The organism is Candidatus Sphingomonas colombiensis, from assembly GCA_029202845.1.
In the GTDB taxonomy this organism is placed as follows: Bacteria; Pseudomonadota; Alphaproteobacteria; order Sphingomonadales; family Sphingomonadaceae; genus Sphingomonas; species Sphingomonas colombiensis.
Genome location: CP119315.1, coordinates 1384300 through 1606822, shown reverse-complemented (window position 1 = coordinate 1606822; position 222523 = coordinate 1384300). Strand labels below are relative to the sequence as shown.

231 protein-coding genes, 3 tRNA genes, 4 pseudogenes and 1 other annotated feature (2 of these 239 running past the window's edge) are annotated in these 222523 nt (G+C 65.6%); of the genes and pseudogenes, 134 read left to right on the top strand and 104 right to left on the bottom strand.

What is annotated here, in order from left to right; translation table 11 throughout:
• The 12 genes from P0Y64_07705 to P0Y64_07650 form a co-directional block, all read left to right on the top strand.
• On the top strand, window positions 1-458 hold the 3' end of the coding sequence (locus tag P0Y64_07705) for a flagellar hook-length control protein FliK (GenBank protein WEK44659.1). The gene continues 1159 nt to the left of window position 1, outside the view; 458 of the gene's 1617 nt are visible here — the last part of the coding sequence; the start codon falls outside the window, past its left edge; its stop codon occupies window positions 456-458.
• Between the two features lie 17 nt (window positions 459-475).
• The gene (locus P0Y64_07700; GenBank protein WEK44658.1) at window positions 476-1126 is read left to right on the top strand and encodes a flagellar basal body-associated FliL family protein; all 651 of its coding nucleotides are present in this window, start codon (window positions 476-478) and stop codon (window positions 1124-1126) included.
• 6 nt (window positions 1127-1132) lie between these two features.
• On the top strand, window positions 1133-2071 hold the full coding sequence (locus P0Y64_07695; GenBank protein WEK44657.1) for a flagellar motor switch protein FliM: 939 nt from the start codon (window positions 1133-1135) through the stop codon (window positions 2069-2071).
• Window positions 2068-2370 (top strand): flagellar motor switch protein FliN, encoded by a 303-nt coding sequence (gene fliN, locus P0Y64_07690; GenBank protein ID WEK44656.1) that lies wholly within the window; start codon window positions 2068-2070, stop codon window positions 2368-2370. The genes P0Y64_07695 and fliN overlap by 4 nt, the downstream gene beginning before the upstream one ends.
• Window positions 2371-2375: 5 nt before the next feature.
• On the top strand, window positions 2376-2645 hold the full coding sequence (locus tag P0Y64_07685; protein WEK44655.1) for a flagellar biosynthetic protein FliO: 270 nt from the start codon (window positions 2376-2378) through the stop codon (window positions 2643-2645).
• A 119-nt stretch (window positions 2646-2764) separates the two neighbouring features.
• Window positions 2765-3526, top strand: a complete 762-nt coding sequence (gene fliP, locus P0Y64_07680) for a flagellar type III secretion system pore protein FliP (protein WEK45008.1) — start codon at window positions 2765-2767, stop codon at window positions 3524-3526.
• Between the two features lie 40 nt (window positions 3527-3566).
• Window positions 3567-3839, top strand: a complete 273-nt coding sequence (gene fliQ, locus P0Y64_07675) for a flagellar biosynthesis protein FliQ (GenBank protein WEK44654.1) — start codon at window positions 3567-3569, stop codon at window positions 3837-3839.
• A gap of 3 nt (window positions 3840-3842) precedes the next feature.
• On the top strand, window positions 3843-4616 hold the full coding sequence (gene fliR / locus P0Y64_07670) for a flagellar biosynthetic protein FliR (protein ID WEK44653.1): 774 nt from the start codon (window positions 3843-3845) through the stop codon (window positions 4614-4616).
• On the top strand, window positions 4616-5743 hold the full coding sequence (locus P0Y64_07665) for a flagellar type III secretion system protein FlhB (protein WEK44652.1): 1128 nt from the start codon (window positions 4616-4618) through the stop codon (window positions 5741-5743). The genes fliR and P0Y64_07665 overlap by 1 nt, the downstream gene beginning before the upstream one ends.
• Window positions 5744-5798: 55 nt before the next feature.
• Entirely contained in the window at window positions 5799-7310 is a 1512-nt protein-coding gene (gene fliD, locus P0Y64_07660) for a flagellar filament capping protein FliD (GenBank protein ID WEK44651.1), read from the top strand.
• A 2-nt stretch (window positions 7311-7312) separates the two neighbouring features.
• Window positions 7313-7711, top strand: a complete 399-nt coding sequence (locus P0Y64_07655) for a flagellar protein FliS (protein WEK45007.1) — start codon at window positions 7313-7315, stop codon at window positions 7709-7711.
• Window positions 7712-7880: 169 nt separating this feature from the next.
• The gene (locus P0Y64_07650) at window positions 7881-8450 is read left to right on the top strand and encodes an HNH endonuclease (GenBank protein WEK44650.1); all 570 of its coding nucleotides are present in this window, start codon (window positions 7881-7883) and stop codon (window positions 8448-8450) included.
• A gap of 14 nt (window positions 8451-8464) precedes the next feature.
• Here P0Y64_07650 and P0Y64_07645 read toward each other — a convergent pair whose 3' ends face one another.
• Window positions 8465-12034: a hydantoinase B/oxoprolinase family protein gene (locus P0Y64_07645; protein ID WEK44649.1), complete on the bottom strand. Its 3570-nt coding sequence runs from the start codon at window positions 12032-12034 to the stop codon at window positions 8465-8467.
• Between the two features lie 109 nt (window positions 12035-12143).
• On the opposite strand from P0Y64_07645, the gene P0Y64_07640 reads away from it, so the two are divergent.
• The 5 genes from P0Y64_07640 to P0Y64_07620 all read left to right on the top strand — a co-directional run bounded on the left by P0Y64_07640 (window position 12144) and on the right by P0Y64_07620 (window position 16759).
• Window positions 12144-12653, top strand: coding sequence for a winged helix DNA-binding protein (locus P0Y64_07640; protein ID WEK44648.1), 510 nt, complete (start codon window positions 12144-12146; stop codon window positions 12651-12653).
• 12 nt (window positions 12654-12665) lie between these two features.
• Complete coding sequence (locus P0Y64_07635) at window positions 12666-13334, top strand: DUF969 domain-containing protein (GenBank protein WEK44647.1); 669 nt, start codon at window positions 12666-12668, stop codon at window positions 13332-13334.
• Window positions 13331-14293 (top strand): DUF979 domain-containing protein, encoded by a 963-nt coding sequence (locus tag P0Y64_07630; protein WEK44646.1) that lies wholly within the window; start codon window positions 13331-13333, stop codon window positions 14291-14293. Before P0Y64_07635 ends, P0Y64_07630 begins: the two co-directional genes overlap by 4 nt.
• Window positions 14290-15285, top strand: a complete 996-nt coding sequence (locus P0Y64_07625; GenBank protein WEK44645.1) for a DUF2891 domain-containing protein — start codon at window positions 14290-14292, stop codon at window positions 15283-15285. The genes P0Y64_07630 and P0Y64_07625 overlap by 4 nt, the downstream gene beginning before the upstream one ends.
• Window positions 15286-15367: 82 nt before the next feature.
• Window positions 15368-16759, top strand: a complete 1392-nt coding sequence (locus P0Y64_07620; GenBank protein ID WEK44644.1) for an amidohydrolase — start codon at window positions 15368-15370, stop codon at window positions 16757-16759.
• 64 nt (window positions 16760-16823) lie between these two features.
• Here the strand turns inward: P0Y64_07620 and P0Y64_07615 are convergent, their stop codons facing one another.
• From P0Y64_07615 to alr (P0Y64_07565), 11 genes and pseudogenes are all read right to left on the bottom strand, one after another.
• Window positions 16824-18077 carry a TolC family protein gene (locus P0Y64_07615; protein WEK44643.1) on the bottom strand — a complete coding sequence of 418 codons (1254 nt, stop codon included), beginning with the start codon at window positions 18075-18077 and terminating at the stop codon, window positions 16824-16826.
• Window positions 18074-18373: a DUF3240 family protein gene (locus P0Y64_07610; protein ID WEK44642.1), complete on the bottom strand. Its 300-nt coding sequence runs from the start codon at window positions 18371-18373 to the stop codon at window positions 18074-18076. Before P0Y64_07610 ends, P0Y64_07615 begins: the two co-directional genes overlap by 4 nt.
• Window positions 18366-21448: pseudogene (locus P0Y64_07605) on the bottom strand (CusA/CzcA family heavy metal efflux RND transporter). The gene P0Y64_07610 and the pseudogene P0Y64_07605 overlap by 8 nt, the downstream one beginning before the upstream one ends.
• Window positions 21449-21462: 14 nt before the next feature.
• Window positions 21463-22581 carry an efflux RND transporter periplasmic adaptor subunit gene (locus P0Y64_07600; GenBank protein ID WEK44641.1) on the bottom strand — a complete coding sequence of 373 codons (1119 nt, stop codon included), beginning with the start codon at window positions 22579-22581 and terminating at the stop codon, window positions 21463-21465.
• A 28-nt stretch (window positions 22582-22609) separates the two neighbouring features.
• Complete coding sequence (locus P0Y64_07595) at window positions 22610-23638, bottom strand: ATP-binding protein (GenBank protein ID WEK44640.1); 1029 nt, start codon at window positions 23636-23638, stop codon at window positions 22610-22612.
• Window positions 23635-24312, bottom strand: a complete 678-nt coding sequence (locus tag P0Y64_07590; protein WEK44639.1) for a response regulator transcription factor — start codon at window positions 24310-24312, stop codon at window positions 23635-23637. Before P0Y64_07590 ends, P0Y64_07595 begins: the two co-directional genes overlap by 4 nt.
• A 37-nt stretch (window positions 24313-24349) precedes the next feature.
• On the bottom strand, window positions 24350-25288 hold the full coding sequence (locus P0Y64_07585) for an ornithine cyclodeaminase family protein (GenBank protein ID WEK44638.1): 939 nt from the start codon (window positions 25286-25288) through the stop codon (window positions 24350-24352).
• A gap of 4 nt (window positions 25289-25292) precedes the next feature.
• The gene (locus P0Y64_07580; protein WEK44637.1) at window positions 25293-26435 is read right to left on the bottom strand and encodes a membrane dipeptidase; all 1143 of its coding nucleotides are present in this window, start codon (window positions 26433-26435) and stop codon (window positions 25293-25295) included.
• Complete coding sequence (locus P0Y64_07575; protein ID WEK45006.1) at window positions 26425-27762, bottom strand: amidohydrolase family protein; 1338 nt, start codon at window positions 27760-27762, stop codon at window positions 26425-26427. Before P0Y64_07575 ends, P0Y64_07580 begins: the two co-directional genes overlap by 11 nt.
• Window positions 27763-27866: 104 nt before the next feature.
• Entirely contained in the window at window positions 27867-29126 is a 1260-nt protein-coding gene (locus tag P0Y64_07570; GenBank protein ID WEK44636.1) for a D-amino acid dehydrogenase, read from the bottom strand.
• Window positions 29123-30238 carry an alanine racemase gene (alr, locus tag P0Y64_07565; protein ID WEK44635.1) on the bottom strand — a complete coding sequence of 372 codons (1116 nt, stop codon included), beginning with the start codon at window positions 30236-30238 and terminating at the stop codon, window positions 29123-29125. Before alr (P0Y64_07565) ends, P0Y64_07570 begins: the two co-directional genes overlap by 4 nt.
• Window positions 30239-30358: 120 nt before the next feature.
• On the opposite strand from alr (P0Y64_07565), the gene P0Y64_07560 reads away from it, so the two are divergent.
• Complete coding sequence (locus P0Y64_07560; protein ID WEK44634.1) at window positions 30359-30805, top strand: Lrp/AsnC family transcriptional regulator; 447 nt, start codon at window positions 30359-30361, stop codon at window positions 30803-30805.
• Here P0Y64_07560 and P0Y64_07555 read toward each other — a convergent pair.
• The gene (locus P0Y64_07555; protein ID WEK44633.1) at window positions 30765-31553 is read right to left on the bottom strand and encodes a pseudouridine synthase; all 789 of its coding nucleotides are present in this window, start codon (window positions 31551-31553) and stop codon (window positions 30765-30767) included. The two genes, P0Y64_07560 and P0Y64_07555, sit on opposite strands and share 41 nt — an antisense overlap.
• A 496-nt stretch (window positions 31554-32049) precedes the next feature.
• On the opposite strand from P0Y64_07555, the gene rnk reads away from it, so the two are divergent.
• Window positions 32050-32463, top strand: a complete 414-nt coding sequence (rnk, locus tag P0Y64_07550; GenBank protein WEK44632.1) for a nucleoside diphosphate kinase regulator — start codon at window positions 32050-32052, stop codon at window positions 32461-32463.
• Between the two features lie 53 nt (window positions 32464-32516).
• On the opposite strand, the gene P0Y64_07545 is transcribed toward rnk, so the two are convergent.
• Together P0Y64_07545 and bamE are read right to left on the bottom strand one after the other, a co-directional pair.
• Window positions 32517-33023: an RcnB family protein gene (locus P0Y64_07545; GenBank protein ID WEK44631.1), complete on the bottom strand. Its 507-nt coding sequence runs from the start codon at window positions 33021-33023 to the stop codon at window positions 32517-32519.
• 122 nt (window positions 33024-33145) lie between these two features.
• Window positions 33146-33613 carry an outer membrane protein assembly factor BamE gene (gene bamE / locus P0Y64_07540; GenBank protein WEK44630.1) on the bottom strand — a complete coding sequence of 156 codons (468 nt, stop codon included), beginning with the start codon at window positions 33611-33613 and terminating at the stop codon, window positions 33146-33148.
• A 112-nt stretch (window positions 33614-33725) separates the two neighbouring features.
• Here bamE and P0Y64_07535 point away from each other — a divergent pair, with 112 nt between their 5' ends.
• Both P0Y64_07535 and P0Y64_07530 read left to right on the top strand, forming a co-directional pair.
• Window positions 33726-34235 carry a ubiquinol-cytochrome C chaperone family protein gene (locus P0Y64_07535; GenBank protein ID WEK44629.1) on the top strand — a complete coding sequence of 170 codons (510 nt, stop codon included), beginning with the start codon at window positions 33726-33728 and terminating at the stop codon, window positions 34233-34235.
• Window positions 34232-34753 (top strand): DUF177 domain-containing protein, encoded by a 522-nt coding sequence (locus P0Y64_07530; protein ID WEK44628.1) that lies wholly within the window; start codon window positions 34232-34234, stop codon window positions 34751-34753. Before P0Y64_07535 ends, P0Y64_07530 begins: the two co-directional genes overlap by 4 nt.
• Window positions 34754-34778: 25 nt before the next feature.
• Here P0Y64_07530 and P0Y64_07525 read toward each other — a convergent pair whose 3' ends face one another.
• Both P0Y64_07525 and P0Y64_07520 read right to left on the bottom strand, forming a co-directional pair.
• Window positions 34779-35318, bottom strand: a complete 540-nt coding sequence (locus tag P0Y64_07525; GenBank protein ID WEK44627.1) for a histidine phosphatase family protein — start codon at window positions 35316-35318, stop codon at window positions 34779-34781.
• 16 nt (window positions 35319-35334) lie between these two features.
• Entirely contained in the window at window positions 35335-38058 is a 2724-nt protein-coding gene (locus tag P0Y64_07520) for an ATP-dependent DNA helicase (GenBank protein ID WEK44626.1), read from the bottom strand.
• A 140-nt stretch (window positions 38059-38198) separates the two neighbouring features.
• On the opposite strand from P0Y64_07520, the gene sucC reads away from it, so the two are divergent.
• From sucC to P0Y64_07485, 7 genes are all read left to right on the top strand, one after another.
• Window positions 38199-39398, top strand: coding sequence for an ADP-forming succinate--CoA ligase subunit beta (gene sucC / locus P0Y64_07515; protein WEK44625.1), 1200 nt, complete (start codon window positions 38199-38201; stop codon window positions 39396-39398).
• Between the two features lie 292 nt (window positions 39399-39690).
• Entirely contained in the window at window positions 39691-40440 is a 750-nt protein-coding gene (locus P0Y64_07510; protein WEK45005.1) for an electron transfer flavoprotein subunit beta/FixA family protein, read from the top strand.
• Window positions 40437-41366: an FAD-binding protein gene (locus P0Y64_07505; GenBank protein WEK44624.1), complete on the top strand. Its 930-nt coding sequence runs from the start codon at window positions 40437-40439 to the stop codon at window positions 41364-41366. Before P0Y64_07510 ends, P0Y64_07505 begins: the two co-directional genes overlap by 4 nt.
• A gap of 197 nt (window positions 41367-41563) precedes the next feature.
• Entirely contained in the window at window positions 41564-42508 is a 945-nt protein-coding gene (locus P0Y64_07500; protein WEK44623.1) for a helix-turn-helix domain-containing GNAT family N-acetyltransferase, read from the top strand.
• Window positions 42509-42550: 42 nt separating this feature from the next.
• Window positions 42551-43639, top strand: a complete 1089-nt coding sequence (locus tag P0Y64_07495; protein ID WEK44622.1) for an alpha/beta fold hydrolase — start codon at window positions 42551-42553, stop codon at window positions 43637-43639.
• A gap of 50 nt (window positions 43640-43689) precedes the next feature.
• Window positions 43690-44334 carry a peptidylprolyl isomerase gene (locus P0Y64_07490; protein WEK44621.1) on the top strand — a complete coding sequence of 215 codons (645 nt, stop codon included), beginning with the start codon at window positions 43690-43692 and terminating at the stop codon, window positions 44332-44334.
• Window positions 44335-44365: 31 nt separating this feature from the next.
• The gene (locus P0Y64_07485) at window positions 44366-44644 is read left to right on the top strand and encodes an acylphosphatase (GenBank protein ID WEK44620.1); all 279 of its coding nucleotides are present in this window, start codon (window positions 44366-44368) and stop codon (window positions 44642-44644) included.
• A 1-nt stretch (window position 44645) separates the two neighbouring features.
• Here the strand turns inward: P0Y64_07485 and P0Y64_07480 are convergent, their stop codons facing one another.
• Window positions 44646-45086 (bottom strand): MAPEG family protein, encoded by a 441-nt coding sequence (locus tag P0Y64_07480; GenBank protein ID WEK45004.1) that lies wholly within the window; start codon window positions 45084-45086, stop codon window positions 44646-44648.
• A gap of 196 nt (window positions 45087-45282) precedes the next feature.
• Between P0Y64_07480 and rpmF the strand changes: the two genes are divergently transcribed.
• The 5 genes from rpmF to P0Y64_07455 all read left to right on the top strand — a co-directional run bounded on the left by rpmF (window position 45283) and on the right by P0Y64_07455 (window position 48252).
• Entirely contained in the window at window positions 45283-45462 is a 180-nt protein-coding gene (gene rpmF / locus P0Y64_07475; GenBank protein WEK44619.1) for a 50S ribosomal protein L32, read from the top strand.
• Window positions 45463-45492: 30 nt separating this feature from the next.
• Entirely contained in the window at window positions 45493-46524 is a 1032-nt protein-coding gene (gene plsX / locus P0Y64_07470; GenBank protein WEK44618.1) for a phosphate acyltransferase PlsX, read from the top strand.
• Window positions 46521-47489 (top strand): ketoacyl-ACP synthase III, encoded by a 969-nt coding sequence (locus tag P0Y64_07465; GenBank protein WEK44617.1) that lies wholly within the window; start codon window positions 46521-46523, stop codon window positions 47487-47489. Before plsX ends, P0Y64_07465 begins: the two co-directional genes overlap by 4 nt.
• Window positions 47490-47588: 99 nt before the next feature.
• Window positions 47589-47888: an integration host factor subunit alpha gene (locus tag P0Y64_07460; GenBank protein ID WEK44616.1), complete on the top strand. Its 300-nt coding sequence runs from the start codon at window positions 47589-47591 to the stop codon at window positions 47886-47888.
• A 1-nt stretch (window position 47889) separates the two neighbouring features.
• Window positions 47890-48252 carry a MerR family transcriptional regulator gene (locus P0Y64_07455; GenBank protein WEK44615.1) on the top strand — a complete coding sequence of 121 codons (363 nt, stop codon included), beginning with the start codon at window positions 47890-47892 and terminating at the stop codon, window positions 48250-48252.
• Window positions 48253-48349: 97 nt separating this feature from the next.
• On the opposite strand, the gene map is transcribed toward P0Y64_07455, so the two are convergent.
• The 3 genes from map to P0Y64_07440 form a co-directional block, all read right to left on the bottom strand.
• The gene (gene map / locus P0Y64_07450; protein ID WEK44614.1) at window positions 48350-49129 is read right to left on the bottom strand and encodes a type I methionyl aminopeptidase; all 780 of its coding nucleotides are present in this window, start codon (window positions 49127-49129) and stop codon (window positions 48350-48352) included.
• A gap of 1 nt (window position 49130) precedes the next feature.
• Window positions 49131-49343 (bottom strand): ParD-like family protein, encoded by a 213-nt coding sequence (locus P0Y64_07445; GenBank protein WEK44613.1) that lies wholly within the window; start codon window positions 49341-49343, stop codon window positions 49131-49133.
• 101 nt (window positions 49344-49444) lie between these two features.
• Window positions 49445-50101 (bottom strand): TetR/AcrR family transcriptional regulator, encoded by a 657-nt coding sequence (locus P0Y64_07440; GenBank protein WEK44612.1) that lies wholly within the window; start codon window positions 50099-50101, stop codon window positions 49445-49447.
• A 119-nt stretch (window positions 50102-50220) separates the two neighbouring features.
• On the opposite strand from P0Y64_07440, the gene P0Y64_07435 reads away from it, so the two are divergent.
• Both P0Y64_07435 and P0Y64_07430 read left to right on the top strand, forming a co-directional pair.
• Window positions 50221-52590 (top strand): TonB-dependent receptor, encoded by a 2370-nt coding sequence (locus P0Y64_07435; GenBank protein WEK45003.1) that lies wholly within the window; start codon window positions 50221-50223, stop codon window positions 52588-52590.
• A gap of 77 nt (window positions 52591-52667) precedes the next feature.
• A complete protein-coding gene (locus P0Y64_07430; protein WEK44611.1) occupies window positions 52668-53918 on the top strand; it encodes an MFS transporter in 1251 nt (416 codons plus the stop codon).
• Window positions 53919-54023: 105 nt separating this feature from the next.
• On the opposite strand, the gene P0Y64_07425 is transcribed toward P0Y64_07430, so the two are convergent.
• From P0Y64_07425 to P0Y64_07390, 8 genes are all read right to left on the bottom strand, one after another.
• On the bottom strand, window positions 54024-55550 hold the full coding sequence (locus P0Y64_07425) for a peptide chain release factor 3 (protein ID WEK44610.1): 1527 nt from the start codon (window positions 55548-55550) through the stop codon (window positions 54024-54026).
• A gap of 52 nt (window positions 55551-55602) precedes the next feature.
• Window positions 55603-56484, bottom strand: a complete 882-nt coding sequence (locus P0Y64_07420) for an aldose 1-epimerase family protein (GenBank protein ID WEK44609.1) — start codon at window positions 56482-56484, stop codon at window positions 55603-55605.
• Window positions 56477-58864, bottom strand: a complete 2388-nt coding sequence (gene pheT, locus P0Y64_07415; protein WEK44608.1) for a phenylalanine--tRNA ligase subunit beta — start codon at window positions 58862-58864, stop codon at window positions 56477-56479. Before pheT ends, P0Y64_07420 begins: the two co-directional genes overlap by 8 nt.
• Window positions 58861-59943, bottom strand: coding sequence for a phenylalanine--tRNA ligase subunit alpha (gene pheS, locus P0Y64_07410; GenBank protein ID WEK44607.1), 1083 nt, complete (start codon window positions 59941-59943; stop codon window positions 58861-58863). The genes pheT and pheS overlap by 4 nt, the downstream gene beginning before the upstream one ends.
• Window positions 59944-60040: 97 nt before the next feature.
• Window positions 60041-60406, bottom strand: a complete 366-nt coding sequence (gene rplT, locus P0Y64_07405; protein ID WEK44606.1) for a 50S ribosomal protein L20 — start codon at window positions 60404-60406, stop codon at window positions 60041-60043.
• 13 nt (window positions 60407-60419) lie between these two features.
• Window positions 60420-60623, bottom strand: a complete 204-nt coding sequence (gene rpmI, locus P0Y64_07400; protein ID WEK44605.1) for a 50S ribosomal protein L35 — start codon at window positions 60621-60623, stop codon at window positions 60420-60422.
• 133 nt (window positions 60624-60756) lie between these two features.
• Window positions 60757-61176 carry a DUF1801 domain-containing protein gene (locus tag P0Y64_07395; protein ID WEK44604.1) on the bottom strand — a complete coding sequence of 140 codons (420 nt, stop codon included), beginning with the start codon at window positions 61174-61176 and terminating at the stop codon, window positions 60757-60759.
• Window positions 61177-61182: 6 nt separating this feature from the next.
• Window positions 61183-62286 (bottom strand): DUF2332 domain-containing protein, encoded by a 1104-nt coding sequence (locus tag P0Y64_07390; protein ID WEK44603.1) that lies wholly within the window; start codon window positions 62284-62286, stop codon window positions 61183-61185.
• 61 nt (window positions 62287-62347) lie between these two features.
• On the opposite strand from P0Y64_07390, the gene hisG reads away from it, so the two are divergent.
• From hisG to P0Y64_07370, 4 genes are all read left to right on the top strand, one after another.
• Complete coding sequence (gene hisG / locus P0Y64_07385) at window positions 62348-63010, top strand: ATP phosphoribosyltransferase (GenBank protein WEK44602.1); 663 nt, start codon at window positions 62348-62350, stop codon at window positions 63008-63010.
• The gene (hisD, locus tag P0Y64_07380) at window positions 63007-64299 is read left to right on the top strand and encodes a histidinol dehydrogenase (protein ID WEK44601.1); all 1293 of its coding nucleotides are present in this window, start codon (window positions 63007-63009) and stop codon (window positions 64297-64299) included. The genes hisG and hisD overlap by 4 nt, the downstream gene beginning before the upstream one ends.
• A 68-nt stretch (window positions 64300-64367) precedes the next feature.
• On the top strand, window positions 64368-64820 hold the full coding sequence (gene nusB, locus P0Y64_07375) for a transcription antitermination factor NusB (GenBank protein ID WEK44600.1): 453 nt from the start codon (window positions 64368-64370) through the stop codon (window positions 64818-64820).
• Window positions 64820-64996 (top strand): DUF4169 family protein, encoded by a 177-nt coding sequence (locus P0Y64_07370; protein ID WEK44599.1) that lies wholly within the window; start codon window positions 64820-64822, stop codon window positions 64994-64996. Before nusB ends, P0Y64_07370 begins: the two co-directional genes overlap by 1 nt.
• A gap of 1 nt (window position 64997) precedes the next feature.
• Here the strand turns inward: P0Y64_07370 and P0Y64_07365 are convergent, their stop codons facing one another.
• On the bottom strand, window positions 64998-65921 hold the full coding sequence (locus P0Y64_07365) for an ABC transporter ATP-binding protein (protein ID WEK44598.1): 924 nt from the start codon (window positions 65919-65921) through the stop codon (window positions 64998-65000).
• Between the two features lie 68 nt (window positions 65922-65989).
• Here P0Y64_07365 and P0Y64_07360 point away from each other — a divergent pair, with 68 nt between their 5' ends.
• From P0Y64_07360 to P0Y64_07335, 6 genes are all read left to right on the top strand, one after another.
• Entirely contained in the window at window positions 65990-66220 is a 231-nt protein-coding gene (locus P0Y64_07360) for a zinc-finger domain-containing protein (protein WEK44597.1), read from the top strand.
• 43 nt (window positions 66221-66263) lie between these two features.
• Window positions 66264-67691 carry a metalloprotease TldD gene (gene tldD / locus P0Y64_07355; GenBank protein ID WEK44596.1) on the top strand — a complete coding sequence of 476 codons (1428 nt, stop codon included), beginning with the start codon at window positions 66264-66266 and terminating at the stop codon, window positions 67689-67691.
• Window positions 67692-67722: 31 nt separating this feature from the next.
• Window positions 67723-68283 carry a pyridoxamine 5'-phosphate oxidase family protein gene (locus P0Y64_07350; GenBank protein ID WEK44595.1) on the top strand — a complete coding sequence of 187 codons (561 nt, stop codon included), beginning with the start codon at window positions 67723-67725 and terminating at the stop codon, window positions 68281-68283.
• Window positions 68280-68480, top strand: a complete 201-nt coding sequence (locus P0Y64_07345) for a DUF2007 domain-containing protein (GenBank protein WEK44594.1) — start codon at window positions 68280-68282, stop codon at window positions 68478-68480. The genes P0Y64_07350 and P0Y64_07345 overlap by 4 nt, the downstream gene beginning before the upstream one ends.
• Window positions 68481-68623: 143 nt before the next feature.
• A complete protein-coding gene (locus P0Y64_07340) occupies window positions 68624-68962 on the top strand; it encodes a P-II family nitrogen regulator (protein WEK44593.1) in 339 nt (112 codons plus the stop codon).
• An 11-nt stretch (window positions 68963-68973) separates the two neighbouring features.
• Entirely contained in the window at window positions 68974-70419 is a 1446-nt protein-coding gene (locus tag P0Y64_07335; protein ID WEK44592.1) for an ammonium transporter, read from the top strand.
• 95 nt (window positions 70420-70514) lie between these two features.
• Here the strand turns inward: P0Y64_07335 and P0Y64_07330 are convergent, their stop codons facing one another.
• The 3 genes from P0Y64_07330 to P0Y64_07320 all read right to left on the bottom strand — a co-directional run bounded on the left by P0Y64_07330 (window position 70515) and on the right by P0Y64_07320 (window position 72970).
• Window positions 70515-71204: an aspartate/glutamate racemase family protein gene (locus P0Y64_07330; GenBank protein ID WEK44591.1), complete on the bottom strand. Its 690-nt coding sequence runs from the start codon at window positions 71202-71204 to the stop codon at window positions 70515-70517.
• A gap of 45 nt (window positions 71205-71249) precedes the next feature.
• On the bottom strand, window positions 71250-72029 hold the full coding sequence (locus P0Y64_07325; protein ID WEK44590.1) for a glutaminyl-peptide cyclotransferase: 780 nt from the start codon (window positions 72027-72029) through the stop codon (window positions 71250-71252).
• A 128-nt stretch (window positions 72030-72157) separates the two neighbouring features.
• Window positions 72158-72970, bottom strand: a complete 813-nt coding sequence (locus P0Y64_07320) for a cold-shock protein (protein ID WEK44589.1) — start codon at window positions 72968-72970, stop codon at window positions 72158-72160.
• Window positions 72971-73349: 379 nt separating this feature from the next.
• Here P0Y64_07320 and P0Y64_07315 point away from each other — a divergent pair, with 379 nt between their 5' ends.
• From P0Y64_07315 to rpoN, 5 genes are all read left to right on the top strand, one after another.
• Window positions 73350-73970 carry a ribonuclease D gene (locus P0Y64_07315; protein WEK44588.1) on the top strand — a complete coding sequence of 207 codons (621 nt, stop codon included), beginning with the start codon at window positions 73350-73352 and terminating at the stop codon, window positions 73968-73970.
• On the top strand, window positions 73963-74601 hold the full coding sequence (gene lptC / locus P0Y64_07310) for an LPS export ABC transporter periplasmic protein LptC (protein ID WEK44587.1): 639 nt from the start codon (window positions 73963-73965) through the stop codon (window positions 74599-74601). The genes P0Y64_07315 and lptC overlap by 8 nt, the downstream gene beginning before the upstream one ends.
• A gap of 8 nt (window positions 74602-74609) precedes the next feature.
• Complete coding sequence (locus P0Y64_07305) at window positions 74610-75170, top strand: LptA/OstA family protein (GenBank protein ID WEK44586.1); 561 nt, start codon at window positions 74610-74612, stop codon at window positions 75168-75170.
• Between the two features lie 119 nt (window positions 75171-75289).
• Complete coding sequence (gene lptB / locus P0Y64_07300) at window positions 75290-76066, top strand: LPS export ABC transporter ATP-binding protein (GenBank protein ID WEK44585.1); 777 nt, start codon at window positions 75290-75292, stop codon at window positions 76064-76066.
• Between the two features lie 79 nt (window positions 76067-76145).
• Complete coding sequence (gene rpoN / locus P0Y64_07295) at window positions 76146-77627, top strand: RNA polymerase factor sigma-54 (GenBank protein WEK44584.1); 1482 nt, start codon at window positions 76146-76148, stop codon at window positions 77625-77627.
• A gap of 76 nt (window positions 77628-77703) precedes the next feature.
• On the opposite strand, the gene P0Y64_07290 is transcribed toward rpoN, so the two are convergent.
• The gene (locus P0Y64_07290) at window positions 77704-78561 is read right to left on the bottom strand and encodes a LysR family transcriptional regulator (GenBank protein ID WEK44583.1); all 858 of its coding nucleotides are present in this window, start codon (window positions 78559-78561) and stop codon (window positions 77704-77706) included.
• 203 nt (window positions 78562-78764) lie between these two features.
• Here P0Y64_07290 and P0Y64_07285 point away from each other — a divergent pair, with 203 nt between their 5' ends.
• From P0Y64_07285 to P0Y64_07240, 10 genes are all read left to right on the top strand, one after another.
• On the top strand, window positions 78765-80261 hold the full coding sequence (locus P0Y64_07285) for a CoA-acylating methylmalonate-semialdehyde dehydrogenase (protein WEK44582.1): 1497 nt from the start codon (window positions 78765-78767) through the stop codon (window positions 80259-80261).
• Between the two features lie 32 nt (window positions 80262-80293).
• A complete protein-coding gene (locus tag P0Y64_07280) occupies window positions 80294-80752 on the top strand; it encodes a hypothetical protein (GenBank protein WEK44581.1) in 459 nt (152 codons plus the stop codon).
• A gap of 8 nt (window positions 80753-80760) precedes the next feature.
• Entirely contained in the window at window positions 80761-81906 is a 1146-nt protein-coding gene (locus P0Y64_07275) for an acyl-CoA dehydrogenase family protein (protein ID WEK44580.1), read from the top strand.
• Window positions 81903-82937, top strand: a complete 1035-nt coding sequence (locus tag P0Y64_07270) for an enoyl-CoA hydratase/isomerase family protein (GenBank protein WEK44579.1) — start codon at window positions 81903-81905, stop codon at window positions 82935-82937. The genes P0Y64_07275 and P0Y64_07270 overlap by 4 nt, the downstream gene beginning before the upstream one ends.
• 52 nt (window positions 82938-82989) lie before the next feature.
• Window positions 82990-83772: an enoyl-CoA hydratase-related protein gene (locus P0Y64_07265; protein ID WEK44578.1), complete on the top strand. Its 783-nt coding sequence runs from the start codon at window positions 82990-82992 to the stop codon at window positions 83770-83772.
• Between the two features lie 43 nt (window positions 83773-83815).
• The gene (mmsB, locus tag P0Y64_07260) at window positions 83816-84700 is read left to right on the top strand and encodes a 3-hydroxyisobutyrate dehydrogenase (protein WEK44577.1); all 885 of its coding nucleotides are present in this window, start codon (window positions 83816-83818) and stop codon (window positions 84698-84700) included.
• The gene (locus P0Y64_07255; protein ID WEK44576.1) at window positions 84697-85164 is read left to right on the top strand and encodes a GreA/GreB family elongation factor; all 468 of its coding nucleotides are present in this window, start codon (window positions 84697-84699) and stop codon (window positions 85162-85164) included. Before mmsB ends, P0Y64_07255 begins: the two co-directional genes overlap by 4 nt.
• 115 nt (window positions 85165-85279) lie before the next feature.
• A complete protein-coding gene (locus tag P0Y64_07250) occupies window positions 85280-86881 on the top strand; it encodes an MFS transporter (GenBank protein WEK44575.1) in 1602 nt (533 codons plus the stop codon).
• 58 nt (window positions 86882-86939) lie between these two features.
• Entirely contained in the window at window positions 86940-87965 is a 1026-nt protein-coding gene (alr, locus tag P0Y64_07245; GenBank protein ID WEK44574.1) for an alanine racemase, read from the top strand.
• Window positions 87966-87972: 7 nt separating this feature from the next.
• Window positions 87973-88815: a DMT family transporter gene (locus P0Y64_07240; protein WEK44573.1), complete on the top strand. Its 843-nt coding sequence runs from the start codon at window positions 87973-87975 to the stop codon at window positions 88813-88815.
• A gap of 9 nt (window positions 88816-88824) precedes the next feature.
• Here the strand turns inward: P0Y64_07240 and P0Y64_07235 are convergent, their stop codons facing one another.
• Genes P0Y64_07235 through P0Y64_07225 form a run of 3 tightly spaced genes read right to left on the bottom strand, consistent with a single transcriptional unit; the run spans window position 88825 to window position 91471 of the window.
• Window positions 88825-89211 carry a VOC family protein gene (locus tag P0Y64_07235; protein WEK44572.1) on the bottom strand — a complete coding sequence of 129 codons (387 nt, stop codon included), beginning with the start codon at window positions 89209-89211 and terminating at the stop codon, window positions 88825-88827.
• Window positions 89208-90380 (bottom strand): acetyl-CoA C-acetyltransferase, encoded by a 1173-nt coding sequence (locus P0Y64_07230; GenBank protein ID WEK44571.1) that lies wholly within the window; start codon window positions 90378-90380, stop codon window positions 89208-89210. The genes P0Y64_07235 and P0Y64_07230 overlap by 4 nt, the downstream gene beginning before the upstream one ends.
• Window positions 90377-91471 (bottom strand): alpha/beta fold hydrolase, encoded by a 1095-nt coding sequence (locus tag P0Y64_07225; GenBank protein WEK44570.1) that lies wholly within the window; start codon window positions 91469-91471, stop codon window positions 90377-90379. Before P0Y64_07225 ends, P0Y64_07230 begins: the two co-directional genes overlap by 4 nt.
• A 14-nt stretch (window positions 91472-91485) precedes the next feature.
• Between P0Y64_07225 and phaR the strand changes: the two genes are divergently transcribed.
• A complete protein-coding gene (phaR, locus tag P0Y64_07220) occupies window positions 91486-92046 on the top strand; it encodes a polyhydroxyalkanoate synthesis repressor PhaR (GenBank protein WEK44569.1) in 561 nt (186 codons plus the stop codon).
• Between the two features lie 36 nt (window positions 92047-92082).
• On the opposite strand, the gene P0Y64_07215 is transcribed toward phaR, so the two are convergent.
• From P0Y64_07215 to P0Y64_07200, 4 genes are all read right to left on the bottom strand, one after another.
• The gene (locus P0Y64_07215) at window positions 92083-93285 is read right to left on the bottom strand and encodes an aspartyl protease family protein (protein WEK44568.1); all 1203 of its coding nucleotides are present in this window, start codon (window positions 93283-93285) and stop codon (window positions 92083-92085) included.
• Window positions 93286-93379: 94 nt separating this feature from the next.
• Window positions 93380-94894, bottom strand: a complete 1515-nt coding sequence (locus P0Y64_07210; protein WEK44567.1) for a CpaF family protein — start codon at window positions 94892-94894, stop codon at window positions 93380-93382.
• Window positions 94895-94952: 58 nt separating this feature from the next.
• Complete coding sequence (locus tag P0Y64_07205) at window positions 94953-96005, bottom strand: methylated-DNA--[protein]-cysteine S-methyltransferase (GenBank protein WEK45002.1); 1053 nt, start codon at window positions 96003-96005, stop codon at window positions 94953-94955.
• A gap of 57 nt (window positions 96006-96062) precedes the next feature.
• Entirely contained in the window at window positions 96063-97550 is a 1488-nt protein-coding gene (locus P0Y64_07200) for a hypothetical protein (GenBank protein WEK44566.1), read from the bottom strand.
• A 134-nt stretch (window positions 97551-97684) separates the two neighbouring features.
• On the opposite strand from P0Y64_07200, the gene P0Y64_07195 reads away from it, so the two are divergent.
• Both P0Y64_07195 and P0Y64_07190 read left to right on the top strand, forming a co-directional pair.
• Window positions 97685-98464, top strand: a complete 780-nt coding sequence (locus P0Y64_07195; protein WEK44565.1) for an enoyl-CoA hydratase — start codon at window positions 97685-97687, stop codon at window positions 98462-98464.
• Window positions 98465-98522: 58 nt separating this feature from the next.
• On the top strand, window positions 98523-100061 hold the full coding sequence (locus P0Y64_07190; protein WEK44564.1) for a hypothetical protein: 1539 nt from the start codon (window positions 98523-98525) through the stop codon (window positions 100059-100061).
• Between the two features lie 14 nt (window positions 100062-100075).
• Here P0Y64_07190 and P0Y64_07185 read toward each other — a convergent pair whose 3' ends face one another.
• Window positions 100076-100750 carry a dienelactone hydrolase family protein gene (locus P0Y64_07185; GenBank protein WEK44563.1) on the bottom strand — a complete coding sequence of 225 codons (675 nt, stop codon included), beginning with the start codon at window positions 100748-100750 and terminating at the stop codon, window positions 100076-100078.
• Between the two features lie 160 nt (window positions 100751-100910).
• On the opposite strand from P0Y64_07185, the gene P0Y64_07180 reads away from it, so the two are divergent.
• The 8 genes from P0Y64_07180 to P0Y64_07145 all read left to right on the top strand — a co-directional run bounded on the left by P0Y64_07180 (window position 100911) and on the right by P0Y64_07145 (window position 108128).
• Window positions 100911-101480 carry a F0F1 ATP synthase subunit delta gene (locus tag P0Y64_07180; protein WEK44562.1) on the top strand — a complete coding sequence of 190 codons (570 nt, stop codon included), beginning with the start codon at window positions 100911-100913 and terminating at the stop codon, window positions 101478-101480.
• Between the two features lie 4 nt (window positions 101481-101484).
• Window positions 101485-103014, top strand: coding sequence for a F0F1 ATP synthase subunit alpha (atpA, locus tag P0Y64_07175; GenBank protein WEK44561.1), 1530 nt, complete (start codon window positions 101485-101487; stop codon window positions 103012-103014).
• A gap of 9 nt (window positions 103015-103023) precedes the next feature.
• Entirely contained in the window at window positions 103024-103641 is a 618-nt protein-coding gene (locus P0Y64_07170) for a LysE family translocator (GenBank protein WEK44560.1), read from the top strand.
• Window positions 103642-104520 carry a F0F1 ATP synthase subunit gamma gene (locus P0Y64_07165; GenBank protein ID WEK44559.1) on the top strand — a complete coding sequence of 293 codons (879 nt, stop codon included), beginning with the start codon at window positions 103642-103644 and terminating at the stop codon, window positions 104518-104520.
• A 24-nt stretch (window positions 104521-104544) separates the two neighbouring features.
• Entirely contained in the window at window positions 104545-106017 is a 1473-nt protein-coding gene (gene atpD / locus P0Y64_07160; protein WEK44558.1) for a F0F1 ATP synthase subunit beta, read from the top strand.
• Entirely contained in the window at window positions 106017-106640 is a 624-nt protein-coding gene (locus P0Y64_07155; GenBank protein WEK44557.1) for a hypothetical protein, read from the top strand. The genes atpD and P0Y64_07155 overlap by 1 nt, the downstream gene beginning before the upstream one ends.
• Window positions 106640-106891, top strand: coding sequence for an ATP synthase F1 subunit epsilon (locus tag P0Y64_07150; GenBank protein ID WEK44556.1), 252 nt, complete (start codon window positions 106640-106642; stop codon window positions 106889-106891). The genes P0Y64_07155 and P0Y64_07150 overlap by 1 nt, the downstream gene beginning before the upstream one ends.
• Window positions 106892-107018: 127 nt before the next feature.
• Complete coding sequence (locus P0Y64_07145) at window positions 107019-108128, top strand: hypothetical protein (GenBank protein WEK44555.1); 1110 nt, start codon at window positions 107019-107021, stop codon at window positions 108126-108128.
• On the opposite strand, the gene P0Y64_07140 is transcribed toward P0Y64_07145, so the two are convergent.
• Entirely contained in the window at window positions 108125-110293 is a 2169-nt protein-coding gene (locus P0Y64_07140; protein ID WEK44554.1) for a primosomal protein N', read from the bottom strand. The genes P0Y64_07145 and P0Y64_07140 overlap by 4 nt on opposite strands.
• 40 nt (window positions 110294-110333) lie before the next feature.
• On the opposite strand from P0Y64_07140, the gene P0Y64_07135 reads away from it, so the two are divergent.
• Window positions 110334-110777, top strand: a complete 444-nt coding sequence (locus P0Y64_07135; GenBank protein WEK44553.1) for a hypothetical protein — start codon at window positions 110334-110336, stop codon at window positions 110775-110777.
• A complete protein-coding gene (locus P0Y64_07130) occupies window positions 110774-111655 on the top strand; it encodes a tyrosine recombinase XerC (GenBank protein ID WEK44552.1) in 882 nt (293 codons plus the stop codon). The genes P0Y64_07135 and P0Y64_07130 overlap by 4 nt, the downstream gene beginning before the upstream one ends.
• A gap of 43 nt (window positions 111656-111698) precedes the next feature.
• On the opposite strand, the gene P0Y64_07125 is transcribed toward P0Y64_07130, so the two are convergent.
• The 5 genes from P0Y64_07125 to P0Y64_07105 all read right to left on the bottom strand — a co-directional run bounded on the left by P0Y64_07125 (window position 111699) and on the right by P0Y64_07105 (window position 115663).
• Window positions 111699-112112, bottom strand: coding sequence for a GtrA family protein (locus P0Y64_07125; protein WEK44551.1), 414 nt, complete (start codon window positions 112110-112112; stop codon window positions 111699-111701).
• Window positions 112109-113662, bottom strand: a complete 1554-nt coding sequence (locus P0Y64_07120) for a hypothetical protein (protein WEK44550.1) — start codon at window positions 113660-113662, stop codon at window positions 112109-112111. Before P0Y64_07120 ends, P0Y64_07125 begins: the two co-directional genes overlap by 4 nt.
• Window positions 113659-114297 (bottom strand): class I SAM-dependent methyltransferase, encoded by a 639-nt coding sequence (locus tag P0Y64_07115; protein ID WEK44549.1) that lies wholly within the window; start codon window positions 114295-114297, stop codon window positions 113659-113661. Before P0Y64_07115 ends, P0Y64_07120 begins: the two co-directional genes overlap by 4 nt.
• Entirely contained in the window at window positions 114294-115307 is a 1014-nt protein-coding gene (locus P0Y64_07110; protein ID WEK44548.1) for a glycosyltransferase family 2 protein, read from the bottom strand. Before P0Y64_07110 ends, P0Y64_07115 begins: the two co-directional genes overlap by 4 nt.
• A gap of 152 nt (window positions 115308-115459) precedes the next feature.
• Window positions 115460-115663: a hypothetical protein gene (locus P0Y64_07105; protein WEK45001.1), complete on the bottom strand. Its 204-nt coding sequence runs from the start codon at window positions 115661-115663 to the stop codon at window positions 115460-115462.
• Between the two features lie 127 nt (window positions 115664-115790).
• On the opposite strand from P0Y64_07105, the gene P0Y64_07100 reads away from it, so the two are divergent.
• The 8 genes from P0Y64_07100 (at window position 115791) to P0Y64_07065 (ending at window position 123920) form a co-directional block, all read left to right on the top strand.
• Entirely contained in the window at window positions 115791-117092 is a 1302-nt protein-coding gene (locus P0Y64_07100; GenBank protein ID WEK44547.1) for an Hsp70 family protein, read from the top strand.
• Window positions 117093-117293: 201 nt separating this feature from the next.
• Complete coding sequence (locus P0Y64_07095; protein ID WEK44546.1) at window positions 117294-119066, top strand: hypothetical protein; 1773 nt, start codon at window positions 117294-117296, stop codon at window positions 119064-119066.
• A gap of 342 nt (window positions 119067-119408) precedes the next feature.
• Window positions 119409-119771, top strand: coding sequence for a UrcA family protein (locus tag P0Y64_07090; protein ID WEK44545.1), 363 nt, complete (start codon window positions 119409-119411; stop codon window positions 119769-119771).
• Between the two features lie 237 nt (window positions 119772-120008).
• Window positions 120009-121067, top strand: a complete 1059-nt coding sequence (locus tag P0Y64_07085) for a helix-turn-helix domain-containing protein (protein WEK44544.1) — start codon at window positions 120009-120011, stop codon at window positions 121065-121067.
• Between the two features lie 141 nt (window positions 121068-121208).
• Window positions 121209-121436 (top strand): hypothetical protein, encoded by a 228-nt coding sequence (locus tag P0Y64_07080; protein WEK44543.1) that lies wholly within the window; start codon window positions 121209-121211, stop codon window positions 121434-121436.
• Between the two features lie 235 nt (window positions 121437-121671).
• The gene (locus P0Y64_07075) at window positions 121672-122295 is read left to right on the top strand and encodes a PEPxxWA-CTERM sorting domain-containing protein (GenBank protein ID WEK44542.1); all 624 of its coding nucleotides are present in this window, start codon (window positions 121672-121674) and stop codon (window positions 122293-122295) included.
• A gap of 359 nt (window positions 122296-122654) precedes the next feature.
• The gene (locus tag P0Y64_07070) at window positions 122655-123035 is read left to right on the top strand and encodes an MbcA/ParS/Xre antitoxin family protein (protein WEK44541.1); all 381 of its coding nucleotides are present in this window, start codon (window positions 122655-122657) and stop codon (window positions 123033-123035) included.
• Between the two features lie 159 nt (window positions 123036-123194).
• On the top strand, window positions 123195-123920 hold the full coding sequence (locus P0Y64_07065; GenBank protein WEK44540.1) for an RES family NAD+ phosphorylase: 726 nt from the start codon (window positions 123195-123197) through the stop codon (window positions 123918-123920).
• Window positions 123921-123960: 40 nt separating this feature from the next.
• On the opposite strand, the gene gshB is transcribed toward P0Y64_07065, so the two are convergent.
• Window positions 123961-124911 (bottom strand): glutathione synthase, encoded by a 951-nt coding sequence (gshB, locus tag P0Y64_07060; protein WEK44539.1) that lies wholly within the window; start codon window positions 124909-124911, stop codon window positions 123961-123963.
• A gap of 147 nt (window positions 124912-125058) precedes the next feature.
• Between gshB and P0Y64_07055 the strand changes: the two genes are divergently transcribed.
• Window positions 125059-126030 carry a phosphatase PAP2 family protein gene (locus tag P0Y64_07055; protein ID WEK44538.1) on the top strand — a complete coding sequence of 324 codons (972 nt, stop codon included), beginning with the start codon at window positions 125059-125061 and terminating at the stop codon, window positions 126028-126030.
• Window positions 126031-126037: 7 nt separating this feature from the next.
• On the opposite strand, the gene P0Y64_07050 is transcribed toward P0Y64_07055, so the two are convergent.
• Together P0Y64_07050 and rsmI are read right to left on the bottom strand one after the other, a co-directional pair.
• Window positions 126038-126391 (bottom strand): YraN family protein, encoded by a 354-nt coding sequence (locus P0Y64_07050; protein WEK44537.1) that lies wholly within the window; start codon window positions 126389-126391, stop codon window positions 126038-126040.
• Window positions 126388-127230 (bottom strand): 16S rRNA (cytidine(1402)-2'-O)-methyltransferase, encoded by an 843-nt coding sequence (gene rsmI, locus P0Y64_07045; protein WEK44536.1) that lies wholly within the window; start codon window positions 127228-127230, stop codon window positions 126388-126390. Before rsmI ends, P0Y64_07050 begins: the two co-directional genes overlap by 4 nt.
• Between rsmI and P0Y64_07040 the strand changes: the two genes are divergently transcribed.
• Entirely contained in the window at window positions 127229-128419 is a 1191-nt protein-coding gene (locus P0Y64_07040; protein ID WEK44535.1) for a penicillin-binding protein activator, read from the top strand. The two genes, rsmI and P0Y64_07040, sit on opposite strands and share 2 nt — an antisense overlap.
• 164 nt (window positions 128420-128583) lie before the next feature.
• On the opposite strand, the gene hemW is transcribed toward P0Y64_07040, so the two are convergent.
• Window positions 128584-129735 carry a radical SAM family heme chaperone HemW gene (hemW, locus tag P0Y64_07035; protein WEK44534.1) on the bottom strand — a complete coding sequence of 384 codons (1152 nt, stop codon included), beginning with the start codon at window positions 129733-129735 and terminating at the stop codon, window positions 128584-128586.
• Between hemW and P0Y64_07030 the strand changes: the two genes are divergently transcribed.
• From P0Y64_07030 to pdeM, 7 genes are all read left to right on the top strand, one after another.
• The gene (locus P0Y64_07030; GenBank protein WEK44533.1) at window positions 129700-130323 is read left to right on the top strand and encodes a CAP domain-containing protein; all 624 of its coding nucleotides are present in this window, start codon (window positions 129700-129702) and stop codon (window positions 130321-130323) included. The two genes, hemW and P0Y64_07030, sit on opposite strands and share 36 nt — an antisense overlap.
• Before the next feature lie 54 nt (window positions 130324-130377).
• Window positions 130378-131298, top strand: coding sequence for an AraC family transcriptional regulator (locus tag P0Y64_07025; protein WEK44532.1), 921 nt, complete (start codon window positions 130378-130380; stop codon window positions 131296-131298).
• A 99-nt stretch (window positions 131299-131397) separates the two neighbouring features.
• The gene (locus P0Y64_07020; GenBank protein WEK44531.1) at window positions 131398-131553 is read left to right on the top strand and encodes a ribosome modulation factor; all 156 of its coding nucleotides are present in this window, start codon (window positions 131398-131400) and stop codon (window positions 131551-131553) included.
• Between the two features lie 342 nt (window positions 131554-131895).
• Window positions 131896-134229 (top strand): ligase-associated DNA damage response DEXH box helicase, encoded by a 2334-nt coding sequence (locus P0Y64_07015; protein ID WEK45000.1) that lies wholly within the window; start codon window positions 131896-131898, stop codon window positions 134227-134229.
• A 42-nt stretch (window positions 134230-134271) separates the two neighbouring features.
• Window positions 134272-135210, top strand: a complete 939-nt coding sequence (locus P0Y64_07010) for an aspartyl protease family protein (GenBank protein WEK44530.1) — start codon at window positions 134272-134274, stop codon at window positions 135208-135210.
• Window positions 135211-135272: 62 nt separating this feature from the next.
• A complete protein-coding gene (locus P0Y64_07005) occupies window positions 135273-136670 on the top strand; it encodes a M20/M25/M40 family metallo-hydrolase (protein WEK44529.1) in 1398 nt (465 codons plus the stop codon).
• 123 nt (window positions 136671-136793) lie between these two features.
• Window positions 136794-137456, top strand: coding sequence for a ligase-associated DNA damage response endonuclease PdeM (gene pdeM, locus P0Y64_07000; GenBank protein ID WEK44999.1), 663 nt, complete (start codon window positions 136794-136796; stop codon window positions 137454-137456).
• 9 nt (window positions 137457-137465) lie between these two features.
• Here pdeM and P0Y64_06995 read toward each other — a convergent pair whose 3' ends face one another.
• Window positions 137466-138680 carry a UbiH/UbiF/VisC/COQ6 family ubiquinone biosynthesis hydroxylase gene (locus P0Y64_06995; protein ID WEK44528.1) on the bottom strand — a complete coding sequence of 405 codons (1215 nt, stop codon included), beginning with the start codon at window positions 138678-138680 and terminating at the stop codon, window positions 137466-137468.
• Between the two features lie 119 nt (window positions 138681-138799).
• Here P0Y64_06995 and P0Y64_06990 point away from each other — a divergent pair, with 119 nt between their 5' ends.
• Window positions 138800-141076, top strand: coding sequence for a DNA translocase FtsK 4TM domain-containing protein (locus tag P0Y64_06990; GenBank protein WEK44998.1), 2277 nt, complete (start codon window positions 138800-138802; stop codon window positions 141074-141076).
• Window positions 141077-141084: 8 nt separating this feature from the next.
• Here P0Y64_06990 and P0Y64_06985 read toward each other — a convergent pair whose 3' ends face one another.
• On the bottom strand, window positions 141085-141786 hold the full coding sequence (locus tag P0Y64_06985) for a dienelactone hydrolase family protein (protein WEK44527.1): 702 nt from the start codon (window positions 141784-141786) through the stop codon (window positions 141085-141087).
• A gap of 3 nt (window positions 141787-141789) precedes the next feature.
• Window positions 141790-142242 carry a methylated-DNA--[protein]-cysteine S-methyltransferase gene (locus P0Y64_06980; protein WEK44526.1) on the bottom strand — a complete coding sequence of 151 codons (453 nt, stop codon included), beginning with the start codon at window positions 142240-142242 and terminating at the stop codon, window positions 141790-141792.
• Window positions 142243-142293: 51 nt separating this feature from the next.
• On the opposite strand from P0Y64_06980, the gene P0Y64_06975 reads away from it, so the two are divergent.
• The 6 genes from P0Y64_06975 to P0Y64_06950 are packed head-to-tail and all read left to right on the top strand — an operon-like array spanning window position 142294 to window position 147808.
• A complete protein-coding gene (locus tag P0Y64_06975; GenBank protein WEK44525.1) occupies window positions 142294-142527 on the top strand; it encodes a DUF6489 family protein in 234 nt (77 codons plus the stop codon).
• Window positions 142527-143804, top strand: coding sequence for a tRNA uridine-5-carboxymethylaminomethyl(34) synthesis GTPase MnmE (gene mnmE, locus P0Y64_06970; protein ID WEK44524.1), 1278 nt, complete (start codon window positions 142527-142529; stop codon window positions 143802-143804). Before P0Y64_06975 ends, mnmE begins: the two co-directional genes overlap by 1 nt.
• Window positions 143804-145525, top strand: coding sequence for a tRNA uridine-5-carboxymethylaminomethyl(34) synthesis enzyme MnmG (gene mnmG, locus P0Y64_06965; protein ID WEK44523.1), 1722 nt, complete (start codon window positions 143804-143806; stop codon window positions 145523-145525). Before mnmE ends, mnmG begins: the two co-directional genes overlap by 1 nt.
• The gene (locus tag P0Y64_06960; GenBank protein WEK44522.1) at window positions 145522-146136 is read left to right on the top strand and encodes a class I SAM-dependent methyltransferase; all 615 of its coding nucleotides are present in this window, start codon (window positions 145522-145524) and stop codon (window positions 146134-146136) included. The genes mnmG and P0Y64_06960 overlap by 4 nt, the downstream gene beginning before the upstream one ends.
• Window positions 146133-146915: an AAA family ATPase gene (locus tag P0Y64_06955; GenBank protein ID WEK44521.1), complete on the top strand. Its 783-nt coding sequence runs from the start codon at window positions 146133-146135 to the stop codon at window positions 146913-146915. Before P0Y64_06960 ends, P0Y64_06955 begins: the two co-directional genes overlap by 4 nt.
• Window positions 146912-147808, top strand: a complete 897-nt coding sequence (locus P0Y64_06950) for a ParB/RepB/Spo0J family partition protein (GenBank protein ID WEK44520.1) — start codon at window positions 146912-146914, stop codon at window positions 147806-147808. The genes P0Y64_06955 and P0Y64_06950 overlap by 4 nt, the downstream gene beginning before the upstream one ends.
• A 162-nt stretch (window positions 147809-147970) precedes the next feature.
• On the opposite strand, the gene P0Y64_06945 is transcribed toward P0Y64_06950, so the two are convergent.
• The 4 genes from P0Y64_06945 to P0Y64_06930 are packed head-to-tail and all read right to left on the bottom strand — an operon-like array spanning window position 147971 to window position 152474.
• Window positions 147971-148996 (bottom strand): DNA polymerase III subunit delta, encoded by a 1026-nt coding sequence (locus P0Y64_06945; GenBank protein ID WEK44519.1) that lies wholly within the window; start codon window positions 148994-148996, stop codon window positions 147971-147973.
• Complete coding sequence (gene lptE / locus P0Y64_06940; protein WEK44518.1) at window positions 148993-149493, bottom strand: LPS assembly lipoprotein LptE; 501 nt, start codon at window positions 149491-149493, stop codon at window positions 148993-148995. Before lptE ends, P0Y64_06945 begins: the two co-directional genes overlap by 4 nt.
• On the bottom strand, window positions 149490-151997 hold the full coding sequence (leuS, locus tag P0Y64_06935; protein WEK44517.1) for a leucine--tRNA ligase: 2508 nt from the start codon (window positions 151995-151997) through the stop codon (window positions 149490-149492). The genes lptE and leuS overlap by 4 nt, the downstream gene beginning before the upstream one ends.
• 42 nt (window positions 151998-152039) lie before the next feature.
• On the bottom strand, window positions 152040-152474 hold the full coding sequence (locus P0Y64_06930) for a DUF3576 domain-containing protein (protein WEK44516.1): 435 nt from the start codon (window positions 152472-152474) through the stop codon (window positions 152040-152042).
• Window positions 152475-152690: 216 nt separating this feature from the next.
• Here P0Y64_06930 and P0Y64_06925 point away from each other — a divergent pair, with 216 nt between their 5' ends.
• Window positions 152691-153389, top strand: coding sequence for a hypothetical protein (locus tag P0Y64_06925; GenBank protein WEK44515.1), 699 nt, complete (start codon window positions 152691-152693; stop codon window positions 153387-153389).
• 57 nt (window positions 153390-153446) lie between these two features.
• On the opposite strand, the gene P0Y64_06920 is transcribed toward P0Y64_06925, so the two are convergent.
• Window positions 153447-153956: a thiamine phosphate synthase gene (locus P0Y64_06920; protein ID WEK44514.1), complete on the bottom strand. Its 510-nt coding sequence runs from the start codon at window positions 153954-153956 to the stop codon at window positions 153447-153449.
• 22 nt (window positions 153957-153978) lie between these two features.
• On the opposite strand from P0Y64_06920, the gene P0Y64_06915 reads away from it, so the two are divergent.
• Genes P0Y64_06915 through ribA form a run of 4 tightly spaced genes read left to right on the top strand, consistent with a single transcriptional unit; the run spans window position 153979 to window position 157183 of the window.
• Window positions 153979-154653, top strand: coding sequence for a YggS family pyridoxal phosphate-dependent enzyme (locus tag P0Y64_06915; protein WEK44513.1), 675 nt, complete (start codon window positions 153979-153981; stop codon window positions 154651-154653).
• A 10-nt stretch (window positions 154654-154663) separates the two neighbouring features.
• Window positions 154664-155326 carry an HAD family phosphatase gene (locus tag P0Y64_06910; protein WEK44512.1) on the top strand — a complete coding sequence of 221 codons (663 nt, stop codon included), beginning with the start codon at window positions 154664-154666 and terminating at the stop codon, window positions 155324-155326.
• A gap of 28 nt (window positions 155327-155354) precedes the next feature.
• The gene (locus tag P0Y64_06905) at window positions 155355-156137 is read left to right on the top strand and encodes an exodeoxyribonuclease III (protein WEK44511.1); all 783 of its coding nucleotides are present in this window, start codon (window positions 155355-155357) and stop codon (window positions 156135-156137) included.
• Window positions 156134-157183 (top strand): GTP cyclohydrolase II, encoded by a 1050-nt coding sequence (ribA, locus tag P0Y64_06900; GenBank protein ID WEK44510.1) that lies wholly within the window; start codon window positions 156134-156136, stop codon window positions 157181-157183. The genes P0Y64_06905 and ribA overlap by 4 nt, the downstream gene beginning before the upstream one ends.
• Window positions 157184-157358: 175 nt before the next feature.
• Here ribA and P0Y64_06895 read toward each other — a convergent pair whose 3' ends face one another.
• The 6 genes from P0Y64_06895 to hemE all read right to left on the bottom strand — a co-directional run bounded on the left by P0Y64_06895 (window position 157359) and on the right by hemE (window position 162996).
• Window positions 157359-157964, bottom strand: coding sequence for an outer membrane lipoprotein carrier protein LolA (locus P0Y64_06895; GenBank protein ID WEK44509.1), 606 nt, complete (start codon window positions 157962-157964; stop codon window positions 157359-157361).
• Window positions 157965-158034: 70 nt separating this feature from the next.
• A complete protein-coding gene (locus P0Y64_06890; protein WEK44508.1) occupies window positions 158035-158757 on the bottom strand; it encodes a TerC family protein in 723 nt (240 codons plus the stop codon).
• A gap of 99 nt (window positions 158758-158856) precedes the next feature.
• Entirely contained in the window at window positions 158857-159996 is a 1140-nt protein-coding gene (locus P0Y64_06885) for a CoA transferase (protein WEK44507.1), read from the bottom strand.
• 147 nt (window positions 159997-160143) lie between these two features.
• Window positions 160144-161400: a transcription termination factor Rho gene (gene rho, locus P0Y64_06880; GenBank protein WEK44506.1), complete on the bottom strand. Its 1257-nt coding sequence runs from the start codon at window positions 161398-161400 to the stop codon at window positions 160144-160146.
• Window positions 161401-161572: 172 nt separating this feature from the next.
• Complete coding sequence (locus P0Y64_06875; GenBank protein WEK44505.1) at window positions 161573-162031, bottom strand: CopD family protein; 459 nt, start codon at window positions 162029-162031, stop codon at window positions 161573-161575.
• Complete coding sequence (hemE, locus tag P0Y64_06870; GenBank protein ID WEK44997.1) at window positions 162031-162996, bottom strand: uroporphyrinogen decarboxylase; 966 nt, start codon at window positions 162994-162996, stop codon at window positions 162031-162033. Before hemE ends, P0Y64_06875 begins: the two co-directional genes overlap by 1 nt.
• Window positions 162997-163354: 358 nt before the next feature.
• On the opposite strand from hemE, the gene P0Y64_06865 reads away from it, so the two are divergent.
• From P0Y64_06865 to P0Y64_06815, 11 genes are all read left to right on the top strand, one after another.
• Complete coding sequence (locus P0Y64_06865; protein WEK44504.1) at window positions 163355-164185, top strand: kinase/pyrophosphorylase; 831 nt, start codon at window positions 163355-163357, stop codon at window positions 164183-164185.
• Window positions 164182-164772, top strand: coding sequence for a Maf family protein (locus tag P0Y64_06860; GenBank protein WEK44503.1), 591 nt, complete (start codon window positions 164182-164184; stop codon window positions 164770-164772). Before P0Y64_06865 ends, P0Y64_06860 begins: the two co-directional genes overlap by 4 nt.
• On the top strand, window positions 164769-165584 hold the full coding sequence (gene aroE / locus P0Y64_06855) for a shikimate dehydrogenase (GenBank protein WEK44502.1): 816 nt from the start codon (window positions 164769-164771) through the stop codon (window positions 165582-165584). Before P0Y64_06860 ends, aroE begins: the two co-directional genes overlap by 4 nt.
• Window positions 165581-166174 carry a dephospho-CoA kinase gene (gene coaE / locus P0Y64_06850; GenBank protein WEK44501.1) on the top strand — a complete coding sequence of 198 codons (594 nt, stop codon included), beginning with the start codon at window positions 165581-165583 and terminating at the stop codon, window positions 166172-166174. The genes aroE and coaE overlap by 4 nt, the downstream gene beginning before the upstream one ends.
• A 7-nt stretch (window positions 166175-166181) precedes the next feature.
• Window positions 166182-166874 (top strand): DNA polymerase III subunit epsilon, encoded by a 693-nt coding sequence (gene dnaQ, locus P0Y64_06845; GenBank protein WEK44996.1) that lies wholly within the window; start codon window positions 166182-166184, stop codon window positions 166872-166874.
• Window positions 166875-166929: 55 nt separating this feature from the next.
• Complete coding sequence (gene raiA / locus P0Y64_06840) at window positions 166930-167514, top strand: ribosome-associated translation inhibitor RaiA (protein WEK44500.1); 585 nt, start codon at window positions 166930-166932, stop codon at window positions 167512-167514.
• Window positions 167515-167532: 18 nt separating this feature from the next.
• Window positions 167533-168003 carry a PTS sugar transporter subunit IIA gene (locus tag P0Y64_06835; GenBank protein ID WEK44499.1) on the top strand — a complete coding sequence of 157 codons (471 nt, stop codon included), beginning with the start codon at window positions 167533-167535 and terminating at the stop codon, window positions 168001-168003.
• Window positions 167981-168445, top strand: a complete 465-nt coding sequence (locus P0Y64_06830; protein WEK44498.1) for a PaaI family thioesterase — start codon at window positions 167981-167983, stop codon at window positions 168443-168445. The genes P0Y64_06835 and P0Y64_06830 overlap by 23 nt, the downstream gene beginning before the upstream one ends.
• Entirely contained in the window at window positions 168442-168771 is a 330-nt protein-coding gene (locus P0Y64_06825) for a DUF1491 family protein (GenBank protein WEK44497.1), read from the top strand. Before P0Y64_06830 ends, P0Y64_06825 begins: the two co-directional genes overlap by 4 nt.
• Window positions 168772-168930: 159 nt before the next feature.
• Entirely contained in the window at window positions 168931-169560 is a 630-nt protein-coding gene (locus tag P0Y64_06820) for a cell wall hydrolase (protein ID WEK44496.1), read from the top strand.
• A gap of 85 nt (window positions 169561-169645) precedes the next feature.
• A complete protein-coding gene (locus tag P0Y64_06815; GenBank protein ID WEK44995.1) occupies window positions 169646-170092 on the top strand; it encodes an MmcB family DNA repair protein in 447 nt (148 codons plus the stop codon).
• A gap of 19 nt (window positions 170093-170111) precedes the next feature.
• Here P0Y64_06815 and P0Y64_06810 read toward each other — a convergent pair whose 3' ends face one another.
• Window positions 170112-170708: an ankyrin repeat domain-containing protein gene (locus tag P0Y64_06810; protein ID WEK44495.1), complete on the bottom strand. Its 597-nt coding sequence runs from the start codon at window positions 170706-170708 to the stop codon at window positions 170112-170114.
• A 62-nt stretch (window positions 170709-170770) separates the two neighbouring features.
• Here P0Y64_06810 and P0Y64_06805 point away from each other — a divergent pair, with 62 nt between their 5' ends.
• From P0Y64_06805 to P0Y64_06795, 3 genes are read left to right on the top strand one after another with little or no spacing between them, the layout of a single operon-like run.
• Complete coding sequence (locus P0Y64_06805; GenBank protein ID WEK44494.1) at window positions 170771-171352, top strand: SCO family protein; 582 nt, start codon at window positions 170771-170773, stop codon at window positions 171350-171352.
• Entirely contained in the window at window positions 171349-171780 is a 432-nt protein-coding gene (locus P0Y64_06800) for a YcgN family cysteine cluster protein (GenBank protein WEK44493.1), read from the top strand. Before P0Y64_06805 ends, P0Y64_06800 begins: the two co-directional genes overlap by 4 nt.
• Window positions 171777-172457 carry a DUF45 domain-containing protein gene (locus P0Y64_06795; protein ID WEK44492.1) on the top strand — a complete coding sequence of 227 codons (681 nt, stop codon included), beginning with the start codon at window positions 171777-171779 and terminating at the stop codon, window positions 172455-172457. Before P0Y64_06800 ends, P0Y64_06795 begins: the two co-directional genes overlap by 4 nt.
• On the opposite strand, the gene P0Y64_06790 is transcribed toward P0Y64_06795, so the two are convergent.
• The 7 genes from P0Y64_06790 to P0Y64_06760 all read right to left on the bottom strand — a co-directional run bounded on the left by P0Y64_06790 (window position 172427) and on the right by P0Y64_06760 (window position 178276).
• Window positions 172427-174505 carry a PBP1A family penicillin-binding protein gene (locus P0Y64_06790; protein ID WEK44994.1) on the bottom strand — a complete coding sequence of 693 codons (2079 nt, stop codon included), beginning with the start codon at window positions 174503-174505 and terminating at the stop codon, window positions 172427-172429. The genes P0Y64_06795 and P0Y64_06790 overlap by 31 nt on opposite strands.
• A 140-nt stretch (window positions 174506-174645) precedes the next feature.
• Window positions 174646-175041 carry a peptide-methionine (R)-S-oxide reductase MsrB gene (gene msrB, locus P0Y64_06785; GenBank protein ID WEK44491.1) on the bottom strand — a complete coding sequence of 132 codons (396 nt, stop codon included), beginning with the start codon at window positions 175039-175041 and terminating at the stop codon, window positions 174646-174648.
• Between the two features lie 89 nt (window positions 175042-175130).
• Window positions 175131-175655 (bottom strand): CAP domain-containing protein, encoded by a 525-nt coding sequence (locus P0Y64_06780; protein WEK44490.1) that lies wholly within the window; start codon window positions 175653-175655, stop codon window positions 175131-175133.
• Window positions 175656-175744: 89 nt separating this feature from the next.
• Complete coding sequence (locus P0Y64_06775; protein WEK44489.1) at window positions 175745-176365, bottom strand: L,D-transpeptidase family protein; 621 nt, start codon at window positions 176363-176365, stop codon at window positions 175745-175747.
• A 19-nt stretch (window positions 176366-176384) separates the two neighbouring features.
• Complete coding sequence (locus P0Y64_06770; protein WEK44488.1) at window positions 176385-177011, bottom strand: PEPxxWA-CTERM sorting domain-containing protein; 627 nt, start codon at window positions 177009-177011, stop codon at window positions 176385-176387.
• A gap of 294 nt (window positions 177012-177305) precedes the next feature.
• A tRNA-Leu gene (locus P0Y64_06765) sits at window positions 177306-177392 on the bottom strand.
• A 104-nt stretch (window positions 177393-177496) separates the two neighbouring features.
• Window positions 177497-178276 (bottom strand): zinc-ribbon domain-containing protein, encoded by a 780-nt coding sequence (locus P0Y64_06760; protein WEK44487.1) that lies wholly within the window; start codon window positions 178274-178276, stop codon window positions 177497-177499.
• A gap of 193 nt (window positions 178277-178469) precedes the next feature.
• Here P0Y64_06760 and ftsE point away from each other — a divergent pair, with 193 nt between their 5' ends.
• From ftsE to P0Y64_06740, 4 genes are read left to right on the top strand one after another with little or no spacing between them, the layout of a single operon-like run.
• A complete protein-coding gene (gene ftsE, locus P0Y64_06755; protein ID WEK44993.1) occupies window positions 178470-179177 on the top strand; it encodes a cell division ATP-binding protein FtsE in 708 nt (235 codons plus the stop codon).
• Window positions 179178-179179: 2 nt separating this feature from the next.
• A complete protein-coding gene (locus P0Y64_06750) occupies window positions 179180-180055 on the top strand; it encodes a permease (protein ID WEK44486.1) in 876 nt (291 codons plus the stop codon).
• A complete protein-coding gene (locus tag P0Y64_06745; GenBank protein WEK44485.1) occupies window positions 180052-180585 on the top strand; it encodes a YdcF family protein in 534 nt (177 codons plus the stop codon). Before P0Y64_06750 ends, P0Y64_06745 begins: the two co-directional genes overlap by 4 nt.
• On the top strand, window positions 180585-181274 hold the full coding sequence (locus tag P0Y64_06740; protein WEK44484.1) for a lysophospholipid acyltransferase family protein: 690 nt from the start codon (window positions 180585-180587) through the stop codon (window positions 181272-181274). Before P0Y64_06745 ends, P0Y64_06740 begins: the two co-directional genes overlap by 1 nt.
• Window positions 181275-181377: 103 nt before the next feature.
• Here P0Y64_06740 and P0Y64_06735 read toward each other — a convergent pair whose 3' ends face one another.
• Both P0Y64_06735 and hisC read right to left on the bottom strand, forming a co-directional pair.
• Window positions 181378-182286, bottom strand: a complete 909-nt coding sequence (locus P0Y64_06735) for a prephenate/arogenate dehydrogenase family protein (protein WEK44483.1) — start codon at window positions 182284-182286, stop codon at window positions 181378-181380.
• Window positions 182286-183386: a histidinol-phosphate transaminase gene (gene hisC / locus P0Y64_06730; protein WEK44482.1), complete on the bottom strand. Its 1101-nt coding sequence runs from the start codon at window positions 183384-183386 to the stop codon at window positions 182286-182288. Before hisC ends, P0Y64_06735 begins: the two co-directional genes overlap by 1 nt.
• A 96-nt stretch (window positions 183387-183482) precedes the next feature.
• Between hisC and P0Y64_06725 the strand changes: the two are divergent.
• From P0Y64_06725 to P0Y64_06715, 3 genes and pseudogenes are all read left to right on the top strand, one after another.
• Window positions 183483-184584: pseudogene (locus P0Y64_06725) on the top strand (homoserine O-acetyltransferase).
• 19 nt (window positions 184585-184603) lie between these two features.
• A pseudogene (gene metW / locus P0Y64_06720) lies at window positions 184604-185208 on the top strand (methionine biosynthesis protein MetW).
• 27 nt (window positions 185209-185235) lie between these two features.
• Window positions 185236-185628 (top strand): response regulator, encoded by a 393-nt coding sequence (locus P0Y64_06715; protein ID WEK44481.1) that lies wholly within the window; start codon window positions 185236-185238, stop codon window positions 185626-185628.
• On the opposite strand, the gene P0Y64_06710 is transcribed toward P0Y64_06715, so the two are convergent.
• The 6 genes from P0Y64_06710 to P0Y64_06685 form a co-directional block, all read right to left on the bottom strand.
• Window positions 185612-187075 (bottom strand): PAS domain-containing protein, encoded by a 1464-nt coding sequence (locus tag P0Y64_06710; GenBank protein WEK44992.1) that lies wholly within the window; start codon window positions 187073-187075, stop codon window positions 185612-185614. The two genes, P0Y64_06715 and P0Y64_06710, sit on opposite strands and share 17 nt — an antisense overlap.
• A gap of 60 nt (window positions 187076-187135) precedes the next feature.
• Complete coding sequence (ssb, locus tag P0Y64_06705; protein ID WEK44480.1) at window positions 187136-187684, bottom strand: single-stranded DNA-binding protein; 549 nt, start codon at window positions 187682-187684, stop codon at window positions 187136-187138.
• 75 nt (window positions 187685-187759) lie between these two features.
• Window positions 187760-189610, bottom strand: a complete 1851-nt coding sequence (locus P0Y64_06700) for a ferrous iron transporter B (GenBank protein WEK44479.1) — start codon at window positions 189608-189610, stop codon at window positions 187760-187762.
• Entirely contained in the window at window positions 189610-189861 is a 252-nt protein-coding gene (locus tag P0Y64_06695; GenBank protein WEK44478.1) for a FeoA family protein, read from the bottom strand. Before P0Y64_06695 ends, P0Y64_06700 begins: the two co-directional genes overlap by 1 nt.
• 47 nt (window positions 189862-189908) lie before the next feature.
• Window positions 189909-190565 carry a COQ9 family protein gene (locus P0Y64_06690; protein WEK44477.1) on the bottom strand — a complete coding sequence of 219 codons (657 nt, stop codon included), beginning with the start codon at window positions 190563-190565 and terminating at the stop codon, window positions 189909-189911.
• On the bottom strand, window positions 190562-191473 hold the full coding sequence (locus P0Y64_06685) for a DMT family transporter (protein WEK44476.1): 912 nt from the start codon (window positions 191471-191473) through the stop codon (window positions 190562-190564). Before P0Y64_06685 ends, P0Y64_06690 begins: the two co-directional genes overlap by 4 nt.
• A 62-nt stretch (window positions 191474-191535) precedes the next feature.
• On the opposite strand from P0Y64_06685, the gene P0Y64_06680 reads away from it, so the two are divergent.
• Entirely contained in the window at window positions 191536-192612 is a 1077-nt protein-coding gene (locus P0Y64_06680; GenBank protein ID WEK44475.1) for an alkene reductase, read from the top strand.
• 48 nt (window positions 192613-192660) lie between these two features.
• On the opposite strand, the gene P0Y64_06675 is transcribed toward P0Y64_06680, so the two are convergent.
• From P0Y64_06675 to gltX, 8 genes are all read right to left on the bottom strand, one after another.
• On the bottom strand, window positions 192661-193131 hold the full coding sequence (locus P0Y64_06675) for a hypothetical protein (GenBank protein ID WEK44474.1): 471 nt from the start codon (window positions 193129-193131) through the stop codon (window positions 192661-192663).
• A gap of 1 nt (window position 193132) precedes the next feature.
• Window positions 193133-193552 carry a 6,7-dimethyl-8-ribityllumazine synthase gene (gene ribH, locus P0Y64_06670; protein WEK44473.1) on the bottom strand — a complete coding sequence of 140 codons (420 nt, stop codon included), beginning with the start codon at window positions 193550-193552 and terminating at the stop codon, window positions 193133-193135.
• Window positions 193553-193579: 27 nt separating this feature from the next.
• The gene (gene ribB / locus P0Y64_06665) at window positions 193580-194731 is read right to left on the bottom strand and encodes a 3,4-dihydroxy-2-butanone-4-phosphate synthase (protein ID WEK44472.1); all 1152 of its coding nucleotides are present in this window, start codon (window positions 194729-194731) and stop codon (window positions 193580-193582) included.
• The gene (locus P0Y64_06660; GenBank protein ID WEK44471.1) at window positions 194715-195326 is read right to left on the bottom strand and encodes a riboflavin synthase; all 612 of its coding nucleotides are present in this window, start codon (window positions 195324-195326) and stop codon (window positions 194715-194717) included. The genes ribB and P0Y64_06660 overlap by 17 nt, the downstream gene beginning before the upstream one ends.
• On the bottom strand, window positions 195327-196250 hold the full coding sequence (gene ribD, locus P0Y64_06655) for a bifunctional diaminohydroxyphosphoribosylaminopyrimidine deaminase/5-amino-6-(5-phosphoribosylamino)uracil reductase RibD (protein ID WEK44991.1): 924 nt from the start codon (window positions 196248-196250) through the stop codon (window positions 195327-195329).
• A gap of 62 nt (window positions 196251-196312) precedes the next feature.
• Window positions 196313-196660: a hypothetical protein gene (locus P0Y64_06650; GenBank protein ID WEK44470.1), complete on the bottom strand. Its 348-nt coding sequence runs from the start codon at window positions 196658-196660 to the stop codon at window positions 196313-196315.
• 122 nt (window positions 196661-196782) lie between these two features.
• Complete coding sequence (locus P0Y64_06645) at window positions 196783-197439, bottom strand: energy transducer TonB (GenBank protein ID WEK44469.1); 657 nt, start codon at window positions 197437-197439, stop codon at window positions 196783-196785.
• A gap of 134 nt (window positions 197440-197573) precedes the next feature.
• Window positions 197574-198902, bottom strand: a complete 1329-nt coding sequence (gltX, locus tag P0Y64_06640) for a glutamate--tRNA ligase (protein WEK44468.1) — start codon at window positions 198900-198902, stop codon at window positions 197574-197576.
• Window positions 198903-198983: 81 nt separating this feature from the next.
• On the opposite strand from gltX, the gene P0Y64_06635 reads away from it, so the two are divergent.
• Entirely contained in the window at window positions 198984-199919 is a 936-nt protein-coding gene (locus tag P0Y64_06635) for a ribose-phosphate pyrophosphokinase (GenBank protein ID WEK44467.1), read from the top strand.
• 180 nt (window positions 199920-200099) lie between these two features.
• Here P0Y64_06635 and P0Y64_06630 read toward each other — a convergent pair whose 3' ends face one another.
• Window positions 200100-200426: a pilus assembly protein PilZ gene (locus P0Y64_06630; GenBank protein WEK44466.1), complete on the bottom strand. Its 327-nt coding sequence runs from the start codon at window positions 200424-200426 to the stop codon at window positions 200100-200102.
• A gap of 24 nt (window positions 200427-200450) precedes the next feature.
• Complete coding sequence (locus P0Y64_06625) at window positions 200451-200987, bottom strand: sterol desaturase family protein (protein WEK44465.1); 537 nt, start codon at window positions 200985-200987, stop codon at window positions 200451-200453.
• Window positions 200988-201019: 32 nt separating this feature from the next.
• On the opposite strand from P0Y64_06625, the gene P0Y64_06620 reads away from it, so the two are divergent.
• The 3 genes from P0Y64_06620 to P0Y64_06610 are packed head-to-tail and all read left to right on the top strand — an operon-like array spanning window position 201020 to window position 204802.
• Entirely contained in the window at window positions 201020-202597 is a 1578-nt protein-coding gene (locus P0Y64_06620; GenBank protein ID WEK44464.1) for a lysine--tRNA ligase, read from the top strand.
• Window positions 202598-202607: 10 nt separating this feature from the next.
• Window positions 202608-203798 (top strand): Na+/H+ antiporter NhaA, encoded by a 1191-nt coding sequence (nhaA, locus tag P0Y64_06615; protein WEK44463.1) that lies wholly within the window; start codon window positions 202608-202610, stop codon window positions 203796-203798.
• Window positions 203798-204802 (top strand): histone deacetylase family protein, encoded by a 1005-nt coding sequence (locus tag P0Y64_06610; protein WEK44462.1) that lies wholly within the window; start codon window positions 203798-203800, stop codon window positions 204800-204802. Before nhaA ends, P0Y64_06610 begins: the two co-directional genes overlap by 1 nt.
• Here P0Y64_06610 and P0Y64_06605 read toward each other — a convergent pair.
• Both P0Y64_06605 and P0Y64_06600 read right to left on the bottom strand, forming a co-directional pair.
• The gene (locus tag P0Y64_06605) at window positions 204791-205477 is read right to left on the bottom strand and encodes an RlmE family RNA methyltransferase (GenBank protein ID WEK44461.1); all 687 of its coding nucleotides are present in this window, start codon (window positions 205475-205477) and stop codon (window positions 204791-204793) included. The two genes, P0Y64_06610 and P0Y64_06605, sit on opposite strands and share 12 nt — an antisense overlap.
• Window positions 205474-206514, bottom strand: coding sequence for a Ppx/GppA phosphatase family protein (locus P0Y64_06600; GenBank protein WEK44460.1), 1041 nt, complete (start codon window positions 206512-206514; stop codon window positions 205474-205476). The genes P0Y64_06605 and P0Y64_06600 overlap by 4 nt, the downstream gene beginning before the upstream one ends.
• A gap of 149 nt (window positions 206515-206663) precedes the next feature.
• Here P0Y64_06600 and P0Y64_06595 point away from each other — a divergent pair.
• A tRNA-Gln gene (locus tag P0Y64_06595) sits at window positions 206664-206737 on the top strand.
• A gap of 235 nt (window positions 206738-206972) precedes the next feature.
• On the opposite strand, the gene P0Y64_06590 is transcribed toward P0Y64_06595, so the two are convergent.
• Window positions 206973-207266 carry a putative quinol monooxygenase gene (locus tag P0Y64_06590; protein WEK44459.1) on the bottom strand — a complete coding sequence of 98 codons (294 nt, stop codon included), beginning with the start codon at window positions 207264-207266 and terminating at the stop codon, window positions 206973-206975.
• 269 nt (window positions 207267-207535) lie between these two features.
• Here P0Y64_06590 and gdhA point away from each other — a divergent pair, with 269 nt between their 5' ends.
• Entirely contained in the window at window positions 207536-208885 is a 1350-nt protein-coding gene (gene gdhA, locus P0Y64_06585; GenBank protein WEK44458.1) for an NADP-specific glutamate dehydrogenase, read from the top strand.
• A 51-nt stretch (window positions 208886-208936) separates the two neighbouring features.
• On the opposite strand, the gene P0Y64_06580 is transcribed toward gdhA, so the two are convergent.
• The 3 genes from P0Y64_06580 to P0Y64_06570 form a co-directional block, all read right to left on the bottom strand.
• A complete protein-coding gene (locus P0Y64_06580) occupies window positions 208937-210757 on the bottom strand; it encodes a DUF885 family protein (GenBank protein ID WEK44457.1) in 1821 nt (606 codons plus the stop codon).
• 132 nt (window positions 210758-210889) lie between these two features.
• A complete protein-coding gene (locus P0Y64_06575; protein WEK44456.1) occupies window positions 210890-212302 on the bottom strand; it encodes a M20/M25/M40 family metallo-hydrolase in 1413 nt (470 codons plus the stop codon).
• Window positions 212303-212399: 97 nt separating this feature from the next.
• Entirely contained in the window at window positions 212400-213902 is a 1503-nt protein-coding gene (locus tag P0Y64_06570) for an ATP-binding protein (protein WEK44455.1), read from the bottom strand.
• 304 nt (window positions 213903-214206) lie between these two features.
• Between P0Y64_06570 and P0Y64_06565 the strand changes: the two genes are divergently transcribed.
• Window positions 214207-215463, top strand: coding sequence for a serine hydrolase (locus P0Y64_06565; GenBank protein ID WEK44454.1), 1257 nt, complete (start codon window positions 214207-214209; stop codon window positions 215461-215463).
• 130 nt (window positions 215464-215593) lie between these two features.
• On the opposite strand, the pseudogene P0Y64_06560 reads toward P0Y64_06565, so the two are convergent.
• The 6 genes and pseudogenes from P0Y64_06560 to P0Y64_06535 all read right to left on the bottom strand — a co-directional run bounded on the left by P0Y64_06560 (window position 215594) and on the right by P0Y64_06535 (window position 220440).
• Window positions 215594-216252: pseudogene (locus P0Y64_06560) on the bottom strand (DDE-type integrase/transposase/recombinase).
• Window positions 216020-216136 (bottom strand) — a sequence feature (AL1L pseudoknot). Its footprint overlaps the pseudogene before it by 117 nt.
• Window positions 216253-216264: 12 nt before the next feature.
• The gene (locus tag P0Y64_06555) at window positions 216265-216549 is read right to left on the bottom strand and encodes a hypothetical protein (GenBank protein WEK44453.1); all 285 of its coding nucleotides are present in this window, start codon (window positions 216547-216549) and stop codon (window positions 216265-216267) included.
• Between the two features lie 475 nt (window positions 216550-217024).
• Entirely contained in the window at window positions 217025-218065 is a 1041-nt protein-coding gene (locus tag P0Y64_06550; GenBank protein WEK44452.1) for a macro domain-containing protein, read from the bottom strand.
• 14 nt (window positions 218066-218079) lie between these two features.
• Complete coding sequence (locus tag P0Y64_06545) at window positions 218080-218715, bottom strand: DUF4433 domain-containing protein (protein WEK44451.1); 636 nt, start codon at window positions 218713-218715, stop codon at window positions 218080-218082.
• 88 nt (window positions 218716-218803) lie between these two features.
• Window positions 218804-220042, bottom strand: a complete 1239-nt coding sequence (locus P0Y64_06540; protein ID WEK44450.1) for a tyrosine-type recombinase/integrase — start codon at window positions 220040-220042, stop codon at window positions 218804-218806.
• Window positions 220043-220353: 311 nt separating this feature from the next.
• A tRNA-Leu gene (locus P0Y64_06535) sits at window positions 220354-220440 on the bottom strand.
• Between the two features lie 103 nt (window positions 220441-220543).
• On the opposite strand from P0Y64_06535, the gene P0Y64_06530 reads away from it, so the two are divergent.
• The 3 genes from P0Y64_06530 to P0Y64_06520 form a co-directional block, all read left to right on the top strand.
• Window positions 220544-221479 carry a complex I NDUFA9 subunit family protein gene (locus P0Y64_06530; protein WEK44449.1) on the top strand — a complete coding sequence of 312 codons (936 nt, stop codon included), beginning with the start codon at window positions 220544-220546 and terminating at the stop codon, window positions 221477-221479.
• A gap of 40 nt (window positions 221480-221519) precedes the next feature.
• Window positions 221520-222329: an undecaprenyl-diphosphate phosphatase gene (locus tag P0Y64_06525; GenBank protein ID WEK44448.1), complete on the top strand. Its 810-nt coding sequence runs from the start codon at window positions 221520-221522 to the stop codon at window positions 222327-222329.
• A 133-nt stretch (window positions 222330-222462) separates the two neighbouring features.
• Window positions 222463-222523 carry the 5' end (the start) of an NAD(P)-dependent oxidoreductase gene (locus P0Y64_06520; GenBank protein ID WEK44447.1) on the top strand. The gene runs 1379 nt beyond the window's last position, so the window shows 61 of its 1440 coding nt (coding positions 1-61); it begins with the start codon at window positions 222463-222465; its stop codon lies beyond the right edge, outside the window.

The window sequence follows — 222523 nt, the reverse complement described above, 5'->3', positions numbered from 1 at the left end:
ATAATGCGCTCCACGCGGTCGCCGCTATGGCCGATCCGCGCCAAGCGGCGATCGATCTGAAGCAGGATGGCTGGCCGAACCAGATGATCCAGCGGATCGAGGCGCTGCGCGACGCCGCAAACGCCAACGACAGCAGCATCCGCCTGATCCCGGATGCGCTCGGCAAGATCGACGTGTCGCTGAAGCGCGAGGGTGATGGCGTTTCCGTCCGTCTCGTCGCGCATCAGCCGGAAACGCGGCAGATCCTGGCGGACGCGCAGCCGCGTCTCGTCGAGCTCGCCGAAGCACGCGGGCTGAAGCTTTCCGCCGCGACCGGCGGCACCACCGACACCGGCGGGCAACCCATGCCGCAACAGCAGCAGCAACCCCGCACGCAGCAATCCGCCACCGCCGCCGCCCCGCAGCGCGCGCCGGCCGAGGCCGACGATACCGACATGACCGATGATCGCATCGCCTGATTACCGAGGACAATGAAATGAGCGATACCGAAACCAAGGCTGAAGCGACGGCCAAGAAAAAGGGCAAGCTGCCGAAGATCATCATGCTGGTGGTCGGCGTGGTGGTGCTCATCGGCGGTGGAATCGGCGCGGGGCTATATGCGGCGGGCTCCGGCCTGATCGGCGGCAAAGGCGCGAAAACGGTAGCCGCCGGCCCCCGCCTCGTGCCCAAGAGCGAACAGAAGCATCCGGGCGAAGGCAAGGAAGAAGGCGGCCATGGCGGCGCGAGCGCCGAGGGTGGCGAAGGCGGCGAGGCCAAGGCGGCCGAGGATCACGGCATGCCCACGCCCTCGGGCGAGGGTGGCGAGCGTTATGCCTCCAATTATTACGCGATGGAGAAGGATTTCACCGCCAACCTGCAGGATTCGGTCCACTTCCTCCAGGTCGGCATCGCGATCTCCACGCCATATGACGACACCGTCATCCGCAACCTCAAGACCAACGATATCGCGGTGCGCTCCGCCGTGCTGATGGCATTGGGCGATACCAGTGAGGATCAGGTGTTCACCTCCGAAGGCAAACAGGCGCTGGCGAAGCGTCTCGCGGCGGCGATCAACAAGGTTCTTAAGGAAAAGGAAGGATTCGGCGGCGTTGGTAACGTCTACTTTACCAATTTTGTTGTTCAGTGACTGGGCATGGTTAACGCCGCTTCATCCTCTGACGCCGAACGTCGCGAGCGCAGCCGCAACGAGGCCGTCCAACCGGGCGGCCTTGGGCAGGCGAAGCTCAATCCGTTTGGCGACCTGCACACGTTGCAGCACCTTTCCGCGCGCCTTGCGCGGAGCCTGCGCGGCGTGTTCGAGCCGCTGCTGCGGCAAGAGGTGAGGACGTGGGCGGAACCGCTGATGGTACAGCGTTTCGCCGATTATCGCCTGGAGCGCCCGGATCTCCTCACCGCGTGGCTGCCGCTCGGCATGGACGATCGCACCGCCTTGTGCGTGTTCGACGGCCGATTCGTGCTGGAGCTGCTCGATCTGTTCTTCGGCGGGGTCGGTTATGCGCCGTCCGAACTGCCACTCGAATTCACCCCTGCCGCCGAGGCGATGGTGGGTCGGCTCGGCGAGATGATCGCGATGCCGCTCGCCGCCGCATGGGAGCCGCTGGCGCGCGTTTCGTTCACCGTCGGGCGGTGCGAGGCGAATGCCGCGATGCTCACCAATATCGAGGCGGACGACGCGATGATCGTCACCCGCTTCGGCATCGCGCAGGGGCAGGCCCGCCCGGTGTTCGTCGATCTCGTCTATCCCGTCACCGCGCTGAAGCCGCACGGCACCGCGCTGACCGGCAAGGTCGTCGCCAAAGCGGCCGAGCAGGACGCGCAATGGACCGCGGCGCTGACGCGCGCGGCGATGCAGGTGCGCTTTCCCGTCCGCTCCGTTCTTGCGGAACCGGTGATCAGCCTCGCCAAGCTGATGGAATTGCAGCCCGGCGACGTGATCCCGATCCATTTCACCAACGATGTCCCGGTGATGGTCGGCAACGACCGACTTGGCACCGGCACCGTCGGCACAGCCAACGGCCACGCCGCGATCCGGCTTACCAAACTCGCGAGCCTTGAAGGAATCAACGCATGAATGACATGACGGGCGCCTTCGCGGCCGACCCTGACGCCTCTGGCGCGGTCGCCGCCAATTTCAGGCTGCTGCAGGATGTCGACGTCAAGCTGACGGTCGAGATCGGCTCGACCCAGCTTACGCTGCGCGAATTGCTGGCACTCGGCGAATCGAGCGTGATCGAGCTGGATCGACAGGCCAACGAGCTGCTCGAAGTATTCGTCAACGGCACGCTGATCGGGCGTGGCGAGGTGGTGACGGTAGGCGAGCGTTTCGGCGTGCGCATGACCGAACTCGTCAACCCAGAGAAGCGCGGCTGATCGCGATGATGTGGGCTTATGTGCTGAAGCTGGTCATCCTGCTGCCGCTGGTCTGCGGGCTGATGATCGGCTCGCTCTATCTCTGGCGGCGGCTGGAAAGCCGGATGCCGGGCAAATCGCCGACGCGAATGATCGCGGTGCGCGAGACGATGATGATCTCGCCCGGCGTCAAGCTCGCGGTGGTCGATTTCGAGGGGAGCCGCCTGCTGGTCTCGGTCGGGCGCGGCGGGGTGACGTTGGTCGACAAGACGCACGCACGGAGTGAGCTCGCATGACATTGGTGCGCACCGGCGGGGGGCCGGCGCTGTTCAACCAGACCACGCAACGCGCGCGCGGCCGTGGCTTTTCATGGGCGAAGGTCGCACTGACGCTGCTCGCTGTGGCGATTGCGCTGATGATCGCGCTGCCCGCATTTGCACAGGTAGCGCCACCGGCGGCACCCGCGGCGCCGGGCGTGGGCGATGCGGTGGATCGCGCGCTGGGCCAACTCGCCGGCGGGGCGGCATCGGGACAGACCGGCAACGGCTCGCTCTCGCTGTCGTTGCAAGTCCTCATCATCATGGGCCTGCTGACGATCCTGCCGGGCATCATCCTGATGATGACCAGCTTCACGCGGATCATCATCGTGCTGTCGCTGCTGCGCCAGGCGCTGGGCCTGCAACAGACGCCACCCAATCAGGTGCTGATCGGCCTGTCACTGTTCCTGTCGTTTTTCGTGATGGCGCCGGCGATCAACCAGATCAACACGAACGCAATCCAGCCCTATGCCGCCGGCAAACTCGCCGGCACGGACATGATCAAGACCGCAGGCGAGCCGCTCCATGCCTTTATGACGAAGCAGACGCGGGTGAAGGATCTGACGATGTTCGCCGAAATGGCGAAATCCGGGCCTTATGCCAATCCGAAGGATGTGCCCTTTTCGGTGCTGCTGCCGGCATTCGTGACGAGCGAGCTGAAAACTGCGTTCCAGATCGGCTTCCTGATCTTCCTGCCATTCATCGTCATCGATCTGGTCGTCGCCACCGTGCTGATGTCGCTCGGCATGATGATGCTGTCGCCGGCGATCATCTCCTTGCCTTTCAAGCTGTTGCTGTTCGTCCTCGTCGACGGATGGGCGCTGACCATGGGCAGTCTCGCCAATAGTTTCGCCACGTAATGCGGTGCCGGCGCGCGCCGGCACCGCGAAGGACAAATTCATGGCAGACGCAGATTATTTCCTGACCGTCGCGAACCAGACGATGTGGGTGCTGGCGCTCGCCGCCGCGCCGATCCTGATTCCGGCGCTGGTTTCCGGCCTGATCCTTGGCATGATTCAGGCAGCGACCTCGATCAACGAACAGACGCTAACCTTCGTGCCCAAGCTGATCGTCGTGGCGATTTCGATCATGCTGTTCGGCGGCATGATCATGGGCCTGCTCAGCGATTTCACGATCGGTATCTTCGATCGGATTCCGGATCTGGTGAAATAGCCGATGCTCGGCTTCGGCCTCGCGATTGAGCCACAGCTGTGGGCGCTCATCTTCGTGATGGTGCGCGTCGGCAGCGCGTTCGTGGCGGCCCCTGTTTTCGGCAACGTATCGGTGCCGTTGCAGGTGCGTGTCGCGCTGTCCGGCGCGATCGGCGTGATGGTTCTGGGCAGCCACCCGATCCAGCCGCCGGCACAGATTTTCGCGGTTACCACCTTCCTCGCCGTGGCGGCGGAGGCGCTGGTCGGCCTCGCGCTCGGGTTCGTGCTGCAAATCGCCTTTGCCGCGCCGTTGGTGGCGGGCGAAGTGATCGGCGGATCGATGGGCATCGGATTCGCCAATATGATCGATCCCAATTCCGGTCGCTCCTCACCGGCGATCGGGCGTTTCCTGTCGGTGATGCTGACGCTGTTGTTCCTGTCACTCGATGGGCACCTCGTCCTCGTCGACATGATCCTCAAAAGCTATGTCGCCATGCCACCCGGCGCGGCCTGGCTGGCTGCGGGGCAGATGCGCGATATCGCGATGTTCGGCGGCTACGCCTTCCTCGCTGGCCTGTTGCTCGCTCTGCCGGTCGGCTTTCTGCTGCTGTGCCTCAACCTCGTGGTGGGCATGCTCTCCCGCTCGGCGCCCGCGCTCAACCTGTTCGCGGTCGGGCTGCCGGCGAGCCTTGCGGTGGGCGTCGTCAGCCTCGCGATCGCGTTCCCGGCGATGGGTGATTACATGCAAGTGATGGTGCGCGAAGCGCTCGCCGCCACCTCGTCGCTGGTGCTCGGCTGATGTCGGAGCAATTCGGCGAACGGACCGAAGCCCCAACCCAAAAACGGCGCAAGGACGCCCGCGAACGCGGCGAACTCCTCAAGAGCCGCGATTTCGCCACCGCGCTCGTGGTGCTCGCGGGCGTAGCATGGGTCGCGCTGTTTGGATCGTCGCTGCTCAAGGCATGCAAGGCGATCATGGCGGCCTCGTTCCGTTTCGATCGCGGCGACGTAGAGGATTTTCAGCCGTGGCGGCCGCTGGTGGACGCCGGCTGGCAACTCGTCCCGGCACTCGGCTCGCTGTTCGCGATCACCGTCGTCGCGGCGATCGTGAGCCAGGGCGGCCTCGGCTCGCTCGGCTTCAACGCCACCCTGCTCGCGCCCAAAGCTTCGCGGATCAACCCGGCATCGGGGCTGAAGCGCATCTTCGGCCCGACCGGCCTGATCGAGCTGGGCAAATCCCTGCTCAAGGTCGTGCTGCTCGGCTCGATCGGCGCGTGGCTGCTGATATCGTCATCCCACGCGATGTTCGGCCTCGCCTCGTCCAATCTCGAGGTGGCGGTGGGATCGCTCGGCGGCACGCTGACGCATATCCTGATCGTCATGGCGCTTGGGTTGGTTGCGATCGCGATGGTCGACGTGCCGGTGCAAATCATGCAGCTGCTCGGCAAGCTGCGCATGACCAAGCAGGAGGTGAAGGACGAGCATAAGGAAAGCGACGGTAATCCCGAGCTGAAGGGCCAGATTCGCGCCAAGCAGCGCGCGATCCTGTCACGTTCGATGAAGAAGGCGATGGCATCGGCGCACGTCGTGCTGACCAACCCGACGCATTTCGCGGTCGCGCTGCGTTATGATCGCGGGCGGGATCAGGTGCCGGTGGTGGTGGCCAAGGGCCGCGGCGCGACCGCGCTCGCGATCCGCGAAGCGGCGGGCGAGATGGCGGTGCCCGTGCTCGAATATCCGCAGCTAGCGCGTGCCGTTTATTACACCAGCCGCGAGGGGCAAGAGGTGCGCGACGATCTGTATCTCGCCATCGCGACGGTGCTGGCGTTCGTGTTCAACCTCAACGCCGCGATGGGCGGTCGCGCGCCGCCGGCGATCGACGTGCCGCCAAGCGCGCGGTTCGACGAAAATGGCGTGAAACAGTGATTTTGCCCCATTCAAACATATTAAAGAATCGCGCGCTCCGGTCGTTTGAATCGTCATGACGACCACCAGCAGCACCAGCGGGTCAACCACGTCGGCATCGACGTCGACATCCTCCACGGCGAGCGTCAACGCATCCGCCGCGCAGCAACTGCTGAGTTCGCTCAACAGCGGATCGGGTGTCGATACCAGCTCGCTGGTCACCTCGCTGGTCAATGCGCAATTCGCCACCAAGGTCGCCGCGCTGAAGGCCAAATCCGATGCGCTGACGACCAAGATTTCCGACGTGGCGACACTCAAGGGCCAGATCAGCGATTTCGCCGGCGCGCTCGAAAATCTGGTGAAGGGCGGCGGCCTGGTGTCGCAGCCGGCCAGCTCGAACACGAATGTGCTCGGCGTCACGCCGTTGGTCGGCGCGAAGCTCAATGGGCTGTCCGCCAGCATCACGGTGAGCCAGCTCGCCGGCGCGCAGACGGCGGTAAGCGCCGCTCCGGTCTCGGATCGGAACGCGGCGATCGGCACGGGCCAGTTCACGCTGACGCTGGGCAACGCCACCTACAACAGCGACGGATCGATGGCCTCGTTCGCCGCCGGCAGCGGCACGCCCGCGACAATCACGATCGACAGCAGCAACAATTCACTGTCGGGGCTGGCCGCTGCGATCAACAAATCCGGCATGGGCGTCACCGCATCGATCATCACCGATGTCGACGGCTCTGCCTATCTCTCGCTCAAGGGCGCGAGCGGCGCGACGCAGGCCTTCACGCTGAATGCGACGACGGATGATAACGGCACGCTTTCCGCGTTCAACGTCGGCCCCGGCGGCGGGATGCGGATCGCGAGTGGGGCGCAGAACGCCAAGCTGACGCTCGACGGTGTCGCGGTGGAGCGTACCAGCAACTCGATCAGCGATCTCGTGCAGGGGTTGCAGATCAATCTGACCGGCACCTCCGCCACGCCGATCACCCTCTCCTCCTCCACGCCGACCACCGCGCTGACCAATGCGGTCAACGATCTCGTCGACACCTATAATCAGGTGTTTAGCGCGCTGAAGGCTCAGGTCGATCCGATCACCGGCGATTTGCGCGCCGACACTGCGACGCAAACGCTCTATCGCTCGATGCGCGGGCTGACGACGCGGACGCTGATCGGCAATGCCGCCCCCGGTGCGCCATCGACGCTCGCCGACCTTGGCGTCGTCACCAATCGCGACGGTTCGCTTTCGGTCGATGCCACCAAGCTCACCAACGCGATCACCAACAATCCGGCCGGGGTGGAGGCGATCTTCGCTTATGCCACGATAGGCACGGACGGCATCAATGCCGCGATGCAGTCGATCAAACTCAACGCCACCAGCACGCTCTACGGCCTCGGCGCGTCGACCGCGACTTATACCAAGGCGCAAGGCACGATCGCGACGCAGCAGGACGATCTCACCACCAAGCAGCAGCAGATGACCGACCGCCTGACGCAGCAGTTCGCCGCCATGAACGCCAAGGTCGCATCATATAAGGCCACCCAGGCTTATATGACGCAACAGATCGACATGTGGACGAAGTCGGGCAATTGACGGTGGCTTATGCGAGCGCGCTGCTGCGCAATCCGGCACAAACCTATCGCGAGATCGATCTCGCCGGGCGCACCGCCAATGCCGATGGGCCGGCGCTGGTATCGTTGCTTTACGAGGAATTGATTCAGGCACTGCGCGTTGCCGCCTGGGCCGCCGAGCGGCGCCAGTTCGCGACCAAGAGCGAGCGCGTCACCCGCGCCACGGCGATCCTGTTCGCGCTCGAGGCGAATCTCGATTTCGAGAAAGGCGGCGAAGTCTCCAAGACGCTCGCGCGCCTGTATGCCGGCGCGCGGGCGCAGGTGATCCGCGCCAGCCTCGGCCATGATGGCGCGCCGTTCCGCGAAGTCGCCGACAATCTGGCCGAAATCGCCAACGCCTGGTCGCAGGCGCGCGCCGCCTGATCGACCAGCTTCGAGTGCCAGCCGACAGTTTTCTCCCGCAAAATTACGTCGCGTCCCATGCGGGGGCCGCTCACGCATTCACTTGACCGCGTGAATCGCCGTCTGTCATCATGCTGTAACGGCAAACGTCGTAAGGCGTGCGCCACACGGTATCGAAGGGGACAGAAGTTTGTTCCATCCCGATCTGATCCGCCATCCGGACAGTTGCCCGACGCTCGTCCTGAATGCCGATTACACGCCGCTTTCCTATTACCCACTGAGCATCTGGCCATGGCAGACGGCGGTGAAAGCGGTATTCCTCGATCGCGTCGATATCGTCGCGCATTATGAGCGCGAAGTGCACAGCCCGACCTTCGCGATGAAATTGCCCTCTGTGATCGCGCTCAAACAATATGTGCGGCCGTCACAATTCCCCGCCTTCACGCGCTTCAATCTGTTCCTGCGCGACAAATTCGCCTGCCAATATTGCGGCACCACGCATCGCGACCTGACCTTCGATCACGTCATCCCGCGCGCACAGGGCGGTCGGACGACATGGGAGAATGTCGTCACCGCCTGCGCGCCCTGCAATCTGCGCAAGGGCGGCCGCACCCCGCGTGAAGCGTCGATGCCGCTGCATATCGAGCCGATCCGCCCGACGAGCTGGCATTTGCAGGAGCATGGCCGCCGCTTCCCGCCCAATTATCTGCACGATACGTGGCGCGACTGGCTCTATTGGGACGTCGAGCTGCTGGCGTGAACGGCTGAGCGGCCTCAGCCATATCCTCCGCCGCCCGGTGTCTCGATCACGAAGCGGTCGCCAGCCTCCAGCGCGGCCTCGTCGCGCCCGCTGAGCGTTTCGCGCGCGCCGCCACGCCGCTCGATCCATTGCGCGCCCGCCGCGCCATCGACGCCCCCCGCCAGCCCGAACGGCGCGATCGTGCGGCGCGAGGCGACGATCGTCGCGGTCATCGGCTCGAGCGCGGTGATCGCACGCACCACGCCGTCGCCACCACGATGACGCCCCGCGCCGCCCGATCCGCGCCGGATCGCGAACGTGTCGAGACGCACCGGATAACGCATCTCCAATATCTCGGGATCGGTGATGCGGGTGTTGGTCATATGCGTATGGACCGCCGAGGCGCCGTTGAAACCTGGCCCCGCCCCGGCCCCGCCGCAGATCGTTTCATAATATTGAAAGCGATCATTGCCGAACAGGAAATTGTTCATCGTCCCTTGCGACGCGGCCGAGGCGCCAAGCGCGCCGACCAGCGCGTTACACACCGCCTGGCTCACCTCCGTATTGCCCGCCACCACCGCGCTGCCCGGCGGGGGAGACAGGAAGCTGCCATCAGGCAGAATGATGGTGAGCGGTGCAAGGCACCCTTCGTTGAGCGGCAGATCCTCCCCAACGAGACAGCGGAAGGCATAAAGCACCACCGCGCGCGTCACCGCCGGGGGCGCGTTGAAATTGCCGGCGCTCGCTGGACTGGTGCCGGTGAAGTCGATCGTCGCCGCGCGGGCCGCGTGATCGACCGTCACCTTCACCGCGATCCGGGCGCCATCATCCATCGGATAATCGAAGCTGCCGTCGGACAGCCGGGTGATGACGCGGCGGATGCTTTCCTCCGCATTGGCCATCACATGCCCCATATAGGCGCCGACCATCGCCCAGCCGCGCGCCGCAACCAGCGCGCGCAGCTCCACGATGCCGGTTTCGTTGGCGGCAAGCTGCGCCTTGATATCCGCGACGTTTACATCCGGGCTGCGCGCCGGCCAGCGCGCACCAGCGAGCAGAGTGCGGAACTCCGCCTCACGCAGCTCGCCGCCGTCGACCAGCAGGAAATCGTCGATCACCACGCCTTCGTCCTCAAGCGTGCGCGAATCGGGTGGGGTCGATCCGGGGGTGAGGCCGCCGATATCGGCATGATGCCCGCGATTGGCGACGAAGAAGCGGATCTCCTCCCCCGCGTCATCGAATACCGGGGAGATCACCGTTACATCGGGCAGATGCGTGCCACCGTTGAACGGATTATTGAGCGCCACCGCATCGCCCGGCTTGAGCGTGCCGGCGCGGCTGGCGATCACCGTGCGCACACTTTCCCCCATCGCCCCAAGGTGAACGGGGACGTGCGGCGCATTGGCGATCAGGTTGCCGCCCGCATCGAACAGCGCGCACGAAAAATCGAGCCGTTCCTTCATGTTGACGCTGCTTGACGTGTTGCGAAGCACCACGCCCATGCGTTCGGCGATCCCTATGAACTGCGAGTTGAACAGCTCCAGCTGAACCGGATCGACCGTGGCGGGATCGGCGACAGCCTCGCGCGCGGCGGCTCCATGGTGGAGCACCAGCTCGCCCGCTGCACCGACCTCCAGTACCCAACCCGGCTCGACGACGGTGGTGGCGATCGCCTCGCGGACCAGCGCGGGGCCGAGGATGCGGTCTCCGGGGCGCAGGCCGTCGCGGTCGTGGACCGGCGCGTCGTGCGTGCGCCCGCCACTCCACAAGGCGATCGTCTCCAGCGGCGCGGGTAGGGCACCATCGCGCGGGGCGAGCGGAGGCATCGCGACCGGAGTGCCGGGCAGGATCGCCTCCAGCACCACGCTTTCGACGACGACCGCGCGATCCGGGCTGACGAAGCCGAAGCGCGCGCGATGTGCCGCCTCGAACGCCTCGCGCATCGCCGATAGCGTGCCGACCGGCACCGGGAGCGCGGTATCGGTGCCGGCATAGCGCAGATTGGCGCTCGCCTGGCGCCGCGCCCCCTCATCACCGATCTCGCGCGCGGCTTCCTCGCCGAGCGAGGCCGTCAGCGCCTCGATCGCGTCGAGTGCCGCCGCGTCGAGCGGGCATTCGAGCGAGCGCTGGCGCATAGCAGACTGATCCGCCAACCCCATGCCATAGGCGGAGAGCACCCCAGCAAAAGGGTGGATCAGCACGGTCCGCATCGCCAAAGTCTCCGCGACCCGACACGCGTGCTGGCCGCCCGCGCCGCCGAAACATTGCAGCGCGAAGCGGGTGGCATCCTCGCCGCGCTCCAGCGCGACCCGCTTGATCGCGGCTGCCATGTTCGCGACGGCGATGGTGAGAAACCCTTCCGCCACGTCGCGCGGTTCCTGCACGCGGCCGGTCGCTGCGGCGATCTCCGCGGCGAGTTCAGCGAAGCCCCGCTCCACCGCCGCGCGATCAAGCGGCTGATCGCCCTCAGGCCCAAAGATCGCAGGGAAGTGGCCGGGCTGTATCTTGCCGGTCATGACGTTCGCATCGGTGACGGTAAGCGGCCCGCCACGCCGATAGCAGCTTGGCCCCGGGTTGGCCCCGGCGCTGTCCGGCCCGACGCGATAGCGCGCGCCATCGAAATGCAGGATCGATCCGCCGCCGGCCGCAATCGTCTCGATCGCCATCATCGGTACGCGCAGCTCCACGCCCGCCACCTCCGTATCGAACGCACGCTCGAAGCGGCCGGCATAAAGCATCACGTCGGTCGAGGTGCCGCCCATGTCGAATCCGATCACGCGATCGAATCCGGCTGCTTGCGCCGTCCGCGCCGCTGCGACCACCCCGCCGGCGGGCCCGGAGAGGATCGCATCCTTGCCCTGAAACGCGCGCGCGTCAGCCAAGCCGCCGTTCGATTGCATGAAGGCGAGCGGCGTATCGCCCAGCGCCCCCGCCACCGTATCGACATAGCGACGCAGCACCGGCGAAAGATATGCGTCGACCACCGTCGTTCGCCCCCGCGCGACGAGCCCGGTAAGCGGGCTGACCGCGTGACTCGCGGACACCTGCGCGAACCCCGCCTCACGCGCCAGCGCCGCGATGCGCGATTCGGTTTCGGGGAACGCCCATGCGTGGGCCAGCGCGATCGCCACCGCCTCGAACCCTTCGGCGCGGCGGCGCACCAGCATCGCCCGTACCGCTTCCTCATCGAGCGGCACGAGCAAATTGCCCGCCGCGTCGATCCGGCCGCCGACCTCCTCCACCGCATGATGCAATGGTTCGGGCAGGCGGATCGCCAGATCGAACAGACGGGGACGCGCCTGATTGCCTATGGTCAGCAGGTCCGCGAACCCCGCATCGACAATCAGCAAGGTGCGCGCGCCCTTGCGTTCGAGCAGCGCGTTGGTGGCAACGGTGGTGCCCATCTTGACCTGATCGATCAGCGCGGCGGGCAACGGCGTTTCCGCCGCGACATCAAGCATGGCGCGGATGCCGGCGATCGCCGCATCGGCATAGCGTTCGGGATTCTCGCTCAGCAGCTTGGTGGTGGAAAGCGTGCCATCGGGCGCTCGCGCCACGATATCGGTGAAGGTGCCGCCGCGATCGATCCAGAACTCCCAGGCCACCGCTTACCTCCGTTTTATCGATAAATTATTAATGATACGGTGATCAATCGTTGACAAGCCTGATTCGCCGCGCGAACCTCTCTGGACGGATGGGAGAGGAAATCGCCGGATGAGCAATGCGAAGCGCGCGATCGTCTCCTCGGCACACCTCGCCGATGGCGCGGCGCCCGCCCTGTCCGAGCTGGAATTCAGCCTGACACTGGCGGCCACCGCCTATCAACGCTGGCTGGCGCGCTGCGCGGTCGCGGCGGGCGCGTCCTTGTCGCCGATCGAGGTGCTGATCCTGCACACCGTGCGCCATCGCGACCGCCCGAAGCGATTGGGCGACATCACGCTCGTACTCGATATCGAGGATACTCACCTCGCCACTTATGCGATTCGTAAGCTCGAAAAGGCCGGGCTGGTCGAGACGCGGCGACAGGGAAAAGAGAAACTGGTCGCCGCGACAGAGGCGGGCGTGGCGTTCTGCGACGCCTATCGCGCGGTGCGCGAGCGGCTGCTGGCGGATGCCGTAGCGACGGAAGGGCCGGGCGAATCCGCGCTGTCCGACATGGCCGATCTGCTGCGCCGCATCTCCGGCCAGTATAATCAAGCGGCCCGCGCCGCTGCGACGCTTTAGGGGGCTGCCGCCATGCTGGTGCTGTCGGGAATCGCGATCATCGTCATCGGCTTCGCGCTGGGGGTCAATCCGATGCTGGTGGTGACGCTTGCCGCGTTTGCCAGCGCGATGGCGGCGGGGCACGGGCCGATCGAGGTGATCGGGATGATCGGCAAGGCGTTCGTCGACGGGCGTTTCCTTGCGGTCGCGTGGCTCGCGCTGCCGACGATCGGGCTGCTCGAACGTGCCGGCCTGCGCGATCATGCGCGCGGGCTGGTGCGGCGGCTGCGCGGCGCGACCACCGGGCGCGTGCTGATCGGCTATCTCGCGCTGCGCCAATTGACCGCCGCGCTCGGGCTCACCTCGCTCGGCGGCCATGTCCAGATGGTCCGCCCGATCGTCGCGCCGATGGCGGAGGGCGCGGCGGAACGCGACGAACAAACGCCACTCGATCCCGAAACCCGCGATCTGGTGCGCGCCAATGCGGCGGCCGTCGACAACATCGGGCTATTCTTCGGCGAGGACGTATTCATCGCGATCGGATCGATCCTGCTGATCCGCGCGGTGCTGGAGCAGAATGGCATCATCGTAGCACCGCTGCATGTCGCGATCTGGGCGATCCCCACGGCGATCTGCGCCTTCGTGATCCACGGGTTGCGGCTGTTGCTGCTCGATCGCCGGCTGAAGGCGCGCCGCGCATGATCGGGCTCGATGCGATCGGCGCGGTCGCCGGCCTGCTCCCCGCCGCCGTCGCGATCCACCACGCCACGCATCGCACGACGCGCGGCTGGTGGCGTAGCGCGGGCTTCTGGGCGTTGTTCGCAACCAGCCTGATGGCGGGACCGTGGCTGCCCGATGTGGCGAACGGCGTGATCGTGCTGGCGATGGTAGCGCTCGCCACCGCAGGCCTGCGCCCCGCGCCGGTTCCCACCACCAGCGACGAGGAACGCGCTGCGAGCGCGGCGCGGCTCAAGTCGAAACTGTTTCTTCCCGCGCTGTGCATTCCGGCGGTAACACTGGCCGGCACCTTGCTCATTCCCGACGGCAGGATCGCGGGCCATGCCCTGATCGATCCCAAGCAGGTGACGCTCGTTTCACTGGCGACCGGCGCGATCGTCGCACTGGCGCTCGCGATACGGCTGACGCGCGCACCACGCGCCGCGCCGGCGGCGGAGGCCCGCCGGCTGACCGACGCGATCGGTTGGGCGATGGTGTTGCCGCAGATGCTTGCCGCGCTCGGCGGGATATTCGCGCTGTCCAATGTCGGCAAATGGGTCGCGATCGGAGTGACCAGCGTGATGCCGCTCGACACGCCGCTCGTCGCCGCGCTGGCCTATTGCCTTGGCATGGCGCTGTTCACGATCGTGATGGGCAATGCCTTTGCCGCCTTCCCGATCATGACCGCGGGGATCGGTCTGCCCTTCATCATCCACCAATTCGGCGGCGACCCCGCGCCGGTCGCGGCGCTCGCGATGCTGTCCGGCTTTTGCGGGACGCTGATGACCCCCATGGCGGCCAATTTCAACATCGTGCCGGTGGCGGCATTGGAGCTGCGCGATCGCCATGCCGTGATCCGGGCGCAGATACCCACCGCGCTGATCCTGTTGGCGATCAACATCATGATTATGGTGACCTTCGTGCTACCGGGAGCGCAGCGATGACAACCGAACTCACCGCCGATCGCGCCGCGCAATTCGCGCGGATCGCATTGGGCCATGTCACGCGCGAATATCCGCACAAGGCGGATCATGTGATGACCGGCGACGGCGACGCTTATATCCCGCGCGCTGTCCATCCGATCTTCTATGGCAGTTTCGACTGGCATAGCTGTGTCCACGGCTATTGGCTGCTCGCGCGCATACGGCGGCTGTTCCCCGATCTGGCGGAGGCACAAGCAATCGATGCGCTGTTCGCGGGCGCCTTCACCCCCGCCAAGGTGGAGGCGGAGCGCGCCTATCTCGATCGGCCAAGCGCGCGCGGGTTCGAGCGGCCCTATGGCTGGGCATGGCTGCTGATGCTGGCGGCGGAGCTGAAACTGGCGAACTCACCGCATCACGCGACGCTGCGGCCGTTGACGGAGGCATTCGTCAAGCGTTTCCACGACTTCCTGCCGCTGCTCACCTATCCGGTGCGCGCCGGCACGCATGGCAACACCGCCTTCGCGCTGGTGCTCGCCGCACGCTATGCCGATGTCGAGGGCGATGCGCCGCTCCGCGCGCTGCTGGCGGATCGCGCGCTCAACTGGTTCGGCGCAGATCGCGACGCACAGGCGTGGGAACCGAGCGGCGACGATTTCCTATCTCCGACGTTGATCGAGGCGAGCGCGATGGCCGCGCTGATCCCGGCCGAGACCTTCCGCGAATGGCTGGCAAAGTTCCTGCCGCGGCTGGGATCGGGCGAACCGGCCACGTTCTTCACCCCCGCCACTGTCAGTGATCGCAGCGACGGCAAGATCGCGCATCTGGATGGCCTCAATCTCAGCCGCGCCTGGGCCTTTCGCGCCATCGCGAACGCGATCGATGCACCGCACCTGCAAGCGACGCTGCGCACTGCCGCCGATCGCCATCTCGCCACCGCACTGGGCGAGGTGGCAGGGGACTATATGGGCGAACATTGGCTGGCGAGCTTCGCGCTGCTCGCGTTCACCGGCTAGATAGCGGCCAATGGCGTTTCGCGCGTCAAATCCATAGGATGCCTGGCTCATCCGCCCAGAACAAACCGGACGATTTTCACCGATGCGCAAAACCCTGTTGATGCTTGCCACCGCCCTCGCCGCCGCCCCCGCGATGGCGCAAATCACCCCAGCGGTGTCTGACGACGCGCCGCCGACGCCGATCCCGGCGGTGGCGCCCGGCTTCGACGTAGCGGCGGCCAAAACGCGCATCGATGCCTCGCTCGATCGGCAATATCCGAAGCTTGACGCGCTCTATAAGGATCTCCACGCGCATCCGGAGGTCGGCTTTCAGGAAACCCGCACCGCCGCCATCCTCGCGGCGGAAATGCGCAAGCTCGGCTTCACCGTCACCGAGAAGGTCGGCAAGACCGGGATCGTCGCGATCTACAAGAATGGCGACGGGCCGGTCGTGATGGTCCGCACCGAGATGGACGCGCTGCCGATGGAGGAAAAAACCGGCCTTCCCTATGCATCGCGCGCGCAGCAGACGGTGGACGGCAAGCTCACTTTTGTCGATCACGCCTGCGGGCATGACAGCCATATGGCATGGTGGATCGGCGCCGCCACTGCGCTGGTCGCGATGAAAGACCAATGGCACGGGACGCTGATGTTCATCGGCCAGCCGTCCGAGGAAACCCTGCTCGGCGCCCGGGCGATGCTCGACGACGGGTTGTTCAAGCGCTGGCCGAAGCCCGACTACGGCTTTGCCGCGCATGTCGGCCCCGATGCGATCGGCCGCGTGGTGGTGAAGGAAGGCGCGGTCACCTCCGCCTCCGATAAGGTCAACGTCACGTTCAACGGCGTCGGCGCGCATGGTTCGATGCCGGACAAGAGCATCGATCCGATCGTGATGGGCAGCCATTTCGTCAACGATGTGCAGACGGTGATCAGCCGCGAGCGCGATCCCAATCTGTTCGGCGTGATCTCCGTCGGCAGCTTCAATGCCGGCACGGTCGGCAATATCATCCCGGATCACGCCGATCTGCAATTGACGGTGCGCTCGCGCGACGCGGCGACCCGCAAGCTGCTGCTCGACGGCATCGATCGCACCGCGCGCGCGGTGGCCGATATGGCCCGCGCGCCGGCCCCGATCGTCTCGCATCCGGGCGGCACGGGCGTGGTGCACAATGATTCGGCGCTCTCCGCGCGCACCGCCTCCGTCCTCGCCACCGCTTTCGGCAAGGACGTGGCCTTCGTGCCGGCGGTGAGCCCCGGCGGCAATGCGAGCGAGGATTATGCCGCGTTCATCGAAGCCGGCGTGCCATCGGTATTCATCGCGGTCGGCGGCTACGACCCGGCGATGATCGCGCGCTACAAGGCGGAAGGGAAGCCGGTGCCGGTCAACCATTCGCCATTCTTCGCTCCTGTGCCGGAGCCGACCATCAAGCGCGGCGCGCAGACGCTGGCGCTCGCCGTGCTGTCGGTCGCCGGCAACGGGGTTGCGGTGAAATAACCCCGCCGCCGATCAGCGTGAGTGCATTTGGAAACGGGCTGATGCCGCGTTTCCAAACGCACGCTCAGGCGTGATCGTCCTCGTCGATCCAGATGACGTGCGAATCGATCTCCAGCCGGATCACCGCGCGCAGCGCCTCGGTCCGCGCGCGTATCTCCTCGCGGCGCGCGTCATTGGCCTGACGCTCGGCATAGAGCAGGTCGGCGAGGTCGATCCCGCCCAGCCGGTTGCCGGCGCGCATCCGATCGGCCACCGCCTGCGCGCTGGTCGCCGCGTCGCGCAGCGATTGCCAGCCATCGAGCCGCGATCGCGCCAGCGCCACATCCGCCGCCGCGATCGCCTCGACCGTGCGGCGCACGGCCGCGAGATCGCTCACCGCGGCTGAGGATTGCGCGGCCGCCTCCTCCGCCAGATAGCGGCGATAGCCGCCCCCGAGCGGCATCGACGCGACCAGCCCGACCCCGCGCTCCATCCCGCCACGCTCACTGAACGCGCGGACGCCGAGCGAAGGGTCCGCAATCCGATCGGCACGCGCACGACGGGACGCGAAGCCGAGCCTGTCCGCCTCCGCCTGCGCGGCTTCGATCTCATGGCTTCGCTCGATCACCAGCCGGCCGAGCGTGGTGAAGCCCTCCGCCGGCTCGCCCGGCTCGTCCGGCGCAGGCGCGGTGGCGGGCAATGGGATGGTCGGGAAGGTCGCACGCAGCTTCGCCTCCGCCTCCGCAAGCGTCGCGTGCGATTCGGCGAGCTGGCCGCGCGCCCGCGATGTTGCCGCCGCCGCCTGATCGACATCGAGCGCCGCTGCATCGCGCAATTGCGCGCGACGTTCGATCGCACCACCCTCGCGCGCCAGATTGGCGACGTTGCGCCGATCGCTCTCCACCAGCGCGCTCGCGCCGATCCAGTCGAGCCACAATTGCGCCAGCTCCAGCGCCGCCTGATGGCGCGCGTCTGCCATGCGATTCTGCGCCGCCGCCACGCCGGCCTCACCCGTGCGGCGATCGAGCGCCGCCTTGCCCGGCAGGCGGAATGCGCGGGTCAGCGTGGCATCGAATTCGGCGTAATCCCGCTCGCGATCGACGCTGCGGCGGATCGCACTGCCGGCAAGGATCGCTTCGTGATTGCCCTTCGCCAGCGCCCCTGCCTGCGCGTGCGCGACGTCGACACGATGTCCGGCGGCCAGCACGGTCGGATGATTATCCAGCGCATCGCGGACCGCTTCCGGCGGCGGCAACCCGCCTCGTGCGACGCGTGGTTCGGCGTACAGGGGGCTGGCGACCACCGCCGCCACACCCGCGAGCCACAACAAGCGATTCATGCCAATCTACCTCGTGCGATGATCGGGGTCGCGTGCCAGCGCACCGGGCCACCGCGCCGCGCATTGTCGATGGCGGCGACCAACGACGTGCATTGCCGCTCGTCCACGATCAGTTCGATCACGCGCCGATCGAGCCGCCCGGAAACCCGTTCGGCCGTGGTGGCATCGGAAAAGTCATGGCCCAGCACCGCCTCGGCACGAATGTGGACGGGCGCGCCGGTTGCGGCGCGCAGCAGTTCGCCCAGCGGCGGCGCATCCGCCGCGCCGCAATGAAAAGACAGGATAATATCAGCCATCGGCGCGCTCCCGGGCGGATTCGCCGAACCGCTCGAACAGCAGCGGCAGCAGCACCAGCGTCAGCAAGGTGGAGGTGATGAGCCCCCCGATCACGACGATCGCCAGCGGGCGCTGGATCTCCGACCCCGGCCCGCTCGCGAACAGCAACGGCACCAGCCCGAATCCGGTGATGCTCGCGGTCATCAGCACCGGCCGCAAGCGCCGCTCCGCGCCCAGCGCGCACGGCGTCGGCCATCGCCATGCCAGTCGGCGCGAAGCTCACGGAAATAGGCCACCAGCACCAGCCCGTTGAGCACCGCGATACCGAGCAACGCGATGAACCCGACCGAGGCGGGAACCGAGAGATATTGCCCGGACACCCACAAGGCGACGATCCCGCCGACCATCGCGAATGGAATATTGACGAGGATCAGCAACGAGGCGCGCATCGAACGCAGCGTGCCCAGCAGGACGAGGAAGATCAGGGCCAGCGCGACCGGCACGACCAGCGACAGCCGCGCAGCCGCGCGCTGCTGATTCTCGAACTGCCCGCCCCAGACGAGGCGATAGCCGGCCGGCAGCGCCACCTGTCGCACCCGACCGCGGCCTTCGCCTCATCGACATAGCCGACGAGATCGCGCCCGGAGACGAACGCCTGCACCAGCGCATAGCGCGCGCCATTTTCGTGATCGATCTTCACCGGCCCCGCGACCGGGCGGATCGCCGCGACATCGCTGACCCGCACCGTCTTGCCGTCCGGGGAACGCAACAGGAGATCGGCGAACAGCCGCGCGTCGTTGCGCTGCGCGTCGCTCCCGCGAATCACGATCGGAGTGCGGCGGTTGCCCTCCGCGACGATCCCGGCGTGCATGCCCTCAAGCTGGGTACGCAGTGCATCCTCGATCGTGTCGACCGACAGGCCCGCGCGCCCGGCCGCGAGGCGATCGATATCGATCTGGAGATAATCGACGCGATCATTGGCGACGGTCATCACCTCGGTCGCGCCACGCGTCTGTTGCAGCACCGCCTGAATCTGCGCCGCGAGCCGCCCGAGCGTCGCGCCGTCGCTGCCGAATATCTTGATCGCCAGATCGCCGCGTGCGCCGGTAAGCATCTCCGATACGCGCATCTCGATCGGCTGGGTGAAGCTCGCTTCCATGCCCGGCAGCCGCTGCATCGCGACGCGCATCGCCTCGACCACATCCTCCTTGGTGCCACGCCATTCCGCGCGCGGCCGCAGCGTGACGAACGTATCGCTTTCATTGAGCCCCATCGGATCGAGGCCAAGCTCATCGGAGCCGACACGGGAGACGACGCGCTCCACCTCCGGCACATGATCGATAAACGCACGTTGGGCGGCGACATCCCCGCGCACCGAATGATCGAGCCCGATGCTGGGATTCTTGACGAGCTGCATGACGACCGCGCCCTCGTCCATCTGCGGCATGAAGGTCTTGCCGACCGACCCATAAGCGACCACCGCAACCGCCAGCCCCGCCGCCGCCACGCCATAGACCAGCGGCTTGCGCGCGAAGGCCCCGGCGAGCAGCGCGCGATAACGCGGCGTCAGCACCCGCATGATCCACGGATCGGCGTGCGCGCCCGATTTCAGCCCGAGCGACGCCAGCACCGGCACCAATGTGAGCGCAAGCACCAGCGAGCCGATCAGCGCGAAGATGATGGTGAGCGCGACGGGCGCGAACAACTTCCCCTCCAGCCCCTCCAGCGAGACGAGCGGCAGGAAGACGAGCGCGATGATCAGCAAGCCGGCCGAAACCGGCACGATCACATCGCTCGTCGCGCGGAATACGTGGTTGAGGCGCGGTGCATCATCCTCGCCGCGCGCATGGCCCAGCCTCTCGACGACATTCTCCACCACCACCACCGCACCATCGACCAGCATACCGATCGCGATGGCGAGGCCGCCCAGGCTCATCAGATTGGCCGGTGAGCCCCCAATAATGCATCAGCAGGAAGGTGATCAGCGTCGCCATCGGCAGCGTCACCGCGACGATCGCCGCCGCGCGCCAATTGCCGAGGAACAGGATCAGCAGGATCACGACGAGCACCGTCGCCTCGATCAGCGCATGTTCGACCGTGCCGACGGCCCGGCCGATCAGATCGGATCGGTCGTAGAAGACGTTGACCTTCGTACCCGGCGGCAAGCTATGCGACAATTCCGCGAGCCGCTCCTTCACGCCCGCCACCACCTTGCGCGCATCCGCGCCGCGCAGCGCGATCACCAGCCCCTGCACGGTCTCGCCGCGCCCGTCATCGCTCACCGCGCCGTATCGCGTCAGGCTGCCGGTGCCGATGCTCGCGATATCGCCGAGCCGCAGGACATGGCCGTCGTGGGCGCGGATCACCAGCGCTTTCAGATCATCGATCGTGCGGATCGCGCCGACCGCGCGGACGATCAGCGCATCCTCGCCATTGTTGAGCCGGCCCGCACCATCGTTGCGGTTGCCCGCCTCGATCGCGGCCTTCACCTCGGCCAGCGTCAGCCCCGCCGCCGCGATCGCGACGGGATCGGGGCGCACCTCGAAGGTACGCACATGGCCGCCAAGCGCGTTGACGTCCGCCACCCCCGGCACGGTCCGCAATGCGGGACGGATCGTCCAGTCGAGCAGCGTGCGCTTTTCCTCCAGGCTGAGCGGGCCGTCGATCGTGAACATGAACAGTTCGGACAATGGCGTTGAGATCGGCGCGAGGCCGCCGCTCACCGTGGCGGGAAGATCATCCTTCGCCTCCGCCATGCGCTCGCTCACCTGCTGGCGTGCCCAATAGATATCGGTGCCGTCTTCGAAATCGATGGTGAGATCGGCCATCGCATATTTCGCGGTGGCGCGAAGGACCGACTGGCGGGGAATGCCGAGCATCTCCTGCTCGATCGGCGCGATGACGCGGGTTTCCACCTCGTCCGGGGTCATGCCGGGCGCCTTGAGGACGATCTTCACCTGCGTCGGCGCGATATCGGGATAAGCGTCAATCGGCAGGTTGACGAAGGTCCACGCGCCCAGCCCCGCTATCACCAGCGCGAGTCCGACGACGAACAGCCGGAATGACAGCGCATAGGCGACCAGATTGCGCAGCATCGTGCCTTCGCCCCTTAACGCGCGCCCGCGAGCATCTTTAGCTCGCTGATCCCGGATGAAACGACCCGCTCGCCCACGCGCAGCCCGGCCGTGACGATGGCATGCTCGCCCGCGCCATGAATCGTGGTCACCGGGCGGATGACGACCCCGCCCTTCGCCAGGACGAACACGCTCATGCGGCCATCGATATCCACCAGCGCACGCGCCGGGATGCTCACCGCCCCTTCCGGTGCCGGTCCGTCGATCGTTACCGGCATCGCGCCACCCGCGACGACGCCGGACGCGGCAGGAAGGCTCGCGGTTACGGTGGTCGAACGCGTTTCAGGATTGATCGAGCCACCCACCGCCAGCACCGTGCCGACGCCATTTCCACCGACACGCACGCGCATGCCGGGGCGAACCGTGCCGATCAGCCGCTCGGGAAGTTGGGCGGTCACCTGCAACGCCCCGCCGCCGTCGATCACGAAGGGGGATGTGCCGACGTCGAGCGCCTTGCCGGTCTCCGCGTTCATGCTGCTGACACGGCCGCTGATCGGTGCGACCAAGGTATAGCCTGCTCCGCCGCCATGGCCGCCGCCGGTCAGAGCGATCAGCCGCGCCTGTTCGCCGACATCGACGTCGCTCTGCCGGGCCACGGCCTGCGCCTGATCGGCACGCGACGGTGCGATAATGCCTTCACGAGCGAGTTGTGCGAGCCGCCCGGCATCGGCGCGCGCGATCGCCTGCCGCGACCGCGCGCGCGCCAGATCGGCGTTGAGGCTCACCATGTCGCGGCTGGCGACGGTGGCGAGCGGCTGGCCGGCGCGCACCTCCTGCCCATCCACCACGAACACGCGCGTCACTACCCCGGCGAGCTGTGCGGCCACCGCGACGCGTGCGTTGGGTGGCGGCGCGATCCGTGCTGGCAACACCGCGATCGGCACTGTTTCCGCACGCTCGGCCGCCGCGAGACTGATCCCCAGCGCGCGTACCTGATCCGGCTTGAGCGCGATGAAATCGCTTGTCTTGGTCGCAACGGCGGCTGCGGGCGCCGGCTTATCGGAAGAAACTTTGTCGGCGGGCGAGAGCCACCACAAGCCTGCGGCGGCTACAGCGGTGGCCGCTCCCCCAATCAACCAGATGCGACGTTCCATGCCATGCCGCTACGGCGCGTGGCTGACGTCAATCTGACGGGGCGGAATCGATCGGGAAGCCAAGGCGGATTTCGCGCCGCGCGGCATCGGCGGTCAGCGTGCCGCCATGCGCGCGCATGATGCGATCGACGATCGCCAGCCCCAGCCCCGCGCCATGCTTGCTGGCATGATCGGCGCGGCGGTGTCGCTCGACCAGTTCGGCAAGCCGCGCGTCGCTCAACCCCGGCCCCTCGTCGCGCACCGCGACGATCCGATCCGGCGTGACGCGAATCAGGACCAGCCCGCGATCGGGCGTCACCCGCAAGGCATTCTCGATCAGGTTGCGTAAAGCCGCCGCGATCGCCTCGCTCCGGCCGCGCGCCATCACCGGGGCATCCGCCTCCAGCTCGATCCGCACGCCGCGATCGACAGCGATCGGCGCGAGCCGCGCGATCACCGTCGCGGCGATATCCGCGAGATCGACCGCCGCCGGCTGAAGCTGCGCCGCACGATCCGCCTCGATCTGCGCGAGCAACATCAACTGATCGATCAGCCGGCGCATCTGCGCCACGTCGCCGCGCAACCGATCCACCTCGGGATAATCGAGCCGATCCAGTTCGAGCGACAGCAAGGTGAGCGGCGTGCGCAGCTCATGCGCCACGTCCGCCGCGAAGGCTTCATGCAACCCGGCAGCGCGGTCGACCCGATCGAGCACCCGGTTGATCGCCTCCGCGAAGGGGCGCGCCTCGGTCGGGAAATCGGTGGTGTCGACGCGCACGCCGCGTGCGTCATCGCTGCGCGCATCGATCCGTCGCGCCGCGTCGATCAGCGGACGGACCGAGGTGGCGATCGCCCAGCGCCCGGCCATGGCCATCGGCACGATCAGCACCGCCATCGGCAACAGCACATGCTCCGAAAGCTGGAGGATCGCCTGCTCCAGCGCGGCGCGGTTGGAAAGGTTGCTGAACGCGATCCGATATTCGATCCCGATGATGATCAGCAGCAGCAGCGCGCCCAGCCCGCCGACCAGCGCAAGGCTGCGCGTGAGGCGGCTGGTGATCGACAGCGCCGGTTTCACGCGTCGCTCTCGCGCAGCAGATAACCGACGCCGCGGATCGTGTGCAGATAGCCGCTCGCGCCGGCCTCCTCCAGCTTGCGGCGCAGGCGCGAAACGGTCGCCTCGATCGCATTGGGCGTCACCGCCTCGTCGAAGGTATAAAGCGCGTCCTCGATCGCGCGGCGGCGCACGACCTGCCCCGCGCGGCGCATCAGCAGCTCGAGCAGCGCGGTTTCGCGCCGTGTGAGATCGAGCGTCACGTCGCTCGCCGTCACCACATGAGCGGCCGCGTCGAAACGGATCGCGCCAAGCGTGAGCGCAATTTCCTGCCGCGCCCCCGGCCGTCGCAGCATCGCGCGGAGCCTTGCGGCAAGCTCGTCCATCGCGAACGGCTTGGGGAGATAGTCGTCGGCGCCGGCATCCAGCCCCTTCACCCGATCCTCCAATGCATCGCGCGCGGTGAGAATCAGCGCGGGCGGCGCACCGGCCGAACGCCGCCGCTTGAGCCATTCGATCCCGTCCCCATCGGGCAGACCGAGATCGAGCACCAGCCCGTCGAACGCGGAAAGGCCCAAAGCGTCATCGGCGGCAAGCAGGCTTTGCGCGACATCGCAGACATGACCGCGCTCGCCCAACCCTGTGGCAACCAGAGTGGCGAGCCGCTGATTGTCCTCAACGATCAATATTCGAGCCATCGCCCGCCATTTCTTGCCCGAGGACGACCCGACATTCCTATGCCACCTGTCCATAGAGATAGGCCGCGCAGGCGAGATCCTGCACGATCGAGCCGAGCGATTTGTAGATCGTCACTTCCGTTGCATTCCGTCGGCCCGACGCAGTGCCGGCAAATATCGCGCCGATCTCCGCCAGCACATGATCCTCGTCGATCAGCCCCGCCGCTTTGGCCGCGAGATATTCCGCGCCCTGCGCCAACACGCCTTCGCGATGATCGGGGAAGAAGCGCGCGCGACGGACGAGCGCCCCATCGATCTCGGCCGGGCCGGCGCGGCTCGATCCCACGACGTTGAGATGCGTGCCATCGGCGACATCCACGTCGAACAGGATCGGCTCGGGCGCGGCGGTGGTGGTGCAGACGATATCGGCGTCGCGCACCGCCTCCGTCGGATTCCGCGCGACCTCTACCGGCAGCGTGAGCGCGTCCGCGATGCGCCCGGCGAGCCCCGCCGCTTTTTCCATGTCCCGCCCCCAGATCGTGACGCGCTCCAACGGCCGCACATGGCGGATCGCCAGCGCATGCTGCCACGCCTGCTCCCCGGTGCCGAGGATCGCGAGGCGGGTCGCATCGGCGCGCGCCAGCGCATCGGTCGCGGCGGCGGAGGCGCAGGCGGTGCGGATCGCGGTCACCTCTCCCGCATCGACGACGCAGACCGGCGCGCCGCTTTCCCGATCGAACAGCAGGATCGCGCCCTGATGCGACCGCCCCCGCGCGGCGGCGGCGGGAAATACGCTCACCAGTTTCGCGCCGAAGCCCGCGTTTTCCAGGGCGCCGGGCATCACGCCAAACGCATCGCCACCGCCCAGATCGATGATCCCGCGCAGCAATTGTTGCGAGCGGCCCGCCGACAAGGCGATCATCGCCTCGCGCATCAGCGCGATGCAGCCGACATGATCGAGCGAATGCGCGACCTGCTCCGCGCCGATCACGATCATGCGCTCAGCCGCCCCATATCGCTTCGGCGTAGCGCAGGAAATTCTGCCCCATGATCTTCTCCACGCGCCGCGGGCCATAGCCCTTCGCCTCCAGCAAGCGCGCGATCTTACGGAACTGATCCGGCCCGCGCAGATCGACCACGAAGGGATAGGTATCCGGCCCCTCACCCGTCGCGCTGATACCGGCGGCGCGGCGCTGGGCGTTCTCCTCGGCTAGCTTCGCCCGATAAGCGTTCAGGTCATCGATCTGCGTCACCGTGCCGTCGGTGCCGATGCCGACATGATCCTCGCCGCAGACATTCACGGCGTGATCGATATGCGCCACCACGTCCTCCGCGGTGGCGCGCCCGGTCTTGTTGAGGAACGGCATGAAATAGATGCCGACGAAGCCGCCGCGCTCCGCCACCAGCCGCAATTCGGCATCGGTCTTGTTGCGCGGCAGATCGGTCAGCGCGCGGCAACCGGTGTGATTGATCGAAATCGGCGCGCGCGATGCCCGTGCCGCCTCGAGACAGGTGCGCTCGCCGCTGTGCGACAGATCGACCATCACGCGCCGTGCGTTGAGCCGTTCGATCACCTCGCGCCCGAACGGGGTGATGCCGCGATTCTCCGGCGCCATCGATCCGTCGCCGATCTGGTTGGCCGGATTATAGGTGAGCTGGAACACCCGCACGCCGAGATTGGCAAAGATATCGACCCGCGTCGCATCCTTGCCCATCATCGCGCCGTTCTGAAAACCGTAGAGCAAGCCGACCTTGCCCTCCGCACGGGCACGGCGAATGTCCGCGACCGACAGGATTTTCATCAGGTCGCGCGGATTGTCGCGGATCATCCGGTCGGTCGCCGCGATGTCGCGCACGCTATCCTCGAACGGATCCTGCGGGCCGACGACATAACCGAGCGTGATGTTGACCATCGTCAAGCCGGAGGCATGCGCCTCCGCCAGCACGCGCGGGCTGATGCTGCTGCGGGCGGTGTCGCCCGACGGATTATTGGGGTCCCCGATCCCGCCGAGCGCGTTGACGACGATCCATCCCTTGATCGGATCGCTTGCGCCCTGCGCCGCCGCCAAAGCCGGCGATGCCATCATCCCAACCCCGGTAAGCGCGGCCGCCCCGGTCACGAATCCCCGTCGATCAATCGCCATCATCGTCCCCCAGTTCTGCCTTCGTTACCGGCTTGTAGCTGTCACGCGGATAGGCCTGGCCGCGCTTCACCGTCATCTCGATCGCGCGAATATTGGCCATATCGGCAAGCGGATCGCGCGTCAGCACGACGAAATTCGCCAGCTTGCCCTTTTCCACCGAGCCCATCTCGCTTCCCTGCCCCGCCGCCTGCGCGCCGATCAGCGTCGCCGAACGGATCACCTGAAGCGGCGGCATCCGGACCTCGCGCGCGAGGAACAGCAATTCCTCATGCACTTCCGGCCATTGCTGATCCGCGCCGAACACATAATCGGTGCCGGTGGAGATCGGCACGCCCGCGCGCCATGCCTGTTGCGTCAGCCGCGTCGTCGCCGCGCCGGTGCAGCGCAACTGGCGGCGTTCCGGATGCGCCTTGCGCGCCGCATCCTCGCGCACGAACAGGCTGCCCGTCGCATCGAGGATCGTGCCGCGTTTCAGCATGTCGCGATAGAGGCCGGCGATCACGGGATCGTCGCCCTGCTTCGCCAGCAGCGCCTCGTTGACGGGCGTGCGATCCTCATAAGCCGCGAGCATCACCGGCTCCGCCTGATAGGCGAGGTAGCAGACGTGGCTCACGGTATCGGCGCCGGCTGCGATCACGTCCGCCGGGCGCGTCGGGAAGACCGCGCTATGCGCCCAGATTTTAACGTTCTGGCGATGCGCCTCTTGCGTGATCGCCTTGATCAGATGCGCCGGGAGATCGGCATAGATCTTGATCGCGGTGGCCGATGTGCCGCGCGCCAGCGTCACCGCCGTGCGCAGATCGGTCGCGTCGTCGATCGACTGCATCCATGGCGCCTTGCCCGGCTGCGCCCCAACCGAAACCGCCAGCACGCGGCGATCCTGGAAGAATGGAGGACCAGCCATCAGCGCGGCATAATAGATATCGGGCGCGGGGATTTCCCCGGTCAGCGCCCCACGGGTCAGTTCGCCGACCGGGCGCAGATCGTCCGCCATATCGCGCACCGCGGTAACGCCGCCGAACAGGTTGCGCCGCAGGATCGCCTTCGCGCGAACGTTGTTGGGTGGCGTGGCGAGGTGGATGTGGCTGTCGATCAGTCCCGGTATGACGAACCGCCCCGCCAGATCGACGCGGCGCGCCGAGGCGGCTTCGGCGATCGTCCCGCTTGGGCCAATTGCGACGATCCGCTCACCGCGCACGAATATATCCTGATGCTCGTGCGCCGGCGCCCCGGTGCCGTCGATGACGGTCGCATCAGCGTAAAGCGTCGCCTCGCGCTCCGCCGCCGTGGCAGGCACGGCCAGCACAACGATCGATGCAATCCCCAGCGCCGTCTGCGAAAGCCCCCGCAACCAGCGACACGAACTCTTGATGGTTCTGTTCACACCGCCGTGGCTAAGCGAAGGCGCGGGCTTTGACCAGCGCCGCCGGTTCAGTTCGAATAGCGCGCGATGCCCAGCCCGGCCGGATCGACAGCCGGCTTGGTGCCGCCGATCAGGCTGGCGATGAGGTGGCCCGAGCCACAGGCCATCGTCCAGCCGAGCGTGCCGTGCCCGGTGTTGAGGAACAGATTGTCGACCGGCGTCTTGCCGACGACCGGAGGGCCATCGGGGGTCATCGGGCGCAGGCCGCTCCAGAAATTGGTCTCACCGTCAATGATCGCGCCACCGGGGAACAGATCGTTGAGCGAATGGAGCAGCGTCGCCCGCCGCCGGGGGGAGAGGCTGCGGTCGAAACCGGAAATCTCCGCCATGCCGCCGACGCGCACGCGATCACCAAGCCGGGTGATCGCAATCTTGTACGTTTCGTCGAGCAGCGTCGAAACAGGGGCGGCCGCCGGATCGGCGATGGGAACCGTGATCGAATAGCCCTTCACCGGATAGACCGGGAGCTGCATCCCGAACGGCTTGAGCAATGCGGGCGAATAGCTCGCCATCGCGACGAGATAGGCATCGCCTTGCACGACACCGCGATCCGTCCGCACGCCGGTGACGCGCGCACCGTCGCTCTCTAGCGCCTCAATCGTTGTCTCGTAGCGGAAGTCGACCCCGTTTGCCGCCAACCAGTCGGCGAGCGAGCGCGTGAACATCTGGCAATCGCCGGTCTCGTCGCCCGGCAACCGCACGCCACCGACGAACTTGTCGCTGGTCGCCGCGAGGCCCGGCTCTGCGGCGACGCAGCCGGCGCGGTCGAGCAGGTCATAATCCACGCCGAAATCGTCGAGCACCGCCATATCCTTGGTGCTGCCGGCGAGTTGCTTCTCTGTGCGAAAGAGCTGGAGCGTACCCTGGGTGCGATGATCGTAGGCGATGCCGAGCCGCTCGCGCAGCACCTTCAACTCATCACGGCTGAACTCCGCGAGCCCGACCATCCGGCTCTTGTTGAGCGCGTAGCGCGCCTCTGTGCAGTTGCGCAGCATGGCGAACAGCCAGCGCAGCATCGCCGTGTCGGGCTTGGGCCGCAGGATCAGCGGCGCATGTGTCATCAGCAGCCAGCGGATCGCCTTTTGCGGAATGCCCGGCGCAGCCCAGGGCGAGGCGTAGCCGGGGGAAATCTCGCCCGCATTGGCGAAGCTGGTTTCGAGCGCGGGGCCGGGCTGGCGGTCGATCACCGTGACCTCATGGCCGGCCTGCGACAGATAATAAGCCGAGGTGACGCCGATCACGCCGGCGCCGAGAACGATCACTCTCATTGCTGTGCTCCGTCGACGTAGCGGCGCTGATGCCGCGCGCCGAGACTGGTGAGGATTTCATAGGCGATGGTGCCCGCATCATCGGCAACATCATCGAGCGACTGCGACGGACCGATCAGCTCGACGAAATCGCCCTCCGCCAGCGCATGGCCGGGGAGTGACGAGATATCGATCGTCATACTGTCCATCGAAACCCGCCCGACGATCGGCAACCGCCGCCCCTGATGCCATGCGGCGCCGACACTGCTCAGGTGGCGCGGCCAGCCATCGGCATAGCCAATGCCGATCGTGGCGAGCCGCCGCTGATCGGGCGCGACATAATCGAGGCCATAGCCCACGCCGACACCTGCCGCGATCTCCCGGATCTGGATAACGCGGGCCGACAGCGCCGCCACCGGGCGCAACTTGCCGGCAAGCGTGCTCGGCCGCACGCCATAAAGCGCGACGCCAGCCCGCGCGACATCACAACGGAAACCCGCCGGCAGAAAAGCGCCGCCGCTGTTGGCGATCGAGGCCGGCACATCCGGGAAATACGCGCGCGCTGCTTCGAAACGCTCAAGCTGGGCGGTGTTGGCCGGATTTTCCGGCGCATCGGCGCAGGCGAGGTGGGTCATGATCAGTCGCAACGAAACCTCGCGCGCGAAATCGGCGTCGGCGGCGAGCACACTCACCGTCTCCATATCGAGACCGAGCCGCGACATTCCGCTATCGACCTGCAACGCCGCCGGCAGCGCCTCGCCACGCATTCGCGCATGATCGTGCCAGCGTTCGACCTGGCTCGCGGAGTTGAGCACCGGCAGGAAACCGCGCTCGGCACAAAGCGCCTCGCAACCCGGATCGAGCCCGTTGAGGATGAAGATCGCGCCATCCGCACCGATCGCGTCGCGCAGCGCGATCGCCTCGGCGAGTTGGGCGACGAAAAAGATGCGGCACCCGGCATCGCGCAGCATCGGCGCCACCTGAGCGACGCCCAGTCCATAAGCGTTCGCCTTGACCACGGCGGCGCATTCGGCCGGCGCCACCCGTTCGGCGAGCAAATGATAATTGGCACGGATCGCCCCAAGGTCGATCGTCAAGCGGCTCGAACTGGTTGGGCAAACGTCATTCGCCATCGGGCATCCTCCGTGGCGGAATATATCAGCGATAAGTTCGAATTTTTCGCCGATTTGCGGTGTAATGCTGCTTCATCCGCGATTATACCGCATGATCTTCGATCAGATGGTATATCCTGCATGTCCGCGCTTGATGACGCCGACCGCCGTATCCTGACGCAATTGCGGCTCGATGCGCGCATCACCAACAGCGCGCTCGCCGAAGCGGTGGGGCTTTCCGCCTCTGCCTGCCTGCGCCGCGTGAGGCTGCTCGAACAATCGGGGGTGATCCGCGGCTATACCGCGATTATCGCCGGCGCCGCGCCGGATGAAGGAACGGTGGCAATCGTCCAGGTCGAGCTGGAACGGCAGACCGAGGAATATCTCGTCCGCTTCGAAAATGCGCTGCGCAACCATCCCGAAGTACGTGAATGGTATCTGATGACCGGCGCGGGCGATTACGTGCTGCGCGTGCAGATCGCTGGGATGGAGGAATATGCTACCTTCCACCGCGACGTGCTGACGCGGCTGCCGGGCGTGACCCGCATCAACTCCAGCTTCGCGATGCGGAGCAACCGGCGGCCGTGAAGCGTGCCACCTCGACAGAGGTAAGCGCGCGCGTCTCCCCCTTGGCGAGCGGGCCGAGCGCGATTCCGCCAATCGCCACGCGCACCAGTCTTTCGACTTTCGCGCCCTGCGCCGCCACCATACGGCGTACCTGCCGGTTGCGCCCTTCGGTCAGCACGATCTCGATCCAGCGCGACCGATCCTCAGGGCGCAGCAGGCGAACCGAGGCCGCCGTGAGCGTTTCGCCCGCTTCCAGCACCGGCATCGACAAGGCCGCGACCAGATCGTCGTCGGCCGGGCGATCGAGCTTGACGTGATAGGTCTTGGGCACGCCGGATGCGGGATTGAGCAGATGTTCGGCCCAGCGGGTGTCATTGGTCATCAGCAACAGCCCCTCGCTCGCCTTGTCGAGCCGGCCGACCGGCGAGAGAAACGGCAGATCGGGCGGCAGGCTATCGTAAACCGTGCCGCGCGCCTGTGGATCGCGCCGGGTGGTGACCAGCCCCCGCGGCTTGTTGAGCATCAGATATATTTTGCGTTCCGCAGCAATTACTTGACCATCTACCGCGACGCGGGATCGATCCAGATCGACGCGCTGCGAGATGCCGCGCGCGGGTCGGCCGTCAACCGTCACCCGCCCCGCCGCGATAAGCGCCGTTGCCTCGGTGCGCGAGCACAGCCCGAGTTTCGAAAGCGCACGCGGCAGGCTGGCCACCGTATTGCCGCCGATCGATGAGGAAGCGCGCGCCGGCCGACGCGCCGTCGCCATTCCATTGCGACCTGTCATGATGTTCACCGCGTCCCGCCAACGTCGCAAACCGGCGACGCGTGGTTCTTTCGAAAGAAAAACTACGGGAGCGATGCGCGCGCCCGGCGTCTCACCCCCGGACAACCGAATCGAAACGGTGCCCGGGGCTAGATGCCGGCGATCAGTCTGCCGGCGCGCAGCGCGCGAATGGGGTGGCGGTTGGGCACGCGCGCCCCATCGCCGCATCGGCTCGCGCGGTCAACCTCATGCACTCGCGGCACATAAAAAGATCACCTGCGACATCGCGGTTTGACTTGAACCCTCGCGCAATACATCATCGCGCGATGCAGACCACGGGCTGTCCTTTCCGCTTTCGCCACCATGAGGGGCAGCTTCTCTCGGGCATTTAGCCCCGGGTTCTGGCGCGACATGCCCCGAACTCGGGGCAAAGCTCTATAAGATTGGCGCGCTTGATCGTGGGCGATCGCGCGTCTCCTCATCCCGGAAAGCAAGTGACATGACGAGCAGCAAGGCGAGCAAGCGTCCGCCCATCCACATGATCGACACCGAAGCCGATACGCTTACCGATCTTGCGATCAGCGTCGAGGAGCGCCTGCCGCAAGTCAGTGAGCTGTTGTTGGAGGAAATCGGCCGCGCCAATGTCCATGGCGCCGCGCGGATGCCGCGTGATGTCGTGACGATGCAGGCCAGCGTTGAATTCGTCGACGAAGCGAGCGGGGCGTCCCGCACCGTCCAGCTCGTCTATCCAAAGGAGGCTGACATCTCGGCCGGGCGCGTCTCGATCCTTACGCCGGTTGGCGCCGGGCTGATCGGGCTGCGCGAGGGCCAGTCGATCCTGTGGCCGGATCGCGAAGGGCATCGCCGCACATTGTCGATCGTCAAGGTGACGCAGGCGCCGAAAAGCGCCTGATCGCAGGATACGAATCGGCCGCCGATGCACTCGCACCGGCGGCCCCGATCCGCTTACCAGTAGAAGTTACGGATCACGTCGAGGACGACGCCGCGCCGGTAATCGACCAGCAGCACGTCGTTATAGTGGCGCACCCAGCGCGTGTTGGCGCGCGCCGGCGGCAGGCGATAGCGCCACGGATCGACGATCCAGTAACGCTGGCCGAAATAGCTCGGCGCGATGCGCGCACCCGTGCGGAACGTCTGATAACGGAACGGCGCATTCCAGTTGCCGCGCGAATAGAGATTGCGGTTCTGGTTACGCCAGCCGCGCCAATCGTCGCGGCCCCAGGCGCGATCGCGATCGTTTACATCCTGACGATAATTCTGCCGCGCGTCGCGAACGTCATGCTGCTCCCGACGCACATCATGACGGTCGCCATAGCGGCGCGCCTGATCCAGCTCATGTTGCTGCTGGCGGACATCCTGCCGATCGCGGCGCAGATCCTGATTCGTCTGCGCGGAAGAGACCGCCGGGAAAGCGGTGGCCGCCATCAGCACGCCAATGATCAATTTACGCATCGAGATTCTCCTTTTCCCTCAGGCAGCCCGACATAGATGCCGCGCCACCACGAGCGGAGTTATCGGGATGCGCCGCTGAACGGATCGCGAACGCGCTGGTCAGCAACCAGCAAGGTCACGTGTTACGGCGTATCGCGACCGCCGCCCCCGCCGCCGCCCATGCCGGGCGCGCCGACCGCGCCGATATTGCCGAACAGATCGGAGAAGAAGCCGCGCGTGCGGCCAAGCGTCGGCGTCGTCTTCTTGTCGGGCCGGATTGAGGCCACCTGCTCCTCGCCCGACCGGCGCACCGCGCTGACCGTGCCGTTGCGATCGAAGCTGATCTGCAACGTCAGCTGATCTTTCGGCTTCGGCAGATTGTACGCCAGGTTCCGGCTGTCGCGTGAGATATAATACCAGTCGCCCTGATTGAACTGCGCGGCGAAGGTCGGGTGGCCGAGCGTGGCGAGCACCGAATCACGATTATCGACACCAGGCTGGATCGCGTTCACCAGATCGGCATCGACGATATAGCCCTGATGCGACCGAAGCGGGACACAGCCCGCGAGCACGATCCCGGCGAGCGCGGCGATCAGGATGGGTTGGCGCATGCATACTCCGCGAACATTGGGCGTGCGCGGTACGTTGCGTCCGCGGCCGAACGCCTCAATATGCCGGGGCGGACGACGACACAAGGCAATGACGAGAAGGGTAGGAACAAGCGTGGGCTTCTTCGATAGGTTCCGAAAGGCGCCACAACAGGATGCGGCGCTGCCGCTGTATCAGGCGGCGGTCGCATATGCGCGCCAGCCGCACTGGTATCTGGACGGCGCCGTGCCCGATACGCTGGACGGACGGTTCGACATGGTGGCGGCGATCACCGCCTTCGTGCTGATGCGCCTGGAGAGCGATCCGACGACCGGGCAGACGATCGCGCATCTCACCGAACGCTTCATCGACGACATGGACGCGCAGATACGCCAGATCGGCTTTGGCGACATGGTGGTGGGAAAACAGGTCGGGCGGATGATGGGGATGCTCGGCGGCAGGCTCGGCGCCTATCGCGAGGGAATCGTCTCCGGCGATCTCGATACAGCGCTCGCCCGCAACCTCTATCGTGGCGAGCCGCCGGCGGCGGCCGCCGTGGCGCATGTGCGTGATCGACTGCTCGCCTTTCACGCGGCATTGGCCGCAACGCCGCTCGATGCGCTCGATCGGGGAGAATTGCCGTGACCCCGGAATTTTCCCGCGCCGAGCGGCTCGACATGATCGGCGGCGAGCCGCGTATCGTGAAGATTGCCGCCGATGCCGACGAACGCCGGCGGCTCGCCGGGCGCTTCGGGCTGATCGCGATCGACGAACTTGCCGCGACCTTCACCATCCATCATGACGCCACCGGCATCCGCGCGGATGGCCGGGTGACGGCAACGGTGACGCAACCCTGCGCGGTGACCGGTGATCCGCTGCCCGCGACGGTGGACGAGAAGGTCGCGCTGCGTTTCGTCGCGGCCGGCGACGCCGCCGAGGAAGAGGTGGAACTCGGCGAGGATGCGCTCGACACGATCGAGATCGAGGGCGGCGCGATCGATCTGGGCGAAGCGGCGGCGGAAACGATGATGCTGGCGCTCGATCCCTTCCCGCGCGGGCCGCGCGCGGCGGAAATGCTGCGGGAAGCGGGCGTGGTGGGGGAGGATCAGACCGGCCCGTTCAGCGCGCTCGCATCGCTGAAGGACAAACTCGGCAAGAAATAGCGCGCGCCGGTCGGGCGCGGATGCCTCAGTCCCGCCCCGGCCCCAGCGCGGCATCCACATCACGCGGGCGCACGAAGCGGGTTAGCATTGCCCGCCCCGGCACGGCATCGGTCCAGTCGTCGATATCGAAGGTCATCTCCGCGACGGTGGCGGTAGGATATTTTTCCTCCACCTCGTCGCGCAGCGCGCCGCTGTCATGCGGCACCAACAGCAGCACGAGATCCTCCAGCCCCGGATTATGCCCGATCAGCAGCAGGTGATCCGCATCCGCGGGGGTTTCGCGAATCACATCGAGCAACATCGCGGAAGAGGCGAGATAGACCCGCCGATCCCATGCGGGGACGATCGGCGTGCCATAGCCGGCGGCGACCTCGCCGATCGTTTCCACCACGCGCAACGCGGGCGATGCGACGACGTGATCGAACGTCAGCCCGAGCGATTTCAGATGCCGCCCCATCGCCTTCGCCGCGCGCCGCCCTTTGGCGTTGAGCGGGCGATCGAAATCGCGGGCGACCGGATCGTCCCACCCCGATTTGGCGTGGCGCAGCAGCGTCAGCGTCTTCACGAGGGGAAAGTCTCCGTCAGGTCAGTCGCGCGGGAGCAGCCTCATGCCCCAGACGCGCGGCGGAGGAAAGACGGTGCCGTACCCGCGCGATCGCTTCGTCGAGCGGGACGCGCGCAATCTCCACCCCCGGCGGGAAAGCGGTGAGCAAGCGCGAGGGCATCGCAGACGACAGCAGCACGAACGCGCCGCGATCCTGCGCCGAGCGGATCAGCCGCCCGAACGCCTGCGCCAGCCGTGCGCGAACGATGCGATCGTCATAGGCGCTGCCGCCGCCAGCCAGCCGCCGCGCGGCGTGGAGCACGCTGGGCTTGGGCCAGGGCACGCCCTCCATCACCACCAGCCGCAGCGATTCGCCCGGCACGTCCACGCCGTCGCGCAACGCATCGGTGCCGAGCAGCGAGGCGTGCGGATCATCGCGGAAGATATCGACCAGCGTGCCGGTATCGATCGGATCGACATGCTGCGCGTGGAGCGGCAAGCCCGCGCGCGCCAGCCGGTCGGCGATCGCGGCATGCACCGCGCGCAGCCGACGAATCGCGGTGAACAGCCCCAGCGTGCCGCCGCCAGCCGCCTCGGTCAGCCGCGCATAGGCATTGGCGAGCGCCGCGGAATCGCCGCGCTTCACATCGGTGACGATCAGCACCTCGGCGCAGCTCGCGTAATCGAACGGGCTTTCCGCCGTGAACCGTTCGGGCGGTGTGGCGAGCCAGGGCGCCCCCACCCGCGCCTCGGCGGTGTTCCAATCGCCCCCGGCGGTGAGCGTCGCGGAGGTGACGAGCGCGCCATGCGCGGGTTTCAGCACCACTTCGGCAAAGGGCCGGGTCGGATCGAGCCAGTGCCGACGCAACCCGATGTCGAACTCGCGCCCTTCGATCCGGTCTACCACCAGCCAGTCGACGAAATCCGCGTCGGCCGGGCCGCCGATCCGTGCGAGCAGCGACAGCCACGACGCAGCCGTCTCCGCGCGCCAGCCGAGCGAGGCGATCGCGCCCTCGATCCGCGCGCGCGCCGGGCCGTCCATCCAGTCCGGCGCCTCCGCCAGCACCGCCTCCAGCCGCTTGCCGAGGGTGACGAGCGGGCGCAACAGCGCATCCAGCGCCTGCGCGGCGGGGCCGGCAGCCTCGATCAACTGCGCGGGCGGCTCGGCGATCTCGGTCTCCAGCCCATAGCCCGCATCGCCGGCCTGGTCGGCACGGGCATAGACCAACCCGCGCACCGCGCCGAGCAGCGCCTCGATCGGGCCGAACGGCGCCCCCTCCCCCAGCCGCGACAGCCAGCCTTCGGACGCCAGCGCCTGCGCCGCGGTCACCGCGTCGCTGATCGCGCCACCGCCGCCCTCGTCATAGCTCGCGACATCGGAAAGCCGCGCTGCGAGGCCACGCCTCCGCCCGCGACTGCTTCCTTCGGGGCCGATGATCCAGCGGCGCAGCTCGATCGTCTCCTGACCCGTAAGCGCGGTCGAGAACATCCCGTCGGCGGCATCGAACAGATGATGGCCTTCGTCGAACACATAGCGTGTCGGGCGAGTCGTCAGCTCGCGACCGCGCGCCGCATTGACCATCACCAAAGCATGATTGGCGATGACGATATCCGCTTCGTTCGACGCGCGCGTGGCGCGTTCGATGAAGCATTTCCGGTAATGCGGGCAGCCGGCATAGACGCATTCACCGCGCCGGTCGGTCAACGCGGTCGATCCGTTGCGGCGGAACAATGTGACGAGCCAGCCCGGCAGATCGCCGCCCACCATGTCGCCATCCGCGCTATACGCCGCCCAGCGCGCGACAAGCTGCGCGAGCACGGCGGCGCGACCGGCGAATCCGCCTTGCAGCGCATCCTCCAGATTGAGCAGGCAGAGGTAATTCTCGCGCCCCTTGCGGGTGACGACGCGCGCCTTGCGTACATCCGCGTCAGGATGCAGCCGTGCCGTTTCATGCGCGAGCTGGCGTTGCAGCGCCTTGGTATAGGTGCTGATCCACACCGCGCCCTGCGCCTGTTCCGCCCATAACGAGGCCGGCGCGAGATAGCCGAGCGTCTTGCCGATCCCGGTCCCCGCTTCGGCCAGCACGAGATTGGGCGAATCACGCGCGACTCGCGGGGCGAAGGCATCGGCGGCCGCCCCGGCATAAGCGCGCTGCCCCGGACGCGGCTCGCGACTCGCGCCGGTGAGGCGGGCGAGTCGTTCCTGCACCTCCTCGTCCACGAGCGAGATATTGCGCGGCATCGCGCGCGGCGCCGCCTCTTCCCATTCGGGCAAGCGGGAGAACAGCCACCGCTCATTGCCGGTCGGCCGCGCAATTCGATCCGCGAGCAGCGGCGCCCATGGCCAGCGCAGCCGGAACAGGGTTTGCGCGGCGGTCCAAGCGCCCTCGCGCTCGGGCCATTCGCCCTGCGGAATCGCCAGCAAGCGCTCGGCTGCGGCAAGCAGGAACGGGGCGATCGCGGCATCGTCCGCCGGCACATCGAGCCCGGTGACAGCGGCGAGCCCTTTGGGTGTCGGCACCATGAAACTCGCCGGGCGGAGAAAGGCGAATAATTCCAGCACATCCAGCCCGGACAGGTCTGCATAGCCGAGCCTCTGCCCGATCAGCGGCGCATTGAGCAGGATCACCGGCGTGTCGGCGGCGATACGGATCGCCTCGCCCCGACCGATCGCGCGCGTCTCGCCATCCTGCGCGATCCAGGTGCCCGAATGGCTGGCATGAAGCGCGGGATAGGGAAACGCGGTCACGGGGCCGGCCATGCGCCGCACGGAACAGAATGGCAACCGGCGGCAGTGGCTAAACGCCGCCTTCGCTGCCGCAGTGCAACAGCGGGGGTGGATTCCCCCGCCCCCCTGTGCTTAAGGCCGCCTGTTTTCCTTATGGTGAGGCCGCGCATCCCATGAACATCCACGAATATCAGGCCAAAGAACTGCTCGCAAAGTTCGGCGTTCCCGTTCCCGCCGGCTATGCCGCGATGACCGTCGAAGAGGCGGTTGAGGCCTCGAAGAAGCTCCCCGGGCCGCTCTACGTCGTCAAGGCGCAGATCCACGCCGGTGGGCGCGGCAAGGGCAAGTTCAAGGAGCTGCCGCCGGAAGCCAAGGGCGGCGTCCGCCTTGCCAAGACCGCCGACGAAGTGCGCGCGGCAGCGACCGACATGCTCGGCAACACGCTGGTCACGATCCAGACCGGCGAGCACGGCAAGCAGGTCAATCGCCTGTACGTCACCGACGGCGTTGATATCGCGAAGGAATTTTACCTCGCGCTGCTCGTCGATCGCGTCACCGGCCGCGTCGCCTTCGTCGTATCGACCGAAGGCGGGATGGACATCGAGACGGTCGCGCATGACACGCCCGAGAAGATCCACACGTTCGACGTCGATCCCGCGACCGGCTTCATGCCGCATCACGGCCGCGCCGTCGCCAACGCGCTGGGGCTGACCGGCGATCTCGCCAAGCAGGCGCAGAGCCTCGCCGGCAAGGTCTATGACACGTTCCTCGGCACCGATGCCTCGCAGATCGAGATCAACCCGCTCGCCGTCACCGATGACGGCAAGCTGATGGTGCTTGATGCCAAGGTCGGCTTCGACGGCAATGCGATGTTCCGCCACAAGGATCTCGCCGAGCTGCGCGACGAGACCGAGGAAGATCCGGCCGAGCTGGAAGCATCCAAGTACGACCTCGCCTATATCAAGCTCGATGGCGATATCGGCTGCATGGTCAACGGCGCCGGCCTCGCCATGGCGACGATGGACATCATCAAATTGAACGGCATGTTCCCGGCCAACTTCCTCGACGTGGGCGGCGGCGCCACCACGGAGAAGGTGACGGCGGCGTTCAAGATCATTCTCGCCGATCCGGCGGTGAAGGGCATTCTCGTCAACATCTTCGGCGGGATCATGAAGTGCGACATCATCGCCGAGGGCATCGTCGCCGCGGCGAAGGAAGTGAACCTTTCGGTTCCGCTGGTCGTCCGGCTTGAGGGCACCAACGTCGAGAAGGGCAAGGAGATTCTCTCCACGTCCGGCCTGGCGATCGTTCCCGCCAACGATCTGGGCGATGCCGCCCGCAAGATCGTTGCCGAGGTGAAGAAGGCAGCCTGAACCGGATATGCGTCACCGCGACTCCCGCTCCGGGGATCGCGGCGACGTACCGAAACATTGACGCGGCGACGGGAGCTTTTCCGTCGCCGCATTTTTTGTATCGGCGCGGGGCCCGGCGGCCCACGCAACGAATATCGCGCCAAACCGTGCTTTCCGTAAGGATATTACGCAAGCGATACTGCGCCCGACCACAGCGCGCGGGCGCGCGGCGGGGCGTTTGGGCTGGACTTGCGCCGATTCTGCTGCATTAGCGAACCCACTGACGAAGATTGGGCCAATGGAGACACAGCCGATGAAGGTGCTGGTGCCGGTCAAGCGGGTGCTTGACTATAATGTGAAGCCCCGCGTGAAGGCGGATGGCACGGGTGTCGATCTCGCGAACGTGAAGATGTCGATGAACCCGTTCGACGAAATCGCGGTTGAGGAAGCGATCCGCCTGAAGGAAAAGGGCGTCGTGACCGAGATCGTCGTGGTGTCGATCGGCGAAGCGAAGGCGCAGGAAACCCTGCGCACCGCGCTGGCGATGGGCGCGGATCGCGCGATCCTCGTTACCTCCGACGAGAAGGTCGAGCCGCTCGGCGTCGCCAAGCTGCTGAAGGCGATCGCCGATGAGGAACAGCCGGGTCTCGTGATCCTGGGCAAGCAGGCGATCGACGACGACAACAACCAGACCGGCCAGATGCTCGGCGCGCTCACGGGCTGGGGCCAGGGCACATTCGCATCGAAGGTTGAGGTCGAGGGCGATTTCGTCACCGTCACGCGCGAAGTCGATGGCGGATCGGAGACCGAGAAGCTCAAGCTTCCCGCGATCGTCACCACCGATTTGCGCTTGAACGAGCCGCGCTACGCCTCTCTGCCCAACATCATGAAAGCGAAGTCCAAGCCGCTCGCGCAGAAGACGCCCGCCGATTACGGCGTCGACGTGTCCCCGCGCCTGACCACGCTCAAGGTGGTCGAGCCGGCGAAGCGCACCGCTGGCGTCAAGGTCGCCGACGTTGATGAACTGGTGGCAAAACTCAAGGCGATGGGAGTCGCGAAATGAAGACGCTCGTCTGGGTTGAGCATGACGGTTCGGCCGTCAAGGATGCCACGCTCGCTGTCGTCACCGCTGCGTCGCAGCTGGGCGAAGTGCACCTGCTCGTCGCCGGTCAGGGCGTCGATGCGGTTGCCGCAGAGGCCGCCAAGATCGCCGGCGTGGGGAAGGTCCATGTCGCCGACGACGCGGCCTATGCGCATGCGCTGGCCGAGAATGTCGCGCCGCTCGTCGCCGACCTGATGGGTCATCACGACGCGTTCCTCGTCCCCGCGACCAGCAACGGCAAGAATATCGCGCCGCGCGTCGCCGCCCTGCTCGATGTGATGCAGATCAGCGATATCCTGTCGGTCGAAGGGCCGGACACGTTCACGCGCCCGATCTACGCCGGCAACGCCATCGCCACCGTGCAGTCCAAGGACGCCAAGAAGGTCATCACCGTACGCGGCACCGCGTTCGAGAAGGCGGCGACCAGCGGCGGCTCTGGCACGGTCGAGGCGGTCGCGGGCAAGGGTGATTCGGGCGTGTCGACTTATGTCGGCAGCGAGATCGCCAAGTCCGAGCGTCCCGAACTGACCAGCGCGAAGATCATCGTGTCGGGCGGTCGTGCGCTGCAGAACAGCGAGAACTTCCACACGATCATCGAGCCGCTCGCCGACAAGCTCGGCGCGGGCGTCGGCGCGAGCCGCGCGGCGGTCGACGCGGGCTATGTCCCGAACGACTATCAGGTCGGCCAGACCGGCAAGATCGTCGCTCCGGAAGTCTATATCGCGATCGGCATCTCGGGCGCGATCCAGCATCTCGCTGGCATGAAGGACTCCAAGACGATCATCGCGATCAACAAGGACGAAGACGCCCCGATCTTCCAGGTCGCGGACATCGGCCTGGTCGGCGATCTGTTCAAGGTCGTGCCGGAGCTTACCGGAAAGCTCTAAGACCATGGAGCGGCGCTCCATGGCAGTGCCCGTGCGTAGCAAGGGCACATCGCGAAGCCGGTAGGCACGATCGCGTGTCCACTAAAAGAATGGGGCGGCGGCCAGCACAGGCCATCGCCCCATTTCTTTGAGCCCGGTCCGGGCGCCTTGCGTCGATATGGTTGCATGATACAACCATATGCGAAGGAGAAAGCCGGATGGACGGCACCGCACAATTGGTCGGGCAGATACGCAACGTATCGCGGGCGATCGTTCGCGAATGGGGCTTCATGGGCGGGAACTTCGCCGGAACCGAGCTATCGCCGTCCGCCGTCCATGCGCTGATGGAGATCGAACGCGGTGGCGCTACCGCACGGGATATCGGCATACGCCTGCGCCTAGAAAAATCCAGCGTAAGCCGTATGTTACGTAAGCTGGTGGAAGCGGGCGACGTTAAAGAAGAAGCCGGCGGAAGCGACGGGCGGGTGAAGCTTCTCTCGCTCTCGGCAAGCGGGAAAGACCGTGTCGTCGCGATCCACGCCTTTGCCGATACACAGGTGGTCGATGCGCTCCGGCGCTTGCAGCCGGCCCAGTCGCGCGCCGTTCTCGAGGGGCTGCGCCTCTACGCCGATGCGCTTGGCGGAAAAAGCGGGGGCCCCTCTTGTCCGGATATCACCATCGCATCCGGCTACTACACCGGGCTGATCGCACGGGTCACGGAAATGCATGCGCTTTATTACGCCCGCGAATCAGGTTTCGGGCGGCATTTCGAAAGCGTGGTGGCGCGCGGCCTCGCCGATCTCTGTGCCCGGCTCGAAAGCCCGCGCAACGCCATCTGGTCGGCGATGCGTGAGGACGAAATGGTCGGATCGATCTCTATCGATGGCGAGGATCTGGGCGCCGATATCGCGCACCTGCGCTTTTTCATCACGGCGGATGACGCGCGCGGTAGCGGTGCCGGGCGCAAATTGCTGTCTGCCGCCATGGCTTTCGTGGACGAAAGGAACTTCGCCGAGACCCAGCTATGGACATTCCGCGGCCTGGCTGCGGCGCGGCATCTCTACGAAAGCTTCGGCTTCGTCTGCGTCGAGGAATGGTCCGGCCGGCAATGGGGGCCCGAGATGATCGAGCAACGCTTCGTTCGCCCGCGCCAACCGCTGTGAACCGGCACTGGCACCCGGCCAATCGCATGCTAACCTCTCGCGATGATTCTCCCCCTGCTCCTCGCCGCCGCACCGGCACCGCAACCCGTTACCCCGCCCGCTCCGCCGCCCGCCGTCGCCCGGCAATGGCCGATCAAGGAAGGCGATTTCGTGATGCGCGATTTCGCGTTTCGATCAGGCGAGAAGCTGGCTGAGCTAAAGCTGCATTACACCACGCTCGGCACGCCACATCGCAACGCGGCGGGGGAGATCGACAATGCGGTGATGGTGCTTCACGGCACCGGGGGGACGGGCAAGCAGTTCCTCCAGCCCCAGTTCGCCGATGAGCTTTACGGCCCCGGCCAGCCGCTCGACATCACGCGCTATTTCATCATCCTGCCCGACAATATCGGCCATGGTGGCTCGTCCAAGCCCTCGAACGGCCAGCATATGGCGTTCCCCCGTTATGACTATGACGACATGGTCGCCGCGCAGCACCGGCTGCTCGCCGAGCATTTTGGCATCCGAAAGATGCGGTTGATCATGGGCACCTCGATGGGGTGCATGCACGCCTTCGTGTGGGCGGAGACCTTCCCGGACTATGCCCGTGCGCTGATGCCGCTGGCGTGCGAGCCGGTACAGATCGCGGGGCTGAACCGCATGTGGCGCCAGCTCGCGATCGATTCGATTCGAGCCGATCCGGCGTGGAACGGCGGCAATTATACGGCCCAGCCGGTGCAGGGCGTGCGCGGGGCCGCGTCGTTGTTGTTCATCGCCGGCGGGGCGCCGCTCTTCCTCCAGTCGGCCTATCCCGCCCGCGACGCGGCTGTTTCCTATGCGCGGGAGAAGGTGGCGGCCTCGATCGCGGGGATCGATGCCAACGATCTGATCTATCAGCTCGATTCGTCGCGCACCTATGATCCATGGCCCAAGCTCGCGCAGATCACCGCGCCGATGGTGTGGATCAATTCGGCCGACGACTTCATCAACCCGCGCAATCTCGATTTCCCGAATCAGGCGGTGAAGCAGATGCCGAACACCCGTTTCCGCCTGATCCCCGAAAGCGCCGACACGCACGGGCATGGCACGCACACCTGGGCGAAGTTCTGGAAACAGGATCTCGCCGATCTTCTCGCGCGCACCGCCCCGTGATCGCGGCGGCGGCGCTTGCCGTTCAGGGCCACGCTGCCTAGGCGCACCCGATGCGCGTTCTTGTCCTGCTCGTCGCCCTGCTGCTCTCCACGCCCGTCGCCGCGCAGCGGGCGGACCGGGCGACGCCGGGGTTCGTGCGGGTGCGGCTGGAAACCGCGCTTGGCAATATCGTGCTGGCGCTGGATGCGAAGCATGCGCCGATCACGACCGCGAATTTCATGCGCTATGTCGATGACGGGCGCTTCGACGGGATCAGCTTCTATCGCGTCGCGCGCAGCAAACAGGCGCCGCAATTCGGCTTCATCCAATCCGGCATCCGCACCGACGCGCGCCGCTTCCTCGATACGATCGCGCATGAGCCGACCAGCAAGACCGGCATCCGCCACCTCGACATGACGATATCCATGGCGCGGCGCGGGGAGCCGGGATCGGCCAATGGCAATTGGTTCATCACCGTCGGCGCGATGCCCTCGATGGACGCCAGCCGCGATCATCCAGGCTATGCCGCCTTCGGGCGCGTCGTCGCGGGGCAGGATGTGGTGCGCCGCATCCTCGCCCAGCCGACCGGCGGCGGGATGGGCGGCACGATGCTGATGAAGCTGGTCTATATCAGCCGCGCGATACGGCTCGATGGCGTGGCGAAGCCCACCGGCCGCCCACGCCCGTGGCTGATCGAGCGTCGCAAGGACGGATGAACCGCGCCGGCCGGCCCGGCGTTATCGCCACATGATTCGTCGTCGGCTCATCATCACCGGGCGGGTGCAGGGCGTATTCTACCGCAATTGGTTCGTAGCGGAGATGCGCGCACTCGGCATTCTCGGCTGGGTGCGCAACCGCGCCGACAATTCGGTCGAGGCGGTGATCGCGGGCTCCGCCGATTCGATTGCCGCCGCTATTGCCCGCGCGCATCAGGGTCCACCGGCGGCGCACGTCGTCGATGTCGCGGTCAGCGACGACGCGCCTGAGGAGACGCTGGAGCGATTCGCGAAGCGTCCGACCGTTTAAGCTACCCGCGCGGGGCGACCATCTCGATCACGTTTCCGTGCGGCGCGGCGACGCTATTCGCCTGATAGGCGATCGCGAGCGCCCAGCCGGCGAGGACCGCGGTGACGATCCAGGTCGCCATCGCGCCACCGGCCCGGAAACCATTCGGGGTGGCGCGCATCATTCCGATCGGATGCGCAATGCGCCCGAGGACGAACACCGCCGTCAACACCCACAGCCATAAAGAGGGGCCGCGCGCGAGTTCGATCAACCCGGTCAGGATCAGTACGAAAGGCGCATATTCGACAAAATTCGCATGCGCGCGCATCCCCGCCAGCATTTCCGGCTTGCCGCCATCCCCGATCATCACGCCTTGCATTCGCCCGCGCACGAGCCGGATACCGAGCCACAGATTGATCAGCCCGCAGGCCGCAGCCAACACCAGCGTTACCGGAAGCAGCATCATTTCCCCCTGCCTTGTTTCGAAACGGAGAGTGGCATTTGCCCGCGCGGCTTGCAACGCGATGATATTCGGGTATAGGCGCGTGGCTTCGCGATGCGTCCGGCCGCCCGGCGCGGCTGACCTGTTTGTCGGCGGCGTCACGATCGTTTCGGACAAGTCGTCTCCTGCTGAACAGAATACGGATTAAGGTGCCGAGATGGCCGTCCCCAAGCGAAAAACTTCTCCTTCCCGCCGTGGCATGCGCCGCTCGCACGATGCGCTCTCGGTTGAGGCGTTTCAGGAATGCCCGAATTGTGGCGAACTGAAGCGTCCGCACAACCTGTGCCCGTCTTGCGGCCACTATAACGGGCGCGAAGTCGTTTCCGTCGAGGGCTGATAGCCCGGCCAACAAGGGGATTGCCGCTTCATGTCCGACAGCTCCTGGATCGCCGTCGATGCGATGGGCGGTGACGAGGGGCTGGCGGTTATGCTCGCCGGTGTCGCGCGCGCGCGTCGTCGCTTCGAGGGGATGAAATTCCTCCTCGTTGGTGACGAAGCGTCGATTCGCGAGGGGCTGAAGAGCCACCCCAATTTGAGCGGCAATGCCGAGATCGTTCACGCTCCCGACGTCGTCGGGTCGAGTGAGACGGCCGGCAAGGCTCTGCGCCGTGCCAAGACGACCTCGATGGGCGTCGCGATCGACTGCGTGAAGCAAGGTCGCGCGGGCGCAGCCGTGTCGGCCGGCAACACCGGCGCGCTGATGGCGATGGCGAAGCTCTCGCTCCGCACCATGCCCGGCATCGACCGCCCCGCGCTGGCCGCGATGCTGCCGACGCTCGGCGACAATGATGTCGTGATGCTCGATCTCGGCGCCAATACCGAGTGCGACGCGCGCAATCTGGTGCAATTCGCGGTGATGGGTGCAGCTTATGCGCGCACCACGCTCGATCTCGAAAGCCCACGAGTCGCGCTGCTCAACATCGGCAGCGAGGATCAGAAGGGCACCGAGGAAATCCGCGATGCCGCGCAGATCCTGCGTGACGCGACTCACCTGCCAATGCGCTTCACCGGCTTCGTCGAGGGCGACCGGCTGGCGCGCGGGCATGTCGACGTGATCGTGTGCGATGGCTTTTCCGGCAATATCGCGCTGAAGACCGCCGAGGGCACCGCGCGATTCGTCGCCGATCTGCTGAAGCGCGCCTTCACCTCATCCGTGCGGTCGAAGATCGGCTTCCTGATCTCCCGCCCGGCGACGCAATTGCTGCGCGATCATCTCGATCCAAACAATCACAATGGCGCGGTCTTCCTTGGCCTCAACGGGCTGGTGCTGAAAAGCCATGGGGGCGCCAACGAACTCGGCGTGGCGACCGCCATCGGCAATGCGGCCAAGATGGTGCAGGCCGATCTCGCGCGGCGCATCGCCGAAGATCTGGGTAATTTCGAAAAGCAGGCGGCATGATCAGGAGTGTCATTACCGGAACCGGCTCGGCACTGCCGGCACGGCGCGTCTCGAACGCCGATCTGGCGGAGATGGTCGACACCACCGACGAATGGATCGTCGAGCGCACCGGCATCCGTTTCCGCCACATCGCGGCACCTGACGAAACCACCGCAACGCTCGCCACCGATGCCGCGAAAGCGGCGCTGGCCGCCGCCGGGGTGCACGCGCAGGATATCGATCTGATCGTGCTCGCGACGGCCACGCCGGACCAGACCTTTCCCGCCACCGCCACCAAGGTGCAGGCCGCGCTCGGCATCGACGACTGCACCGCGTTCGACGTGGCGGCGGTCTGCTCCGGCTTCCTTTACGCCGTGCAGGTCGCGGACAGCATGATTCGCGCCTCCGCGCATCGCAAGGCGCTGGTGATCGGCGCGGAGACGTTCAGCCGCATCCTCGACTGGGAGGATCGCACCACCTGCGTGCTGTTCGGCGACGGCGCGGGCGCGATCGTGCTGGAGGCGCAGGAGAGCGACGAGCGCAACGGGCGCGGCATCCTCGCGACCCGCCTCCACGCCGACGGGCGGCGCAACGAACTGCTTTATGTCGACGGCGGCCCCTCCACCACCGGCACCGTCGGCAAGGTGCGGATGAAGGGGCGCGAAGTGTTTCGCCACGCGGTCGTCAATCTCGCGACGGTGATGGGCGAATCGCTCGCCGCCGCCGGGCTGGCTACCGACGACGTCGACTGGGTCGTGCCGCATCAGGCCAATGCCCGCATCCTCGACGCCACCGCGCGCAAGCTCGGACTCGCGGCTGAAAAGGTCGTGATGACGGTCGACCGGCACGCCAATACCTCCGCCGCATCGGTGCCGCTCGCGCTCGACGCAGCGGTCCGTGATGGCCGCATCAATCGCGACCAGATCGTCGTGCTGGAAGCGATGGGCGGCGGGTTCACCTGGGGTGCTTCGGTCGTTCGTTTCTAAAATGAAACAATCTGACTGAACAAAATACTTTCTGCCCGCCGTTCAGAGTGATAAACTTACAAATCTAAGTCGTTATCACCCGGGGGGAGTGAGGCAGGAATGAGCGAAGCAGGAACCTTGACGCGTGCGGACCTGTCGGAGGCGCTGCACCGCCAGGTCGGGCTTTCGCGGGCCGATTCGGCACGGATGGTAGAGCAAGTGCTGGATTTGCTGTGCGATGCGCTCGCCAAAGGGGAGAATGTGAAAATCTCCGGCTTTGGCACCTTTGTCCTGCGCGACAAGGGCGAACGGGTGGGGCGCAATCCCAAGACCGGAGTGGAAGTGCCGATCGCGCCGCGTCGCGTACTCACCTTCCGTGCCAGTCAGATGATGCGCGATCGCATCGTCTCTGCGGGGTAGAGTGAGCGGGCCGGACGTCAAAGCGGCGGGGGCATTCCGGACGATCGGTGAAGTCGCGGCCGCCACCGGCCTGCAACAGCATGTGCTCCGTTATTGGGAAACGCGCTTTCCCCAGCTCCGCCCGCTGACCCGCGCCGGCAACCGCCGTTATTATCGCGCGGAAGACGTTGCGCTGATCGAGCGGATCAACCGCCTGCTCAATCAGGACGGTTACACGGTGAAGGGCGTGCAGAAGCTACTCGCCGGCGAGGGAAAACGCGCCGCCCCGGCCACCCCTGCCCCCGCGCCTGCAGGACATGACGTATCTTCGCTGCGCGGCGTGCGGGCGATATTGCAGCAGGCGCTTGATAGCGACCGGAAGTAGCGCAGGCAGCGAACTCGCGCGGGCCTGACGCCGGTTTCGCCCGATAGCTGATCATCCTGAACACGCGGCCGCGCGCGATACCGAAAGGCGCAACCAATCACTCTCGGCGCGCCAGCATCGCAGCTTCATCACGGCGCAGGGTCAAGACATCGACGCCATTTGCCGTGACCGCGACCGTATGCTCGAATTGGGCGGAGAGCTTGCCGTCGTCGGTCACCACCGTCCATCCGTCGTCTTCAGTGGAAACCTTGCGGCTGCCCTGATTGATCATCGGCTCGATGGTGAAGACCATGCCTTCGCGCAGCCTCATCCCTGTTCCCGGTCGCCCGAAATTGAGCACATCCGGTTCCTCATGCATCTCCCGGCCGATGCCGTGCCCGCAATATTCGCGCACGACCGAATAGCCGTTTTTCTTGGCATGCCGCTCGATCGCGGCCCCGATGTCTCCGAGATAGGCGCCGGGCCGCACCTGTTTTATGCCCTTCCACATCGCCTCCTGGGCGACGCGCACCAGCCGTTTCGCTGCGGGCGAGGCGTTGCCGACCAGATAGGTCTTGCTCGAATCCGCGATGAAGCCATTTTTTTCGAGCGTAATGTCGAAGTTGACGATGTCGCCATCGCGGATGATTTCGCCGGGATCGGGCACACCGTGGCAAACGACATGATTGATCGAACAATTCAGGACATATTCGAAATCATATTGTCCCTTGCTGGCAGGGCGCGCGGCCAGATCCACGGTGATGAAACGATCGACCAGATCGTTGACCTGCAGGGTCGACATGCCCGCAAGGTCCAGCCCGTCCAGCATTTCGAACACCGACGCCAGCAACTTGCCCGATATGCGCATCAGCGCCAATTCGTCCGGGGTCTTCACCATGTCAGGCGGCCACCACAGCCACGTGCGTGAGCCCCACATTCGCCGCCGCGAGCTGCGTTTTCACGATGTTATTGAAAGACAGCGTCGGGTTGGCTTCCGCCAGCATACCGATCTTCATCCAGAATTCGGCCTGCGCGTTGATTGACCGGCACATTACATCGCTCGCGCGGCGGACTTCCTCGTGCAGTTCGTCGTCAATCTTCACGATGCCCATAAGCGCCTCTTCAACTCGCAAATATACGAATCATACATGTTTCGGATATTTGCTGGTCAATCGATCGCGGGACCGCGGCGGCGCTGGGAAGGAGCGCCCGATCAGGGCCGTCGAGACAGTCCACGCGCGAGCATCGCCGCAATCTGATCGGCGATCTCGCCGCTCGGAGCATCTTTCGCCCACACGCCGAATCGTAAGCCCAGGAACACGTTCATCCCCATGATCGCCCAGGCATGGACCTCGCCAACCTCGTCGATCAATTCGCCCCGTGCCGCTGCCGCCTGAAGCCGCTCGCGGATGCGATCGGCGGTGGAGCAATAATGGAGCCGGAAACTTTCCGGATCGACGAATTCGGATTCGTCGATGATGCGATAGATCTCCTTGTGACCGCGCACGAACTCGAGAAAATGTTCGAGGCCAGCGCGCTCCGCCGCGATCTGATCGGGGGCGGCGCGAATCGCCGGGCCAACATGATTGCGCACCTGATCGGACATGTCGCGAACGAGCGCGCGGAACACCGCGTCCTTCGAGTCGAACCACGTGTAAAAACTGCCGAGCGCCACACCCGCGCGGCGGGTGATTCCGCTGATCGACGCGGCGTGGAAGCCGTGCTCGCCAAACTCCAGCGCCGCCGCGTCTAGGATCGCACGCTGGGTGCGCTGCCCGCGCGCGGTACGCGGCCGCTTATCCGTGCTCGCCGCCGGTTCTTCCGCGCCGCGCGGCGTAGCATTCTGCTCAATCTGCCGCCCGTCGCTCATCTCTGCCTCATATCCAAGTTGAATCCTGGTTCAACTTTCAGTATTGTGCTTTCGTTCGGCGCACAAGCTCGCAGCCAAGCGAGGCGCCGCAAAGGGGAGGTTTCACCTTGGTTACGTTTATCAATTCTCACGCCGCGCTCCGCAGCGGCGTCGCCGCTCTCGCGCTCACGGCCGCCGTACCCTCGTTCGCGCAGGAGGCTCCACAGTCCGCCGCCGAAGAGGCCGCCGCGACGAACGACATGGATATCGTCGTCACCGCGCGCCGGCGTGAGGAGACGCTGCAATCCGTGCCGGTCGCCGTCACCGCCTTCACCGCCGACAAGCTGGCGAAGAGTGGCGCGATCGATCTCACCGATATTCAGAATACCACGCCGAACACCACGTTGAAGGTTTCGCGCGGCACCAATTCCACGCTGGCGGCCTTCATCCGCGGCGTCGGCCAGCAGGATCCGGTGCCGGGTTTCGAGGCGGGCATCGGCATCTATCTCGATGACGTTTATCTCAATCGCCCGCAGGCCGCCGTTCTCGATGTCTATGATGTCGAGCGGATCGAGGTGCTGCGCGGCCCGCAGGGCACGCTTTACGGCCGCAACACGATCGGCGGCGCGGTGAAATACGTCACCAAGCGCCTCGCCGACACGCCGTCGGCAACGGTGAAGGCGACCTATGGCAGCTATAATCAGGCGGATGGGGTCATCAGCCTGTCCACCCCAATCGGCGACATGTTCAAGGTTGGCGTATCCGGTGCGCGCCTGACGCGCGACGGGTTCGGCCGAAACCTCAATCTCGGCATCGACAATTACAACAAGAAGCTCTGGGCCGGGCGCGGCACCGTGGAGTTCGAATCGCCCGACAAGCGGCTCTTCATCCGCATCACCGGCGATTATACCCATGATACGTCGAACCCGCGCAACGGCCACCGCCTGATCCCCGGCCTGCTATCCGGTGCACCGGTGCTGTCGAACGTGTTCGATACGCGCGCGGGCCTCAACAATCCGAAGCAGGACATTCAGGGCGGCGGCCTGTCGATGACGGTCAACGCCGAGCTTTCGGATCATTTCACGCTGCGCAGCATCAGCGCGTGGCGCAAGGATCGTTCGTACACGCCGATCGATTTCGACTCGCTCCCGTCGATCGATGTCGACGTGCCTGCGGTCTATCGCAACGAGCAGACCAGCCAGGAATTCCAGCTCCACTATAAGAGCGACAAGGTGAACGGCCTCGTCGGCTTCTACTATCTCGGCGCGAAGGCATCGACCGCGTTCGATGTGCTGCTGTTCACCACGGGTGGCGCGATATTGCCGGGCCTGGACGGGTTCACAGCAGGCGACGTGCGCACCGAAACCAGCTCGATCTACGGCGATTTCACCTTCGATTTCACCGATCAGCTCAGCCTGTCGCTCGGCGGGCGTTATACGTGGGATGAGCGCACGTCGTTCATCTACAAGGCGAACTACCTCAACGGCCCGACGGCCGAGTTCGGCGGCCACGCGACCCTGCTCGGCGCGCCCGCAACCAACTTCCGTGGCACGGCCAATTTCAAGAAGTTCACGCCACGCGCCTCGCTCAGCTACAAGATCACGCCCGATCACATGATCTATGCGTCGTATTCGGAAGGCTTCAAGGGCGGCGGTTTTGACCCGCGTGGCGCGGGCACCAGCGCGCCGATCAGCAATCCGGCCGCTGGCCGAACCTATCAGGACATTTACAACTTCCTGCGTTTCAAGCCGGAATCCGTCACCAGCTATGAAATCGGCTATAAGGGATCGCTGTTCGATCGCCGCTGGACCTACGCACTCGACGGATTCTATTCCAAATATACCGACGTGCAGGTTCCGGGTTCGGTCGCATGCACGGTGAACGGCATCTCCAGCTTCTGCGGCATCACGACCAACGCGGCAAAGGCGACGATCAAGGGCATCGAGGCCGAAACCAACGCGCAACTGGTGCGCGATTTCGCCGGCGTCGGCTCGTCGTTCAATCTGTCCGGCACGCTCGGCTACATCGACGCGAAATATGATCGCTTCATCGGCCCGACCGGCACCGATGTCGCCAACGTCCGCGTGTTCCAGAACACGCCGCATTGGACGACATCGGGCACCGCCACGCTCAATCTGCCGGCGGGCGACGGAATGCTCACCGCGCTGACCACCGTGTCGTATCGCAGCCTGACGCATCAGTTCGAGACGCAGAGCCCGTTCCTCGATCAGCCGGGCTATACGCTGCTCGACGCGGGGGTGACCTATGCGTTCGGTGCGAACCGGCAATTCTCGTTCGGCGTCTATGGCCGCAATCTGACCGACAAGAAGTACAAGACCGCCGGCTATCAATATATCAAGACCGATATCGCCGGTAATCCGCTCAACGCGGCGGGCCAGATAATCACCAATGGCAAGGGCTATGTCTCGACGCTTGGTCAGGAAGGCATCGCCACCGCGTTTTATGGCAACCCACGGCAGGTATTCGCGACCTTCACCGCGAAGTTCTGATCCGTTAGGGTGATGTAGCTGGGCCGGCGTCCGCTCTCGCGGGCGACCGGCCCTTCTACTATCGGGAGGGTGCGTTGATGATCGATCGCGAACGGCCGGGGTATCCCCGGCTCGTGCTGGCGATGCTGCTGCTGGTCTATGTCTTCAATTTCCTCGACCGGCAGATCCTCGGCATCCTTGCCCAGCCGATCAAGGCGGATCTGGGGCTGACGGATGCGGAGTTCGGCGCGATCGGCGGCCTTGCCTTCGCATTGCTCTATTCCGTGCTCGGCGTTCCGCTCGCCATCCTCGCCGATCGCACCAGCCGCAGCGGGGTGATCGCCGGGGCGCTGGTGGTGTGGAGCGGGTTTACCGCGCTGTGCGGTCTCGCCGGCAATTTCATGCAATTGTTCCTGTTCCGCCTCGGTGTAGGCGTCGGCGAAGCCGGTGGGGCCGCGCCATCCTACGCGCTGATCGCAGACTATTTCCCGCCGGAACGTCGCGCCCGCGCGCTGGCGATTTATTCGATGGGGGTGCCGATCGGGCTGGCGGCCGGGGTGCTGCTCGGCGGCTATATTGCGCAGCTTGTGGAATGGCGCGTCGCCTTTCTGACGGTGGGGATCGCGGGGATCGTGATCGCCCCGTTCTTCTACTGGATCGTGCGCGATCGTCCGCGCCCACCCGCGCCCGAGCGCGCGGTGAAGGGGGAAGTGTTCGGCATCCTCGCGCGTAAGCCGACCTTCTGGTTGCTCTCGATCGCTGCCGGCTCCAGTTCGCTGTGCGGCTATGGCCTGGCACTGTGGACGCCATCGGTGATGATCCGCAGCTATGGCTTCGATCTGATCACCACCGGGCAATTCATGGGATCACTGCTGCTGATCGGTGGCACCGCAGGGGTGTTTACCGGCGGCTGGCTCGCAGATCGGCTCGGGCGGCTCGATCAGACGTGGTACGTCAAAATCCCGGCGATCGCGTGGCTGATTACGGTGCCCACCTTCGCCGCCGGGCTGCTCGCGCCTAATCCATGGCTGGCGTGGCCGCTGCTGCTGATCCCGAACGCGCTCAATATCCTGTGGCTCGGGCCGATCACCACCGCGGTCCAGCATCTCGTGCCGACGCGGATGCGCGCCACCGCCTCGGGCAGCTTCCTGTTCATCAACAACCTGCTCGGACTCGGCATCGGGCCGCTGCTGATGGGATCGCTTTCCGATTGGCTGAAGGGTGGCTTTGGCGCCGAATCGCTGCGTTATGCCGCGGTCGCATGCGTCGGCTTTTACCTGTTCGCGGGCCTGCTGGTGCTGTTCGCGATCCGCTCGATCAAGCGCGACTGGGTGGCCGAAGGGGCGTGATGCCGTGCGAAAACGGCGCCTAGCCGCGTCCCCGCCCCGCCTCCCATCGGCTCGGCATCGTGACCGAGGGGCGGGGTGGGAAAGCGGCGCGACACCGCAAAAGGCCTAGCGCTCCCGCGTCGCCGCGAACTTCACCTTGGGATAGCGATCGGCGATGTAGTTCACCTCCCACGCGCTCTTGGCGAGGAACACCGGATTGCCGTCGCGATCCTTCGCCAGCGCGGCGCGGTTGATATCGGTGAAGTCCTTGAGTGCGGCGGCATCGTCGCTCGATACCCAGCGCGCGGTGTCGAACGGTGCGGGTTCCAGCCCGGCGGCGACCTTATACTCAGCCTCCAGCCGGCTGATCAGCACCTCAAGCTGGAGCTGGCCAACGACGCCGATGATCCAGTTCGATCCGATCTCGGGATAGAATACCTGCGTCACCCCTTCCTCGGCCATATCGTCGAGCGCCTTGCGGAGCTGTTTGGTCTTGGTCGGGTCCTTGAGTGCGACGCGACGCAGGATTTCGGGCGCGAAATTGGGCAGGCCGGTGAAGCGCACGGCGGCGCGCTCGGAAAGCGTGTCGCCCACCCGTAACGTGCCGTGATTGGGGATACCGATGATATCGCCGGGATAGGCCTCATCCGCGATCTCGCGATCCTGCGCGAAGAACAGGATCGGCGAATGGACGGCGATCGGCTTGCCATGGCCGCTCGGTGTCAGCTTCATGCCGCGTTTGAATGTGCCGGAGCACAGCCGCATGAAGGCGATGCGATCGCGATGCTGCGGGTCCATATTCGCCTGCACCTTGAAGACGAAGCCGGTGACTTCCTTCTCGTCCGGTGAGACGGGCGCCGGATCGGCCGGCTGCGGACGCGGCGGCGGGGCATAATCAGCCAGCGCGGCGATCAGTTCGCCGGGGCCGAAATCCTTGAGCGCGGAGCCGAAATAAACCGGGGTGAGATCGCCGTTGCGATAAGCGTCAACATCGAATTCGGCATAGCCAGCCTGCGCCAGCTCCACTTCCTCGCGCACCGCATCGGGCAGGATCGGCTCGGCATCGACCTTGCCCTGAAAGGTGCGGCTGCCGCCCTCCGGCCGGCTGATCGACCAGCGCTTGAGATCAAGCACGCCCTCGAACGTGCCCCCCATGCCGACCGGCCAGCTCATCGGCGCGACATCCAGCGCCAGCGCGTCCGCCACCTCGTCGAGCAGCTCGAACGGCGCACGCCCCTCGCGATCGACCTTGTTGATGAAGGTGATGATCGGCACGGAACGCAGGCGGCACACCTCGAACAGCTTGCGCGTCTGGCTTTCGATGCCGCGCGCGGCGTCGATCACCATCACCGCCGAATCGACGGCGGTGAGCGTGCGATAGGTATCCTCGCTGAAATCCTCATGCCCCGGCGTGTCGAGCAGGTTGAAGGTCACGCCGTCCTTCTCGAACGTCATCACCGACGACGTGACCGAGATGCCGCGCTGCTGCTCGATCTTCATCCAGTCCGATCGCGCGCGCCGGTTCGCGCCGCGCGCCTTCACTTCGCCGGCGAGGTGGATCGCGCCGCCGACCTGAAGCAGCTTTTCGGTCAGCGTCGTCTTGCCGGCGTCAGGGTGCGAGATGATCGCGAAGGTGCGGCGGGGGGAAGTCATGTAGCGGGCTTTCGTAAGGCCGGAAGGAATGCGCGGAGAGACGGGTGCGCGGTTACGATTCGCGCAGTAATGTCACGCGCATCGCGATCTGTTTCGTCGCCCCCGGCGCAACCTCGAACACGCCGGGCTTGTCGCGGAACTCGCCGGCGAACCCGGCCGGATCGGCGATGCCGTGCCACGGCTCGATACAGATGAAATGCGCGCCCGGCTTGGTCCAGATGCCGAGCATCGGGGTGTCGGGAAAAGCGATCTCCAGGCGCGGGCCGGTCGCGTCGCTATAGGTCGCGTGATCGGAATGGAGCGTGTCCCAGATCAGCGCATCGTGCGTGAACAGATCGTCGCGCAGGTTGAGCGTGCGCCCATCGAGCGGCGACGGGCGCGTTTCCGGCATGATCTGCCCATCGGCGTCGATTTGACGGATCGCTTCCGGCTCATCGGCGGAGAAGGTAATGCGATGCGCCTCTTTCGCGCCCCCAGCCGGCTGCGGCCAGGCGAAAGCGGGGTGGAAGCCGAAGCTCGCCGGAAGCGGCACGTCGCCCGGATTGTTCACCGCCACATCGACCCGCAGCCCGCCACCCTCGATCCGGAAGGTCACTTCCAGTCGGAACGCGAAGGGATAGCTGGCGCGGGTCTCCTCAGTGTCGGTCAGCACGAACGTCACGCGATCCGCCGCCTGCGCTGTCACGGCGAACACCATCCGCCGCGCGAAGCCGTGCTGCCGCATCGGATAGGCGCGGCCGTCGACGCGGATCACCTCCCCCGCGGGCTTGCCGACCACCGGGAACAGCAGAGGCGCGCGGCCGGTCCATAACGCCGGATCGGCATCAGTCATCAACTCGCGGCCGGCGGCATCCTTCAGCGACGACAATTCCGCGCCAAGCGGATTGATCGCTGCCGTCAGCCCGTCGCCCGCGATGACGACCCATTCAGCCACGCAATACGGCCCCCTGTTTCGCCGCAGCCGCGACAACCTTGTCGGCGATCGCCTTCAGATCGGCATCGGTGAAGCTCTTCTCGCCCGGTTGAAGCACCACTTCTAGCGCGACCGACTTCTTGCCCGGCTCGACGCCGGTGCCGGTGAACACGTCGAACACCCGCGCCGATACGATCGCCGCCTTGTCCGCGCCCTTCGCCGCGCGGGTTAGCGTATCCGCCGTCACCTCCTCGGGCACAAGGAAGGCGAAATCGCGGCGCACTGGCTGTAGCGCGGGCGGTGCATAAGCCGGGCGCATGAAGCCGTTGCCGCCGCGTTTGGCGGGCAATGCGTCGAGATAGAGTTCCACGGCCGCGACCGCGCCGTCGAGATCGAACGCCTCCGCCGTGCGCGGATGGAGCATGCCGAACGCCGCCAGCACCGTTTTCGGCCCGAGCCGCAACGTGCCGGACTGTCCGGGGTGCCACGCCTCGCCGGCATCGCCGAACACCTGCAGATTCTCCACCGGCGCGCCGGCCGCGGCGAGCAGCGCGAGCCCCTCCGCCTTGGCGTCGAACGCGTCGAACCCGGCGGCCTTGCCCTCGCGCCAGCCGCGCGGGCGGCGGTCGCCCGCCAGCACCACGCCCAATGTCGCATGCTCGGCATCGGCGAGGTAGCGCCGCCCGATCTCGAACAGGCGAATGCTGCCGGCCCCGCGCTTTGCGTTGCGCGCGGCCGCCGAGAGCAGCCCCGGCAGCAACGATGGGCGCATGACCTTCAGATCCTCGCTGATCGGGTTGGCGAGCGTCCACGCGCCGCCACCGAATGCGGCGGCCTCCTTCTCGGCGAGGAAGCTCCACGTCACCGCCTCGTCCAGCCCGCGCGCGGCGGCGGCGCGGCGGACGCGGCGCTCCAGCTTCTGTTCGGGGGTGGCGGTCGGCCGCGCGACGCCGGGGAGGCGGGCGAGCGGCACGGACGGCACATTGTCGATGCCCTCGATGCGGATCACTTCCTCGACCAGATCGGCAGTGCCGTCGATATCGCGGCGCCAGGTCGGGGGGCTCACCTGCCAGTCGGCGGTGACGGTAAAGCCGAGCGATTCGAGGATCGTGCGCTGCCGCTCGGGCGCGACCGCGAGGCCGCCGAGCGTCTCGGTCCGCGCCGGATCATAGACATAGCTGCGCGTGCCGAGCGGCGCTTCGCCGGCGCGGGTGATCGCGGATGCCGTGCCACCGCAATGTTCCACCACCAGCCGCGTCGCGATGGCAAGACCATCGTCGAGGAATGCCGGATCCACCCCACGCTCGAACCGCTGGCGCGCATCGCTGGTCAACGCCAGTTTCTGCCCCGTCCGCGCGATATGATCGGGATCGAAGTAAGCGCATTCGATGATGACATCGGTGGTGCCATCGGAAACACCCGAATCCTCCCCGCCCATGATGCCGCCGATATCATGGACGTGCATATCGTCCGCGATCACCGTCATCGTGGCGTCGAGCGTATAGGTCTTGCCGTTCAGCGCCAGCACCGTCTCGCCATCGCGCGCCTTGCGCGCAACGAGGCCGCCGGAAAGCTTCGCCTTGTCATAGACATGAAGCGGGCGGCCGAGATCGATCGAGACGAAATTGGTGATATCGACCAGCACTGAAATCGGCTTCTGCCCGATCGCGGTGAGCTTCTGGCGCATCCATGCCGGCGCGGCGCCATTGGTGACGCCGGACACGCCCTGCGCGAAGAACGCCGGGCAACCGGCCGCGTCTTCGATCCGCACATCGGGCGCCGGGCCGTCGCCCGCCACCGGCGCGATTGCCGCGACGCGATAGACTTCCGCGAGCGGGCGCAACGTGCCGAGCCCCGCCGCCGCCAGATCGCGCGCGATGCCGCGCACCCCCATGCAATCCTGCCGGTTGGGCGTAATCGACACGTCGATCACGGGATCGTCCAGCCCGGCATAAGCGGGATAGGGTGTGCCGATCGGCGCATCGCCGGGCAGTTCGATGATCCCGTCGTGATCGTCGCCCAGTTCCAGCTCGCGCGTGGAGCACATCATGCCGTTCGATTCGACGCCACGGATCGCGGCGACCTTCAGCACCATGCCATTGGCCGGCACCACGGCGCCCGGCATCCCGAACACGCCGACAAGGCCCGCGCGTGCGTTCGGCGCGCCGCAGACGACCTGCAACGGCCCATCGCCCGCATCGACCGACAACACCTGCAGCTTGTCGGCCTGCGGATGCCGCTCAGCGGTCAGCACCTTCGCAATGCGGAACGCGGCAAGCTTCTCGCCCGGATTGTCGACGCCTTCGACTTCCAGCCCGATGCGGGTCAGCCCCTCGACGATCGCGTCGAGCGTGGCGTTGGTGTCGAGATGCTCCTTGAGCCAGCCCAGCGTGAACTTCATGCGCCGACTCCCCCGCTCAGCGTCGGTACGTCGAGCGCCGAAAATCCATAATGTTTCAGCCAGCGGATATCGCCGTCGAAGAAGGCGCGCAGATCGTCCATGCCGTATTTCAGCATCGCCAGCCGGTCGATCCCGCAGCCGAAGGCGAAGCCCTGCCACTCGGCCGGATCCAGCCCGCACGCCGCGATCACCTTCGGATGGACCATGCCGGAACCCAGCACCTCCATCCAGCCGCCACCGGACCCGCCGATCACGCGCTTGCCCTTCTCCAGCGTGTAGCCGACATCGACCTCGGCCGACGGCTCGGTGAACGGAAAATAGCTCGGGCGCAGCCGCAGCACGATATCGTCACGCTCGAAGAACGCCTTGAGGAAGGTTTCCAGCGTCCATTTCAGATGGCCGAGCGTGATCCCCTTGTCGATCACCAGCCCCTCGACCTGATGGAACATCGGCGTGTGCGTCGCGTCGCTGTCGGAACGATAGGTGCGGCCGGGCGCAATGATGCGGATCGGCGGCTTCTGGCTCAGCATCGTGCGGATCTGCACCGGCGAGGTGTGGGTGCGCAGCAGCATCTTGCGCTCGGCCCCCTCCTGCTCCGGGAAATAGAAAGTGTCGTGCATCGCGCGCGCCGGATGGCTTTCCGGAATGTTGAGTGCGGAGAAATTGTGCCAGTCGTCCTCGATCTCCGGACCCGTAGCGACCGCGAAGCCGAGATCGGCGAAGATTTCAGCCAGTTCGTCCATCACCTGGCTGACCGGGTGGATCGTGCCGCTGGCGGCCGCATCGACCGGCAGCGTCATGTCCAGCCGCTCGCTCGCCAGCCGTGCATCGAGCGCCGCCGTATCGAGCGCCGCCTTGCGCGTCGCGATCGCGCCCGCCACCGCCTCGCGCAGGCCGTTGATCAGTGGGCCCTGCGTCTGCCGCTCATCGGCGGACATCCCGCCCAGCGTCTTGAGCAACGCGGTGACGCGGCCCTGCTTGCCAAGCGCCTCGACGCGGATCGCCTCGAGTGCGTCGGGCGCGCCCGCTGCGTCGATCCGGCAGAGAAGGTCGGTCTTCAGTTGGTCAAGATCAGCCATGATCGTCCTGATGGTTGGGCACGCCACGCCCGATAACGAAAAGGGCGCCGGTGGCCTAGACCACCGGCGCCCCGATTCCTTCGCGCGTAAGGCTGCCTCAGGCGGCCTGGGGCAGAGCCGCCTTCGCCTGCGCGATGATGGCGCTAAACGCTTCACCTTCGTGCATCGCGATGTCGGCCAGCACCTTACGGTCCAGCTCGACGCCGGCCAGCTTCAGGCCGTGCATGAACTGGCTGTAGCTCAGGCCCTCGGCGCGGACGCCGGCGTTGATGCGCTGGATCCACAGACCACGGAAGGTCCGCTTCTTAACCTTGCGGTCGCGATACGCATATTGGCCGGCCTTTTCGACCGCCTGCCGCGCGACGCGGATCGTATTCTTCCGGCGGCCACGGTAGCCCTTGGCCTGTTCCAGAATATTCTTGTGCTTGGCGCGGGTGGTTACACCCCGTTTGACGCGTGCCATCTCTTAAGACTCCTCAGTTCAGGCCGTACGGCGCCCAGGCCTTCACCGTCGCGGTGTCGGCCTTCGACAGGACCGTGGTCCCGCGGTTCTGGCGGATGTACTTGCCGTTGTGGCTGATGAGACGGTGGCGCTTGCCGGCCACGCCGTGCTTGAGCTTGCCGGTCGCGGTGAGCTTGAAGCGCTTTTTCACGCCGCTCTTGGTCTTGAGCTTGGGCATTTTGGTCCTTTCAGTTCGGGCGAGGTCAAAACGGCCGCGGCAGCCCTTGTGGCCGGGCCGTTCGTCATGATCCTCACGCGGGAAGCGGGGCCTTTAGCGGCGACACAGAGAAAATGCAACCAACACCGCCCGGTTAGCCCACCGCTGCCAGTCGCGACCGGATGTCGCGATATGCCGCCGCTATCAACTCGCTCACGGCCTCCTCGTCGATCGGCTTGCCGTGACGCAGCTTCACATGCCGCATGCGCTTTCCGGTACCTTCCAGCAGACCCGCCGGATCGGGCAGCGCCGCGCCGTGAAAGAAGCCGATGTTCACATGCGCGCTGAAGGCAGCCGCATAGCCGAACGCGGCATCATCGACGCAGGCCGTGGGGTGGCCATCGTGCAGCAGTGCGCCAACATCGGCTCCGCACGCCAGCATGCGCTCGAACCAGCGCCCCGCCACATGCCGTAACCCATCATGATCCGCCGCGAACCATGCCTCGACCTGCGCATCGCGCCTGATCGCGCCTGAAAGGCGGAAAAGCCGCTCGTCACCCGCAACGGATGTCATCGCCGCTCAGCCCGCCTCCACCTTCGCGGACTCCGGCAGATCGAACGCACGGCGATCCTCATCGAAGATACCGTTCTTCACCCATGTTCCGTGCGCGTGCGCCGTCGCCAGCACCGCCCATTCGTCATGCCCCGGCCAGCTTTTCACGCGGACCACCTGCTGCGCGAAGGCGCGATTCGGCTCCATCATCACCCAGCCGAGCGGGCGCTCCGCCGTGGCGCGCGCGCCGGCCGCCGCCATCGCGGCGCGCACCCGATTCGCCGTGTCCTCGGGCAGATATTGCCACACCACCGAATGCATCAGCACCCGCGTGACGCCGGCCGCCTGCGGCTCCGCCAGCCGCGCCTCCAGCCAGTCCGCCGCGTCCGCGCGCACCAGATCGACGCCGCGCGCACGCTGCATCGCGATCGCCCGGCCAAGCCGCTCGGCACGCGCGGGCGTTTCCGGCCAGACATAAGCGCACAACCGCTGCTCGACCGCCGGATCGGTCGCGTCGAGTGGATGGACATCACACCCACGTACCGACACGAACTCCACCGCTGCCGCCTCGGGCGGCTCACCGCGCCATTCGGGGCGAATCGTCACCGGCGAATCGGGCGGCCCCATCGGCACCCCGCCCAGATCGAAGGCATAGCGATCGATCAGCAGGTTGAGGCCCGCGCTCGATCCGATTTCAAGCAATTCGATTTTCGGGCCATGCCGGCGCGCGATTTCCATCAGGCCGAGCATCAACGCACCCGAACGCCCCGGCTCATTGGTCTGCGGCGGCCCGTCGAGCCACGGGAAAAGCGCATCGTCGTGCCGCACCAGCGCCGCGTTGAGCGCCGCCGCGATCGCGTCGGCCGCAACGATCTCGCCCGCGAAGATCGCCGCCAGCCCGGCGCCTCGCCCCGCGCGCACCAGCGCGTGCAGCCCGCCGAAGAAGCGTAGGGGCAATGCATCGCGAGTCGGCTCGCCCGGCCAGTCGAGCACGCGCGCGCCGGTGCGGCTCTCGCGCGTCAGCCCATCGGCCACGGCACCGCACAGCCGCGCGTACATCGGCGCGTCCATATGCCGGCAATAAAATTCCTGAATGCGAAACGCCTCGCGGACATTCTCTTCGGTCGCCATCGAACGCACCCTCCTGCCATTGTATTGCGCCTCCCCGCCCCCCCGCGTAAAGGCCGCGCCCGTGAGCGAACCAATCGTCATCGCCGTCCCCAAGGGCCGCATCCTGAGCGAGGCGCTGCCGCTGCTCGCCCGCGCCGGCATCGTGCCAGAGGCCGCGTTCGGCGACGAGAACAGCCGCGCGCTGCGTTTCCGCACCGAAAGCGCCGCGATCGAGCTGATCCGCGTCCGCGCGTTCGATGTCGCCACCTTCGTCGCCCATGGCGCAGCGCAGCTTGGCATCGTCGGGTCCGACGTGCTGGCCGAATTCGCTTATTCGGAGCTGTACGCCCCGGTCGATCTCGCGATCGGCCATTGCCGGCTGTCGATCGCGGAGCCGGTCGAGATGGCCGAGCGCGACGATCCGCGCGGCTGGAGCCATGTGCGCGTCGCGACCAAATATCCGCATGTCACCGCCGAGCATTTCGCGCGGCGTGGCGTGCAGGCGGAATGCATCAAATTGAACGGCGCGATGGAGTTGGCGCCGACGCTCGGCCTCGCGCCGCGCATCGTCGATTTAGTCTCCTCCGGCCGCACGCTGCAGGAAAACGGGCTGGTCGAGGTGGAGCGGATCATGGAGGTCTCCTCGCGCCTGATCGTCAATCGCGCCGCGATGAAGACGCGTGCGGGCGTCGTGCCGCTGGTCGAGGCGTTCCGCCGCGCGGTCGATAAAACGGCGGCAGCATGATCTGGCTCGACGCCGCCGCGCCATCGTTCGAGGCGGATTTCGCCGCGCTGGTCGATGCGCGGCGCGAATCGGATGCGGACGTGACCCGCGACGTCACCGCGATCCTGCACGCCGTGCGTGACAAGGGCGATGCGGCATTGCGCGCCTACACGCAAAAGCTTGATCGCCACGATCTCGATCAAACCGGCTGGCGTGTGCCAGCGAGCGATTGCGCGGCGGCGTTCGATGCGCTGACGCCCGATCTGCGCAACGCGCTGGAGCTCGCCGCCTCGCGCATCCGCGCTTACCATGAGAAGCAGCGGCCCGACGATCTCGCCTTCACGGACGATGCCGGCGTCCGGCTTGGCGCGCGGTGGCGGGCGGTGGATGCGGCGGGCGTCTATGTCCCCGGCGGACGGGCGGCTTATCCCTCCACGCTGCTGATGAACGCGATTCCGGCCAAGGTCGCCGGCGTCGAACGGCTGGTGGTGGTGACGCCGACGCCGGGCGGCGAGGTCAATCCGCTCGTGCTCGCCGCCGCGCATCTCGCCGGCGCTGATGAGGTGTGGCGCGTCGGCGGTGCACAGGCGATCGCCGCGCTGGCATGGGGCACCGATCGCATCTCCGCCGTCGATGTCGTCACCGGGCCGGGCAACGCCTGGGTCGCGGAGGCGAAGCGGCAGGTTTACGGCGTGGTCGGCATCGACATGGTCGCCGGCCCGAGCGAGATCGTGGTGATCGCAGACGGCGCGAACGACGCCGAATGGATCGCAGCCGATCTGCTCAGCCAGGCCGAGCATGACGTGACCACCCAGTCGATCCTGTTCACCGACGACGCCGGCTTCGCGACCCGCGTGGCGGATGCGGTCGAGCGCCAGCTCGCCACGCTCGCGACCGGGGAAACCGCGCGGATCGCGTGGGAGACGAATGGCGCGATCGTCCTCGTGCGCGATCTGGCTGACGCCTGCCCGCTGGTCGATCGGCTGGCGCCCGAACATGTCGAGATCGCCACCGACGATCCTGTCGCCCTGTTCGACAAGCTGCGCCACGCCGGCTCCGCCTTCCTCGGCCGCCATACGCCGGAGGCGATCGGCGATTATGTCGCCGGGCCGAATCACGTCCTTCCCACCGGGCGGCGCGCGCGATTCGCCAGTGGCCTCGGCGTCACCGATTTCATGAAGCGGACGAGCTTCCTTCAGCTAGACGCCGCCGCGCTCGACAAGCTCGGCCCGGCGACCGTCGCGCTGGCCACCGCAGAGGGCCTGCCCGCGCACGCCGCCTCGGTGGCGCTCCGGCTCGCCAGCCGCTGACCTTCGCGCCGTCCGCCGGAAAGGCGCCGGTTCAACGATCCGCATATTTGCTCTAAAGGCTCTGCCCCATGTCCCGTACCGCAGCACGATCAAAGGCCCGCGCCGCCGCGCGTCTCGCCGCCGTCCAGGCGCTCTATCAGCATGAGATGGAGAAGACGCCCGTCCCCACCCTGCTTCATGAATTCCACCAGCACAGGCTGGGCGCGACGATCGAGGGCGATGAATATGCCGAGGCGGACGTGCTGTTCTTCGATGATATCGTCACCGGCACCACCGCGCGGCTCGGCGAGATCGACCTGTTGATCGAGCCGAAGCTGCAAGGCTGGACGCTCGCGCGACTCGACAAGCCGATGAAGGCGATCCTGCGCTGCGGCGCCTATGAGCTGCTCGCGCGCAACGACATCGCGGTAGGCACCGCAATCAGCGAATATGTGGACGTTGCCCACGCATTTTACGACAAGCGCGAGGCCGGTTTCGTCAACGGCCTGCTCGACGCCCTCGCCAAGGACGTGCGCCGCTGATGGGCGAGGTCGTCAATCTCCGGCTGGCGCGCAAGGCGAAACGCCGCGCCACGGAGACGACGACCGCCGCCGCCAATCGCGCCGCCTTCGGCCGGACGAAAGCGGAGAGAGCCCTGGCGCACGCGGAACGCGAACGCACCGAACGCGTGCTCGATGGAGCAAAGCGCGACGATTGAATCAGGCGTTGGCTGCCCGCGTCAGGTTGAGGAACACGTCCTCAAGGTCCGCCTCCTTGGTGGAGACGTCGACGATCCCGAGGCCGGCACCCTGCACAGCGGCCAGCACCTCGCCCGCGTTCACCTTGTCCTTCTGATAGGTGATTTCCAACGTACGATCGCCCTTCAGCACGATCTTGCCGAAGCTCGGCGATTGCGGCGCTTCGGTCAGATCGCGATCGACCGTCACCGCGACGACCTTCTCCTGCGCCTTGCCAACCAGTTCGCGCGTCGGCTCGTTGGCGATCAGGCGGCCGTTGTTGATGATCGCGATGCGATCGCACAATTCCTCAGCCTCTTCGAGATAATGGGTGGTCAGCACCACCGTGACGCCCTCGTCGTTCAAGCGGCGGACATAGCTCCACAATTGCTGACGCAGCTCGATATCGACCCCGGCGGTGGGCTCGTCGAGCACCAGCACCGGCGGGGAATGGACCATCGCCTTCGCCACCATCAGCCGCCGCTTCATGCCCCCCGATAGCGTGCGGGCATAGGCGTTGGCCTTGTCCTCCAGATGAACCGCGCGAAGCAGCTCCATCGACTGCCGCTGCGCCTTGGGCACGCCATAAAGGCCGGCCTGAATCTCCAGCGTCTCCAGCGGGGTGAAGAACGGATCGAACAGGATTTCCTGATTGACGATGCCGATCGAGGCCTTGGCGTTGCGCGGATGCGCGTCGATATCGAAGCCCCAGATCGAGGCGGTGCCGCTGGTCTTGCGCACCAGCCCGGCCAGCGTGTTGATCAGCGTCGACTTGCCCGCGCCATTCGGCCCGAGCAGCCCGAAGATCGACCCCGCCGGCACATCGAACGTCACGCCGTCGAGCGCGCGCTTGCCGCCTTCATATGTCTTGGAGAGATCCCGGATGGCGATTGCGGCTTCTGTCATGGCCAGCGCATTTACGGTGCGCCGCAGGTGATTGCTAGCGCGCGCGCGCCTTGCTAATCGCGCTTCTTATGTTGCCGCCACCCGAAGTCACCCGCGTTACCCACCGCCGCGTCGCCTGTGATGGCGCGCATGATGGCCTGCCCGCCGCGCTCGGCCATCCGCGCGTGTGGCTGGAAATCGACGAATCGGGCTATTCCGATTGCGGCTATTGCGACCGGCGTTTCGTGCTGGCCGGCGGCCCGGCGGACGGCGTGGATCAGTCCGCGCTGCCGGATCACGGAGATTCGGCGGGGCGCTGATTCCTGACGGCTTTGCCACGGCGCGTTTCAGTCCTATCTATCGGTGATGACAGCCACCGATCCCCGCTCGTTCCTGTATCGCGACACGCTTGATCCCGAAGCCGCGAAGCGATTGACCGCCGATGCGCTGAACGCCGCCGATGATGGCGAACTGTATCTGCAATATCGCAAATCCGAAGCGTTCGGGTTCGATGACGGTCGGCTGAAAACGGCGAGCTACGACACGCATTCGGGCTTCGGCCTGCGCGCCGTCTCCGGCGAGATGACCGCCTTCGCCCATGCCAATGAAGTGTCGGAAGCGGCGATTCGCCGCGCGGCCCAGACGATGGCACTCATCGATCCGTCGCAGAGCGCCAAGGCGCCGCCGCCGCAGGGCACCAACCGCCACCTCTATACCGATGCCGATCCGCTCGATCTGGTGCCGTTCGCGGACAAGGTGAATCTGTGCCAGACGATCGACGCCGCCGCCCGCGCGCGCGATCCGCGCGTGGCGCAGGTCTCCGTCGGCCTCTCGGGCATGTGGAACGTGGTGGAGATCGTCCGCCCCGACGGCTTCGTCGCCACCGATATCCGCCCGCTGGTGCGCCTCAACGTCCAGATCGTCGTGGAACAGAACGGCCGCCGCGAAACGGGCACGTTCGGGATCGGCGGCCGCTATCTCTACGAATCGCTGTTCGACGAAAAGACCTGGAACCGCGCGATCGACGAGGCGCTCGCGCAGGCGTTGGTCAATCTCGAGTCGGTCGATGCCCCGGCGGGCGAGTTCACCGTATTGCTCGGCCCGGGCTGGCCGGGCGTGCTGCTGCATGAGGCGATCGGCCACGGTCTGGAGGGCGATTTCAACCGCAAGGGCACGTCCGCTTTTTCCGGCCGGATCGGCGAGCAGGTCGCGGCGCGCGGCGTGACGGTGGTCGACGATGGCGCGTTGCAGGATCGGCGCGGCAGCCTGTCGATCGACGACGAGGGCACGCCGACCGGCGAGACGGTGCTGATCGAGGACGGCTTCCTCAAGGGCTATATGCAGGATCGCCTCAACGCGCGGTTGATGGGGGTCGCCCCCACCGGCAACGGTCGCCGGGAGAGCTTCGCCCATGCCCCGATGCCACGGATGACCAATACCTTCATGAAGGCGGGCAAGGACGATCCCGCCGAGCTGCTCAGCCGCGTCAAGAACGGTATCTTCGCCAAATCATTCGGCGGCGGCCAGGTCGATATCGTCTCGGGCAAGTTCGTCTTTTCCTGCACCGAGGCGTATAAGGTGGAGAACGGCAAGCTCGGCGCGTCGATCAAGGGCGCAACGCTGATCGGCGACGGCCCCACCGTGCTGACCAAGGTGCTGGGCGTCGGGAACGATTTCGCGCTCGACGAGGGCGTCGGCATGTGCGGCAAGGGCGGCCAGAGCGTCCCCGCCGGAGTCGGCCAGCCCACCTTGCTGGTCGAGGGGCTGACAGTGGGTGGCACCGCCGCCTGACAATGCAGGCGGGGAAGGAGGGACAGTCCGAATGGCCGAATTCTTCCCCGCACTAGGCGACGAACACCGCGCTTTTATCGCCAAACAACCGGTGTTCTTCGTCGCCACGGCGGCGGCGATCGGACGGATCAATCTCAGCCCCAAGGGAATGGACACGTTCCGCGTGCTCGACGCGAGCACCGTCGCCTATCTCGATCTCGGCGGGTCGGGGAATGAGACGCAGGCACATCTCGCCGCCGACGGGCGCATCACGATCATGTTTTGCGCCTTCGATAATCCCGCGCTGATCCTGCGCCTTTATGGGCGTGGGCGGTTCGTGGTGGCAGGCGACGAGGGCTACGCCTCCCTCGCGGCGCATTTCCCGCCGCTCCCCGGCCAGCGGCAGGTGTTCGTCATCGCGGTGGAGAGCGTGCAAACCTCATGCGGCTGGGGCGTCCCGCGCATGGTGCTGGAGGCGGAGCGGCAGACGCTGGTCAAATATCATGCACAGCAGGAGCCGGCAGAGCGGCTGGCCCGGATCGCGGGGCGCACGAGCAGTATCGACGGCCTGCCGGTGCGCGTACAGACCGAGATACCGGCGACCGGCGCATGAGCCTGATCGAACTCGGCCGCTATGATCGCAACCTCGCCAATATCCTCGTCGGCCGGCTGGAGAGCGAGGGGATTCCCGCGTTCGCTTTCGATCAGGGCGCAAGCATCGCCGACGGCAGCTGGCTGTTGATCCCGGTACGGGTGATGATCGACGAGGACGATCTCGACGAAGCGAGGCGCATCGTCGGCGCTGCCTAATTTTCGGGCACCATCTCGCAACTGCACAAATTTTATCATCGAATCGCGCGTGAAACCGGCATTCCGCTGACTGAAATCGGTCGTTCCGCATCTGGCACGACAGTTGCGAAGCACTCTTCCGGGTAAACCGAAAGGGCGCGCAAATGAAGCTCGTCATTGCCATCATCAAGCCGTTCAAGCTGGAAGAAGTGCGCGAGGCGCTCACCGCTCTGGGTGTCGCCGGGATGACCGTTACCGAGGTCAAGGGGTTCGGCCGCCAAAAGGGCCAGACCGAAATCTACCGGGGCGCCGAATATAGCACCAACATGGTGCCCAAGATCCGCATCGAGGTGGTTTGCCCCTCCTCGCTCGCGGATCGCGTGGTCGAAACGATCCAGACCACCGCCAACACCGGCGCCATCGGCGACGGCAAGATCTTCGTTCTCGATGTGGGTCACGCCGTGCGCATCCGCACCGGCGAAACCGACGATACCGCGCTGTGAAGGGGGTAAAGATGAAGCAAAGCACGAAATTGCTCGGCCTCGCGCTGGTGGCGGGGCTCGTCGCCGCCGCGCCCGCCTGGGCGCAGCCGGCGGCCGCGACCGGCTCGCCAATCCCGCCGCCCACCGTCAATAAGGGCGATACGGCGTGGATGCTCGTATCGTCGTTGCTGGTGCTGATGATGTCCGTGCCGGGGCTGGCGCTGTTCTACGGCGGGCTGGTGCGCACCAAGAACATGCTGAGCGTGCTCACTCAGGTGCTGATGATCGTGTGCATGGTCGCGGTGATCTGGGTCACTTACGGCTATTCGATCGCCTTCACCGGCGGGAACGCCTTTTTCGGCGGCCTTTCCAAGGCTTTGCTGATGGGCGTCGACGCCAACAGTCAGGCGGCGACCTTCTCCAACGGCGTTTATATCCCCGAATATGCCTATATCTGCTTCCAGATGACCTTTGCCTGCATCACGCCGGCGCTGTTCGTCGGATCGGTGGCAGAGCGGGTGCGTTTCTCGCCGCTGATGCTGTTCTCGGCCCTGTGGGTGACGCTGATCTATTTCCCGATCGCACACATGGTCTGGTATTGGGGCGGCCCCGATGCGGTAGCGGCTGCCGCGCTCAAGGGTGCGGGCGCGCTCGCTGCGCAGAATGCCGATGCGGGCTATCTCTTCCAGAAGGGCGCGCTCGATTTCGCGGGCGGCACCGTCGTTCACATCAACGCGGGCATCACCGGCCTCGTGCTGTGCGTCCTACTTGGCAAGCGTATCGGCTTCCCGAAAGAAGCAATGCCCCCGCATTCGCTGACCATGACGATGATCGGCGCCTCGCTGCTGTGGGTCGGCTGGTTCGGCTTCAACGCGGGCTCGAACCTTGAAGCGAATGGCGTCACCGCGGTCGCCTTCATCAACACCTTCGTCGCCACCGCAGCGGCAGGTCTCTCCTGGCTGCTCGTCGAACAGGTGGTGCGCGGCAAGCCCTCGCTGCTCGGCGCGGCATCGGGCGTGGTCGCCGGGCTGGTCGCGGTGACGCCGGCCTCCGGCTTTGCCGGGCCGATGGGATCGGTTGTGCTTGGGTTGATCGTGTCGCCGCTCTGCTTCTTCTTCGTCTCCACGGTGAAATCGAAGTTCGGCTACGACGACAGCCTCGATGTATTCGGTGTCCATTGCATCGGCGGCATCACCGGCGCGATCATGACAGCGGTACTCGATGCGCCCTATCTCGGCGGTCAGGGCATCGCCGATTACGCCACCAAGCCCGGCACGATGGTCGCCGGCAGCTACGACATGCTCGCGCAGCTGTGGATCCAGATCGAAGGCGTGGTGATCACGCTTCTGTGGTCCGGTATCGGCGCGACGATATTGTTCTTCGTGGTCGACAAACTGTGGGGCATGCGCCCGACCGCCGATGTCGAACGCGAGGGCCTCGACATCGCCGAACATGGCGAGCGGGCCTACCATTATTGACCTGATCGGGGCGGGCGTTCGCGCTCGCCCCCACCGACGTTCCTCCTGCGGACGCCCCTAAGCCCGGTACGAAAGTGCCGGGCGCTTTGTGCTGGTTACAATGCCTCGACGATCGCGGCCTCAGCATGGAGTGTGGTGGTATCGAACAGCGGCACCGCGCTATCCTCCGCGCCGACCAACAACATGATCTCGGTGCAGCCAAGGATTACTGCCTGCGCGCCATCGCTTATCAGCCGAGCGATTACCGCGCGGAAGGTAGCGCGAGATTCGGGGCGGATGATCCCGGCGACCAATTCCTCATAAATGATACGATGGACGGCGGCGCGATCCTCCGTACCCGGCACGAGCACCTCGATCCCGTGCCGATCGCGTAAGCGACCGGTATAGAAATCCTGCTCCATCGTGAACGCGGTGCCGAGCAACCCGACCCGCGCGAAGCCGCGCGCGGTTATCGCGGCCGCAGTGGGATCAGCGATGTGAAGCAGTGGCGCCGTCACGCGGCGCTCCACATCTGCCGCCACCCGATGCATGGTGTTGGTGCAAATAAGCAGCAACTCCGCCCCCGCTTGCTCGAGTCGCGCCGCCGCGTCGCCCAGCAGTTCGCCAAGCGCCGGCCAATCCCCCTGGTGTTGCAGCCGCTCGATCTCGGCGAAGTCGAACGACCATAACAGGCAGCGCGCCGACGCGATCAGGCCGAGACGATCGCGCGTGCCCTGGTTGATCAGCCGATAATATTGCGCCGAGCTTTCCCAGCTCATGCCCCCGATCAGCCCGATCATCTTCATGCCGAACAGCGATAAACGCGTGCAGCGCAAAGGCAAATCGGGGGCTTATCCGGCGGGAAGACGAATCTCGAATAATGTCGGCCAGCGCTTGCCGGTGATGAACAGCCGCCGCTTCGCCGGATCCCAGGCGATGCCGTTGGCGACCGCCTCGATATCATCGGAGATGCCGACCTCCGCGACGATCGGGCGCAGATCGACGATCGCGGTCACCCGGCCATTCGCCGGATCGATGCGGACGATATAGGGCGAGCGCCAGACGTTTGCGAAGATCGCGCCGTCGACCGCCTCCAACTCGTTCAATTGGTTGATCGGCTTGCCGTTCAGCGTGACGGCGATACGGCGGCGCACCGCGAGCGTCTTCGGATCGTGGACAGTCAGCGTCGCGCTGCCATCCGAACGCACGAGCGAATCACCGAGCGTCGTCAGCCCCCAGCCCTCGCCGCTATAACGCGCGGTGCCGGTACGCTTCATCGTTGCGATGTTCCAGCGATAGGCGATCCCGCCATGCCATGTGAGGCTGATCAGCCCGTCCTTCCACACCGCCAGCCCCTCGCCGAACAACTCGGCGGGGATGGTGCCGCGCGCCAGCACGCGTCCGGAAGCGAGATCGACCCGGCGGACGTCCGAATGCCCCTCCAGCCCGACGCTTTCATAAAGGCGGCCGCGGTACCACAGCAGCCCCTCGGTGAACGCCGCTGGATCGTGGGGGAAACGCGCGACCACCGTCGGCACCAGAGTCGTGACAGCGGGGGTGGCCGGCGGCGGGGTGTCAGCGGCCACCGCGGCGGGAATCGCCAGCAGGAAAAACGGGAAAAGACGCATCATCACCTCAACCGCTGCCGTCGCCGCGCCGCGCAGATCGCGGCCGCACGCGGCCGGCGATCGGGCCAAAACGAGAGCGGCCCGCCCGACACTAAGTCGGACGGGCCGCCATCAACCGCTAAGCGGGTCGATCAGCTCGACTGCTGAAGGTTCACCGCAGCATATTTGCCACGACGATCAACCTCGATCTCGAACGACAGGCGATCGCCCTCGTTCAAGCCGCCGAGGCCAGCGCGTTCTACCGCCGAGATGTGTACGAACGCATCGGGCTGGCCGTCATCGCGCTGAATGAAGCCGAAGCCCTTCATCGCGTTGAAGAACTTGACCGTGCCGGTCGCCTTCTCACCAGTCAGCTGACGCTGCGCACCGCCGGCGCCGCCGCGCGGAGCACCGAAACCGCCGTCGCGCGGGGAATCGAAGCCACCTTCACGGGGAGCGCGCTCCTGAACCGGCATCGGTTCGCCGTCGATCTTCAGCTCGGTCGCCGAGATACGGCCACCGCGATCGACGAGGGTGAAGCCAAGCGGCTGGCCCTCGGCGAGGCCGGTCAGGCCGGCCTGCTCGACTGCGGAAATGTGAACGAACACGTCCTCGCCGCCATCATCGCGCACGACAAAGCCGAAACCCTTTTGCGCGTTGAAGAACTTTACGACACCCGTGCCTTCGCCGACGACCTGGGGGGGCATCCCGCCACCACCGCCGCCACGAAAACCGCCGCCGCCGCCGCCGAAGCCGCCGCCACCGCGGAAGCCACCGCCGCCGCCACCGCCGCGGAAACCGCCGCCGCCGCCGAAGCCGCCGCCGCCAAAGCCACCACCACCGAAGCCGCCGCCGCCAAAGCCGCCGCCACCGAAGTCACCGCCGGACTCATCGCCGCCGAAACTGTCGCGCTTGTCGCGGCCGCGCCCGCCACGTTGTCCGCGGTTACCTTTGTCGAAACCCATAAACCCCGTTCGTCTTCCCATCCGCCCGACTTCGCCGTCAAGAGGTGCGCGCCGGACGGCGAACTGCAACCACACCTCTTCGGGCACCAAACCTTTTGCGCCACAGATGCAGCCATAGCCCAGCTTTGTTCTAACCGCGAACAGAATCGTATTCAGAACGCGGTTTGACATGTCGATACTTGCAATACTGTCGCACCATAAGCACAGGCTGTCGTAGGAAGAGCCATGACGAACGCGGATTCGTCGCCGTCTCGCTCTTAGAATCGCAGTGAGGGCGCGCGCGAAAATACCACACTAGCTAACGATTCGTGCCTTTTCCGCGCGGATGGCAACCTTGCAAGGCATTGAGCGATGGTCGCTCGCCCGCTAGGGCAGCGCAATGACCGTTCATTTCCACGAGGAAGACCTTCCCCCCAACGTGTTCGCGCCCGGCGCGTCGATCGCGGTCGATACCGAGACGATGGGGCTCATCACGCCGCGCGACCGGCTGTGCGTGGTGCAATTGTCCGACGGCAGCGGCGACGAGCATCTGGTGCGTTTCGCCCCCGGTTCCGACTATGCCGCGCCCAATTTGCGTGCGGTGCTCGCCGATCCGGCGCGACTCAAGCTCTATCATTTCGCGCGATTCGATCTCGCGGCGATTCGCCAGTACCTCGGTGTCGTCGCGGCGCCGGTTTATTGCACCAAGATCGCCTCGCGGCTGGTGCGCACCTACACCGATCGCCATGGGCTGAAGGAGCTGGTGCGCGAATTGCTCGGTCAGGATATCTCCAAGCAGCAGCAATCCTCCGACTGGGGGGCGCCCGTGCTCTCCGACGCGCAGAAGGATTATGCCGCATCCGACGTGCGCTTCCTCCATCAGCTCAAGGAAGAGTTCGACCGCCGACTCACCCGCGAGGGACGGATGGCGCTCGCGCAGGCTTGTTTCGATTTCCTTCCCCATCGCGCCGAGCTGGATCTCGCCGGCTGGCCCGAGATCGATATCTTCGCCCATGCCTGATACGGCAGCCCCTCCGCTGGACGCGCGTCAGCGCTGGGCGGCGCCGGGCAGCCCGCATGACCGCATCGTCGGCACGGCGAACTGGATCCTGCCGGTGCTGATCGGCGTGCTCACCGCCTTTCTGGTGATGGCGCCACTCACCTCGGGGGGCGATGTTTCGTTCGTGCTCGACAAGAACAAAGTCGAGGTCGCGAAGGAGCGGTTGAAGATCCAGGCCGCGCGCTATCGTGGTGAAGATGGCAAGGGACAGCCGTTCGAGCTGACCGCGGGCTCCGCGATTCAGAAAAGCTCGGCCGAGCCGATCGTTCGCCTCCAGCAGCTCGCCGCCGATATCCGGCTGACCGACGGCCCCGCCTCGCTGGTTGCCGACAAGGGGCGCTATAATATGGATAGCGAACAGGTGTCGGTCGACGGCCCGATCGCGTTTCGCGGGCCGGACGGCTATACGCTAGACACGCGTGACGCGACGCTCGATCTCAAGACGCGCCGGATGCAGTCCGACAACCCTGTGACGGGCACCGTGAACCAGGGAACGTTCAGCGCCAACAAGTTCGACGCCGATCTTGATACGCATACCGTGACGCTCACCGGCAACGCGCGCTTGCACATCGTGCCGAGACGCACGAAATAGCGGCGACCATGAAGCGCCCAGCCATCCTTTTGCTCCTCGTCACCACGACGGCACAGGCGCAGACCCGTCACGATTCGGCAGCACCGATCGATTTTGGCGCGAACCAGATCCAGTTGCAGGACAAGGCGAATCGCGCGGTCCTCACCGGCAATGTAGCGGTGCGCCAGGCGGAAATGACGCTGAACGCGCAACGCATGACCGTCGCCTATACGGGGCAGGTGGTGGACGGGAATCCACAAGTATCGCGGCTCGACGCGGCGGGCGGCGTGATCGTCAAGCGGCCGAACCAGATCGCGAAAAGCCAGTTCGCGGTGTACGATCTCAATCGCCATCTCATCACCATGGTCGGCAACGTCTCGCTGCAACAAGGTGGCTCGAACACCGTCAATGGCGGCCGGCTGACGCTCAATCTCGACACCGGACGCGCGGTGATCGACGGCTCCGCCGCCAAGGCGTCGACCGGCACCGTCCCCGGCGGTAGCGTGACCTCCGCGCCTTCGGGCCGTGTCACTGGCACCTTCTCCGTGCCAAAGCGCGCAAACAACAGCGCGCCCGACAGCAAGAACTGACGGGCACGACGGGGCTTTCATCTCGATGCCGGCTCGGGCAAAAGGGCCATGCATGAATCCTGCCAATCACGCGGCAACGCGCTGGGCGGCACCCAAGAAGCTGCGAGGTCGGCGCGAATATGGATGACGTGACCAGCCTGGATCGGATCGAATCGATCGCGGAAGCTCCGCTGACCGATGGCTTGCAGGTGGTGTCGATCGCCAAGAGCTACGACAAGCGCGTCGTGCTGAGCGACGTGTCCGTTTCTGTCGGGCGCGGCGAAGTGGTCGGGCTGCTCGGCCCCAATGGCGCGGGCAAGACAACCTGTTTCTATTCGGTGATGGGGCTGGTGAATCCCGATGCCGGGCGCATCATGCTCGATGGACAGGATATCACCGGGTTGCCGATGTACCGCCGCGCGATCCTCGGCCTCGGCTATCTTCCGCAGGAAACCTCGATTTTCCGCGGGCTGACGATCGAAAAGAATATCATGGCGGTGCTCGAACTCGGCATCCGCGATCCGGCGGCGCGGCAACAGCGGCTCGATAAGCTGCTGGACGAATTTGGCCTCACCCGGCTGCGTGCCGCGCCGGCCATGGCGCTATCGGGTGGCGAACGCCGCCGCGCCGAAATCGCGCGCGCGCTCGCCGCCGATCCCACGATCATGCTGCTCGACGAGCCGTTCGCGGGTATCGACCCGATCTCGATCGCAGACATCCGAGATCTCGTGAAGGATCTGAAGCGCCGCGATATCGGCGTGCTGATCACCGATCACAATGTGCGCGAAACGCTCGATATCGTCGATCGCGCGTACATCATCTACGACGGCCGCGTGCTGTTCAGCGGCTCGCCGGAAGAGCTGGTCGCAGACGCCAACGTCCGCCGCCTCTATCTCGGCGAGGGCTTCTCGTTGTGATTCCCCGGATCGGCCCTGCCTTGCGGCCGGCGCCGGTCCGCTTTCCCGCCCCCGGCGGTCTGGTGCCGCAACACCGCTGATGTCGCTCGCCCCGCGCCTCGATCTGCGCCAATCGCAATCGCTGGTGATGACGCCGCAGCTCCAGCAGGCGATCAAGCTGCTGGCGCTGTCGAACCTCGAAATCGAGGGCGTGATCGCTGAGGAGCTGGAGAAAAACCCGCTGCTCGAGGCGACCAGCCCGGCCGCCGACGACGCACCGGTCGGCGAGCGCGAACCGATCGCCCCCGCTCGCGAGGAACCGGCCGGTGCGGACGAACTGGTGATGGCAGGCGAGGCAGCGGGTGAATCGCTCGATGTCGATATTGCCGCCGAGCGCTTCGACGATGCCGCGATCGACACGGTCGGGCTTGGCACCGGGGCCACCGGCAGCGGGAGCATTGGCGAGGACGCCCCCGATCTCGACGCCTTCGCCGAAGGCCCCCCTAGCCTCGCGGATCATCTGTCCGCCCAGGCGGGCAACGTGCTGTCGGGCGCGGATCTGCTCATCGCGCAACATCTGATCGATCTGATCGACGAGGCGGGTTATCTCACCACCGGGCTGCTGGAAGTCGCCACCCGGCTCGGCGTGCCGCTGGCGATGGTCGAACAGATGCTCGGCGTGATCCAGACGTTCGACCCTACCGGCGTCGGCGCGCGCGATCTTGCCGAGTGTATCGCGTTGCAGGCGAAGGAAGCGGATCGCTACGATCCGTGCATGGCGCGGCTGATCGACCATCTCGATCTGCTCGCTCGCGGCGAGATCGCCCGATTGAAACGCATCTGCCAGGTCGATGACGAGGATATGGCGGACATGATCCGCGAACTGCGCGGCTATGATCCCAAACCGGGTTGTCGCTATGGCGGCGATGTCGCGCCGGCGGTGGTGCCCGATTTGTTCATCACCCGCACCAAGAACGGCTGGGCGATCGAGATCAACAACTCCACCCTGCCGCGCGTGCTGGTCAACCGGCGCTATTATGGCGAGCTTTCGGCCGGCCCGCAGGACAAGGCATCCAAGGCGTGGCTCAGCGATTGCCTCGCCAGCGCCAACTGGCTGGTGAAGGCGCTCGATCAGCGACAGCGCACGATCATCCGCGTCGCGACCGAGATCGTGAAGCAGCAGGAAGCGTTTTTCCTGAAAGGCGTGGCGCACCTCCGCCCGTTGACCTTGCGCCAAGTGGCCGACGCGATCGAGATGCACGAATCGACCGTCAGCCGCGTCACCTCGAACAAATATCTGAGCTGCGCGCGTGGCCAGTTCGAGCTGAAATATTTCTTCACCTCGGCGATTCAGGCGGCGGATGGCGGTGACGCTGTTTCGGCGCAGGCGGTGAAGGCTGCGATCCGCGCGTTGATCCAGAACGAAGGCGCGAAGATCCTGTCCGACGACACTTTGGTTGAACAGCTCAACGCCAAGGGCTTCGATATCGCGCGCCGCACCGTCGCCAAATATCGCGAGGCCATGGGGATCGGAAGTTCGGTGCAGCGCCGCCGCCAGAAGACACTGGAGGGCGTGGGTTAGAACCGGTGGTCGGCCGGTTGCGGAGCCCGAACGTGCCACATTCACCGTTTCACGCACGCCCTTCGGGACGGCGCGGCTACCCCGCCGCCTCCCGCAACCATGCCGTCACCGCCTGAATGCGCGGTGTCGCGTGGCCGTCGGCATGGGTGACGAGCCAGAAAGCGCGGTGCAACACGATATGCGGCAGCACCGGAACCAGCCGCGCATCGCCGCTCGCGATGAAATCGGGCAGGATGCCGATCGCCGCGCCCGCCGCGATCATCGCATGCTGGACGTTGATGCTGGTGCTGCGCAGCCGCGCGACGAGACCGTCATGCACCTCCGACAGATAGTCGAGTTCGGGCGCGTGGAGATGTTCGGGAACATAGCTCGCCAGCACATGCCGCTCCAGCGCCGCCGCGGTTTCCGGCGTGCCCGCCGCCGCCAGATGGCCGGGCGTGGCGTATAGCCGCAGCCGATAATCCACCAGCCGCGCCGCGATCAATTGCCGGTTGCGCGGACGGGCGAGCATCACCGCGATATCCGCCTCGCGTTTCGACGGGTCGAGCAAGCCCGACGCGGTGATCAGATCCAGCCGGATGCGCGGATGCATCGCCGCGAACATGGGGACGCGCGGCGCCAGAACATGCGTCGCCAGCCCCTCCGCGACGCTCAGCCGCACATGCCCGGCGGCGCCCGTCGTCACCTCGCCCTCGGTAGCGGCGGAAATCGCGGCGTCGATCGTCTCCGCGTGGTGGAGCAATGCCTGCCCGGCCTCCGACAGCCGTCGCTCGCCCGCCACCGTCTCGAACAGCGCGGCGCCCATCGCCGTCTCGAGCCGCGCTAGCCGCCGGGCGACGGTGGTGGCGTCCACCCCAAGCGCGCGCGCCGCCGGGGCGACCCGCCCGATATGCGCCACCGCGAGGAAAACACGCAGATCATCCCAATTCCGCATTGCCCTTCCCTTTTTCGCGGCTCCACCCCGCTCCTCCCACCCCGCCTCCCATTCAGAATACTGGCATGGGAGGTGGGCCCCGGAGAGCAGGGCGTAACCGAGATCCTGCAAAAACGCATCACGGCCCGGCAAATTAAGCGGGTTGAGTGCATAATTGCCGGAAGGCTACAAGCCGATCAAACACCAATTCGTGGAGAGCCCCCATGCGCGTGATCGATCATCTCATTGCCGGCCATTCCGGTGGCGGCGCGGGCCGCATGGGCGACGTGTTCGATCCCAATACCGGCAAGGTGCAGGCTCGCGTCACGCTCGGCACGCAGGCCGATCTCGATCGCGCGGTCGCCGCCGCGCAGGCCGCGCAACCCGGCTGGGCCGCGACCAACCCGCAGCGCCGCGCCCGCGTGATGTTCCGCTTCAAGGAACTGGTCGAGGCGAACATGCAGAGCCTCGCCGAATTGCTCGCGTCCGAACACGGCAAGGTCGTCGCCGATGCCAAGGGCGATATCCAGCGCGGCCTCGAAGTGGTCGAATTCGCGTGCGGCATCCCGCATGTGCTGAAGGGCGAATATACCCAAGGCGCCGGCCCGGGCATCGATGTCTATTCGATGCGGCAGCCGCTCGGCATCGGTGCGGGTATCACGCCGTTCAACTTCCCCGCGATGATCCCCTTGTGGATGGGCGCGATGGCCACCGCTTGCGGCAACGCCTTCATCCTCAAGCCCTCCGAGCGCGATCCGTCGTTGCCGGTGCGCCTTGCGGAACTGTTCCTTGAGGCGGGGATGCCGGAGGGCATTTTCCAGGTCGTCCATGGCGACAAGGAAATGGTCGATGCGATCCTCGATCACCCGGCGATCTCCGCCGTCAGCTTCGTCGGCTCGTCCGATATCGCGCATTACGTCTATCGCCGCGGTGTCGATGCCGGGAAGCGCGTCCAGGCGATGGGCGGCGCCAAGAACCATGGCATCGTCATGCCCGACGCCGATCTCGATCAGGTTGTCGCGGATCTTTCCGGCGCGGCATTCGGCTCGGCGGGTGAGCGCTGCATGGCGCTGCCGGTGGTGGTGCCGGTCGGCGACAAGACGGCGGACGCACTGCGCGAGCGGCTTATTCCAGCGATCGACGCGTTGCGCGTCGGCGTCTCCACCGATGCGGATGCGCATTACGGCCCGGTCGTCACCGCGCAGCATCGCCAGCGGATCGAAAACTGGATTCAGACCGGCGTGGACGAAGGCGCCGAGCTGGTCGTCGACGGTCGCGGCTTCAAGCTGCAGGGCCATGAGGAAGGCTTCTTCATCGGCCCGACGCTGTTCGATCGCGTCACGCCCGAAATGTCCGCTTATAAGGAGGAGATCTTCGGCCCCGTCCTCCAGATCGTCCGCGCGGGTGATTTCGAGGCGGCGCTGAAGCTCGCAAGCGATCATCAATATGGCAATGGCGTCGCGATCTTCACCCGCAACGGCCATGCCGCGCGCGAATTCGCCGCGCGGGTGAATGTCGGGATGGTCGGGATCAACGTGCCGATCCCGGTGCCGGTCGCCTATCACACCTTCGGCGGATGGAAGCGCTCGGCGTTCGGCGACACCAACCAGCACGGCATGGAAGGCGTGAAGTTCTGGACGAAGGTCAAGACGATCACCCAGCGCTGGCCGGATGGCTCGCCCGATGGCGGCAACGCATTCGTCATCCCGACGATGGGCTGATAGGGAAGCCTTTCGCAACGGGAGTGATCGGGATGAAACGCACGCTGGCCTTCGCGCTGATCGCCGCCCTGTCGGCGTGCGCACCGGAACAGAAGAACGAGGTGTCCTACGACGAGGGCGGCTTGTTCAACACCGTGAACGCGATCGATCCGGCAAAGGTAGCGGAGCCCGGCACGGCGATCGTGGGCGGACGCATCCCGGCGGCCTTTCAGGGCCGCTGGGGGCTCGTCCCAGCGGATTGCACCTCGACCAGGGGCGACGCGAAGGGGCTGATGCTGGTCGAGCCCGATCGCCTGACCTTCTACGAATCGCGCGCCACCGTGACGCAGCTCGCCACCATCTCCCCCACCGAGATCAAGGCGACGCTCGCATTCTCCGGCGAAGGGCAGTCGTGGGAACAGGAAACCCCGCTGACCCTTGAAGACAATGGCAACGCGCTCACCCGCATCGCCGACGGCCAGACACTGCGCTACACGCGGTGCGGAGCCTGAGAGGAAATATGACCAACCAGTTCGACCTTACCGACGACCAGCGCGAGATTCAGGAGCTGGCCCGGCGCTTCACCGCCGATCGCATCACGCCGTTCGCGGCGGAATGGGATGAGAAGCATCATTTCCCGCGTGACGTGATCAAGGCGGCGGCGGACCTCGGTTTCGCGGCGATCTACGTCAGCGAGGAATCGGGCGGGATCAACCTAGGCCGGCTGGAAGCGGCGCTGATCATGGAGGCGATGGCCTATGGCTGCCCCGCTACGTCCGCGTTCGTCTCGATCCATAATATGGCGTCGTGGATGATCGATCGCTTCGGCAGCGACGACCTCAAGGGTCGATACCTTCCCGATCTCGTCACGATGGAGCGGATGGCGAGCTATTGCCTGACCGAGCCGGGCTCCGGCTCCGACGCCGCCGCGCTCAAGACGTCGGCGCGGCTGGAGGGCGATCACTATATCGTCAACGGTTCGAAGCAGTTCATCTCCGGCGCGGGGGAGAATGAGGTGTATGTCACCATGGTCCGCACGGGGGCGGACGGGCCGAAGGGCATCTCCTGCCTCGTCATCGACAAGGACATGCCCGGCGTGTCGTTCGGTGCGAACGAGCGCAAGCTCGGCTGGCATGCGCAGCCGACGCGGCAGGTGCTGTTCGACAATGTGAAGGTGCCGGTCGCCAATCGCGTCGGCGCGGAGGGCGATGGTTTTCGCTTCGCGATGATGGGGCTCGATGGCGGCCGGCTCAATATCGGCGCCTGCTCGCTCGGCGGGGCGCAGCGCTGCCTCGACGAGGCGATCGCCTATACCAAGGATCGCCAGCAGTTCGGCAAGCCGATCGCCGATTTCCAGAACACGCAATTCACGCTCGCCGACATGGATACCGAGCTGCAGGCCGCGCGCTATCTGCTCTACGTCGCCGCCGCCAAGGTGACCGCGAACGCACCCGACAAGACGCGTTTCGCCGCCATGGCCAAACGGCTGGCGACCGATACCGGATCGAGCGTGGTCGATCGCGCGCTCCAGCTTCACGGCGGCTACGGCTATCTGATGGATTATCCGATCGAGCGTTTCTGGCGCGATCTGCGCGTCCATTCGATCCTTGAGGGGACCAATCAGGTGATGCGAATGATCGTCGGGCGGGAGCTGACGCGCCAGTGACCGAAGATCTGATCGTCGAGACCGACGGCGCCGTCGGCCGCATCCGCCTGAACCGCCCGAAGGCGATCCACGCGCTCAACATCGCGATGTGCGAGGGCGTGCTGGAGGCGCTGGAGGCTTGGCGCAACGAGGATGCGCTGCACGTCATCGCCATCGACCATGCCGAGGGGCGCGGCTTTTGCGCGGGCGGCGATATCCGCATGCTCGCCGAAAGCGGCGCGAAGGACGGGGCGGAAGCGCGGGCTTTCTTCCACACCGAATATCGCATGAACCATCGGCTGTTCACCTACGCCAAGGACATTGTGGCCTTCATGGACGGGATCACGATGGGCGGCGGCGTCGGCCTATCGCAGCCGTGCCGGTATCGCGTCGCGACCGAGAATACGCGGCTCGCCATGCCCGAAACCGGGATCGGCCTGTTCCCCGATGTCGGCGGCGGCTGGTATCTCTCGCGGCTGCCGGGGCGGATCGGGCAGTATCTCGCGCTGACCGGGCATCGCCTCAACGGCGCGGAGTGTCTCGCGCTCGGCCTCGCCACGCATTACCTCCCCGCCGAGCGTTTGCCCGAGGCCAAGACGCGGATCGCCGAGCGGCCGAAAGCGGCGCTCGACGCGCTCGCCGTCCCCGCGCCGGAAGCGCCGATCCTCGCGCGCCGTGCCGAGATCGACCATTTGTTCGCCTCCGACCGGCTGGAGGAGGTGTTCGCCGCGCTCGCCGCCGATGATGGCGATTTCGCGCGCGAGACGCTGGCGATCCTCAAGACGAAATCGCCGCAGACGATGAAGGTCAGCCTCAAGCTGCTGCTCGACGGCAAGGCGATGGCGACGTTCGAGGATGAGATGCGGCAGGAATATGCGGTCGGCAGCCGCGTCGTGCAGCGCCACGATTTCCTCGAAGGCGTCCGCGCGGTGATCGTCGACAAGGACAATGCGCCGCAATGGAATCCGCCGACGCCGGAGGGGGTCAGCGATCATGTGATCGATCAGATCTTCGCGCCGCTCCCCGATGCGGAAGCATGGACCCCGGCCTGATCCGGTCGTAGCGCCGTCCCCGATTTACGGGTTGCCGATTTGGAGAAGAATCATGTCTGATTACGCCAATATCCTCGTCGAACAGCGCGGCGCGGTCACGCTCGTCACGCTCAATCGCCCGCAGGCGCTGAACGCGCTCAATTCCGATGTGCTGGCCGATCTCGCCACCGCGTTCGGCGCCTATGACAAGGACGATACGCAGCGTTGCCTCGTCCTGACGGGCGCGGGCGAGAAGGCGTTCGCCGCGGGGGCGGATATCAAGCAGATGGCCGATATGGCGGCGGCCGATTTCTTCCTGCAGGATTTCTTCGCCGGCTGGCAGACCGGCGTGGTCGCCACCCGCAAGCCGTGGATCGCGGCGGTCAACGGCTTCGCGCTCGGCGGCGGCTGCGAGCTGGCGATGATGGCGGATTTCATCATCGCCGCCGACACCGCGAAATTCGGCCAGCCCGAGATCAAGCTCGGCGTCGCGCCCGGCATGGGCGGATCGCAGCGGCTGACCCGCGCGATCGGCAAGGCCAAGGCGATGGAAATGTGCCTCACCGGGCGGATGATGGATGCCGCCGAGGCGGAGCGTTCGGGGCTCGTCGCGCGTGTCGTGCCGCTGGCCGATCTGCTTGAGGAAGTACTCAAGACCGCCACGACGATCGCGTCGATGCCGCCGATGGCCGCGATGGTGAACAAGGAAATGGTCAACACCGCGTTCGAGACCAATCTCGCGCAGGGCATCCTGACCGAGCGTCGCCTGTTCCAGATCCTCACCGCCACCGAGGACAAGGCAGAGGGCATGGCCGCGTTTATCGAGAAGCGCGCGGGCGCGTGGAAGGGCCGGTAACCCCAACCGGGGTTCGGACGTTATAATCTGGAGAGGAAATAAGATGGCGCGCGTCGGTTTCATCGGGCTGGGCAACATGGGCGGCGGCATGGCCGCCAATCTCGCGAAGAAGGGCCATGACGTCCGCGCCTTCGATCTGTCGGCCGACGCGCTGGACAAGGCGAAGGCCGCCGGCTGCCTGCCCGTCGCATCGGCGCGCGAGGCGGCGGACGGCGCGGAGGCGGTGATCACCATGCTTCCGGCGGGCACGCATGTCGAACAGGTCTATGGCGAAAGCGTGCTCGATGCGGCGCTGCCGTCCGCGATCCTGATCGATTGCTCGACGATCGACGTGATGACCGCCAAGCGCGTCGCCGAGCAGGCGGCGGCCAAGGGCCTGGTCGCCGTCGATGCCCCCGTCTCGGGCGGGATCGCGGCGGCCAATGGCGGCACGCTGACCTTCATGGTCGGCGGCTCGAACGAGGCGTTCGCGCGCGCGCAGGGCTTCCTCGCCGATATGGGCAAGGCGGTGATCCACGCCGGCGTCAGCGGCGCCGGGCAGGCCGCGAAGATCTGCAACAACATGCTGCTCGGCGCGGAGATGATCGCGACGTGCGAGGCGTTCGTGCTCGCGCAAAAGCTCGGGCTCGACGCGAATGCGTTTTACGATATCGCCAGCGTTTCCTCCGGGCAGAGCTGGTCGATGACGAGCTATTGCCCGGTTCCTGGCGTCGGCCCGGAAACGCCGGCGGATCACGATTATCAGGGCGGTTTCGCCACCGCGCTGATGCTCAAGGATCTGCGGCTGGCGATGGAAGCGGCGGAAAGCGTCGGCGCCGAAGTGCCGATGGGCGCGCGCGCGCGCGAGCTTTATGAAACCTATGCCGGCGCCGGCAACGGCGGGCGCGATTTCTCCGGCATCATCAACATGCTCGCCGGCAAGCCATGAGCGTCGCGTTCCGCCGGGAGAGCGACGAGGAGCACAAGGAGCCCCGCTTCGAGCTGCCGCTCCCGTCCGGGCCGAATCTCGTCACGCCGCGCGGCCATGCGTTGATCGGCGAAAGGATCGCCGCGCTGGAGGCGGCGCAGGACGGTGCCGACGAGCCGCGCCGCGAGGAAATCGCGCGCGAGCTGCGCTACTGGCAGACGCGCCGAATCACCGCGATCCTGGCGCCGCAGCCGCCGGAGGACGAGATCGCATTCGGCAGCCGGGTGCGCTTCACGCTCAACGGCGCGGCGCGAATGATCGAAATCGTCGGCGACGACGAGGCCGATCCGGCGGCGGGGAAGCTCGCTTTCTCCGCCCCGCTGGCGCGCGCGCTGATCGGTGGAGGCGAAGGCGATGTCCTTCCGTTCGGCGGTCGCGAAGAGGCGATCATAGTACTGGGAGTGGAACCGGCGTTGAGCGCCTGAGCGCGCGCCACCAGCCCCCCGCTCCGCACACCATAGCCTCTTGCCGCCCGCCGACGGCGCGTTACAGCTACTGCCCGGGCGGCAAAGGCCGACCCGAATGGGGAGCTGGGGCAGGATGGCGACGGTCGTTGCGCAGGATCACGATGCGGAGCCGTCCAAGGCGGACATCAAGCTGGTCATTTCGGCGTCCGCGCTCGGCACCGTTTTCGAATGGTATGATTTCTTCATCTACGGCACGCTCGCCGCGTCGGGGATCATCGGGCGCACCTTCTTCCCGGCCGGCAACGAGACATTGCAGACCCTGCTTGCCTGGGCGGGCTTCGCGGTTGGCTTCGGCTTCCGCCCGATCGGCGCGGTGCTGTTCGGTTATCTGGGTGACCGGCTGGGGCGCAAATACACCTTCCTCGTCACCATCACGCTGATGGGCATCGCCACCGCCGGCGTGGGCCTGATCCCGTCCTATGACGCGATCGGCATGGCCGCGCCGATCCTCGTCCTGTTGCTGCGCATCGCGCAGGGGCTGGCGCTGGGCGGCGAATATGGCGGCGCGGCGATCTATGTCGCCGAACATTCGCCGCGCGGCCGCTCCGGTTTCTACACCAGCTTCATTCAGGCCGGCGTCGTCGGCGGCTTCATTCTGAGCCTCGCGGTGATCCTGTCGTTCAAAACCGTGCTGGCCGGGCCGGCATGGGAAAGCTGGGGCTGGCGCGCGCCGTTCATCTTCTCGATCGCACTGCTTGCGGTATCGCTGTGGATGCGGCTCAAGCTGTCGGAAAGCCCGGTGTTCAAGGCGATGCGCGCGGCGGGCGAGGTGGCAAACAATCCGCTGCGCGAAAGCTTCACCTATCCCGGCAATCTGAAGCGGATGGCAGTCGCGCTGTTCGGCATCGCCGCCGGACTGGCGGTGATCTGGTACACCGCGATGTTCTCGGTCCTTTCCTTCCTCCAGACGACGATGCGGCTGGAAGAGACGACCGCGCAGCTCATCACCGGCGCGGGCGCGCTGATGGGGGTGGCGTGGTTTGTGCTGTTCGGCTGGCTCTCCGATCTGGTCGGGCGCAAGAAACCGATCGTAATCGGCTATATTATGACGCTGATCCTGCTGTTCCCGATCTTCCAGGTGATGGGTGCGGCGGCAAACCCGGGCCTCGCGCGCGCCGCGGAACGCGCGCCGGTGGTGGTTTCCGGCCCGCGATGCGCTTATTCCCCGTTCGCTTCGCAACAGACAGACGAATGCGCCCGGCTGCTCGACTATTTCTCCAAGAAGGGCGTGGCCTACACCAAGGAGGTCACGCCGGTGCCGAGCGTATCGATCGGCGGCTTGCCGATCACCGATCATTCGCCGGCAGCGCTCGACAAGGCGCTGGCGGACGCGGGCTATGATCTCGGCCGGGTGAAGCCGAGCGCGGGCAATATCGCGCTGATCCTGATCGCGATCCTGGCCATCACCGCGCTGTCCGGGCTCACCTATGGCCCCGTCGCAGCGCTGCTGTCGGAGATGTTCCCGCCCGCGATCCGCTATAGCTCGCTATCGATGCCCTATCACCTTGGCACGGGCTATTTCGGCGGATTCCTGCCGTTCATCAGCCAGTATATCGTCGCGCGCACCGGCAATCCCTTCGCCGGCTTGTGGTACACTTGGGGAATCACGTTGCTGGCGCTGATCGTCACCATCCTGTGGTTGAAAGAGGATCGCCACGGGCACATCGTGGCATAAGCGCGGGGGCGACCCGGCCGCCATCGACGCGGAGACCACCGCCCGCTAACCGGGGGTGATGAACCGCTCCCCTTGCCGCCTTTCGCTCGACACCTCGGCACTCGTCCATAACTGGCGCCTGCTCGATGCGATGAGCGGCGCGGCGGCATGCGGCGCGGCGGTGAAGGCGGATGGTTACGGCCTCGGCGCGCGCGCGGTGGTGCGCCGGCTGGCGGACGCCGGGTGTCGCGATTTCTTCGTCGCCACATGGGCAGAGGCGCGCGCGCTGGTCGACACCGGGGTCAGCGTTTCGGTTTTCCACGGCGTCCGCGCGGACGATATGGCGCTGGCGCGGCTGCGCAACGCGCGCCCGGTGCTCAACACCCCGATACAGGTCTCTCGCTGGAAGGAAGCCGGCGGCGGCGAATGTGACGTCATGGTGGATACCGGCATGAACCGCCTCGGCGTGTCGGCTGAGGATATTGCGAGCGGGCTGCTCGATGGGCTGCGCATCGACACGTTGATGACCCACCTCGCCAGCGCCGACGAGGATGTGGCGTTGAACGAAACGCAGCGCGCGCGTTTCGCCGCGCTGGCTGGCGCGACACAGGCGCGGCGGATGAGCCTTGCCAATTCCGCCGGTATCGCGCTGGGCGCGGACTATCACCTCGATCTCGTCCGCCCGGGCCTTGCGCTTTACGGCGGCATCCCGCGCACCGAGCTGGCGGCGATCCGCCAGGTTGCGCGGCCCGAGGCGCAGGTACTGCAACGCCGCCGCGTCCCCGCCGGCGAGACGGTAGGCTATAACGCGACGTGGACCGCGCCCGCCGATACCGAAGTGGCGATACTCAATCTCGGTTATGCCGACGGCTATTGGCGCGCCTTTTCGGGCAAGGGCCATGCGTTGATCGGCGAGGTGCGGCTGCCGGTGCTGGGGCGCGTCTCGATGGACCTGATCGCGGTGGATTGCGGCGCACATGCGGTGGCGGAGGGCGATTGGCTCGCGCTCGATTATGCATTGCCCGGGGCTGCGGCGATCAGCGGCATGTCGCAATATGAGCTGCTGACTGGGCTCGGCGCGCGATTCGATCGGGTATGGCGGTGATGCGGGGATGATCGCCAGCGGCGCCGGGATCGCGCTCGCGCTGCTGTCGTCGGTCACCACCGCCGCTGCCCATGCGTTGCTCAAGGCGGGGCGGGATCGGCTCGCGATCCGCGCGCTGATCGGGGCCGTCGGTGCGGTGGTGCTGGCCCCCGTCTGCCTGTTCGTCCCGTTGCCGACCGCCGCGATGCTGCCATGGCTGCTCGCCGCCAATGCGCTCCACACCATCTATCAGCTCGTGCTGATCCGCTCTTATGCCGCGAACGATTTCGCCGTTGCCTATCCGATCGCGCGCGGCACCGCGCCGATCCTCACCGCGGTGCTGGGGATAGCGGTGCTGGGGGATCGCATCGCGCCACCGGGCCTGCTGGGGGTGGCGCTGGTGAGCGGCGGCGTCATGCTGATCGCGGCGGGTCGCCATGTCGCGCACGCCGGGCTGATCGCTGCGATCGCGGCCGGGCTGTTGACGACGCTTTATACCGTCGTCGATGCGCAGGCGATCCGCCTCGCCCCGCTGGCGATGACGTTCATCGCGTGGTTCTTCGTGCTCGACGGCCTGATCATGTTCCCGATCTTCGCCGTCGCCCGACGCGGGCAGGTCGTGCGACTGCTACGCGCGGAGGGGCGGCAGGGGATGACGGCGGGCGTGGTCACCTTGATCGCCTTCGGTTCGGCGTTGCTCGCGCTGCGCATCGCCCCGGCGGGCATCGTTTCGGCATTGCGCGAGACGAGCGTGCTCTTCGCGCTGCTGATCGCGGTGTTCGCGCTCGGCGAACATGTCGATCGCCGCCGCGCGATCGGGGCATTGGTGATCGCCGCCGGCGCGGTGGCGATCACGCTCACCGCCGTCTAGCGCTTCACCCTAAGCCGGTGCGTGGCACACCGCTTCGACGTTGACGCCGTCAGGGTCGAGCACGAACGCGCCATAATAATCGGGGTGATAGTGCGGTCGCAGCCCGGGCGCGCCATTGTCTCGCCCGCCATGCGCCATGGCGGCGGCATGGAAGGCGTCGACCGCCGCGCGATCCGGGGCGGTGAAGGAGACATGCATCCCGGCACCACGCGCGCCGCCGCCCGACACCCAGAAGCTCGGCTTGTCCTCACGGCCATAACCGACGCCCTGATAGCCGCCGCTTTCCGCCGCCGTCACTTCCATCACCACGGCGAAACCGAGCGGGGCGAGCGCGGCGTCGTAAAAACGCCGCGCCGCCGCATAATCCGCCGCGCCGATGCCGATATGGTCGATCACCGCTCGACGCACATCGCAATGCCCATCCCGCCGCCGATGCAGAGCGTCGCAAGACCCTTCTTCGCGTCGCGCCGCTGCATCTCATAGAGCAAGGTGGTCAGCACACGCGCGCCGGACGCGCCGATCGGGTGGCCGATCGCGATCGCCCCGCCGTTGACGTTGACCTTGGCCGCATCCCAGCCAAGCTCCTTGCCGACCGACAGCGCCTGCGCCGCGAACGCCTCATTCGCTTCGATCAGATCGAGATCGGCGATCGTCCAGCCGGCCTTTTCCAGCGCGCGCTTCGTCGCCGGCACCGGGCCGATGCCCATGATCGAGGGATCGACCCCGGCCGACGCCCATGACTTGATCGTCGCGAGGATCGGCGCGCCGCGTTTCTCCGCCTCAGCGCGGCTCATCACCACCAGTGCGGCGGCGCCGTCATTGAGCCCGCTCGCATTGGCGGCGGTGACACTGCCGTCTTTCTTGAACGCCGGGCGGACGCCCGACACGCTGTCGATCGTCACCCCGGCGCGGATATATTCATCCGCCTCGACGATGGTATCGCCCTTGCGCCCCTTGATCGTGACCGGCGCGATCTCCTCGACGAAGCGCCCCGCCGCGCGCGCCGCCTCCGCCTTGTTCTGGCTGGCGACGGCGAACTGATCCTGCTCCTCGCGCGTCACCTGATATTCGCTGGCGAGATTCTCGGCGGTGATCCCCATGTGATAGCCGTTGAAGGCGTCCGTCAGACCATCCTTGATCATCGTATCGACCAGTTCGAGCGCGCCCATCTTCTGCCCGGCGCGCAACGCCTGCGCGTGGTTGGAAAGCGACATGCTCTCCTGTCCGCCGGCCACCACGATCGTCGCGTCACCCGTCTGCACCGCCTGCGCCGCGAGCGCGACCGCGCGCAGGCCCGAGCCGCACACCTGATTGACGCCCCAGGCCGGCACTTCCTTGGGCACCCCCGCCGCCATCGACGCCTGCCGCGCCGGATTCTGCCCCTGCGCGGCCGTGAGCACCTGGCCGAGGATCACCTCGCTCACCTCGTCGCCGGAAACGCCGGCCTGCGCCAGCGCGGCCTCGATCGCGATCCGGCCCAGTTCATGCGCGGGGGTGGCGGCGAAGGCGCCGAGAAAACTTCCGACGGGGGTACGCTTGGCGGCAGTGATGACGACTTCGGTCATGGCAGATGCTCCTGACTGGTACTCGCGTCCGCACTACCGCCACGCGGATCGCGAAGCCAGTCCCGCAGTGGTTCCCACAACTGTCGTCGCGCGCTGCCGCCGACGATCATCCCGACGTGCCCAGCGCCGAGATCGCGGCGCTGGGGCAAGCCCGCCGCCGTCGCCGCCGGCACGATCCGATCGGATAGCGAGACGAACTCGATCGCCGGGCAATCGAGCTGTTCCGGCCCGACGATCGCGCCGCCCACACGCCATTCCCCGCGCCCCGGCCGATCCTCCTGCACCATGTGCTCGAACAATTCCGCGCCGGCGGCATAGGTCAGCGGCTCGCCGGCATTTGCCCAATCCTCCAGCGCGACGAACATCGCGGCGCGCTCCTCCGCCATGGTCGCGAACGCCTCGAATTTGCCGATCGTGCGCGCGGGATCGATCCGCCAGAAGCCGGATTGCAGCACCTCCATCGGCACCAGCCCGAGCTTGCGGCAACTCGGCTCGGCGATTTCCCACAATGTCGCGATATCGTCCGCGGCCGCACCATAGCCGGCGAAGCGCCATGGCGCGGCGATCGTCGCCAGCCCGGCGACCTTCATCCGGCTCGCCGCAGCCATCGCCATCGTGCCGCCGAGACAATAACCGACCAGCAACGGCGGCTCGGACAGTTTCGCCAGCAGCGGCTCCAGCACGCGTTCGACGTGCCCCGCGACATCCAGCTCGCGATCGCGCGGGTCGTTCGTGCCCCAATCGACCAGCCACGCGTGGAAACCCGCATCGGCGATCCACCGCAGCAGCGATGTTTGCGGAGTCAGATCGAGCACGAACGGCGGGTTGATTAGCGATGGGACGAACACCACCGGCGGCCCTTCCCCACCATAATCGCGCAACCGCGCACGGCGCTTGCGAAAACGCGCGGGCGCGGCGCGGCGTGGCGTGGTGCGCGGCGCCTCCTGATAACGGCGCAGCCCCGCCAGCGCCGCCGCCGCGCGCTCGGGCGATGCTGCGGTTTCGCTGCGCAGCATGTCGAGGAACAGCGGTAGCGGCCTCGGCCCGTGTTGCAGCGCGGCAGGATGTGCTGTACCGCAGTAAATTCTCATTGCGGGAGCTTTCGATGAAGAAGCAGCATTCCGGTGACGGCGCGGTGATCATCAAGAAATACGCCAACCGCCGGCTCTATAATACCGAAAGCTCGTCCTACATCACGCTTGATCATCTTGCGCAAATGACGCGCGAAGGCCGCGAGTTCCGCGTGGTGGATGCCAAGACCGATGAGGACATCACCCATAATGTCCTGACGCAGATCATCATGGAGGAGGAAAGCCGCGGGCAGACGATGCTCCCGGTCAATTTCCTGCGCCAGCTGATCTCGATGTACGGGGATTCGATGCAGGCGATGGTGCCGGGTTATCTCGACGCATCGATGGAAAGTTTCCGCCGCAATCAGGCGCAGTTCAAATCTGCGGTGGAGGGTGCATTCGCGCATTCACCATTCGCTGAGATGGCGAAGCGCAACATGGCGATGTTCGAGGCCGCCGCCGGCGCATTCAAGCCGGGCAAGGACAATGCGCCCGACGCGCCCGCACAGCAGGCCGCGAGCAAGGACGACGAGATCGCCGCGCTGAAGGCGGAACTGGCGCGATTACAAGACAAGGTCGAGAAGCTCGGGCATTGAGTGTCGTGGGCGCCCGTTCCACCGAAGGGCGCCCGCTCAGTAAAAGTCCGCGAGCCTGAGCCGCCGCGTCGATCCGTCACACATGCCGAGCGACACGATCCGCCCAGCCGTATCCGCCGACCAGTTAGCGAGCGGGGTAGCGGCATAATCGCGCGCGATCGGGCTACCGTCGATCGAGCAGATCAGATCGCCCTCATGCCAGCCCGCAGCAGCAGCCGGGCCGCCGCGCATCACATGCAGCACCCGCAGCCGATCGGGCTCGATCCCCAGCAGCAATCCGCTGGTCGAACGCAGCGGCGGTTCGTCCGCCCCCTCCTCCGGCGTCAGCACCATCCGCCCGGCCGCGGGATCGAGCAGCACGCGATAATTTTGCAGGAAGCCAGAGCCGATCCGCCCCGCCGCGCCGATCGTTTCGGAAAAGCCGCCGACCGGCTCGACCCGTACCTCGACGCGCCGCGCGACGAGCTGGCCGACCGATAGCTGCGGCACGATCCCGATCGTGCTGACCACCGATCCGGCGAGGCCGAACGAGATCGCGGTGGTGGTGCGCACGCCGGCCAGCTTCGCCTCGCGCCACCCTGTCGAGGTCACGGTGATCGACGATCCGTCGCCCGTATCGACCACCATCGGGCGCAGCCGCGCGTCGCCCAGCGTCACCTCGCCGATATAAACGCGCTTTTCGCTTGAGATGGAAAGCGGGGCAACCGCACCACGGAACGGCAGACGGCCAGAGCGCAGCAGGCGGAAACGCCGCGCGGCATAATCGATGTCGAGCGCGTAATCGCCGGTCATGTCGCGCCCGACGAGCAGATCGACCGGGCGCGCGCTGCCCGTGGCGATCGCCGGCAGATCGGCCACGCTCAGGCCGCCGCCGGTACGGGTGAGCCCGCCGAGCACCACCTTCTGCGTCGCGACCCAACCGATATCCACCTCGCCCCCGATCGCGGTCGCGCTGCCGCCGGCCGAGATCGGCAGCTTCGCCGCCTCGGCATAGCGACGCGCGAGCACCGAATAGCTCACGCCGGTATCGAGGATCGCGGTCAGTTGCCGGCCATCGACGGTCATTTCGAAACGGATCTGGTTGCCGGGCGTCAGATCGAACGACACCCATTGCGCCTCGGCATTGGTGGCAAGCCGCATCGCGCCCGCCGCGCGCGCTGCTGGAGACGCGGGTGGTGGCGCGGCGACAACGGGCGCGCCGGAGGCAAGCAACATGGAAAGGATCAGGGCTGATGCCATCGCGCCGCCATGCACGCCTCAACGCCGAAACGCCACCGCTCGGCGCTGGTTTATCAGGCGGCCCGGCGAACCCGCCCCGCCTGACACCGGATCGTTACAGGCAAGCCTCGAGATAGGCCTGATCGAAGCCATATTGCTTGGCCTTGTCGAGCGTGTACGGCCGCAGCCCCATCGCGCGATATTCGCCCAGGATCTTCCCGTCGGCGCTTTCGTCGAGATATTCGAACTTGAACAATTCCTGCGTCACGATCACCGGGCCTTCCATCCCGATCACCTCCGTGACGTTGGTGACACGGCGCGAGCCGTCGCGCAGACGCTTCACCTGGATGATCATGTCCACCGAATCCGCGATCTGGCGGCTGATCGCCTCCTTCGGCACCTTGATGTCGGACATCATCACCATGTTCTCCATACGCGCCAGCGCCTCGCGCGGGCTGTTCGAGTGGAGCGTGCACATGGAGCCATCGTGGCCGGTGTTCATCGCGGCGAGCATGTCGAAACATTCCGCGCCACGAATTTCGCCGAGGATGATGCGATCCGGGCGCATACGCAGCGCGTTCTTGACGAGATCGCGGATCGAAATCTCGCCCTGCCCCTCCAGGTTCGCCGGGCGCGTTTCAAGCGGCAGCCAATGCGGCTGCTGAAGCCGCAATTCGGCCGCGTCCTCGATCGTCAGCACGCGCTCGCCGGGGTCGATCATCTTCGACAAGGCGTTGAGCATCGTCGTCTTGCCCGAGCCGGTGCCGCCTGAGATGACGACGTTGAAGCGGCTCGCGCCCGCGATTTTCAACGCGGTGGCCATTTTCGGGCTCATCGATCCGAATCCCGCCATCATGTCGAGCGTGATCGGCTTGGCCGAGAATTTACGAATCGAGATGGCGGTGCCGCGCAAGCTGAGCGGGGGCACGATCACGTTGACGCGGCTGCCGTCCTTGAGGCGCGCGTCGGCCAGCGGCGTGGTCTGGTCGACACGGCGGCCGACCGAGTTACAGATGCGCTGGGCGATCTGGAACAGATGCTCCTCATCGCGGAACTGAATCCGCGCGAGTTCGAGCTTGCCCTTCTTTTCGATGAAGGTCTGTTCCGGGCCGTTGACCATGATGTCCGACACCTCGGGATCGGCCAGCAATTCCTCTAGCGGGCCAAGGCCGAGCAATTCGTCGACCAGCACCTTTTCCAGCGCGAACTGCTCGCGGCGGTTGAGGGTTAGCTTCAGTTCGGCGAGCACCTCGCCGATGATCGGGCGGAATTCCTCGGCCAGTTCGTCCTTGCCGAGCGTCGCCGCCGCCTCGGGATCAACCCGTTCCAGCAGGCGCGGCAGCACCTGTTCCTTGATCGTGTGGATCGATGCCTCGAAGCCATCGACCTTGCTCGATCCGGCCTCGCCGCTCGCATTCTGGCGATCCTGCAACCGCTGCATCGCATCAAGCTGCGACGCGGGAATATTCGAATCCGGATCGACGGGGAGCGGCAGCGTCTCGATCGGCGGGAATTGCTCGCCACCCTCCTGGCGCGGCTGGACACCGCCACCTTGCATCGGCCGTGCCACGCCGAATCCGGGGCGCGAACCGCCACTGCCACTGCCATTGCGACGCCCGAACGCGCTCATAACCTGCCTGCCTTAAAAGTCCGGTTCGAACAGGTAAGCAGGAAGGATTTAGATTTGCCTAACCACGTCTTTCCGGCGGGGCGCCGGCTTCCTCACGTTCTTGCAGAATACGTTTGCGTTCAAGGCCATAGGCGTAGCCGCCAGCACTGCCATCCGCGCGCTGGGCACGGTGGCACGGGATGACCACGGCCACCGGATTGGCGCCACAGGCCGTCCCCGCCGCACGCACGGCGCCCGGGCTGCCGGCGATTGCCGCAAGCTCGGCATAGGACCGCGTTTCGCCGGCGGGAATCGCGCGGAGCGCCTGCCACACGCCCTCCTGAAAGGCGGTTCCGCGCACGTCGAGCGGCAGATCGTGATCCCGCTCGGGCGATTCGACCGCCGCCACCACGCGCGCCGCGAGCGCCGCCAGTGCCGCGCCACCCGGCTCGATCGTCGCGCGCGGAAAACGCGCAGCGAGCGCCAGTGCATCCTCGTCGAACGACACGCGGCACAGGCCCTTGTCGGTCGCCGCGATCAACAGCGGGCCGAGGCTGGTGCCGGCGATCGTCCATCGGATCGTCACTCCCGCGCCGCCGCGTACCCACGCGCCCGGCGACATACCCAGCCGCTTCGCGCCATGCGCGTAGAATCGGCTCGGCGCGGAATAACCCGCCTCGTAGATCGCCGGGGTCACGCGGTCTTCGCCGCTCAGCGCCTCGGCGGCGCGGCGTGCCTTCAGCCCGCGCGCATAGGCGGCCGGCGTCACCCCGGTCGCGCGCTTGAACAGGCGGTGGAAGTGATGCGGCGCATAACCCACGCGCGCCGCGAGATCCTCGAGCGACACCGCCTCCTCGCTCGCCTCGATCATGGCCACCGCGCGCGCCACGGCGAGGCGATCGCGGCCCACTTCATCGGGTTTGCAACGCAGGCACGCGCGATATCCCGCCCGCGCCGCCGCCGCGCCATCGGCGAAGAAGCTGACATTTTCGGGCTTCGGGTGCCGCGCCGGGCAGCTCGGCTTGCAATAAATGCCGGTGGTGCGCACCGCGACGACGAAGCGCCCGTCGGCGTTGCGATCTCGCGCCGCGAAAGCGGCCCAGGCGGCGGCGGTGTCGATGGCGTCGGTCATATCGCCGATGTAGGCCTTCGCCACGCCGCCCGCATCCCGGCGCTTGCGATCAAAACCTCACAACGAAACGTTCTGAATGTTGAACCGTCGGACACCGCCCGCGCGGGCGATCGCCGCCTGAACGTCGCCGCGTTTCTTCAGTGTATCGAACATCCGCTCGAGCGAATTGACCGGCCGGTCGACCAGCGGCGCATCGAACGTGCTCAACCTCCGCAACGCCAGGACGCGCTGATCGGGATCATCGAGCTGCGCCACGATCGACGCCGCCGCGCCGTCCTGATCACCGATGCACAGCAGCAGCTCGGTCAGCGTGCCAGGCGCGTCGCCCGCGTTCGCACGGACATAGGCGATATCGCGCGCCGCATCGGCCGCCTTGCCGGTCCGCACCAACGCACACCCTCGCGCCATCGCGACCTGCATCTGGCCAAACGGGCTGGCCGAGCGACCATCCTTGGCGAATACGGAAATGGTATCGAGCGCGCCCGCCGCGTCACCGAACTCAAGCTGGGCCTGCGACAGATTGATGACCTGGCTGACATTCAACGTGCCGCTCTCGCGCAACTTTCCCCCCACGCGCAGCGCATCGATCGCCTTGGTATAGTCCCCCAGCATCGCATGGGCCCGCGATTGTTCGTCCCACCACCAGATGAGGCGATCATCCTGATCCACGGCTTTTCCGCTCTCCACCAGCGGACGGATCGCGTCGAGCGCGGCCAGCGCCTCCTTGGGGCGACCCAATGAGCGCAGATAGCCGGACATGTCGACTACCGGCCTGATCCGATCCGGATAGCGTTCTGCCAATATTCGCGCTTCGGCCAGACGCCGCTCGACGGCGGCGCGAACGTCGGGATCGCTGGGAAACGCGCTGCGAAAGCGCGGATCGAGGCTCAGGTCGATGAGAAGTGACGGATGCGTGATCTCCCGCACGATGCGCGTCGCCGCCTGATTGTCGCCGGCGTCGTGGAGCATTCCGGCATAGAGTTCGCGAAAACCCTCGTTGTCGCTACCCGGTTCGTCGGGCTCATAGGCATTGTCCGCCAGCACCGCGAGCAATCGCCGGCGCAAATCGGTCGCCTTCTGCTTCTTCAACCCTTCGTGGAGTTGATAAAGCCATCTGACTTCGAGCGCGTTGAGTGCCGCGCCATGCCCCTGCCGCATCGCCTCGACCGTCGCCACGGCGTCGGCGTAGCGCTTGTCCTCCATCTCGTACCCCAGCCGCAGTTGCCAGATGAACGCGTCGCTGCCAGCGAAGGCGGTCGCGGCCAGCGCATCGCGATAGCCGGCCTTGTGATCATTCTCCTGCGTCTCGCAGCCTGCGGCGAGGGTCAGCGTCGCCAGTCGCAACTCGTCGGAAAGCGTTGCGAAATCTTTCGACGAGCGCACCTTGCCGAGCGCACCGAGCGCCTTACGGCAATCGTTCGCCTGGGCAGCACTGAACGCCGCGCGCAACTTGTCCACGATCGGCGGGACGCTCTCCCTCTGCACCGCGAGGCTCCGCCCCGCTCCACCGCACAGAACGACGGCACCCGCCATTACGAAAGCCATGGCTCGTTTCATTGAATCCCCCCTGTTGCGCGAAGCTTAGCGCGCGTCAGGTTGTCGTGCCAGCCGTGCTTGCAGGCATGGCGGGGCCGCTCGTCGCGCGATAGGGGGTGGCTCGCAAAGCTGGAGCAAGCCCGATGACCGAACTGATTCTCGTCGACATCGCCGATGGCGTCGCCACCGTCACGCTCAACCGCCCGGAGGCGATGAACGCGCTGTCGCGAGCATTGCGCGCCGCGTTGCATGATGCGATGCGGCGGCTCGATGCGGACGATGCGGTGCGCGCGGTTGTGCTGACCGGCGCCGGCACGCGGGCTTTCACCGCGGGATTGGATCTCAAGGAACTGGGCAACACCGCTGGCGCGCTCGGCGCGGCCAATGCCAGCGGGGCGGACGAGAATCCGGTCAAGGCGATCGAGGCGTGCCGCAAGCCGGTGATCGGCGCGATCAACGGCGTCGCGATTACCGGCGGGTTCGAGGTCGCGCTGGCCTGCGACATATTGATCGCGAGCGAGAATGCGCGCTTCGCCGATACGCATGCGCGGGTCGGCGTGATGCCCGGCTGGGGGCTCAGCCAGAAACTTTCGCGGCTGATCGGTATCTCTCGTGCAAAGGAATTGTCGCTGTCCGGCAATTTCATTGACGCCGCCACCGCAGAGCGCTGGGGGCTGGTCAATCGCGTCGTCCCGGCCGATGCATTGCTTTCCACCGCGCGGCGCCTCGCCGCCGATATCGCCTCCGCCGATGCGGATTTCATCATGGGTTACAAGAAACTGATCGACGAAGGCCATGCCCTGCCGTTCGGCGAAGCGATGGCGCTGGAGCATCGCATATCCTCCGCCGCCAACGCGTTGGTCACTCCGGAAGCCGTGGAGGCACGCCGCGCGGCGGTGCAGGCCCGCGGGCGCACGCAATAATGTTTGAAACTCCCCCTGTTGGCGCGTTATCCTCGCGCCAACAGGGGGAGGAAGGCCGATGCTGAAGCGGCTGTTGCCGATGCTCGTCGCATTCGGCGTCTTGGGGGCGTCCGCCGCGCACGCGGAATGGATCGAGGCGCGCTCGCGCCACTTCATTCTCTATGGCGACACCAGCGAACGCTCGCTGCGCGCACAGGCCATCGCGCTGGAGCGGCTGGATCAGTCGCTGCGCTACTTCATGAAGCGGGACGATCCCCCGGAAAGCGCCTCCAACCCGCTCACGGTGTTCATCACGCGCGATTCGGATGTTCGGAAATTCGCCGGCCGTTCGGATGCTGCGGGGTTCTACCGCCCGCGCGTCGGCGGCTCGGTGGCATATAGCGCCGGCTTCGGCAGCGCGGCGGATTTCCCGCGTATCGTGCTGTTCCACGAATATGCGCATCACTTCATGTACGCGACCTATCCGATCGCCTTCCCGACCTGGTTCAGCGAGGGGTTCGCGGAATTCGCCTCCACGATGAAGCTGGAAAGCGATCGCGCGACCATCGGCATCCCGGCGCAGCACCGCGCCTATGGCATCTTCGAGGGCGGCAAGATTCCGGTCCAGTCCATGCTGGATCCGGCGCTATGGGGCCGGCTGCGTATCGGGGAACAGACGGACACATTCTACGGGCGCGGCTGGCTGCTGACCCATTATCTGTTCTTTCACGAGGCGCGCTACAAACAGTTCGTCAATTATGTCGTCGCGCTGAACTCCGGCCGCCCCCCGCTCAAGGCGGCGGAAGAAGCGTTCGGCGATCTGCGGACGCTCGATCGCGAAGTTGACGGCTATCTCGACAAGCGACGCATCCCCGGCCTCTACCTCCCCTTCGGCGACAAGGCCGAGCCCGTGGTCACGCTGCGCACCCTTTCTCCGGGGGAAGCGGCAATGATCCGGCTGCGGATGGAATCGACCAACGGCGTCGACAAGAAAGCGGCCAGTTCGCTGTATGACCGCGCCGCGCCGATCGCCGCGCGTTTCCCGGACGATGCGGTGGTGCAGGGCTGGTTCGCGGAAATCGCGCATGACGCCGGGGAGGCGCAGGCGGCGGAGAAAGCGGCCGATCTGGCGATCGCGCGCGATCCCAAATCGGTGCAGGGGCTGCTCTACAAGGCGCGGCTGCGGATGGAAAAACTGGTGAAGGACGGGGTGCACGATCCCGCCGCGTGGCAAAGCGCGCGCAGCACGATCATCGCCGCCAATCGCCTCGATCCCAATAACGCCGAGCCGTTATGGGAGTTTTGGAACAGCTTCCGCGCCGAGGGCGTCCGGCCGAGCAAATCGGCTTTCACCGGCCTCTATCGCGCACAGGAACTGGCGCCGCAGGACGACGATGTGCGCTATGCCGCCGCCGTGGCGCGCGTGCAGGAGGGCGAGGAAGATTGGGCGCGCTCGCTGCTTCGCCCGCTCGCCTATAATCCGCATGCCGATGCGGACAATCCGGCGGCGCGGATGCTCGCTGCGCTCGACGCGGGCAAAAAGGGGAATGCCGTGCTGGCCGCCGCCGAGGGCTCGCCGATGCTGAGCGACGAGGGCAGTGGCACTTCGCCGAAGTAACGCGCCCTCCCCGCTTACCCCCCGTTGGCGCGGAACAACGCCAGCGTGCGCTCTTTCGCCAGATCGGCCGAGGGCTCGTGATAATCCTTGCGCCGGTCAGAGTTGAATCCGTGCCCGGCCTCATAAACATGCACGTCGGCGTTCGGCCACGCCTTCGCCGCCAGCTTATCCACCCCCTCCATCGGGATGCCCGAATCGTGGCGACCGAAGTGCAGCACCACCGGCACTTTCGGCTCCTCGCCCGCCGCGCCCGGGATCAGGCTGCCGTAATAGGCCGATGCCGCCGCCACGCCGCGCATGCGAGTCGCGGCGAACCAGGCGATTGATCCGCCATAGCAATAGCCGACGACGAACACCGCGCCTTTCGCGGCCAGCGCATCGACGCAGCGCTGCACATCGGCCAGCGATTGCTCGAACGGATGCGCCTCGCGCGCCAGTCTCACGCCCTCGGCCAGCCCCGCCGCGTCATAGCCGGCTTCGAATCCGGGGTGTTCGCGATCGAACAATGCCGGCGCGAACACTTCATAGCCGTCGGCCGCATATTCGTCGGCCATGTCGCGGATATGATCGGTGACGCCGAATATTTCCTGCACCAGCACCACGCCGCCGCGACGATTCCCGTCCGCCTCGGCATGATAAACAGCGATTTCCTCGCCATCGTCCATCATCATCCGGGTGAATTCGCCCATCGTCGTCTCTCCATCGCTCACGTCGTTTGTCATCCGATATGACGCAAGCATTGCATCCCCGCGACCCCTTTGCTACGCGCCCCGCAACCCAAGCGAGGTGCCGTTCGTGCGCCATCCGTTCGCTCGGGGCCAACCCGTGTCGACGAGGAAAGCGAATCGCGTGGATAGTTCCAGCGGTAATCAAGGTGGCAGCATCCAGGCCAGTCTGGGCGGACGTTACGCGACCGCCCTGTTCGGGCTCGCGAAAGAAGCCAAGACGATCGATGCGATCGAAGCGAGTCTCGCCAAGGTGCAGGCCGCGCTCGATCAGTCGGATGACTTCAAGGCGCTGACCACTTCACCGGTCGTCGCGCGCGACGCCGCCGGCAAGGCGGTGCTCGCCACCGCGGCCGAGCTTGGCGTCGATCCGACGACCAGCAATTTTCTGGGCGTGCTCGCGCACAATCGCCGGCTCGCTGAGCTGCCGGCGATTATCCGCGCCTTCCGCCTGCTCGCCGCGCGTCATCGCGGCGAGGCCAATGCGGAAGTGACAAGCGCCCATCCGCTTTCCGACGATCAGGTGACCGAGCTGAAGCAGCAGCTTCGCCAGCGCATCGGCCGTGAAGTTTCGGTCGATCTGCGGGTCGATCCCGCGTTGCTCGGCGGATTGGTCGTCCGCATCGGTTCCCAGATGATCGATTCGTCGATCCGCACCCGTTTGAATGCGCTCGCCAGCGCGATGAAAGGCTGACGTAATGGACATCCGCGCCGCAGAAATCTCCAAGGTCATCAAGGATCAGATCGCCAATTTCGGCACCGAAGCGCAGGTCAGCGAGACCGGCCAGGTGCTCTCGGTGGGCGACGGCATCGCGCGCATCTATGGCCTCGACAACGTCCAGGCGGGCGAAATGGTCGAGTTCGCCAATGGCGTGCAGGGCATGGCGCTCAACCTCGAAGCCGACAATGTCGGCGTCGTGATCTTCGGCACCGATTCGGAGATCAAGGAAGGCGACACCGTAAAGCGTACCGGCACGATCGTTGACGTGCCCGTCGGCAAGGGCCTGCTCGGCCGCGTGGTCGATGGCCTCGGCAACCCGATCGACGGCAAGGGCCCGATCGAGGGCACCGAGCGTCGCCGCGTCGAGGTGAAGGCGCCGGGCATCATCCCGCGCAAGTCGGTGCATGAGCCGGTGCAGACCGGCCTCAAGGCGATCGACGCGCTCGTTCCCGTCGGCCGTGGCCAGCGCGAGCTGATCATCGGTGACCGTCAGACCGGCAAGACCGCCGTCGCGATCGATACCTTCATCAACCAGAAGGGCCCGAACAAGAGCGGCGACGAATCGAAGAAGCTCTATTGCATCTACGTCGCGGTCGGCCAGAAGCGCTCGACCGTCGCGCAAATCGTTCGCCAGCTCGAAGAGAATGGCGCGATGGAATATTCGATCGTGGTCGCCGCGACCGCGTCGGAGCCCGCCCCGCTTCAGTTCCTCGCGCCCTATACCGGCTGCGCGATGGGCGAGTATTTCCGCGACAACGGCATGCACGCCGTGATCGTGTATGACGATCTGTCCAAGCAGGCCGTCGCTTACCGCCAGATGTCGCTGCTGCTGCGCCGTCCGCCGGGCCGCGAAGCCTATCCGGGTGACGTTTTCTATCTCCACTCGCGCCTCCTCGAGCGCGCGGCGAAGATGAACGACGCGAACGGCAATGGCTCGCTCACCGCGCTGCCGATCATCGAAACCCAGGCGGGCGACGTGTCGGCCTACATCCCGACCAACGTGATCTCGATCACCGACGGCCAGATCTTCCTTGAAACCGATCTGTTCTTCGCGGGCATCCGCCCCGCGATCAACGTCGGCCTGTCGGTCAGCCGCGTCGGCTCGGCCGCGCAGACCAAGGCGATGAAGAAGGTGTCGGGCTCGATCAAGCTCGAGCTGGCGCAGTATCGCGAAATGGCTGCGTTCGCGCAGTTCGGTTCCGATCTCGATGCCTCGACGCAGAAGCTGCTCAACCGCGGCGCGCGCCTGACCGAGCTGCTCAAGCAGCCGCAGTTCTCGCCGCTGCCGTTCGAAGAGCAGACCGTGTCGATCTTCGCCGGCACCAACGGCTATCTCGACGATGTCGCGGTCAACGACGTGGTGCGCTACGAAGCGGCGATGCTCGCGTTCATGCGCGACAGCCACGCCGACGTGCTGACCGAGATCCGCGACTCGCGTGACCTCGGCGACGGCCCGAAGGGCAAGCTGAAGGCGGCGCTGGACGCCTTCGCGAAGACCTTCGCCTGATCCACGTCGATGCTCGACCATTCCCTTCTTGCCTGGATCGCGCTGTCGGTCGGCCTGGCGGTGACGCCCGGCCCCGACACGATGGTCGTGGCCGGCAATGCCGCGCGCAACGGGTTGCGCGCCGGCATGGCGGGGGTGGCCGGGATTCTGGTCGGTGGCCTGTGGTATATGGCGCTGTGCGGCTTCGGCTTTCTCAGCGTGCTGGCGGTGTTTCCGATGCTGTTCACGATCGTGAAGATCGCGGGCGCCCTCTATCTCGGCTGGCTCGGCGCGCGGGCGCTGATCGGCGCGTTGCGCGCCGGCGGGGAACAGGCGGCGCTGCGCAGTTCGGCTCAACCGTTCCGCCAGGGACTGTTTACCACCGCGCTCAACCCCAAGGTCGCGCTGTTCTTCCTCGCCATCCTGCCGCAATTCGTGGGGCGGGATGCAGGCGCGCCGGTGCGTGGCATGCTGCTGATCGGCATCGCATATGCAATCGGCGCGGTGTGGCTCTCCGGTGTCGCGCTGGTCGCGGCGCGGGCGGGTCGCGCGGCGCGGCAAAGCAGCCTGATGCGCTGGTTCGAGGGTGCGCTCGGCACCGCCTATCTTGCTCTCGCGGGCCGCATGGCCTTTGTTCGGAATATATGAATGGCTAGTCTCAAGGCCCTCAAGATCCGCATCGGCTCGGTGAAGTCGACGCAGAAGATCACCAAGGCGATGAAGATGGTCGCCGCCGCCAAGCTGCGTCGCGCGCAGGAGGCTGCCATCGCCGGCCGCCCCTATGCCGAGCGGCTCGAAGCGGTGATGGCGAGCCTCGCCAGCAAGGTGACGGTGAGCGAAAGCTCGCCCAAGCTGCTCGCCGGCACCGGCAAGGATCAGGTTCACCTGCTCGTCGTCGCGACCTCCGAGCGCGGCCTCGCCGGTGCGTTCAACACCAACATCGTCCGCGCCGCGCGCCGCAAGGCCGAGGAACTGATCGCGCAGGGCAAGACCGTGCGCTTCTATCTCGCCGGCAAGAAGGGCCGCGTGCTGCGTCGTTTCTATCCGAAGGACATCGCGGTCGATTTCGAGCTTGGCCAGCACAAGACGCTCGGCTTCGATCAGGCGCGCGAAGTCGCCGACGATCTGATCCACCGCTTCGAAGCGGGCGAGTTCGACGTCGCGCATCTGTTCTACGCCAAGTTCCAGTCGGCACTGGTGCAGATCCCGACGGGCATGCAGATCATCCCGGTCGCCGTGCCATCAAGCGTCGAGACCGCCAATGACGGCGGCGCCGCGGTCACCTACGAGCCCGACGAGGAAGCGATCCTCGCCGATCTCCTGCCGCGCAACGTGGCGATCCAGGTGTTCCGCGCGATGCTGGAAAATGCTGCGTCCGAACAGGGCAGCCGCATGAACGCGATGGACAATGCGACGCGCAACGCGGGTGACATGATCAACCGCCTCTCGATCCAGTATAACCGCACCCGCCAGGCCGCGATCACGACCGAGCTGGTGGAAATCATCTCCGGCGCTGAAGCGCTCTAAAGTTTCGAAAGCAGGAAGCAGAACATGGCTACCGTCCTTGAGGATCGCCCGAACACGGGCAGCAACAACGTGGGCCGCATCAGCCAGGTGATCGGTGCGGTCGTCGACGTCTCGTTCGACCAGGATCATCTGCCGGCGATTCTGTCGGCGCTCGAGACCGACAATAACGGCCAGCGGCTGGTGCTCGAGGTTGCGCAGCACCTCGGCGAGAACACCGTTCGCACGATCGCGATGGACTCCACCGAGGGTCTGACGCGCGGCCAGTCGGTCACCGATACCGGTGCGCAGATCACCGTGCCGGTCGGCCCGGCGACGCTCGGCCGCATCCTCAACGTGATCGGCGAGCCGATCGACGAGCGTGGCCCGGTCAATTCGCCGCACCACGCGCCGATCCATGCAGAAGCGCCGCTGTTCGTCGACCAGTCGACCGACAGCTCGATTCTCGTCACCGGCATCAAGGTGATCGATCTGCTCGCGCCTTATGCGAAGGGCGGCAAGATCGGCCTGTTCGGCGGCGCCGGCGTCGGCAAGACCGTGTTGATCCAGGAACTGATCAACAACATCGCCAAGGGCCACGGCGGCACGTCGGTGTTCGCGGGCGTCGGCGAGCGTACCCGTGAGGGCAACGATCTCTATCACGAATTCCTCGACGCGGGCGTCATCGCCAAGGACGCCGACGGCAACCCGACGAGCGAAGGCTCGAAGGTCGCACTGGTGTTCGGCCAGATGAACGAGCCGCCGGGCGCGCGTGCACGCGTCGCGCTGTCGGGCCTGACCATCGCGGAATATTTCCGCGACGTGGAAGGCCAGGACGTGCTGTTCTTCGTCGACAACATCTTCCGCTTCACCCAGGCGGGCGCGGAAGTGTCCGCACTGCTCGGCCGTATTCCGTCGGCGGTGGGCTATCAGCCGACCCTGTCGACCGACATGGGCGCGCTGCAGGAGCGCATCACCTCCACCAACAAGGGCTCGATCACCTCGGTGCAGGCCGTGTACGTCCCCGCCGACGACATGACCGATCCGGCCCCGGCCACCTCGTTCGCCCACTTGGACGCGACGACCGTGCTCAACCGCGCGATCTCCGAACTCGGCATCTACCCGGCGGTCGATCCGCTCGACTCGTCCTCGCGCGTGCTCGAGCCGCGGATCGTCGGTCAGGAGCATTACGAGACGGCGCGCGCCGTGCAGGCGACGCTGCAGAAGTATAAGTCGCTGCAGGACATCATCGCCATTCTCGGCATGGACGAGCTGTCGGAAGAGGATAAGCTCACCGTCAGCCGCGCGCGCAAGATCCAGAAGTTCCTGTCGCAGCCGTTCCACGTCGCCGAAGTGTTCACCAACATCCCGGGCAAGTTCGTCCAGCTCGATGATACGGTGCGCTCGTTCAAGGCGGTGGTGAACGGCGAGTACGATCACCTGCCGGAAGCGGCATTCTACATGGTCGGCGGCATCGACGAGGCCATCGCCAAGGCCGAGAAGCTCGCGCAGGACGCGTGATGTTAACGAGCGCGATCTTCCTGGCGGCGAGCGCTTTACTTGGCGTCCACGAAGATCGCGTTCGACCTCTTGCTGATTCTCCATCGGCGCTCGGCTCCGCTGACGAAGAGATACGGTCGTTGGCCATTAATTTGGATAACGCGATCAAGCTCTGTTCAGCGGAAATAGTGAGAGCTTCCACCGGCGAAAAAGTGATCAGTAAGGCTGAGAATGCCGCGCTCGACAAAGGCATGTTGACGTGGATGGTTGATCCGCCAAAACAACTTGTCGAAATGGCAAGAGACAGGCCTGCGCGTTTCGGTCGATGGGCTGATCCACATGCCTCAATTTTCGTTATCGCCCATGAGACATCTCCGACTTGTAGGATTTTAGTAGGCGAATCTCCTTGGACGGCTGCTGTTCGTCCGGTTCTGTATGCAAAAATACAGGATGACAATTTCTGGAAATCCGATGGACCGGAGCAACCCTTTGCGGCCGAGTCTGTTCGGGCAACGTTTCATGCAAATGTTTCTAAAGAGGCAAAAGTACAACCAATGATTTCGATCGTCGCGCCGACATCTTCGAAAGAAGGCGGAATCCAGCTTTCGATTGGCGTTCATTTGGTCGCAGAAGGAGAGAAGTGATGTTGAACTTCGAACTCGTCACGCCCGAACGCCTCGTCCGCTCCGAAGCGGTCTATATGGTCACCGTCCCCGGCTCCGAAGGCGACTTCGCGGTGCTGGAAGGCCATGCGCCGCTGATGTCGACGATTCGCGACGGCGAGCTGCTCGTCCAGCGCACCGCGGGCGCCGCCCCCGAGGCGATCACGATCCGCGGCGGCTTCGCCGAGGTAAACGCCAAGGGCCTGACCGTTCTGGCCGAACACGCAGGGTAACGGCCGGGCGGTGGCGTAATCAACGCGGCAAACGCCCTCGCTTACACCACGCTAACCATTTCGCCGTACGGATGCGGCGATGCTCAAAAACGCCGCATCCCGGAATCGTCCACCCCCGTCAGTCGGGGTGAGTCTGGCGCTCGCGCTCGCCATCGCCGTCGCGTTCCGGGATCTCTACAGCGTCGACATGGACGCATTCCTGCTGCCCTGGTTCACCCATATCCAGCAGGCCGGACCGATCGGGGCGTTCGCCACCCCGTTCTCTAACTATACGCCTCCCTATCTTTATCTTCTGGCGGCGGCATCGCCGCTTGCCGCCTTCGCTTCACCCGTAATCGTCATCAAACTGGTGTCGGTGATCGGGCAGCTTTTCCTGACCTGGGCGATCACTTGCCTGCTCAGCTCCGTTCGCCATCCCCATCCGTGGCCCGCCGCCGCGCTGATTGCATTGGCCCCGACGCTGATCATCAACTCGACATTGTTGACGCAATGCGACGCTTATTGGGCGGCGATGCTGGTGATCGCGCTGACGGCGGCAATCGAGCGGCGTCACGCCGCGATGTTCGCGTGGTGCGGCCTTGCGATCGCATTCAAGGCGCAGGCCGCGTTCATCGGGCCGTTCTTCCTCGCATTGGCGATCGCCCGCAGAATACCCTTCCGCCTGTGGGCGATGGCGCCGCTCGCCGCGCTGCTGGCGATGCTGCCGGCGATGATGGCAGGCTGGCCGGCCGGCGATCTGCTGACCATCTATCTGCGGCAAACGCAGTGGGAGAGCCTATTGGCGCTCAACGCCCCCAATGTGTGGATGATCGCGCAGACGTTGGGGGGCGCCGAACCACGCTGGTTCGGCTCGATCGCGATACTCGCCACGATAGCCGCGATCGGTTGCTACACCGTGTTTTTCGCGCGCCGCCTGCACATTGCGGAGCCGATCACGCTGCTCCGCGCCGCGACATTGTGCGCGCTGATCGTTCCGGGCCTGCTGCCGCGGATGCACGAGCGCTATTTCTTTCTCGGCGACGCATTGGTGTTGGCCTTGGCGGCGGTGCGGCCGAGCGAATGGCGAGCGGCGCTCTTTGCCCAGATCGGATCGGGGCTGGGCATCCTCGCCTATTTGACCGGCGGGGAGATGTTCGCGGTCTATGGCGCGCTTGCGATGATCTACGCGACATGGCTGATCGTGCGTCCGTTCATCGCGCTCGGCGCAGCAGAAGCGCCGACACCCTCGCCCGCCTAAAGAAAGCTATACGGGTCCACGTCCACCGCGACCCGCACCTTCGCCGGCCAATCAAGCGCGCCGAGCCAGTCACGGATCACGTCCTGCACGTCCAGCGTCCGCCGCGCGTGGACCAATAGCCGATAGCGGTGCCGCCCGCGCAGCATCGCCAGCGGCGCCGGCGCCGGGCCATAGACGTGCATCCCCTCCACTTCGGGCGCGGAACGGCCGATCAGTCGCGCGATCTCATGCGCGGCCTGCTGATCCTCGCTCGACACGACAATCGCGGCGTAGCGGCCGAACGGCGGCGCCCCCGCCTCGCGCCGCGCCTCCGTCTCGGCCTCGTAAAAGGCATCCGCATCGCCGGTGATCAGCGCCTGCATCACCTGTGCCTTGGGGCTGTGTGTCTGGATATAGACGTGCCCCGGCTTCTCGCCCCGCCCGGCACGCCCGGAGACCTGGCGAATCTGCTGGAAGGTCCGTTCGGACGCGCGCAGATCGCCCCCCTCCAGCCCCAGATCGGCATCCACCACGCCCACCAGCGTCAGATTGGGGAAATGATAGCCCTTGGTGACAAGCTGGGTGCCGACGACGATATCGATATCGCCCGCCTCCATCCTTTGCACGAACTCCGCCGCCTTGGCCGGAGACCAGATCGTGTCGGACGTGACCACCGCCACCCGTGCCGCGGGGAACAACGCGGTCACCTCGTCGGCGATCCGCTCGACGCCGGGGCCGCAGGCGACGAGCGTATCCTCCTCCTTGCACTCCGGGCAGACGCGCGGGACCGGCTCGATATGCCCGCAATGATGGCAGGCGAGCCGCCGCGTCAGCCGGTGCTCGACCATCCAGGCGGTGCAATTCGGGCATTGGAAGCGATGCCCGCAGGTCCGGCACAGCGTCAGCGGGGCATAACCGCGCCGATTGAGGAACAGGAGCGACTGTTCGCGCCGCTCCAGCGTCTCTTCCAGCGCCTTGACCAGCGGCGGCGCGAGCCAGCGCCCGCGATCGGGCTTCTGCTCCAGCAGGTCCAGCGCCTCGATCGTCGGCAGCTCCGCCGCACCATAGCGGCCGGGCAGCTTCAGCTCGGCGTAGTTTCCGAGCGTCACCTGCTGGCGCGTCTCGATCGCCGGGGTGGCGGAAGCGAGGATCACCGGGCAGCCTTCGAACTTGCCGCGCATCACCGCCACGTCGCGCGCATGATAATGCACGCCGTCTTCCTGCTTGAAGCTCGTCTCGTGCGCCTCGTCGACCACGATCAGGCCGAGATTGGCATAAGGCAGGAACAGCGCCGATCGCGCGCCGACCGTCACCAGCGCCTGCCCGTTGGCGATCGCGCGCCATGCGCGGCGGCGCTGCGAGGAGCGCAGGCCCGAATGCCACGCCACCGGCTCGCAGCCGAAGCGATCGTGGAAGCGTTTCAGAAACGGCTCGGTCAGCGCGATCTCGGGCAGCAGGACGAGGCATTGCCGCCCCTCGCGGATCGCCGCGGCCACCGCCTCGAAATAAACCTCGGTCTTGCCCGATCCGGTCACGCCGTCGAGCAAGGTCGGGTGGAAATCATGGGCGTGCACGTCCGCCACCAGCGCATCCGCCGCCGCCTGCTGCTCGCCCGATAACGCGGGCGGCGCGTGATCGGCGTCGGGCAATGGATAGGGGCTGTCGATATCGACCTCGACCCCCTCGATCGCCCTCACCTTCACCAGCCCGCGAATCACCGCGTCGGATACGTCCGCGATCGTCGCCAGCTCGCGGATCAGCCCCTGCCGGTCGCCGATCCGCTCCAGCGCCTGTGCGCGCTGCGTCGTCAGGCGATCGGGGACGTGGCCGGTCGCGCGATATTCCACGATCAGCTTCTGCCCCTCCAGCGCGGCGGTGGAGGAAAGCGCCATCCGCACCACCGACGCGGGTGGCGCGAGGTAATAGTCCGCGGTCCACTCGATCAGTCGGCGGAGCGGCGCGCGCAGCGGCGGCGCATCAGCCACCGCGATCAGGTTGCGCAGGCGATTGTCGCCGACCTCCGCGTCGGACGGCATCCGTTCCGGCTCCCACACCACGCCAACCAACTGGCGCGGCCCCAAAGGCGCGACGACGATCGACCCCGGCTCAACCGCCATCCCATGCGGGACGCGATAATCGAGCGGGCCGAGCGCGGAGTTGAGCACCAGGACACGGGCACGGGACATCGCCACCCGACTAATATAGGTTGCCGGCAAAAGGCACCCCATGACGGCGCAGGACCAGCTCGACAGCTTCATCGATCGCTATACGCCCGCCGTCGCCGCGCTCGCCCGGCGCGCGCTGGAGATGGTCGCCGCGCGGCTGCCGGGGGCGACACGGCTCGTCTATGACAATTACAACGCGCTCGCGATCGGCTTCGGGCCGGATGAGCGGGCCAGCGCGATCACCTGTTCGATCGCACTTTATCCCCGCTGGGTGAGCCTGTTCCTCGCCAATGGCGCGACGCTTCCCGATCCGCGCGGCTTGCTGGAGGGCGGTGGCACCCGGATGCGCCACATCAAGCTCAACGATGCGCTGATCGACGATCCCGCCGTCGCCGCGCTGATCCTCGCCGCCGCCGCCAGCGTTGCGCGGCCGATCGATCCGGCGGGGACGGAGCGGCTCGTGATCCGTTCGATCGCCGCGCGCCAGCGGCCCCGCCGCCCATGAACGCCGCGGCGGAATATGGCGCGCACCTCACGCGTGACCGGCGGCGCTCGATCCATACCGTGCGTGCCTATGAGGCGAGCGCCAACCGGCTGCTGGTCTTCCTCGCGCGGCATTGGGGGGGGCCCGTCGATCGCGCGAGCCTCTCCCGCGTCAGCGCGACCGATTTGCGCGCCTATCTCGCGCATCGCCGCGCCGACGGGTTGTCGAACACCTCCACCGCGCGCGAACTGTCGGCGGTGCGCGGGTTCCTCGATTGGGCCAATGGCGCAGGCGCCGCGCCACGCCTGAAAGGCCCGCGCGTCAAGAAGGGCGTCCCGCGCCCGATATCGCCGGACGAAGCCGTCGCGCTGGCGGAGGAAGTGGCCGATGGCGCGCGGCTGCCGTGGGTTGGCCTGCGCGACTGGGCGGTGCTGCTGCTGCTCTATGGCGCGGGCCTGCGCATCGGCGAGGCGATCGCGCTGACCGGCGCGGCGATCCCGCTCGGCGAGACGCTGGTCGTCACCGGCAAGCGCGACAAGACGCGGATCGTGCCGTTGCTGCCGCAGGTCCGCGCGGCGATCGAGGCATATCTCGCGGACTGCCCCTGGCCGCTATCGCGTGACGCGCCGCTGTTTCGCGGGGTGCGTGGCGGCGCGCTCTCGCCGGGCATTGTCCGCGTCGGCGTCCGCGCCGCGCGCGGGCGGCTGGGGCTGTCGGAGCGGACGACGCCGCACGCGTTGCGCCACAGCTTCGCGACGCACCTGCTGGGGCGCGGTGCCGATTTGCGCGCGTTGCAGGAGTTGCTGGGCCACGCGAGCCTCAGCTCGACGCAGGTTTATACCGCCGTGGACGCGGCGCATCTGCTCGATGTTTATCGGAATGCGCATCCGCGAGGGTGAGCGCGGGCGCTTCTGCATAACGGCGGCGATCCTGACGGACGCCCTATCCAAATACCCATCGGCGCTGCACGTAGAATGTCACGAACGGCACGATCCCGATCGCGGGGATCAGCGGCACCCAGGTTGGCGCGTGGAGCCATCCGGTGAGGAGCCAGGTAACCGCCAGGTTCGCACTCAGTTGCGCAAGTTGCACGACGAAAAATTTCAGATGCTGCCGGCCGCTCGCGTCGCGCGATCCGTGCCCGCGAAAACTCCACGCGCTGTGCAGGAAGAAGCTGCATATCACCGCCACGACGAACGCGGGCGGCACCGCCAACGCGGCGTGGACGGGGGGCAACATCCTGGCAATGAAGAGATAGACGCCAGCATAAACCGATGCTGACAACAGGCCCGCGATCGCGAACCGGATCAATTGGCCCAGCACCACGCCGTTCCTCGGCACGATCACGCCGCTCATTGTCGCTGCGCTGGCAGGTGGAAAACCAGATCGCCGATGATTTCCTTGCGCGGATAGGCCGCGTCGATCGCGGCGGCGACGCGAGGGTTGTAGCGTTCGTCGAAGAGCGGCGAGCCGCGATCGCCACGGGTCAGGAAGAATCCGAAATCTCCGCGCCGCACCATCCGTGCGAACCCGGCCTCGTCATACAGATTGCTATGGGCAAGTTCGGCCGCGATCGCGGGCTCATATTGCACCGGGCGACCGGCACGGATCAGCAACACCATATCGTCGCTGATCACCGGCTTCGCCGAAGCCCGGATCCGCGCGACCACCGCCGCCATGCGCTCTTTCGTGGCGGGATCAATTTCGACCGGCGGCGCGCGATAGGCGGCAACCGACAGCGCGGCGATGAACAGCGTTATCAGGATGGGCGATGGCCACGCATCGCCGCGCTCCGCAGCGCGCAGCATCGGCGCCGCCGCCAGCCCGACGAACATCGCGATACCGCAAGACCATGCGATCAGATAATTGTCGCTCGCGCCCGATTTCAGGGTCAGCGGCAACATCGCCGCATTCACCGCCATGAACAGCATCAGCACCAGCAACGCCGCGCTTCTATCGTCCTTGGTTACTCTGCCCCGCAGCGTCGCCGCGTGCGTGTCTGTCAGGCGACGCCACGCACGCGTCATCGCGCTGCCCGCGATCGCCACAAGCAATGCTTGCGAAAACAGCACCCAGACCAGCAGCCGCCAGCGCGACAGATCGAGCCGATTGACGTTGTAGAGCAGGATATGGCGCAGGAACCCGCCATCGCTTTCCACGACGAGCGCCGCCAGCGCGACCAGCCCCAGCATGACGCAGCAGCCCAGCAACAGGAAAGCCGATTTCGGCCGAACGAACCACAAGCCAATCAGCGCCGCGAGCGGCGCGGCGATATTCGTCTGTTTGGTATAGACCGCCAGCACGAAGGCCAAAGCGGCGAACGGCACCGCCGCGGGCCGGGTGACCGCACGGATGCTCAACAACAGGCCGCCGAGCATCAGCGCGCAGCCCAGCATGTCGACGCGCATCAGGGTCGACCAGTTCAGGATCGTCGGGATCGATGCGAGGCATAATCCGCCGATCGCGGCCGCGCCCATGCGCACGATGCGGCTCTCGTCCTTTGGGATGGCGGACAGCACGAGCATGCCGACGAACGCCATCGACGCGATCGTCGACAGCAACGACACCAGTCGCCCGGCGATCAACTGATCCATAGCCAGGATCGAGGCGATCGCCGCCGTCGTCAGATGATAGACCGGCGGATAATGATAGACGATCGCGGGATAGGTGCCGAGCGGGCTATAGCCCTCGCCCGACAGGATGTTGCGCATCTGCTGCCAGACGATGCCTTCGCCATAATCGAGATCATAAGGATAATGCAGCGCGAGCCATGATCCCGCCAGCATCTTGCCGGCGTTGAACAGCAGCAGCAGGATCACGAGCGCCAGCGCGCCGCGCAGCAGCAGGCGCCTTCGATGCTCTTCCCGCGGCCGCGCCGCAGCGCCCGCGTCGATCGTCGCGTTCACGCCGCCGGCCTTGCCACGACCAGCATCTGCTTGCCCATCGGCTTGACCGGCGACCAGAGATAGGCCCCGACAAGAAACGGCCAGGTCGGCAGGCGCGACTTGACGGTGAGCGGCAGGAAGCGCGGCTGCACTTCGACGATTTCCCAGCCATGCGCGCGCAGCAGATCGACCAGGCTGATGTGTGAATAGACCGCGACATGCGTGTAATCGTCGAAATATTCGCGATACGCGTAACGGTAGTTTGGCTGGAGGATCGTCAGCGTGCCGCCGGGAGCGAGCGTCCGCCGGATCTCCGCCAGCGTGGCGACGAACACGTCCTGCTGCAGATGTTCGAACAGATTGGAGGCGAATGCGAAATCGACCGCGCCATCGTCAATCGGGCTCAGATCGCTGACCGGGCCGACGATCGCCTCCACCCCCTTGTCGACCTGATCCGCTAGGCCGCTCCATGTGTCGACCGCGATGCGCCGCCGCGCCACGACGTTATTGATGAAATCGCCATAGCCCGCGCCGAGATCGAGCACACAGGCATCGGCGGCGATGCGCTTGCGAAAAAAGTAGCGCCACAACGCCGCCCAGACGCCGCCGCGCCGCGCGTCCAGTTCGAGCCGCGAACCGTGATAGTCACCGCTCATGCGTAACGCTTCCAGTCCGACACCAAACCGACGATCATGCGCCAGCCGACCACCAGCCCGCGCCAGTTATTGACGTTGCCGCCCTTGCTGAACCCGATCCGTGGATGGAAGGTGATCGGGCATTCGAGCAACACCAGATCCTGATACAATGCGGTATCGAGCAGGTGCGCATTGAATTCGAGGTTCACCGCCGGATTGAGACGCGGGAGCAGCCGGATCAGCGCATCGCGGCGGCACAATTTATAGGTCGTGCCCATGTCGGTGATCGTGCCGCGACCGAGATGCTTCGCCTCGAGCAGCTTTCCGACGAAGATATTCCCGTAATACATGAAGACGCTCAATTGCGTCAGATATTGGCGCAGCGGCTCCACGGTGCGCGTGCCGTTCACGATATCGGCGTGCGGCGCATAAGCGAGCAGCTTCTCGATGTCATAGGCGCGAAACGTGCTGTCGCCTTCGCATAGCACCACGAATTCGGTGTCTTCGAACTGCACCGCCTCGCTCAAGCAGCGGAACACGCAACGGCCATAGCCGGGCGCGGTTTCGTTGAAGGTGAGCGCACCGGCCGCCGCGGCCCGCTCGAACGTCTGGTCGCTGCTGTTGTTGCTGACCACGATCACGCGCTCGACCAGCGGGTGAAGCAGGAAATCCTCGACCGCGCCGGCGATGCTGTCCTCATCATTATATGCCGTCAGCGCAACCGTGACACGGCGGCGCTGCACCGGCGTGAAGCGTACCGGCACGTTCGGCTTCTTGTGCTTGTGCATGTACAGCAGATCGAACAGCGACAGCGCGATGCCGATCATGATCGGCACGCCGCTATACCATACCAGCGCCTCGGCCACCGGATCGAGGAGAGCATGCAGATTGAGCAGATAGCGCGGAAAGACGAGCAGAACCCCGGTCAGGTACATCGCCATTCCGAACACGAAACACAGCACGCCATAGAGCAGCAGCGGTTTCTGGAAGGGGTGCCGATTGGACCCTAAGTCGGGGAATCGTTTTGCCATCGTCGTCGCTCCGCCGCGCGCCGGGCATGGCGGGGGGCATGCGACAATGCGATACGGAGGAATGGTTAACGCTTTGCTCAAGGGCCCGCGCTGACCGTTCGCGGGATGAATGCGGCGCGCGACCTGCATTCCCGGCCGTTGCCATGGGGCGGCTAGCTATCTTTCGGCGTCACCCACACCGAAACGGGCACCACGACCTTGCCCGGCGCCGGCTTGCCGATGTCGACGCGGTCGGCAGTCACCATTTCGCCGGTTTCCAGCGTGAAGGAAACCCAGGGCTTGGGGACGCGGCCGAAGGTGAACCGCTGAATCGGCTGGCCCGTGGTCGAGTTCATGATGGTGGCAATGATCGGCATCGGCGCGGCGATAGCCAGCGGCGGCGGCGCCTGTCCAGCGCATCGCGATCGTTGCATGCGCCGCTCGCTGGTGGCATAGGCCCCGCCCCGGTCGCCGGCCGGTTTTCAAATCACGCAGGAGCATGGTGTGGACAGCGCATCCGCCGCGATCGCGCTCGGGCTCGATTTCGGCACCACCAATACCGTCGCCGCGCTGGCGGACGGCAGCGGCGAATCCCGGATGGTCGAATTCGCCGGGCCGGAGGCAAGCGACGGGGTGTTCCGCTCAGCGCTTTGCTTCTGGGAAGAAGAGCAGGCGTGGAACGGCGTGGCGCATGAGGCCGGGCCGTGGGCGATCGCGGAATATCTCCAGTCGCCGCTCGACAGTCGCTTCATTCAATCGTTCAAAAGTGTCGCCGCGAGCACCACGTTCGAGCGGGCGTTGATCTTCAACAAGCCATTCCGTTTCGAGGATCTTGGCCGGCTGCTGCTCCAGCGACTGGTCGCGCATGCCGGCGGGAAGCTCGATGCACGGCCCAATCGCGTGATCGTCGGGCGCCCGGTCGAATATGCCGGGGCGCGGCCCGACGCCGCGCTCGCCCGCAAACGCTATGATCTCATGCTCGAAGGCTTCGGCGTCGAGCTTCATTATGTCTATGAGCCGCTGGGCGCCGCGCACAGCTATGCCTCGCGGCTGGCGGAGCCGGCGACGATCCTGGTGGCGGATTTTGGCGGCGGGACGACGGACTTCTCGCTCGTCCGTATCGCGGCGCCGGGTGCCGCGCGCCGCTGTGTGCCGCTCGCCTCCGCCGGCGTAGGCATCGCGGGGGACCGGTTCGACCAGCGGATCGTCAGCAAGCTGGTCGCGCCGCTGCTGGGCAAGGGCGGCAGCTATCGCTCGTTCGGCAAGCTGCTCGAGATTCCCGGCGGCTATTTCACCGACTTCGCGGACTGGTCCCGCCTCGCGCTGATGCGCAATCGCCGCACGCTGGAGGAGCTGCGCCGGCTGCAACGCGATGCGCTCGATCCCGTGCCGATCGGCCGCATGATCGCGCTGATCGAGCATGAGCAGGGCTTTCCGCTATATGACGCGATCGGCCGCCTTAAGCGCGCGCTTTCGAGCGAGGATCGCGCCGAATTCCGCTTCACCGGCGGCGATGTGGAGATCACCGCCGAAGTGCGCCGCACCGACTTCGAGCAATGGATCGCCGACGATCTGAAGCGTATCGAGGGGGCAATGGACACCGCGATCGAGCGGGCGGGCGTGGCTCCCGAAGCGATCGATCGCGTATTCCTGACCGGCGGCTCCTCGCTGATCCCGGCGATCCGCGCGATCTTCGAACGCCGCTTCGGCGCCGAGCGCATCGCGACCGGTGGCGAACTGACCTCGATCGCGCACGGCCTTGCGCTGATCGGCGAAGAGCCCGATCCATCCGAGTGGACAGCCTGAGGCACAAGCGCGTTTCCGTTGGTCCGGCACTCCTCGGCGGGGAAGCAAAACCCGTGCTCCCGGAATAGCCGCGCGCGTTGTTTCGGCCCGGGAACGATGATACAACCTGCCGTCGCGTACTCGCAGCCAGCATTTGCGTGAGTTGATCGGACCGCTTGCTGCACCAGACCATGACATCGCACGGTTTTGGGAGGATCAGCGATGCGGAAGCTCTTACAGACAAGCATCCTTTGCGGCGCCAGCTTCCTGCTGACGAGCTTCTCCGCTGAGGGATATTCTGCCGCGATGCTTGCCGCGCTCGATCCGGTCAGGTCGGCACAGTCGATCTGCGGCGGCGCGCGTGCCCGGGATGCGTTGAAAAGCCATCTGATAACGGCACGGCAGGCGGCTGTTCCGCCAAGCGGGCAGAACATGCCCGTCGCGCTTTTCGATGACCTGAGCGCCACACGCCTGCCGCTGACGACGAACAACGCCCTCGCCGCGCGCTATTTCAATCAGGGCCTGATGCTGAGCTACGGCTTCAATCATGCCGGCGCCGTTCGCTCGTTCCGCGAAGCGCAACGGCTCGATCCGGGGTGCGCGCTGTGCTGGTGGGGCGAAGCGATCGCGCTTGGCCCGAACATCAACGCGCCGATGGAGGATCGCGATCGCCCGGCCGCGCTTGCCGCGCTCGCCCGCGCCAAAGCGCTGCGCGCGACCGGCTCACCGCTGGAGCAGGCGCTGATCGAGGCCTCGGCGATGCGCTATTCGATCGATCCGGCCGCCGATCGATCGGCGCTCGATGCCGCTTATGCCGATGCGATGCTGGCGGTCGCGCGACGTTTTCCCGAGCTGGATGACGTGGCGGTGCTGGCGGCCGAAGCGGCGATGAACACCACGCCATGGAACTACTGGGAAGCCGACAAGCGCACCCCGGTGGGCCGCTCCGCGGAGGCGGTGCGCCTTACCGAAGCCGTGCTCGCCCGCAATCCGGTCCACCCGCAGGCGAACCATCTTTACATCCACCTGATGGAAAACAGCGCCGATCCGCGTCGCGCCGAAACGGCTGCGGACCGGCTGGCGACACCGCTCGCCCCTCATGCCGGTCACCTCGTCCATATGCCGGCGCATATCTATCAGCTGCTCGGTCGCCACGCCGATTCGATCCGGGTGAATGTCGATGCCGCGCGCGCGGACGAAGCCTATATCCGCGCCGCGAACGATCAGGGCCTCGTCCGTTACGGCTATTATCCGCACAATATCCATTTCATCGTCACTTCGGCACAGATGGTGGGCGACATGCGCACCGCCATCCGCGAAGCGCGGCGGCTGCGGGCCGTCCTCGATCCGGCGACCTCGGCACGGATCGGCTGGGTGCAGGCGATCGACGCGGCGCCATTTCTCGCCATGGCGCAATTCGCCGCGCCCGAGGCGATACTGGCGATGCCGGCGCCTGATCCACGGCTGGGTTATGCGGCCGCGATGCGCCATTATGCACGGGCGGTGGCCCATGCCGCGCGCCGCGACCGTGCGGGGTTCGATCGCGAGATCGCCGCGCTCGAGGCGCTGCGCAATGCGCCGGCGATCGCCGACCTCGTGGCGCAAGGGGTTCCCGCTCCGGACCTCATCGCGCTCGCTGAAAAGGTCGCGCGCGGGCGCTTGGCCTTCGCCGAGGGCCGCTTCGACGCGGCGGCCGGCCATTATCGCGCGGCCATCGCGATCGAGCGGACGATCGCCTATCAGGAACCGCCGTTCTGGTATTATCCGGTCAGCCAGTCGCTGGGCGCGGCGCTGTTGCGCGCGGGCAAGGCCGAGGAAGCAAGCCACGCGTTTCGCGCCGCGCTTGTTCAGACGCCGTCCAACGGCTGGGCGCTTTACGGCCTGGCACAGAGCGAGGAGGCGCGAGGCGCGCGCCCCGAAGCCGCCGCCGCGCGCAAGGCGCTGGACCGCGTGTGGCTTGGCGACCGGCGCTGGCTCAACCTGTCCCGGCTTTGAAAGGATATGGCGGCGATCCATCGGATCGGGCGATCGTCCTGCCGGTCGGTTGGCAGAAATTGACCGGTTCTTGTCATATCAGATGACGAATCCGCGAGCTATTGTCCGCACGATCGCTGCTTAAAGCGATCGGACGCATGAATTCAGCGCTGTCTTGAACAGGGTCGTGACCGAAAATCGCGGCGCTTGGTCTTGGCTGTTGGGGGATTGATGCATGTCGTTAAACACGATTTGCTTCTGTCTATTCCATAGATAACGCGTCGCGCGCTGCGTGTTCTTGTGCGTTTTTCGACGGCCGATCTTCGGCTTCGTATCCACCGTTCGAATTGGAAGGGTGACGACATGAACATGACTATCAAAATCATTGTTGCGGCTGGCCTATCCTTTGTCGCGATGCCTGGAAGCGCCGAACGAGTCACCGTAAAGGCGCCGCCTGAACAGTTCCGCACGATGCGGGTAAGTTACGCTGATCTCAATATGTCGAGCGACGAGGGTGTCAGGCGACTGACGATGCGGGCGAAAGGGGCAGCAAAATGGGTTTGCGATTTTTCGGACGCACGGTTGCCGCTCGCCATGGAAGCAGCGCAACGGCAATGCTTTAACACGTCGTTCGCGCATGCACAGTATGACATCAGCATGGTCCAACAACAGATCCGGACCAATATCGCCAGCAATCCGGGCGCGATCGAAGTCGCGCAACGTTGAACCGGCTGGGTCGCGGGGTGGCGACGCGTAACGCGCGTCGCCACGTCTTGTCGTAATTGCGCATACGACAGAAGCACACGTCATTGCGACCAAATTCCGGCGGATTTTGCCCATCCGCAATTGCGCGACCCACCCGGCACATATCGAGGGCAGTTTGTCATTTGCGCCAGAATGCGTGATGGTTAACTGCCACCGATGGCGCTTGCTATGTGCCATCTCACGATTGGAGGGCACATCATGGACGCCATCGTGAAGCGGATCGCCATGATCGCGTTCGATGACGCGGATCTGCTTGATATCGCTGGCCCGGATAAGGTTTTTCACAGCGCGGCGCGCTTTCTTGTGCACCTGGGAGCGGCCGACAGACACCTCTATCGCGTCGATCTGTTCTCACCCGATGGCGGCCTCACGCGCACGCTGCAGGAAATTCGAGTCGAGACGCTGGCGATGCGGGAGCTGGCGACCGATGAATATGACACGATCATCGTTGTCGGCGGCCTCGATCCCGCGTGCCGCGATCCGCGCGTCATCGGCTGGCTGCAACGAAATCATCGCAGAGCCCGGCGGGTCTCATCGGTGTGCATGGGCGCCTTCGCCTTGGCCGAAGCCGGCCTTCTCGACGGGCGCAGGGCGGCGACCCACTGGATGAATTGCGATGCGCTTCAGGCCGGATACCCCGCGGTCGACGTCGACCGCGATTCGATCTTCGTCGAGGATCGCGGCGTATGGACATCGGCCGGGATGACCGCCGGGATCGATATGGCGCTGGCGATGGTGGAGGAAGACCACGGCCGCGAGCTCGCCCTGATCGTCGCGCGCAACCTCGTCGTTTTTCTGCAGCGTTCGGGCGGCCAGTCGCAATTCAGCAAGGAACTGGTGAGCCAGACGGTGGAAGGGCCGATCGCGCCGCTGCTGCGCTGGATCATCGAGCATCCCGGCGATGACCTGCGGGCGGAAGCCTTGGCCGATCGCGCGCACATGAGCCTGCGCAGCTTCTATCGCGCCTTCGAAAGCGCGACGGGCAAATCGCCCGCCGAATGGGTGGAGACGATCAGGCTGGAAATCGCCAAGCGCCTGCTCGAGCGGACGGCGCAACGCGTCGATCAAATCGCGTGGAAAGCCGGTTTCGCCAATTATGAGCGCATGCGCCGGACGTTTGTGCGTCGCATGGGCGTGGCCCCGGCGGATTATCGCGCGCGCTTCTCGCGGCCGCCGCTGCACCGGGCGGAGATCGACCCCACCCTGCTCGTCGATGCGCTCGACAGCGAAGGGATTTATCGGGGGCCGCTGCAATAGCCTCGGCATCGCCCGGCGCGCCGCCCCCGCCCCAGACGCGCCATTTTCGTCATTCGCTCGCGTGGATCGAGTATCCCGAAACGGTCGTTTGGTTTCCGCCGGGGCCGATTGCTGACCGGAGACGCGGCGCGCCGAAACAGAATGTCGCGGATCTTCCCGCTGCGACGCTGGCCGATGCCGGAAGCGCCGCGACCATTACCGGCCGATGCCGATCTCGATCGGCTCGCCGGGCTGCTCCGGAGCGATCCCGCCGTCACGGTGCTGTGCGGCAGCGGCCGTGCCGGCGCGCATGACGCGGTGGTGCAACTCGCCGATGCCCCCGCCGCGCCGGTCGTGCACGCGCTGCGTGGCAAGGAACATGTCGAGTAGGGCAATCCCTGTGACATTGGCGTGACACGAAAAGGGCTATTTCCCGGCCACTTCCACCCTCGACACCTCATGCTTCATCTCACCGCGGCGGCGGACTGTCCCGAAAAGGAGCGCATGCGCCGCGTTCGACGAATGCGCGGAATTGACGGGTGCCGGCGCGTGTGAATACCCTTTCAACCGATCTCACCGCGGCGATTGGGAGCGCCGTCATCGATCGACACATGCGGAGGTTCTTATGAAACTCAAGGCACTGGCTATAGCAGCGGCGGGCACGATAAGCCTGGCGGGAGCTGCGAACGCGGCGACTTATGTCGTTCCCGGCACGTCCAACCCGTTCCTCGCCGGCGCGTCGGGCGGCAATAGCGTCGATATGAACGGCTTTACGGATACAGCCGCCGCCAATTCGCCGATCGGCGTGGCGGTCACCGGTGGCCAGACGCTGTCGATCAGCGCGACGGGTCAGGTAAGCAATTGCCCCGGCTGCACGCTGTCCGGCCCGGACGGCGCGGGCGGCATCGCATCGTCTGGCGTCACCGCCAACGGCTTCACGGAAATCGTCAACGGCTATTCCAATCTGCCGCTCAACGGGCTGATCGGGGTGTTCAACAATCTCGGCATGAATGACGCGTTCCTGATCGGCACGGGTGGCAGCTTCCTCGTGCCGACCGGGGCGACGACGCTCTATCTGGCGACGGTTGACGGCTATCAATGGTCGAACAACATCGGATCCTTCTCGGTGAATGTCGCGGCGGTTCCCGAACCGGCGACCTGGGCGCTGATGATCCTTGGCTTCGGCGCTGTGGCCATGGGGATGCGACGCAAGGCCACGCGTCAGACGGTGCGCTACACCACCGCCTGATCGCTGGCGCGCATTAGGCCTCGCGCGGGGGTTAAGGAAGCGCGCGAGGTGGCTGCGCGCGTGGCGAGCGATCGCCACGCGCGCCTGCCGGCATCACGACATCGCTCAGGAAAAATGCCGCGCCGACGCGCGCGGCGACGATGGCTGGCGCCGCGTCGCGGCCGAGCGGTTCCCCGCTCGCGGCTGCGAGGAAATGCGGTCGACCGGCGCGCCCCTTTGCTGGTCATGCCGTCGCCTCATGTCTTCACCAGGATCGTTTCATTTCATGCCGCGATCTCCGCGGATGGCGACACATATCGCAACGACACGCCATTGTTCTTATGAATGAATATGCTATATATCGTTCATAGGAGCGAAACATGGCCGCCGTCACAAACGCCGCGCACATCCCCGACGCACCACGCGTGCTGAGCGAGGCAATCACGCGGATCGCGGAATTCTGGCAATTGTCGAACGCACGACTCGGCGCGGTGCTCGGGCTTTCCGGGCCAACCGTTTCGCGCTTGCGCAGCGGCAGTTACCGGCTCGAACCCGGCAGCAAGCCGTTCGAGCTTGCGCAGCATCTGCTCCGGCTGTTTCGCTCGCTCGATAGCTGGCTCGGGCAGGACGATATCGCGGTGCGTTCGTGGCTGGCCACGCCCAATGTCGATCTCGGCGCGGCGCCGCTCGAATTGATCGCGACCGTGCGCGGGCTGTTGCGCACCGGGGATTATGTCGACGCCCTGCGCGCGCGGGTGTGAGGTGAGCGTGCGAATGCGGTGCGAGCCGGCGAAGATGGTGGGTTTCCGCGCACCGGAACGCGGCCCGCTTGTGTCAGGCGCGCGCCGAAAGCACGTAAAGGCGCCGTTTCCGCGTCGCCGGCATTGCCTGTCGCGCGGTCCACACGCCCCCTGCCCGGCATGACGCTTGCGCCACCCGATGCCGCGATGCTCGCGGCCGAAGCACATCCGTATCGCAACCGTGTGATCCGTATCGTCGAGGCGCAGCACCGCATTTCGACCAACCGCCTCGCCGCCAATGCGGCCGATCAGCATCTGTTGGAGGCGCTTGCCGATGAGGTGAAGCCCCCCCTTCCAGAAGCGGCGCGAGGGCTCCCATGGCTGCTCGCCTCGCCGTTCCGTTACGGGCTGGGGCGCCCATCGCGGTTCCGCGCGGCGGATGTTCTACCGGGGATTTTCTACGCGGCGGAGGATATCGCGACGGCGGTCGCCGAGACGGCCTATTGGCGGCTGATCGGTTTCTCACGTTCGCCGGGCTTCGTGCGACCGCGCACGCCGACGCCGATGTCGGCCTTCACGGTGTTGGCGAGGGCGGAGCGCGCGATCGACCTCACCGCTTCGCCCTTCGCCGATCCACCCGGCCGCTGGACCCATCCAAGCGATTATGCGCCGACACAGGCGTTGGCGGCCGTGGCACGGCTTGCCGGCGTCGCCGCGATCCGCACGCCCTCAGCGCGGCGCGCGGGCGGCGTCAATGTGGCGGTGCTCGACCCGGCCGCCCTTATCCCGCCGCCCCGCCCGCATTCGAGCTGGGCCTTCCTCGCGACGAGTGACGGCCTGCTGGCGACGCGCGAGATGAGCGACGAGGCATGGCGCTTCACCCCGGCGGAATTCGGCATCGCGTGACAATGGCCGCGCGGCGCATCTTTTCCGAGCGGCTAACCCTTTAGCGAGCCAGCCTGCGCTCGATCGCGTCCCAGATCATCGCGCTCACATCCGTCCCGTCGAACCGCTCGATCGCGACGATCCCGGTCGGTGAGGTGACGTTGATCTCGGTCAGCCATTCGCCGCCGATCACATCGATGCCGACGAAGATCAGCCCGCGCCGCTTCAGCTCCGGCGCCAGCGCGGCGCAGATCTCGCGCTCGCGCTCGGTCAGTTGGGTCTTTTCGGCCGAGCCGCCCACCGCGAGGTTGCTGCGGAACTCGCCTTCGCTGGGCAGGCGGTTGATGGCGCCGGCGATCTCGCCATCGACCAGCACGATGCGCTTATCGCCCTTCGCCACGTCGGGCAGGAACGCCTGAATCATATGCGGTTCGCGATAGGCGGTGTTGAACACCTCGATCAGCGCGGAGAGATTCTCTCCCTCCGGCCCGACGCGGAAGATCGCCTTGCCGCCATTGCCGTGGAGCGGCTTCACCACGATCGCGCCATGCTGCTTCAGGAACGCCCGCGCCTCATCAAGGCTGCGCGTCACCAGCGTCGGCGGCATGAACCGCGCATAATCGAGCACGAACACCTTTTCCGGCGCGTTGCGCACGCTGGCCGGATCGTTGACGACCAACGTGCGGTCGGCGATTCGCTCAAGCAGATGCGTCGCGGTGATATAGCCGAGGTCGAACGGCGGATCCTGCCGCATCAGCACCACGTCCGCCTCGTCGCCGAGATCGAGCCGCACCGGATCACCGAAGCGGAAATGATCGCCCACGACGCGCTGCACCGTCACCGGGCGCGCCTGTGTCCACAAATGCCCGTCGGACCAGTTGAGATCGCTCGCCGCATAATGGAACACGCGATGTCCGCGCGCCTGCGCGGTGAGCATCAGCGCGAAACTCGAATCGCCCGCGATGTTGATCGTTTCGATGGGGTCCATCTGGACGGCGACGGTGAGGGTCATGCGATGTTTTCCATCATGGTTCGCGGCGACATGCGCTGTAGGTGCGAGAACCCGGAGAGTCACGGGCCGGCGCGGATCGATAACCCAATATCAACGCCGCCCCTCCCATAAACGACGCGCACCACTTGCCGCGCAGGGAATGGAAGGATGATCGCACGAACGCCCGCCGCACAGCATGCCCTGGCGGTCGGCATCATGGGGCTGGGGCTGATCGTCGCGCTGATAAGGGGGTGCAGCTCGCGCAACCTGCTGCTCGACACCGGCGACCTTGTGACGACGATTTCTTTTCTGGCCTTTGTCGCGGCGGCGGCCTGGTGCCTGTTCAAACGCGGCTATGCGAGGCTGGCGAGCGCTATCCTGGCGATGACCGCGCTGTTCACGATCATCCTGCTGATCCTGCTGGAGATCGCGCTGCTCGCGACGCACGGGCAGCCTTTCGTCGATGCGCTTCTTGCGCGGGCCGATGCGGTCATCGCGCCGTGGCTGGATTGGCCCGCGCTGGCGCTATGGTTCTCGCGGCATCCGATCACGGCGCGACTGTGCGAATGGGTCTATCACAGCCTCGCGTGGCAGCCCTTCTTGCTTATCGCCGTTTTCTGCGGGTCGCGACGCCCGCAGGAAAGCTGGCGGTTTATCGGCATGTGGGCCTTGTCGCTGATGATTTGCGCGATGGTGTTCGCGCTATATCCCGGCGTCGGCGCCTATGCCTTTCATCACGTCAATGCCTCGCTCGTATCGGCGACGAGCGCGACGGTATCGTCGGACCAGCTTCGGCTGCTGGCGAAATTGCGCGCGCCATCGCTGACGATGATCGGCAACGATTGTCTTGGCGGCATGATCACCTTCCCGAGCTTTCACGCGGCGGCATCGGTGCTGCTCGCGCGCGGATATTGGCGGATTCGCGGATTACGCTGGCCGTTCGCGGCGCTTAACCTGACGATGCTGGCGGCGGCGATACCGATGGGCGGCCATTATGTCGCCGATCTCCTCGCCGGCGTGGCGGTTGCGGCTTTCGCGATCGCCGTGTTCGATTCGCCGCCACTGCGGCTGGACGCTTTGGCTCGCCGCGCGGCTCAATACGGTAAATTGCGGGCAGGCGATCTCCTGTCCGCGCGCTGACGCCGCCTCACCCGATCCACGCATTCTCGATATGCCGCGGCCGTTCTCCGGGTGCGAGCAGGATCACGTCGACGCGGATATCCTCGCCCTCGGTGGCATAGACCGGCATCAGCAGCTCCGCCGCCGCCGCGACCCGCGCCAGCCGCCGCGCGTCGATCGCGAAGTCGAGATCGGCGGCGCGCGCGCGCGTCTTCACCTCGACGAAGGCGACGAGGCCCGCGCGTTTCGCCACCAGATCGACCTCTCCCGCCGGGGTGCGCACCCGCTGCGCCACCACCTTCCAGCCCTTCAGCCTGAGCCACCACGCCGCCAGCCGCTCGCCACGCCGGCCCGCCGCTTCGGCGGCGCGCCTGTCGCTCACCCCTTGATCTCCATCGCCCGCGCATAGAGCGCACGGCGATCGAGCCCGAGCCGCTTCGCCACCTCCCCCGCCGCCTTGGACACCGGCAGGCGCGTCAGCGCCTCCGCCAATGCGGCGTCGGCATCCTCGGCGCTGGCCGGGGGCGCCTCGCCCGGCGGCCCGACGACGATGACGATCTCGCCCTTGGGTGGCGCATCGGCGTAACGCGCCGCGAGCGTGGAGAGCGTGCCGGTCACCGCTTCCTCGAACTTCTTGGTAATCTCGCGCGTCACCGCCGCCTCGCGATCGCCCAGCCCTTCCGCCAGCGCGGCCAGCGCCGCCCCGAGTCGCGGGCCGCTTTCGTAGAACACCAATGTCGCGCGGATCGCCGCCACCTCCGCGATCGTGGTGGCGCGCGCACCGGCCTTGGCGGGCAGGAAGCCCATGAACAGGAAACGATCGGTCGGCAGCCCGGCCAGCGTCAACGCGGCGATCGCGGCGCACGGGCCGGGAATCGTCACCACCTGATGCCCGGCCGCGCGCGCATCGCGGACCAGTTTGTATCCCGGATCGGAGATCAGCGGCGTCCCCGCGTCGGAGACCAGCGCGATCACCTCGCTCCCCATCCGCGCGATCAGGCCGGGGCGCACCGCATCGGCATTGTGATCGTGATAGGCCTGCATCGGCCGCTTCGCCGCGATGTGGCGCAGCAGCGTCGCGGTGACCCGTGTATCCTCCACCGCGATCAGGTCGGCGTGCGCCAGCACCTCCGCGGCGCGCGGAGATAGGTCAGCAAGATTGCCGATCGGGGTCGCGACGATGTAGAGGCCGGGGGATAATGAATTCACGAGGGGTTTCATGGCAGAAGCGATGACCATGCCGCAACGGGCACGCGGCATATTCCGCGTGGCGGCGATTGCCGGCGCGCTGCTGCTCGGCGCGTGTCAAACGGTGGTGCCGCGCGGCCCCGCCCCGGTGCCGGTGCAAAAGGCACCCCCGCCGGTGTCGGAGACGGAGGTGCAGGCCGGGCTGCCGCACGATACCGCGCGCAACCGTGTCGCCCTGCTCGTGCCGCTCACCGGCACCAATGCGGGCGTGGGCAAGAGCCTCGCCAACGCCACCCAGCTCGCGCTGCTCGATTCGCGCAACGATAAGGTGCGAATCACCAGTTACGATACCGCGACCGGCGCCGCCGGCGCAGCGCGGCGCGCGATCGCCGATGGCGCGCAACTCATCCTCGGCCCGCTGCTCGCGGAAGACGTGCGGGCGATCGCGCCGATCGCGCGCGCGGCGAAAGTGCCGGTGCTATCCTATTCCAACGATGTCTCGGTGGCGGGCGAGGGCGTGTATCTGATGGGATATACGCCGGGCGCATCGATCGATCGCGTCGTCTCCTATGCGCGCAGCCGGGGCGTCACCAATTTCGGCGGCCTGATCCCCAATTCGCTTTATGGCACGCGCGCCTCCACCTCCTTCCTGCGCGCGGTGGAGAGCGGCGGCGGCAAGGTGGTTTCGCTGCAAACCTATGATCGTTCGGGGACGGCGATGGCCGCGGCGATCGGGCGGATGGCGAAGGATGCGCCGTTCGATGCGGTGCTGATCGCGGATAGCGGCGGTGCGGCGACCGCCGGCGCGCCGCTGGTGCGCAAGCAGAGCCCGTCGGTGCGCATCCTCGGCACCGAATTGTGGAACTCGGACACCGGCGTCGCCGGGCGCGGCGGGCTGGACGGCGCGTGGTTCGCCAGCGTGTCGAACGGCCTCTATCGCCAATATGCCACCAAATATCGCGCGCGTTTCGGCACTGCGCCCTATCGCCTGTCGAGTCTGGGCTATGATTCGGTGCTGCTGACGGTGCGGATCTCGCGCGACTGGCGGATCGGCGCCCCCTTCCCGGAGGCGCGGTTGCGCTCGGGTGAGGGGTTTGCCGGGATCGACGGCGCGTTCCGCTTCGGCCGCGACGGCGTGGCCGATCGCGCGCTGGAGGTGCAGGAGATCAAGGATGGCGGCACCACTGTCGTCTCGCCCGCGCCGTCCGGTTTCGACAAATAGGCCGCTACCTCCCCCATTCGTCCTCGGCCATACGCCGGGCGAATGGGGGAGAAGATGGCCGCCGGGCGGCCCGACGGTCAGAAATTGCCGGTATTTCGTGACCCGGATCGCGGCGGCCTGAAAGCCGCCATTTGCGGCACGACGGCGCGGCCTGTCGATCCGCTTTAGCCCTCTCCCGCGCGCACGATCGCCGGCAGGATCGCATCGAGCAGCAGCATCCCGGCGGGAAGCACGGCCAGCCGGTCGCCATCACGTTCCACCATCCCCGCCAGCCGCGTGACCGCCGCGAGATCGACCAGTTCCGCGATCGGCCGATCCCCCAGCCGCGCGATGCGCGCAAGGTCCACCCCCTCCGCCAGCCGCAGCCCCATCAGCAGCGCCTCCTGCGCCTGAATCGCGGGGGGCAGCGCCTCTTCCTGCTCGATGCCATGGCCGTTGCGCGCGATCGCGGTGAGCCAGTTCTCGGGCTTGCGCCGCCGCTGGGTCGCCGCGCCGAGCCGTCGCCCGTGCGCGCCCGGCCCGATCCCGGCGTAATCGCGATAGCGCCAGTAAGCGAGATTGTGGCGGCTCTCCGCCCCGGCGCGTGCGTGATTCGATATCTCATACGGGGGCAGGCCCGCCGCAGAGGTCAGCGCGCGGGTCAGTTCATACAGGTCCGCCGCCGCATCGCCATCGGGGATCGCCAGCCGCCCCGCCGCCGCCTCGGTGGCGAAGCGCGTCCCCGGCTCGATCGTGAGCTGATAGAGCGACAGATGCTCGGTGCCGAACGCCAGCGCGCGCGCCAGTTCGCGCTCCCATTCCTCCGGCGCCTGCCCCGGCCGCGCATAGATCAGATCGAAGCTCACCCGCGCGAAGGCGCGCTGCGCGGTATCGAGCGCGCGCAGCCCCTCGTCCACGTCATGCGCCCGGCCGAGAAAGCGGAGCGCCGCATCGTCCAGCGCCTGCAACCCGAGCGAGACGCGATTCACCCCGGCGCCCGCGATATCGCCGAACCGCGCCGCCTCCACCGATGATGGATTCGCCTCCAGCGTGATCTCCGCATCCGCGTCGATCCCCCATGCCGCGTCCGCCGCGGCGATCACCGCCGCCACCGTTTCGGGCGGCATCAGCGAGGGCGTGCCCCCGCCGAAGAAGATCGAGGTAACGCGCCGCCCGGGCAATGCCGCCGCCTCATGCGCGAGGTCCGCCAGCAGCGCCGCGCGCCACGCCGCCTGATCCACCTCGGCGCGGACGTGGCTGTTGAAATCGCAATAGGGGCATTTGGAGACGCAGAACGGCCAGTGGACGTAAAGCGCGAGGGAGTTGTCGTCGGCCATGTGTTCGCCGATATGGCGATGATGCCAGCCAAAGGCCACCGCTTCACGCTCCCGCTGTTGTTCACCCTCGCGCTCATCGCCTGCGATCACAGCCCGCCACGTATCGTAGAGCCGCGCATTTCCGACGTTCCGGCCCCGCGCGGGCAGGCGTTGCTCAAATCGGTGATGCTGCGCGGTCATAACGAGGAACGCGCCACGCTCGGCCTGCCCCCGCTGATATGGGACGAGAATCTCGTCACCGCGGCGCGCGTCTATGCCACCGAAATGGCGCAGACCGGGCGCTTCGCCCATGCCGAGCAGCCGCAGGGGCCCGGCCGGCAGGGCGAAAATCTGTGGACCGGCACCCGCGAGGCCTATCGCTTCGACGAGATGCTCGGCCATTGGCTCAGCGAGCGCCGTTTCTACGTCAACACCACCACGCCGGGTTTCAGCAACACCGGGCGCTGGCAGGATGCCTCGCATTACAGCCAGATCGTCTGGCGCGGAACGCAGCGCATCGGCTGCGCCATGGCGTCAAACCACGCCAATGACTTCCTCGCCTGTCGCTATTCCCCGCCGGGCAATGTGGTGGGGCAGACGGCCTATTGAGTGCGTGCAACGGCACGATTGCGGCGGCCGGAAAAACCACATAGAAATAGCGCCATGGGCCTGAACCCGCGCACCGGCACCTCGCATGACGGGCATCCGCTGTCGCTCAGCCGGACCCCGCCGCCCGATCTCGCCCCTTTCGTCGCCCGGTTTTTCCTGCTGATCATCGAACGGCCCGACGATTCGATACTCGAAAGCTTCCTGCTTCACGAAACCGCTTATATCCGCGTGCCGGTCATCGGGCAGTGGGAAACCCAGGTCGGCGGCCGCTGGGTCGCATATGAAGGCCCGATGATCTTCGGGGCGCAGCGCAAGCGCTTTCCGGTGCGCTGCGCCGGGCCGATCATCGCGGCCGGCTTTGCCCTGCGGCCGGCGGCGTGGTTCGCCTTTTCCGATCTGCCGGCGCACCGCATCGCGGATCGGCTCGATCCGATCGACGGCGCATGGGGCGAAGCGCTGCGCTGGGCGTGCGAGGACATTTATCAGACCGATCGGACGTTCGACCGGCTCGAACAGGTGGTGCGCGATCGCGTCAACGAGCGCGCGGTGAAGATCGACCCCGCGCTTGAACGGTTCGAGGCGATCAGCCGGCTCGATCCCTCCCGCCCGGTTGCCGATATCGCGCGCGAGCTGGGGATGATCCCGCGCCGGCTGGATCGCCACGTCCGCGCCCATTTCGGCCACCCGCCCAAGACGGTCCTGCGGCGCGGCCGCTTCCTCGACATGGCGGCGATGCTGCGTGGCTTTTCCCCCACGGAGGATGGCGAACAGGCGTTGCTGCGCTTCTACGACGCTTCGCATCTCAACCGCGAGTTCCGCCTGTTCCTCGATATGCCGCCCAAGCGCTTTCGGGATACGCCCACGTTGCTGTTCACGCCGGGACTGGAGGTGCGCGAACAACGCAAGATCGCGGAGCAGGCCGCCGGCCACGCGCTGCCATGGATAGCACCGGCGGCATCGCGCGCGGCCGAATAGCGAAGCGCGCTCGTCCGCAACGGGCGCGTTGCCCCCCCGATCGGATGGCATTGCGCGCGGACCTCACTATACGCTGCCCGCAAAGCATGGAGATCACACGTGGCGAACCCGCAGGAAAAAGCATGGAGTGACGGTTTTGCCGCCGGCAAGCGCGGCAGGCCTGAATCCGTATGCCCCTATAAAAAGGGCGGCTTCATGGTCGCCTGGCAGGAAGGCTGGCGCAACGGGGTGAAATCGCGGAACAGCGACAGCTGAAGGGCGCGGCGGTGCGGTAGCGCCGGCAATAAGACTGATCGCCTTCTGTTGCCCGTGCCGAAGATGTCGGCGATTTCACCCGCATCCCGCGCATTCGTCACCGGGCGACCGGAGGGGCGGCATAGGGTCGCGATCGCGAAGGCTCGCATTCCGGCGTCTCCCCCGCCCCTCGCGCTGGGGTGGCGGCGGCCCGATCCCCTCCTCCACCGCATGTCTCCTCTGGCGTAACCCGCCGCACCGGCCCCATATTGCGCCTTCGTGGTCGCTTCCCCCGCCCTCCCCGCCCCGCTCGCCGCATGGTTCGCCAGCCGTGGCTGGCAGCCGCGTCGTCATCAGCGCGCGATGCTGGCGGAGGCGCGTGCGGGGCGCCATGCGCTGCTCGTCGCGGCGACCGGCGCGGGGAAGACGCTCGCGGGATTCCTGCCGACGCTGGCCGAACTGATCGAGCAGCCGGCGGAGGGGCTGCACACCCTTTACGTCTCCCCGCTGAAGGCGCTGGCGGTCGATATCCAGCGCAACCTCATGACGCCAATCGAGGACATGGGGCTGGATATCCGCGTCGAGACGCGCACCGGGGATACGTCGTCGGAGCGCAAGGCGCGGCAGCGCGTGAACCCGCCGCAGATTCTGCTGACCACGCCCGAATCGCTCTCGCTGCTGCTCTCCTATCCCGACAGCTTCCTGATGTTCGCGGATCTGAAGACGATCGTGATCGACGAGGTGCACGCCTTCGCCAGCGGCAAGCGCGGCGATCTGCTCGCGCTGTCGATGGCGCGGTTGCAGCGCATCGCGCCGGGCTGCCGCCGTGTCGCGCTGTCCGCCACGGTGGCCGATCCCGACGATTATCGCGCGTGGCTCGCCCCCGATGGCGATATCGACGCGGTGGCATTGGTGAAGGGCGATCCCGGCGTCGATCCCGATATCGCGATCCTGCTGCCGGAGGATAAGGTGCCCTGGGCGGGGCATTCCGGTCGCTATGCCGCGCGGCAGGTGATGGCCGAGATCGAGACGCACAAGACGACGATCGTCTTCTGCAACACGCGCAGCCTCGCCGAGCTGATCTTTCAGGATCTGTGGAAGGAAAATGCGCTCCAGCTGCCGATCGGCATCCACCACGGCAGCCTGGAGAAAGAGGCGCGCGCCAAGGTGGAGGGCGCTATGGCCGCGGGGCGGCTGCGCGCGCTCGTCGCCACCGCCAGCCTCGATCTCGGGGTCGATTGGGGCGATGTCGATTGCGTGATCCAGATGGGCGCGCCCAAGGGCTCGTCGCGGCTCCTCCAGCGGATCGGGCGCAGCAACCACCGGCTCGACGAGCCATCGGAGGCGATCATCGTCCCGGGCAATCGCTTCGAATATCTCGAGGCGCGCGCGGCGATCGACGCGGTGGAGGCGGGCGAACTGGATGGCGAGCCGTTCCGCCCCGGCGGGCTCGACGTGCTGGCGCAGCATATCATGGCCTGCGCCTGCGCGGCGTCGTTCGACGAGGCGGGTTTACTCGACGAGGTGCGCTCGGCGCTGCCCTATTCGGCGCTCGACGCGGAAACGTTCGCGCGGGTGATCGCGTTCATCAGCGACGGCGGCTATGCGCTGCGCGCCTATGATCGTTTCCGCCGGCTGGTGAAGGACACGGACGGCCGCTGGCGGGTGAGCCATCCGAAGTTCGTCGCGCAGCATCGCCTCAACGCCGGGATCATCGTCGAGGCGACGATGCTGCGCGTGCGGTTCAGGAACGGCCGCGCGCTCGGGCGGGTGGAGGAAGGCTTCGCCGCGACGCTCTCGCCGGGGGATACCTTCTTCTTCGCGGGCATGAGCCTTGAGGTCGAAAAGATCGAGGCGGAGGATCTCGTCGTGCGCGCCACCGCGCGGCCGGCGCGCATCCCGACGTACGGCGGCAGTCGTATGCCATTGTCCACACATCTCGCTGAAAGGGTCCGTGGCTTCCTCGCGACGCGCGATGAGTGGCACCGTTTCCCTGATGATGTTCGCGCGTGGTTGGAAATTCAGGATCGCCGCTCGGCGCTCCCCCGCCCCGACCAGCTCCTCGTCGAAACCTTCCCGCATGAGGGGCGGCATTACATGGTCGCCTATAGTTTCGAGGGGTGGAACGCGCATCAGTCGCTCGGCATGCTGGTGACGCGGCGGATGGAGAGCGCGGGGCTCAAGCCATTGGGATTCGTGGCTTCCGACTATGCGCTCGCCTGCTATTCGCTCGATCCGGTCACCGATCCGGCGGCGCTGTTCTCACCCGATATCCTCGAAACCGAATTTGTCGAATGGGTGCAGCAATCGCACCTGCTGAAACGCGCCTTTCGGGAGGTCGCGGTGATCGGCGGCCTGGTCGAGCGCCAGCATCCCGGCAAGCGAAAGACCGGGAAACAGGTCACTTTTTCCACCGATCTGATCTACGATGTGCTCCGCCGCTACGAGCCGGGGCACGTGTTGCTGGAGGCCGCCTGGGCCGACGCGCGCGCGCGGATGACCGATGTGGGGCGGCTTGGCGCGCTGCTCGATCGCGCGGCGGATACGATGCTCCACGTCGATCTGCCCCACGTTTCCCCGCTCGCGGTCCCGGTATTGGTGCTGATTGGGCGCGAACGGGTGACGACCGGGCACGCCGACGACGCGCTGTTGCTGGAGGCGGAATCGCTCGCGCGGGATGCGATGCGGATGGATTGATTTCGCTTGCGAAAGGCCCGAATCGGGCGCACCCTTCGCTTCATGAAACGCATGTTCGCCATGCCGCTCTTGCTGCTCCTCGCGGCGCAATCGCCGGTGCAGCAACCGGCGCCCGCCACGCCCCCGACGGATGCGATTCCGCCGCTGGGCGATCTGCTCAGCTTCGGCGCGAACGGGGAACGCATGACCGTTCCCGTCCATATCGCCGGCGCCGGCCCGTATCGCTTCATCATTGATACCGGCGCGCAGCGCACCGTGGTCAGTCGCGAACTGGCGGGTGTCTTGCGGCTGACGGCCGGGCCTAGCGTGCGCGTCACCGCGATGACCGGGGTGAGCGAGGTTTCCACGGTCGTCATCCCTTCGATCACCGTCGGCGCGCTGGGCGGTGAACGGATCGAGGCCCCCGCGCTGGAAGGGCGCTTCCTTGGCGCCCCCGGCATGCTTGGAATCGATTCGCTGCAAGGTCACACGCTCGCGATCGATTTCGACAAACAATCCATGATCGTCTCGCCCACGCGGCGACGCTCCTCTTTCGAATCGCACGATCCCAATGAGATCGTCGTCAGGGCACGTAATCTGCTCGGGCAACTCGTCGTGACGGAGGCTTATGTCGGCCGCGAGCGGGTGCGCGTGATCATCGATACCGGATCGGCGGTGACGATGGGTAACCGGGCTCTGCAACGCGCCGTCATGCGCCATGGGAAGCAGGGGGTTCCGATTACGCTGACCGGGGTGACGGGTGAGACGGTGACGGTGAACTATACCGCGCTCAACACGATCAAGCTCGGCTCCATGACGATCAACGACATGCCGATCGCTTATGCCGAGAATGACGCGCCGCCGTTCAAGGCGTTCGGGCTGGATAGGCGCCCGGCGCTGATGCTGGGAATGGACGCACTCAAGCTGTTCCGGCGGATTGATATCGATTTCGCAAACCGCGAAGTTCGTTTCATCATGCCGCGCAACGCGCAGCCGACCTGAAACAGTTGCGCGACGCAACTTTCGCTGCAACGATCGGTACTTGATCATTGTGGAGAGAGTGGATGCGGGCTGTGCTGTTGGCTGGAATCGCGGCGCTGGGTTTTGCCCCAGCTATAGCTGAAGCGCAGGATCGCCCCGACCAGAAGGCATTCTTCTCGCTCTACAAAGAACTGGTCGAAACCAACACGGTCGTGGGCGTCGGAAGCTGCACCAAGGCGGCGAGCCAGATCGCGACGCGCTTGAAGGCCGCCGGTTACAGCGATTCCGATATCACCTTGTTCTCGGTTCCCGAACATCCCGAAGATGGCGGCGTGGTCGCGATCCTCAAGGGATCAGATGCGAAGGCCAAGCCGATGTTGCTGCTCGGCCATATCGACGTCGTTGCCGCCAAGCGCGAGGACTGGAAGCGCGATCCGTTCAAGCTCGTCGAAGAAAACGGCTTTTACTACGCGCGCGGCACGGTCGACGACAAAGCGATGTCATCCGTGTGGGCGGACTCGATGATCCGCTTCAAGGAACAGGGTTTTCGCCCGAAGCGCACGATCAAGATGGCGCTGACCTGCGGCGAGGAAACCACTTATGCCTTTAACGGCGCGCAATGGCTGGCGGACAATCGCCCCGATCTGGTGAGCGGCGAATTCGGGCTGAACGAGGGCGGCGGCGGCCGCTTCGACGCCAATGGCAAGCCCGAGCTACTCGCGGTGCAGGTCGGCGAGAAAGCGGCGCAGAACTTTACCTTCGCGGCCACCAACCCCGGCGGCCACAGCTCCGCGCCGACGCCAGATAACGCGATCTACGAACTCGATGATGCGCTGCGAGCGGTGCAAGGCTATGAATTTCCGGTGAGGTTCACCGATACGACCCGCGCCTTCTTCGCCGCTACAAAACAAGCGGTGCCCGCGCCGGTGGCGGACGCGATCTCCCGCCTGCTCGCCAATCCGCAGGACAAGCAGGCCGATGCAATCGTCAGCCGGGACAAGGTGCTGCATTCCACCTTGCGCACCACCTGCGTCGCGACGCTGGTCAACGCCGGGCACGCCGAGAATGCGCTGCCGCAGCGTGCCACCGCCAACGTCAATTGCCGCATTTTTCCGGGCGAAACGGTCGACGCCACGCTCGCCAAGCTGAAGGAACTGGCCGGGCCCAAGGTGACCGTCACCGCCAACCAGCCGGTCCGCCCGGTCGCTGTGCCCCCGGCGCTCGATCCGAAAATCGTCGGCCCCATGAAGACGATCGCAGCGAAATATTTCCCCGGCACGCCGATGTTGCCGATGATGTCCACCGGCGCGACCGACGCGGTGTTCTTCGGCAAGATCGGCATGCCAATCTATGGCGCACCGGGTATTGTCCTCGAGCCCGATCTGAACGGCATCCACGGGCTGGACGAACGGATTCGCGCCTCGGCGCTCTATCAGGGTCGCGATTATCTGTTCGATCTGGTCAAGGCTTACGCGGGGTAGGGCGTAAGGTCAGGGCGAAGCGAAAAGGTGGAGCGCGAGAACCGACAGCGCAGAGAGCCGCCTTTGGCGGAATCGCTATACGCCCAGGTTGATCGCGCCGCCCGCATGCGGCATTGCGGCGCGATGGTTCCCTTTTCGTTCGCTGGCCATGAACTGATTGCGCTCCCCACCGGCGCGCTGTTCTGGCCGGCGCGGCAAGCATTGCTCGTCGCCGATCTTCATCTGGAGAAGGCAAGCTTTTTCGCTGGCACCGGCCAGATGCTTCCGCCTTATGATTCGATGGCGACGCTCACCGATCTCGCCACACTGGCCCGCGCGATCGACGCACGGGAGATTTGGTGTCTCGGCGACAGCTTTCATGACGTCACAGGCAGCGAGCGCCTTTCCACGCCTGCGCGGGAGATGCTGGCTGCGCTGATGACGCGAGTGCGCTGGACGTGGATCACCGGCAATCACGATCGCATCTATGACGATCGCTGCGGCGGCCAGGTGGTGGACGAGGCATTGGTCGATGGACTGATCCTGCGCCACGAAGCCGATCCAGTTGATCCACGCCCGGAGCTTTCCGGCCATTTCCATCCGCGTTTGCGTGTCCGGGTGCGTGGCCGGCTGGTATCGCGGCGCTGCTTCGTCGCAAGCGATCGTAAACTGATACTCCCCGCGTTCGGTGCGCTGACCGGCGGGCTGGATGCGACGCACCACGAAATCGCGCGCGCCATCGGCGATGCGGCGGAGGCGCTGGTGCCGGTCGACAACCGCCTGCTGCGCTTTCCGCTAGCGGCGTAACGCGCGCTCCTAGACGGTAAGCCCTTGTAGCAGCTTTGGCATCGCCCCGCTCTCACCGCGCGCTTCGGCCATGAAGCGCGCCTTCAGCGGAGAGATGCGATCGACAGCGGAGATGCCAAAGCGCCGGATCGCGCTCGCCGCGCGGCCCGGCACGCCAAACAGCCGAGTCAGCGTGTCCGTCGCGCCCGCCACCATCAACGTGTCGAGGCTGCGCCAGCGCTGGTAACGATCGAGCAATTGCGCATCCCCCGCCTCCAGCCCGAGGCGTCGGCCCTCGACCAGCACTTCGACCAGCGCGGCGACGTCGCGGAAGCCGAGATTGAGCCCCTGCCCTGCGATCGGGTGAATGCCATGCGCCGCATCGCCGACCAGCGCGAGCCGCTCGGCGGTGATCCTCGCCGCGTGATGAAAGCCCAATGGATAGCTGGATCGCGCGCTGGCGTACGATAGCGGCCCCAAAAAGCCGCCCATCTGCTTTTCAGCTTCCGCGAGGAACGCCCGGTCGCCAAGCTTGAGCATCGCGGGCGCATCCGCCCCCTTCACCGTCCAAACGATCGCTGAACGATGCCCGATCTCGTCATCGACCAGCGGCAGCAGCGCGAAGGGGCCGGCAGGATAGAAGATTTCGTAAGCGGTCGCTTCATGAGATCGCTCATGATGGAAAGCGGAGATGATCGCGCTATGATCATAACGCCATTGCGCGACATCGATCCCCGCCGCCGCCCGGGTCGGCGAGTTACGCCCTTCTGCCGCGACCAGTAGGGATGCGGTCACCGTCTCGCCCGACGAAAGCGTCGCGGTGACGCCGCGCGGGCCTCGCTCAACCACGGTCGCGCGTGTCTTCATCCGCAGATCGACGGTCGATTTGCTCAGTGCGTCGCCCAGCGCGAGCCGCAACCGGCGATTCTCATACATCGTGCCCAGCGGGCCATCATCGGGATCGGGGATGAAATCGAGCTTCCCCGGCGCGAGCCCGTCGCTCACCCGGATATGCCGTATCTCGCAACCATGACCTGCCAACCCCTCAGCCACGCCGATCGCCTCTAGCATTCGGTGGCTGGCGCTGGCGATTGCCGAGGCGCGGCCATCGAAACCGGCAGAAAGGGTGATTGTGGGATCGGCGGGATCGACAACGATCGTGCGCAGGCCGTGGCGATCCAGCGCCAGCGCCAGCGTCGCCCCGACCAGCCCGCCGCCAAGGATTAGTACGTCAGCGTGATCCATCCGCCACGCTCTATCCGCGTTCCGGCGCGCTGCCAATCGCTGCGGCTTGACGCGGGACTCGGGCAGGCAGATGATTCCAGCGGGCAGATTTCATGAAATCGTTGGGGGAATTTAAGGCAATGGCGAGCCGGGCGGACGCATCGCTGTGGCGCGAAACGGTGAAAGCGGGGGCTGTGCGCAGCGGCGCCATGGTCATCGCTCTCGCCCTTTTCGTGGCCACCGTGTTGATGGCGCTGGCGCTGGCGAGCTATTCGCCGGGCGACCCCGCGCTCAATACGGCGGCGGGCGACGGATTGCACAATCTGGCCGGCGCGCCGGGTGCGTGGTTCGCCGATATCGCGCTCACCATATTGGGTCCCGCGGTGGCGCTACTGCTTCCGATCGGGCCGATCGTCGCGCTGCGGCTGTGGCGGGATCAGCCAGCCGGCGAATGGGGGCGCATGCTTCGCAACGCCGCGCTTGGCGTATCGCTGATGGCCACTGCACTTGGCTGCGTCGCCAATGGCGCCGTGCCCGCATTGCCGTTCGGCTGGGGTGGCGCAATAGGGCTGGGTATCGTCGCCGCCGCCCGCTGGGTACTGTCCTTCATCGGCAATCCGGCGATCAGCTATTGGGCGGTGATCGCACTCGGCATCGTGGCAGGCGTCACCGGCGCGATCTTGTGGGGGCGTAGCATCGACATCGCCTTGCCGCGCGTCTGGCGCACACGGCGGGATCGCCCGGCGGCAATTGACGACGAGGAGGTGCCGCTCGAGTTGGTGCGCCGGCCAGTCGCCCCGCGTCCGGTGGCGCAACCCGATCCACGCCCCGGGCCCGTAATCAACGAGCGAGCGCTAGCACCATCGGTGGTCCGACCGAAGACGCGCCAGCAGCAGCTCGATCTACGCGATAATTACGTGCTCCCCTCGCTCGATCTGCTCACTCCCGCTCCGCCGTCGCAGAACAACGTGATCGATAAGGCGGCGCTGGAGCGCAACGCGCGGTTGCTCGAAACTGTGCTCGACGATTTCCATGTGCGCGGCGAGATCAAGGAAGTCCGTCCCGGCCCCGTCGTCACCATGTACGAGCTGGAGCCCGCTCCTGGCATCAAGGCGACGCGCGTCGTCAGCCTCGCGGACGATATCGCGCGCAACATGTCCGCGATCTCGGCGCGCGTCGCGACGATTCCCGGGCGCACCGTGATCGGCATCGAGCTACCCAATGCCAAGCGCGAAACGGTGTCGCTGCACGAGTTGGTCGGATCACAGTCGTTCGAGGATCAATCGGCCCAGCTTCCCGTGATTCTCGGCAAGAATATCGCGGGCGATCCGGTGATCGCGGATCTTGCGCCGATGCCGCATCTGCTCGTCGCGGGCACTACCGGGTCGGGTAAATCGGTCGGCCTCAACTGCATGATCCTGTCGCTGCTTTACCGGCTCACACCGGACCAGTGCCGTATGATCATGATTGATCCCAAGATGCTCGAATTGTCGATGTACGACGATATCCCGCACCTCCTCTCCCCGGTGGTCACCGATCCGGCGAAGGCGGTGCGCGCGCTCAAATGGGCGGTCGAGCAGATGGAGGATCGCTATCGGCAGATGTCCTCGCTTGGCGTCCGTTCACTCGGCAGCTTCAACGACAAGGTGCGCGCTGCCCGCGTCAAGGGCACCCCGCTCGGCCGGCGCGTGCAAACCGGGTTCGGCGAGAACGGCCAGCCGGTCTATGAGGAGGAACAGCTCGATTATCAGGTGCTTCCGCAGATCGTCGTGATCGTCGACGAGCTGGCCGATCTGATGATGACCGCCGGCAAGGAGGTCGAATTCCTCATCCAGCGGCTGGCGCAAAAGGCGCGCGCCGCCGGTATTCACCTGATCATGGCGACGCAGCGCCCGTCGGTCGACGTCATCACCGGCGTGATCAAGGCGAATTTGCCAACACGCATCTCGTTCCACGTCACCTCGAAGATCGATTCACGTACCATCCTGGGCGAACAGGGCGCGGAGCAGCTGCTGGGCAAGGGCGATATGCTCTATATGCCGGGTGGCAAGGGCATCGTCCGCGTCCACGGTCCGTTCGTTTCCGATGACGAAGTCCGGGCCGTCACCGATCACTGGCGCGCGCAGGGCGCGCCGGATTACATCACCTCGGTCACCGAGGAGCCCGAGCAGAGCTTCGATCTGGAAGGCGCGCCGACCGGCGAGGATTCAGCCGAGGATCAGCAATATCGCGCCGCGATCCAATTGGTGTGCGAGAGCCAGAAGGCATCCACCTCCTGGCTCCAGCGCCAGTTACGCATCGGCTACAACAGCGCCGCGCGGCTGATCGAACGAATGGAAAAAGACGGCATCGTAGGCCGCCCCGATCACGTCGGTCGCCGCGAAGTGCTTCGCGACGCCGACGGACATCCGATCTAAGTTATTATTTAAGAAAGATTTTCTTTGAAGAAAGCCGCCGTCCGCTCATCCGCGAGATCGGCGGCTTTTTCAGATCGGCGATCGCCCATCTCGGTCGCGAAGCCATGATCTTCGCCCGGATAATCGTGGATCGTGACGCGGGGCAGATCATCCAACCCCTCGTGCATTAGTTGCTGCGTCGCCTTGTCAACGAAACCGTCCTCGCCGGCAACGTGCAGCATCACCGGGCGCGCGATCGCGTGCTTCTCGCCGAGAAGCCCGTCGATACCCACACCGTAATAGCCCACGCTGGCATCGATATCGGTGCGGCACGCCGTCATGAAGGCGAGCCGGCCACCGAGGCAATATCCGACACAACCGATCTTGCCGCCATTGCCCAGCAGTTCGCGCGCCTTGCGGATCGTCGACTCGATGTCGCGGATGCCCGCGTCCTGATTGAACTTGCCGAACAGCTCGAGCCCGCGCTGCATTTCCGCCGGAACATCCGGATCGAGTTCGATCCCCGGCTCCATCCGCCAGAACAAATCGGGCGCAATCGCCAGATAGCCCTGCTCGGCCAACCGATCACACTTGCGGCGGATGCCCTTGTTCACGCCGAACACTTCCTGAATCACGACGATCGCCGCGCTCGGCGTTCCCGCCGGTCTGGCGACATAGGCGCCGAAGCCCCCATTGTGATCCAGCGTTTCGACGTTGATCATCTCACCCATCATTCAACTCCAATCACGTTCGTGGTTCAGCAGCCAGTTCTTGGTCGGAAGCCCGTCACCAGCGGAATAATGCCCCGCCCCGCCGATAATTCGGTGGCAAGGGATAACGATCGGAAACGGATTCCGACGACACGCCTGACCGAGCGCGCGCGGGCTCGATCCGATCGCGCGCGCGACCTCGCCATAGCTCGCGGTCTCGCCATAGCCCACCGCAGCGATCGCCGCGCGCAACACGCCACCGCGCGGCGTGGACGCGGGCGCGAGCAAAAGATCGAAATCGCGACGCTCCCCGGCGAAATAAGCTTCCAGTTGCTCCGCCGCCGCGCGCAGAGCATCCGCACTCGCCAGATGCGGCGCATCGTCGACGCCGATCGTGATCCCCGTCACGACCTCGCCCCCCTGGATCAGGACACGGCCGACGGGCGTTGCGAGAACAGTGGAATCGCGGGCATACATCTTGGCGGAACGCTATCGTGCGACGCCGCGCCGCTCAAGGAGTGCTTGGGAATGAAAGTGAATGTAGAGGTGGATTGCACCCCCGAGGAGGCGCGCCGGTTGATGGGGCTGCCCGATCTCACGCCGATCCACGAAGCCTATATTGCCAAGATGAAGGAAGCGATGGACGGAGGAATGCGACCGGAGATGTTCGAGAACATTGTGAAGAATTGGGCACCAATGGGCGAGGCTGGCCTTTCGTTCTGGCAGCGCCTGTTCGAGGCGGGGACCAAGCCCGGCGGGTGATGGATACAATCTTCGCCGTTTCGAGCGGCCAGCCGCCAGCGGCAATCGCGGTGCTGCGGATCAGCGGTTCGCAGACCCGCGCCGCGGTCGAGGCCCTGGCCGGCCCCCTCCCCACCCCACGCCGGGCAACATTACGACGGCTGCGCGACCGCGATGGCACGTTGCTTGATGACGCGCTGGTGCTCTGGTTCCCCGGCCCGCATAGTGCAAGCGGCGAAGATTTGGCCGAACTCCATCTCCACGGCGGCATCGCAACCGTCGCTGCAATGGAACACGCGCTCGCGTCATCCCCCGGATTGCGACGCGCGCGCGGTGGTGAGTTCACGCGGCGCGCGTTGGAAAACGGCCGGATCGATCTCGCGCAGGCGCAGGGGCTCGCCGATCTGCTCGAAGCCGAAACCGAGATGCAGCGGAGGGCTGCGATCGCCAGCGTCGACGGCGAGCTCAGTCGCGCCGTCGCACGTTGGCTAACGACGCTTGCCGCCATCGCCGCGCGGATCGAGGCGATGATCGATTTCAGCGACGAAGACGATGTCGAAGCAGCCGACGCCGCGATGCTCGATGCGGCCATCCGCGAATGGCTGGACGATCTCGACACTATTCTCGCGCGCCCGACCGTGGAGCGACTGCGTGAAGGGTACCGAATCGTACTCGCCGGATCACCAAACGCTGGGAAATCTTCTCTTTTCAATGCGATGATCGAGCGAGATGCGGCAATCGTAACGCCGATCGCGGGCACCACCCGCGATGTTCTCGAAACCCGTGTCGTCCGAAACGGTCAGTTGTTTACCATGGTGGATACCGCCGGCCTCGCAAGCACTACCTCCGACCCGGTTGAGCTGATCGGCATAGAACGTGCGCGTCGGGCAGCCGATACCGCCGATATCGTGTTATGGCTGGACGACGCCCCCGCTCCGATCGCATGGCCGAGTATCGCGCTTCATCCGCGTTGCGATTTGCCAGAACGGGCGCAAGCTCCACTCAATCGCATTGCGGTATCACGCGATGATCTCGGTAGCCTTGATCGACTTTGGAGCGCGATCGAGGAGCGTGTGGGCTCCGTACTTACCACCGGCGGCGCATCATTACGTGAGCAGCAGCGGGCGGTCGTCATCGCGGCGCGCGATTCGGTTGCAGGCGACGGCCTTGCGATTGATCTCTTGGTACGCGCCGAGGGAGTGCGCTATGCGATGCGACAATTGGCGAGCATCGTTGGCGCGGACGCGACCGAAACAATGCTCGACGCGCTATTCGCGCGCTTCTGCATCGGGAAGTGATGTTTCACGTGGAACAAGACTATGACGTGATCGTGATCGGTGGCGGCCACGCCGGCACCGAAGCCGCTGGCGCCGCTGCGAGGCGCGGTGCGCGCGCGGCACTCATCTCACATCGACGCGATCGTATCGGCGTAATGTCGTGCAATCCGTCGATTGGCGGCCTTGGCAAGGGCCATCTTGTACGTGAGATTGACGCGCTCGACGGCCTGATGGCACGCGCCGCGGACGCAGCTGCGATCCACCATCGGATGCTTAATCGGAGCAAGGGACTCGCGGTACAAGGCCCGCGTATCCAGGCAGATCGGGTGCTATATGCTCGCTCGATCCAATCCCAACTGGCGCATCAGCAGAATCTCTCGATCATCGAGGGCGAAGTCGCTGCACTCATCATAGACGCGGGCGCAGTCGCGGGCATCGTCCTCACCGACGGCGGTGAGATTCGCGGACGTTCGGTCGTTATCGCGACCGGAACGTTTCTCGGTGGCCGAATCTTTCGCGGGGACGAGCAAGAGGAGGGCGGACGGATCGGCGAGGCTGGTGCAACAAAGCTTGCCCAGCAACTCCGCGCGCTGGAGCTTCCCGTCCGCCGGCTGAAGACCGGTACGCCCCCGCGTCTCGACGGCCGGACGATCGATTGGGCGCAACTCGTACCGCAACCGTCCGATGTCGACGAATGGACGATGTCGCCGATGACACGCGATCGCGCCCTCCCTCAACTGGCCTGCGCAATCTCGCGGACAACCGAGCAGACGCATACGATCATCCGTGAGAACCTGCACCGCTCGCCGCTCCACACCGGCGCGATCGAGGCCGGAGGCCCACGTTATTGCCCATCGATTGAAGACAAGATTCGCCGCTTCGGCGATCGTGACGGGCATCAGGTGTTCCTCGAACCCGAGGGGTTGGACGACGCACTGGTCTATCCCAACGGCATCTCCACCTCGCTGCCGACCGACGTTCAGATCGCGCTGGTCCGGTCAATCCCCGGCCTCACCGATACGACGATCGTCACCCCCGGTTATGCGGTTGAATATGATCATGTCGATCCGCGCGCGCTTGATCATCGGCTGGCGCTAGGCGCAATGCCGGGCCTGTTTCTCGCTGGACAGATCAACGGCACCACCGGCTATGAAGAAGCCGCGGCGCAAGGCCTAGTCGCGGGCGCGAATGCAGCGGCCCACGCGCGGGAACTAGCTCCGTTGTTGCTCGACCGCGCGACCAGCTACCTCGCGGTGATGATCGATGATCTGGTGCTTCAAGGTGTAACCGAACCTTATCGGATGCTGACCGCCCGCGCGGAATATCGGCTCGCGTTACGCGCAGACAATGCGGAGACGCGGCTATCGGCGATCGCCGAAGCGCACGGACTGCTAAGCGCGCCGCGCAAAGCCCATGTCGCCGCCAGAGCCGAACAGCGCGAGGCAATCGCGCGCGGTGAGCAAGAGGGAATCGACCTCGATCTGCTGCGCGAAGCCGAAGAGGATGCGCGCTATGCCCCCTATCTCCAAAGGCAGGCCGATGAGATCGCGCGAATGCGCCGCGACGCAACCATCGCCATTCCGCGCGGCGACGCGCTCTCCAACGTCAACGGACTTTCGAACGAAATGCGCGAACGGCTCCAGACCGCCAATCCCCAGACACTCGACGAAGCGTCACGGGTACGCGGTGTAACCCCCGCCGCGCTTACCGCGCTGTGGCTCTACGCCAAGGCCAACGCATGACCGAGGCTGACGCAAAGGCGTGGATCGAGCAGCGCTTCGGCCCGGACGCCACCGCCAGAATAGCGCGCTTCGCCGAACAGGTGATCCGCGAAAGCGAGCTTCAGAATCTCGTCGCCCGATCGACGCTCGAGACGATCTGGTCACGCCATCTGCTCGATTCCGCCCAACTCATTCCGCTCGCCGGCTCGATCGATACCGAGACCCGCTGGCTCGATGTCGGTTCAGGAGCAGGCTTCCCCGGTGTGATCGTGGCATTGCTGACCGGCGCCCGGGTGACGCTGGTCGAGCCGCGTCGTCGTCGCGCGGAGTTTCTCATGGAAGCGCTCGCTGACGCACCAAATGCCGTCGTCCTAACCGCGAAGGTAGAGGCGATATCGGTCGAGCCGCAACAGATCGTCACCGCCCGCGCCGTCGCGACAGTGTTCGATCTGCTCCGTGCCACCCGACACGTCACCGACATATCCACACGTTACATCCTCCCGCGCGGCCGTTCGGTCCATGTAGAGCTTGAAAGCGCGCGCCAGGGCTGGCACGGATTGTTCCACGTGGAACCAAGTATCACCGACGCGGAATCGGGGATTCTCATCGCAGAAAAGGTTCGCATCCGATGATCTGTATCGCGGTGGCCAACCAAAAGGGCGGCGTTGGCAAGACTACCAGCGCAATCAACCTAGCGACCGCGCTCGCGGCGACCGGGAAGCGCGTGCTGCTGATCGATCTCGATCCACAGGGCAACGCCTCTACCGGGCTGGGGATCGATCACGGGTTGCGCACGGTATCGAGCTATCATGTCCTCGTCGACGGCACGCCGATCGAAAATGGCGTCGTTGCCAGCGGCATCCCCCGGCTGGAGATTTTGCCGGCAACGGTCGATCTTTCCGGCGCGGAGATCGAGCTGGTCGAGCTTGAGGCACGCACGCACCGGCTGCTTCGCGCGATCGAGAGTTGTGCGCCGCGCTGGGATATCGTGCTGATCGATTGCCCGCCCTCGCTAGGGCTGCTGACGATCAACGCGATGGTGGCCGCCGATTCGCTGCTCGTGCCGCTGCAATGCGAATTTTTCGCGCTGGAGGGATTGAGCCAGTTGCTCAGCACGGTCGAGCGGATTCGCGCGCGCTTCAATCCGTCGCTATCGATCATGGGCGTCGCGCTGACGATGTACGATCGCCGCAACCGGCTGACCGAACAGGTCGCAACGGATGTCCGCGCCGTGCTGGGTCGCGTGGTGTTCGAGACGGTCATCCCGCGCAACGTGCGACTTTCCGAAGCACCAAGCCACGGGCTGCCGGCGTTGATCTATGACCATCGTTGCAGCGGATCAGAGGCCTATATCGCACTGGCCCGGGAATTGATCGCGCGGCTTCCCCGCATGAAAGAGGCTGCCGCATGACCGATCGTCGCCCCCGCCCCGGCCTTGGTCGTGGGCTGAACGCCTTGCTCGGCGATTTCGCCCGCGACGAGGCGGAAACCGCGAGCGAGGGGCATTCGGCCACCGGCGTGCGGATGATCCCGATCAGTTCGATCGCCCCGCACCCGGGCCAGCCGCGTCGCCACTTCGACGACGACGCGCTCACCGAGCTGGCCGCCTCGATCGCTGAACGCGGGGTGATCCAGCCGATCATCGTCCGTCCGCACGGCCATGATTACCAGATCGTCGCGGGCGAGCGCCGCTGGCGCGCGGCCCAACGCGCGCGGCTGCACGAAGTGCCGGTTGTCGTCCGTGATTATAGCGACAGCGATACGTTGCAGATCGCGTTGCTGGAGAATATCCAGCGGCAAGACCTCAACGCGATCGAAGAAGCCGAGGCCTATAAGCGGCTCGCAGAGGAATTCGGCCATACTCAGGAAGCGCTGGCGAAGATCGTCCATAAATCGCGCAGCCATATCGCCAACTTACTGAGATTATTAGATCTTCCGCAAGAAGTTCAAACGCTTGTGGTCGACGGCAAGCTCTCTATGGGCCATGCCCGTGCGCTGATTGGCGCGCCCGATCCGGGAGCGCTCGCACAGGAAGTGATCGAGAAGGGCCTGTCGGTCCGCCAGACCGAGCGCCTGTCGAGCGCCGCCAAGCCCGATGCGCAACGCGGCTCGCGCGGTGCGCCGGCCTATCGTCAGGATTCCTCGGACGCCGATATCATGGCGCTTCAGCGGCAATTGTCCGATCTGCTCGGCCTCAACGTGCGTATCGCGCACAGCGAGCGCGGGGGATCGATCACGCTGGATTATTCGACGCTCGATCAGCTCGATATGGTGTGCCAGCGGCTGAGCGGCGAGCGCATCTGATCGCCAGGTGCTTCGGTGGTTCGAGCAGAGCGACGCGGCTTGCTCAGCGACGGGCTGACCTAACGCGATTTCAAGGCAGGTGAAATCACCTGCCGGCTCGTAAAGCACGGCGAACAAAGGAAAATTGAGCGACGATCCGACCCAACCGGATCGAAAACAGCGCTAGCGCCGATCCTGCCGACGCACGCGCTCAGCCATGCCGAGCATCGCCTGGTCGGCTAGCACCGTCCCCGCCGTCCCGCTCGCCACCAGCGAACGTTCGATGCGCCGAACCCGCCGCTGCGCCTCGACCAGCGCCTCCGGCGTCCAGCGCCGCAGCGCGGCCGCGGTGGCCGCTTCCTCGCGGAAAAACACGCGATGCCGCTTGATGACCGAGGCGATATCGCCGCCCGCCGCCACGTCGGCGCGCATCTCCGCCAACGCGCCAAGCCGGCGCGCAAGTTGCCGCAGCCATGGAATCGGCGATCCGTTCGCCTCGTTCATCCGCCGCAACGCCGCGCCCAGCTCCGCGGTACGTCCGGCGACCACGCCCTCGACGATCTCGGACATTTCCGCTTCGCCCAGATCCGCGCCAACCGCATCGAGCGCCGCGTCGTCGAGCTGTTGCGGACGATCCGGCCCCGCATCGAGATAGAGCGCCAGCTTCTCCAGCTCACGCGCCATCACCGCGCGATCGCCGCCTGCCGCCTGCACCAGCCGCCGCGCCACGCCGCCGACCATGCGCAGCCCATGTTCGCGCGCGAGTTGCGCCGCCAGGGCGTCGGCCCCTTCCCCCACCGGGGCATAGCAAGCCGTCGCCAGCGCGGTGTCCGCCTCGAGCGCACGCTTTACCAGCCGGCTGGTTGCCTTGAGCGAGGGCGCGACCATCACAACGGGGTTTCCCGCGCGCTCGGCGCTCAGCAACGCTTCCACAGCCGCGGTTGATTCATCACCCGCGCCGGTCACGCGGATATAGCGTGCCCCGCCGAACAGCGAGAGCGACGCCGCCTCGTCCGCCAGTCGTGCCGAATCGGCCTTCAGTGCGGCGCCGTCGAAATCGACCCGCTCCGCCTCCGGCCCCATCGCGCGCCCAAGCCGCGCGGCCAACGCCATCGCCCCGGATTCGTCAGGGCCGTAAAGCAGATAAAGCCGGATATCCGCCGGGGGCCGATCGAGCGCTGCCTTTATCCGCGTCTCGCTCGCCTTCATTTCCGCGCCGACTCGTTCCTCGCATAAAGCGCGACGCGCGCGACGATCTGGTCGGCGACGATATCGCTCAACCGCTCCAGCGCGGTGCTTTCGGCGGCGATCGTGGCATATTCGGAGGTGACGACATCGATGCCGGCATCCGATCCGGCCGTCGCATCGAGCACCACCGTGCCCGTATCGAGCGCCACGAGCTGATAGCGCGCGCGCAACGTCCGCCGCTCGCGCGTGACGCTATTGTCGCTGCGCACCGCGAGGCCGATGATCTTGTCGTCAAGCTTCACGTCGAGCCGATAGCGCGCGGTCTGCCGGCCGCCTTCGCCGAAACGGTCGCGCAACGCATTGGCGACCAGCCAGCCCGATTTGCCCTCAATCGGCGCCACCTCTACCTGGCCCAGCGCCTGCGCCACCGGTCCCGCTCCGCCTGCCGTATAGAGCGGCTGAAGCCCGCATCCGCCAAGCGGAAGCGCCAGCGCGAGCAAGGCGGCGAAGCGCTTCATGCGACGATATTCACCAATCGGTCCGGCACGACGATCACCTTCTTCGGTGGCTTGCCCTCAAGGATACGGATCACCTTGTCGCTGGCAAGCGCCGCGGCCTCGATCGCGTCCTTCGCCTGCCCCTTGGCCAACGTCAGCGTATCACGCAGCTTGCCGTTGACCTGAATCGCGATCGTCACCTCGTCATCAACCAACAGCGCCGGATCGACCACCGGCCATGCCGCATCGGCGATCAGCCCCTCACGCCCCGCCGCCTGCCATGCCTCTTCCGCGAGGTGCGGTGCCATCGGCGCGACCAGCAGCATCAGCGTCTCGATCGCGGTGTTGCGCGAGGCGGAAGGGCCCGCCTTTTCGATCGCATTGGCGAGTTCGTAGAGCTTCGCGACCGCCTTGTTGAACGACAAGGCCTCGATATCGGTGGCGATGCCGGCAATCGTCTGGTGGAGCTTGCGATCGAGCGCGGCATCTGCGCCATCGCCCGTCCCCGGCGCATCAAACAAACGCCACAGCCGCTGGACGAAGCGCCACGCGCCCTCGATCCCGGATTCGCTCCACGGCAGATCGCGCTCGGGCGGCGAATCCGACAGCATGAACCAGCGCACCGCATCCGCGCCGTACTGATCGACGATGCCAGTCGGATCGACGGTGTTCTTCTTCGATTTCGACATCTTCTCGATGCGACCGAGCGTGATCGGCGCGCCGGAAGAAATCTCGATGCCATCGCGCACCTCATCCGGCGCCAGCCAGCGGCCATCGGCGGATTTATACGTTTCGTGCGTCACCATGCCTTGCGTGAACAGGCCGGTGAAAGGCTCGGTCACGCCAAGCATCCCGACATGATTGAGCGCGCGCGTCCAGAAACGCGCATAGAGCAGGTGGAGGATCGCATGCTCGACCCCGCCGATATATTGCCCGACCGGAAGCCAGCTTTCAGCCACCGCCCGATCGAACGGCCTGTCCTTCGGCTGGCTGGCGAAGCGGATGAAATACCACGACGAATCCGCGAAAGTATCGAGCGTGTCCGTTTCACGCGTCGCATCGGCACCACATTTCGGGCACGCGACATGCTTCCAGGTCGGATGGCGATCTAGCGGGTTGCCGGGGATCGCGAAGCTCACGTCCTCGGGCAGTACCACGGGCAACTGATCCGCCGGCACCGGCACCACGCCGCATGCGGCGCAATGGATGATCGGGATCGGCGTGCCCCAGTAACGCTGGCGGCTCACGCCCCAATCGCGCAGGCGATAGACGGTGGAGCCCCTGCCCCAGCCGCCAGCCTCGGCCCGCGTGATCACCTCGCGCTTGGCATCCTCGATGTCCATGCCGTCGAGGAAGTGCGAATTCACCAGCGTCCCCGGCCCGTTATAGGCCTCGTCCTCGTGGAACTCAGGCGCGTCCTTCGTGCCGTCGGAGACGACGCGACGGATCGGCAGGTGATATTTGGTGGCAAATTCGAAATCGCGCTGATCGTGCGCGGGCACGCCGAACACCGCGCCGACGCCATAATCCATCAGCACGAAATTGGCGATATACACCGGCAATTGCCACGCCGGATCAAAGGGATGGGTCGCGGTCAGCCCGGTATCGAAACCCAGCTTTTCCTGCGTTTCCAGCTCGGCGGCGGTGGTACCGCCCTGCTTGCAGCGCTCGACGAACGCTGCGGCCTCCGCATTCCCCGCCGCAATCGCCTGCGCGATCGGATGATCCGCCGCCACCGCGACGAAGCTTGCGCCGAAGATCGTATCCGGCCGGGTGGTGAACACCTCGACCTGATCCTGCCCGGCATCGCCGGAAAGCGCGAAACGGAAGGTCAGCCCCTGACTCTTGCCGATCCAGTTTTCCTGCATCAGCCGGACCTTCTCCGGCCAATGCTCCAGCGCCTTGAGCCCCAGGAGCAGATCGTCCGCGAAATCGGTGATCTTCAGAAACCACTGGCTGAGCTTACGCTTCTCGACCAGCGCGCCCGAACGCCAGCCGCGCCCGTCGATCACCTGCTCGTTGGCGAGCACGGTCATGTCGACCGGATCCCAATTGACCGCGCTTTCCTTGCGGTAAATCAGGCCGTGTTCGAGGAACTTGAGGAACAGCGCCTGTTCGTGGCCGTAATATTCCGGCTCACAGGTGGCGAATTCGCGCGTCCAGTCCAGCGCGAAGCCCAGCCGCTTCAGCTGCGCTTTCATCGTCGCGATATTGTCGCGCGTCCAGCCACCGGGGTGAACGCCCTTCTCCATCGCGGCGTTTTCCGCCGGCATGCCGAACGCATCCCACCCCATCGGGTGAAGCACTTCCATGCCGCGCATACGGCGGAAGCGCGCCAGCACGTCGCCCATCGTATAATTACGGACATGCCCCATGTGGATGCGCCCCGATGGATAGGGGAACATCTCCAGCACATAGCTTTTCGGACGGGGGCTGTCGTCGCGGGCGGCGAAGGTGGCGTGGTCGTCCCACACCTTCTGCCAGTGGGCGTCAGCCTTCAGCGCATTGAAACGGGTGTTGCTCATTCGCTCTTATCGGTCGGGCGGAACGCGGGGATCACCCGCGTGTCAGCCGGTGATCGAAGCGCGGCGCAGATCGCGCGCGCGGGTCAGGATAATGTCTTCCAGCTTCTGCGTGGTGGAGGCGGCGACGGGGGCGGAAACCCACTGTCCGCCACGATTCACCTCACGCAGCGCGGCGACGCGCAGCGCGTCCGCGCGCAGATCCTGATCGAGGATCGAAACCGTCACCTTCATCCGCTCGTTCGGCATCTGCGGATTGACGTACCAGTCGGTCACCACGACGCCGCCGTTCGAATCCGTTTGGAGCAACGGCATGAACGACAAGGTATCGAGCGTCGCACGCCACAGATAGGAATTGACACCGATCGTGGTGATCTTCGACGCAGCCAGATCGGCCTCGGGGCGCGCGCGATGATGCCCGCACGCTGTGAGGGCAAGGGCAGCGCCAACGGCTAGCGCGAGACGCAACGGGCGGAACATCGGCATCGTCCTGAAAGCGAGGGAAACAGCAGTCGCAACCTCTACAGACGCACCCCGCCCCCCGCAAGCGGGCGGGTATGTGGGTCTGATGCAACACTTAGTAATAAAGCGACTCTAAAGATGGTGCGTCACGATCGAATCATGTTAGGCCGATTCCCGATCCACATTCGGATTTTGGAGAAACTCGTGGTCGTTGGACGCGCGATTGCTGGCGGAATGATCGTGGCGCTTGTCGCCGCGGCAACCGTCATCGCGCCTGCGATCGGGGCCACCGAATTGGGTCAACGCACGGCGAAGAAAGCCGTTGCCGCCGCTGCAAGCGCCCGGTTTTCCGGCAGTTTCACGCCATCCGCCGCCGATCCACGGCTCGCTGCGGTCTTTGCGCGTGGCGGGCTCGATGGCGCCGATGTCGGAGAATTCCGCTTCACCCCCGCCGAAACCCGTCAGGGGAATCGCGCGGTCACCGTCGCGGTTCGCGCCCGTTCGACTCGCTCGGGTGACGGAACGACTCGCTTCGCCGCAAATGCGCCCACCGTGGGAATCGCGCCGATCGCCTATAATCTCGGCGCGGCGATCGGCTGGCAGCGCTTCGCCGTCACGGGCGATGTCTCCCGCATCGATGTCGGGCCGCAGCCGGGTAGCCGCGAATCGACCGATGTTGCGGTCAGCTATTCGCTCAATCGCTTCACTGGTCGTGTAAAGGCCACCAGCGATCGCCCGCTGCCGATCGCACCCAAGGCGATCGACAACAATTCGAGCTATGCGATCGACGTGGGCGGTTCCTATTCGCTGACCCGCAACATCGATCTCACCGCCGGCGTTCGTTACAAGAGCGAGCGTGAGCGGCTGGCCCAGTTCGCCGACGATCGTCGCGACAGCCAGGCGGTCTATGTGGGCACCGCCTTCCGCTTCTAACGCTCCGGCGTTTTTCCCAGTAGCTTAAACCTGAGCGGTGACGTTGGATTCAGCGCATCACAGCCACGCGTCTATCGCAGCCCAGCCATCGAATCCGGTCAGACGGGCGAAACGCTGGCGATCCATTCCCCCAAGCGCGATGCGCTGTGCCGGCAGACCGCGCGCGATCGCCGTCGCCCGACGCACACCGAGCGCTGCCGAGCCCGGATGCGATCGGGTGGGGAACACCGGGGATATAAACAGCACCACCGCCCCATGACGAAGCCCGATCACCGCCTCGCGCCGGGAATGCGCTGCCCAGGTCGTCACCCCCGCCCCACGCCGCCCATGCGTCCCCATCTCGCCTGCGAGCCGCATTTCGCCGGCGCGCACCAGCAGCAGCTCGCGCCGCCGTGCGATCCGCAACAGCCGCGCGAACAGCCGCCGTCGCTCGAGCGCAGGCGTCGCATAGTGGCGAAAGACGATTCCCGAACCGCGCGGCATGCGATGCACCGCCTGCCACAGCCGGTCGCCGATCCGCTCATCGGTCATCAGCCAAAGGCGCGGGACGGGGTGGCGGGGAGGCATCGCGCTTCCTATAGCGCGGCTCATGCCTTCCGCCGAGATGTCCCCCGCCGCGCGCCTTGCGTCGATCCACGAGCGCATCGCGCACGCCGCAAAGCCCGCACGCCGTTCGCCAGCCGATGTCACGCTGATCGCGGTATCCAAAACCCACCCGGTTGACGCGATCACCCCGCTGCTCGCGGCGGGCCAGCGCGATTTCGGTGAAAACCGCGTGCAGGAAGCGCAGGAGAAATGGCCAGCGCTGCGCGAGAAATGGCCCGATGCGCGGCTGCACCTGATCGGCCAGCTCCAGTCGAACAAGGCGGCAGAAGCGGTCGCGGTGGCGGACGCTATTCATGCGGTCGACCGCCCCTCGCTGGTCACGGCGCTGGCGAAAGCGATGGACGCGCAGGACAAACGGCCGGCATGCTTCATTCAGGTCAATATCGGCGACGAACCGCAAAAGGGCGGCTGCGCGATCGAGGAATTGCCCGCGTTGCTGCTCGAGGCGCGTTCGGCTGATCTGCCGCTCGCCGGGCTGATGTGCCTGCCCCCGGCCGAGATTGAGCCCGCGCCCTATTTCGCGCTGCTCGCCAAGCTGGCGCGCGACCACGGGCTCGCCGGGCTCAGCATGGGCATGTCCGACGATTTCGAAACCGCCGTGCTGCTCGGCGCGACGCACGTCCGGGTGGGAAGCGCGCTGTTCGGCCCGCGCGGATAAGGTGGCACAGATGAAGTTCGACGCGATCCTGTTCGATTTCGATGGCGTGCTGATCGAGAGCGAAGCGATCGGCAACCGCCAGATCGCCGACTATCTCACCTCGATCGGCCACCCTACCACGCCCGAGCAATCCATGGCCAATTTCATGGGCTTATCGGGCGCCGATTTCCTGAGCCGGATCGAAAAGTGGATCGGGCGCCCGATTCCCGATGATTTTCACGCGGCGCGCAAGGCCGAAGACGCGCGGGTGATGGCCGAGGGGATCGACGCGGTTGCCGGGGCCATCGCCTTCGTAGAATCGCTTCCCGCCGATCTGCCGCGCGCGATCGTCTCGTCCAGCTCCACGCGCTGGATTCGCCGCCACCTCGATCATATCGGGCTGACCAACGCGTTCGGCGACCACGTCTATTCCGGTCGCGAACATGTGACCAACGGCAAGCCCGCGCCCGATCTTTACCTCTATGGCGCGGATCGATTGGGGGTTCCGATCGACCGCTGCGCGATTATCGAGGATTCCCCCGTCGGCGCGACCGGGGCTGTGGCATCGGGCGGCCATGTCATCGGCCTTTGCGCGGGCAGCCACTGCGCACCGGATCATGATCAGCGGCTCCGCGCGCTTGGCGTTACCGCGATCGCGCATGATTTCACCGAGGTCGCGCGCCTGCTCGACTGACGCCGCTGCGGCGGTTACACGCCATCGCGTGAAGATCGTCAGCTGGAACATCAATTCGGTGCGGTTCCGCATCGAGATCGTCGAACAATTCCTGCGCGAGGCATCGCCCGATATCCTGTGCTTGCAGGAAACCAAGGTGATGGACGCCGAATTCCCGGCCGACGCGTTCCGCGCGCTGGGCTATGAGCATATCCTGATTCACGGCCAGCGGATGCACCACGGCGTTGCGATCATCAGCCGGGTGCCACTGGTCGAGGACGATCGGCTCGACTGGCAGGCCAATCGCGAGGCGCGGCATATTGGTGTGCGCCTCGCCAATGGAGTGCGGCTGGAGAACGTCTATGTCCCCGCCGGCGGTGACGTGCCTGATCGCGAGGTGAATATGAAATTCGGGCAGAAGCTCGATTTCGTACAACGCATGACCGATTGGTCCGAAAAACTCGATCGCCCGACGATCCTCACCGGCGATTTCAATATCGCCCCGCTGCCGAGCGATGTGTGGAGCCACAAGGCGCTGCTCAAGGTCGTCAGCCACACGCCCGTAGAGGTGGAGGCGCTCGATCGGCTGAAAGCATCGAACGACTGGGTCGATCTCGGGCGGCATTTCCACCCCGCCCCCGCGCGGCTCCATACCTGGTGGAGCTATCGTTCGCCCGATTGGACCAAGAACGATCGTGGCCGCCGGCTCGATCATATGTGGGCGACAGGCGATGTGGCGAAAGCAGCGCGCGCTCACCATGTGTTCGAGGCATGCCGCAATTGGGAAAAACCGTCGGACCATGTGCCGATCATGACCGAGTTCGATTTTTGAGCGATCCCCGCCAGGCCGCGCGCGCGATCGACGCGCTGCGCCGCGGCTGGCCGATCCGCATCGGCGCACTGGCGCTGCTGCCCGTCGAGACGGCGGACGCGGTGCGGCTCGCCGCGTTCGATGCCGAGGGCAAGGCGCCTTTGCTGCTGTCGGCCGGCCGGGCGGTGACGCTGAAGCTCGCCAACCAATTGGAAGCGGCGGTGCCCGATGCCCCGGTGCTGGTCGATCGCGCGCCATGGCTCGATTTCGCGGTGGCGACCGCGCTGGCCGATCCGCAACTCGATCTCGCCACCCCGCTCAAGGGGCCGTTCCGCGCGATTCACCTGGATCATCCCGATGACGCCGCCGCCGCCTTGCGGCTCGCGCGTATCGCTGGGCTGTTGCCGGCTTTCTTCGCACTGCCCGATGGCGCGGGCGAGGTTGCGATCACGCCGGGCGATATCGATGCGCATGAAGACGCCATCCGCCTGACGATCGCCGCGCGCGCGCGGCTGCCGATCGCGCATGCCGAGGATGCGGAGATCGTGGCCTTCCGCACACCGGAATCGCCCGGCGAGCATGTGGCGCTGGTGATCGGTGCGCCGAACGGCCAGCCGCCGCTCGTGCGCCTGCACAGCGAATGCCTCACCGGGGATGCGCTCGGCAGCCTGAAATGCGATTGCGGGCCACAGCTCGATGCGGCGATCAAGGCGATCGAGGCGAGTGGCTGGGGCATCCTGCTTTATCTGCGGCAGGAGGGGCGCGGCATCGGGCTGGTAAACAAGTTGCGCGCCTATGCCTTGCAGGATCAGGGGCATGATACGGTGGACGCCAACACCCGGCTCGGCTTCGCGATCGACGCGCGCGATTTCGGGGTAGCGGCGCGGATGCTGGCGCTGCTCGGCCAGCATGAGGTGCGGCTGATGACCAACAATCCCGCGAAGGTCGCCGGTCTGGAAGCAGCAGGCATCCGCGTTGCCGAGCGCGTGGCGCACGCGCTGCCGCCCAATCCGCACAATGAGCGTTATCTCGCCACGAAGCGTGATCGCACCGGGCACCAGCTCTAAGAAATGCTAAGGCCCCCGCTCCGGGGGCTTGGAGCGGGGGCCAGCCTGACGTTCGTCACGCAGGGGGAGCAGGACGTCCCGAGCAACAGGGGGAAAATCTCGGGGCCCCGCATCCACCTCGATCTTGTACGCTCGTAAACCTGTCGCTCCGGTGAACGATTGTAAGAAAAAACCACTAACTGTGTGCAGGATTTCTCCGCGGGTCGTTCCAGCGGAACGTTCCGTCGTCCACGGGCGCGTTGAAGCGCTGATCGGACAGGCGGATCGTCGTGCGGTTTCCCTGGCTGTCCAGCATCACCCAGCCCTGCAGCATCAGCCCGCCTGGCGCTGCATCGTCGCGCGCGAAAACCAGCGTGATCCGGCCATATTCCGGGTGCTTGGCGTCATAACCTTCCACCGAAAGCACACGCGGATCGGCTGACGGCACCACCTTGGCATAGCCGCTGATATCCTTGTTCGGATTGATCAGCACACCGAGCGGGGTATTGCCGATCGGCCAGCGCTGCACCTGCTTCACCGAATAATCGATGAAGGTCAGCGCTTTGCCATCGCCGACGATCAGGATCGGCACGCCCTTTCCATATTGAAAGCGGATCTTGCCCGGCTTCTTCAGCGTCAGCGTGCCGTTCAGCACCTTGCCGTTGCGATCCGTCTGGCTGAACGCCGCGGTCATGCTCGTCACCGCGGACAGGTGGCGCTGGACCTGCGCCAGATCGCCGGTCTGCGCCACGGCAGGGGCCGCGAGCGCGATCGCGGCCGCGACAGGCAGGAAGGTCTTCACGCCAAATCTCCCGATCATCATGGCCGCGCGCTATCGCAGCCGCGCATTGAACGCATCGTGAACTCGTCGTTCATCCCAGCAGCGTGATCAGCCCCTGGGTGCTTTCGGTGCCGATCCACCCCTCATACATCATCTTGATCGCGACGAAGAGGATCACCGCCAGACCGAAATAAGCGATCCAGCGATAGCGATCGATAATCCGCGCGATCCAGTTGGCGGCAAGCCCCATCAGCGCGACCGACAGGATCAGGCCGACGACGAGGATGCCGGGATGCTCACGCGCCGCACCAGCGACCGCCAGCACGTTGTCGAGGCTCATCGACACATCCGCCACCGCAACTGCCCAGGCGGCGCCCGCGAAGCTCTTGGCCGGGCTGAGGCCGGATTGCTGGCTATCGTCTGCGACATCCGCCGTATGACCGCCGCTGCGGATCTCACGCCAGAATTTCCAGCTCACCCACAACAACAGCAAACCGCCGGCGAAGATCAGCCCGACGATCCCCATCAGCCATGTCACCATCAGCGCGAAGATGATGCGGAGCACCAGCGCGGCGACGATGCCGATCAGGATCACCTTCTTGCGCTGATCGGCCGGCAGCCCGGCGGCTAGCGCGCCGACGACGATCGCATTGTCGCCCGCCAGCACCAGATCGATCATCAACACCTGCCCGAACGCGGCCAGCGCCGCCGGCTCGGTGATATTCGAGAAATCGGCGACGATATGCTGCCAGATGTCGCCGAGCGAACCCGGACCGGCAACAGCAGCCGCGGCGGCAAGTAGAGTGAAAATCAACGCGATAACTCCCGGCGTTTTGCCGACGCAAACGGCTGGACCGCCGCCCCGGTTGCATCGCGTGTTACAAGCCTGAGACGCCCCCGGCTATAGGGTGTGTCACCGCGCGAGCGCTTTCCGGATCGCAGCGCCATCCGCATCGAGCGCGGGTGCGCGGCGCGGCGCCGCCACCGGCACACCGAAATCGAGCGGCGCGGCCGGCAACGTCGCTTCCTCGCCCGCGAACGGCACATAGCAGCCCGCGGCGATCGCTTGCGGATCGCGCGTCGTATCCGCGACGCTCTGAACACCGGCGAAGATCAGATCTTCCGCCTCCAGCGCCGCCTGTGCCTCATCCCATGTCATCGCGCCAAATGCGGCATCGAGCAGATCAACCAATATCGCGACATGCTCGCGCCGCGCACGCACACCGGCGAAGCGCGGATCGTCGAGCAGTTCCGGCCGCCGGGCGGCACGGGCGATCGCCGGCCAGTCACCATCCCCGCCGGAGCGAGGCACGATGATGAACCAGCGCCCGTCGCCGGACTGGAAGAAGTTGCTGAGCGGATTGATCGCCTGTTGTCGCGGGCGGGCCGAGGCCAATCGCCCGAGCTGGAGCTGAATCGCATGTTCGGAACCGCCGATGAACACGCCGACACGCAGCAGCGATCCTTCGATCTTCTGCCCCTCCCCGGTGCGCTCGCGGTGGAACAATGCCGCCATGATTCCCGACGTCAGCGCGAGCGAGGCGCTGTGATCGCCGATTCCGGTGCGCAACAGCGGCGGCTCCCCACCCTTCACCGTGGCGAGCGAGCATAACCCGGAACGCGCCCAAAACGCGGTAAGGTCGAATCCCGGCTTGGCGGCATCCGGCCCGGTCGGCCCGTAGCCGCTGAAATGCACGTAAATCAGATCAGGGCGGATCGCCCTCAATTCCTCCCAGCCGAGCCCAAGCCGCGCCAGGCTTGCCGCGCGCGTGTTGGTGACGAACACGTCGGCGGTGGCGACCAGTTCGCGCAGCATCGCGCGCTCATCTTCCTGTTCGAGATCGAGGACGATCGATTTCTTGCCGCGATTTTCGAGGTCGAACACGCGGTTTTCCGCGATCTCGTCACCCGTGAAGCCGAAGAACTGGCGGTATGGATCACCCCGCGGCGGCTCGACCTTGATTACTTCCGCGCCCCAGTCGGCAAGTTGCGCGCAGGCGCCCGGCGCAGCGATATAAGTGGCAAGCTCGACGACGCGGATGCCTTGCAGCAACGAACCTCTCCCCGTTTTTGGGAAGGGAATAGGGGCTATAGGATGAAACGCAAACGGCGCGGCAAAGCCGCGCCGTCGGTTGGGCCGATTGGCCCGCCGGCCGAACCGGCGCGAATCCTGCCGCGATGCGCGGCAGGCCGCACGCGGTTACTGATTCATGCTTTCGAAGAAATCCTCGTTGGTTTTCGAATCCTTCATCTTACCGAGCAGGAACTCCATCGCATCGACGGTGCCCATCTGCATCAGGATGCGGCGCAGCACCCACATCTTGGAAAGCGTGCCCTTCTCGACGAGCAGCTCTTCCTTGCGAGTGCCGGATTTGCCCACGTCGATCGCCGGGAAGATGCGCTTGTCCGCCACCTTGCGATCGAGCACGATTTCGGCGTTGCCGGTGCCCTTGAACTCTTCGAAGATCACCTCATCCATGCGGCTGCCGGTATCGATCAGCGAGGTGGAGATGATGGTGAGACTGCCGCCCTCTTCGATGTTGCGTGCCGCACCGAAGAAGCGCTTCGGGCGCTGCAACGCATTGGCATCGACGCCGCCGGTCAGTACCTTGCCCGACGAGGGCACCACGGTGTTGTAGGCGCGGCCGAGGCGGGTGATGTTGTCGAGCAGGATCACCACATCCTTCTTGTGCTCGACTAGGCGCTTCGCCTTTTCGATCACCATTTCCGCAACCTGCACGTGGCGCGTCGCCGGCTCGTCGAACGTCGAGGAAACCACCTCGCCGTTCACCGTGCGCTGCATGTCGGTGACTTCTTCCGGCCGCTCGTCGATCAGCAGCACGATCAGAAACACCTCAGGGTGATTGATGCTGATCGCACGCGCGATATTCTGCATCATGATCGTCTTACCGACGCGCGGCGGCGCCACGATCAGGCAGCGCTGACCCTTGCCGATCGGCGTGACGACATCGAGCACGCGGCCCGACTTGTCCTTGATCGTCGGATCCTCGATTTCCATCTTCAGCCGCTCGTCGGGATAGAGCGGGGTGAGATTGTCGAAGTTCACGCGATGGCGCACGCGATCCGGGTCTTCGAAATTGACGCTGATAAGCTTGGTCAGCGCGAAATAACGCTCGCCATCCTTGGGCGCGCGAATCTCGCCTTCCACCGTGTCGCCGGTACGCAGGCCGAATTTACGGACCTGATTGGGCGAAATGTAAATGTCGTCTGGGCCGGCGAGGTAGTTCGCCTGCGGCGAGCGCAGGAAGCCGAAGCCGTCAGCCAGCACCTCGATCGTGCCTTCGCCCATGATCTGGTCGCCATTCTCGGCCTGAACCTTGAGGATGGCGAACATCAGGTCTTGCTTGCGGAGGGTGGATGCACCCTCGACGCCAAGCTCCTCGGCGAGCTGGACGAGTTCCGCCGGAGCTTTTTTCTTTAAATCTTTCAGATGCATATCTGTCGTGTCCCGATGGGATCGGTAAGGGAGTTCAGCTCGGACGGCGGATGACGCTGGCGAACGAAGCTGTAAGGAGGCAGCGGAGCAGAATAAGCCCCGCCGTTAGGCGGAACTAGGAACCCGCTCGCGCCAAGTCAAGCCGGTGCGTTTCGTTTTGATTCACACACGATCAGAAGGGCCGCACGATCACCAGAATCACCGCGAGCGTCGCAGCGAGCGCCGGCACCTCGTTCATCATCCGCAGCCGCCGATTGCTGAGCGTCGGCTTTCCCTTCGCCAGCTTCTTCGAATAGCCCACCGCCCAGCCGTGATAGCCCGACAGCAGCAAGACGACCGCGATCTTCGCGTGGAGCCAGCCAAGCCCCGGCGTGCCGGCAAGCAGCCCGATATTGATGGCGAGCAATATCCCCATCGCCCAGGTGACGAGCATCGACGGGGTGAGGATGATGCTCCGCAGCCGGCGTTCGCGCTCCACCCAACGGGCCGCATCGGTGGAATCGCCCAGCCCTTCCTGATGATAGACCAGATAGCGGGGCAGCATGAACATTCCCGCCATCCAGAAGATGACGAAGATCACGTGCGCGGCCTTCACCCAGCCATAAGCGGCGCCCAGGAAACCCGGCTCCATCAACTTCTCCTCACCCGAGCGACCAGTTGCTCGACATGCGCGATCGGCGTGTGCTGGCCGATGCCATGGCCAAGGTTGAAGATGTGCGGCCGATCGCGGAATGCCGCAAGCACGCGATCCACGCCGCGCTCCAGCGCCTCACCGCCTGCTTCCAGCGCAAGCGGATCGAGATTGCCCTGCACCGGCATCCCCTTGGGCAGCACCGCATCGGCCCATAGCGGGTCCACCGTCTCATCAAGCCCGATCGCATCGACCCCGGTCTGCGTCGCATAAGCCGGAAGCTTGCCACCAGCGCCTTTCGGGAATCCAATCACCGGCACATCGGGATGCCGCGCCTTCAACGCCGCAACGATCCGGGCGTTGGGCGCGATCACCCAGCGATCGAATTGCTCGGGCGAAAGGCTCCCTGCCCAGCTGTCGAACAATTGTACCGCCTCCACGCCGGCCTCGATCTGGCCGGAGAGGTAATCGACCGTCATCGTCGCGATCGCATCGATGATCGCATCGAACGCCGCCACGGAGCGATAGGCAAAGCCGCGCGTCTCACCCTGATCGCGGCTGCCATGGCCTGCGACCATATAGGTGGCGACCGTCCACGGGCTGCCGGCGAACCCGAGGAAGGTGGTTTCGGCCGGCAAATCGGCCTTCACCTGCCGCACCGTCGCATAGACCGGATCGAGTCGTTCCGCCGCGCGCTGCAAATCGGTCAGCGGATGATCTACCAGCGCCGGCGACAGGCGCGGTCCCTCTCCCGGCCCGAACGTCAGATCCTGCCCCAGCGCCCAGGGCACCATCAGGATATCGGAAAACAGGATCGCGCCATCGAAACCGAAGCGATGAATCGGCTGCAACGTCACCTCGGCGGCGGCGATGGAATCGGTCGCGAGCGCCAGGAATCCGCCCTTTTCCGCCCGCAGCGCGCGATATTCGGGCAGATAGCGCCCGGCTTGCCGCATGAGCCACATTGGTGGGGTCGCCGGCCGGTTCCCCTTCAGGACATTGAGCAGGGCCTTGGTCACGGGGTTGCGCGTCCTTCTACCAGAATAAGAGATTCAATAATGTTGTTGATGTGGTTGGCGCGTGGGTTGCGGGGCTTATGCATCCCTGCCGGAAATGCCAACAGCTTGACCACCCGGCTTTGGCTGAATCGCTACGATTCGTGAATCGCTATCCACGTTATCCACACCCTGTGGAGGAACATCGCGACCGTGGACGGGGTTGTGGACGAATCAGACGTTATCCACGCCGCCCGATCCGGGTTGGCGGGCGGATGAGGTTACGCTAGCGCTTATCCCCATGATATCCACAGGCTCGTCCCGCTGAATGGTGAGGCTTCACCTGCACCTGTTGTCGGATTCCACCGGCGAGACGCTGGAGAATATCGCCAAGGCCGCGCTCGCGCAGTTCGATGATGTCGAAACGGTGCGCCATTTCTGGCCGATGGTGCGCACGGAGGCGCATCTCGATCGCATCCTGCAAGAGATCGCGCAAAATCCGGGGCTGGTGATCTACACGCTGGTCAATGCCACGACGCGTGGCGCGCTGGAGCAGCGTTGCAAGTCGCTCGGGCTGCCGATGGTCGCGCCGCTTGATCGGGTCACTGACGCGTTGTCCGATCTGCTCGGTCAGCAGGCAAAAGGGCGGCCGGGACGTCAGCACGCGCTTGATGCGGCCTATTTCGAGCGGGTCGATGCCATCCAGTTCACCATCGCGCATGATGATGGCATCGGCCATGAGGATTGGGAGAAAGCGGACATCGTCCTCGCCGGGGTGAGCCGCTCGTCAAAGACGCCGACCTCCATCTATATCGCCAATCGCGGCTTCAAGGTCGCCAATATCCCGATCGTGGTGGAAAGCCCGCCGCCATCGTCGCTCTATTCACTGAAGAAGCCGCTGGTCGTTGGCCTCACCACCAGCGCTGATCGGCTGATTCAGGTACGGCGCAACCGGCTGTTGTCGCTTAATCAGGCGCCTGCCACTGCTTATGTCGACCAGGATTCCGTGTCGAAGGAGATCGCGTTCGCGCGGCGCATGTTCACCGACAATGGCTGGCCGGTGATCGACGTCACGCGCCGCTCGATCGAGGAGACGGCGGCGGCCATCATCTCATTATACCACGAACGGCGCGGCAATCCCGGCGGGGGCGAGGCATGAAACTGATCCTCGCCTCGCAATCCGCCTCGCGCCGCGCAATGCTGGAGGCGGCGGGCGTGCCGTTCACCGCGCAACCGGCTTATGTTGATGAGGCGGCGGCCAAGGCGGCGCTCGCGGGTCGACCGCCGCGCGATCTGGCCGATGCGCTGGCCGAGTTGAAGGCGCTGAAGGTGTCGCAACGCGATCCGCAGGCTTTGGTGCTGGGATCGGATTCGCTCGCGGTGCTGGAAGACGGCACGATCCTCGACAAGCCCGAGACGCGCGAGCAGGCGGCCGAGCATCTGACATTGATGTCGGGCAAGCGGCACGATCTGGTGAGCGCGGCGGTGATTGCCGAAGCGGGACGCCCGGTGTGGCGGCAGGTCGATCGCGCGCGAATGTTCGTCCGCCCGCTGACCCCGGCGTTCATCGAGGCATATCTTGATGTCGAATGGCCGGCGATCGCCGGGTGTGTCGGTTGCTACCGGGTCGAGGGGCCCGGGGTGCAATTGTTCAGCCGGATCGAGGGCAGCCAGTTCACCGTGCTCGGCATGCCGCTGCTCCCGGTGCTTTCCTATCTGCGCGAACGTGGAGTGCTGTTGATATGACCGGGCGCGCTTATGCCGAAGTGATCGGCGATCCGATCGCGCATTCCAAATCGCCGCTGATTCACGGATTCTGGCTCGAAAAGCTCGGCATCGCCGCCGATTATCGCGCGACTCATGTCGTGGCGGATGATCTCGCGCGATTCATGGCCGAACGGCGCGACGATCCCGCATGGCGCGGCTGCAACGTGACGATCCCGCACAAGATCGCGATGCTCGATCTGGTCGATGATCCAGGCGATGTGCGCACCTCGATCGGCGCGATGAACACGATCGTGCGCGATGCGGATGGCCAGGTGTTCGGCACCAATACCGATGCTGCGGGATTCTATGCGCCGATCGCGGAAGTCGATCTTGCCGGCGCGCCCGCGGTGGTGATCGGGGCGGGCGGCGCTGCGCGCGCGGTGCTTTTCGCGCTTGCCCGCGCAGGGATCGGGCGGGTGACGATTCTCAACCGCAGCCCGTTGAAGGGGGCGGCGCTCCTCGCGCGCTTCGGGCTGAAGGGCGATGCGTTGCCGCTGTCTGCCCCCCTCCCCCCGGCCGCGTTGCTGGTCAACACCAGCGCGCTGGGGATGAAGGGTCAGCCGCCGCTGGAGATCGATCTCGCGCCGTTGCCGGAGGACGCGATCGTCTATGACATCGTTTATGCCCCGCTGGAAACGGCGCTGTTGCGTCAGGCCGAGGCGCGCGGACTGGATACGGTCGACGGGCTGGAGATGCTGATCGGGCAGGCGGCGATGGCGTTCGAGCTGTTCTTCGGCAAGCCCGCCCCGCGCGAACATGACGAGGCGCTGCGCGCGTTGCTGACACGATGATCCGCCTCGGCCTGACCGGCTCGATCGGCATGGGTAAATCGACCGTGGCGGCAATGTTCGCTGACGAGGGCGTGCCGGTGTTCGATGCCGATGCGGCGGTTCATCGCCTGCAGGGGCCGGGCGGCGCGGTGGTCGCGGCGATCGAGGCGCGTTTTCCCGGCACGACCGGTGCTGGCGGTGTCGACCGGCAGAAGCTCGGCGCGGCGGTGCTCGGCGATGATGTCGCGATGAAGGCGCTGGAGGCGATCGTCCACCCCGCGGTTGGGGCGGAGCGCGCGCGCTTCCTTGCCGATCATGCCGATACGGCGATCGTGCTGTTCGATATCCCGCTGCTGTTCGAAACTGGGGGCGAACGCGCGGTGGACAAGGTGGCGGTGGTCTCCGCCGCGCCCGATGTGCAGCGCACCCGAACGCTAGAACGGCCCGGAATGACCCCGCAAAAATTCGCCGCGATTCTCGGGCGGCAGACGCCCGATGCGGAAAAGCGCGCGCGGGCCGATTTCGTGATCCCCACCGATGTCCCGCTGGAGGAAACGCGCGCCGCCGTACGTGCGGTCATCGCTTGCCTGTCGCGTCCGCAAGGCCGATAACAACCTGATGCGGGAGATAGTGTTCGATACGGAAACGACCGGGCTCAGCTTCTCCGGTGGAGACCGGATGGTCGAGATCGGGTGTGTCGAGATCGTCAATCGGGTCGAGACCGGGCGCACCTTCCACGCTTATTACAATCCCGATCGCGCGATGCCGGCGGAGGCGTTCGCGGTGCATGGCCTGTCGGATGCCTTTCTGTCGGATAAGCCGCGCTTTCCCGATACGGTGGAGGTGCTGCTTGAATTCATCGGCGATGCGCCGCTCGTCGCGCATAATGCCGGATTCGATTTCGGCTTCCTCAACGGGGAGCTGAAACAATGCGGCCGGCCGCCGGTAAGCACTACGCGGATGGTCGATACGCTGACGATCGCGCGATCGCGCCATCCGGGGGCGAAGCACACGCTTGACGCGCTCTGTTCGCGCTTCGGCATCGATCGTTCGCATCGCGTGCTGCACGGCGCGTTGCTCGACGCGCAATTGCTCGCGCAGGTTTATGTCGAGTTGCGCGGCGGGCGGCAGATCGGACTCGGTCTCGTCAGCGAGGCGCCGGCCGAGACGAATCAGCTCACGCACGCACCGGCCACCTCGATCGTGCGTCCGGCCCGCGCATTTTCTGCAAGCGAGGCGGAACTCTCCGCCCACGCTGCGTTCATGGAGAAGGTGAAAAATCCGATTTGGGGGAGCGACGCGTCCGCGTGACGTGAATACGGCGAACGGGGTCAGGCCCGCCGTCGAAACAAGTGGAGAAAAGACGATGGATATCCGCGTTTCTGGTCATCAGGTCGCCACCGGCGGCGCGCTCAAGACTCACGTCGAGGAGCGGCTCCAGAGTATCGCGGATAAATATTTCTCGCGGGCGCTTTCCGCCGAAGTGACCTTTGGCAAGGGTCCGCGCGACGTCGGATTCAAATGCGATATCGTCGCGCATGTGATGAAGGGGCTGGTGCTGAAGGGGCGGCATGAAGCGCAGGACGCGCACCTTGCGTTCGATGGGGCGGCCGGCCGGATCGAAACCCAGCTTCGCCGCTATATGCGTCGGCTGAAGGATCGCCAGGCCGACAAGGCGCTCGAACTCGCCGAGGCCAATGGTTATGACAATGCCGGCTATACGTTGTTCGCCGAAAGCGCGGTGGAGGACGATGTTGCCGATGCGCCGCTGATCGTCGCGGAAACGCGGGTCGATGTGCCCGATGCCAGTGTGTCGGATGCGGTGATGATGCTGGATTTGCGCGACACCCAGGCGCTGCTGTTCCGTAATTCGGGGACGGGAGCCTATAACATGGTCTATCGTCGCGGTGACGGCACGATCGGCTGGGTGGAACCGCAGCGGGCGCGCTGAGGGGAATATTGCATCGAAATGACCAGTGATCTGAGCGACTTGTTGTCGCACGACCTGATATTGGTCGACGTCGTGGCGTCGAGCAAGAAGGCGTTGTTCCAGCATATCGCCGCCGTGATGGGGGGGGCGCTCGCGCTCGATCCCGCCGCGCTGGCCGCCGCGCTGACCGAGCGTGAGCGGCTGGGCTCGACGGGATTCGGCGGGGGCGTCGCGATTCCGCATGCCCGGGTAACCGACGTGCCGCGCATCGCGGTGCTGATCGCACGGCTGGCGAAGCCGATCGACTTCGCGGCGGTGGATGACGTGCCGGTCGATATCATCGTCGCGATGATATCGCCGCTCGATGCGGGGGCGGAGCATCTGAAGGCGTTGGCGCGCGTATCGCGGCGGTTCCGCGATCGCGCGTTCGTCGAGAAACTGCGTGGTGCGGGATCGCGCGACGCATTTTATGCCTTGCTCGCGGCGGATGAGGCGCGTGAAGCATCCTGAGGGCGCGGCGGCGCATTTCCGCGCGCTTGAATCGCTTTATGCGGCGGCGCCGATCAACCGTTTCTTCGATTCCACGCTGGAGATCCCCGAGGCGGGCGTGGCGCGAATCCGCTTCACCGTGGATCAGCGTCATTTTCACGCCGGTGGCGCCACCCATGGCACGGCATATTTCAAGATGCTGGACGATGCCGCTTTCTATGCCTGCAACAGCCTGGTGACCGATCGCTTTCTGCTCACCACGCAATTCAGCCTGTTGTTCACCCGGCCGCTGCCCGAAGGGCCAGTGGTAGCGGAGGGCCGCTGGATCAGCGGGCACCGCCGCGTCTTCGTGGGCGACGCGCGGCTGATTGACGCGCAGGGCGAGGAGGTCGCGCGCGGCACCGGCACCTTCATGCGCAGCCGAATCGCGCTCGCCGGCCTGCCTGGCTATCGAATGTCATGAGCGCGCGATTGCCGGCGCACATTTTGGTCGGCGCGTTGTTGCAGCGGGTGAATGACGCTGGCGGAATCGCAGTAGTGCGGGCGCGTGGCGATCGTCAGGCAGGCGCGATTCTGATTCTCGATGAGCAGGAATCGCTGATTCTGGAGCGCGGAATCGGCCCCGATGGTAACGCCGCGCTGATCGAAACCGGGCCGGCCGCCGGCCGCGAGGAATCGCTGGACGATTATTGGCAACGGCGGCGCCAGCGTGATCCCGATCTGTGGGTGGTTGCTCTGGATATCCCGCAAGCGAAACGGTTCGCCGCTGAAACGATCTGCGACGATTGACTCTGCTGCGCTGCAAAAACAGTAACCGCTCGTTCATATTTTAGCGTTGTGCCGAGTGCGGGTGCGATCCGTTCGGTGACGCAGTCGGGGGGGAACCCGGCCGATCGTATTTTTTGACGATCGAGCTTCCGCGTACCCACCGCCCATGTCTGTTGTTGAATGTCGTTTTCTTCCCGGGTCGCGGTTGCCGCGGCTGTGACTTTTTCGATCGTCGGTTTCGCTGCTGGAAGCAGCGCCGGTCTAGCGGCCGAAGTAGCGCCAAGCGTGCTCGCCACGATCCAGCCGGTTTCCGTGCCGGCGATGCCAAATCCAATTCCCGCCCCTGCGCCGACCGAAGCCGCGTCCGCTGATGTGCAGCAGGACGATGAGGTCGCTTATCCGACGCTCGCCGCCGCCGTGGCCGCGCAGCAGACCAAGGGCGAAATCGATGAGGATCTGCGCTGCCTTGCCGGCGCGATCTATTATGAATCGAAGGGTGAGCCGCTCACCGGCCAGCTCGCGGTGGCGGAAGTGATCCTCAACCGCGCGGATACCGGCCGCTTTGGCCAGTCGATTTGTGCAGTCATCACCCAGCCGGGCCAGTTTTCGTTCGTTCGTGGTGGTCGCGTGCCCAGCATCGATCAGTCGCGTCCGGCATGGCGCACCGCGCTCGCGGTGGCCAAGGTCGCGCTGAATGATGAATGGGATGGTTCGGTTGGCGACGCGCTTTATTTCCATGCCCGCCGCGCATCGCCGGGTTGGGGTAAGGTGAAGGTCGCGTCGATCGGCAATCACATCTTCTATCGCTGATCTTTTTTTCGTTCTCTAGATGTTCTATGCGGGCGGGGTGACCATCACCTCGCCCGTTTCGCATCTGGACGATTCGCTGTCACCGATGGTGGCGCTGGATGTGGCGCGCGGCGTGACGCGGATGTTGCTGCGGCACGAGCTGGTCGCGATCCCCGAAGTTCCGCTCGAAGGGGGACGACGTGCCGATCTGATGGCGCTCGATGCGCGTGGGCGAATCACGATTATCGAGATCAAGGTTTCGCGCGCCGATCTGCTCGGTGATGCCAAGTGGCGTGACTATCTCGATCATTGCGACCGCTTCTTCTGGGCGGTGCCGGCGGGATTCGATGTGTCGCCGATCGAAGGCGAGGCATTTCTGCCGGAACGCACCGGGCTGATCGTCGCCGATCGCTATGACGCGGCGGTGTTGCGGGAGGCCCGAAGCGATCCGCTCGCCAGCCATGTGCGCAAACGCTGCACGCTCGCTTTCGCGCGGCGCGCGGCACGGCGGTTGATCGCGCTGGGCGATCCCGAAGCCGGGCCGGCGTTCTGAACGCAGGCCCGGCCGGACGTTACATCTTCGGGCCGGCGATTGCGCGCGGCGCGGTCTTGGGCTTTTCGTCGATCACCTTGGCGATGGCGGGCGAGCGCGAATCGGCATGGGCATAATCCCTTGCCGACATGCCGGCGACATTGTCGGTGATGTCGGGATCGGCACCGGCGTTGAGCAGCGTTCTGACCAGCGGCAGATCGCGGCGCTGCACCGCGCGGATCAGCGGCGTTTCTCCGGCTGAATTGCCGAGATTCGGATTGGCCTTCACCAGCAGCAACGTGTCGACCAGGCTGTTCTGACCGAACTGGATCGCCATCAACAGCGGCGTATCACCCTTGCCGTTGCGGAGATTGGGATCAGCGCCGCGCGACAGCAGATAGCGCAGATAGGTGTCGTCGCCGCGCCGGATGACGATATGTAGCGCGCCGTCCCCCGTCGTCACGTCGCGGGTGTTGATGATCCGCTGGCCGGGCTGATCGAGGATCTTGGTCACCTCGTCGCCCTTGGCGTCCTTCACGGCCTGAAGGAATTTGTAGCTCTGGGATTGCTGCTGCGCATAAGCGGGCAGCGCGGAGGTGCCGGCAAGGATCGCGGCGGCGAAAAGGAAGCGCTTCATTGGCGGTCGAAATTCCACACAGGTTGCGATTGCGGCTCTAACAGATCATCTCAGGCGGTACCATGAACCTGCGTATTTCCTTTGTCGTCACCGCGCTCGCGCTCGCGGCCTGTTCTCCAACCAAGCCGGCGGAACGCCCGCCGTTGGAGGGCGCGCGCATTGGCGGCGCCTTCACGCTGACCGATCAGAACGGCAAGCCGGCGACCGATCGCGATTTCGCCGGCAAATATCGCATCATGTATTTCGGCTATACGTTCTGCCCCGATGTGTGCCCGCTCGACGTGCAGAATATCGGTGCGGCGCTGAAGATCGTGGAGAAGGAGCAGCCGGCCGTCGCCGCGCGCGTCGTGCCGGTGTTCGTGACGATCGATCCGGCGAGGGACAATCCGGCGGTGCTCAAGCAATTCGTCGGCGCGTTTCACCCGCGCATGATGGGCCTGACCGGTACGCCAGAGCAGATCGCGACGGTCGCCAAGGAATATGGCGTCTATTATGCGCGCGGCCAGGGCGGGCCGGGCGGCTATATGATGGATCACAGCCGCGCCGCTTATCTGATGGCGCCGGATGGTAAGCCGCTTGCGTTGCTTTCGCAGGAAGGGCCGCCGCGCAAGATCGCGGACGAAATCGAGCGTTGGGCGAAATGAGCCGCTTCTGGGAAGATACCCCGCTCGAAAAGCTCGACCGCGCGCAATGGGAAGCTTTGTGCGACGGCTGCGGCAAATGCTGCATCCATAAGCTGGAGGACGAGGATACCGGCGAGCTGGTCGCGACCAACGTAGCCTGCCGGCTCCTCGATCGGCGGAGCGGGCGATGTTCGGATTATCGCCACCGCCATGCCTATGTCAGCGAATGCGTGCGGCTCACCATGCGCAATGTTCGCCAGATAGACTGGCTGCCCTCGACCTGCGCCTATCGCCTGCGCGCGGCAGGGGAGCAGTTGCCCGAATGGCATTATCTGGTGTGCGGCGATCCCGAGGCGGTGCATCGCGCGGGCCAGTCCGTGCGTGGCTGGACGATCAGCGAGGACGATGCGGGCGAGTTCGAGAACCATATCGTCGATCGAGTGCTGTGACCGACGACATCGAGGTGGTGCGACATCCGCGCGCGCGCCGCGCAAAGCTATCGCTCGATCCGGCAAGCGGGCGCACACGGCTGGTGATCCCGCCGCGCGCTTCCGCCAAGGCGGCGCTGGCATGGGCCGCGACGCAAGCTGAGTGGCTTGCCCGGCAGCGCGCCGCGCTTCCGGCGGGACGGCCGTTTGTCCACGGCACGACGCTGCCGTTTGACGATTCGACGCTGGTTATCGCGTGGGACGAAGCCGCCTCGCGCCGGGTGACGCGCAGCGACGATCGGCTGATTCTGGGCGGCCCGATCGAAACGGTGGGGCGGCGCGTCGAATCATGGCTGAAACGCGAATCGCTGCGGCTGCTGAGCGAGGATACCGCGCATTATGCCGCGCTGGCTGGCGTGAAGGTGGTGAAGGTCGCGATCGGCGACGCGCGTGGACGCTGGGGCAGTTGTGCGTCATCGGGCACGATCCGCTATAACTGGCGACTGGCGATGGCGCCGCGCGCGGTGCGCCAGGCGACCGCCGCGCATGAGGTCGCGCATCGCATCCATATGAATCATAGCCCGGCGTTTCACGCGCTGGTCACCACGCTCTACGGCCGCGATCCCGCGCCCGAACGGGGCTGGCTACGCACGCATGGCGCAGCGCTTCACTGGTACGGGCGCGGTTCCGTGGAATAGATTGCCGGCGGCGGTGGCCGATTGCCCGGCTGGTTCGGCGGCGGCGCGGCACTGTTCGGGCGACGCTGGTCACGACGCTGATCGCGGCCGGTGACGCGATCGATCCAGTCCTGATCGAGCCGTTCCTGCGGCGGCGGGATGGCATTGCCATCGTCATCCACCTGCGGCCGATCAGGGCGCGGCGCGGCTCGATCAACGACGGGCGGTGGGTTGGCGTCGGGATAGCCAGGGATGCCGCCTATCGGGTTGCCATCCGGATCGACGAACATGCCATTGTCGGGGATACCGTAATAGCTTTCCGCATCTGGCTCGAGCTGCGCCTCGGGCAGTGTTACCTGCGTATCGAATTGCTCGATCGGGCGGTTGGCGACCGCCTTTAGCATGAAATCATGGAAAGCGCGCGCCGGCGCGGTGCCCCCGTGCAGCCCGGCGATCGGCTTGGCATCATCGCGGCCCATCCACACGCCCGTGGTGAGGCCGGACGAGAAACCGAGGAACCAGCCATCCCTTGACGAACTGGTCGTGCCGGTCTTCCCCGCCACCGGGCGTCCGATCTGCGCCGCGCGGCCGGTGCCGGTGTTCACCGTCGTCTGCAACAGGTCGATCATCTGTGCGGCGACCTGCGGCGCAACGAGCACACGGCTGCGATCTACCTCGTGCTGGTAGATCACGTCGTTGTTGGTCGTCACCTTGGTGATGCCATAGGGCGTCACGGCCACGCCCTGATTGGCGACGCTGGCGAAGGCGCGCGTCATATCGATCAGTCGCACGTCGGAGGTGCCGAGCACCATCGAGGGATGGGTGTTGACCGTGGTGGTGATGCCGAAGCGCCGCGCCATATCCGCCACCGTCGCGAAGCCGACCTGCTGCCCAAGTTTGGCGGCGATCGTGTTCAGCGAATAGGCAAAGGCTGTGCGCAGCGTCACCTGCCCGGAATTGCGGCGTGAGTCGTTGCGCGGGCTCCAGCCATCGATCGTCACCGGCTCATCGATCTCGGTCGATTCGGGAGTCTTCCCTGCTTCGAGCGCGGCGAGATAGACGAACAGCTTGAACGCGGAGCCGGGCTGGCGCTCGGCCTGCGTCGCGCGGTTGTAGATTGAGGAGACATAATCCTTGCCGCCAACCATCGCGCGCACCGCGCCATCGCGATCGAGCGCGACAAGTGCCCCTTGCGCGCCCGACGGCGCATTCTGCCGGACCGCGGCATCCGCGTCGCGCTGCATGTTCAGATCGAGCGTCGTCCACACTTCCAGCGGCTTTTCGGTCTCGTCGATCAGCAGCTCAAGCTGGGGCAGCGCCCAATCAGTGAAATAACGGACGCTGTTCTGCTTCGGCTCCGGCGCGAGCGCGACCGTTTTGGGATCGGCGGCGCGTGCCTCGCCAGCGGTGATCACCCCATTGTCTTCCATCGCCTGAAGCACGACCGACGCGCGGCCAACCGCAGCGGCGGCATCGGCGGTGGGGGAATAGTTCGACGGCGCCTTGACGAGCCCGGCGATGATCGCCGCCTCCGGGAGCGACAGGTGATCCGCGCCGTGCCCGAAGAATTTCCGCGACGCCGCGTCGATGCCATAAGCGCCGCCGCCATAATAAACCTTGTTCAGATACAGTTCGAGAATCTCGTCCTTGCTGAACTTGCGCTCCATCGCGAGCGCGAGAATCCATTCGCGGAACTTGCGGCCGAACTTTTTCTGATTGTTGAGGAACACGTTGCGCGCGAGCTGCTGCGTGATCGTCGATCCGCCCTGCACCCAGCGCCCACGATCCAGCCGTACCTTGAGCGACCGCGCGACGCCGATCGGATCTACCCCTAAGTGGCTGTAAAAGCGTCGATCCTCAACCGCGACCGTCGCGTCACGCATCACTTTGGGAATGCGATCAGCCGAGAGCCATTCGCCATAGCTAGGGCCGATCGACACGATCACCGTGCCATCGGCGGCATGGACGCGGATCATCTGGCCGTTGGGCGACGATTTGAGCTGATCATAGCTCGGGAGCTGCGCGCGCGTGACGTAAACTGCGGTTACAAGCGCGCCGATGCCGAGGATCGCGAGCACAATCAACAGCTTGATTGCAAGCGAGAGGCGGCGGCGCCAGGGCGAACGGGGGCGGGGGGCGCGGGCCATTAGATCGGCTAAAGCGAATAGAGGCTTAGCCGGCGCTTAACAAGCCGGCGTTGCCCCGTGCTTTATCGTCTCGGCTGGAAATCGAGGCTGACCGAATTCATGCAATAACGCATGCCGGTCGGTGGCGGGCCATCGGGAAAGACGTGGCCGAGATGGCTGTCGCAGCGTGCGCAACGCGTTTCCGTGCGGGTCATGCCGTGGCTGGTATCGGTATGATCGGTCACCGCCTCGGGCGAAAGCGGGCGGGTGAAGCTCGGCCAGCCCGAGCCCGAATCATATTTGTCGGCCGAATCGAACAATGCCAATTCGCACGCCGCGCAATGATAGATGCCGTCGGCCTTGTTGTTATTGTATTTGCCCGCGAAAGCGCGCTCGGTGCCGGCTTCGCGCAGCACATGATATTGTTCGGGCGTCAACCGCCGACGCCATTCGGACTCGGATAGATCGAGATGTTCCATGCGCGCGAATTTCTGCCGTGGCGCTATTCGCGTCAAGCGGTGTCGCTAGCCTCGGCGCTATTTGCGCGCGCGAGGCGCTGGCAGGCGCGTTAGAACGGGCGCTCGCCGATATAATTGCCCGCATCGCTATAGCGACAGACGAGCACATCCTCATCTCGCCCACGCGCGATCGCGCATCCCACCTCGCCGGTCTCCCGCCACATCAATTGGGTATAATGACCGATATCGCTGACGTTGCCGGTCGAACTGTTGTTAGGAAACAGCCCGGGCGTGAAATAGCGCTTCTCGCGAATCCACGCATCGACCATTCGCTCCAGCGTGAAGGCGCCTTTGGTGCCAGCCCACAGGTTTTCACCCTCGGGCTCGTCGTCGCGCTCGGGAGCATGTTTGAATTGCCCGGTCGTCGCGAGATGGCTCGCCCACATGCGTGCCCGGCCCGCGAGACGCTCATCCCATTTGAGCGGCGCGATGCCCATCGCGGCCCGCTCGCTGTTATGACGAGCAAGCAAACGATCGGCGAAGTTCGACGAGGGATCAGTCGCGCTAACCAGCAACGGAAGTGCCGGAAGCAGCGCGATACCCGCGAACAGCGATGTGAGTCGTTTGTGCGACACGATAAGCCCATCCCGAGGAATGGACTGATCTTCTCATCAGTCGGTCAGCAGGCGATTGAAAGGGCTGGTTAGTTTTAGGCTAACTACAATTATGTCGCGGACGGCATGATCGCCACGGTGTCACCGCGTTTCACGGTCGCGAATAGCAGAGCGGCGAACGATGGCGGCACACCGATGCAGCCATGCGTGGCGGAGCCGCGTCGCACGTTGCTGGCGTGGATTGCGACGCCGTCGCCGGTCAGCCGCAGCATATAGGGCATCTCGGCGTCATATAGCGACGAGCGGTGATCCTCCCGCTTCTCCATGATCGGGAAAACGCCTGTGGGCGTCGGCTTGCCATCGGTGCCGTAGAGGATAACAGAAGAACCGATCTCATGCCCGCCACGGAATACCGATAATAATTGGCGGCGAAGATCGACGCGCACCCATATCTCTCCGGCGGGGATATGCTGGTCGTTCCAGACATAATCGCCGAAATGCATCGTCTCGCGGACGTTGAGCAGGCTTTTGACCATCCGGTGCTCGCCATCCGGCAATGTCAATTCGGGATATTGCCCTGCGGGATACCAAAGGCGCGGGCCCTGCTCGACCTGGCGTGCCGGCGGATCGGGGACATATTGATCGACATGGTGCTTGGTGACGGCCGCGGCGATGGTGATTGCGGCGGCAGCCACGGCGAGCGGGAGCGCGGCGCGCGAAAGCACCTGCATCAACCGCCTTGTGTAGCGCTCAACGATTGCCAGCCGCCGCCGTCCGAAAGACGCGACGGCGCAGCGCGGCACCGATGCCGAAAAAGCCGATCAGCATCATGCCCCAGGTGGCCGGCTCCGGAATTGCCCCGGCGGGCGGCGTGACGGGTGGCGTGACGGGTGGCGTAACAGATGGGGAGCCCGGCCCGAGCGGGGGGACAAAGGTCGGGACTGATGGTCCGAACGGCGAATGTGTCGGTCCCGCAAAATCGACCGCTGGTATGATCGGGCCGGCGCTATCGCCGAACGGCACGCCACCTTCATCGATGAACGGCGGCCGTTCGCGGACGGAGGTCAGCACGCGTTCGACTGGCGTAAGCGGCTTCGGCACCGCTTTCGCAGCCGGATGATTATGCTCATTACTGGCGACGCGCTCGCGAACCTTGGTCTGCGTCAGTGCGCCGGCACCGCGGGCTCCGGGCGAGCGATCGGTGAACATCGCCAACGGGTCGGCCAGCGCGGCCATCACCGCAGCCTTCGCACTACCGATACCGTCGCGATCGAGCATGATATAGCCAGTGCCGACCCCTGACGCCGCGAACAGCCCCAGAATAATCAGCCTCTTGCCTCTTCCACCGATCTTCATGCGGCTAACTTTCGGCAGCACCGACTCCCCCCTTACGGAATGGCAATTCTATCACATCGGAAAATCCGATGCTTGTCCCCGATCAAAGCGCATACCGAAATTTGTCCTGAAAAGCGACACTTTATCATTGCAGTGCCGCAATCGCGCTATGGTCTGGGTGATTACGCTAAGCCGATGATGGTTAACAAAATCCTTCGCGCGCATTTGCGTCACGTCGATCGATCCCGGCTGCATCGCAACAGAGGGCGATCTTCAATGCTCATCTCAGGAAAAAAGATCGGCATTTCAGCCGATCAGGCCCATTCAGGGGGCCTATGGTGCGGTCGAGAAGACTCGAACTTCCACGTCCTTTCGGACACAACGACCTCAACGTTGCGCGTCTACCAATTCCGCCACGACCGCACGTGATATCTACCGGGCTGGCCCGGCGATTGGCAGGACGGCGCCCCTAGCAAAGCCCTTGAGGGCTGGCAATGCCTCTCGTGCGGATCTTTGACCTTGGCGGCTTATTTTGTGCCTTCGCCGGCGAAGCTCAGCTCCAGCCGCTTCGAATTCGCAGGCACGTCCAGCTTCGCCGAATTGAAGTCGATCGCGCCTTTTGGCCCGAGCGAGCGCTGCTGCGGCGTGATCGTCCAGCTATAGACGATTCGCCCCTGTGCATCGCGGAGATCGGCGCGGATATCAGGCACGCGCTGGCGCATGCCGGAAGGGTTGAGCACCTTGCCGCTTACCGCGAACAACTCACTGCCATTGGCCATTTCGCGGCGTTCGATCGGGTTATCGACCAGTCGAAGCGGTGATTCGGCCGGACCGAACGAAAGGCCGAGCTGTTGTGCGAGCCCCGGCGCGCTCATCCACACGATGGCCGCTACCGCGACGAGCATCAATACGCCGGCGGCCACCGCCGCGATCGTCCAGCGGCGCGATTGATCGCGACGCGGGCGGAACGGCGGGCGATGCGCGAAAGCGTCGTAATCCGGTTCGATCGTGGTTTGCGCAGGGCCGTCCGTCAACGGCTCGGGCGGTGCGGCGGCGAGCGGCGTTTCGGGAGGTGCGATCGGCGCGTCCGGTTGCGCGGGCGCTGCTACAGGCGCTGCTTCCGATGAATTTGCCGGTGTCGCGGGTTCGGTCGCGGCAGAGGGGGCCACCGGCTCAATCGCCGGCGCGCCAGGATCCTGAAACCAGCTATGCCGGCAATTGGCGCAGCGCACGACCCTTCCCGTAGCCCCGATAGCGCTGTCGGGGACAAGATAGCGGGTGCGGCATTCGGGGCATTCGAGGATCATGTCGCAACACACGCTGGCACGAGGCTTTTAGGCACAGGGCCTGAATCCGTGAATCTAAGCACGCCCGACGCCCGGCTGGCAAGCAGTGAAGTGCCGTCCGCCTTCGCCGAGTCGGTGCGGCGGCCTTGAAGCGGAGGCCCGCATCGTGCGATGGCGGGAAACGAAGTGTGGGGTGAAGGCAGCAGCGCCGCCGATGGCGAATATCGTGCAGTTCGAGAATGTGGGGCTGCGCTACGGCACTGGCCAGGAGACGCTATCCGATCTCAGCTTCACGCTGGCGAGTGGCGCCTTCTATTTTCTGACCGGGGCGAGCGGCGCCGGCAAAACCTCCCTGCTCAAGCTGCTTTATCTCGCGCAGCGGCCGAGCCGTGGGATCATCCGGCTATTCGGCGAGGATGCCGTGACCATGTCGCGCGGGCGGTTGCCGGGCTTCCGGCGGCGGATCGGCGTGGTGTTTCAGGATTTCCGGCTGATCCCGCACCTGTCGATCGCCGACAATATCGCTCTGCCGCTGCGTGTCGCCGGCGTGCCGGAAGCCGATGTAGCGGGGCCGGTGAATGAGATGCTGGCGTGGGTCGGGCTGGGCGATCGCGACATGGCGCGTCCGGCGACGCTCTCGGGTGGCGAGCAGCAGCGCGTCGCTATCGCGCGTGCGGTGATCGGCCGGCCGGAGATATTGGTCGCGGACGAGCCGACCGGAAACGTCGATCCGGAGATGGCGGACCGGCTGTTGCTATTGTTCGATTCGCTGAACCGGCTGGGGACGACCGTGCTGGTCGCGACGCATGATCTGCATTTGCTGAGCCGCGTCCCCGACGCGCAGATGATGCGACTCGATAAGGGACGGCTGCAAGACCCGACCGGCGCGTTGCGCCATCCCCCGCCCGGAAGGCGGCAATAAAGATGGCGCATTCCACGGCCAGGCTGCTCGACGACACGCAGGACGGGCGGGCGATGATCTGGGTTATCGCGATCATGCTGTTCCTGACGGTGCTGGCCGCCGCGATGGGGCTCGCCACGCGTAACGCGGCGGCGACGCTGGAGCGATCGCTTGCCGGGCGGTTGACCGTTCAGCTTACCAGTGGGGCGCCGGGTGCGCGTGAGGCACAGGCCGCGCGGCTGGTGACCCGGCTGCGCGGCACGGCTGGTGTGACGCGAGTCACGCCGGTGAGCCGCGCGGCGCTTGCCGAGCTTTTGCGGCCATGGCTGGGGACGGATGGTGTCGATCCGAATCTGCCGTTGCCGGTGATGATCGATGTCGATCTTGCCGATGGTGCCCCCGCGACGCTGGCACGGGTGCGTGCGGCGGTGACGGCGAGTGCGCCGGCCGCGCGGATCGATCTGCATGCGGGCTGGATGACCTCGATCGCGGGAATGCTTTCGCTTGCGACATGGCTTGGCGCCGGGCTGGTCGCGCTGATGGCAACCGCGACCGCGACGGTGGTGGTGCTTACCGCGCGCGCGGGGCTCGACGCGCATCGCGCAACGATCGAGGTGATGCATATGCTGGGCGCGACCGATGTGCAGGTGGCGCGGCTGTTTCAGCGCCGGATCGCGCGCGACGCACTGATCGGTGGGGCGATCGGGGCGGTGGCGGCGATCGCGGTGGTGTTGCTGATCGGGGTGCGCGCGGCCGGGCTCGGCTCAGAGCTGCTTGGTGGCGCTGCCCTTGGGATCGGGGCGTGGGTGATGCTCGCGCTGTTGCCGCTTGCCTTCGTCGTGCTGGCAATGATCGCGGCGCGAGTGGCGGTGACGCGTACGTTGAGGCGCATTCTGTGATCGTGCGGCTCATCGGGCTGTTCGCGGTCGTCTGGGGGCTGGGATTCGCGGCCTTCATGCTGTTCCTCGCGCAGCCATCGGAGGTTGCGCGCACGGATGCGATCGTGGTGCCGACCGGCGGTGCTGGGCGAATCGCGCGCGGGCTGACGCTGATCGAGGAGAAGCGCGCGCAGCGGATGCTCGTCACCGGGGTGGCGCCGGGCGTCGGCAAGCGCGATCTCGCCATCGCTTTCGGTCATGCGCCGGCGATCGATTGTTGCGTCGATCTGGGGCGGCAGGCGGTCGATACGCGCTCGAACGCGGAGGAGACCGCCACCTGGGTGCGCGAGCATCATTATCGCTCTGTGCGGCTGGTCACCTCCGACTGGCATATGGCGCGCGCGCGGATGGAGCTGGATGCCGCGCTGGATGACAATGTGACGATCATCCGTGACGGCGTGCCGACCGAACCACGACTGGGGCAATTGGTGAACGAATACAACAAGCTGATCCTGCGACGCATGGTGTTGTGGCTTGGAGTCGAGCGGTGATGGACTGGCTGCGGACGATCGCTTTTCGCGTGGTTTTCTATGCGATTTCGGTGCCGATCGTGCTCGGGGTGCCGATCGCGGCGCTTGGCGGGCAGCGCGTGGTGATCGCTTATGCCAATTGCTGGGCGTGGGCGCACCGCTGGACGATGCGTGCCATCCTCGGCATCCGCAGCCGCGTGGAGGGGGCGGTGCCCCATGGCCAGTTCCTTTATGTCTCCAAGCATCAGGCGATGTATGAGACAGTGGAATTGCAGCTGATCCTTCACAGCCCGGCGATGGTGCTGAAAAAGGAGCTGATGCGCATCCCGCTCTGGGGCTGGGCGACGACGCTCTACGGCTCCATCGTGGTGGATCGGGAGGCATCGAGCAAAGCGCTGCGCAAATTGATGCGCGATGCGCGTGCGGCCCGGGAATCCGGCCGTTCGGTGATCGTCTATCCGGAAGGGACGCGGGTGGCGCCCGGCACGACGCCCCCGCTGCGTTCGGGCTTCGCTGGGCTTTACAAGGCGCTCGATCTGCCGGTGGTGCCGATCGCGACCGACAGCGGGCTGCTGCTGCCGAAGAAGGGGGCGAAGCATCCGGGCATCGTCACATTCCGCATCGGTGAGACGATCCCGCCCGGCCTGCCGCGCGCTGAGGCGGAGCGCCGCGTGTGGGAAGCGATCAACGCGCTGGAAACGCCGCGCTGATCTCGAGCATCACGCAGAAAAGTGCGAACTGACTTTCCGCTAAAACGATGCAATCACGGATAGTTCGGGCAAATCGCCTGACTTCAAAACCACGCGGCTCGCGCTAACCGTGCCGCCGCCCGAAATCGGCGGCCGCGTCATCCTGCCCCTGATCCACGATCGAGCGGCGGATCGCGCGGGTCTGGGTGAAGTGATCGAACAAGGTGTCGCCATCGCCCCAGCGGATTGCGCGCTGTAGCTGCGACAGATCCTCGCTGAAGCGCTGGAGCATCTCCAGCACGGCTTCCTTGTTGCTCAGAAACACGTCGCGCCACATCGTCGGATTCGACGCGGCGATACGGGTAAAATCGCGGAAACCGCCGGCGGAGAATTTGATCACTTCGGATTCGGTCACTTCCGCCAGATCATTGGCGGTGCCGACGATCGTATAAGCGATGAGATGCGGCAGATGGCTGGTGATGGCGAGGACGCGATCATGGTGATCCGGCGCCATCATCTCGACATTGCTGCCGAGCCGCCGCCAGAATTCCGCCACCCGCTCCGCGGCCACCGGATCGCCGTCCGGCAGCGGGGTGACGATGCACCAGCGTCCCTGGAACAACGACGCGAAGCCGGCTTCGGGGCCGCTCTGCTCGGTGCCCGCGACCGGATGCGCCGGAACGACGATCGCATTGGGAAGTGCTTCCGTCAGCGCTTTGGCGACGAACTCCTTGCTCGATCCAACGTCGCTGACGATCGCCTCGGCGGGGAGATCGGCGGCGATCTCCGCCGCGATTGCGCCCATCGCGCCGACGGGCACGCACAGGATGACCAGCTCCGCATCGGTCACCGAAGCGCCCGCGGTATCGGTCACATCGTCGAGCAGATCGAGCTGGCGCACGGTTTCGCGCACTTCGGCGCTTGCATCATGCCCCGTCAGCCGCACGGTCGGCATCGCGTGACGCACCGCGCGCGCGATGGATGAGCCGATCAGCCCGAGGCCGATGATCGTGACGCGCGAAAACGGCAGCATCAGTCGGTGCCGCTAAGATGACGCAGCGCGGCGATCACGCCCTTGGTCTCATCCTCGGTGCCGATCGTGATGCGCAGGCCGTGCGGCAGCCCCTGCCCCGGCAGCCAGCGGACGATATAGCCCGCGTCCATCAGCCCCTTGTAAGCGGCCTCGGCGGTCAATTCGCCCTCGAACAGGACGAGGATGAAGTTCGCCTGACTCGGGATCGCGCGTAGCCCGGCATTACCAAGCTTCGCGATCTCATCCGCGAACCACGCGCGCCATTGTGCATTGTGCGCGCGGGTATGGGCGACGAAATCCGTGTCGCCGACCGCCGCCACCGCCGCCGCCGTGCCGGCGATGGTGATCGAAAAAGGCAGGCGGATGCGGTGCATCGCCTCGATGATCGGCGCGGAGGCATAACCCCAGCCGATCCGCTCTGCGGCGAGGCCGTACATCTTGGAGAAGGTGCGCGTGACGAGCACGTTCGACGCGCGTTCCGCCAGCGTCATCCCGCCGTCGTCATGATCCCCGTCGATATATTCGGCATAAGCGTGATCGAGCACGAGCAGGATATCGGGGCGCAGCCCGGCATGAAGCCGCTCGATTTCGGCCCGCGGCGCATAGGTGCCGGTGGGGTTGTTCGGATTGGCGACGAACACGATGCGGGTGCGCGGCGTGACGGCGGCGAGGATCGCGTCGACATCAGTCGCATAATCCTTGTCGCGCGCCACCACCGGCGTCGCGCCGACGCGGCGGGTGGCGATCGGGTACACCGCGAAGCCGTAATTTACGTAGATCACCTCATCGCCCGGCCCGGCGAAGGCGCCGGTGGCGAGATGCAGTATCTCGTCCGATCCATTGCCATAGATGATCCGCGCGGGATCGAGGCCATGGCGTGCGGCGAGCACATCGCGCAATTCGGTCGCGCTGGCATCCGGGTAGCGTTCGAGGCTGGTTGCCGCGCTGGCGAAAGCCTCCCGCGCGCGCGGGCTGGTGCCGAGCGGATTTTCGTTCGACGAGAGCTTCGCGACCTTCCGGCCATCGTCGGTTGTCGAGCGTCCCGGAATATACGGGGCGATTTCCATGATCCACGGTTTGGGCACAGGTGCGTTCGTCATGGAGGCGCCGCTTACGCGGCTCGGGCGTTGCAGGGAAGAGGCGAGTAGCGGCGCGGCATTGCTGGCGCGGCTCTGCACCGCTAACGCGCGAAGACGATGACTGATGACCAGCGTTTCGGCCCCGGGCGCCATGTGACGTTGCCGGGGCCGCTCAGGCTCGACGGCGGCGGGATGCTGACGCCGGTCGAGATCGCGTATGAAACTTACGGCACGCTTGCGTCCGATGGCGGCAATGCGGTGCTGATCTGTCACGCGCTGACGATGGATCAATATGTCGCCTCGGCGCATCCGCGCACCGGCAAGCCGGGTTGGTGGACGGCGATGGTGGGGCCCGGGCGGCCCATCGACACCGATCGGATGTTCGTGGTGTGCGCCAATGTGCTGGGCTCGTGCATGGGGTCGTCCGGCCCGGCGACGATCGATCCGGGGACCGCGCGCGAATATGGGATGGCCTTCCCGGTCATCACGATCCGCGACATGGTGCGCGCGCAGGCGATGCTGCTCGATCACCTTGGTGTTCAGCGGCTTGCGGCGGTGGTCGGTGGGTCGATGGGCGGGATGCAGGCGCTGTCATGGGCGGCGACCTTCCCTGATCGCGTCGAGGCGGCGGTGGTGATCGCGTCTGCCGCGCGGCATTCGGCGCAGAATATCGCTTTCCACGAAGTCGGGCGACAGGCGGTGATGGCCGATCCGCATTGGAACGGCGGCGATTATTACGGTGGTGAGCCGCCAGCGGCCGGGCTGGCGGTGGCGCGGATGGCGGCACACATCACCTATCTGTCCGAAGCGGGGCTGACCGAAAAGTTCGGCCGCCGGCTGCAGGCGCGGGACGCCAAAGTCGTTCGGGTTCGACGCCGATTTCCAGGTGGAAAGCTATCTGCGCCACCAGGGGCTGAGCTTCGTCGACCGGTTCGACGCCAATTCCTATCTCTATATCACCCGCGCGATGGACTATTTCGATCTGGCGGAGGAGCATGGCGGGCGGCTGGCCAATGCGTTCAGCGCGGGCGGCCCGCGCTTCTGCCTCGTTAGCTTCGATACCGATTGGCTCTATCCGACGCGTGAATCACGCGCGATCGTCCATGCGCTCAACGCGGCGGGCGCGCCGGTGAGCTTCGTGGAACTGTCGAGCCCCTACGGGCATGACGCCTTCCTGCTCGACGCGCCCGAACTGTACCGCGTGGTGGCGGGCTTCATGGGGGCGTGGGGCATGAGCGTTGCGGCCGGATCTGGCGGTGATCGCCGATCACGTCGCGCCGGGCGCGCGCGTGCTCGATGTCGGGTGCGGCGACGGGCTGCTGATGGCGGCGCTGCGCGACGCCAAAGGGGTGCGGACGCGCGCGGGCTGGAGCTGGATGCGCGCAACGTCGCCGACGCGGTGGGGCGCGGGCTATCCGTGATTCAGGGCGATGCCGATACCGATCTTGCCGATTATCCCGCGCAGAGCTTCGATTATGCGATCCTGAGTCAGACGCTGCAGACCTGCCGCGCGCCGGACAGGGTGCTGGCTGATCTGTTGCGGATCGGGCGGCATGCTTTCGTCAGCTTTCCCAATTTCGCGCATTGGCGGGTGCGGTTGTCGCTGCTGTGGGGCGGCCGGATGCCGGTGACGCCGCTGTTGCCGGAGCGCTGGTATGACACACCCAACATCCATCATCTGACGATCGACGATTTCCGCGCCTATCTGAAGGAAAATGGCATCGCGGTGGAAGGGGCATGGTTCCTGACGCGTGGCCGAAAAACCACATCGGCGGCGGCAAACGTACTCGCGGAACACGCCGTATTCCTGTTGCGTGGAACCGGCGCGCGCGATGCTGGTTAGCGCTTAAGTTACGATCTGGACAGGATAATGGGCAAGACCGCGCTGATCGTCGAGGATGAGATTTTCGTTGCGCTGGATCTGGAACGGATCCTGACGGACGCAGGCTATAGCGTCGCGGCGATCGCCGCCGATGAGGCGGAGGCGCTGGCCGCAGCGCCGGATTGTTGCGCAGCATTCGTCGACGTAAATTTGCGTGATGGCGCGACCGGCCCATCGATCGCGGAGCGCATCGCGCGCGAACATGGGGTGAAAGTGGTGTTCGTCACCGCGAATCCCGCGCAGATCGCCGTCGAGGGCGTTGCTCTCGGCTATATCCGCAAGCCTTTCAGTGAAGGCGCGATTCGCGCCGCGGCCGCGCTGGCGTTCGACGGCGTGGCTTCTGGCGACAATGATTTCGTCGAGTTCAGCCCGCGCGGCTGAGCGAGGCGCTCGGCACTTCGATTTCCACCGCAAGCCCATCGCGATGCCAATCGCGGCGGACGCTGCCGCCGAGTTGCCGCACCACGCTCAATTCGATCAATCTGCTGCCGAATCCGCCATCGCCTGCCGGAGCGTCGACCGGCGGGCCGCCACTTTCGCGCCACAGCAGGCGCGTCGTCGCGGGATCGGTGACGACTTCGATCGCAACGGCGCCGTCATCGAGCGATAGCGCGCCATATTTGGTCGCGTTGGTGGCGAGTTCGTGAAACAGCAATGCGATCGGGGTGGCCGCGCGATCGTCAATCGTGATCTCGCCGCCGGAGACGGTGATGCGCGAACGGCCCGCGGCCTGATACGGCTCGAACAATTGCGCGAGCAATCCGTGCAGGCTGTCGATCCGAAGTTCGGACTGTGACTCGGCGCTGTGCGGGCGGACGAAATCGTGCGCACGCCCCAGCGCCGTCACGCGTTCGCGCAGATCTGCGGCGGCGGGGACGAATTCGGGGTGGATGCGCGCGGTGAACTGGATGAGCCCGGCGACCACCGAGAAGATGTTCTTGATGCGATGCGCCAGCTCCTGGCTGATCACCTCGCGCTCTTCCAGCGCCAGCTTCTGCGCGTGGATATCGGTGCAGGTGCCGAACCAGCGGGAGATGCGCCCCTCCGCATCACGGATCGGCAGCGCTCGGCCCAGCACCCAGCGATATTCGCCATCATGATGGCGCAGGCGATATTCGATCTGATACGGCTCGCCGGTGGTGATGCTATGGGCCCAGAGTTGGCGCGCGCGCGGCTGATCGTCGGGGTGGAACATCGTGCTCCACGCGTCGCCCGCGACATCGCCCTCTTTCGTCCCCGTATATTCATACCAGCGGGCGTTTGAATAATCGGTGTCGCCGTCGGCCCGCGCGGACCACACGATCTGCGGCATCGTATCGGCCAGCGTTCGGAAACGGATCTCGCTGTCGGCCAGAGCGGCGCGCGTGTGGAGCGCCTCGCGCGCGGTGCGGCGTTTCTCCAACCGGCCGAGAGCGGTGGATGCGAGGATCGCCATTCCGTCACGCTGGAATGGGGTGAGCGCGCTGCGTGGCTTGTCGTCGATGACGCACAGTGCCCCCAGCGGCAGGCCATCCGCGGTGACGAGCGGCGCGCCGGCGTAGAAGCGGATGAACGGGGCGGCGGTGACCAGCGGATTGGCGGCGAAGCGCGGATCGCGCGTCGCGTCCGGCACCTCCATCACGCTGTAGCCGTGCATCGCATGGGCGCAGAACGACTGGCTGCGCGGCGTTTCGGTCAGATCGGTGCCGAACCGGGCGAGGAAGCGCTGGAATTGCTCCTCCACCACACTGACCAGCGCGACCGGCGCTTCGCACAGCTGGCTGGCGAAGCGCACGAGATCGTCGAGAACGCCATCCTCTCGCGCACCGGCGAGATCGTAGAGCGACATCGCGCGTGCGCGTGCCACTTCATCCAGAATGGGTTCGGCGGTCGGCTGCACGATTCTCCTTTAGAACGGTACGTCGTCGTCCAGATCGTCGGCGAAACCACCGCGACTCTGACCGAAACCGCCACCGCCGGCTTTGTTCCCGCCGCCGCTGCGACCGCCACCACCAGGCGCGCCGCCGAAATCGTCGCCGCCGCCGCCCCAATCGTCACGACCGCCGCCGCTCATCCCGCCGCCGCCGGAGCCGCCGCCCGAACCCTGTGGGCCATCGAGCATCGTCAGCACGCTGTTGAAGCCTTGCAGCACGATTTCGGTGGAATAGCGGTCCTGACCCTGCTGATCCTGCCACTTACGCGTCTGGAGCTGGCCCTCGATATAGACCTTCGAACCCTTGCGCAGGAAACGCTCGGCGACGTTCGCGAGACCCTCGTTGAAGATCGCGACCGAATGCCATTCCGTGCGCTCCTTGCGCTCGCCGGTGTTCTTATCCTTCCACTGATCGCTGGTCGCGATGCGGAGGTTGACCACCTTGCCGCCGTTCTGAAACGAGCGCGATTCGGGATCGCGCCCCAGATTGCCGACGAGAATTACCTTGTTGACGCTGCCTGCCATGAAATCCTGTTCCCTTACCCGGCCGCAGCCGGAAATCGGCGCCGCCCGATGCGAAAACGGGTGGCGAACGCCCTTCTATAACCCAGCAGCGACTGCGAGCCAGTAGGTGATTCCTGCCATCACATATGCAGCGACGAACAGATAGCCGACCATGAACAATGGCCACTTCCACCCGTTCGTCTCGCGCCGGGTCACCGCGATGGTCGAGATGCATTGCGGCGCGAAGACGAACCACATCAGAAAGGCGAGTGCGGTGGGCAGCGACCAGCGATGGCGCAGATTCTCGACGATCGTGCCCTTGCCCTTTTCGGATTCAGCATCGTCGACCGCATAGACGGTGCCGATCGCCGATACCGCGACCTCGCGCGCTGCCATCGCCGGGATCAGCGCGAGCGCGATATCGCGGTTGAAGCCGATCGGTTTGACGACCACCTCCACCCCGCTTGCGATGCGGCCGGCGATCGAATGATCGACCTGGCTCTGCCCATCCGGCGCGCGCGGGAAGCTGAGCAACGCCCACAGGATGATGGTGGTCAGCGCGATGATCGTGCCGGCACGCTTCAGGAAGATCAGTGCGCGGCTCCATAGACCGATCACAATGTCGCCCGCGCGCGGCCACTGATATTTCGGCATCTCCATCATGAAGCCGGAGGATGAGCCCTTGGTAACGGTGCGGCGCAGGAACAACGCCGCGCAAAACGCACCGACGATGCCCATCACATATAGGCCGAGCAGCACCAGCCCCTGCAAGCCGACGAACGGCAGCACTTTGGTATTGGGAATGAAGGCGCCGATGATGATCGTATAAACCGGAAGCCGGGCCGAACATGTCATCAGCGGCGCGATCAGGATCGTGGTCAGCCGGTCCTTCTCGTCGTCGATCGTGCGCGTCGCCATGATGCCGGGCACCGCGCAGGCGAAGCTGGAGAGCAATGGGATGAACGCGCGCCCCGACAGGCCGACGCTGGCCATCAGCCGGTCCATCAGGAAGGCGGCGCGGACCATATAGCCCGATGCCTCCAGCACGAGGATGAACAGAAACAGGATCAGGATCTGCGGCAGGAACACGATCACGGCGCCGACGCCGGCGATCACGCCATCGCTGATCAGCGAGCGCAATATGCCGTCGGGCATCACCGAGGTGACCCATGCCTCCAGCGCCTTGAACGCATCTTCGATCCAGCCGATCGGCGCTTCGGACCAGCTGAACACGGCCTGGAACATCACGAACAGCAGCGCGAGGAGCAGGATCGGACCGACGACCGGATGGAGTGCTACCGCATCGAGCATATGCGTCCAGCGACGCACCGGGGTTTCGTGCAGCGTCGCGGCAGCGGAGATCGTGCGCGCGCGGCGCTGGAGTGCCGCGATATCCTCATGTCCGCCGGTAGCCGGGTGCGGCGCCGATTTGCTGTCTACCGCCAGCGTCAGCGCGTGGCGCAGGCTATCCAACCCGCGCTTGCGCACCGCGACGGTGGGCACGACCGGCACGCCAAGCTCACGCGAAAGGGCCTCCGGATCGAGCGTAAGCCCGTCGCGCTCGGCGAGATCGATCATGTTGAGCGCCACCACCATCGGCACGCCGAGCGTGGTCAGCTGGAGCGCGAAGCGCAGATGATTGTCGAGATTGGCGGCGTCCACCACGACGACCAGCGCATCGGGCCGCCGCTCACCGGATTGCACGCCGGTCACCACGTCGCGGGTGACGCATTCGTCGGGGGACGAGGGGTCGAGACTATAGGTGCCTGGAAGATCGAGCAGTTCGATCGGCCGGCCATCGTCCAGCGCGAGCCGGCCGGAATGGCGCTCCACCGTGACGCCGGGATAGTTGCCGACCTTCTGTCGCGCGCCGGTCAACGCGTTGAAAAGAGCGCTTTTGCCGGCATTAGGATTGCCGACCAGCGCAACCAGCGGGAGCGTTGCCATTACGCCAGCGTCACCGTTACCGTGGCGGCGACCTTGCGACGCAGCGCCACCGTCATCCGGCCGATGCGGCATGCGATCGGGCCGCGGCCCAATGTCGCGCGATGCAGCACCTCGACCGCGACACCCTCATCGAATCCGAATTCGCGTAGCCGTCGGGCTTCCGGCGCGGCAAGCTGATCCCACGCAATCGCGGCGATCGTCGCGCGCTGACCCAACGGCAGCGATTCGAGGCTGGGAACGGACACGAGCACGATGCCGATCTAACCTTGCTGCGAACGATTATCAATTGCCTTTTGGTTTACACCACCGGGTAGCGCAGCCGTCCGACGAAACGCGACAGGCTGGGGCGATGTTGCGCACGGCGCAGGAAGCCAGCCTTGGCTTTCTCGAAGCGCATGATCCCGTCGATCCGCCGCGACAGGAAGGCGCGGGTTTCCGCGTGACCTTCGCTCTCGTCATCGAGCAAGATCGTGATCGTCGCGGCATAAACGCCGAGCAGGATGGTGCGCTTGGTATAGTGATTATAGTCGGTCGCGGTGTCGCCTGCCGCGTGCCAGATCGCGTCGACCGTTCGCCATGCCAAACGCGCGCCGGTGGCGATATTTTGCGGCAAGGCGAGGATCGCTAGCGCGCGGCGCAATGATTCACGATGCGACGCGACCGCATCGATCCGCGCGCCAACGAGCGCGGCGATCCGCTCACGGATCTTGAGCTTCGCGCAATGCTCGGCCGGCACCTTCTCCAGCATCGCCGCGTCGATCGTCGCGAACCATGCGTCGATCATCGCGGGCGCATCCGGCAGTGCGAGTGCCGCGATATCGCGATCGACCCCCGCAGCTTCGGCCGCTAGATCGCGCGCCTGTGCGGCCCATCCGTCGAATGCGGCATTGACGGCGATGCGAGGCGCGAGCGCGGCGCGGATTTCGTCGAGGGTGGCATCTGCCAGGTTGCTCATGATGCAGCCTTATCACCGCCCGAGGCGCGACGCACCAGTACCAGCGCGATCGCGATCATCACCGCGCCGAACAGATCGAGCAGGCCGAGCCGTTCGCCATAGACGCTCCAGCCGATCGCCGCGGCGACGATCGGTTGGGTGAGCAGCGCCAGTCCGATCACCAGCGGGCTGAGCGCGCCAAGCGCGTAGATCATCAGCCCCTGCCCGAATACCTGGCTGACCAGCGCCAGCGTGATAAGCGGGGTCCAGTTCGCGGGCATTACCTGTTCACCCATTGCGATCGCGACGATCAGCAGCGGCAGGCTGGCGGCAACGGAAGATAAAGCGAGCGCCGGGAGTGGTTTCATCGTCGCCCGCGCGCGCGCCATGAAGATGAAATAGGCAGCGTAGAGGATGCCGGCGACCATGCAGAAAAGATCGCCGACGAGATTTTCGGCCGACATCTCCGCGGAGCGTCCCATCAGCACCGCCGCACCGATCAGCGCGAGCAGCAGGGCGGCGCCCTGCGTGCGGCTGGGCCAGGCACGCGCGATGAAAAAGCCATAGATCGGGTAGATCAGCGACGCGCAATTGCCGAACAAGGTGGCATTGGCGAGCTTGGTATGATGGATGCCGATATGCCAGGTCGCGAGGTCGCCGGCGAACAGCAGCCCCGAGGCGCCGAGTACCCACCATAATCCGCGCGCCTCGGTAAACGGCCGGCTGCCACTGGCGCGAGCGAGCAGTAGCAGGATCGGCGCGGCGAGCGTGATGCGCCAGAATCCCGCCGCGACCGGGCCGACATCTGTCATCCGCACGAACCACGGCCCGAAAGCGAGCGCGATATTGCCGATCAACAGAGCGATGAAGGCGATTGCGGCGCTGCTTGGCCTGAGGATAGCTTTTCTTGGGGGACTCGCCTGATGCATGGCGCCCTGTAACCGCCTATCTGCGTTGCGTCAGGTAGCAATGTGCAACCGAAGGGGAATACATGCCCAGTCTGTTCGATCCGATCGCGCTAGGCGCGATAAATGCGCCAAATCGTATCATCATGGCGCCGCTGACGCGCACCCGCGCCACCGAAGGCCATGTGCCGACCGATCTGATGATCGAATATTATCGCCAGCGCGCGGGCGCTGGCTTGATCATCAGCGAGGCGACCGGGATCAGCCGGCAGGGGCTGGGTTGGCCCAACGCGCCGGGGCTGTGGCTCGACAGCCATGTCGAGGCGTGGAAGCCGGTGACCGAGGCGGTGCACCGCGCCAATGGCCGGATCGTCGCGCAGCTCTGGCATATGGGGCGGCTCGCGCGGCCCGATGTGAGCGGGCTGCAATCGCTGGCCCCGTCGCCGTTGCGCGCGCCTTATGCGGTGCCGGAGAAGAATCCCTATGATACGCCGCGCCCCGCGACGCTGGACGATATCCGCCAGACACTGGACGATTATGCCGCCGCCGCGCGCAACGCGCTGGCCGCCGGGTTCGACGGTGTGCAGATCCACAGCGCCAACGGCTATTTCATCGATGAATTTCTGCGTGACGGCACGAATCTGCGCGACGACGATTATGGCGGGCCGCCGGAAAACCGCATCCGCCTGCTGCGCGAAGTGACGGAACGGGTGATCGCCGAGGTCGGCGCGGGCCGCACTTCGGTACGGCTCTCCCCCAACGGTGAATCGCAGGGCGCGGATGACAGCGATCCGGCGAGCATATTCGTGCCGGTCGCGCGATTGCTCGATTCGCTCGGCATCGGCTTTCTCGAACTACGCGAGCAATCGCCAGAGGGGACATTCGGCAGCAGCGAGGTGCCCAAGCTCAGCCCGCAGATTCGCGAGGCGTTCACCCGCCCGCTGGTGCTGAACCAGGACTATTCGCTGGCCGGTGCTCAGGCCGATCTCGATTCGGGGCTGGCGGATGCGATCAGCTGGGGGCGGTTGTTCATCGCCAATCCCGATCTGGTCGAACGCTTCCGGCACGAGGCGCCGCTCAACGAGCCGAATCCGAAGACCTTCTACCGGCCGGGCCCGGAAGGTTATGTCGATTATCCCGCGCTGGAAGAATCCGCCGCCTGAATATCAGCGCGTCGCTCCCGTTTGCTGACGGGGGCGGCGCGCCTCGGGCTATGCGGGCGGGTAGCGATCGAGCCAGTTGGTAATCCGCCGGCGGATCGCGCTGCCCAGCCCGTTCCTGGCGAACAGGAACAGCGGAAGCACCGCGACAAGCGGCTGCCAGAGCGCCGCGAGGAACCACGTCATTGCGAGCAGCAGCGCGACTAGCCGGACGCGCGCAACCATGATCAATGCGCGATCATCGAGTCGGACGGTGCGCGGCCCCTTGCTGTCGTAAAGCCGCATGGTGACGAAGGGGACATTTGCTGCCGGGCTCGTTGCCAGGAGACTGCCAATCGGCGGTTTGGCAGGGCGCGTGACACTCGCGACCGCTGTCGGCGCAAGGCTGCGGGCGACCCCGCCGGAAGCCATGATCGGGGGCGTGGCCGTAGCGGCCCTGCCCCCTTTATACGTGTCGATCACTTCGAGCCGCCGGCCACGCTCCACCACGCGATAGCGCGAGGGTGGCGGCTCGCCCGGCATGTCAGCCGAACAGCTCGCGCAGCTTGAGCATCGCGAGTGCCGCTTCGGCCGCGCCGCCGCCCTTGTCGAGCTGCGCCGGATCGGCGCGCCGGATCGCCTGCTCCTCGTTCTCCGTGGTGAGGATGCCGTTGCCGATCGGCAGGCCATCCATCGTCAGCGCCATGATCCCACGCGCGCTTTCGTTCGAGACGATCTCGAAATGATAGGTCTCGCCCCGGATCACTACGCCCAGCGCGACATAGCCGTCATAGCGCCCGGTTTCGGCCGCCATCGCGATCGCACCCGGCACTTCCAGCGCACCGGGGACGGTGATGACTTCCGCCTGATGCCCCGCGCCCTCGATCGCGGCGCGCGCGCCGGCGATCAGCATGTCGTTCAGATGATCGTAGAAGCGCGCTTCGACGATGAGGATGCGGGCCATGTATGTGTTACCTTCGATATTAACGAATTACGCCGCGCCGACACCGGTGATCGGTCGCTCTGCGACGATCGACAGGCCATAGCCCTCCAGCCCGATCAGCGCGTGATGGGTGTTGGTGAGAAGCACCATTTCTTCCACCCCCAGCTCGGCGAGAATCTGCGCGCCGACGCCGTAATCGCGCAGTTCCTCGATCTCCGGCTCGCCGGGGCCCTTGCCCTCCGCGCGCGCCTTCATGAAACGCGTGACGGCGCCCTGCATCGGGCGGTTGATCACCACGATCACGCCCGCGCCCTCTTCCCCGATCATCTCCATCGAGCGTGACAGCAGCCCCGAGCGATCGGATTGTTCGCCGAACATGTCGACGAAGAAGCTTGCGGTGTGCATCCGCACCAGCGTGGGCTTGGCGGGATCGATCCGGCCCTTCACAAGCGCGATCGTCTCGTCGCCGGTCGCCTTGTTGAAGAAGGTGATACCCCGCCAGGTGCCGCCCCAGCGCGATTCGAACGTCATCTCCGCCTGTTTCTGGACGAGATGATCGTGGCGGCGGCGATAGGCGATCAGATCGCGGATCGTGCCGATCTTGAGGTTATGAAGCTGCGCGAAGGCGACGAGATCGTCCAGCCGCGACATCGTGCCGTCCTCGTTCATGATCTCGCAGATCACGCCCGATGGATTGAGCCCGGCGAGCCGTGAAACGTCGACCGCCGCCTCGGTATGGCCGGCGCGGACGAGCACACCGCCGTCGCGCGCGACGAGTGGGAAGACGTGACCCGGGGTCACGATCTCCTCGCGGCTCTTCGACGCGTCGATCGCCACCGCCACGGTGCGGGCGCGATCGGCTGCCGAAATGCCGGTGGTAACGCCGTCGCGCGCCTCGATCGAGACGGTGAAGGCGGTTTCGTGCCGCGTGCCGTTATGACGGCTCATCAGCCCGAGCCCGAGCTGATCGACCCGCGCCTTGGTGAGCGCGAGACAGATCAGCCCGCGCCCGTGCTTGGCCATGAAATTGATCTTTTCCGGCGTCGCCATCTGCGCCGGGATCACCAGATCGCCCTCATTCTCGCGATCCTCGTCATCGACGAGGATGAACATTCGGCCGTTCTTCGCCTCTTCGATGATCTCTTCGGGCGAAGACAGGAAAGCGTGGCGCAGACGCGCGAGTTCAGCCGGCTTTGACACGATAATGTTCCATGCGTTGGAGGTAGCGGGCGAGGACGTCGATCTCGATATTGACCGGCTGGCCGGGCACTAGCGCGCCCAGCGTGGTTACCGCCTGGGTGTGGGGAATCAGGTTGATCGCGAACAATGTGCCGTCGGCGCGATCTTCGACGGTGTTGACGGTGAGCGATACGCCATCGACCGTTACCGAGCCCTTGGCGGCGAGGAACGGCGCGAGATCGCTGGAAATACGAAAGGTGATGCGTTTTGAATCGCCGTCGGGAGATACCTCGATCACCTCGGCGACGCCGTCCACATGGCCGGTCACGATATGGCCGCCGAGTTCCTCACCGAGCTTCATCGCGCGTTCGAGGTTGAGGCGGCGCCCCGCGCTCCACTGGCCCTGCGCAGTGCGGCTGGCGGTTTCGCCCGAGACGTCGACGGCGAACCAGCCGGGGGCCTTGTCCACCACCGTCAGGCACACGCCCGAACAGGAGATCGAGGCGCCGAGATCGATCCCGGCCGTATCATAAGCGGTGTTGACGACCACGCGCAGGTCGCCGCGCGATTCAATCGCGCTGATGGTGCCGACGTCGGAGACGATCCCGGTAAACATTCAATTGGAGTCCTGCTGTCGTTGGCGCTCATATGCCTCGAGTCGGTCGCTGCCAAGCTCGCGCGCGTCGGTCAGGCGCCAGCGGCCGTGCGCGTCGGCAAGGTTGGCGAGGCCGATGTCGCCCAGCGCAGCGCGTCCGCGCCCGATCAGGATCGGCGCGCGATAGAGCAGCAGGCGATCGACGAGATCGGCGGCGAGGAAGGCGGAGGCCACGCCCGCGCCGCCCTCGATCAGCAGATGGTCGCCCGGCAGCGTGGCGATCTCGGCAGGACGCGCAATCACGGTAAGGCCCGGCGCATCCGGCGTGCGCGTCGAAAGAACGACGCGTTGTGGCGCGCGCGATTCGAGCCCCGGCAGCCGCACGTCGAGGCGTGGTGCATCGGCCTCCCATGTGCCTCGCCCAACGAGAATCGCTTCGTGCCGCGCGCGTTCGAGATGCGCATGGGCGCGTGATTCGGGGCCGGTGATCCAGCGGCTCTCCCCGCTTGCCAGCGCGATACACCCGTCGAGCGAGGTTGCGAGCTTGAGCGTGACATGCGGTCGACCCAACGCACGGCGGGTGAGGAAACCCGCCATCGACCGCCGCGCTTCGTCTTCGCTGACGCCGCTGGAGACGGCGATTCCCGCGGCGGAGAGACGCGCGAAGCCGGCGCCATCGGTGCGCGGATCGGGATCCCGCAACGCCGCGACCACCCGCGTCACGCCCGCTTCGATAAGCAGATCCGCGCAGGCCGGGCCGCGCGCCGAGCGGTGTGCACAGGGTTCGAGGGTGACATAAGCGGTGGCGCCGCGCGCCGCCTCACCCGCGTCGGCCAGCGCCATCGCTTCGGCATGGGGCCTGCCGCCGGCCTGGGTCCAGCCGCGTCCGACGACGCAGTCGTGGTTGACGATGACGCAGCCGACATTGGGATTGGGCGCGGTCAGCCCGCGCGATCGCGCGGCGAGCGCGAGCGCGGCGGCGATCCAGCGCTGATCTGCGGCGGCGCTCAGAGGCCCCAGCGCTTCATCTTGTCATCGAGGCGCTGGAATTCGGCGCGGGTCTTGGCCTGTTCCTTCGCCAGCTCGGCCTGTTCCTTGTCGATCTTCACCTGATCGATCTTCTGCTGCGCGCGGATTTGCGCGTCCGTGCGATCGAGGCGCCATTGCTGCACGTAGATGATGTTGGGCTTATAGACCTTCTCGATGCTCGAATCCTTCACGAAGGCGAAGATGAAGAAGCCGGTGATGAGAATGGCGAGCGCAAGGAAGCCGAGTTCGTGCGGCTGACGCTGGTGCAGGAACAGCCGAAGGTCTCGCAGCGCGCGAAGCGGCGACATGCGGGCGAGGAATTGCATGGCGCCCAAGATAGGCGTGCGCGGCGCCACTTGCCACCCCTGAGGGGAATCGCGTTGCGTCGGCCCCCTCCCGCCACCGCGCCCTATGGCGATTGGGCGAAAGAGGGCCGACGGCGCTGCCATCAGGAGGTCATCTCGAATCGAACCGTCATGATGCGCCACGATTCGACCGGCGCGCCATCAAGCAAGGCGGGGCGGAAGCGCCAGCGGCTGAGCGCCTGCCGCTTGGTCGCTTGCCAGAAAGACTCGCTTGCGGCGGAGACGCGCTCAACCTGCTTCACGCGCCCGTCACTGCCGATCAGCACGCGGATCACCACCTTGCCCTCATTGCCCATGCGGCGTTCACCGGCGGGATATTCGGGCTGGAAATCGCGCGCATAGCGCGGATCGACCGTGGCATCGCTGAGCACCGGCGGCTTGACCGGCGGATCGATGATCGTCGTTCCCGCAGCATCCATCCCCGGATCGAATGGTGGCTGTGGGGGGAAAACGAAGGGGCCGCTGGCGGTGTTCGTATCCACCAACGGCTTGAGGGTGTCGATATGCTGGATGGTCCGCTGCGACTGGTGCGCGATCCTGGGCTCGGGTTGTGGCAGAGGCTTCGGGGGCGGAGGTTCGTCGATCGGGATATTTCGGGTCTGGAGCACATGATCCAGTGGCGCCCGGAATTCCGGCACCGATAATATCAGCCCGGCGACCAGTGTCGCGTTGATGGTGAGCGCGATGGCGAGGCTGCCAGGGTTGAACCCGCCGGAGCGGGAGTGACGATCCGCGTACATAGGGCTGATCCTCTCGATTGTTCTCCTTGGCCGGTTTCCCGGTATCGAGATGATACAACATACCAATATTGTAGAAAAGAGACTTTATAACATCACGGCGATGCATTTGGCTTTTGCCGGACGCGCCTCGCGTCTCAGCCCGGCGAAAGGCGCATGAGCGCGCGATCGCGGCCGATCAGCGGGAGTAGCGCTGCCATGTCCGGTCCGTGATCGCGCCCGGTCAGCGCGCGACGCAGCGGGAGGAACAGCGCCTTGCCCTTGCGGCCGGTGGTCTCCTTGAGTCGCGTGGTGAGCGCGTGCCACGGATCGACTGCCCAATCGATCGCGGTGGCCGCTTCGGCTGCTTCGGCGAGATAGGCGGCGTCTTCGCCCGGATCGATCGCGTCGATCGGGCCTTCGATCACCTGCCACCAGTCTCGCACTTCCGCGATGGTGTTAAGGTTGGGGCGCACCGCTTCCCATGCCGCCTCGCCCATGCCGACAGGCAGCCGATCGGCGACCGTTGCGAACGGAAGCTGGTGAATGATCCGCGCATTGACCTGAGCGAGTTCGCCCTCGTCGAAGCGCGCCGGCGCGCGGCCGAAGCGCGAGAAATCGAAGCCGGCGATGAGGGGAGCCACGTCGATGAGCGGCTCGACCGGATCGCTGGTGCCAAGCCGGGCGAGCAGCGCGCGAATCGCCTGCGGCTCGATCCCCGTCTCGCGGAACTGATCGACCCCGACGCTGCCGAGTCGCTTGGACAATTTGCCTTCGTTGCCGGTGAGCAGCGCCTCATGCGCAAAGGCTGGCGGAGCGGCGTCGAGCGCTTCGAACATCTGAATCTGCAATGCGGTGTTCGAAACGTGATCCTCGCCGCGCACGACATGGGTGATGCCAAGATCCACGTCGTCGATCGCCGACGGGAGCATGTATAGCCACGATCCGTCGGCACGGCGCACCACGGGGTCGCTCATCGTCGCCGGATCGAAATGCTGGTCGCCGCGGATCAGGTCGCGCCATTCGATCGCCGCGCCATGCTCAAGTTTGAAGCGCCAGTGCGGCCGCACGCCGTCCGCCTCCATCTGCGCGCGTTCCGCGTTGCTGAGCCGAAGCGCGGCGCGATCATAGACCGGGGGCAGCCCGCGTCCGCGCTGAATCTTGCGCTTGAGATCAAGCTCCTGCGCGGTCTCATAAGCGGGATAGATACGCCCTGCCGCGACGAGCGAATCGAACCTGTCCTGATAAAGCGCGAATCGCGCGGACTGCCGCACCTCCGCAGCCGGCACGAGGCCGAGCCAATCGAGATCCGCGCGGATCGATTCAACGAAACGCTCCTCGCTGCGCTCCGCGTCGGTATCGTCGATGCGCAGCATGAACTTGCCGCCGTTCGCTTGGGCAAACAGCCAGTTGTGCAGCGCGGTGCGGATATTGCCGACATGCAGCTGCCCGGTGGGCGACGGCGCGAAGCGGGTAACGACGGTCATTTGGCTCGCTTAGGCGCTTGCCCTTTCCCTCGCCAGTCCCCGGTATTAAGGGCGACCGGTCTGGGCGAAGGGCGTGACATAATGAAACTGATGACCGGTAACTCGAATCTGCCGCTGGCACGCGATATCGCGGCCTATCTCGAGCTGCCGCTGACCGAGGCGCTGGTGCGCCGCTTCGCCGATGAGGAAATCTTCGTCGAGATTCGCGAGAACGTGCGCGGCGAAGACGTGTTCCTGATCCAGTCGACCAGCTATCCGGCGAACGACAATCTGATGGAGCTGCTGATCTGCATCGACGCGCTGAAGCGCGCGTCGGCCAAGCGGATCACCGCCGTCATCCCCTATTTCGGCTATGCCCGGCAGGATCGGAAGCCGGGTCCGCGTACCCCGATCTCGGCCAAGCTGGTCGCGAACCTGATCACCACGGCGGGTGCCGACCGCGTGCTTTCGGTCGATCTTCACGCCGGGCAGATCCAGGGCTTCTTCGATATCCCGACCGACAATCTGTTCGGCGCGCCGGTGATGTCTGCGGACATTCATTCGCGCTTTGGCGACAAGAATCTGATGGTCGTCTCGCCTGACGTCGGCGGCGTGGTGCGTGCGCGTGCGCTCGCCAAGCGGCTCGACAACGCGCCGCTGGCGATCGTCGACAAGCGCCGCGAGCGCGCCGGCGAGTCCGAGGTGATGAACATCATCGGCGAGGTCGAGGGCCGCTTCTGCATCCTGATCGACGATATCGTCGATTCGGCCGGTACGCTCTGTAACGCCGCCGCCGCGCTGAAAGCCGCCGGAGCGGAAGACGTGGTGGCCTATGTCACGCATGGCGTGCTCTCGGGCGGCGCGGTGGCGCGGGTCGAGGGATCGGCGCTGCGTGAGCTGGTGATCACCGATTCGATCGGCAATCAGGATGTGATCGCGGACGCCAAGCGCATCCGCCATCTCACGATCGCGCCGTTGCTGGCCGAGGCGATTCGGCGGATCGCGGACGAAAGCAGCGTGTCGAGCCTGTTTGACTGATGGGCGCCGGTGCGCTGAAAGGCGCATCGCCCGTCAGGGCCGGCGGCCGCAAAAATGCCCGATCGACGACGCAGCGTTGCCGCGGCGTGGCTGATTGGATTGGTCTTTTCCTGAAGTAGCTCGACTGGCCATGCCGACCCGCCGGCCGGGCAGCAGCTTCGCTATGTGATCGGCGCGCGCTTAACTGTTTCCCAGCGCCACGATGTGATCGAACACCGCGCGATGCAGCGGTTTGGCGAAGGCGCAGCCGTAGCGATATTTATCCCGCCACGCGACCACAGCTTCCAACCCCGCGAGCCCCGGCAGCGTCAGCCACACCGTCTGACCGGGCCAGAGCGTGAAGCTGGTCTGCGCGCGAAATCCGGTGGTGGAGAGGTCGACCACGTCGATCTCGAATCGCGTCGTCCCACGATCGCGCAGATGCGCGCGCATCTTCACCGCCTTGCGCAGCGCAAGGCGATTGTCTTCGCCTTCGTGAATCACAGGTAGGGATACGGCCTGATCCATCGCCCGCTTATGCGCCGCCAATGGTTACCAATCCGCAAACGTTTCCGCTCGCTTCGTCGCACGCAGGTGCACGTTTCCGCGTCGTTTAAGCTCTGCTTTCAGCACGATAGGCGGCGGCGCGACGAGAAACCCGAAGCTCACCGCGCCCTGCCTGGTGCCGATCGCATGATGCAGCCGGTGCGCCTGCACGATGCGTTTCATATAGCGCGATCTCGGCAGATAACGGGTCGCCACGCGGCGGTGGACGATCACATCGTGAAAGCCGAAATATATCGCGCCATAGCCGGCGATCCCCGCTCCGATCCATGCCCAGCCGGTCCACCAGCCCGCCTGCGTCCCGCCGTAAAGCAGCACGATCGAGGGAATTGCGAAGATCACGCCATACAGATCGTTGAGTTCGAACCGGCCGGTGCGCTCGCGGTGATGGCTTTCATGCAGGAACCAGCCGGGCCCATGCATCACCCAGCGGTGCATGACATAGGCGAACACCTCCATCCCCGCGACGGTCACGATGAACAGGATAGGGCCGAGCCACCAGAACATGCGCGAGGATATAGCCATCGCGGCCGTGCGTCGCTACGTCGCACTGCACCATGACAGACGACATTCGCACCGCAGCCCTAGAGTCCAAGGCCTGGCCGTTCGAGGAGGCGCGCCGGCTGCTCAAGCGCTGGCCCGAGGGCAAACCGGGCGGCGCGCCGATCATCTTCGAAACGGGATATGGCCCATCGGGGCTGCCGCATATCGGCACGTTCAACGAGGTGCTGCGCACGACGATGGTGCGTAATGCGTTCACCGCGCTTTCCGATCAGCCGTCGCGGCTCATCGCCTTTTCCGACGACATGGATGGCCTGCGCAAGGTGCCGGACAACGTGCCCAATCATGCGATGCTGACCGAGTATCTCGGCCGCCCGCTGACCAAGGTGCCGGATCCGTTCGAAAAGTATGAGAGCTTCGCGCATCACAATAATGCGATGTTGCGCGCCTTCCTCGATCGCTACGGCTTCGAATACGAATTCGCGTCCTCGACCGAATATTACACATCGGGCCGGTTCGACGAGCAACTCAGGAACGTGCTGCGCAACTATGATGCGATCATGGGCGTGATGCTGCCGACGCTGCGCGGCGAGCGACAGGCGACCTATTCGCCGGTGCTGCCGATCAGCTCGAAATCCGGCATCGTGCTTCAGGTTCCGGTCGAGGTGGTCGATGCCGAAGCCGGGCTGATCCGTTTCGTCGATGAAGGCGAGACGATCGAGCAATCGATCCTCGGCGGTGGCGCGAAGCTCCAGTGGAAGCCCGATTGGGGGATGCGCTGGGCCGCGCTGGGCGTCGATTATGAGATGCACGGCAAGGACCTGATCGATTCCGCCATCCTCGGCGGGAAGATCTGCCAGATTCTCGGTGCGCGGAAACCCGAGACATTGGTGTATGAGCTGTTCCTCGACGAAAAGGGGGAGAAGATCTCCAAGTCGAAGGGCAATGGCATCAGCCTCGATCAATGGCTGACCTATGGGCCGGAGGAATCGGTCGCTTTCTACGCTTATCGTGAGCCGAAGAAGGCCAAACAGCTCCACATGGGCGTGATTCCGCGCGCGGTGGACGAATATTGGCAGTTCCGCACCAATTACGCCGGGCAGGCGATCAAGGAGCGGCTCGGCAACCCGGTTCACCACATTCATGACGGCAAGCTGCCCGAAGGCACGCTGCCGGTGACGTTCGGGCTGCTGCTCAACCTCGTCGGCGTGATGGGGGAGGCGTCGCCTGAACAAGTGTGGGGCTATCTCGGCAATTATGTGCCCGATGCCACGCCGGCGGCCTATCCGGAGCTGGATCGCCTGATCGGCTATGCATTGGCCTATCACCGCGATTTCGTCGCGCCGACGCTCCAGCGCCGCGCGCCCGAAGGCGTGGAGGTGGCGGCGCTCAAGCGGCTCGACGAGGCGCTTGCCGCGCTGCCGGCCGACGCGCCCGCGGAGGATATCCAGAACCACATCTATGAGATCGGCAAGACCGGCGGGTTCGCCGAGTTGCGGGACTGGTTCAAGGCGCTGTACGAAACGCTGCTGGGATCAAGCCAGGGGCCGCGCATGGGCAGCTTCATCAAGCTTTATGGCATCGCCAATAGCCGCAAACTGATTGCCGAGGCGCTGGAGCGCGCGGGCGGATGAGGCGCGCCTGATGAGACGGGGGCGAATCTCCGCGCTGCGTGCCTTTCTTGCGGGGGAGGCGGCGGGGGGATTCGTGCTGATCGCTGCCGCCGCGCTGGCGATGCTCGTCGCCAACCTGCCGGCGACGGCGGACTGGTACGCGCATGTGCTGCATGCCGAGACAGGGCCGGTGCTTTCGGCCAAGCTCGGCCCGATGACGATCCATCTGTGGATCAACGATGCGTTGATGGCCTTGTTCTTCCTGCTCGTCGGGCTGGAGATCAAGCGCGAGTTCGTCGACGGGCAACTGGCGCGCGCCGATCAGCGGCGGCTGCCGTTCATCGCGGCGGCGACCGGCATGGCGGTGCCCGCGCTGGTCTATCTGCTGGTGGTGGGCGATCGCAGCGGATTGCAGCGCGGCTGGGCGATCCCGGCGGCGACCGACATCGCCTTTGCGATCGGCGTGATGGCGATGCTCGGGCGGCGCGTGCCAGCGGCGCTGAAGCTGCTGCTCACCACCGTCGCGATCGTCGATGACATGGGCGCGGTGGCGATCATCGCGCTTGCCTATACCGACGAGATTCGCGTGATCGCGCTGGCCGGCGCTGGCGTGGCGCTGGCGGTGCTCTACGTGATGAACCGCCGCAAGGTGCTGGCCTTGTGGCCATATCTTGTCACCGGCGCTGTGCTGTGGCTGTTCGTGCTGCAATCGGGCGTCCATGCGACGATCGCCGGGGTGGTGACCGCCGCGTTCATTCCGATCGTGCCGACGCCGGGCGCCCCCGATGCGGTGGATTCACCGCTCCATCGGCTCGAACATGCGCTGAGCCCGTGGGTGGCGTTCGTGATCGTGCCGCTGTTCGCCTTCGCCAATGCCGGTGTTGCACTGGGCGGGTTCGGCTGGAGCGTGCTGGCCGAGCCGGTGGTGCTGGGCGTCGCGCTCGGCCTGTTCGTCGGCAAGCAGCTGGGCGTGTTCGGCGGTATCTGGGGCGCGGTGCGGCTGGGGATCGCCAAACGCCCCGGCGGGGTCGGCTGGGCGCAGATCTATGGCATGGCGCTGCTCGCCGGGATCGGTTTCACGATGAGCCTGTTCGTCGGCGGCCTCGCCTTCCCCGGAGACGCGGTGCTGGTGGAGGAGGTCAAGATGGGCGTGCTGGCCGGATCGTTGCTGTCGGCGGTTGCTGGGTTCGCCGTGCTGGCGCTGGCGGCGCGGCGGGCGTGATGCGCCGCTTCTTCGCCCCTGCACAGCTTACCCACGCACCGCGCCGCGAACTGCATAACGGCGGCTTCACCGATTATGCCGAAAAGCCGTCGCGTGCGGAGATGATCCTGAACGCGATCGGCGGGGCGGAGATGCCGGCCGATCGCGGCGCGGCGCCGATCCTTGCGGTGCACGACGCGGATTACGTCCGCTTCCTGCAGGATGCGCCGCGGCTGTGGCAGGAGGCGGGGCGGCCGGGTGAGGCGATACCCTATGCCTTCCCGGTGGTACGTCGCCGCGCGTTGCGGCTCGATCGGGTCGATGCGCTGCTCGGGCGCTATGCCTTTGACGCCACGACGCCAATCACCCCTGAAACCTATACGGCCGCCTATTGGAGCGCACAGACGGCGCTCGGCGCGGCGCATGCGGTGCTTGGCGGCGAGCGCGCCGCCTTCGCCTTGTGCCGGCCGCCGGGGCATCATGCGGGCGCCGACTATTACGGCGGTTATTGCCACCTCAACGTCGCGGCGATCGCGGCGCAGGCTGCGCGCAGCACAGGGATGGCGAAGGTTGCGATCCTCGATATCGATTATCATCACGGCAACGGCACACAGGATATCTTCTGGGAACGCGGCGACGTGTTCTACGCCTCGGTCCACGCCGACCCGGCGAGCGATTACCCCTTCTACTGGGGCCATGCCGACGAGACGGGCGAAGGCGATGGCGCGGGCGCCACGCTCAATCTGCCGCTGCCACACGGCACACGGGCCGACGCGTTCCGCCGCGCGCAGGGACAGGCGCTGGAGGCGATCGCGCGGTTCGGCGCGGAACTGCTCGTCGTCAGCTTCGGCGCGGATACGTGGGAGGGCGATCCGATCTCACACTTCGCGCTCACCACCGGCGATTATGCGCTGCTCGCGCGCGATATCGCCTCGACCGCGCTGCCCAGCATCATCGTGATGGAGGGCGGCTATGCGGTCGATGCGCTCGGCGCGAACGTGACGAGTTTCCTGTCAGGCTTCTGATTCGGGTGCCTTCGGGCGCCCTTTGAAGCCCTGTGCGACGACGAACCACTCGACACTGCCCTTGCGGCTCGCCGGTGGCTTGGCGTGTTTCACGGTGGTGAAGTGGCGCTTCATTTCCGCGACGAACGCCGAATCCGCGCCGCCGGCGAACACCTTGGAGACAAAGGTTCCGCCCGGTGCGAGCACCTCGATCGCGAAGGCGAAGGCGGTTTCCACCAATGCCATGGTGCGCAGCGCGTCGGTCTGCGGATGGCCGACGGTATTCGCGGCCATATCCGACAGCACGAGATCCGGCGCTCCACCCAGTGCCTCCATCAGCATGCCGGGCGCCGCATCATCCATGAAATCATGTTCGAAGATGGTGACGCCGTCGATCGGATCGACCGGCAGCAGATCGATCCCCACAACCGTTGCCTTGGGGGCCATCCGGCGTACCACCTGGCTCCAGCCACCCGGCGCGATGCCGAGATCGATCACGCGGCGCGCGCCCTTGAGCAGCCCGAAGCGCTCATCGAGTTCGGTCAGCTTGTACGCGGCGCGGCTGCGATAGCCTTCCGCCTTGGCGCGGCGGACATAGGGATCGTTGAGCTGGCGTTCGAGCCAGCGGGTCGATTGCGCGGTGCGGTTGCGCGCGGTGCGGACACGCTGGTGCCCGACGGGGCCGCCCCGGCTCATCGGCCGGCCGCCATCAGCCGACGCAATATGCCTTCGCGGATGCCGCGGTCGGCCACACCGATGCGCTCCGCCGGCCACAGATCGAGGATCGTCTCCAGGATCGCGCATCCGGCAACGACGAGATCGGCGCGTTCGCGGCCGATGCACGGCAGCGCGGCGCGCTCCGCAGGCGACATATGGGCAAGGCTGTTCGACACTTCGCGCATCGCATGCGCCGGCGCGATCAATCCGTCCACTGCCGATCGATCATAACGGTCGAGCCCGAGGTGAACCGACGCCAATGTCGTCACCGTACCGGACGTGCCGAGCAGCCGGCGATGCTCGCCGCCCGTCGGCAATCGCTGGGCGAAGGGGGCGAAGCTCTCGCGCACCAGCGCGCGCATCCGTTCATAAGTGGCGGCCCGCCCGTCGGCCCCCTCTTGCGCCGGGACGCTTTCGGTGAGCGAGACGACGCCCCATGGCGCGGAATGCCAGTCAAGCACGGTGGGGACGGTGCTGGCGGTGTCGATCAGCACCAATTCGGTCGATCCGCCGCCGATATCGAACACCAATGCCGTGCCTTCGCCCGGTTCGAGCAGGACATGGCAGCCAAGCACGGCGAGCCGCGCCTCCTCCTCGGCGGAGATGATATGCAGATGGATGCCGGTTTCGGCACGGACGCGCGCGATGAATTCGGCGCCGTTCGTCGCGCGGCGGCAGGCTTCGGTTGCCACCGAACGCGCGAGCGCGACATTGCGGCGCTTCAGCTTGTCGGCGCAAACACGCAGCGCGGCGAGCGTGCGCTCTATCGCTTCATCGGAAAGTCGCCCGCTGTTCGCCAGTCCCTCGCCAAGCCGCACGATGCGCGAAAAGGCGTCGACCACCGCGAATCCATCTCCCTGCGGTCGTGCGATCAACAGGCGGCAATTGTTCGTGCCCAGATCAAGCGCGGCATAATGCCGTGCGAATCCCGCGCGTGATCGCGCGGGAGGGGGCGCCGAACGGGCGGGGGCTGCTTGCCCCGGCCGGTACGGCAAATTGGCGGAAGCATCGCCCATTGCCGTTACTTTCTATTCTGTTCTGCCGTCACGAACCCTCGGTTCGCCCGGTGCTTGGGTTGGGAGGCTACAGATTCATGACCGGACGAGCAAGCCGCCCTTGACCCGCCTGCCAGTTCCGGCTTAGAGGCGCCTCCCGGTTGCCCTATTGCCCTGTCGTCTAATGGTAAGACCACGGACTCTGACTCCGTTAATCGAGGTTCGAATCCTCGCGGGGCATCCAGGCTTCCGCTCATCGCGGCTTCGTTTCAGGCGGTTGGCCAATACCGCGAGCGTGCGATCCCAGCTTTGCAGCCAGACCAGGTTTTTGATCGCTTTTTCGTGATCGGCGATTGCCGTGCCGCGTGGCGATAAGAAAACCGGCGGCCGAATCAATTGCCCGCCGCCGCACGGCCGTATCGGTGGCCCGCCGTCGGAAAATGCGTCCGATTCAGCCGACCACCACCATGCGGCATCCTTTATTCGGCGATGTGGAACCGATCGGCGACGGGAAGCCCGTCCATGTGCGGTTTCACGCGCGCGAACAGTTCGGCCCCATAAGGCGCGCTGCGGTGCGTTTCGAATGCCTCTTCCGATGCATAAACCTCAACGAGGCTTACTTGCTCGCTATGGTCGATCGATGTGAACACATCGCACCTGAGGCATCCCGGCTCATTGGCGCGGACGACCGCGATATTCTCCTGCAACGCGGCGACCAGTTCGGCACGGTGCCCAGGTTGCGCCTTGAACGATGCGATTACGCCGATCTTCATTGAGTCACTCTCCTTTGCGCCGGCTTTCCTGCCGGCATTGCCCGCGCGCCGCGTCTGTTGCGGTGCATCGGGTTAATCTTCGATATCGAATGGTTTAGCTGAATATCAGTGACGTCCCGACATAAATCGGTGGCGATCGCTCAAAATGCGCCGGGCAGGTGAAGTTTGGTGTCAAACGATACTACCCCCTCTTGGGAGCGCCTTATAGGCTTGCGAAAAGCGCCGACCCCGATGCACAGGGTGCCGAATTGTGCGTCCGGGAGGTATTTTTGAGCAAGATTGATGAAAAATTGCAGCCGGTTCTTGATGAGGTATTGCGCCGTAATGCCGGCGAGGCGGAATTTCACCAGGCGGTTCACGAGGTGCTGGAAAGCCTTGGCCGTGTCGTCGCCAAACATCCCGATTACGCCAGCCATGCGCTGATCGAGCGCATCTGCGAGCCCGAACGTCAGATCATCTTCCGCGTGCCGTGGGTCGATGATGCGGGGCAGGTCCAGATCAATCGCGGTTTTCGCGTCCAGTTCAATTCGGCGCTCGGCCCATATAAGGGCGGCATCCGTTTCCATCCTTCGGTCAATCTCGGGATCATCAAGTTCCTGGGCTTTGAGCAGATCTTCAAGAACGCGCTGACCGGCATGCCGATCGGCGGCGGCAAGGGCGGCTCGGATTTCAATCCGCGCGGCAAATCCGATGGCGAGATGATGCGCTTCTGTCAGGCGTTCATGACCGAGCTGCAGCGCCATCTCGGTGAATATACCGATGTGCCGGCGGGCGATATCGGCGTCGGTGGCCGCGAGATCGGTTATATGTTCGGCCAGTATAAACGTCTCAACAACCGCTATGAGGCGGGCGTCTTGACCGGCAAAGGGCTGGTTTACGGCGGATCGCGTGCCCGCACCGAAGCGACCGGCTATGGTCTCGTCTATTTCGTCGAAAAGATGCTCGCGACCAAGGGCATGGCGTTCGATGGGCGCAAAGTGGTCGTGTCGGGTTCGGGCAATGTCGCGATCTACGCGATCGACAAGGCGCAGAAGTTCGGCGGCAAGGTGATCGCGTGCTCCGATTCCAATGGCTATATCCTTGACGAACAGGGCATCGACCTCGCGCTGCTCCGCGAAATCAAGGAAGTGCGTCGCGAGCGCCTCGCGGAATATGCCCGGCTCAAGGGCGATGGCGCGCATTATATCGAGAATGGCTCGATCTGGGATGTGCCGTGCGACATCGCATTGCCGTGCGCGACGCAGAATGAGTTGACCGCCAAGGACGCGCGCGCCCTCATCGCCAATGGCGTGGTCGCGGTCGGGGAGGGGGCCAACATGCCCTCGACCCCGGAAGCGGTGGCGCTGTTCCAGAAGGCGGCCGTGATGTTCGCGCCGGGCAAGGCGGCGAATGCGGGCGGTGTTGCCACCTCCGCGCTGGAGATGCAGCAGAACGCATCGCGCGACAGCTGGTCGTTCGAGCAGACCGAAAACCGGCTCGCGCAGATCATGCGCGATATCCATGACAATTGCGCCGCGACGGCGGAGGAATATGCTTCGCCGGGCGATTATGTGCTCGGCGCGAATATCGCCGGCTTCGTCCGCGTTGCCGAAGCGATGCGTTCGCTCGGCGTGATCTGAGCCGAAGGCGGCGGAATCCCGGCCGGGGTTCCGCCGCCTCGCAAATGGCGGTCAGGCGATGCGCGAACGCACCAGCCGTTCCAGAACGGTGAGTGGCATCGCGCCCTTCAGCAACACCGAGTGGAATGCCTTCGGGTCCCAATTCGCGCCGGCCTTGGTCTTGGCCTCGTCGCGCAACTTCACCCACACGGTGTGCCCGATCTTGTAGCTGCACGCCTGACCAGGCCAGACGGTATAGCGATCGATCTCGCCCTGGCTGCGACCGCGCGCGATGCCGGTGGTGGCGATGAGATAATCGGTCGCCTTCTCGCGGCTCCAGCGCTTGGCGTGCATCCCCGAATCCACCACCAGCCGCGTCGCGCGGAACAGCAGGGACTGGAGGTATCCGACCTGCCCGAGCGGATCGCCGTCGAACATCCCCATTTCGTCTGCAAGTTGCTCTGAATAGAGCGCCCAGCCCTCCGAATAGCCGCTGAAGAACCCGCGGCGGCGGATCAGCGGAATATCCTGCGATTCCATCGCCAGCATCACCTGAAGATGGTGCCCCGGCACCGCCTCATGATGGGTCAGCGTGGCGAGGCCGAACTTCGGGCGATCGAACGTGTCGCGCAGATTGATGTAATAGATGCCCGGCCGCGAGCCATCGAGCGAGGCATTCTGATAATAGCCGCCCGGCGCGCCAGCCTGAATCGCCGGCGGCACGCGCCGCACCTCAACCGGGGCCTTGGGCAAGGTCGCGAATTGCTCTGGCAGGCGTGGTTCCATGCGGCGGATTTGCTTGTTGAGCTCGGCGAGCAGCGCGGCACGGCCCTCGTCGGTGTTTGGGAATAGTTGGTCCGGCCGCTCGTTGAGCGCGACCAGTCGGGCGCCGACCGTGCCCTGCGCCATGCCCTGCCCCTTGAGGATGCCGTCGATCCGCGCGCTGATCTCCGCCACCTGCTCCAGCCCGAGCTTGTGGATCTCGTCGCCGGTCAGCCGGGTGGTGGTCGCCGCCTCGGCTGCTGCTGCGTAATAAGCGTCGCCATCGGGCAGTCGCCATACGCCCGCGTCATGCGTCGCCTTGCTGCGCAACTCACGCACCAGTTCGCGTTGACGATCGAGCGCGGGGAAGACCTTCTCCGCAACCAGCGCGGCCGCCTGCGTAGCGCGTGCGGGCGGCAGCCCCGCCTTTTGCAACTTCGCGGCATAGCCGGTGACGAGATCGGTCTCGGCCGCCGGCTTGTCACGCAGCGCGGCGAATTGTTTCAGCGTCGTATCGAGGATGTAATCGGGCGCGAACACGCCCTTGGCCGCATCGACCCGCTGCTGCTCGGTCTCCTGATCGAGCACGGTGGCGAATGCACCGAGCCGCGCGAGATAGGCATCGGCGTCGCCCACGTCGCTCACGCGATGCTGCGTATCCAGGAAGTCCGGGATATCCTGATAGGCACCGGTGAGCTGGCTCAGCCGATAGGGCGCGAAGCGGCCACCGTTCGAGCCATAACGGAAGCGTTCCTGCCCCGCGATACTGCCTTCGAGCTGGTAGGTAACGACGTCGAAATCGAGCCGCCCGTCCTCGCCGAGCTTTTTCGGGTCGATCGTGCGGATCGCGGCCAGCTCGCTTTTGGTGCGCGCCAGGCTGCGCGCGGCGTCGGCCGCGCTCCGGCCCTCAAGCTGCGATTTCAGTGTGACATTCTTGCCCGTATCGAACCCAAGGCGGGTGGCGCCTTCGGGATTGCCGGTCAGCCGGTCCGCGAAGATTCGGTCGAGCAGTTTGCGGAGCTTGATATCCTCACCGGAGCCGCCGGCACCGGCCTCCGCATAACCCACGGCTGGCAGGCCGGCGGCGACCGCAGCGACACTGGCGCGGCCAAGAAACGAACGACGATCCACTGAAAAATCCCCCGGAAAGTTTGATGATCCAGGGGTAAACGCGATCGGCGGGGCAGCGCAATGCTCCCCGCCGCTGCCGGACTATGGCCCGAACAGGACCATGATCCGGCAATCGCTCAGAAAAGCGGCATCTTAGCTGCCGCTGGCATATGCCTTGACGAGATCGAACAAGAAATCGCGTCCCTTGTAGACCGCATCGACCCGCATCCGCTCATTCAGGCCGTGCGCGCCGCTTTCGGCATCGTTGTAGAGGCCCGGCGGCCCGTAAGACGGGATGCCGATCGTCTCCAGATAGATGCCGTCGGTGCCGCCGGTCGACATCACCGGCACTAGCGGGACGCCCGGATAATATTTGGCCACCAGTTTCTCCGCCGGCCCGACGATCTTCGGATCGAGCTTCGGCGGCACGGCGGCCGGGCGGATCGGCGGCACCAGCGTCACCTTCATCCGCGGATCGCCGATCGCCTTTTCCAGATCGGCGCGGATCGCCTCGACATCATTGCCGGGGAAGATGCGGCAATTGATATTGGCGCCGGCGCGTTGCGGCAGCGCGTTATTGGCATGGCCGCCGTCGAGCAGCGTCGCGACGCAGGTGGTGCGCAGCATCGAATGATAGGAACGATCCTTGTTGAGGATCGCCACTGCCGCCGTGTCCCCCGGATTCTTCGCGATCGCGACCATCGCCGCGCCGACCTCATCCTTCCGCGACGCGCCGGACTTCGCGAAATAGGCGCGGGTCGTGTCGTTGAGCTGGGTCGGGAACTCATGCTCGCGCACCTTCACCAGCGCATCAGCCAGTTCGTAGATGGCATTGTCGCGGACCGGGATCGAGCTGTGGCCGCCGGGATTGGTCGCCTCGATCCGGTAATTCTGGACGATCTTCTCGCCGACGTGGAGCGTCATCACGATTGGTTTGCCATCCGGCCCGGCGCGGCCGCCGCCGCCCTCGTTGAGCGCGAATTCGGCGGCAATCAGGTCCGGCTTATTCTTGGCGAGCCACTCGGCGCCGTCGAACGCGCCGGTCGTTTCCTCGCCGCAGGTGAGCGCGAGTTTCACCGTCCGCTTCGGCTTGTAACCGCTTGCCTTGAAGCGCAGCAGCGTATCGATCCAGATCGCGTCCATCGCCTTCATGTCGGCGGTGCCACGGCCGTAGAAAAAGCCGTTTTCCTCGATCATCTTATAGGGATCGCGGGTCCAGTCCTCACGCTTCGCGGTGACGACATCGATATGGCCGAGCAGCAGCATCGGCTTCACCGCTTGCGACGTGCCTGGATAGACGATGACGACGCCACCATCCTTCGGATGCTCCGGCACCGAGAAATAGGTGATCTGGCTGTCGTTGAAGCCCGCCGCCTTGAAACGTGCGCCGATCTTCGCAGCGAGATCGGTGCAACTGCCGCTGGTGATGCTCGTGTCGGTTTCCACCAGCTCCTGATAGATCGCGCGAAACGCCTGCTGATCGGGCTGGAGCGCGGGCGTCTGCGCCTGTGCCATCGCGGTCTGCGCGAGCAGCAACGCGCCTGTGGTCAACGCCAGTGACTTCATATCGGTCTTTCCCCGGTTCCCCTAAGATGGTGACAGCTATGATGTTTTGTTGCTGCTGCCGCAATCCGGTTGATCGGATTGCGGTGAGGGCAGGGTGTTAGCGCAGCCGTTCACGCGCGCCGCTGCGCGCCGCCGGCGTGGTGCGGCGTGAGATGTGCGGGCGCGGGGGCTCGGGGACGGCGGGGCGCGTGGTCCAGCCGAAATGCGGGAAGCTGATCGATCGCTTCCCGATCAGATCGACGCGCACCACGATCAATCCCTTTTCCTCGATATATTCGAGCATCCGCCGTGCCCGGCTTGGCGATGCGGTATCGTAGAGGATCGCCAGCGTCGCATTGTCGGGGCAATCCTCCTCAGCCCGTGCCGCGCGCGCGAGGCCGAGGAACGGCGCGAGCATTTCCTCGGGCAGAGATTCCCCAAGCGTCAGAACGTCGGTCCAATCCTCGTCCGGGTTCAAACCCGCGCGCGCCACCGCGAAATGCCGGCGAAACTGGTCGAGCGGCTCGTTCGCGGTGACGCCGCGCATCCGGCAACGGACCTGATAGTCCTGATATAGCTGCGGCAGGGGCACGCGCACGCCTTCCCGTGCCATTTCGGCCATAACCTCGGTGCGGACCGCTTCCTGCTCGGCCTCGTCGAGTTCCGGTACGTCGGGCACCGGGGCCAACGGGGCGAGCGTATTTTGCATCAGCTCCGAAATCGACGGGGGCGGGGGGGCGGGAAGCGGCAGCGGGAGCATTTCCTCCGCATCGTCGGTGAACAGCCGGTCGCGCAGCCCGTCGACGTCTGCCGCTGGCAGCGGCATCAGCTTGGGGCTCACGTTCCGCGCCGAGGTGGTGACGCTGCCGATGCGTACGCTGACCGGGCGGCGCGAGATTGCGGGGCCGAGCGCGAGAAATTCGCCCCGCGCCAGATCGCGGATCTGATCGGCCTGCCGGCGCTCCATGCCGAGCAAATCGGCGGCGCGCGCCATATCGATATCGAGAAAGGTGCGCCCCATCAGGAAGTTCGACGCTTCGGCCGCGACGTTCTTGGCGAGCTTCGCTAGTCGCTGCGTGGCGATCACCCCGGCCAACCCGCGCTTGCGGCCGCGACACATCAAATTGGTCATCGCCGCCAGCGACGCGCGGCGCGCTTCCTCGCCAACTTCGCCGGCGGCAGCAGGCGCGAAGAGCTGCGCTTCATCGACCACCACCAGGATCGGATACCATTGTTCGCGTGGTGCATCGAACAGCGCCGCGAGGAAGCTCGCCGCGCAGCGCAATTGATCGTCCACCTCCAGCCCGTCGAGATTGAGCACGACCGAGGCGCGGTGTTCGCGTGCTCGGATGGCGAGCCGCTCCATCTCGATCAGGCTATATTGCGCCGCATCCACCGCGATGTGGCTGAAGGCATCGGCGAGCGAGACGAAATCGCCCTCGGGATCGATGACGACCTGCTGGACGAGCCCCGCGCTACCTTCGAGCAAACGACGCAACAGGTGCGACTTGCCCGAGCCGGAATTGCCCTGAACGAGCAGACGCGTGGCAAGCAGCTCCTCGAGGTCAAGCTCGACCGAGCGGCCCGACCCGTCGTATCCCATGTCGATCTTGGCAGTCATTACCCAGCCGATGGCAATGCTGGGACTTCGGGGCAAGCGGATTGCGTCGGGGGAGAGGTTTAGGGCGCGTGCGGATCGCGCGCGATCGACGCCCGGCCGTCTGCGATCCGCATCGCTGGAACCGCGCGATTGCGCTCGCGGGTAAAGGCAAAGCGCGGCCGCTGGTTTTCCCGGCATGATTTCCGGCGCTTCCCCGAAAGTCGTTCAGAAGGTAGAATTTTCCGTTTGATGGGGGAGGCTGGCGGCGGCAGACGAAGGCCGCATGCGCTATCGGTGGAGCAATGCCGGGTTAAATGGGACGCGAATGACCGGATTGAGCAAGATGAGGCGAGCGCGAACACTCGCCACGGTTCTGGGGCTGATTTTCATCGTGGCGGTGGTGGTGACGTGGGGCTTCTCGAGCCCGAAGCCTGGGCCATCCGCGGCAAAAGCGCATGTCGTCGCGGGCCGGGAATGGTCCGAACCCGTTTCGGATAGTTCGCCATCGAAGGTTGACTATCAGCGTCTGGACGAGCGGATTCGCGGCCTCATGCAGGATCCCGATATGGTGGGGCTTGCCGTCGGAGCGATCGAGGGCGGGCGGGTCCGCTTTCTCCGTGGCTATGGCGAAACGCTTGCGGGCTCGGGCAGGCCGGTGACGCCTGACACGGTGTTCCGCTGGGCGTCGCTATCCAAGGCCGTGGCCGCCGCCCTCGTCTCCGGTCTTGCTGAGGAGGGGAAGCTGTCGCTTGACGCACCTCTGGCGAAGATGGGCACGACACTGACGCTTCCCGGCGACGCCAGTCATGTTACGGTTGCAGACGTTCTGTCTCATCGTCTGGGCCTCGTCCACAACGCCTGGGACGACCGGCTCGAGGCGGGCGCTGACCCCAAGCTGCTTCGCGCCGGACTTGGCACATTGCCGCCCTATTGCGCGCCGGCGACCTGTTATTCCTATCAGAACGTCGCCTTCGATACGGCGAGCGAGATTGTCGAGCGGGTAACGGGGCAGGATTATGCCAGCGTCGCCCGCGCCCGCCTGTTCGAGCCGCTCGGCATGACCAATGCCAGCATCGGCCGTGCAGGATTGGAAGGCGCGGCGAGCTGGGCGCGGCCGCACCATCACAATAAGGCGCCCGCGATCGTGAACGACAGTTATTATCGGGTGCCGGCGGCTGGCGGTGTCAACTCGTCGATCCGAGACCTGATCCTATGGATGCGCGCGCAGATGGGCGATGCGCCCGAGGTGCTGTCACCGGCGGTAATCGAGACGATGCACCACCCACGGGTGACGACACCGCCGCGCGGACGCCGCGGGCCGATGGACCGCGCGCTGACCAACGCCGCTTACGGCCTGGGCTGGCGGAGTTATGTCTATGCCGGCCACGCTTTGGTCGGGCATCGTGGATCGGTGGACGGTTATGGCTCGCTCATCCTGTTCGATCCCGCCGAGAAGAGCGGCATCGTGATGCTGTGGAATAGCAATCAATCCAAAGCAGGGCGGCTGCAACTCGAGTTTTTCGACATGCTTTATGGCTTGCCGCCGACAGACTGGCTCGAGCTTCAGCCGCCGTCGAAATAGAGGTTGGGGAGGCGCGGGGTCTGGTTCGTTATGCCGCTGAAGGGATGATGGCGATGGCCACATCTTATGCCGAGGAACTGGTTCGCCAGGCTTCTGATGCGCGGCATCCGCAGCTGCCCAATAGCGCGGCTCGGTCTGGCCGCGCCTGCTCGAAGGCATCGAGGACGAAGCTGGTATGCGCCGTCCTGCTGGCTCGCCAACTGACGATCCGCCTAGCGTAGGTGTCGATGACGAAGGCGACGTAGACGAAGCCTGCCCAGGTCGCGACATAGGTGAAGTCCGATACCCACAACATGTTCGGCGCTGGCGCGTAAAGCCTGCGGTTGACGTGATCGAGCGGGCACGCCGCCGCCTTGTCGCTGATGGTCGTGCGCACTGGCTTGCCCCGGATCGCACGCGCCAGGCTCATCTGCCGCCAGACTTTGCGCACGCCGTAGGCCGCGAAGTTTTCGGCGAACACGCGCGCGATCTCGCGCTTGAGCGCCATATCCTGCTGCGCCCGCGCCGACAGGCGTGTCGGATCCTGCCGCTGCGTAACGCGCTCGCGGTAGGTGGATGGGGCGATCGGCAGAACGCGGCAGATCGGCTCGACCCCATAGGCATCGCGGTGATCGTCAATGAAAGCGAGCATCGCCGGAACGGGCGGTCGAGCTCCGCCTGGGCAAAATATGCCGATGCCTTGCGCAGGATCTCGTTCGTCTGCCCCAACTCGCGGACCTCGCGCTCCAGCACCATCCGCGCCGCACGCTCGCGGACCTCGGGCGCAAATTTGTTCGTCGTTTTGTTCATAAAGGCTCCAATCTACCAGCGCTTTTGCTCCTTCGCGGTTTGGTAATCGCGGATCAGATCGGCGCTCGTGTGGGAGCGCGTCGCGGGGGTGTCGAGCGCGGCAAGCATGACCGCGTCGGCGGGGCGATATCCGAAGTCGCCCTTCGGCCGTGCGAGGTCGATTGAGGCGAGTTCCTTGTTGGCCCGCACGAGCAGTTGGAGGAGCGTTCGGTAGCCGGCGCCGTTTGGATCGGCGTTTAGCCCTTCTCCCGCCAAGATGCGCGCGGCCAGCGGCGCGAAAGCGTGAATGTCGTTCATCCCCAGCTGGCGCGTGGCGTCCGCTACGCTATATTTGTTCCCCGCCACGGCATCGGCCCAGCCGTCGGGCTGCGTCGGTTGGTGAAGATGACCGTGGTCCAGTTCCTCGTTCCGATGGACAAACCAACGGGAAACGATGGCTACCGCCTCGACTTCGGCGAGTTGCCGGGGGACTGTCTCCCCCAGCTTCGCCCGTGCCGCATCGACAGCCGCCCAATAACGCTGTTCCGCGTGCCCCCGCATCCGTTGGGCCTGTTCCAGCGAGTTGGTATTCAGCGCCAGCCGGAATGGTGATTTACCGACGACCGGCCACTCTTCTGGGCACCATCACTTCTGAAATCGTTGAAAACGTTAGAGAATCGTCGCCCAGACGGTCCTCGAAGCGCGTCTGCTACACAGAGTTGCCACACAATCCGCGCGCCGGATCGTCCTCAAGTTACGGGAATGTCAGAGGAAATGGTGGGGCTGCCCCAGCTTACGCGGCAGCCAGCCAGCTTTTCGCTCGCAGGGTCTCGAAAGCGATGCCAACCTGCCGCTCGCTGAACACCTTCTTGCGGTCGTTCCATCTATGCACATGCGCGAGCGCCTTCTCAGGCGTATTCGCGTTCTCACGCGTCGCTACCCAATGCACGGTCGCCAACAGTTCGAGACCAAAAGGCGTCTCAAAGCCATCAACGAGATCAGCAACCCGATTGAAGTTCTCATGCGTTTCCGGCTCGTTGCTCAGTGCTGCCTCGGCCTCCTCAATGGCACCGGGCACGATATTGAGTTCCTTATCCGGCTGATCACCTCCGTCTCGATACCCAGAAACGAAGTGGCCCTCGATCTTGTTCAGGACGTGAGACAGGTTGGTGGCGTAAGGCCCATAATGATGCTTGATATAGTTCAGCTTCAGAGGCTGCCCTGCCTCTTGCATGAAATACATTAACTTCTGCACCTCGATCAGTGTGACCAAGGGGTCCATCAATCCCTGAAGATAGCGATGCATAAGTGTCACCAGCGCCGCGCGTCCCGCTGTCATTTTAGGGACGTCGCTTGATTTGACGACCTCGGGCGCACCTTTCGGTTCGTAGATAAGAACATCGACGCCGGGAAGATCGCAGAGGGCAGCCTCGATGCGAGGGCGAACGTTGTTCCAATCAAGGCCCCCAAGCCCTGCACCAAGCGGCGGGATCGCAATCGACTTGATGCCGCGCTCACGCACCTCATTGGCCAACGCAACCAAGCCGCTTTCGATATCTTCAATCCGGCTCTTCCCCTTCCAATGACGCTTGGTCGGGAAGTTGATGATGTAGCGCGGGTTGGTGAAGACACCCGTGTCATGCACAAACATCTTGCCGGGCTGAACGGCACCCGCTTCGCACGCCAGTGCATAGGCCCGGAAATTAGCGGGGAACGCCTTCTTAAATTGAAGGGCGATGCCGCGTCCCATGATGCCAACGCAGTTCACCGTGTTGACGATTGCCTCCGCATTCGCCTTCAGGATGTCTCCTGCTGTGATTTTGATATGCGCCATGGTTCCTCTGTGGCTCAGTAATACCATGCCGGACGGATTTGCACACTCGGTCTATGCGCTGCTCCGGCGATTGCCTGCGTGGCTCGCTGACCGGTGCCCTGATTGAGCACCACGATCTCCTCGATCAATTCCCAAGGGAAGTTTCGTTCGAGCAGGAACTCAGCCTGCTTTTGATCGCGCACGCTCGACCAATAATGGGCATTCACCGCCGTCCAATCAATCTCATGCAAGCTGTCGAGGTCGCGGCGATCCTCGAAGTGATATGACGCCGCGCTGGAGAGCGTGAATGCCCACCGAAGATCGTTTTGATGCGCCCAATCAACGGTTCGCCGAAGATCGGCGACGAGGTGAACGATAGGGCCTTGGCCCTCGCGATAATCAAGATCGGAACTGCCTCTTGATATGATATTCAGCATCACGGAGCGCGGGCAAAAATAGAATGGCACGCACTCGCCAACACAAAGATTCGGGTGGCTGTTAAGCCGTTTTTGTAGACGCCGATGCTTGATGTGATTCATGCCTATGACGGTGCCAATCGCAGGCCGCTGGTGCATCAACGCGTCGGAATACAAGAAGCTGTCTGCCGTTATCGAGGCGAGCTTATCCACGTGCACGATGTGGTAGATTTTCGGGTTTGCTGGCACGGGCATGTGGCGAGCTTTATATCCTTCCCCGGAATGGTGCACCAACGATCAACATCGCCCTTTCGCGGGAACCTCCTGAGCGAATGCGCCAACCTTATTCTTTGATATGCGAAAGATCGATATCTCGAAACGTCAGGCGGCTTATCGCTTCGGCCAGCACCTCCACACGATGTCCACTCCCATAGTTTTCGGAGACCTTCGACTGGGAACTGGTCGCGTTGGTCCATCCGCCCAAAGCCATTGCCAAATCATGGTTGATGCGCGCGTTTCGTAGCTCGTCCCGGAAGCAATGCCGGAAAGAATGAAAGCAGGTTCGCTCGCGGCGAGCGCCAAGGTTGCCCAAGAATTGCGTGAACCACTTCGAAAAAGCCACTGCCCGGACGCCTTTGGAGCCGGGATCGATCTCGGCGAAGAGCTTCTTCTGTCCGAGGCGTTTCTGCCGAGCAGCGTAGTCCATCAAGCCCAAGTCGATTAGCCGGGGATGCAAGGGCATCAAGCGCTCGCTGGCACCTGTCTTAAGCTTCTTGTCCGTGGTGCCGACGCGCGACTGTGCGGTCACGAGAATGCACGGGACGCCTTCCATCAAGCAGATATCCGTGACGTCGAGTTGGCATATCTCGTTTAACCGCAATCCTGTGTGCAGCGCGATCAATGGCACCCAATAGCGGGCGTTCTGTGGCCGCTCGGTGCCGGGAGTGGCGTAGCCACGATTTCCGTCTTGGCACCCTCGATAAATGGGGGCGTTAAAAATCAGCCGCAATTGCTCTGCTGAGAAAGGGTTGCGCTTGTCTCGCTTTGCAACCTCGTCGGGGAGCCGCAACCCTCTGGCTGGGTTCCTATCCGCAATCTCCTCATTCACGGCCCAATTGAGAAAGCTGGATAGATTGCTGAGATAGACGTTGGCGTTGGCTGCGCTGATGGTGCCGCTTTCACCCGAGTGACGGAGGCGCTCGGCAGCTTGCTTATGGGTAAGCTTCGGGAACCGCTTGTTCGCGTTGCGCGGGAGAAAGCGAAGCACCTCAATGAGGTTTCGAATGTCTGCGCGTGAGATTGACCTGAGAGGGTGATCGGCTCCGATCACCGAGACGACAAGCGCGCGAGTGGTATCGTAAGTGTCGCGCGTCCGTTCGCTCCAGCGGTGCGTGGGATCGTTGAGGTAGCGCTCATATGCGTCGCCAAGGGTCACTTGGGGCTGTGGCGCTGGGCTTCTCGGGACATTCGGCGGAACGTTCGCGTGATCGTCTGAAGACGGTTCGAGCAACGTCGCATCGCAACTCAACCCAGCATCGAGCCTTACACGTTCAAACATCGCCTCAAGCTCGGCGAGCGCCATAGGCAGTCGCCGATGGGCAATTCGATAGCTGTCAGTCCGCAGAGATCGCCAAATCTCGGCTCGTCCGAGAGACGCTCGAACATCGCTCGGAATGCGACGTCGAAGATAGAACTGACCACCGCGAAGGATCAGCCCGGAGGGCCATTTGTGTAGCAGTTTTGTGTAGCAGGCAGCCCCACCATTTCCTCTGACATTCCCGTAACTTGAGGACGATCCGGCGCGCGGATTGTGTGGCAACTCTGTGTAGCAGACGCGCTTCGAGGACCGTCTGGGCGACGATTCTCTAACGTTTTCAACGATTTCAGAAGTGATGGTGCCCAGAAGAGGACTCGAACCTCCACGCCCTTGCGAGCGCCAGCACCTGAAGCTGGTGCGTCTACCAATTCCGCCATCTGGGCACGGGGTAGGCCGGCGCCTCTAGTGGACGCGGCGTGGCCTTGTCAACAGGGCTGCGAGGGGGGTAGGCGCACGGCATCAAACAATCGGATGGACGGCTCGCGCATGAAGGACAGGTTGGTCACGCTCGTCGGCGGAGGCGGCTTTATTGGCCGCTACGTGGCGCAGGCGCTGTTGGCGGCGGGCGCGCGGGTGCGGGTAGCGGAGCGCGATCCGCGTGACGCATGGTTCCTGAAGCCGCTTGGCGGGCTGGGGCAGACGCAATTCGTCGCCGCGGATGTGACGCGGCCGGAGACGGTTGCGCGTGCGGTTGCCGGCGCGGACCATGTCGTGAATCTGGTCGGCAGCTTCACCGGCGATCTGCGACGGATCCATGTGGATGGTGCGCGCGCTATTGCCGAGGCGGCGACCCGCAGCGGCGTGGAGTCGCTGGTGCATGTTTCGGCGATTGGCGCGGATGTCGATTCGGCGTCGCTTTATGCGAGCACCAAGGGCGCGGGCGAGGCGGCAGTGCGTGCCGCCTTCCCGAATGCGACGATTGTGCGCCCTGCCACGGTGTTCGGGCGTGAGGATCAATTCATCAACCGCTTCGCCGGCATGATCGCGCGATTGCCGGTGGTGCCGGTGCTTCGTGCCGAGACGCGTTTCCAGCCAGTATTCGTCGGCGACGTGGCGGCGGCGATCGTCGCCGCGCTCAATGCGCCTGCGCGATCGGGTGGTCATGTTTACGAGCTTGGCGGCCCTGACGTGCTGACCATGGCCGAATTGCACCGCTGGATCGCACAGGCGATCGGGCGCGACCCGGCGATGCCGGCGCTGCCCGATATCGCGGGCCAGTTGATCGCGGCGCTGGGCTTTCTGCCGGGCGCGCCGATCACGGCGGATCAATGGAAGCTGCTCCAGCGCGACACGGTGGTTACGTCGGGCGCCGAGGGGCTCGCCGCGCTGGGCGTGACGCCGACACCACTCGCATCGGTCGCACCCGGCTGGCTGGTGCGCTATCGCCGCGCCGGGCGTTTCGCCGTCTCCGCCAAGGCCTGATCCCCCGCGCGCCCGGACGGGCGCCGACCGAGGATAATTCATGACCGACATGTTGATCGTGATCCTGCTCGGGATCGTCGAGGGTGTGACCGAATTTCTGCCTGTCTCCTCGACTGGGCACCTAATTCTCGCCGGGGCGCTGCTCGGGCTTCCGGAGGCGGATGCGACATTCGATATCGTGATCCAGCTTGGCGCGATTCTGGCGGTGGTCGTGCTGTTCTGGCGGCGCTTCATGAACGTCGGGCATGGCCTGCTGCGGCGTGACCCTGGCGCGATTGCCTTCACCCGCAACGTTTTGCTCGGTTTCCTGCCGGCCGCCTTCGTCGGCGCGGTGGCCTATAAGGCGATCAAGGCGGTGCTGGAGGCGCCGGTGATCGCGCCGGTTGTGGTGGCGATTGCCCTGATCGTCGGCGGTATCGCGATCTTGTTCATCGAGCGCGTCGCGCCGACTGCCCACGCCGATTCGGTGGAGGAGATGTCCTGGCGCACCGCGCTCACCATCGGTGCGATGCAATGCCTCGCGATGATCCCCGGCGTCAGCCGTTCGGGCGCGACGATCATGGGCGCGCGGGCGATGGGCGTGAGCCGCGAAACGGCGGCGGAATATAGCTTCTTCCTTGCGATCCCGACGATGCTAGGCGCGACCGTGCTGACCTTGTGGAAGGCGCGTCACGAGTTGAGCAGCGCCCATCTCAATTCGATCGCGATCGGCTTCGTGATTTCTTTCGTCGTCGCGCTTGTCGTGATCCGCTGGTTCCTGTCCTTCGTCACCAAGCACGGTTTCCAGCCGTTCGCCTGGTATCGGATCATCGCCGGAATCGTCGCGTTGGTGGCGTTGTCATTCAGATAATTCCGAATCGGCCATTAAAAATAGGCAATCTACCGCGCCGACCGGTCATCTGAGATCGAATCCCGCCATATAGGTCAGCAATGCTGACTTGTTGTCCTGCTCCGCCTGTGAGAACGCGGGCGGCGGAGGGCTTATGGCTGTGGAAAAGATGCTACGATTCGTCGCGAAGGCGCAGTCCTATCCGGACAAGCGCA

What these genes read in the sequence shown, in the direction of transcription:
- P0Y64_07465 (WEK44617.1), top strand. Translation starts at nt 46,521, where the DNA reads ATGATCAGGAGTGTCATTACCGGAACCGGCTCGGCACTGCCGGCACGG.
- P0Y64_06930 (WEK44516.1), bottom strand. Translation starts at nt 152,474, where the DNA reads ATGTTCCGCCCGTTGCGTCTCGCGCTAGCCGTTGGCGCTGCCCTTGCC.
- P0Y64_06600 (WEK44460.1), bottom strand. Translation starts at nt 206,514, where the DNA reads ATGGGCGATGCTTCCGCCAATTTGCCGTACCGGCCGGGGCAAGCAGCC.
- mnmG (WEK44523.1), top strand. Translation starts at nt 143,804, where the DNA reads ATGTTTCACGTGGAACAAGACTATGACGTGATCGTGATCGGTGGCGGC.
- P0Y64_07520 (WEK44626.1), bottom strand. Translation starts at nt 38,058, where the DNA reads ATGGCCGGCCCCGTGACCGCGTTTCCCTATCCCGCGCTTCATGCCAGC.
- P0Y64_06660 (WEK44471.1), bottom strand. Translation starts at nt 195,326, where the DNA reads ATGTTTACCGGGATCGTCTCCGACGTCGGCACCATCAGCGCGATTGAA.
- dnaQ (WEK44996.1), top strand. Translation starts at nt 166,182, where the DNA reads ATGCGGGAGATAGTGTTCGATACGGAAACGACCGGGCTCAGCTTCTCC.
- P0Y64_06915 (WEK44513.1), top strand. Translation starts at nt 153,979, where the DNA reads ATGCCTTCCGCCGAGATGTCCCCCGCCGCGCGCCTTGCGTCGATCCAC.
- P0Y64_07460 (WEK44616.1), top strand. Translation starts at nt 47,589, where the DNA reads ATGAGCGAAGCAGGAACCTTGACGCGTGCGGACCTGTCGGAGGCGCTG.
- P0Y64_07255 (WEK44576.1), top strand. Translation starts at nt 84,697, where the DNA reads ATGAGCGTCGCGTTCCGCCGGGAGAGCGACGAGGAGCACAAGGAGCCC.
- P0Y64_07370 (WEK44599.1), top strand. Translation starts at nt 64,820, where the DNA reads ATGGGCGAGGTCGTCAATCTCCGGCTGGCGCGCAAGGCGAAACGCCGC.
- map (WEK44614.1), bottom strand. Translation starts at nt 49,129, where the DNA reads ATGGTGAAGACCCCGGACGAATTGGCGCTGATGCGCATATCGGGCAAG.
- P0Y64_07600 (WEK44641.1), bottom strand. Translation starts at nt 22,581, where the DNA reads ATGGAACGTCGCATCTGGTTGATTGGGGGAGCGGCCACCGCTGTAGCC.
- alr (WEK44635.1), bottom strand. Translation starts at nt 30,238, where the DNA reads ATGGCGAATGACGTTTGCCCAACCAGTTCGAGCCGCTTGACGATCGAC.
- P0Y64_06960 (WEK44522.1), top strand. Translation starts at nt 145,522, where the DNA reads ATGACCGAGGCTGACGCAAAGGCGTGGATCGAGCAGCGCTTCGGCCCG.
- P0Y64_06530 (WEK44449.1), top strand. Translation starts at nt 220,544, where the DNA reads ATGAAGGACAGGTTGGTCACGCTCGTCGGCGGAGGCGGCTTTATTGGC.
- P0Y64_07630 (WEK44646.1), top strand. Translation starts at nt 13,331, where the DNA reads ATGATCGGGCTCGATGCGATCGGCGCGGTCGCCGGCCTGCTCCCCGCC.
- P0Y64_06775 (WEK44489.1), bottom strand. Translation starts at nt 176,365, where the DNA reads ATGCAGGTGCTTTCGCGCGCCGCGCTCCCGCTCGCCGTGGCTGCCGCC.
- P0Y64_07500 (WEK44623.1), top strand. Translation starts at nt 41,564, where the DNA reads ATGGACGGCACCGCACAATTGGTCGGGCAGATACGCAACGTATCGCGG.
- P0Y64_07490 (WEK44621.1), top strand. Translation starts at nt 43,690, where the DNA reads ATGCGCGTTCTTGTCCTGCTCGTCGCCCTGCTGCTCTCCACGCCCGTC.
- P0Y64_06645 (WEK44469.1), bottom strand. Translation starts at nt 197,439, where the DNA reads ATGTACGCGGATCGTCACTCCCGCTCCGGCGGGTTCAACCCTGGCAGC.
- P0Y64_07065 (WEK44540.1), top strand. Translation starts at nt 123,195, where the DNA reads ATGACGCTTGCGCCACCCGATGCCGCGATGCTCGCGGCCGAAGCACAT.
- P0Y64_07280 (WEK44581.1), top strand. Translation starts at nt 80,294, where the DNA reads ATGAAACGCACGCTGGCCTTCGCGCTGATCGCCGCCCTGTCGGCGTGC.
- rpmF (WEK44619.1), top strand. Translation starts at nt 45,283, where the DNA reads ATGGCCGTCCCCAAGCGAAAAACTTCTCCTTCCCGCCGTGGCATGCGC.
- pdeM (WEK44999.1), top strand. Translation starts at nt 136,794, where the DNA reads ATGGTTCCCTTTTCGTTCGCTGGCCATGAACTGATTGCGCTCCCCACC.
- P0Y64_07340 (WEK44593.1), top strand. Translation starts at nt 68,624, where the DNA reads ATGAAGCTCGTCATTGCCATCATCAAGCCGTTCAAGCTGGAAGAAGTG.
- P0Y64_06800 (WEK44493.1), top strand. Translation starts at nt 171,349, where the DNA reads ATGAGCCGCTTCTGGGAAGATACCCCGCTCGAAAAGCTCGACCGCGCG.
- P0Y64_07105 (WEK45001.1), bottom strand. Translation starts at nt 115,663, where the DNA reads ATGCCGATCATTGCCACCATCATGAACTCGACCACGGGCCAGCCGATT.
- bamE (WEK44630.1), bottom strand. Translation starts at nt 33,613, where the DNA reads ATGCGCCAACCCATCCTGATCGCCGCGCTCGCCGGGATCGTGCTCGCG.
- P0Y64_06650 (WEK44470.1), bottom strand. Translation starts at nt 196,660, where the DNA reads ATGCAATTCCTCGCCCGCATGTCGCCGCTTCGCGCGCTGCGAGACCTT.
- gltX (WEK44468.1), bottom strand. Translation starts at nt 198,902, where the DNA reads ATGACCGTCGTTACCCGCTTCGCGCCGTCGCCCACCGGGCAGCTGCAT.
- P0Y64_06690 (WEK44477.1), bottom strand. Translation starts at nt 190,565, where the DNA reads ATGAGCAACCTGGCAGATGCCACCCTCGACGAAATCCGCGCCGCGCTC.
- P0Y64_07205 (WEK45002.1), bottom strand. Translation starts at nt 96,005, where the DNA reads ATGACCGACGCCATCGACACCGCCGCCGCCTGGGCCGCTTTCGCGGCG.
- P0Y64_07025 (WEK44532.1), top strand. Translation starts at nt 130,378, where the DNA reads ATGGGCCTGAACCCGCGCACCGGCACCTCGCATGACGGGCATCCGCTG.
- P0Y64_07265 (WEK44578.1), top strand. Translation starts at nt 82,990, where the DNA reads ATGTCTGATTACGCCAATATCCTCGTCGAACAGCGCGGCGCGGTCACG.
- P0Y64_07665 (WEK44652.1), top strand. Translation starts at nt 4,616, where the DNA reads ATGTCGGAGCAATTCGGCGAACGGACCGAAGCCCCAACCCAAAAACGG.
- plsX (WEK44618.1), top strand. Translation starts at nt 45,493, where the DNA reads ATGTCCGACAGCTCCTGGATCGCCGTCGATGCGATGGGCGGTGACGAG.
- P0Y64_06980 (WEK44526.1), bottom strand. Translation starts at nt 142,242, where the DNA reads ATGTATGCCCGCGATTCCACTGTTCTCGCAACGCCCGTCGGCCGTGTC.
- P0Y64_07115 (WEK44549.1), bottom strand. Translation starts at nt 114,297, where the DNA reads ATGAGCGGTGACTATCACGGTTCGCGGCTCGAACTGGACGCGCGGCGC.
- P0Y64_06540 (WEK44450.1), bottom strand. Translation starts at nt 220,042, where the DNA reads ATGGCGCTCGCCGAGCTTGAGGCGATGTTTGAACGTGTAAGGCTCGAT.
- P0Y64_07315 (WEK44588.1), top strand. Translation starts at nt 73,350, where the DNA reads ATGACCGTTCATTTCCACGAGGAAGACCTTCCCCCCAACGTGTTCGCG.
- P0Y64_07635 (WEK44647.1), top strand. Translation starts at nt 12,666, where the DNA reads ATGCTGGTGCTGTCGGGAATCGCGATCATCGTCATCGGCTTCGCGCTG.
- mmsB (WEK44577.1), top strand. Translation starts at nt 83,816, where the DNA reads ATGGCGCGCGTCGGTTTCATCGGGCTGGGCAACATGGGCGGCGGCATG.
- P0Y64_07135 (WEK44553.1), top strand. Translation starts at nt 110,334, where the DNA reads ATGACGGCGCAGGACCAGCTCGACAGCTTCATCGATCGCTATACGCCC.
- P0Y64_07170 (WEK44560.1), top strand. Translation starts at nt 103,024, where the DNA reads ATGCTCGACCATTCCCTTCTTGCCTGGATCGCGCTGTCGGTCGGCCTG.
- P0Y64_07275 (WEK44580.1), top strand. Translation starts at nt 80,761, where the DNA reads ATGACCAACCAGTTCGACCTTACCGACGACCAGCGCGAGATTCAGGAG.
- P0Y64_06675 (WEK44474.1), bottom strand. Translation starts at nt 193,131, where the DNA reads ATGCCGGGCGAGCCGCCACCCTCGCGCTATCGCGTGGTGGAGCGTGGC.
- P0Y64_07585 (WEK44638.1), bottom strand. Translation starts at nt 25,288, where the DNA reads ATGATCGTGATCGGCGCGGAGCAGGTCGCGCATTCGCTCGATCATGTC.
- rpmI (WEK44605.1), bottom strand. Translation starts at nt 60,623, where the DNA reads ATGCCCAAGCTCAAGACCAAGAGCGGCGTGAAAAAGCGCTTCAAGCTC.
- msrB (WEK44491.1), bottom strand. Translation starts at nt 175,041, where the DNA reads ATGGAACATCTCGATCTATCCGAGTCCGAATGGCGTCGGCGGTTGACG.
- P0Y64_06575 (WEK44456.1), bottom strand. Translation starts at nt 212,302, where the DNA reads ATGAAGTCACTGGCGTTGACCACAGGCGCGTTGCTGCTCGCGCAGACC.
- P0Y64_06920 (WEK44514.1), bottom strand. Translation starts at nt 153,956, where the DNA reads ATGCCTCCCCGCCACCCCGTCCCGCGCCTTTGGCTGATGACCGATGAG.
- P0Y64_07580 (WEK44637.1), bottom strand. Translation starts at nt 26,435, where the DNA reads ATGGCGATTGATCGACGGGGATTCGTGACCGGGGCGGCCGCGCTTACC.
- mnmE (WEK44524.1), top strand. Translation starts at nt 142,527, where the DNA reads ATGGATACAATCTTCGCCGTTTCGAGCGGCCAGCCGCCAGCGGCAATC.
- P0Y64_07695 (WEK44657.1), top strand. Translation starts at nt 1,133, where the DNA reads ATGGTTAACGCCGCTTCATCCTCTGACGCCGAACGTCGCGAGCGCAGC.
- P0Y64_07110 (WEK44548.1), bottom strand. Translation starts at nt 115,307, where the DNA reads ATGGCAAAACGATTCCCCGACTTAGGGTCCAATCGGCACCCCTTCCAG.
- P0Y64_07290 (WEK44583.1), bottom strand. Translation starts at nt 78,561, where the DNA reads ATGCGGAATTGGGATGATCTGCGTGTTTTCCTCGCGGTGGCGCATATC.
- P0Y64_06590 (WEK44459.1), bottom strand. Translation starts at nt 207,266, where the DNA reads ATGAAGATCGGCGTAATCGCATCGTTCAAGGCGCAACCTGGGCACCGT.
- P0Y64_06625 (WEK44465.1), bottom strand. Translation starts at nt 200,987, where the DNA reads ATGGCTATATCCTCGCGCATGTTCTGGTGGCTCGGCCCTATCCTGTTC.
- P0Y64_06570 (WEK44455.1), bottom strand. Translation starts at nt 213,902, where the DNA reads ATGACTGCCAAGATCGACATGGGATACGACGGGTCGGGCCGCTCGGTC.
- P0Y64_06635 (WEK44467.1), top strand. Translation starts at nt 198,984, where the DNA reads ATGAAACTGATGACCGGTAACTCGAATCTGCCGCTGGCACGCGATATC.
- P0Y64_06815 (WEK44995.1), top strand. Translation starts at nt 169,646, where the DNA reads ATGGTGGCGCTGGATGTGGCGCGCGGCGTGACGCGGATGTTGCTGCGG.
- P0Y64_06990 (WEK44998.1), top strand. Translation starts at nt 138,800, where the DNA reads ATGGCGAGCCGGGCGGACGCATCGCTGTGGCGCGAAACGGTGAAAGCG.
- P0Y64_06740 (WEK44484.1), top strand. Translation starts at nt 180,585, where the DNA reads ATGGACTGGCTGCGGACGATCGCTTTTCGCGTGGTTTTCTATGCGATT.
- P0Y64_06995 (WEK44528.1), bottom strand. Translation starts at nt 138,680, where the DNA reads ATGGATCACGCTGACGTACTAATCCTTGGCGGCGGGCTGGTCGGGGCG.
- P0Y64_06860 (WEK44503.1), top strand. Translation starts at nt 164,182, where the DNA reads ATGAAACTGATCCTCGCCTCGCAATCCGCCTCGCGCCGCGCAATGCTG.
- P0Y64_07510 (WEK45005.1), top strand. Translation starts at nt 39,691, where the DNA reads ATGAAGGTGCTGGTGCCGGTCAAGCGGGTGCTTGACTATAATGTGAAG.
- atpD (WEK44558.1), top strand. Translation starts at nt 104,545, where the DNA reads ATGGCTACCGTCCTTGAGGATCGCCCGAACACGGGCAGCAACAACGTG.
- hisC (WEK44482.1), bottom strand. Translation starts at nt 183,386, where the DNA reads ATGACGAACGCACCTGTGCCCAAACCGTGGATCATGGAAATCGCCCCG.
- P0Y64_07390 (WEK44603.1), bottom strand. Translation starts at nt 62,286, where the DNA reads ATGGCGACCGAAGAGAATGTCCGCGAGGCGTTTCGCATTCAGGAATTT.
- P0Y64_06715 (WEK44481.1), top strand. Translation starts at nt 185,236, where the DNA reads ATGGGCAAGACCGCGCTGATCGTCGAGGATGAGATTTTCGTTGCGCTG.
- P0Y64_07015 (WEK45000.1), top strand. Translation starts at nt 131,896, where the DNA reads ATGCTGGCGGAGGCGCGTGCGGGGCGCCATGCGCTGCTCGTCGCGGCG.
- P0Y64_07350 (WEK44595.1), top strand. Translation starts at nt 67,723, where the DNA reads ATGGCCGAATTCTTCCCCGCACTAGGCGACGAACACCGCGCTTTTATC.
- P0Y64_06985 (WEK44527.1), bottom strand. Translation starts at nt 141,786, where the DNA reads ATGGGTGAGATGATCAACGTCGAAACGCTGGATCACAATGGGGGCTTC.
- P0Y64_06830 (WEK44498.1), top strand. Translation starts at nt 167,981, where the DNA reads ATGAGGCGCGTGAAGCATCCTGAGGGCGCGGCGGCGCATTTCCGCGCG.
- P0Y64_07140 (WEK44554.1), bottom strand. Translation starts at nt 110,293, where the DNA reads ATGTCCCGTGCCCGTGTCCTGGTGCTCAACTCCGCGCTCGGCCCGCTC.
- nhaA (WEK44463.1), top strand. Translation starts at nt 202,608, where the DNA reads ATGAGACGGGGGCGAATCTCCGCGCTGCGTGCCTTTCTTGCGGGGGAG.
- P0Y64_07555 (WEK44633.1), bottom strand. Translation starts at nt 31,553, where the DNA reads ATGGCGACGGCGCGTCGGCCGGCGCGCGCTTCCTCATCGATCGGCGGC.
- P0Y64_07185 (WEK44563.1), bottom strand. Translation starts at nt 100,750, where the DNA reads ATGGGCGAATTCACCCGGATGATGATGGACGATGGCGAGGAAATCGCT.
- hisD (WEK44601.1), top strand. Translation starts at nt 63,007, where the DNA reads ATGATCTGGCTCGACGCCGCCGCGCCATCGTTCGAGGCGGATTTCGCC.
- P0Y64_07320 (WEK44589.1), bottom strand. Translation starts at nt 72,970, where the DNA reads ATGGGTTTCGACAAAGGTAACCGCGGACAACGTGGCGGGCGCGGCCGC.
- P0Y64_06955 (WEK44521.1), top strand. Translation starts at nt 146,133, where the DNA reads ATGATCTGTATCGCGGTGGCCAACCAAAAGGGCGGCGTTGGCAAGACT.
- P0Y64_07640 (WEK44648.1), top strand. Translation starts at nt 12,144, where the DNA reads ATGAGCAATGCGAAGCGCGCGATCGTCTCCTCGGCACACCTCGCCGAT.
- P0Y64_07485 (WEK44620.1), top strand. Translation starts at nt 44,366, where the DNA reads ATGATTCGTCGTCGGCTCATCATCACCGGGCGGGTGCAGGGCGTATTC.
- sucC (WEK44625.1), top strand. Translation starts at nt 38,199, where the DNA reads ATGAACATCCACGAATATCAGGCCAAAGAACTGCTCGCAAAGTTCGGC.
- P0Y64_06685 (WEK44476.1), bottom strand. Translation starts at nt 191,473, where the DNA reads ATGCATCAGGCGAGTCCCCCAAGAAAAGCTATCCTCAGGCCAAGCAGC.
- P0Y64_07360 (WEK44597.1), top strand. Translation starts at nt 65,990, where the DNA reads ATGTTGCCGCCACCCGAAGTCACCCGCGTTACCCACCGCCGCGTCGCC.
- nusB (WEK44600.1), top strand. Translation starts at nt 64,368, where the DNA reads ATGTCCCGTACCGCAGCACGATCAAAGGCCCGCGCCGCCGCGCGTCTC.
- P0Y64_07325 (WEK44590.1), bottom strand. Translation starts at nt 72,029, where the DNA reads ATGATGCGTCTTTTCCCGTTTTTCCTGCTGGCGATTCCCGCCGCGGTG.
- P0Y64_06835 (WEK44499.1), top strand. Translation starts at nt 167,533, where the DNA reads ATGACCAGTGATCTGAGCGACTTGTTGTCGCACGACCTGATATTGGTC.
- P0Y64_06805 (WEK44494.1), top strand. Translation starts at nt 170,771, where the DNA reads ATGAACCTGCGTATTTCCTTTGTCGTCACCGCGCTCGCGCTCGCGGCC.
- fliD (WEK44651.1), top strand. Translation starts at nt 5,799, where the DNA reads ATGACGACCACCAGCAGCACCAGCGGGTCAACCACGTCGGCATCGACG.
- P0Y64_06950 (WEK44520.1), top strand. Translation starts at nt 146,912, where the DNA reads ATGACCGATCGTCGCCCCCGCCCCGGCCTTGGTCGTGGGCTGAACGCC.
- fliN (WEK44656.1), top strand. Translation starts at nt 2,068, where the DNA reads ATGAATGACATGACGGGCGCCTTCGCGGCCGACCCTGACGCCTCTGGC.
- P0Y64_07495 (WEK44622.1), top strand. Translation starts at nt 42,551, where the DNA reads ATGATTCTCCCCCTGCTCCTCGCCGCCGCACCGGCACCGCAACCCGTT.
- P0Y64_07215 (WEK44568.1), bottom strand. Translation starts at nt 93,285, where the DNA reads ATGGCATCAGCCCTGATCCTTTCCATGTTGCTTGCCTCCGGCGCGCCC.
- leuS (WEK44517.1), bottom strand. Translation starts at nt 151,997, where the DNA reads ATGAGCAACACCCGTTTCAATGCGCTGAAGGCTGACGCCCACTGGCAG.
- fliR (WEK44653.1), top strand. Translation starts at nt 3,843, where the DNA reads ATGCTCGGCTTCGGCCTCGCGATTGAGCCACAGCTGTGGGCGCTCATC.
- rplT (WEK44606.1), bottom strand. Translation starts at nt 60,406, where the DNA reads ATGGCACGCGTCAAACGGGGTGTAACCACCCGCGCCAAGCACAAGAAT.
- P0Y64_07395 (WEK44604.1), bottom strand. Translation starts at nt 61,176, where the DNA reads ATGACATCCGTTGCGGGTGACGAGCGGCTTTTCCGCCTTTCAGGCGCG.
- raiA (WEK44500.1), top strand. Translation starts at nt 166,930, where the DNA reads ATGGATATCCGCGTTTCTGGTCATCAGGTCGCCACCGGCGGCGCGCTC.
- P0Y64_06865 (WEK44504.1), top strand. Translation starts at nt 163,355, where the DNA reads ATGGTGAGGCTTCACCTGCACCTGTTGTCGGATTCCACCGGCGAGACG.
- P0Y64_07445 (WEK44613.1), bottom strand. Translation starts at nt 49,343, where the DNA reads ATGGGCATCGTGAAGATTGACGACGAACTGCACGAGGAAGTCCGCCGC.
- P0Y64_07620 (WEK44644.1), top strand. Translation starts at nt 15,368, where the DNA reads ATGCGCAAAACCCTGTTGATGCTTGCCACCGCCCTCGCCGCCGCCCCC.
- P0Y64_06620 (WEK44464.1), top strand. Translation starts at nt 201,020, where the DNA reads ATGACAGACGACATTCGCACCGCAGCCCTAGAGTCCAAGGCCTGGCCG.
- P0Y64_07155 (WEK44557.1), top strand. Translation starts at nt 106,017, where the DNA reads ATGTTAACGAGCGCGATCTTCCTGGCGGCGAGCGCTTTACTTGGCGTC.
- P0Y64_06630 (WEK44466.1), bottom strand. Translation starts at nt 200,426, where the DNA reads ATGGATCAGGCCGTATCCCTACCTGTGATTCACGAAGGCGAAGACAAT.
- P0Y64_06750 (WEK44486.1), top strand. Translation starts at nt 179,180, where the DNA reads ATGGCGCATTCCACGGCCAGGCTGCTCGACGACACGCAGGACGGGCGG.
- P0Y64_07150 (WEK44556.1), top strand. Translation starts at nt 106,640, where the DNA reads ATGTTGAACTTCGAACTCGTCACGCCCGAACGCCTCGTCCGCTCCGAA.
- hemE (WEK44997.1), bottom strand. Translation starts at nt 162,996, where the DNA reads ATGTGGCTCATGCGGCAAGCCGGGCGCTATCTGCCCGAATATCGCGCG.
- P0Y64_06610 (WEK44462.1), top strand. Translation starts at nt 203,798, where the DNA reads ATGCGCCGCTTCTTCGCCCCTGCACAGCTTACCCACGCACCGCGCCGC.
- P0Y64_06825 (WEK44497.1), top strand. Translation starts at nt 168,442, where the DNA reads ATGAGCGCGCGATTGCCGGCGCACATTTTGGTCGGCGCGTTGTTGCAG.
- P0Y64_06555 (WEK44453.1), bottom strand. Translation starts at nt 216,549, where the DNA reads ATGAACGACATTCACGCTTTCGCGCCGCTGGCCGCGCGCATCTTGGCG.
- P0Y64_07080 (WEK44543.1), top strand. Translation starts at nt 121,209, where the DNA reads ATGTCGCGGATCTTCCCGCTGCGACGCTGGCCGATGCCGGAAGCGCCG.
- P0Y64_07240 (WEK44573.1), top strand. Translation starts at nt 87,973, where the DNA reads ATGATCGCCAGCGGCGCCGGGATCGCGCTCGCGCTGCTGTCGTCGGTC.
- P0Y64_07330 (WEK44591.1), bottom strand. Translation starts at nt 71,204, where the DNA reads ATGAAGATGATCGGGCTGATCGGGGGCATGAGCTGGGAAAGCTCGGCG.
- P0Y64_06875 (WEK44505.1), bottom strand. Translation starts at nt 162,031, where the DNA reads ATGGAGCCGGGTTTCCTGGGCGCCGCTTATGGCTGGGTGAAGGCCGCG.
- lptC (WEK44587.1), top strand. Translation starts at nt 73,963, where the DNA reads ATGCCTGATACGGCAGCCCCTCCGCTGGACGCGCGTCAGCGCTGGGCG.
- P0Y64_07590 (WEK44639.1), bottom strand. Translation starts at nt 24,312, where the DNA reads ATGGCTCGAATATTGATCGTTGAGGACAATCAGCGGCTCGCCACTCTG.
- P0Y64_07075 (WEK44542.1), top strand. Translation starts at nt 121,672, where the DNA reads ATGAAACTCAAGGCACTGGCTATAGCAGCGGCGGGCACGATAAGCCTG.
- P0Y64_07250 (WEK44575.1), top strand. Translation starts at nt 85,280, where the DNA reads ATGGCGACGGTCGTTGCGCAGGATCACGATGCGGAGCCGTCCAAGGCG.
- fliP (WEK45008.1), top strand. Translation starts at nt 2,765, where the DNA reads ATGATCGCGCTGCCCGCATTTGCACAGGTAGCGCCACCGGCGGCACCC.
- aroE (WEK44502.1), top strand. Translation starts at nt 164,769, where the DNA reads ATGACCGGGCGCGCTTATGCCGAAGTGATCGGCGATCCGATCGCGCAT.
- P0Y64_07095 (WEK44546.1), top strand. Translation starts at nt 117,294, where the DNA reads ATGCGGAAGCTCTTACAGACAAGCATCCTTTGCGGCGCCAGCTTCCTG.
- alr (WEK44574.1), top strand. Translation starts at nt 86,940, where the DNA reads ATGAACCGCTCCCCTTGCCGCCTTTCGCTCGACACCTCGGCACTCGTC.
- P0Y64_07055 (WEK44538.1), top strand. Translation starts at nt 125,059, where the DNA reads ATGATCGCACGAACGCCCGCCGCACAGCATGCCCTGGCGGTCGGCATC.
- hemW (WEK44534.1), bottom strand. Translation starts at nt 129,735, where the DNA reads ATGGCCGACGACAACTCCCTCGCGCTTTACGTCCACTGGCCGTTCTGC.
- P0Y64_07305 (WEK44586.1), top strand. Translation starts at nt 74,610, where the DNA reads ATGAAGCGCCCAGCCATCCTTTTGCTCCTCGTCACCACGACGGCACAG.
- pheS (WEK44607.1), bottom strand. Translation starts at nt 59,943, where the DNA reads ATGGCTGATCTTGACCAACTGAAGACCGACCTTCTCTGCCGGATCGAC.
- P0Y64_06820 (WEK44496.1), top strand. Translation starts at nt 168,931, where the DNA reads ATGTCGTTTTCTTCCCGGGTCGCGGTTGCCGCGGCTGTGACTTTTTCG.
- P0Y64_07195 (WEK44565.1), top strand. Translation starts at nt 97,685, where the DNA reads ATGACCGAACTGATTCTCGTCGACATCGCCGATGGCGTCGCCACCGTC.
- P0Y64_07345 (WEK44594.1), top strand. Translation starts at nt 68,280, where the DNA reads ATGAGCCTGATCGAACTCGGCCGCTATGATCGCAACCTCGCCAATATC.
- P0Y64_06735 (WEK44483.1), bottom strand. Translation starts at nt 182,286, where the DNA reads ATGCTGCCGTTTTCGCGCGTCACGATCATCGGCCTCGGGCTGATCGGC.
- P0Y64_07210 (WEK44567.1), bottom strand. Translation starts at nt 94,894, where the DNA reads ATGAGCGCGTTCGGGCGTCGCAATGGCAGTGGCAGTGGCGGTTCGCGC.
- P0Y64_07190 (WEK44564.1), top strand. Translation starts at nt 98,523, where the DNA reads ATGCTGAAGCGGCTGTTGCCGATGCTCGTCGCATTCGGCGTCTTGGGG.
- P0Y64_06680 (WEK44475.1), top strand. Translation starts at nt 191,536, where the DNA reads ATGCCCAGTCTGTTCGATCCGATCGCGCTAGGCGCGATAAATGCGCCA.
- lptB (WEK44585.1), top strand. Translation starts at nt 75,290, where the DNA reads ATGGATGACGTGACCAGCCTGGATCGGATCGAATCGATCGCGGAAGCT.
- P0Y64_06700 (WEK44479.1), bottom strand. Translation starts at nt 189,610, where the DNA reads ATGGCAACGCTCCCGCTGGTTGCGCTGGTCGGCAATCCTAATGCCGGC.
- lptE (WEK44518.1), bottom strand. Translation starts at nt 149,493, where the DNA reads ATGAAGCGCTTCGCCGCCTTGCTCGCGCTGGCGCTTCCGCTTGGCGGA.
- phaR (WEK44569.1), top strand. Translation starts at nt 91,486, where the DNA reads ATGAAGAAGCAGCATTCCGGTGACGGCGCGGTGATCATCAAGAAATAC.
- ssb (WEK44480.1), bottom strand. Translation starts at nt 187,684, where the DNA reads ATGGCAGGCAGCGTCAACAAGGTAATTCTCGTCGGCAATCTGGGGCGC.
- P0Y64_07365 (WEK44598.1), bottom strand. Translation starts at nt 65,921, where the DNA reads ATGACAGAAGCCGCAATCGCCATCCGGGATCTCTCCAAGACATATGAA.
- P0Y64_07010 (WEK44530.1), top strand. Translation starts at nt 134,272, where the DNA reads ATGAAACGCATGTTCGCCATGCCGCTCTTGCTGCTCCTCGCGGCGCAA.
- P0Y64_07700 (WEK44658.1), top strand. Translation starts at nt 476, where the DNA reads ATGAGCGATACCGAAACCAAGGCTGAAGCGACGGCCAAGAAAAAGGGC.
- P0Y64_07040 (WEK44535.1), top strand. Translation starts at nt 127,229, where the DNA reads ATGGCAGAAGCGATGACCATGCCGCAACGGGCACGCGGCATATTCCGC.
- pheT (WEK44608.1), bottom strand. Translation starts at nt 58,864, where the DNA reads ATGAAGTTCACGCTGGGCTGGCTCAAGGAGCATCTCGACACCAACGCC.
- P0Y64_06710 (WEK44992.1), bottom strand. Translation starts at nt 187,075, where the DNA reads ATGTCGCTCTACGATCTCGCCGGTGCGCGAGAGGATGGCGTTCTCGAC.
- P0Y64_07005 (WEK44529.1), top strand. Translation starts at nt 135,273, where the DNA reads ATGCGGGCTGTGCTGTTGGCTGGAATCGCGGCGCTGGGTTTTGCCCCA.
- P0Y64_07440 (WEK44612.1), bottom strand. Translation starts at nt 50,101, where the DNA reads ATGAGCGACGGGCGGCAGATTGAGCAGAATGCTACGCCGCGCGGCGCG.
- P0Y64_07625 (WEK44645.1), top strand. Translation starts at nt 14,290, where the DNA reads ATGACAACCGAACTCACCGCCGATCGCGCCGCGCAATTCGCGCGGATC.
- P0Y64_07545 (WEK44631.1), bottom strand. Translation starts at nt 33,023, where the DNA reads ATGCGTAAATTGATCATTGGCGTGCTGATGGCGGCCACCGCTTTCCCG.
- rho (WEK44506.1), bottom strand. Translation starts at nt 161,400, where the DNA reads ATGCATCTGAAAGATTTAAAGAAAAAAGCTCCGGCGGAACTCGTCCAG.
- P0Y64_06810 (WEK44495.1), bottom strand. Translation starts at nt 170,708, where the DNA reads ATGAAGCGCTTCCTTTTCGCCGCCGCGATCCTTGCCGGCACCTCCGCG.
- P0Y64_07085 (WEK44544.1), top strand. Translation starts at nt 120,009, where the DNA reads ATGGACGCCATCGTGAAGCGGATCGCCATGATCGCGTTCGATGACGCG.
- rnk (WEK44632.1), top strand. Translation starts at nt 32,050, where the DNA reads ATGACGAGCAGCAAGGCGAGCAAGCGTCCGCCCATCCACATGATCGAC.
- coaE (WEK44501.1), top strand. Translation starts at nt 165,581, where the DNA reads ATGATCCGCCTCGGCCTGACCGGCTCGATCGGCATGGGTAAATCGACC.
- P0Y64_06545 (WEK44451.1), bottom strand. Translation starts at nt 218,715, where the DNA reads ATGCCCGTGCCAGCAAACCCGAAAATCTACCACATCGTGCACGTGGAT.
- P0Y64_07480 (WEK45004.1), bottom strand. Translation starts at nt 45,086, where the DNA reads ATGCTGCTTCCGGTAACGCTGGTGTTGGCTGCGGCCTGCGGGCTGATC.
- P0Y64_06945 (WEK44519.1), bottom strand. Translation starts at nt 148,996, where the DNA reads ATGAAGGCGAGCGAGACGCGGATAAAGGCAGCGCTCGATCGGCCCCCG.
- P0Y64_07425 (WEK44610.1), bottom strand. Translation starts at nt 55,550, where the DNA reads ATGACTTCCCCCCGCCGCACCTTCGCGATCATCTCGCACCCTGACGCC.
- P0Y64_07200 (WEK44566.1), bottom strand. Translation starts at nt 97,550, where the DNA reads ATGGCTTTCGTAATGGCGGGTGCCGTCGTTCTGTGCGGTGGAGCGGGG.
- P0Y64_07165 (WEK44559.1), top strand. Translation starts at nt 103,642, where the DNA reads ATGGCTAGTCTCAAGGCCCTCAAGATCCGCATCGGCTCGGTGAAGTCG.
- P0Y64_07615 (WEK44643.1), bottom strand. Translation starts at nt 18,077, where the DNA reads ATGAATCGCTTGTTGTGGCTCGCGGGTGTGGCGGCGGTGGTCGCCAGC.
- P0Y64_07505 (WEK44624.1), top strand. Translation starts at nt 40,437, where the DNA reads ATGAAGACGCTCGTCTGGGTTGAGCATGACGGTTCGGCCGTCAAGGAT.
- P0Y64_07070 (WEK44541.1), top strand. Translation starts at nt 122,655, where the DNA reads ATGGCCGCCGTCACAAACGCCGCGCACATCCCCGACGCACCACGCGTG.
- P0Y64_07430 (WEK44611.1), top strand. Translation starts at nt 52,668, where the DNA reads ATGATCGATCGCGAACGGCCGGGGTATCCCCGGCTCGTGCTGGCGATG.
- rsmI (WEK44536.1), bottom strand. Translation starts at nt 127,230, where the DNA reads ATGAAACCCCTCGTGAATTCATTATCCCCCGGCCTCTACATCGTCGCG.
- P0Y64_07125 (WEK44551.1), bottom strand. Translation starts at nt 112,112, where the DNA reads ATGAGCGGCGTGATCGTGCCGAGGAACGGCGTGGTGCTGGGCCAATTG.
- P0Y64_07685 (WEK44655.1), top strand. Translation starts at nt 2,376, where the DNA reads ATGATGTGGGCTTATGTGCTGAAGCTGGTCATCCTGCTGCCGCTGGTC.
- P0Y64_07560 (WEK44634.1), top strand. Translation starts at nt 30,359, where the DNA reads ATGTCCGCGCTTGATGACGCCGACCGCCGTATCCTGACGCAATTGCGG.
- atpA (WEK44561.1), top strand. Translation starts at nt 101,485, where the DNA reads ATGGACATCCGCGCCGCAGAAATCTCCAAGGTCATCAAGGATCAGATC.
- P0Y64_07570 (WEK44636.1), bottom strand. Translation starts at nt 29,126, where the DNA reads ATGAGAGTGATCGTTCTCGGCGCCGGCGTGATCGGCGTCACCTCGGCT.
- ftsE (WEK44993.1), top strand. Translation starts at nt 178,470, where the DNA reads ATGGCGAATATCGTGCAGTTCGAGAATGTGGGGCTGCGCTACGGCACT.
- P0Y64_06975 (WEK44525.1), top strand. Translation starts at nt 142,294, where the DNA reads ATGAAAGTGAATGTAGAGGTGGATTGCACCCCCGAGGAGGCGCGCCGG.
- P0Y64_06525 (WEK44448.1), top strand. Translation starts at nt 221,520, where the DNA reads ATGACCGACATGTTGATCGTGATCCTGCTCGGGATCGTCGAGGGTGTG.
- P0Y64_07225 (WEK44570.1), bottom strand. Translation starts at nt 91,471, where the DNA reads ATGAGAATTTACTGCGGTACAGCACATCCTGCCGCGCTGCAACACGGG.
- P0Y64_07335 (WEK44592.1), top strand. Translation starts at nt 68,974, where the DNA reads ATGAAGCAAAGCACGAAATTGCTCGGCCTCGCGCTGGTGGCGGGGCTC.
- P0Y64_06550 (WEK44452.1), bottom strand. Translation starts at nt 218,065, where the DNA reads ATGGCGCATATCAAAATCACAGCAGGAGACATCCTGAAGGCGAATGCG.
- fliQ (WEK44654.1), top strand. Translation starts at nt 3,567, where the DNA reads ATGGCAGACGCAGATTATTTCCTGACCGTCGCGAACCAGACGATGTGG.
- P0Y64_06605 (WEK44461.1), bottom strand. Translation starts at nt 205,477, where the DNA reads ATGAGCCGGGGCGGCCCCGTCGGGCACCAGCGTGTCCGCACCGCGCGC.
- P0Y64_07130 (WEK44552.1), top strand. Translation starts at nt 110,774, where the DNA reads ATGAACGCCGCGGCGGAATATGGCGCGCACCTCACGCGTGACCGGCGG.
- rpoN (WEK44584.1), top strand. Translation starts at nt 76,146, where the DNA reads ATGTCGCTCGCCCCGCGCCTCGATCTGCGCCAATCGCAATCGCTGGTG.
- P0Y64_06910 (WEK44512.1), top strand. Translation starts at nt 154,664, where the DNA reads ATGAAGTTCGACGCGATCCTGTTCGATTTCGATGGCGTGCTGATCGAG.
- P0Y64_06565 (WEK44454.1), top strand. Translation starts at nt 214,207, where the DNA reads ATGACCGGATTGAGCAAGATGAGGCGAGCGCGAACACTCGCCACGGTT.
- ribH (WEK44473.1), bottom strand. Translation starts at nt 193,552, where the DNA reads ATGGCCCGCATCCTCATCGTCGAAGCGCGCTTCTACGATCATCTGAAC.
- P0Y64_07230 (WEK44571.1), bottom strand. Translation starts at nt 90,380, where the DNA reads ATGACCGAAGTCGTCATCACTGCCGCCAAGCGTACCCCCGTCGGAAGT.
- P0Y64_06925 (WEK44515.1), top strand. Translation starts at nt 152,691, where the DNA reads ATGATCGTGGCGCTTGTCGCCGCGGCAACCGTCATCGCGCCTGCGATC.
- P0Y64_07090 (WEK44545.1), top strand. Translation starts at nt 119,409, where the DNA reads ATGAACATGACTATCAAAATCATTGTTGCGGCTGGCCTATCCTTTGTC.
- P0Y64_07610 (WEK44642.1), bottom strand. Translation starts at nt 18,373, where the DNA reads ATGGCTGATATTATCCTGTCTTTTCATTGCGGCGCGGCGGATGCGCCG.
- P0Y64_07285 (WEK44582.1), top strand. Translation starts at nt 78,765, where the DNA reads ATGCGCGTGATCGATCATCTCATTGCCGGCCATTCCGGTGGCGGCGCG.
- gshB (WEK44539.1), bottom strand. Translation starts at nt 124,911, where the DNA reads ATGACCCTCACCGTCGCCGTCCAGATGGACCCCATCGAAACGATCAAC.
- P0Y64_06760 (WEK44487.1), bottom strand. Translation starts at nt 178,276, where the DNA reads ATGATCCTCGAATGCCCCGAATGCCGCACCCGCTATCTTGTCCCCGAC.